The organism is Thermococcus chitonophagus (genome assembly GCF_002214605.1).
Lineage (GTDB): Archaea > Methanobacteriota_B > Thermococci > Thermococcales > Thermococcaceae > Pyrococcus > Pyrococcus chitonophagus.
In genome coordinates, this window is sequence record NZ_CP015193.1 from 275,669 (window position 1) to 504,761 (window position 229,093).

Consider the following 229,093-nt stretch of genomic DNA (forward strand, 5'->3'; position numbering starts at 1 on the left):
AGGGACAGTTACAATAGGGTACTCTCTAATCCCAAAATACTGGCACAGTTCATGAACTAACTTGGATTGAAGTTGGCCGAGGAATAAACTTGAAATGAAAATGGTTGCTAGGGGCACATTACTGAGATGGAGGTTAATTGGACAAGGAAAATATGCCTTGGGTGAATGTGAGGTGATGCCCATGAAAAATCATACTTTCCGATTTATTCCTAATTTCGCTTTTGCCAAGCTTAGGATTAGCTCTCGCTGGTATTACAACTGAAAATCCCGAATTGTTGGCTGTTGCCTTGATCAATGTGCTTATCTGGACTCTCGTGCTGTACTGGGGGAGGATTGAAAATGGTGTCTAAAAAGGATTACATCAATTGCAGTAACCTGGGGGAATTATCTGGCTAATTGCAGGGATAAAGGCTTTAGAAAATCTCTAGCAGGATGTAACTCCCTGGGTCGTGGGGCGGATTTATTATCGTACTATCTGGGGCACTATTCGCACAACTCGCGAGTAAGTCCTCAACTGTCACGTAAAGCACGTGGGGGATATTATGGATCCGAAATCCCCAAAGGCAGGATTATTTGATTTATTCACTTTTTTATCAACTAATAATGGCAGTGCTGATATTCCCATATCTAACAAAACTCAAGGGATGCACTCCAGAGGATATCACAGAAGTTGCCCTTATGGTCCTCCTGCCAGTTTTGACATTTCACTTCCTTGATGGAGTGGTTCTAAGGATAAATAAGTAGAAAAAACTACTTCTTCCCCAGGAAGTCGAAGAGCGTGGCCTGCTTCCCTTTCCTCTTCTCCTTGGGCTTCTCTTCTTCTTTCTTCTCTTCTTCCTCCTTTATTTCTTCTTCGGCCTCTTCTTCAACTTCTTCCTCAACTTCTTCCTCTATTTCCTCTTCCACCTTTTCTTCCACTTTCTCCTCTTCCCTCTTGGTGAGCTTGAGCTTCCTCCTCAATGCTAAGGCCTTCCCCCATATTGTCCCCGCGTTCTCCTTCCCCGCTAGGAACTCAACCTCCTTCTCGCTCAATCCCAAGAATACCGTGAAGTGTGCCGCTAAATCTAGATTGTTCTCGAAGATCGTCCTGATGATCTTCATGGTCTCTATGGCTTCAAGTTTGCTCATGTGCATCTCTCTCATTATCTTCTTTATAATTGAATCTCTAAGCGATCTTTCCTCCTTGCTTTCAGCCAGCATCTTTAGGGTGTTTGGTGGGTAGAACTTGGCGAAGCCTCTCTTTTTCGTTCCTGCCACTGCAACTCCAGCGGTCATCATGTCTATAGCGTACTTCCACAGTGAATAGTTCCCCGTTCTTTGGGCCCTGCCTAGATAAATGTCGGCCCTGCTTATGGCCTCGTAAGCTTTGGCCATCTCCTCCGGCTTTAGGTACATGTGGGGGATGTTCTCATCTACCCACAGCAGGAACTCATCTGGCGTCATGTCCAAATTCCACGTGGCCATCTTCGCCCTCTTCGCGTTGTCGCTCCCAAACACCAAACCCAACGCCTGGAACACCGTCTTCTCTACATCTCTGTACGCTAAAACCTGCTTTGCATCCTCGTAGCCTCCAACCACGACTGTTTGCAGGTCGTTTATCGCAGCTCTTAAATCACCACTTGATCTCTTGGCTATCTCGTACAGGATGTCCTTTGGTACGGTAATCCCTTCCCTCTTTAGGATCCTTATAAGGGCGTTCATTACGTCCCTAACGCTGAGCCTCCTGTACTCCACTAGCTCCGCCTTGTCCCTTATCTCCTTTGGAACCTCCCAGTACTTGTTCGCCGCCATTATTATCGGGTTCCTTGCCCTGTCTATCAGCTTTGCAATTTCCTTTGCTCCGCTGGGCTCTATGTTGTCCGCCTCGTCAAGAAATATCAGCTTCCTCCTCTTCCCCAGGATGTCCATCGTGTATGCTGCCTGCACGTACCTCGCTATCTTCTCGTAAGTCCTCTCATCGCTCGCGTTCAGCTCGATTACCTCGAAGTTGTATTCATTCGCCAGCGCATATACCGTAGTAGTTTTGCCGCTTCCTGGGGGTCCTGCCAGCAGTAGGGCCTTTTTCTTCGGCGGATTACCGTGGAGCCACTTCTCTATCCACGACTTTACTTTCTCAATCGCATCCTCCTGATTAACTATCTCGCTCAGCCTTCTCGGCCTGTACTTCTCAACCCAGGGAAGCTCTGGCATCTTCCATCACTTCTTGCCTATTAGGGTGAACTGGGCAAGCAGGGCCTCGAGCTGAATCATTTCATTTGCTCCCTCAACCAAGCGGAAGTTGTACTCGCCTATCTTGTCAGCTAATTGGACCTTCTTCGGCTCACTTATCGGCAGGTTGAAGACTTCCTTGTGCATCTGAACTAGAACGTCTTCTCCGCTCAGCCCCTGCTTCAGGAGGATCTCCCTCAGCTTCTCCCTAGCCTTGAGGAAGTTGCCTTCTAGTGCTAGGAGCATCATCTCCCTGATGTCTTCCGGTCTGGCCCTGCTGGCCACCATGAATACGTTCTCATCTGTTATCTTCTTGTCCAAGGCTGCTGCCGCCTGCAGGATATTTATCGCCCTTCTCATGTCGCCTTCAGCGATGTAGAGGATCGCCTGCAGGCCTTCCTCGGTCAGCTCTAATCCTTCGTTTTCGGCTATAAACCTTAATCTTTTTGCTATATCCTCATCGCGCAATGGTCTGAACCTGAATATAGCACATCTTGACTGGATGGGCTCGATTATCTTGCTGCTATAATTACAGGATAAGATAAAGCGAACGTTGCTCGAAAACATCTCCATTGTTCTCCTTAAGGCCTGCTGGGCGTCTTGGGTCAGGGCATCTGCCTCATCAAGGAATATTATCTTGAAACTCGCTCCTCCTATGGGCTTTGTCCTTGCAAACTCCTTCACCTTCTCCCTAATGACGTTTATGCCTCTCTCGTCTGAGTTGTGAAGGAGAACCGGTATTTCGCCTGCAAAGAACATCTCGTTTCCTGGGACGCTAACATCGTAAACGAAGTCGTTGTACTCAACTAGTTCAATCTTCTTCACCATTAGGGCGTGTAGATCTGTGTAGGCAAGCTTCTTCAGGGTTTCGAGAATTCCCCTCTCGCCCTCGTTCAGTTTGTCCTCGTTTATCATGTCTATGATTTTTCTTAGTGTTTCCTTCCTGACTCTCTTCTTCCGCTCATAGAGCTGATGCCTAAGCTCGTAGCGCCAGTTGCCCTCTATCGCATGTTCTATTTTCTTGAGCATCTTAACTATCGGCTCCGCTGGGAGCAACTCTGCCTTTGCCCACTTCATGCCTCCCTTCCATATCAGCCTGGCCTCACGCTCGAATATGCTTGCTTCTATTCCAGAAATCCTCGCGAGCCACACGACGTCTATTAGCATGTCCCTTGAAACTGAAGATATTCTGATTACACTCTCCCACTCTCCACTTCCATCGCCATCTGCGAGCCCTCTCAGGAATGCTATTCTCTCATGAACTGGGAACTCGAATATGAACCCAGGAACTCTCTTATTTTCTGCCCTCCTTCCTTCTCCGTCGTAGAAGCTCTGTTCAAAGAACTTCGCCAGTTGCGTGTTTAGGAGCCTAACTTGGTAGGCAGTTTTCCTTGATCTATCAAACCCTGAGGAGATGTAGTTCTCGTAGACGCTGATTCCTAGCCTTTCTGCGAAGTTCCTCACTCTGTCTATTAGTTCTTTTTCGTGGGCTCCGAGGGTGTAAATAACTTGGCCCGAGGTTTCTCCTTTGAATCCGATGGCACCTTCAGCCGCGTAGAGACCCAGCATGTAGGAGATTTCTTCATCAACCGATAGCTCACTGAATACCCTTGTCCTTGGCGTTTCCCTCACGCTGTACCCGGTAAGGTCGAGGATATCCAAGAAGCCCTCGAGGTTTGTCGTGAAGCTTAGCAGTATTGAGCCCTCTTTAAGCTCGCTCGCCTTTATTGTTTCGAGGCCATTCTCAGTGAGAACGATAACTGAGTGATTTCCAGTTAGTTCAAGCTTTCCTCCTCCCTCCAAGTGCACTCTGAGAATTGCTGGAACGCGGTGGCGGATTACCTTGCTGACCTTGGCCCATCTGACGCGATAGTTTTCATCGACGGTCAACACTTCAAGGTTATCAACGTCCTTGTACGACACTTCTCCATCGTCATCGTCAAAGTACATCTTATCAAGTTCCGCAAATGTTGTCCTCAAAATCCTGCCGTTTATCCTAACCAGTATGGGGGTGTCTTTTGAAACTGAGGCATTTAATTCAAGGAAATTGTGTCTCCAGTTTTCTCCGAAGAGTTCTCGGGCTAAAGCTAGCGCACTGGTCGTTTTTCCCGTGCCAGGAGGCCCAGCGAAGAGTAGATGCGGCATTGAGCCCGTTTTAACATAGTGTTTTAGCCTTTTAACGATATGCTCCTGCCCAACGATGTCATCAAGCTTTTGAGGCCTGTACTTTTCAACCCAAGGCTTTTCAAGAACTTTTACTTCCCTGACCTCTTCGGCCATCTTTCACGCACCTAAGGTAAAGAACAATTTTGCAGCTTAAAACCGTTTCCTCTCGCACTGATTTCTGTTATCAGCCGTATATAGGCTAGCTCTCTTCCTAAGGCTTAATGCTTATAAGCCAACCGGGAAATTTGAGAACATGGATCCGATTGAGCATGCCTCGATTCCAGCTATAGCCTATCTTTCTTTCTCAAATCCAGATCCGATTAACTTGATGATGTTCATACTTGGCTCGGTATTTCCCGATTTTGATGTTTTCGCTAAGGAGCACCGCTCTTACCTTCATTCTCTCTTCTTTCTAGTTCCCCTGGCACTTTTGTCAACTCTTCTCCCATGGCTAAAGATGTTTGCTGTTGGCGTTGCTTTCCATCTGGCCTTGGATGCCTTTTCAGGTGTTGTTCCCTTCCTGTATCCGTGGAAAAGGAAGGGGTATGGCCTTGAGCTCATCGTAAAGATGAAGGACTCCCAAATTTCAATAAGTGCAAGAATAGTTAGTGGTTACCCGACTCCAAAAATTGAAAGGACTTTAAAGCTAAACAGAAGCATTCCCTTAGGTCTGTTGACCTTAGCATTAATAATAAAAAGTTTCAGCTGAGGGCGGCAAGGAGCTTCTCGAGGAACATCTTCTCCGGATAAGCTCCTTCGAACTGAACTTTGTCTTCTCCGTTTACCTGGATGACTATCTTTGGAACTGCCATCACGTTGTACTGGTCGGCCCACTCTGGGTACTCAATTGCCTCCACCATATCTCCAAGTATCTTGCCCTTTCCTGCCTTTGTGTTTTCTATTGCGAACTTGTGGGCCATCCTAACTGCCAGTGGGCAGTATGGGCATGTTGGGGTTACGAAGACGAGTATCCTAACGTCCTTGTCGATCTTTGCAAGCTCTTCCTTGCTCTCTGGCATTAGGTCTGTTTGTGCATTGCTCACATCCACTATGTCCTCTAGGAATGCCGCAAACTCATGGCCTGCTGGAAGGCCGAAGTACCTGACCCCGAAGTCTTTTCCATCTTGGGTTATGGTCGTTGCTGGTGCCCTGTCGATCCTGTACTTCTTGGCCAGCTCCTGACCCTCTGGCGTGTCGAAGTCCACTATCTCGTAGCTTAACTTATCTGTTAACTCTGAAAGTTCCTGAACGAGCTGTTTTAGCTGATCACAGTACTGGCAGTGCTCCTTTCCTATGAAGACGATGAGCTTAACGGGATTAGTCATTTTTGAAAAGAACTCTTCCTTAATTACCTTCTTGTCAGCGTCACTAATCAGTCCCATTTCTCTCACCCCCATCTAAACGTTTATAACGCCAATTAGCAAACCTAAAGTTGGCTTCAATCAAGGTTGTCAACCGAAGGTTGAATGCACAATATATAAGCTTTGCGCCACACATATGGGTAGGTGGTGAATATGGAACCTGACGTATTTTACATCCTGGGGAACAAGGTTAGGAGGGATTTGCTGTCTCACTTAACGTGTACCGAATGTTACTTCAGCCTCCTCAGCAGTAGGGTTACCGTTTCCTCAACCGCGGTAGCTAAGCACCTCAAGATAATGGAGAGGGAGGGTATTCTGCAGTCGTACGAGAAGGAGGAGAGGTTTATAGGGCCGACCAAGAAGTACTACCGGATTTCAATAGCGAAGTCATACGTTCTAACACTAACTCCTGACATGTTCTGGTATAAGGGATTCGACCTGGATGGGGCTGAGCTTAAGGACGTTCATGTGAACTTGTCCTCCTTGAAGGAAGATCCCCAGGGATTAAATGAAATGCTCTCTGAGTTTTTAAAGGCTAACAGGGAACTTGGGAAAGTTTTAGAGGCTTTCAGGGCCGTTGAGGCCTACAGAAATAAGCTAATTAAGATGATAAAGGAGGAGTATTTGAAGACTATTGGCGACATGACCCAGCTTGCGATCTTGCATTATCTCCTCCTGAATGGTGAGGCTACAATAGAGGAGCTTAGCGATAGGTTGAACCTTAAAGAAAGAGAAGTTCGGGAGAAAATCGAGGAGATGTCTCGGTTCATCCCAGTAAAAATGATAAATGATGGCAGGGTTCTTCTCGATGAGGCAAAGATCATCGAGGGTGGTAGCGATGGGGAAGAAAATCCTGGTAAAGGTAAATGAAGATAAATGCTACCTTTGCGGTGGTTGTGCTGGCGTTTGCCCGACCCTTGCAATTGAAGTCGCCTCTTCTTGGCATTTTCTTGGGGATAAATGTATCTCGTGCATGATATGCATTAAAGCGTGTCCCGTGGGGGCCTTAAGCTACGAGGAGGTGTCACAATGAAGTACGATGTCGTCGTCGTTGGTTCGGGCGTTGCCGGTCCCATCGTTGCTAGGAACGTGGCTAAAGCTGGTTTCTCCGTTCTCTTGGTCGATAAAAAGCCTGCGATTGGAACCCCGAAGCAGTGTGCTGAGGGAATAAACGTTAACATCTTTAAAGAGTTCGACATCCCCTACGATAGGAGGTTCATCAATAGGGAGATTTATGGGGCAAGAATTTACTCTCCAAGCGGCTACACCGCGGAGCTTAGGTACAAAGAGGTCAGTGGGGTTATACTTGAGAGGAAGGTTTTTGACAAGATGCTCGCTTATTATGCGGCCAAGGCTGGTGCTGAGGTTCTCGCTAGAACCGAGGTAGTTGACGTTCTGAGGGATGGCGGTAGGATAGTTGGCGTGAAAGCCAAGCATGAGGGCGAGCCCTTGGAGATTAAAGCAGATGTAATAGTTGCAGCTGACGGCGTTGAGAGTACCGTGGCGAGAAAGGCTGGAATAAACACATACGCTCCTCCACACGAGTTCGATTCCGCCTACGAATACGAAATGCTGATAGAGGGCTACGACCCCGACCTCATACACCTCTGGTTCGGCAACGAGATAGCCCCGAGAGGTTACGTCTGGGTCTTCCCCAAGGACGAAGATAGGGCCAATGTAGGCATTGGCATAAACTCGGACAATGAGAAAACTGCAAAGTACTACCTTGACAAGTGGCTTAAGGAGAACAACATCCCCAGGAACAAGATCCTTGAGGTCAACGTTGGCCTAGTTCCAGTTGGGGGATTTGTTAGGGAGTTAGTTAAAGACAATGTTCTCGTGGTTGGGGATGCGGCGAGGCAGGTAAATCCCGTCCACGGTGGCGGGATGTATGAGGCAATGAAGGCCGCAACTATAGCGGCAAAGTGGATCGTTGAGGCTTTAAAGGAGGAGAACATGGAGTTGCTCAAGAACTACACGAAGGAGTGGTGGGAGACAGAGGGGCCGAAGATGGAGAAGTTGCTAAGGCTTAGGAGGGCAATGGAGAAGCTTACGGATGAGGACATAGACGTGTTCGTTCAGCTGCTGGGCGGAACTGATTTAGAAAAGCTAGCTAGCGGAAACTACTTCGAGGTTGTTAAGGCCTTAATGAAGCATCCAAAAGTGTTAATGAGCAAGAGAAGGCTGGAAATCCTCAAGGCTCTAATATGAGATCTTCGAAGCTTGGCCCCTGGGGTAGCCTTCTCTTGTGCTCGCTGCCCTTTACAAGTTTTTCCACATGCTCTACCCTTTCCACAGGGATGCTGAGCTCATTCGCAATTTCTTCTTTTGGCATTTTCAGATCAACTAATCTCCAGAGGATCTCATCTAGAAGTTTGTAGCTTATTCCGAGCTCTCCCTCATCCGTTTGTCCCTCCCAAAGTCCGGCCGTTGGCTTTTTCTTGACTATCCTTTCGGGGACACCGATTCTCTTGGCTATTTGCCAGACTTCAGTTTTGTATAGGTTTATGAGCGGAGCATAATCGCTGGCTCCATCTCCCCACTTCGTGAAGTAACCAGTTAGGAATTCGCTCCTATTGCTCGTTCCTAGGACTATCCTACCCAGGGAGTTTGCGTGTGCGTACAGTATTATCATTCTCGTCCTGGCCATTATGTTGCCCAGGGATTTCCTATCGAGATCGATGTTTAGGGAGTTCTGAAAGGCATCTACAATGCTCTTAATGTTAATGATCTTGTACTCTATCCCAAGGGACTCGGTAACCAGCTTTGCGTCCTCAACATCTTGGTTTTCATAGTATGGCATTATTAGGCCTAGAACCTTCTCTTTCCCTAAGGCCTTTACGGCAAGGTATGCTGTTGTAGCACTGTCAACTCCTCCGCTTATTCCTATAACTACCCCTGGGCTGGCCTTCTCTTTGATGAACTGGACTATCCTATCTATCGCGGCATTATAGTTTAGTGCCCTCATAGCTCAGCCTCCCCCAGGAATTCTAGAATGGAAACTAGCCTTTCATCTTTCACCTTGGTTATTATCTCGCTTACCTCTTCCCTTCCTACTTTTCCGTCCTTGTACAAGGCTATTCTCCTAACCCCTTCAAAGAAGTCTTCAAACTCTGGAATTGCGGCCTTGAACATGGGCATGGAATTGTATATCTCCTCAAAGTCATCCTCCAGCATGAGTTGCCAGATTAAATCTATGAGGCCGTCGAAAGCGACATCAAAGAAGTCCGTCCCTTTGGCCTCTAAAAGGGCATATAAGCACTCCTGCATTGCGGCTTCATAGTTTTCTTCGTCCTCAAATATCTCCTCAAAGGCTAGGTGAATCTGAGATTTTAATTCCCCCTTTGGGACTTCTGGTAATAACCTTGCGAGCCTCTCTTTGGCTTTAACCTTGTCTCCCGCTTCAAAAGTTAAGTAGCCTTCATAGATTTTAGCCCTGAGTAGCTTTTCCCTGTTGTTGGCTTTCTCAAGATTCTCAATGGCCTTTTTTATGACCTCTAGGGCCTTGTCATATTCTTGGAGCTCTTCATGAATCGTTGCAATCCCAAAGTATGCTTCTCCGAGCTTTTCTGGGTCAGTTTCTTCTTCAATGGCCTCTCTGTAAATATCTAGGGCCTTCTCTGGAAAGCCCAGCAGACTATAGAGATCTGCAAGTTCAAGTAATCCTTCAAAACCCTTCTTTCTTGCGAGATCCTCGAATTCTGCAATCTTATCAACTCCAAGGAACTCCGCATAATAATATACCACGATTTTGTATAACTCTAGGTCTTCGTATTCCCTTGCCTTCCTTTCTGCCACCTCTAACACTTCTTTTAGCTCCTCATCGCTAAGCACATCTATTTTTTTGGTTAGCAGGGCTTTTGCCTCCTCTAATCTTCCCTCTTTCAATGCTTCCACTATTTTCTCGGCTTCCATTATTCTCCCCAAACAATTTTTAAATTCCAAGCTTAAATACGTTGGGATCTGTATGGGGGAGAAAGTGGGCCTATTCAAAAAGCCCAAAGATTTCAGCTTGGAAGAGGCCATTAATTTAGTATCTTCACCGGAAAGTGGTGGGATAGTGATGTTCCTTGGCAAGGTTAGGAATGAGAACCATGGAAGAAAAGTCTTGAAGTTGATTTATGAAGCCTACGATGATATGGCCTTGAAGGAGATGGCCAGAATTAGAGAGGAAGCAATCTCAAGGTTCCCAATAACCGATGCCCTAATATGGCATAGAGTTGGAGAGCTTGAGGTTGGGGAGAACACAATACTGGTTGTGACGGCCGGTAAGCACAGAAAAGAGGCTTTTGACGCCTGTATGTGGATTGTTAATGAAGTCAAGAAGAGGGTTCCCATATGGAAGAGGGAAGTTACCGAGGAAGGTGAATTCTGGATTGAGGGTAATAAGCTTATCCCCGTGTCAAAGGAATAAGTGCTCTCGTCACTTTTTTACATACTATCGTTGGTAGTGTGCAAAATCGGTATAGAAAAGGTTAATATAAATGTTGTGTACTTTATATTTTTCGGTGAGTTGATATGGAGAAAACAAAGGCTCTTATGTATGAAATCCCTGTGGGTAGGGCGAGAATAACGGCAATAGCTAAGCCACCATGGACTGTAGTCCCCCATACTGGAGCCCTCGAAAGGTTAATTCTCATGATAGGTCGGGGAAAGGGTGTTTTTTCTGAGGTATCTTTCATACCGAGAAGCCTTGGTTGTATTGGAAATAACAGGCTTGTACTGTATAGGGATCCCCTCCCACTTAAGAAGTTTAGAAAGGTCATTGACGAATTCAAAAGTATCGCTAAAGAGGGTGAAGTGTACATAACAAACTACGACACCATTGAAGATGCTATAGAACTTGCTAATTATGCTGCCTCTAAAGGTCTTGAAACGTACGTGACAGCTTTAAGTGAGGATTGGGACAGGATTCCCGGAAACAGGGAGTTTAAGGTGATAGGGGAAGTACTTTACAATGAAATCAAAAGTATTGACAACTTGGATAAGGTTGATATCCTTTTAGTTATGGTGACTTATCCTCAGTACAGGGAGCTTTTAAGGGAAGGCATAGATTTTGGGGGAGAAGTATGGGTTGATATATTATATCCTGGTTCCTTAAGAGCTCTGAATTTTAACCCTCTAGATGTCAGAAAGGTTGTCAATCCAACCTCGATAACTTATAATAACTGTATGTCTGGTTTGGTTGCAGTGACACCTGAAGGGTTCGTCACTCCGTGTCCACTTCTCAGGAAGTTTATCGTAGGGGATGTGAGTAGGGAAAGCCTGAGAAGTATAGTGAAGAAGCAGAGATTAAAGAAATTCTGGAAATTAACTAAGGATAACATAGATCCATGCAAGACCTGTTCATTGAGATATGTTTGCCATGACTGCAGAGCGTTGGAGTACCAAGCTACTGGAGACATATTCGGTATGGAATTTTGTCCATTATAACTTGTTCAATCTCTTCCTAATTTTGCTAAGACATCTATGATTATTTCAGCCTGTTATGGCAAAACCTTTATATTTTTACGTCCAAGAACTATCGAATAAGTCAGGATTATCTTGGGGTGATGATAATGGGTTATCAACCTATCCGGAGAGTTAAAAGTGGTATCCCTGGCTTTGATGAGCTCATTGAGGGGGGGTTTCCAGAGGGTACTACCGTCCTTCTCACTGGTGGTACTGGAACGGGTAAAACAACGTTTGCAGCCCAGTTTATCTACAAAGGGGCCGAAGAATATGGAGAGCCTGGGGTATTCGTTACGCTAGAGGAGAGGGCTAAGGATCTCAGAAGAGAAATGGCTGCCTTTGGATGGGATTTCGAGAAGTATGAGAAAGAAGGGATGATCGCGATAGTTGATGGTGTTAGCGCTACTGCTGGCTTGCCGAGCGAAGAGAGATTTGTCCTTGAGGATAGGTTTAACATAGATAACTTCCTGAGGTATATTTATAGGGTAGTCAAGGCTATAAATGCTAAGAGACTTGTTATCGATTCAATACCATCAATTGCTCTCAGATTAGAAGAAGAAAGAAAAATTAGAGAGGTTTTGCTAAAATTGAACACTATTCTTCTCGAGATGGGTGTCACAACTATACTTACAACTGAAGCTCCGGATCCGCAGCATGGTAAAATAAGCAGGTATGGAATAGAGGAATTCATTGCTAGGGGAGTTATAGTGTTAGATCTTCAAGAGAGAAACATAGAGCTAAAGAGATATATCCTAATTAGGAAGATGCGTGAGACGAGGCATTCAATGAAGAAGTATCCGTTCGAAATTGGTCCTAATGGAGTCGTTGTCTACCCAAGCGGAGAAATCTATTGAGCGGGGGAGTTCAATGTTCGAGAATGGGGAAGAGAAAATTGAAAAGGTAGTTGAGAGAATCCCTACTGGAATAATAGATGATTTGATAAGTGGTGGTATACCGAGGGGGAGTGTTGTTCTTTTGATAGGAGATCCTAAGGCCGGTAAAAGTACTTTCTTAACGCAATTTGCTTTTAACCAACTTAAGGCAGGCATACCTGTAATTGGAGTTTTAATTGACGTGTCAAAATATGAATTCATAAGCAATGCTCTCGACTTTGGCTGGGAGTTCATGCCCTTCTTGGATGAAAAGATGATACTTCTTGATGCATATAGTCAAAGGTTGAGAAAGGCTCCTAAATTTTCATTTGATGAGACTGTGATAGCCGATCTAAGCGACACTACCAGACTGCTTGATGCAATCAAAGATACAACGCTCAAGATACTTTCAACTACACATGCGGATAAGATAGTGGGGTTTATATCTTCCATGACGCCTGTTTTCTTTGAAACTTCAAGAAAAGAAATATACAAATTCTTAGAAGAGTTGAGGGAGTTCGCTCACAGAAATAGACAAGTTTGGGTTCTCGAAATGAATTCTGGAATTGAGGAACCATATGTTGAGATGATGGTTAAGGCAATAGTTGATGGGATTATCGAGCTTAAACTAATGGAGGAGGGTAAGACTCTGAGGAGATATCTTAGGATTTATGGGATGAGGAGAACGGCTCATAGGCTTGATTGGATCGAGTATAATATAACCTCGGAAGGTATTAAATTATTACCATAAAATAAAGGTATTTAAATGTCGTTTCAAAGGGTAATATATGCGACCACTTAACATTGCACTAGTATTAGCGAGTTTAGCGTTCTTGGGCCTTGCCAATATAGTCTCAAACGTAGAACCTGTTGACATAATGGAAGCGGAGGAGGGTAAACTAGTTGAGTTTACTGGCGTCTGTGCATATTCCTCTGATGGATTTAGCATATTAACCGATGGAAAGTTCTCAGTCCCCGTTTTTTCTGATCTTGAAGTTGGAGAAGTATATAGGGTTATTGGAGTGTACAGGGGACGCGGGATAAAGCCCAGGAGAATAGAGAGTGGTGATATGGAGCTCGAGGAGATTGAAGGAGCATATTGGGTTGATTACTATCCTTCAATTCTAACTCCGAAGAAAATTAAGCTTAAATTTGAGCTTTCTGGAGTAGAACAGGGTGAAATTGTTAGGGTTAGAGGGGTTTTCTTTGGAAGCAAACTTGTCCCAGTTGAATACCGTGTAGTTGGGAATTTAACATACCCAAAGGATGGCTATCCCTTCAAGTTTAGGGGCGTCGTTCTATATGGAGGTAACCCTGGGGTGATATTGTGGAAAAATAGGAGTGTGAGGGTATATCTGAAGGACAATTTCACATTAATCCCCGGGAGAGTCGTTGAAGTTTTTGGGATAACTAGGGTTGCAGGCGGGATAATAGTGTATGCTTCCCATTTCAGGGACACTGGAAGTGCTAATGTTTCAGAAAAGCCCAACATAGGAGAAATTGCGGAGAGTGAATGTAGGATAATTCAGAAACTGGAAAATAGAGTCAAGCTAGAGTGTCTAGATTTACCGCTTTCTAACGTTACGGGGAGAATAGGGGATAAAGTAAAGTTCAAGGCCCTAAGGAGGTTCTCTGACTATTTGTGCTTGGATTGTACCCTATATCCTAGGGAAGACCTTGGCAACATGATATGTAGCCCTGAGGTTGGAAAAGCTGGAAAGGTTTCTGGAGTCGTTGAGAGTGTAAAAGAAGTTAGGGGAAGAATAATAGCTCAAGTTAGGCATGGGGATTGCAAAATACTCCTTAAATTAAAGCCAGATGTTAAGGTTAAGGTCGGGGATGAGGTTGAAGCGTTTGGCGTGTTTTCTACCTATTACAGGAAGCCAATACTGGTAGTTGAGGGGGAGGAAGATATATGCTTGAACTCTTCCTGCAGATGATAAAAGGGGTTGCATTTGGCACCCTCACTGGTTTGACGCCCGGGTTGCATGTTAACTCCCTGAGCAGATTATCCCTTCCAGTCCCTACATTATTCGTGATGGGCTTGGTTCACACATTTCTTGATTCAATTCCTTCAGCACTATTTGGTGTCCCGGATGGTGACGACACTGTTCCTTCTCTCCTACCTTCTCACAGGATTGTCCTTCAAGGGAGGTTTGGAGAGCTGGTTAGACTGTCCATTACCGCAAGTACAATAGCCCTAATACTTGCGGTTTTAACTTATCCTCTATATTCGCTCGTCGCTCCTCTCTATAGGTTTGAGGTTGGATTAGTCTTTATAGTGTTCCTTTCCATCTTTCTCATTTTCTCTCAGAGGAACAAGATTGGTGCTCTCATGATATTTCTCTTCTCGGGGTTTCTGGGTTATTGTGCATTCAACATGCCCATTAGGGATCCATTTTATCCACTCTTTACCGGGCTTTTCGCACTTCCCCTCCTAATCGAGTCCTACTTAAATCCTCCAAAGGAGATAAAGGTTGAGGACTCAGATCTAAGTATTGGAATCCTGAGGGTGCTAAAATTCAGTGCTCTCGGAACTTTCTTTGGGTCTCTTGCTTCCCTTCTCCCCACGCTGACTGCCGGCCAAGCCTCACTTCTTGGATCTAAGCTGACGGAGGATGACCTTGACTATCTCACGATAATATACTCCACGAATACCGCAGCTTATGCCTTCTCACTTGCGAACCTCGCCCTCACAGGCAAGACCAGGAATGGTGTTATGGTGGCGATTGGTGAAGTATCAACTTCGGAGCTCCCCTACTTGTACCTCCTCGGGATTTCAGCGGCTCTGCTGGTTATGGTATTTGCCCCCAGGGTAGCAATTCTCTTGGGAAAGGTTGCGTTTAGGTTTTATAGGAAGGTCATCATAGCTATAATTCTTTTCTTGTTCGCCTTGGGCTACCTCTACAATGGACTTCCCGGGGTATTCCTAATGCTTTCATCGATGTTCCTGGGATTCCTTGCCCCAAGGTGGCAGGTTTTTAGGGTAACCTATATGGGAGTTCTCATGCTCCCCGTGCTCGTGGAAAGTGTTATTTAGGCCTTTAGGGTAGCTCGATAAAGGGGAAGGAAATGGATGTCTACGAACCGATAATGGGGGCTTTTCCAATAGCCAAGAAGCTCTGGAGGAAAATAATTGAGAACAAAGGTCTTCCATCTCCTGACGCTGTAGGCAAGATGCTGGAGAGTATAGGGTTGGAGAAGCTGTTTCTGGGGAAAGGATTGGGAGTTTTTAGGAACAACTTCGTTATAGCCCTTTTAATTCCCAGGGAGAACATGATAGCTGTTGACTTCGTATCCGCCACGGGGGATTTAAGCGATGCCCTCGAGTTAATAGCATATTATGACCGGGAGATAGATTGTTATGTGGTTGAGATAATCCCTGCAAATGAGCTCGAGTACGAAGAAAACCTCGGAGTTGAACCCGTTATAATTGACGCGAAAACCTTCGAGCTTAAGAGCTACCCGGTGCTCGGTGAGTTCAAGCAGGGGAAGAAGACCATAATCCTAAAGGTTGACAGCGAAACTTACAAGCTCTGGAAGGAAAGCGGGAAGCTCAACGTCTGCCCTGTGTGCGGTGGGGAGCTTAGGTGGAGGGGGAAGAGAGCTGTCTGCACAGACTGCGGTATAGAGGTGGTTGTCGATGAGGAACGTTAAAGCTAAGCTCGTCTATTACTCAAGGCTTGCCCACAAGAAGGGGTTGACTGGCTCTTTTGGAGGAAATATAAGCGTTAAGGTCAAAGATTACATCTTCATCAAGGCAACTGGTTCCGTGATGGAGGAAATGAGCTATTCTCAAGTTGCTGTAATGAAAATTGATGGTTCCATTGTTTCGGCTATACGACCTTCATCCGAGTACAGGCTCCACCTTAGTGTCTATAGGAACAGGGAAGATGTAAGGGCCGTCGTTCACCTTCATCCTCCTTACTCTATTACCCTCTCCATGTTCGAGAGGGAAGTTCCCATGCTGACTCCGGAGGCCCAGCTTTACCTTTCAAAGGTTCCAGTTCTGCCTTTCAAACCTGCGGGCAGTGAAGACCTCGCTAGGCAGGTAAGTGAGGCCATGAAGAATTATGATGCTGTAGTCCTCGAAAGGCACGGGATAGTTACCGTGGGTAGAACTTTGAGGGAGGCCTTTTACAAGGCGGAGCTCGTCGAGGAAGTTTCAAGGCTGTGGTACCAAAAGTTTATAGCCTCTCGAGAGTAAAGGGGAGCAGGCGAGGGGGCTGGGGGCTGTCGGGCTCGTACCCGAGGAAGTTCCGCCCACCGCACCGGGGCCGCGGTGCCGCAAGGCACCTCCCGAGAGGGAGGGCAACGGCACAGAAACGACACGTCCCTCGGGAGATGTGGATGAAAGCGGCGAAGGCTCCCGGCGACGGGAGCCGAGTTAACCCGCAGACAATCCCGAGGGGAGCGGTGAAACGGCCGTCCCGCGGGGTGCAAGGCCGAGAAAGGGCCGATGAGTTCCCGGTGTGAGGCCCGTGGTAGGCCGCTTAGTCGAATGCCCCCGGAGGTACAGAAGGCGGGCTATAGCCCCCTCGCCTCATCTAACTCTTCCCACCACTTCTTGTAAGCTTCTCTTACTTCTTTCTTCCTGAATTTTGGAACGGCATGTCTAAAAGGATTGAATTTCATAACCTCTCTTTCAGTTGTCCCTACGTACTTCGCAATTAATCCTACTTTGGAGTGCAGAGTTGAGGGTAGTCTTAGTATCCTCTTTATATCAACCGTAACCCTCCCATCGAAGTATGCTTTTGAGAACCTCGTTGAGAGCGCAAAGAGCTTTGCCAGAGTTTCAACTCCAACTCCCTCAGGGAATGAAGCTAGAATAGCGTTTCGGACGAATCCTCTATAAATCTCCTCTTTTGAGTTGATTATTTTCTCAGCAATGTCCCTTCTAATTCCTATGTTCCTAAGGTGTGGGAACTTCACTCTTAATATGAAGTATCCGAACCTGAGCCTGAAAACCCTGGGATAGGAATGGTTTAGGACGAACCATCCCCTCTTTTCAATCAAAAGTTTTCTGAATTCTGATGCATCCTCAATTTCGCTGGCAGAAACGAAGGCTAATATCCTCTCCCTTGCCTTTGAGTCAAGCTTCATCGCCCACTCATCGAGAACCCTTATGTGATATCCCCTCCCGGAGTACACAACGTGGACATTTTCGAACCCTAATTCTTCTTTTAATATAATAAGGGTATCCTTAGCGAGCTCTTTTGCATCGTTGAGGCATATAGGACAGACAGTCCCAGGTTCATGATCGCACCTTTTTAGTGGTAGGTCTTTTGCGTCTATATCGAACACAACTTCCGCTCCAAGCCATCCCTCCATTTTTTCAGGTTTTTCGTATAGGGCCACGCTGGAGTAGATAGCGTAGGGTGAGGTTGCCTTGATATAGTCTTCTAAGTCTCTTAAGTCAAAATACCTGTTCTTTCTATCGCTGGGACCTTCTCCGGTATGGTCAAATCCAAATTCTCTATATTCCAGAGTATTCATTATGAAATCTGGTATATCTTTGGCATTCCACTCCTCTTTATAGAATCTACTCCTCTCTTCCTTTGTTACCTCCCTTAGGAGCATTCTTCTTACCCTCCATGTAGAGTCTTCTGAGATAATAAGTTAGGGGATTCCTGATGTACTTGCAGTGCTTGTCCGGAGTGCAGAGTTGCGGTGCATTTGCCCTTATCTTTTCGCAGTTTGGTGGGAAGTACCACGTTGAATTTCCGCTGTCCTCGAGGGTTGGGTTAGCTGTGTACCCGAAGCCCAGGTGGTACCATATGTTCTTAATTTCATTTGGTTGATCTTCGAAGAATGGAGGGGAACAACGGTTCGCCGCCTCTATTATCATGGGGAGTATTTCTTCTTTTATTACTTTTAGATCGTCTATGCAGTCTCTAATCCTTATATTTCTCTTAGGAGGGTTAGGACATATCCTTGCATAGCTTAAAAAGCTTGTAAGTAAGACTGTTATGGCATAGTTCCTGAGTCCCTGGGGTACACCCCTGAGAGCGTTCTTCACGCAGGGTGGGAATAGCTCGGGCTTTAGAATCCCTGACTTAACGTCTCTAAATCTGGTCTTGAACTCTTCTTCTGCAAAGTTCCTTATTTCACCCAGTAGTTCGGTATAAAATTCTGGAAGATCGTCTCTAATCTCATAGAGTAAGTTGACCGCTTTCTCAATATTTCTCTCAAATGCCATCTCCCAGATCTTCATTAGGTCTTCCTTTTTTAGGTACACAAGCCCCTTGTAAATGTAGTAGTTGGAAAGCTTTTCCCCAGGTAAGAGCTCCAGGAACTCTGAAATCTTAATAGTGTACTGTGGTAGTCCCCTAAAAACTCTCTCGAGAACCTTAATATCATTGACTGGGAACTCTACTGCCAGCTGAATTGGAAGGCTGATCTCTTCAGGCCTGATTTTCTCGGCCCTCCTAATTCTCTCCGAGTAAATTATCAAGTTGGCCTTCTTTACGAGCTCCAACTCTAAACCATAGGGAGAGAACGCTAATGCCCCGAGTAAGGCATAGAACTGGGCAAGATCCCTTATATCTTGAACATCCATAAATTTGTTGGTGTTTTCCTTATACTTGATAACCTTTAGTCTTCCAACAACTTCTTCGATTGTAACGATATTAGGTATAGCGTTCATAAATTCATTTATGGATCCGAATTCTTTTAGTAGGTCTTTCGCTCTCTCACTGAATGGGTCAAGCATGCTGATAGATAATACCCCTGCGATAAAATATTAACGGGTGGTATGGATGGATGTCAATAAGGCGTCTTTTACGAGGGAAGTTCCAGAGGACAGGCAGATTGCTTTAAAAAAGATACTATCACTGCGAAAACCTGCCAAAATAATGATAATCGGGGACGTTGATACGGGAAAGACGACATTGGCTGTTTATTTGGCAAATGAACTGATATCTAACGGTTTAAAGGTAGCAATAATCGATTCTGACGTTGGGCAGAAAGGCATACTGCCTCCCGGAACCATAAGTCTAGCTCTAGTTGATTCTTATTTCTCATCCATGGAAGACCTCAAGCCTTATGCTCACTACTTTGTTGGTAGCATAACTCCGACTCAGTTTTTTGGGGAGATGGTTGTGGGGGTGAGCAAGTTAAGTGAAGTCGCTACGAGGCTTGCGGACGTGGTTCTTATAGACACAACGGGGATGATTTATGGTTCTGGGGTTGACTTGAAAAGGATGAAGATTGAGGCCGTTAAGCCAGACTTAATTTTGGCACTAGGACGGGAAAATGAACTTGAACCAATTCTAAGGGGGTATGAGGAAATAACGATGGAGCTTCAAGTTAGCGAGCAGGCAAGGGACTTCTCAAGAGCGGAGAGGCGAGCCATAAGGAGGGAAAAATGGAGGAAATATTTTGAGAACGCAAAGTTGAGGGTGTTTGAGCTTTCAAACGTTGTCGTTACGGGAACATCTCTATTCCAAGGTAAACCAATAAGCGATGGGGAGAAATCTCTGCTAGAGAAGCTTTTTAAATGGGTAGTTATCCACGGTAGGAAAATTGGTGATAAATATTTTGTAGTTAAGGCTGACGTAGTTGAAGGTCCCAGGAATATTGACAAAAATGTCTTGAGGTTCCTTGACTTTACAAAGCTAAGCAATATCCTTGTTGGACTAATCGATAGGGAAGGCTTTTGCTTGGGAGTGGGAATCTTAAAGGGTATAAACTTTGCTGAGGGGAAAATCGAACTCTTAACTCCTGTTGAGGAGCCCGTTGCTGAGCTCAGGTTTGGCAGGATCAGGGTTAGAGAAGATGGTGAAGAGCTCGGAATACTTGACAGAGATGCCCTTTAGCCAAAAAATTTATGAAACCTGTAAAGGAGTTAAGTTTGTAAAGTTCAAGGATGGTGTAGCTCTATGACAAGGGAAAAAATCGAGCTCACCAATAGACAGGTTGAACTTTTAAGGAAGCTTTACAGAGAAGGGAAAACGATAGAAGTTCATACAGTTGAAAAGACCCAGGATGAACTTGCCGAAGAGCTTGGAATTACGAGGCAAGCACTGAGTAATCACTTAAAAGTTCTGAAGGAGCTGGGATACATTAGGAAGGGTAGGGGTTTTATAGATCTAACTGAAAAAGCTCTTGAGCTTTTAGGAGAGAAAAGAGGAGATGTCTTTATCTTTGTTAAAATAGAACCAACAAAGAGGAAGCATGTTTATGATGCAATAAAGAAGCTTAGGGTGAAGAAGATTTACCGTGTAACTGGAGATATAGACTTAATAATAGAAGCAGATAAGAGTAGGCTTGATGAAATACTAGAGGAAATTGCTGCTTTGGATGGTGTTAAGGAAACAATTACTCATGTTGTTCTTGGCATCCTTTAGATCTTAGCTTTTCATTAATTTTCCTCTTTAACAGATCGATGTTGTCCCCAAACTTTGCGGAAATTGGGACGAAAATATCATTAATTCTATCCCATGGTACTCCGAATTTGTCTGCAAGGAAGTACAGAGTTTTTTGAACGTTTTTTATCTTGTCCAACTTGTTCACCGCTACTAATGTGGGTATATTGAGCTCAGTAAGGAACTGATAAAATTCGACGTCAATCGGTATTTCTCCTCTTTTCTCCCATCGCTCAATTATTTCAGGGGCAGCTTTGCCATCAACAACAAGAATAGCCAGATCTATTTTATCTGCGTTATCCTCTATGAAGTGCACGATCTCATCCTTTATCCTTTCTTGAACCTCCTTGGGTAGCCCAGCCATGAATCCAAATCCTGGCATGTCTATGATCTTGTGTCCCTTCCACTCTATCTCAATTATCTTCCTTGTAACTCCGGGCCTCTTCCCTCGCCTAACCTTTTTACCTGTAAGCTGATATATTAGGGTGCTTTTACCAACGTTTGACCTTCCCACGAATATTATCGTCGCCATCACAACATCCACATCCGCTATTCTTATAAATTCAACTGTATTCTGCGGGATGATGTCATACAGGTTTCATAAAGATGCGTATCTCCTGGTTATCTATTATTTCATAGCTTGGTTAGGTGGCACTATGGCATGGTTCGTTCAGCCCTTCTATTTCCAGTCCCTTGGGTATAGTTATGAGGATCTTGGAGTTATATTTTCGGTAATATTCGTGACCCAAGCCTTTGCCTTAATCTTTACCGGTCCTTTTACCGCGAAGTTTGGGTACAGGAGGAGTATATTCCTAGCAGTGCTGTTCTTTATGATAACGAGGGCAATTCACGTTCTCTTCCCTATATATCCTCTCCTTATCTTTGCCTCGGTAAGCTTCGGTATTGGAATGGCCCTTGAGTATCCAGCTTTAATGAGTCTCCTCTCCGAGAGCGTTGAGGAGGAGAGAAGGAACTACATATTCTCACTTAACTGGGGACTGGCAACAGTTGGTGGTGGCCTTGGGACGCTTTTTGGTGGGTATTTGTCCTCTCTTTTGGGGTATAGGATTACCCTCGCTATAGCTTCACTCTTCGTCCCGCTTCAGGGTATGATAATGGTTCTAGTTACTCCGGTTAGGGAGAGAGTTGAAGAGGATATTCACTTAGAGTGTTTGATTTTAGTAAAGATAGCAAAGCTTTCCATCCCCATAGCCGTCATTGGGGTTGCAGGTGGGATAACGATGAACTATATGGGACCGTGGTTTAGGGATTACTTCGGCATAAACGTTGAGAAAATTGGGTGGATATTCACATTTTTCATGATATTTACGGGCCTTGGAACGTTGCTCTCCCCATACCTAGCTGAAAAATTCTCCAACTACTGGATAATCCTTACATTCACGCTCTTAAGTGGCTTTTCAACATTCCTGCTTCCCCTCGATGGTCTGTTTTTGGCCATAGCTCTGCATACTCTTAGAATGCTCCTAATAAATATGGAAACCCCTATATGGGATTCCCTATATGTTAGCTACTTTGCAGAAAATAATAGATCAACAGCACTTGCCTTGAAGAGCTTTGCGTGGACAGTCTCCTATGGAGTGAGCCAGTACATTGGAGGCTGGCTCTTTAACAAGTCCTTGACATGGCCTTTTTATGTGAGTGGAGTTATCTACATGCTATCGGCTTTACTCTTCGTGGAAATATACAAGAAGAGGAATCAACCATAGATGACCTCATGCGACAATATCTGCTGGATTAGCTTCCTCTCGTTTCCTAGGACTTTGTCTATTGCCTTTAGGAAGTCCTCCTGGGTTACGTACGTCCTTCTATCTCTAATTGCAAACATTCCTGCCTCAGTTGCGATTGCCTTTAGATCAGCTCCACTCGCCCCTTCAGTCATCTCTGCTATTATCCTTAGGTCTACTCCTCTCATTTTCATTTTTCTCGTGTGGACCTTTAAAATCTCAAGTCTGCCCTCGAAGTCTGGTAGAGGCACCTCAATTAGCCTATCAAATCTTCCTGGTCTGAGCAGTGCTGGGTCAAGTATGTCTGGTCTGTTTGTTGCTGCTATAACCTTCACGTTGCCCCTCGGATCGAATCCATCCATCTCAGCTAATAACTGCATCAGAGTTCTGTTGACTTCTCTCTCGCCACCGGTTGTTTCATCCATCCTCTTTGCTCCAATGGCATCAATCTCGTCAATGAATATAATTGTTGGAGCTTTCTCCTTTGCCAGCTCGAAGAGCTCATGGACGAGCCTCGCTCCTTCACCGATGTACTTCCTCACGAGCTCACTTCCAACGACCCTGATGAAGGTCGCATTAACCTCATGCGCTAGGGCTTTGGCCATTAAAGTTTTACCGCATCCTGGAGGCCCGTACAGGAGGACACCTTTTGGTGGATCTATGCCAACTTCTTCGAATAACTCTGGATGCTTGAGTGGCAGCTCAATGGCTTCTCTCAGTTCTTGTAGTTGCTTCTTTAGGCCTCCAATATCATTATACGTTACATTCGGTCTCTCTATAACTTCAAACCCTAAAACTGCTGGATCTTTTGATGTTGGTAGCACCTCAACTACTGCCATTGTTCTCTGATCTAAAGCAACTCTTGCTCCTGGCCTTAGTTTGCTCCTATCAATCCATGGTGCAATTCTCACGACGAACCTGGGCCCATTATAGTTCTGTACTATTGCCCTGTCGTCATCTAACACTTCAATTACAGTACCCGCAAATGCTGGCGGTTGTCTTAGCCTCGACATCTCACTCCTTAACCTAGAAAGCTCTCTCTCAAGTCTCTCCTTATCAGCTTCAAGCATTCTCACTTGAAGTTCAAGCTGTCTTATCCTTCTTTTGAGGTACGTTATGTAATCATCGTAATTTCCTTGAAATTGAACCTCATCTCCACTCATAATTTCCACCTCTCGCTTAGGTATCACTCTAAATGAAGCTACTTCTTACTCCTTTATAAAGGTTTGTTCAAAAATGAAAGAAATTTTGGCCTTATTCGGCCAAAAACTCTAAGGCCTTTTCGGTTTTCTTATCAAAAAGAACGAGAAGGTCTTCCTTGACTTTAATGGTTACCTTTTCTCCGAAGTTGAAGTGCTCTCCTTCTGGCGCGAATACCTTGACTATTGAGTTGTTAATTGATATCGTTACTATTTGCTCCCTTCCGAGGGGCTCAAATGAGTAAACTTCTCCGACTATTCCCTGTGATATCCCCTTTTCAACTTCGGCGTCATGAGGTCTGAATCCTATATAAACCTCCTTTACGCCGGTTTTCTCTATTATTCCTCTGTACTGTCTTGGAATTGGAATAGAACTCTCCTCTGTTATGACTAACTTTCCGTCTTCGACCTTTGCCTCTAGGAAGTTCATAGGTGGATTGCCCAGGAATCCTCCCACGAACTTGTACTTGGGCTTGTAATAGACCTCATCTGGCGTTCCAACTTGGAGTATCCTCCCCTCTTTAATTACGGCAATTCTATCGGCCATAGCTAGTGCTTCAGCCTGATCGTGGGTAACGTAAACGGCTGTAATTCCCAGCTCCTTCTGCAATCTTTTCAATTCTGCCCTAACTTCGAGCCTTAGAAGGGCGTCCAAGTTGCTTAGGGGTTCATCCAAGAGGAGGACATCTGGTTCTTTTACTAGAGCCCTTGCTATCGCAACCCTCTGTTGCTGTCCCCCGCTGAGTTGCCACGGATACCTGTCAAGGAGCTTGTCAATGTGGAGCATCCTGGCTACTTCCCTAACTTTCTTGTCAATTTCTTCCCTGGGGACCTTTCTAAGCTCTAGGGGGAATGCTATGTTTTTGTACACTGTCATGTGTGGGTAGAGGGCCCAGTTCTGGAAGACAAGGCCCACATTTCTGTCTTTGGGTGGTAGCTCGGTAACATCCCTATCATCAAAGTACACCTTCCCAGAAGTTGGCTTGTATATCCCCGCTATGGTGTATAAGAGTGTTGATTTTCCACTTCCCGACGGCCCCAGGAGCGCCATAAACTCTCTGTCTTTTATCTCAAGATTAACGTTATCTAGAGCCGTAAAATTCCCAAACTTCTTAACTATATTCTCTAATCTCACGCTAACCATGCTATCACCCCTTAATTCCTCCCGAGTACCCTCTCAGGAGGATTTGCTGAGCTGTAAGGAAAAATATTATCGTTGGAAGCAGGTAGAGGGTTCCAGCTGCCGCAATTAATGGCATGTGAGTATACTCTGCTTCTATGTTCGCTTCAATGAAAGTTGCAAGTGTTTGATCAATAAGGAAAGTTCTCACATAGATAATGTCCTGCCACCCGGCTAGGAATGAAAATAGTGCAACCGCAAGTATTCCGGGTTTTATTAGGGGCAGCATGATCTTTCTCCAAACCGTTATCCTCGATGCTCCATCGATGATACCGCTCCATTCAAACTCCCAAGGAATTGTATCGAAGAACCCCTTCATCAGCCAGACAGACATAGGAACCTCTAATGCAGCTCTTGCAAATATTACGTAGATGAAGGAATAGAGTCTAACCCAGTCTTGTCCCTGAGGGAACGAGATTCTGTACAGTAGGTAAACTCCAACGATTAACGCCACCCCAGGAAATGCGTGAAGTAGCATAAGCGAGACTATCATCCACTTCCTTCCCTTAAAGTCCATCCTCGAGAGAGCGTAGCCTGACATTACGCTAACAAGGGTTACCAATCCCGAGACTCCCAGGGCTACGATTAAAGTATTTAGAACAATTCTAATCATGTTAACCCTAACGCCGCCTGTTATTGCCAGCTTTCCCCTGAACACGTTGATCCAGTTCTCGAGAGTTGGATGGAAGCTCTTAAAGTTAAAGTTAGTAACCATATCCTTACTGAAGCTTGAGATTATCAGCAGGGAAAACCCTATGAGGAGAGGAAGTGTTGCTAGGAATATTGCCAGTATCAAAATCCCTTCGTACTTCCTGGGCCTTGTTTCGACGTCTTTCATTAGAGATCACCCCTTGGCCTTTTGATCATCTTTTCAAATTGAAGAACCTTCAGCGTAATCAGCCCCCCAATGATCCCCAATATCGAGAGAACAACGGCGGCTGCAGCCGCTAGCCCCTGGTCCTGCTCTCCTCTGCCAAAGGCCGTATTGAACACATACAGTGCTAGCGTCGTTCCATAGTCCCTATCCACGAGGTCCCATTCGACCAGTAAGAACAGGTGGGGGTACGTTGTTAGTAGGCTTAGGAACTGCCAAGTCAGAACATAGAGGAAGTGCCACTTCATTAGGGGTAGGAGTATTCTCCTTGAGATCTCCCAAGCTGAAGCTCCATCAACCCTTGCGGCTATCACCAGTTCCTTGGGAATTTGGTTTAGTGCTGAGGTAAACACTATCATACCAAAACTTACCCCAACTAATCCATTCACGAATATTATAACGCTCCATGCACCCCAGGGGATTATTTGACCCCAGGGAATAGGTTGATTAATTATCCCCAATTTCATGAGTATCGAATTTAGTGTTCCAATCGAGCTCCCGTGGAAGAAATAATACCAAACTAAACTGTAAACAGCTATTGGGGACATCCTGGGCAAGAGCCAGAGAAGCCTAAAAGCTGAAGCTGGCTTTTCACGCATAAAGAACGTGGCGAGTGCTAAGCCTAAACCTCCCAGGACGTTAATTATGAGCGTTATCCCAACGAACACAACGGTTGTCAAAAGTACAGCCTTAAAAGTGGGATCATACCTAAACATGTGGAAGAGCCTCTCATAATTGTAGAAACCAACAACCTGGTGGAGGTACCTATCAACGTTCCAGTTCCTCATACCAGTGAAGCTTATGTAGACCGTAAGCACGAGGGGGATTATGTAGAATAATACGACCATAAACACCATAGGAAAAAGAAAAAAGGAGAGATCCCTAAGCTTTTCGTTTCTCATTCAATCACCCCTGGGGGAACTTCCAGTCCTTTGGAATCTCTCCTACTATCTCAACATTATCCGCTAGTTCTTTGTCGGCTTTAATCTTCTCCTCTATGAACTTAACTGCCTCCTCTGGAGTCATCTCTCCCCTAAGCACCTTGTCAACGGCCTCCTTGAATATATCAGCTAAGGCTGGATACTTCGGGTGTGCTGGGGCTAGGTGAGTGTACTCAAGCATGTAACTTACGTCAGCTAAGAACTGAGCATTGATTGGATTAACTGTCTTTTCAACTATGTCCTTTATATTGTCCTTGACTTCTGGAGCTAGGTCTAAGTCGAGGTTCTTGAGCTTGTTAAGCCAGTTCTCATCCTTAATTAACTTGGCTGCCTCTTTTCTAACTGGTAAGTGGGCTGAGATAACGCTGTGAATGGCGTTGATTTCGGGATCGCTAGCTTTTATTATCATTAAAAACGCTAGGGCATGATACACATCTTTGAGTTCCTCATACTTAGGATTCAGTTGACCTGCCTTTGAGTTAATCATCCATATAAATGGCTGGCTAAGAGTCACTGGTTTGTCTCCCTTCTCCCCTGCTGGGAATAATGTGTATGCAAACCACTTCTTAACTTCCTCTGGCGTGAGTGGTCTACCATGGTAATACTGCTTGGTCTGCCACTCTGTCCAGTACCAAGTACCTCCAATATCGAAGAGGGTCTTCCCTTCTACTATCGTTGGGTGTATCTGCTTGGCCCAGTCCCAGCTCATAATGTCCTTTGGCAACAATCCGTCCTGGGCAAACTTCCACTCGACATATAGCCACTTGTATACCGCTGGAACATCAAGTACTAGCTTCCCTGTCTTTGGATCGTAGAGTTTACCATTGAATGCGAAGATGAACTGAATGAGGTCTGGATGAGCTGAACCTTTCCTGTGAATTAGACCCCACTCAGCACATCCCTTCTCTTTGGCCTTCTTAGCCCAATAATAAACGTCGCTCCAGGTAAACTCCCCGGCTTTGACTTTCTCTGGAAGCGTTGTTACGTCAAGGCCTGCGCACTCTGCAACATCTTTCCTGACGTATAGAGGCCTTGCTTCGGTGTCTTGGGGTAAACCGTACAATTTACCCTTATACTTTGCAGCTTCCAGCAGATTTGGATAAAAATCGTTTATCACGTTCTGATAGGCTTTTGCGTAGTTAGTTATGTCAAGTATGTAACCCTCTTCGGCCAATGTTGGAAGGAATGCATAACTATTTACAAAGAAATCACCTGCTTGGCCAAGGGGTTGCTTGCTTAGGAATTCCTGATATTGGTCCTTGAAGCTCTGATCGTACTTTGTGGTAACAGTTATTTTGACATTGATCCCATTCTGCTTCCATATTCTGTTTATCTTGTATGCGGTATCTACTATCCCATAAACCCTCATTACACTGTTAGGATCTCCAGAACCCCAAGCTGAGAATTTGACTTCAGTTATCCCGTTTTTCTCTAGGATTTTTCCTATCTCTATGACGTCCTTGTTGAAGTCTCCTGTTAGTGTTACTTTTGTAGTTTCAGTTTTAGTCTCTTGAGTGCCTCCTATACATCCACTAGCAACGACGGCGAAGACCAGAATAGCCATCAATAGAGTGGCCTTCCATTTCATTGTATATCACCTCTTGACGCTTTCAAATTAAAGGAGTACAAAACAAAGGAAATATTCTGGAACAAAATTCACCAATATTCCTAAAAAGAGTTTCGGTTACATAAAATATTTTAAGAGAACAATAACGGCTTTTATAGCTCCTCTTTAATTGTCTCAGCTAACCTCTTTACTCCCTCCCTTATCTTGTCTTCGTCAACATATGTAAAGTTCAGTCTCATTGTGTTCTTTACATCTCTGTACGCGTAAAATGCTTCTCCTGGGACGTATGCAACTCCTCTCTTTACTGCCTTCTCAAGCATGAGCTTTGTATCTACTCTATCGGGTAACGTGACCCAGACAAACATCCCCCCATCTGGCTTTGTCCACTTAACTCCTTCTGGCATGTACTCTTCCAAGGCTTCAAGCATTGCATCTCTCCTAGGCTTGTAGAACTCAATTATCTTTGGAATGTGCTCTTCTAGGTAGCCTCCTTCGAGGTATTTCCATGCAACTACCTGGCCAAAGGCATTCGTACAGAGGTCGACGCTCTGCTTGGCTATCTCTAGCTTTCTTATGAAATGGGGCTCTCCAGCAATCCATCCAAGCCTAAATCCTGGGGCAAGTATCTTCGAGAACGTTCCCAAGTAAAGGACTCTGCCTTCCGTGTCTAGGGCTTTTATCTTCGGAACGGGTTTTCCGGAGTACCTGAGCTCTCCGTAAGGATCATCCTCCACTATTATGAAATCGTACTCGCTTGCAAGCTCAAGCAAATGTTTTCTTCTCTCTTCGGTCATTGTAACTCCTGCAGGGTTTTGGAATGTTGGAACGGTATAAACGAGCTTAACTTTCTTCCCTTCTGCCTTAAGTTCTCTTAACTTCTCCTCCAGCAGGTCAGTCCTCATACCCTCGTCGTCAAGGGGTATCTGGATATAGTTGGGCTCATAGAAGCTGAACGCCTGAAGTGCTGCAAGGTATGTTGGGGCTTCAACAACCACGATATCCCCAGGATTTATGAAGACCCTACCTATTAGATCGAGGGCCTGTTGGGAACCACTCGTTACCATTATATCTACCTTTGATGTTGGAATGCTGTACCTCTTTCTCAGCCATTCAGCGATGGCCAACCTTAAAGGTGTGAACCCTTTTGTTGTTCCATATTGTAAAGCTTTATCAGCATGCTCCCTAATAACTTCATCTAGGATCTTATCAATGATATCAACTGGGAATGTCTTAGGATTTGGTAATCCTCCAGCAAGGCTTATAACATCACTGGTCTCAACAAGCTTGAGTAGCTCTCTTATTTCTGAAGCTTTCATCTTCAAAGCTTTCTCGGAAAAGTAAGCCTCAAAGTTAAGTGGGCCTTTCTCAAATTTCTTCTTAAGAGCTTCTTCCATACCCTCACACCTCCGAATGAACAAATATGATCATCTGAACATCTTTATGCATTAGATGTTTTTGGCTTATTAAATATAAAGCTTTCGGCATTGGACGAAATTGTCCTTTACGTTCGTAAAGTTAATGTATCTACTTTTGCCCTAGGTTATCAAGTTAATGTGCAATGAACTTAAATGTCTTTCGGAAATCATGATGGGACAATAGTGTGCAAAAAAGCGGGGGTATAACCCGCCCAAGTTCATCGACTCCGCCTTCGGCGGTACTCCCCGGGCTATATAAGACTTAAAGCTCTGCATATATTAATCTTCCCAGGGCTCCCTGTACTTAAAGGCCCATCCAAACTCCTCTCTCAAGATATCTATCGCTGCATATGGTGGGATAACTCCCCTTTCCGTTATTATAACGTCAATGTACTCCGGTGGAGTCACATCAAAGGCGGGATTCCATACCTCTATATTTTTCGGCCAAGTTTTTAGTTCCTCCTCTGGAATGACTTCAGTGGGATCCCTCATTTCTATCTCGACTAATTGGCCGAGCATTGTTTCCGGATGGAACTTGTAAGTCTCGGCTGCAATCATCACCCACACTCTGTGCTCCTTTGCAGTTAGAGCAATTAGCGCAGTTCCAATCTTGTTTATTACCGCCCCATTGGCCGTTATCGAGTCCGCCCCCATCACGACCTTATCTGTCATCTTCATGTAGTGCCTTGCTGCAGCATCGACCACATATATCACTGGAATCCCGTAGCTGGCAAGTTCCTTGGCCGTTATCTTTCCTTGCCATCTTGGCCTTGTTTCCGTAACTATGACCTTAATCTCTTTTCCCTGCTCCCAAGCTGTTTTCATGACACTTATTGCAGCTTTACTGTGGCAGTGTGTCATTATTACGTCTCCATCTTCAATTCTCTTTGCTCCGATCTCTCCAATTCTCTCAATAGCCTTTTCGGAGTTGTGGATAAACTCCTTAGCCGAATTTATCACTGTGAATCTGAGAGTTTCAAGATCTGCCCCTGAGGAATAAGCGAGCTTAGCCCTATGCATAACGTACCTCAATGCATTTGGCAGAGAAACGGCGGTTGGTCTTGTATGGTACAAAATTTTCGCTGCCTCTTTTAATTCCTCCCAAAGCTCCTTTTCATCTCTCGCTTTGCTTTTCTCTGCCTGTATCATTAAGGCTTGAGCTGCTGCCCGTGCAATCCTTCCAGCTCCTCTTATCTCCATGCTTTTTATTTTCTCCGCGATATCCAAAACTTCCTTGACTATCATGGTTCCCACTTGTATATTGGTATGCCCTTGTAGTTAATTAACTTCATCTCCCTGGGAGGGGAATCGCCTGTAAGTGGGATTATATAAAGGGGAATTCCAAGCCTTTTGGCGAGCTTTAATAGCGCTGGCATCATTTCTGGAGTTGGTCGGATTGAATAAATGCAACATGCTCCTTTGTACAACTCTAAGGAAGGGTTGAAGATATCATCAACGTAGCCATTTAATCCTAGTTCTCTTGCCTTTCTTATTGCGTCCTTGTTAGCGTCAATAACAATAATATTAATGTTTAATTCCCCCAATCGCTCCGCAACCTTGGTATAGAACCCAATCCCTACCTCAATGACTTTTCCTCCCCTGCATTTCTTAGCTATAAATTCCGCAACACTATCCATAATTATCACGCACGTGTTTATTGTTATGGTTTATCACTTTAGTAGTTCACACCTCTAAAACCTTTTATAGATATATAACTCCATATACCACCAAGGATGAAACCTGGGAGGTAGCGAGATGATAGAGGATGAGATAATTCAGAAGCTCCAAAAGTTTGGTCTAACTAAATATGAGAGTTTGGCATATATAACCCTCCTCAAATTAGGACCAAGTAAAGCTACTGATGTAACGAGGGAAAGTGGAATTCCTCACACACGGATTTATGATGTATTAAGCTCGCTATCGAAGAAAGGGTTTGTCGATGTAATGCATGGCACTCCTAGGCTTTATGCTCCGGTAAATCCAGAGATTGTCTTAGAAAGGCTCAAGAAGGAGCTTATAGAGGACATTGAAAACTTGAAGAAGGCTTTTGAGGATCTCTATAAAGAAACTCATGGTGAAGAATTGCCAGAAATATGGACTATCCACGGCTTTGAGAACACAATTGAAAGGGCAGAATATATAATAAGAAGTGCTAAACATGAGATCCTAATTAATACTCCATTTGAGTTTCTTAGACAATTAAGGGATGCTATAGAGAAAAGAGATGACGCACTAATGATCATAGTGAGTAACTTTTCTGAAATTCCTAGATGGCTGAAGGAAAAGGATAATGCTATCTTGGCAAAAAGTGGGGAAGCTCCGTGGCTTATGGGAACTTGGGTCATTGGAGACATTGACTATGCTCTGTTCTTTGGAACGTTACCAGAAAATAAAGGGAAGGAAAGGTTTTACTCCTTCTGGGCCAAGTCTGCTAAGCTAATTCAAAACTATGTCCATTGGTTCTACACTATGTATTTTGATAATAGCACAAAGATTAAAGAGCTTAATTATGAAAAACTAAGCAAACCAATTGTTCTAACCCATATAAGGACTGTGATAACTGTGCTAAAGAATATTGGTGTTAATAGGAAAATTGAAGTCATTGGAAGGCTTCTCAAAGATAAACAGCAAGTAAAGATATCTGGAAAGGTTCTGGAATATGAGTACACACCATTAACTGCAAATATCACGATTGAAACAGATAATGGAGAAAAGTTGAAAGTTGGAGGTCTCGGTAGCTATCTTGAAGATATCGAGGGTGAAGTTTTCCTACTCTATTAATCCTACTTTTTATTTGTAGCCTCTACAAGTATTATATCTCCGACTGCAGTAACCCTTTCGTAGGGAACCCCTACTCTCTCCCCTGGAAGTGCCAGTATAAGCACCTTTCCGTACCTTTCTCCAATGTCAATTATTACTTCATCTACTTCGCCAACATATTTACCCTTCGTGTTGTAGATTTTCTTCTTGTAGAGCTTTGATAACTTCATGACCATTTTCGTCACCTCTTGAGAGTTTTTGGGCATTGTGCTTTAAAAATGTTGGCTATGCTCAATGCAAATTTTTATAAAAGCCCATTTTCAAACATCCCCTTCGTAGTGGTGGGATATGGTAGTGTTTAGGATTCCGAAAGGTAGTGCGAAAGTTAAAGTTGAGAGAGCGGATCCTAAAGTTTACTTTCAGATTTACAACCTATTATCCTTCGGGAAGGATTTTGGGAAGTGGGACAGGGCTGAGAGCTTATATGACCCCTATACAAACACTTTTCCTGTAGGTCTTCTCCCAAGAGTGAAGAAATTCCTCAACTCAAAGGGATATAGAGTAAGAATTAAGGATGAGAGGGTCGTGGAAGGAGATCCCCTGAATTCGATATGGAACGAGAAGTACAAGCTCAGACGGTATCAGAAGAAGGCTGTTAAACTTGCCATAAGAGAAAAAATGGGTGTTTTAGCACTGCCCGTTGGTAGCGGGAAGACAATTGTGGGCCTTAGGATAATCCATGAGATAGATAAATCCGCCTTAATAATAGTTCACACGAAAGAGCTACTCTACCAGTGGGCCGAAAAAGTTGAGGAAGTTTTAGGTGTAAAGGCTGGAATAGTCGGTGATAATAAGTGGCAGGAAGGTCCAGTTACAGTGGCAATGATTCAAACACTATTATCGAGAGGTGTTGATAAGTTAGAAAATAAGTATGCAGTTGTTCTATTCGATGAATGTCATAGAACTTCTGCAGCTGAAAAGTTTTATCAGGTAGGCATGAGCCTACCTCAAGTATACAGATTTGGATTATCGGCTACTCCGTGGAGGAGGCTGAGAGGAGAGGAAATGAAAATTGAAGGAGTAGTCGGCCCAATAATCTACGAGGTAAAGGCTGAGGATCTCATAAAGGAAGGCTTTCTTGCAAAGCCAAAGTTTGAGGTCATAGAGTATGAATCAAACATGCCTGCTTTGGCTGACAAGTATAAGGAGTTATATGAAGAGGCAATTATGGAGAATGAGGAGAGAAATAGGGCTATAGTTGAAAAAGCCGTTGAGCTAGCAAGGCAGGGACACAGGGTTCTGATAGATGTCAAGAGGATAGATCATGGTGAAATCCTCGTAAAGATGTTGCGGGAGAGGGGGATAAATGCTGAATTCTTAAGTTCACAAAGTCCTAACAGATGGGAGATACTTGAAAAGTTCAAGACTGGTGAGATACCAGTTCTAGTTTCCACACTCCTTAAGGAGGGCGTTGATATTCCAGAAATCTCAGCAATAATACTTGCAGGTGGTGGAAAGAGCGACGTAATGACCATACAAACAATAGGTAGGGCATTGAGACCAAAGGCAGGGGGAGAGGCAGTAATAGTGGATGTAAAAGACACAGATCCCCTGCTTTTTACGCACTTCCTGGAAAGGCAAAAGGCATTAAAACAATACTATGGGAAATATTATAATCTCTGAAGTTCTTCCCTAATATATTTGGGCATTTGGAATAAGCTTTTATGGTTCTCTGGATCGTAATACTCTAACTTTAGACGCTTTGCCCTATCAATGTCCACCTCTTCAAAATCTACATCCCCTTTAACTCCAACTAAGAATGCCCAAGGTGAAGCATATCCTATGACTGGGAAGCTATAATAATATACATTGTCGAAGACTCGTTTCATTCTTTTATAGGCTCCAGTCAGCTCATCCGTGAATAGATAGACACTTCCCGCCTGGGTGACATATATCCCAGGACTGTTTAATGCCTCATATGCCATCCTGTAAAATTCTTCACTAAAGAGCATCTCTGCTGGTCCAACGGGATCCGTTGAGTCCACAATTATAACGTCAAATCCCTTGTTTTGTTTAAGAAATTCAACTCCATCCCCAATTATCAACTTTGCTCTTTCGCACTCTCCTTTCATTAGCTTCTTAAGTAATCCCTCATCTATCCCAATATACTCTGCTGACACTTCAATTACTTTCTTGTCTATCTCGACCATTATGGCCTCTTCAACTTCTTCGTGCCTCAGGACCTCCCTTAGCGTTCCTCCATCACCTCCTCCTATTACAAGGATCCTCCTGGGATTAGGATGGGCAAGCATTACAGGATGAACGAGAGGTTCATGATAGCTTTTCTCTCCCTCTGTAACAAGCTGAACGGTTCCATCTAAAGCTAATAGCTTTCCAAATCCCTCAGTCTCGTACACTTCAATTTTCTGATACTGGGATTGTTCTTCCAGTATCTTCCTTTTTACTCTAAACGCGACACCATACCCCCTGGGGTACCATTCGATGAACTCCATGATTGCCACCTGCCTCTCAGTTGGTATATAAAGTTTTATAAGAATGCCGCAATATCCAATTGGAGGGACGGCAATGGAAGGTGCACTTCGCGTTTACGCTTCTCCTTCCTACGAAGTATATGGTCTTTCGAGAAATCCATTCATAGAGTTGGCGAGCGAGGGAATAGAGGATATAGAATCCATTCACGTTTACCAAGAGATTGACATGAAAATTTCCTCTTTACTATCTGATGTCATCGGGAACAAAAGCTCAATAACGTTTTCAATTGTTGGCCCACTAGGAATGGGGAAGACCCAGAGGCTGAAAAGCGTGGCTAGGGTCATAGAAGAAAAAGGGGGCAAGGTGATATACGTTAAAGTTGATACAACAGATATTCTGAAGATAACTAGGGATATTTTTAGTGCACTGAAGCCACCGAAAAACAGAACAAACATATTCCTGGAGAACTTATCTAGGAAACTTGGCTTTATAAATAGGCTTGAGAAAATGCTATCTTCCATAAACGAGTATAAGAGCAGGGATATAGCTGAAATGCTAACACAAGAGCTTTCTAAATACCCCTACTCCGCTCTGCTATTGGACGAACTTGAGAATATGCAAGGTGCAAATGAAAAAGAAAAAATCCTGTTTTTTGAAATGCTGAGGCACTTTATCAGTAACATGCCCCCAGGGAGTGTTTTTGCCTTTGCTTGCATACCTGAAGCCTATGAGGAATACTCAAACTTATTCCCTGCATTCTTCATGAGACTCCACTATGAGTTCAAACTGCGCCCAATGAGCTATGAGGAGGTAGTAGAGCTAGTTAAGAAGAGACTTGCAAAAGTCAGAATAAGGGACACTGCCGATCCAATATATCCTTTTACTGAAGACGCAATAAGATTAATTCATGAGCTAGGCAAAGGAAATCCAAGACAAATCCTTAGATTGCTTAACTATGTGCTTAGTGAGGCAGTTAAGCACAAGTTTGATCCGATAAATGAGTATGTTGTAACGACAATATTAGAAGAACCAAAGTCACTAGAAGAATACCTAACGAGGATACCAACTGAATTTAAGCCCCTCGTTGAAGTCATAGTAAACAAATTCAAAGGTGGGCCTGTAAGCTACATAGAGGTTGCAAAGGAACTTAAAATACCTGGAACTGAGGCTTACGAAAAGCTTGAGCACCTAGTAAGCTTGGGCTTTTTAGTAGGGGATCCAAGAGGCAACTACAAGGTTCCAGACTATGTGAGGAAATTCATGGAGGAGGAGAAATGAATTATGAGGAGCATGTCCTGGCAGGGTTAATAACTTATCCTCTCTTTGTTGCCCTTCTTTATTACCTGAAGGATACATTCCACATTAGTCTCACGTTCCTTTCCCTTGCTTTGGGATATGCATTTTACGTCTTGGGAAGCGACCTCCCAGATATTGATCATCCGGACTCATTGATCCATAGGGGAGTCAAGCCCATATTCTCCGTAATTTTTGGTAGTATTGTTGCCTATAGAATCCATAACTTTCTCCCTGGAGAGTACTCCTTGATCTACGCTTGGGGAATTGGTGCCATAGCTGCCGTCGTTGGTTGGTATCTATTCACTCTAATAATGCCAAGGCACAGGGGAATAGTTCACTCAATATTCTTTGCCCTCCTATATGCCCTTATATCGTTCCTTGGTGTAAGGTATGGTCTGTCTCTTTCAACAGGTGAAAGTTATGTAATTGGTTTAGCGGCATTTTTTGGTTATCTTCTTCATCTTATCCTTGACCGGAGCATTAAGATCCTCTGAGAATCCCAACCAAAATTCCTCCAGCCCCAGCAATCATCATCTGTGCTCCTATTGCCATTATGAACAAGCCTATTATTCTAATTGTAACGCTTAGTACCGTTTTGTTCACATTCTTCATAGCGTAAAGGGCTATCATCATAAGAATTGCCGTTACTGCTATTGCGATTGTTATCGCAATTACTGAGATATGAATGCCATATTCAGCAGTTAAAGTTATTGCTGCCGTTATCGCTGCGGGTCCCGCTATTAGAGGTGTGGCCACTGGAACTGCCGCTAGGGCAAGGATATTTTTTTCCTTCTTTATCGTTACCATCCCTCCACTTTCAAGGGCCTCCAGTCCTATCTTAAAAAGCACGAAACCTCCCGCAACCCTCAGGGCATCTAATTCTATATGGAAGATGTCCTGAAGAATTATCTTCCCCGCAACTGCGAAAAGCAGAAGGAGAATCCATCCAATTAAGTTTGCCCTTATTATCAAACTTTTTACATCTTCTATATGGAAGTCCTCCCTTAGTAGGCTAACCAGAAGTATTTTGTCACTGGGATCTATCATTATGAGCATCAGCAAGGCAGAGCTTAGCATTTCCTCGAGCATAGTTTTGATGACTCGGCTAACCTATAAATACCTTAGTACCCTGAGTAGGATTTGGTGGTGGACAACATGGGAAAAGTTGGGACTGCAATAGCTGTTATATTCCTCGTTTGGATAATTTACACTGGGTATTTTGCACTGAACTTTCATCCAAAAGTTTCAGCTCAGTGGGGTGCCATAGAGGGGGATGAGGTAGAGGTCGACTTTAAAGTTGACCTTGGTAATCCCTCGCCTCTCCCACTTACCCTTGAGAACATGACCCTAAAGCTAGCTAACGTCTCTGTGGCTAGAGTTGAAGACGTGAAGATAGGCTTCCTGTCTCAGAGAGTTACAATACGATCAACAATAAACCTCGACAGGTTAATTGATGCAATAATCGCCCACATAAAGAATAAGGAGGTTAGTAAAGTTGAGATCTCGGGAACGGCTAAGATACTCAATGTTATCCCCTACAACTTTGCCCACTCTACGGAATTTAGGACGGATATCCTTTCCTATCTCCAGAACATTAAGGAGGAGCCAAAAACCTACACAATTGGTGGAGTGCTCCCTATAAAGACACCAGGAATAGAAGGAATAGACGCTAGATGGGGCAGTGTTTCTGAGGAAGGAATAGAAGTTATTGGGAAAATAAAGCTTTACAATCCAAATAACTTTCCCCTTCCAATAACCAACTTACGTGCAGATATATTCATGAACAATATTAGAATAGGAAAGGGAGAAATAGTAGAAGGTGGGATAATACCAGCTAAGGGCTATGGGACTGTCGTAGCTAAGGTTATTATCTTGCCAACACCATTTAAGGAGGCTATAAAGGAACACGTTCTAAATGGTGAAGTTAGTTCCGTTAGGGTTGACCTGTATTTCTCAATAAAAATCGGTGGAGAAGAAGTGGTAATACCTGTCAAGGACATTGAGACTGAAGTGAGGACGAACATTTTGAACTCCTTAAATCTTAACTAAATTTTGTTAATTTCTCTATCAATTCTCTTTTATATTTGGCATTTTTCATGTCTATATCTAAACCTGTGCAAAAATTTTTCATTATAGGGGTTCGGGGCTATTGGGTGGAGCCCCCGAATAAGGGGGCGAAAACCCAGGGGTCAAGACGGCGGCGTCGGGGGGATTGGGGGCAAAGCCCCCGGCATGAACCCCGCCCTCCTCCCCTGGGTATAGCAAGATGCGCTCCCGAGGAAAACCCCCGAAATGGGGGGACCCCTCGGGGGCAAGGCAGGCCCGACACCCCGGTCAAACCCCCGGACGGGGAATTGGTACTCCCCCGCGTGGGGAGTTCCACCGGCCGTACTCCCTTAATTCCGGTTGATCCTGCCGGAGGCCACTGCTATGGGGGTCCGACTAAGCCATGCGAGTCAAGGGGGCGTCCCTTCTGGGACGCCACCGGCGGACGGCTCAGTAACACGTCGGTAACCTACCCTCGGGAGGGGGATAACCCCGGGAAACTGGGGCTAATCCCCCATAGGCCTGGGGTACTGGAAGGTCCCCAGGCCGAAAGGGGACCGTAAGGTCCCGCCCGAGGATGGGCCGGCGGCCGATTAGGTAGTTGGTGGGGTAACGGCCCACCAAGCCGAAGATCGGTACGGGCCGTGAGAGCGGGAGCCCGGAGATGGACACTGAGACACGGGTCCAGGCCCTACGGGGCGCAGCAGGCGCGAAACCTCCGCAATGCGGGAAACCGCGACGGGGGGACCCCCAGTGCCGTGCCTCTGGCACGGCTTTTCCGGAGTGTAAAAAGCTCCGGGAATAAGGGCTGGGCAAGGCCGGTGGCAGCCGCCGCGGTAATACCGGCGGCCCGAGTGGTGGCCACTATTATTGGGCCTAAAGCGGCCGTAGCCGGGCCCGTAAGTCCCTGGCGAAATCCCACGGCTCAACCGTGGGGCTCGCTGGGGATACTGCGGGCCTTGGGACCGGGAGAGGCCGGGGGTACCCCCGGGGTAGGGGTGAAATCCTATAATCCCGGGGGGACCGCCAGTGGCGAAGGCGCCCGGCTGGAACGGGTCCGACGGTGAGGGCCGAAGGCCAGGGGAGCGAACCGGATTAGATACCCGGGTAGTCCTGGCTGTAAAGGATGCGGGCTAGGTGTCGGGCGAGCTTCGAGCTCGCCCGGTGCCGTAGGGAAGCCGTTAAGCCCGCCGCCTGGGGAGTACGGCCGCAAGGCTGAAACTTAAAGGAATTGGCGGGGGAGCACTACAAGGGGTGGAGCGTGCGGTTTAATTGGATTCAACGCCGGGAACCTCACCGGGGGCGACGGCAGGATGAAGGCCAGGCTGAAGGTCTTGCCGGACGCGCCGAGAGGAGGTGCATGGCCGCCGTCAGCTCGTACCGTGAGGCGTCCACTTAAGTGTGGTAACGAGCGAGACCCGCGCCCCCAGTTGCCAGTCCCTCCCGCTGGGAGGGAGGCACTCTGGGGGGACTGCCGGCGATAAGCCGGAGGAAGGGGCGGGCGACGGTAGGTCAGTATGCCCCGAAACCCCCGGGCTACACGCGCGCTACAATGGGCGGGACAATGGGACCCGACCCCGAAAGGGGAAGGGAATCCCCTAAACCCGCCCTCAGTTCGGATCGCGGGCTGCAACTCGCCCGCGTGAAGCTGGAATCCCTAGTACCCGCGCGTCATCATCGCGCGGCGAATACGTCCCTGCTCCTTGCACACACCGCCCGTCACTCCACCCGAGCGGGGCCCGGGTGAGGCCCGATCTCCTTCGGGAGGTCGGGTCGAGCCTGGGCTCCGTGAGGGGGGAGAAGTCGTAACAAGGTAGCCGTAGGGGAACCTACGGCTCGATCACCTCCTATCGCCGGGAACCCCGTCCGGGGGACTAAAGGGGTGTCGGGCCTGCCTTTTTCTGGTGGGCCGGTAGCTCAGCCTGGTATGAGCGCCGCCCTTGCAAGGCGGAGGCCCCGGGTTCAAATCCCGGCCGGTCCACCACGAAGAGATGCACGTCCCGAGCAAACGCTCGGGGCGGAAGGGCCCAAGGCCCCCTAATAGGGGGCGACGATGAGGGCCGCGCATAGGCGGGTGGCCCAAGAAGTGCCTGGCCCCTCCGGTAGGGGGGCTAGGACTCTAAGCCGCCCGGTGGATGGCTCGGCTCGGGGCGCCGACGAAGGGCGTGGCAAGCTGCGATAAGCCCCGGCGAGGCGCAGGCAGCCGTCGAACCGGGGATTCCCGAATGGGACCTCCCGCGGCTTATGCCGCACTCCGGGCTTATGCCCGGAGGGGGAACGCGGGGAATTGAAACATCTTAGTACCCGCAGGAAAAGAAAGCAAAAGCGATGCCGTGAGTAGGGGCGACCGAAAACGGCAGAGGGCAAACTGAACCCCGGGCCGACGAGGTTCGGGGGATGTGGGGTTGCAGGGCCCCCGTATGAGACCCTCGCGGGTGAAGCCGAAGTCCGCTGGAACGCGGCGCCGGAGAGGGTGATAGCCCCGTAGGCGTAAGCCCGCAGGGTCTCGGGGGTTCCTGAGTACCGTCGGTTGGATATCCGGCGGGAAGCTGGGAGGCATCGGCTCCCAACCCTAAATACGTCCCGAGACCGATAGCGAACTAGTACCGTGAGGGAAAGCTGAAAAGCACCCCGGGAGGGGGGTGAAAAGAGCCTGAAACCGGGCGGCGATAGGAGGGTGCGGCCCGAAAGGAATGAGCCTCCCCGAAGGAAACCGCGGCGACGCGGGAGTACGAGGGGAGGGGACCGGGGTTGCACCGTCCGTCTTGAAACACGGGGCAGGGAGTTCGCGGCCGTGGCGAGGTTAAGGGGGTTAAGCCCCGTAGCCGCAGGGAAACCGACAGGCCCGCAGCCCTCTTCTGGGGGCGAGGGGCGGGGTGCGAAAGCGCCCGGAGTCACGGCCGCGAGACCCGAAACCGGTCGATCTAGCCCGGGGCAGGGTGAAGTCCCTCAACCGAGGGATGGAGGCCCGCTAGGGGTGCTGATGTGCAGTTCGCTCCCGTGACCCCGGGCTAGGGGTGAAAGGCCAATCGAGGCCGGAGATAGCTGGTTCCCGCCGAATCATCCCGCAGGATGGCCTCCCCGGAGGTAGGCGGTGGGGTAGAGCACTGATTGGAGGTGCAGGGGGCGAAAGCCCCCGGCCTCCTGTCAAACTCCGAACCCACCGCCGCCGTAGATGGGGGGAGTAGGGTGGCGGTGTAAGCCGTCCACCGAGAGGGGAACAACCCAGACCGGGGTTAAGGCCCCAAAGTGCCGGCTAAGTGTTACTCCAAAGGGTGTCCCGGGCCTTAGACAGCGGGGAGGTAGGCTTAGAAGCAGCCATCCTTTAAAGAGTGCGTAACAGCTCACCCGTCGAGGTCCGGGGCCCCGAAAATGGACGGGGCTCAAGCCGGCCGCCGAGACCCCGGCGCACGGACCGATTGGTCCGTGATCGGGTAGGCGGGCGTGCCGGTGGCGTAGAAGCCGGGCCGTAAGGTCCGGTGGAGCCGCCGGTATCGCGGATCCTGCCGGGAGTAGCAGCGTAGTCGGGTGAGAATCCCGACCGCCGGAGGGGCCAGGGTTCCACGGCAATGGTCGTCAGCCGTGGGTTAGTCGGTCCTAACCCGACCCGTAACTCGGCGTCGGGGAAAGGGAAACGGGTTTATATTCCCGTACCGCGGGGGTAGGTGCGGCAACGCAAGCCCGGAGGGTGACGCCTCGGGGTAGGCGGACCGGCCGATGAGGCCGGCTAAGCGTATAAGCCCGGGGAGTGCCGTAATGGCGAGAACCGGGTGAAAGCGCGAATGGCCCCCCGTTAGGGGGGTTCCGCCGATCCCTGGGGCCCGTGAAAAGCCCTCCGGGAATTCCGATCCCCCGCGACCGTACCGAGAACCGACACAGGTGCCCCTGGGTGAGAAGCCTAAGGCGTGTCGGGGGAAACCCGGCCGAGGGAACTCGGCAAACTGGCCCCGTAACTTCGGGAGAAGGGGTGCCTGCGGGTGCGTAACCCGCAGGTCGCAGTGACTAGGGGGGCCCGACTGTTTAATAAAAACACAGGTCCCAGCTAGCCCGAAAGGGTTTGTACTGGGGCCGACGCCTGCCCAGTGCCGGTATGTGAAGCCCGGGTACAACCGGGTGAAGCACCGGTAAACGGCGGGGGTAACTATAACCCTCTTAAGGTAGCGAAATTCCTTGTCGGTTAAATGCCGACCTGCATGAATGGCGTAACGAGGTCCCCGCTGTCCCCGGCCGGGGCCCGGCGAAACCTCTGCCTGGCGCGCATGCCAGGGACCCCCGGTGGGAAGCGAAGACCCCATGGAGCTTTACTGCAGCCTGCCGTTGCCACACGGCGGGGGGTGCGCAGCGTAGGCGGGAGGCGTCGAAGCCCGGTCTCCGGGCCGGGTGGAGCCGTCCATGAGACACCGCCCACCTCCCGCCGTGTGGCTAACCCCCGGAAGGGGGGACAGCGGTAGGTGGGCAGTTTGGCTGGGGCGGCACGCCTCCGAAAAGGTATCGGAGGCGCCCTAAGGTCGGCTCAGGCGGGTCAGGAATCCGCCGTAGAGTGCAAGGGCAAAAGCCGGCCTGACTGGACCCGTAACAGAGGCGGGTCCAGCCCCGAAAGGGTGGCCTAGCGAACCCCTGTGCCTCCCCGGTGGGGGCCAGGGATGACAGAAAAGCTACCCTGGGGATAACAGAGTCGTCTCGGGCGAGAGCCCATATCGACCCCGAGGCTTGCTACCTCGCTGTCGGCTCTTCCCATCCTGGCCCTGCAGCAGGGGCCAAGGGTGGGGGTGTTCACCCATTAAAGGGGAACGTGAGCTGGGTTTAGACCGTCGTGAGACAGGTCGGATGCTATCTACCGGGGGTGTTGGCCGCCTGAGGGGAAGGTGCCCCTAGTACGAGAGGAACAGGGTGCCGCGGCCTCTGGTCTACCGGTTGTCCTCCCGGGCATCGCCGGGCAGCTACGCCGCAGCCGATAAGGCCTGAAAGCATCTAAGGCCGAAGCGGCCCCCGAAAATAGGCGGCCGTTCCCTGGCGCTTGGGCCTGGGTGACCGGCCCGTTGCCAGGGACGAGGGCTCGGGCAGAAGACCCGGTTGATGGGGCGGGGATGTAAGCGGGAAGGGTCAACCGACCCGCTTAGTCTGCCGCCCCCAATCGCCCGAGGTCCTACCCCCCGAAGGAGGGGCCAGGCACTTGACAGGCCACCCGCCTATGCGCGGCCCTCAAGTTCTTAAGTACCTATTCTGATACACTTTTGGTGATAAGATGATTCTTGAGAAACTTGAAAGATACCCTCCAAGATATGGTCCAGAATGGGGAAGCGGAGGAATTTTTGGCTTAAGATATCACAACGAGACCCTGTATTTTACACTAGCCTTTGAGGGAGAAGCTCACTTCGTAACTCAGGATTCCCACAAGGTTTACGAGTTCGAACTTGTCGGTCCAAGGCCTACTTCTGGAGGAGATACATATAACGCTGTGGAGATCGTTGATGAATTTATATACTTCGGTGGCTGGGTTCATGCTCCCGCAAAGTTCAGAGGAAAAGCCCAGGGAAATGCAATTATAGACTTCTCCCACAAGCACTCCCATGTCCACGAGTACGACACTTCCAACGGAAAGATAAGGCTGGTATGGAAGGAAAGCCTTCACCATCCAGAAAGGTGGGTCGGCGAGATCAGTGAAATCCTTTACAACCCCTATACTGACGAGCTTTTATTATGCAGAGAAGATGGCCACGAAAACCTTGGTGTTTATTCTTTAAATAGGCGTACTGGAAAAATAAGAAGGCTAAATGATAGACCAAGCCCAAAGGCAACCCAGGTTCACGATGTTGCTTTCTTTGGCATAGGCAAAAACTACACGAAGGGCTTGGAGGAGATCCATGCCCTTGACATGGTTACCGAGAAGTGGGAGAGATTTTCCCTAGGGAGCAGTGTGGATGGTGAAAAATACTTGGAACCACATCTTGGTGCTATGGCCTCGATAAACAACAGGGCCTTTGCATTCGTTAGGGGTGGTATTTTTGTTGGCAATCCCTTCAACGAGGAAGAGTTCAGATTCATGAGGCTGTTTGACTTCTATACCTTCTACGCTCCCTTCAGGGTCAATGCGCTTCCTTTTGGCGGTGGAGTGTTAATAGGCTTCAACGCTCACCACGATGCATATTACAAACCTAGGAGCGAGGAGGAGTTGAGGTACTACACGTTCACGAACACTATAGTCGGGCCAAGCGTTTTGGTTTATATAACTCCTCCAATGGTCAAGATTGTGGGGGTCTTCGGGGCGAGAATTACATCGCTTGAGAAGGTTGGAGATAAGATAATCGTCGCTACAAGCAACACGCCAAACACTGGGGCATTAGATGCTACGCCCTTTGACACGGGTCATAGGGATTTCGTAGTCCTTGATCACGGTGTTATAAAGGAATCTCCTCCAGTTAGGTTCACCGTTCCATTAAGGTTCCCCTCTGAGGCAATGAAGCTTGATGCTGGAACTTTTGGCGGAATTCCTCTAGATGGCTACAGGAGTCCGAGGCTCATCATAAATGCTAGTAGGGATAACAAGCTTAGAATATATGAGTACGATCTTGTCTTGCCGTTAAACGATGCTACCTATGACGAGTTTGATATTAATAAGGGTAGGAACGTTATAGACTTGAGCTCCTTCTCTGGAATAGTTTCCTTCAAGCTTGATAGGGAGGACTTCAAGGGCCTGGCTAAGGTAGAGCTGAGGTGATCGCATGGAGCTCCTCGTAATTAAGGACAAAAGAATTGACTACGATGGCTCGGCAATAAGGAGCCACTGGGCCTACAGGAACTTCGGCATTCTAGGAGATTCTTTGGTGGTATTTAGAGGAAGGTGTGACGTTAAGGTCGAGGAAATGGTCGATATAGAGGATTTGAGGCAGAGGAAGGAGATAAAGAGCGATGATATGATCCACTACATAATCGAGGTCTTCTGGCATCCCGACGTTTTGCTTGCCTCGGTGTTGCAGAAGCTGTTCATAGCTAGGCTCTGCGAGTTGTTCTCAGAGAGAGGAGTTAAGGTGGAGAGAAGGGGAGATGATATATACGTTGGCGATAAGAAGCTGAGCATCTCGATTGCCACTGTGTCTCCGGTGAGCATCAAGATTCACATTGGGATAAACGTGACATCTAGGGGAGTTCCCCAGGATGTTAAGGCTATTGGCCTTCAAGAGCTGGGCATAGATCCTGAGGAGTTCATGGAGGAGAGTGGGAGGATTTTAGTCGAGGAGTTCCTTAAGGTGAGGAAGGATTCCATGAAGGTCCGGTGGGTTCTCTAGTTTTTGTTCTTTTTACAGGATTAGACTTAAAACTCCCCCCGCTAGTGGCACCGCTAGGTTGTCATCTAGCCATGGCTGATACTCCGCTAGTGTAAGTACTAGGGCCCAAGCTATTTTGGCTATTGACGTTACCTCAAGGAACGCTACTGCTATTATCAGCGAAGCCAAGAAGAAGCCTAAGCTGCCTGTCCAGTGCTTTCTCAGCTTGACGTTAAAGCCCTTTTTCCTAAAGTAGAAGAACCTTATCACCCCAGTTACGCCATCGCTTATGGCCATAACTAATAAGAGTGCCGTAGCGTATTTTTGGTCGAGGAGCAGAGCTATTGCACCAGCCGAAAATGCGAAGAAAACTTCTCCATAGTTCCCCGGGATTTGAAACCATTCGAATTCCTTCCTTAGCACGTGGAAAGAGAGCTGTCCAACTGCGAATGTGAAAGCAAACGTCGAGAAAATCTTGGCCTCTATAAGCCCGAGGTACATCATGAGGATTGCAGGAACTATTGAGAAGTGGATTATTTTCCTGTTCACCCAAGCGTACTCCTCTCCGAGATTTTTCGTTATGGTTATTGCAATGAGTATCGATGCTAGGGCTATTCCAACGTGAACCCAGGACATGATCTTAACTCCCCGCAAATCCTTAAAAGCTAACCTCCCATTCACGGAGGGTGGTGTAAATGGTTCACTGGGCCGATCACATGGCCGAGAAGATAATCAGGGAGAGAGGAGAGAAGGAGCTTTACGTCGTTGAGAGTGGAATAACGCCGAGCGGTTACGTTCACATAGGGAACTTCAGGGAGCTCTTTACTGCTTACATAGTTGGTCACGCCCTGAGGGATAGGGGCTACAAGGTCAGACACATCCACATGTGGGATGATTACGATAGATTCAGGAAAGTTCCAAAGAACGTCCCCCAGGAATGGAAGGAGTACTTGGGAATGCCCGTTAGGGAAGTTCCAGATCCCTGGGGCTGTCATGACAGCTATGCGGAGCACTTCATGGATTTGTTTGAGAGCGAGGTGGAAAAGCTGGGGATGGAAGTTGACTTCCTTTATGCGAGTGAGCTCTACAAGAAAGGTGAGTATTCAGAGGAAATTAGGAAAGCCTTTGAGAACAGGGGGAAAATTATGGCTATCCTTAACAAGTACAGGGAGATAGCTAAGCAACCTCCTCTGCCCGAGAACTGGTGGCCGGCAATGGTTTACTGTCCGGAGCACAGGAAAGAGTCCGAAATAATTGAATGGGATGGGGAGTGGAAGGTCAAGTTCAGGTGCCCAGAGGGTCACGAGGGCTGGACTGATATAAGGGATGGGAACGTTAAGCTGAGGTGGAGGGTAGACTGGCCAATGCGCTGGGCCCACTTTGGGGTTGACTTTGAACCAGCTGGAAAGGATCATTTGGCTGCTGGCTCAAGCTATGATACTGGTAAGGACATAATAAAGAAAGTGTATGGAAAGGAGGCTCCTCTAACTCTAATGTACGAGTTCGTTGGTATCAAGGGGCAAAAGGGCAAGATGAGCGGAAGTAAGGGCAACGTCATTCTCTTGAGTGACCTATATGAGGTTCTCGAGCCGGGTCTCGTCAGGTTCATCTACGCAAGGCACAGGCCAAATAAGGAGATCAAGATTGACCTTGGTCTTGGCTTACTCAACTTATATGATGAATTTGATAAGGTCGAGAGAATATACTTTGGAGTTGAGAAGGGAAAGGGTGATGTCGAAGAGCTTAAGAGGACTTATGAGCTTTCAATGCCAAAGAAGCCCGAGAGGTTAATAGCTCAGGCTCCCTTCAGATTCTTGGCCGTTCTTGTTCAGCTACCCCATATGACGGAGGAAAAGATAATATCAACTTTAATCTCCCAGGGGCACGTTCCTAAGGCTCTGGACTACCAGGACTTGGAGAGGATTAAGCTCAGGATAAAGCTGGCCAAGAATTGGGTGGAAAAGTACGCGCCCGATGATGTGAAGTTTGTAATACTTGACAAGCCTCCCGAAATTGAAATTCCAGAGGAGATAAGGGAGGCTATGCTTGAGGTTGCCCAGTGGTTGGAGGGTCGTGAAGCGTTTACTATCGATGAGCTAAACAACGTCCTATACGATGTTGCGAAGAAGAGGGGGATACCGAGCAAGAGTTGGTTCTCGACCCTCTACAAGGTGTTCATTGGAAGGGAGAGGGGTCCAAGGCTCGCCAGCTTCTTAGCATCACTTGACAGAAAGTTCGTGATTAGGAGGCTTAGGTTGGAGGCTTAACTTTTTATTTTCTCCTTGTCAATTTAACAACAATGATAGGAGTTGGAGGAATAAACGTTAAGTTTGAAGGGGAGCTTGATGATGGTTTTGAGGAAGGTTTCCTAACTTCTTTTGCTAGAAGGTACCTTCCTGATGTTTTTCCGAGGAATGGAGATCCTCATGTGGTAGTCAAGAGGGTTAAGGGCGAGGGATTTAGGGTCTTGAACTACCTCTACGACTATAATGGGGTAGATGAGTATCTCGTGGAGTCTCAGGTTCCAGAGGCATATGAGAATGAGGCTCCCGTTTTCTTCCTTCTTCAAGCTGTTGCAAGAGCTGGGGCTAAGACCGGGAGGATATTCATTACAGACTCGGTGGCAGTTTCGGACGGGAGGAAGGGGATCCTCTTTGTTGGCTACCCGCACACTGGAAAGAGCACGATCTCTACCCTTTCCCTCTCCTATGGACTTACGGTATTAAGCACGGAGAATACTGTTGTCGATGCAAAGAGCCTGAGAATAGTTGGCGGAACTACCGTCCTGATTTATGATCCCAGGATAGAGGATCTGTACAATGTGAGGTTATCCTATGATTCTCTCACGAGAAGTGGGTACAGGGTCAAAGAGATAGATTCGGAGGATAGACGTAAAATCCTTGGAAGGGTTAGAATTAACGTAATCATAATCCTTCACTCTGCCTTCAACTGTAAAGGGGCGAGCTTTTCACCCGTCAAAGGAAGAAAGGTCAAGAAGAGCCTGTGGTACTTTTCTACCGCTTTAATAAAGGGAGTGGACTACTACGAGCCTCAGCCGTTAAACATGCCTGTAAATGAGGCTATGATGAAGAACCTTGGAGAGTTCCTTGATAGAGCTTCGAGGGTTAAGATGTACGAGGCCTTTGGAAATCATCTTGATGTATTCAAGAAGTCACTTGAGCTGATAGACTATGAGGTATGAGTAGTCGTTTATTTTCTCCTGGGCTTCCTTCCTGAAGTACAGCTTGCCGAGTAGTTCCACCGCAGTTTTGCCCCAAATGTTAAACCTTACCCTGAAGGAGTTATTCTCGCTCTGGAACTCTAGTACAACGGTTTTTTCTTCTTGATCTGGAATTATCTTGCTTATCCAATACTCCTGTCCGACTACGAGACTTTCCTTTAGTCTTGGAAGGAGCTCCCTTAAGTCAGTGAACTGGATTATGAACTTTCCATCGGGCTTAAGGACTCTCCTTACCTCTTTAAAGACTTGATTGAGCTCTAAGGGTGTGAAGTGGACTAGGCTGTCTATAAATATGACGTAGTCAAAATCTCTATCATTGAAGGGCAAGTTTTTAGCGTCTCCGAGGATGAACTCAACTTTGGACTCCCGCTCTTGGGCGTACCTTTTGGCTCTCGCTATCATGTCCTCGCTTATGTCAATACCTACTACCTCAAATCCATGATCTTCGAGGAGAAACGAGAACCCTCCGACACCACAGGCTAAGTCTAGAACCTTTCCCTTCCTTTTCATGTATTTAATTAAAAGTGGTTCGAGGTCGTCTAACCTCTTTCTATATTCTTGGGATTTTAAATCAGTATAGGTGGGAAATGCTCGATAGTATTCTTCAAACCCCATGTGAGAAAGTTTGATTTTCAATTGTATTAATCTTTCGCTATACCTTTAAATTACCATGTGTAACATGGATGGGGATGTTTAATGGTGATAAAAGTTAGGGCCCCTGCTCATCTTCACACGGGAAATCCCGATTTAAGCGGCGATATGGGGAGGCTATTTGGGACACTTGGCTTTGCGATAGAGTACCCTTACCTGGAAATAGAGGTCAGGGAGGCAGGGAAGGATAAAACGAACGATGAAGATGCTTTAAAGTTCCTTGAGAGGTTGAGAGAGAAGTACGAGTTCCCTCCAGTTGAAATAGAGGTTAAGCATTACATTCCAAAGTGGGTCGGGGTAGGCTTTCACACAACCTTGGCCTTAAGCTTGGGAAAGGCCGTCAGCGAGCTCTTCGGTCTAAACTTATCATGGGAGGATATCGCGCTAACGGTGAGGAGAGGTTTGATAACTGCCCTCGGCCTCTACGCTGTAAAGGTTGGTGGGTTTATAGTTGAAGGGGGTTTTCCAGTTGATAAGAGAGAGAAGGTAGTTCCCCCCCTAATATTTAGGGGAGAAGTTCCCGAGAACTGGCTCTTTGTAGTTGCCATTCCTGAAACCCCTCGAAAAGTTCTGGCGGAGGTGAGAAAGAGGGAGGATGAGATACTTGAAAACCTGAAGAAGATGCCTCCGGAACTAGCTGATAGGCTTTCAAGAATAGTTCTGATGAAGATCCTCCCGGCGTTCGTTGATAAGGACATCAGAACTTTTGGAGAGGGTCTCTACCAGTTCAACCACCTCTTAGGTGAGTTCTGGAGTGACTATCAGGAGAACGTTTACTGTTGCGATCTCGTTAACGAGGGGATAAAGATAATGCTTGAAGACCTTTATTGTGCATGTCAAACCAGCTGGGGTCCAACCTTTTACGGGCTAACGGATAGTAGAAAGAAAGCTGAGGAATGCGTGGGTAAATTGAAGGCATTTTTGGAAGAGAATGGGGACGGCGGTGAAGTTTTCATAACTAAAGCGGATAATGGTGGTGCAAGATGGTTAAGGCTGTAGGTATAGATTCTGGAACCAAGAGCATGGACATATTCGGGTTCGATGATGAAACGAACGAGGTCATAATTGATGTTGCCGTGGACAGGAACGAGGTAACGAGGAACCCCAGGATAATAATTGACATCCTTAGGCAGGTTCAAGAGGAGCATGGAAAGATAGATGCCATCGTTGGTCCCTGCGGTTATGGAATCCCTCTAAAGCCTGCAAGGGAGGCAACAGATGAAGAGATAGCCTTGGCGACGTTCATAACGAGAGCTGACGTTGAGAGGAGGCTCAAGATAGTTGGCTTAAGGGAGCTAATGGTTCTCATGAGGGAGGCTCAAGATCTAAACATATACTTCACTCCTGGGGTCATTCATCTCCCTACGGTTCCGGAGTGGAGGAAGGCCAACAGAATTGACCTTGGAACCGCTGATAAGGTTTTCACAGTGGCGCTTTCAATAGTTAGGCACTCAGAGAAGGAAGGGGTTCCCTACAATAGGGTTAACCTGATAGCGGTTGAGATAGGCTTTGCTTACACATCGGCGATGGCCGTTAAGAACGGGCAAATAGTTGATGCAATGGCTGGAACCGCGGGCTTTCCGGGCTACTTGGGCATGGGCTTCATGGACTCTGAGCTTGCCTATGCATTAGCTAATGCTTTAGATGACTTCGGCAAGCTAATATTGTTTGAAGGAGGCTCGGCTTACATAGCTGGCATCGATCCCTTCACAATAACTCCAGAAGAGTTTGTTAAGCTTGCTAAAACCGATGAGAGGGTGGCTAAAGGCTACAACGCAATGGTAGAGGCCATAGTTAAGGATGTCTTCACTTTGCTCCCTTCAGTAAAACCGGAGGCAATATACCTGAGCGGTAGATTCTCGAGAATTCCGGAATTCTTCAAGGACGTTAAGGATGTACTGGAGGATGCATTCTCCAAGTACGGCTTTAGTGTTGAGGTGAGGAAGCTAGAGAGCAGGGCTAAGGCCAAAGAAGCCGCAGAGGGTAGTGCAATAATAGCAAACGGCATTGCTGGAGGGGTGTACAAAGAGCTAGTTGATGTCCTGAGGCTTAGGGAGAGCTCTGGAAGCATCTTCGACTGGGTTTATCTAAAGGAGAAGGATAAGCTTAAGATCTTTGAGAGGCTTGAGCTTTAACTTTATATTTTACATTTGCCAAGTATTTTTGGTGAGTGAAATGGAGTTCAACTTGATTATAGCTGGGGTTGGCGGTCAAGGAGGTTTGACGCTCTCGAGGATAATAGGGAACGCGGCGATGGTCGAGGGCTACAGGGTTAGAATTGGTGAAACTTTGGGAATGAGTCAGCGTTATGGTAGCGTCCTCAGCTATTTAAGATTTGGCGAGAATGTTTACTCTCCCCTGATAGAGGAGGGAAAGGCCAACTTGATGCTTGCCCTTGAGCCTGTGGAGGCTCTAAGAAACGCAAGGTTCCTGGGTAGAGATAGTTATGCTATAATAAATGCCTACCCAATCCACACGGCAACTACCTTAGTCGGGAAAGAGAAGTATCCTGAGCTCGACGAAATTAAGAGTGCAATCGCGAAGATATGCAAGGTTGACATGATGAACTTTCAGGCCGAGGCAGATAAGATAAACCCCAGGACCCTCGGGGTAGTCATGCTTGGCTATGCCTATGGTAAGGGCTTATTGCCTTTAAAGAAGGAGAGCTTGATTGAGGGCATAAAACTTACGCTGAGGGAGAAGCTCTGGGAGATAAACTTCAAGGCTTTGGAAAGGGGAATTGAGCTCAGTCGTTATGCCGAATGAAGAACGCGTAGAACATGGCCGTTGCAAGGATGTACAGAATTGCTGTTGCATAGAAGGGGTAGGCTAAGGACACAGCAAACAGGACACCACCGGTATAGTTGCCTAAGGCCCTCATAAACGTTGAAAATGCTCTCCTTATTCCTGCTGCTGTTGCTTTTTCTTCCGTTGAGAAGAATCCCATCATGAATGAGTCGTTTACCGGCCACACTATATTCATCAATATTGAGCGAATCACGTAAACGATCGCTGCCAGAAGGAAAGTTGGTAGGGAGGGGAAGATAAGGAAGAGGAATGCCGCGCTCCACTGGAAGTATGTAATGACCTTAACGGGGCCTATTCTATTGACGAGCTTTGGAAGGAGGAATGAGCCAAGTCCCATGACGAGTTGCTGGCCAAAGAACACCCAGCTTATGTCTCTAATGTTCCTTCCAAAGCGCATGTTGAAGTAGATGCTCATGAAAGGTATCGTTATCCCTGCCCCAAGACCTATTATGGCGCTTGGCAGGGAGAATTTGAGGATCTTAACTATCAAATCTCTTCTCCACTTAATCTTCTGCTCTCTTACGGGAACGTCCTTTATTATGGCCAACGCGGGAAGGACAATTGCAAACTGAATAAGGGCTAGAGATAATATGACCCTGTATGCAATTTCTTTGGGCATGCCGTTGCTCATGAGGTATCCCGGCAAATATCCCGCAACAAGAACCCCAAGGGCATTTGCAAGGGTTCCGAGGCCGAAGGAGTACGAGAATAACTTGTGTCTCTCTTCTTCACTTGAAACTTTCTCACTTAAAAGGGCTGAATAATTTGGATCCCTCAGCCCCATATTTATGCCTACTAAAAAGAATCCCGCGATGAGCGTTAGGAAGTTGAATGCTAGAATTTGAAGTACTCTCCCAAGTGCCCCCAGGATAGCTGCCACTATCAATGTTTTCTTGTATCCGATCCTTAATGATATCTGACCTGCAAGGAGAAAGAAAAGTCCCCCCGTTAGGGTTTGAATTGAGAAGAGGATACCCATTTTATCCATTCCGTAGCCTAATGCTTTGAGGTAGAAGGGCATTATGAACCAGGAAAACTGGAGGAAGAGCTGGCCTACGGCGGTTGCAATGACCAGCACTGGGACGTCCTTCTCCATGTTTGTAACGAATGTCATAGCGTTTATAAGATTATCGAAGTGAACTATTTATTGATTATGGTATCTAAATATACTATGGTGAAATCTATGGAGTTTAGAAAAATACAGTTCACTGGCAGGAGTTCGTATATAGTCTCCCTCCCGAAGTCGTGGGTTAAAGAGCATGGACTAAAGCAGGGAGACATTGTTTCTCTTACAGTGAATCCCGATGGCAGTATAACGATTTTTCCGGGGAAACCAAAAGATCATGGACTTAAGAAGACCCTTAAAATATGCAAGAAGTTCTCCCCTGATATGGCTGTTAGGCTTGTCATATCAGCATATATTCAGGGGTATGATACTATAGAGATTATCCTCAGAGATGAAATGCCTCTATATAAAGTCGCAGTTAGGAAGACATTGCAGAGCCTTCCTGGGGTTGAGATAATACTTGATGAGCCTCAGAAGATAGTTGCTAAAAGCTTACTGGATGAAGATGAGATAAACCTTGCCGAATTACTTGGTAGAATGGAGTCAATAGTTAAGTCGATGTTTGGTGATCTTGAGCTAATAATCCAAGATCCAAAGAATAAGGAGTTGCTAAGGGACATAAATGATCTGGAGAACGAGCTTGACAGGTTCTACTTCCTTATAATTAGGGCCGTAAACAGGTTATTATCTAAGAGGGGGGTCAGCGAGGAAAGTGGTATAATAAGGAGGACGTTTGATTTGATAGGTGTTCTCTTGATAGCGAGGAACATTGAGAGGATAGGTGATCACATAATAAGGATAGCCGAAAATCCAAGCGATATTAACGTTCCTTATCTCATAGAGAAATTTACCGAAATGTTGTCTCAAGTGGAAACAAGAGATTTGGAGAAAGTTGACAAATTAATGCTCGAGCTTAGTGAAGAGGCTAAGAAAATAGATTACAGGGCTTCTATAGCAATGGATAGCTACAGAAGGATTCTTGAGTACCTGGAGAACATAGGTGAAACGATAATCAATATGGCAATAAGTTAGCGTTTCCATAATTCTTTTAACCTTTCGATATTGTTAAATGTAGGGATAAAGATGGTCGCGATAATCGTTCATGGGGGAGCTGGTACTATAAGAAAGGAAGGCAGAATACCTAAAGTCATTGAAGGAGTCAAGAAGGCCGTTTTAGCCGGATGGAGGGAATTAAAGAAGGGTTCTGCCTTAGATGCGGTTGAGGAGGCCGTGAAGGTTCTCGAAGATAACCCCCTCTTTAACGCAGGAACGGGCAGTGTTCTTACCATAGATGGAAAAGTGGAAATGGATGCTGCCATAATGCGAGGTAAGACGCTTGAGGCTGGTGCAGTTGCTGGCATATGGGGGGTTAAGAATCCAATAAGCGTGGCGAGGAAGGTTATGGAGAAAACCGATCACGTTCTCTTAATTGGTGAGGGTGCCGTTAAGTTCGCGAGGCTAATGGGTTTTCCAGAGTATGATCCGATAACCGAGGAGAGAAAGAAGCAGTGGGCTGAGCTTAAAGAAAAGCTCTTAAAAGGTGAGGTTAGGCACTGGAAGAAACTTGGAGAGCTTATACGGGAATATCCTGAGGTGTTAAGGAGCACAGTTGGGGCTGTAGCTTTCGACGGCGAGGAGGTTGTGGCGGGAACTTCTACTGGAGGAGTATTCCTGAAGATGTTTGGAAGGGTTGGAGACACGCCAATAATTGGCGCTGGAACTTATGCAAATGAAGTTGCCGGGGCCTCGTGCACTGGACTTGGAGAGGTTGCGATAAGACTAGTCCTAGCCAAGACTGCTACTGATTTTGTTCGTTTAGGAATGGACGCTCAGACTGCAAGTGATGCCGCGATAAGCCTTGCGACCAAGTACTTCGGCAAGGATACGATGGGGATAATAATGGTGGACTCCCAGGGAAATGTAGGTTTTGCCAAGAACACTAAGCATATGAGCTACGCCTACATGAAGGAGGGCATGGAAGAGCCGGAGGCTGGTGTTTAGTGGGAAGTTTTAAGTATCTATGGTTCCTTAACTTCTCAACGTTCTTCTTTTTCCTGGGAATAAGCCTCCTTAATCCCCTGATTTCCCCTTATGCGATAACCTTGGGAGCTCAGCCCTTCCTCGTTGGGTTAGTTGCGGGAGTTGCAAGCGGTGTCTCCCTTGTGTCTAAGCTGTTTGGTGGCTACGTGGGGGATAAGGGATACAGGTTTCATGCGATGTTCCTTGGCAATGTCCTGGGTATAGTAGCTGGTTTTTTGTACATATTCTCGGGTCTTTCTGGAAGTATAACGGTCTTTGCAGTGGGGAGAGCAATTCATGGTTTTGCTATGGGTATTTTCTTCCCTTCATCTCTCTCCTCTGCTGTAGATCTGGCACCTAGGGGCAGGGTTGGTGAAGCTCTTGGTTGGAGGGGTATGATGTTTTCCCTGGGGAACATTGTGGGACCTGCAATTGGAGGCTTCGTATCGGATAAGTTTGGCTTTACATTTGCTTTCGCTTTAACGATCTCGTTTTCTATACTTGGCGCGCTTTTCGTGCTCTTTGTGTGGAGAGAGATCGGGGAGATCCATATAGATAAGCATGAAGAGAATGTGGGCTATAGAAAGCTCTTAAGGCCCTTCTTTGTTTCAGCTTCCCTTGCACTCTTTTTCATATCGATGGCTTACTCAGGCGTAGTTACCTTTTTACCAGCTCTGTACAAAGTTTCGGGGTTGGGTCAGAGTGTTTTTGGCTTCTATATGATGTTGATGGGCTTTTCATCGTTTCTTACAAGAATAGTTGGCGGCAAGAGTGCTGATAAGATTGGACCAATTCCCGTTGCGAGGTTTGGAATCTTCATAATCTTCTTGGGGTATCTTTCTCTGCTCAAGTTTAAGTTCCCCCCTTACTCTTATGTTCCTGCGGTTGTGTCTGGGCTTGGTTTTGGGCTTTCTCTTCCAGCCCTCCAGTTCATGGCTTTGGCGAGGCTACCCCAAAAGATAAGGACGATGGGGTCAAGCATATATACGATGTTCTTTGATTTGGGAATGCTCTCGGGCCAGGTTGTACTGGGCTATGTCGCCCAACTTAGGGGATATGAGGGAGTGTTCCCTGTTATAGCTTTCCTTCCGCTAATTTCAATAATTTTGGTAAATGTTCCTCTCTTGTGGAGGGATAAGAATGAAGGTTAGGGTATCTTACGGAACTGCAATTGCTATGGGTCTGATAAAAGCTAAACTCCTTGCGAGGCCGACTACGGCCTATTTAATGACATACTATGAGGGTAAATGCTTGAACGATTGTAAGTTCTGCCCCCAGGCGAGATCAAGCAGAGCAAGTGCCGATAAGCTCTCAAGGGTCACGTGGCCAGCGTTTGATTTGTCCCAAGTCGTTGAGAATATAGCTGAGGTGTACGAGAGAGGAGGTATTGTGTCCCTATTTGCGTTTACACCAATCAAGGGGACTCCACTTGAGAATCACGCATCTCCCCCCGTAAAGAGGTACCGCCGGATTCAGTGGGCTCACTATCTCATAAAGACAGGAAAAGCAACTTTAGAGGATTTTGAGTTCGATGAAGATGGTAACTTAGTGGGATTTCCCAGGGATATAGTTAATCCAATGGCCTTCGTAACCCAGGGATGTCCCTGGTGCAACAGGCCTTACTATAACGAGAGACCTGGCAAAGAGCCTTACAACTTTCCGAGTTCTGAGATGGTTGAGCTTGAAAATATTAAGAGAGAGCTATTCTAGCTCTTCTTCCTCCTCTGACTTCTCATTTGAAAGCTCTCTAAGCTTATCTATCCCCGCTCCAACCGCTATTAAGACGTCTCCCTCTTTTATTGTTTCATCGCTAGAGGGATTGTATATGTATCTGTTCCCTCTCTTGATTGCTATCAGCCTCACTCCAATCTTTGAGGGCAGTTTTAACTGTTTAAGGGTTTGTCCGATTAATATTGAGCCTGCATGAACCTTAACTCTTCCAATCTCTTCCTCAACATCATGCATTATCTTTCTTATTATTGGGTGAGGCTCGACATCTCTCAGTACTATATCTGCAATTTCGTAAGCGGAATCACTTATCTGCTCGTTTATCGTGGCCATTTCTATAACACTTAGCATGCTTTCGGGATCATCCAGGTTTTTTGCTGCCCTTAATGCTAACTTTTTCACTTTTAGCGTTAGCTCATCAATTTTCTCCTCAAGAAGATAAACTTCCTCCGCTATCTCCTCGCTATTGTACATAACGGAGGAAAGCGCTAAGTCCACCATTAGAGAGGAAAGATTCTTCATTTCGATTAAACAGTCCTTAATCTCTTCTAACTCTTTCATTTCCTATCACCCTGATTACCCCTCTTGCAATTTCCTTCAGTTGATCTATTGATGTCCTAGTTCCTCTACCTATGAGTATATCTCCTGCTCTTATCTTAAACTCCTTATCAGGTCCAAATATCCATCTCTTTCCTCTCCTGACAGCTATAATCCAAACTCCTGTGTTGCTGGCAAGTTCAAGTTCTCCTAGTGTTCTTCCAACTAGTATAGAGTCTGGGGAGACAACTATTCTCCCAATTACTTCTTCTCCCTCCAAAATAGTTTCCTTTATTATTGGGTGTAGCTCAACTCCCTCAAGAACCATCTTTGCTAAGTCACCTGCAGCATTTGATATGTCCTCTATTGCATTTGCCATCTGGAGTATGGTAGTTGCTTGTTCTGCCTCTTTAACATTCCTCGCTGCAAGAACTGTATGGGTCATTAGCTGATAGTTCAGTAAATCCATTCTTTCTTCGAGTTCTAGAACTTCTTCTGCTATCTCTTTGTCTCCAAAGAGTATTGAGGCATATGCAAGGTCAATCATGAGCTCGACAGTGTTCTTCATTTCTATGAATATCTCTTTTACACTCTTAGGTTCGTACCTAAACTCTTCGATATCTTCCATCTTTCCTTAACCCCTCCAGGCTATGTAAAGTTAAAAATAATTAAAAGTTAACTCAGAATACCGAGTTTAACCTCCCACCGTCGACAGGTATCATTGCACCGTTTATATAGGATCCAAGATCACTCGCTAGGAACGCTACGAGATAACCTATCTCCTCCGGCTTTCCTAGCCTTCCAAGTGGAATTGGGCTTGCATAGTCTTTTAGGGCTTCCTCGAGAGTTTTACCCTCTCTCTCAGCTTTGTCCTTTGCGAGCTGTATCACTCTGTCTGTTTCTATTATCCCAGGCATTATCCCATTAACGGTTATTCCTTTAGGCCCAAGCTCCTTTGCCAGCGTCCTCACGAGACCTGCTAGTGAAATCCTAACCACATTACTCAGTGCGATGTTTGGAATTGGCTCCTTAATTGCAACGCTCGTTAGGTAGATTATTCTGCCGAACTTCTTTCTTTCCATTCCTGGGACGAGCTCTTTTGTCATGTAAACCGCTGGATATAGGAGAAGATCAACGGCATTCTCCCAGTCTTCCATAGTCATCTCCATGAAGTACCCCGGCTTTGGCCCTCCAGTAGAATAGAAGAAGATATCTGGATCGCCAATGTCCTTGACCTCTCTAACTGCTCTTGCGAGATCCTCCCTCTTGGTTAAATCGGCTACTATGTATGAAACGTTAACGTTTGCGACCTCCTTAATTTTTTCTTTGGCCTTCTCTAAGTTATCCTTATTTCTCGAGAGAAGTATCACGTCAGCCCCCGCAATTGCCAGAACTTTTGCCACTCCAAACCCTATCCCCTTGCTTGATGCCGTTGTAAATGCAAGCCTTCCACTGAGATCTATCTTTATCATCCTAGACCACCATTCCAAGTTGCGCGGTAATGTTTAATATCACCTTCGCTAATGTAGGTTGATGGTAATCAAGGAACTTGAGATTGAGGCCAAAAAGTTCGAAGAGAGGGCAAAAGTTTTGGAGGATGTGCTGGAGAGGCAGGCATCTTCCCTTTCCTCGAAGTATGGATCTAGACTTAGCAGGAACAGGGAGGGTTACATTTACATCCTTTTCATAGTCATGCTTCTCCTGGAGATTCTTGTGTTGGCATTCTTCAGAGCTCGCTTCAAGGTACTCGGTATAAACATTGAGAGTATCATGTACCTTCTCTTGGCGTTCTTGGCCCTCCTGATACTCATGCTCTTCTTTGGGAGGAGAAAGGGAGAGGAGGGAACTGGAGATATTAGAGAGAAAATCGATGAATATAGGAAAGTCAGTAAGTTCTACTCCAGACTCAAAGAAGCCATAGAGAAAGGAAGTAGGGAGGATATAACTAAGCTTGCGGATGAAGTTCTTAAGGATCCCCTGTTATCTAAGGCATTGGAAAACTCTGGCGTTGGCGATCCTAAGGTTATAGCGTACTCCCTCTATCTCTATGCTAACAGGGATAAGGTTGATAACTCTGAAGTGGAGGAAGTTAAGAGAATGCTTGGATATCCCTTGAGAAAGTTGTTTGAAGGTGAAGCTGATGAGAGTCGAAGTTCCATCGAGAGAGTACATGAACGAGCTTTCGAGGGTTTTGAGCAAGGCAGGGATAATGAATAAGACGAAGGAGGAGTTAGGTTGGGAGATATCTCATGTGGTTAGTATAAAAAAGAAATTCTCCGAATTTGGTGGAATAAGCGTTGAGGAGGTTAGAACTAGACTTGAAGAAATTGAAAGTGTATTTAATTCGCTCATGGAGAAACTTAAGGAGCGTGAACTTTCATTTGAAGAGCTGATAGATGATCCAACTGTTGTGGAGGTTCTTGAGGCGCTTGAGAAAGCTGGGGCAATAGAAATTACTGGGGATGAAAAGATAAAGCTGGTGAAGGAAGTCCCTTTGGAAGAACTTGAAATTGAAGTTGATTTGCCGATAGAGGAAGTCTGGGACAAAATAGAGGAGCTCGAAGAGGCTGGAGGTAAATTAGTTACAGAAGTAAAGCTCGTAAAGCGGTACTATGTAGAGATAATGGAAGTCGAGCTTGAGGCAATTCAAAAAGCTTTGGAGATAGCAGAGGAGTACACCGATGAGGAGTCTCTCCTTGAGTCCACCATTTCGGGGGTCGCCAAGAGTGCACTGGCTCAGGTAATACTTGCCCTTGTGAAGGAAATAAGGAGAAAGGATGAACTTTTGGATGTTCTCCTGTCTATGGAGCCAATCAACTTTGAGGGGGACAAGGCAACAATGAGGATATACTTCGACGAAGATGCCATTGAAGACTTACTCAAGGAGTTGCAGACATTGGGTTATCTAAAAGTAAAGGGGAACAGGATATGGTTCTACTAAGATTTCGGAAGATATGGCAGTATCCAGCTTAAGAATCCATCTAAGCTCCTAGTCTGTATGTAAACATCCCCAGTACCTCTGAACTCAAACACTAGACCTTCACCGCTAAAGAGGGTGCTTTTAAGCCCTCCAACTCTTTTTATCGTGAAGTCTATTCCTTCTGTAAATGCCACCATGTGTCCTGTGTCTACGATAAGGCTTTCTCCATTGAGCGAGATCTTTTGAATTGCTCCATAGCTTGATAGGAACACCATCCCTCTACCCCTCATCTCCAAGAGAAATACTCCTTCCCTTCCGATGAAGGTTGTGGCTCCACCAAACTTAACATCTATATCTATGTTTTCTGAAGCAGCTATGAATGCTCCGCTCTGTGCGTACAGCTTTCCATCTATCTCGAGCCCTATTATATCCCCAGGATACCCCGGGGCAAATCCAACTTTTCCTGGGCCCCTGAAAACGTTAACGAAGAAGCTCTCTCCACCAAGGATTGACCTTTTAAGTGCTCCGAATATTCCTCCCCTTGCTTTGGTCTCTAAAGAAACCGTTGGATCCATATAAACCATTGCTCCAGCTTCAGCTTGGACAGCCTCTCCAGGGCCGAGTTGAATCTCTAAAAGGGAGAAACTTGGCCTGTGTTCTATCTTGTACTCCATGGTATCACCGAAATTAATTGGGAAAGGAGGTAATAAACTTTCTCAGAAAGTTGGTGCTTCCTCGCCTGTGAGCCTCTTATAGAGTTCCCTGTACGCCTCGATTAGGTCTCCCTTATCGAACCTGAATACGTCTTTGTCTAAGCTCTTCTTAGTTTCGGCATCCCAGAACCTGCACGTGTCTGGGCTTATCTCGTCGGCCAGTACTATTTCACCTTTCTTGTTCTTTCCGAACTCGAGCTTGAAGTCCACGAGTATTATTCCTCTCTCAGCGAAGTACCTTTTCAATATTTCATTAACCTTAAGGGCTATTCTTTCCATCTCTTTAATCTCTTCCTCGCTGACGCCTAGAATCTTTGCGTGGTAGTAATTTATCATTGGATCATGGAGCTCATCGCTCTTATAATACAGCTCGACGATAGGTTCTGGCAACTCGTAACCTTCTGGCAGGGGGAGCCTTTTCTTTAAGCTTCCTGCGACAACGTTTCTCACTACAACTTCGATTGGGTACATCTTGAGCCTCTCAACTATCAGCCTGTTATCTCCAGCAACACCTATGAAATGGGTCTTTATACCGTGCTCCTCAAGGAGTTTAAATAATCTCGCGGAAATTTGGGCATTCAGCCATCCCTTTCCCTTGAATTTGGCTTTTTTAACTCCATCAAATGCCGTTGCATCATCCTTAAACTCCATGATGAATTTGTCCTCGTCAATTGGTATCATTTTCTTTGCCTTTCCCTCGTATATGTCCATAATTTTCACCATGTTTATGTAAAAATCATAATCCTTTTAAGAGTTTTTAAACATATAGTTGGCAAAACAGGGAGAGGTGAAATAATGAGAGAAAAGTGCGGGATATTTGGGGCGTTAACCCAGGAAGCCCCTAAAAAGGCATATTTCGCTCTCATCGCACTTCAGCATAGGGGTCAGGAGGGGGCGGGGATCAGCTTTTGGAATGGTGGGATTAAGACCGTTAAGGGCCACGGGTTAGTTTCTGAAGTCTTCAAAGAGAACTCCCTAAATGGTGCTAAGTCCAGGCTTGCAATAGGTCATGTGAGGTACTCAACATCCGGATCGCTGAGCGAGGTTCAGCCCCTTGAGGTTGAGTGTTGCGGTTATAGACTTGCAATAGTTCATAACGGCACCCTGACTAATTTCCTCCCCGTGAGGAGAAGGTATGAGGAGGAGGGCTTTAGGTTTAGATCTTCCGTTGATACCGAGCTCATTGGTGTCTCTTTTCTGAGGCACTACAGCGAGCTTAAGGATGAGTTCGAAGCAATGAGAAAGGTTTTCAACGAAGTTAGAGGGGCTTACTCAATCGTCATGCTCTTTAATGGGAAGCTAATAGTTGCGAGAGATCCAGTTGGTTTTAGGCCTTTAAGCTATGGCATTGGTGATGGCCATTATTTTGCCTCTGAGGACTCTGCCCTTAAGATGTTCGGGCTTGAAACAAGAGACGTTGAGCCTGGGGAAGTTTTTGTTGTTGAAGAGGGTGACGCTTATAGCAAAGTTATTGCAAAGGCTGAGAGAAGGCACTGTGTCTTTGAGTACATATACTTTGCAAGGCCCGACAGCATTATTGACGGGATAAGCGTTTACTGTGCCCGCTACAGGATGGGCGTTGAGCTCGCCAGGGAGAGCCCTGCTGACGGTGACGTCGTTATTGCTGTCCCCGACTCGGGAAGAACCGCCGCATTAGGGTTCGCCCATGAGAGCGGAATTCCATACATGGAAGGATTGATAAAGAACCGTTACATTGGGAGGACTTTTATAATGCCTGCGGGTAGGGGCTTGAAGGTAAAACTGAAGCTTTCGCCAGTTAAGGAAGTTGTAGATGGGAGGAGGGTAGTGCTTGTTGACGATTCCATAGTTAGGGGCACAACCATGACGAGAATAGTGAAAATGCTAAGGGATGCTGGGGCTAAGGAGGTGCACGTTAGGATAGCCTCTCCGCCAATAAGGTATCCCTGCTACATGGGGATTGACATTCCAACGAGGTATGAGCTTATTGCAGCGTGGAGGAGCATTGATGATATAAAGAGAGAGATAGGGGCTGATTCTTTAGCTTACTTGAGCGTTGAAGGATTAAAGAGGGCTGTTGGTACCGACAAGCTCTGCATGGCATGTTTAACTGGGGAGTATCCAAAATGGGCGTTTGATTTCTAAACGTTTATATCCATGGAATTTAATGTTACATTTTTCTCTCGAAAGTCTCGTCCTTCAGGCCGGGGAGGAAGTCATGACGGGGAATATGAGCTCGAATCCATAAAGGAGTTCATCAAAAAAAGATTAGATTTATTGCGATTTTCGGCATCAGAAGGCCTGGAAAGAGCTCATTGATCAACGTCGCATTAAATGAAACTAAATATTCAAGTGTTAAGATTGATGCTGCCAAGATATATTCTGAGTTTGGTGAAATTCCAAAAGAAGAAGTAGTCAGGGAGATCCTCAGCGAATTGGTTAAATATTCACCTTCCGAAAAAGTTCGAGAGATCTTGAGGAGCATAAAAGGTGTAAAAGTTCTTGGAGTGGAGTTTGAGGTAACCCATGAGGTAAGTCTCTCCGAAATCCTTGAGAGGTTGAACTCTATGGGCAGATTTGGCATAAGCTATTGAAGTGATGAAGCTCAGTACCTTAGGTTCTCAAGAACAGGGTATGATATGCTAATTTCTTGGGCTATAGATGGGCTTGAAAACGTAACCTTCATCCTAACGGGATCTGAGGTGGGATTGCTTGAGGACTTTCTCAGGCTACATTGATCCAGAATCACCCCTTTTGGAAGGCCCTATGCCGAAATCAGGCGGAGAGTTATGATTCCTTAAGGAAGGGATTTGAGGAGTTAAACCTCGAAGTTCCAGAAGAAGAGATAAGAGAGGCCGTTGAGGAGCTTGATGGTATTGTTGGATGGTTAACGCTCTACGGGTACAATTAGGTATCTCGGCTATTTATCAAAGAGGTATGAACTCATAATGAAGATAGTTGCCCAGGGAACTCATAGGTAGAGTGAAATAGAGGAAAAGCTTGAACTAATAAGCGGGAAAATCGATGACAAAAGATTTTCCGACTTGCTCAAGAATTTAGTTCGTTACGGCTATCTCGAAAAGAGAGACGGTGGGTACTTCATTCCCGATCCTCTAGTTGAAGTTGTCTTCAGACGTTGACAATATTTTTAAGGGTAGTTCGTGAATTCTAATTCATGAAAATTGGAAAGACTTTGCAGGTAATTGGGGTCATTGTGGGGGTTTTGTTCTTTGCGCTGGCTTATCTAAAAGTTGGTGGGTGGGTTTATTTTCTAGCTCTGGCTTCAATTGGGCTGATATACTTTGGGACTGTTTTAGACGCCTTTGAGAACTACAGCGGAAACGCTAGAAAGTTCAGGATACTTGAGGTAACGATGATCTTGCTCTGTGCGCTCTCCTTTGCGTTTGTGAGTGACTACACTCACTCAACGGCCCTTGGAATCGCTGTGAGTGCTCCTTTTTTAGTTCTAGCAGGTTACTTCGGAAATAAAGTTAAGGAAAAGAAAACCATTGAGGTCACAATTCTCATGGGTAAATTCTAGCCGGAGTCCTTGGGAAGAGGGTGGCCCACCTTATGTGGTCAAGCTTCAGAACCCACGCAACCAGCCTCTCAACGCCTAAACCAAAGCCGCTGTGCGGCACTGAGCCGTACTTCCTCAGGTCAAGGTACCACTCGTAGTCTTTGGGATCCATTCCTTCCTCTATTATCCTCTGAACGAGCTTATCGTAGTTGTCTTCCCTCTCCGATCCTCCGATTATCTCTCCGTAGCCTTCCGGAGCTAGCATGTCTGCAGCTAACACTTTCCTGGGATCCTGGGGATCTTCCTTCATGTAGAAGGCCTTAATGTGCTTTGGATAGCCGTAAACGAAAAACGGCCTGTCAAACTCCTCCGTAAGAACTCTCTCTTCATCTGCTCCCATGTCATCTCCCCACTCAATATTCACGCCTTTGCTCTGAAGGATCTCTATGGCCTCATCGTAGCTTATCCTCGGGAACGGTGGCTCTGTGTTTTTCAGCGTTGTTAAATCGTCCCTAAACATCTCTATCTCCTTTTTTCTAAGCTCGAGCGTTCTCTGAACCATGTAGCTCACTAGTTCCTCCTCAACTTTCATTATGTCCCAGAGATCCATCCAGGCCCCTTCAAGCTCCAGGTGCCAGAACTCGGTTAGGTGCCTTCTGGTCCTGCTCTTCTCTGCCCTAAAGCTTGGAGTTAGTGACCAGACCTTCTCGAGGCCGAAGATTGCAGCCTCCAAATATAGTTGAGCGGATTGGCTTAGATAGGCGTACTTGTCGAAGTACTTGAGTTTGAACAGGGTTGCTCCTCCTTCTACAGCCCCAGTTACTAGTATTGGTGGGAATACTTCATGCCATCCGTTCTTCAGGAGCCAATCTCTCGCCGCCATAATCAGGGTTTCCTTGACCTTCATTATAGCTGAGACCTTGGGTGTTCTTATGTGGAGGTGCCTATAGTCGAGCAACAACTCGGGACTTGCCTGCTCTGGGTTCTCAGGGATTGGAAACTCACTCACAGCCTGTATTACCTCAAGCTTTTCAACGTGGACTTCTGCCCCTCCTGGGGCCCTCTCGTCGGCTTTAACTATTCCCTCCACTATAACGCTTGACTCTCTCCCGAGCTTCTTGGCCTTTTCGAAAACCTCATCTCCAACTACGTTTTTGGCAATTACAGTCTGAACTATTCCAGTTGAGTCCCTAATCCACAGGAATATCTTCTTGCCTACCCTCATGTTGCTGTATACCCATCCCGCGAGCCTGACCTTTTGGCCGTCGAGTTCTGGTTTTACCTCTTCACAGTATGTCTTCTCGATCATGAGCATCACCTTAACTGGGCCTTCTTCTTGACCCTTCTATATAAGCCCTTCGGTTATTTGTTCAAAATTTTCCAAGAATATTTGTCAAAAAAGCAGGTCAGCGAAGGGCGTGGTCATCATCTTCTCAGCAAAGCAAAAGCTCTTCATCCCCTGTAGGCCCGGCCGGAACCCCCGGTTCACGATTCCCCGGAGAGGGCGGGAGCCGGGCCCATGCTTAGCTTTTACCTTTGGAAATATAAAACTTTGCGAAATCTGTATAAACTTCAAATGCTTAGAAATTTTTAAGGCTCCTCTTCTGGGGCCTTGGAGGTGTTAAGTTTGAAAAAATTTGTTGTATTGTTGGCCCTTGCAGTCGCTGTTCTAACGATCAGCGGCTGTATTGGGGGTAACGTTCCTACCAAAATACCTACGGAATCAGAAGTTCAGGAGACAACGACCCAGGAAGAGAGTACCCAGTCAGAAACCCAGGAAGATTATGGGTCTTGGGCTTCTCCTTGGGATGTTTCCAAGCCCGTAGAACTTGACGGTAAAAAGTACTACATAACTTCCCTGAAGTACGAGTACAGGATTAGGTATCCGGGATCTGGGGAAGTTAAGGAGTACACGGTAATAAAGGAGAGGAAAAAGACGAAAATAGAAGTTTATGGTTCCAACTTCAACTCCGAGAGTGGTGAGATTGAGAAAGTTAGGGTTGGGGAGTATGAGGTCTACGAATACTACACGAAACTCATCCCCAAGAGCGGGGATGTACTTGAGGTTTACGTTTGGACGAACGGTGAGTCCGACGTTATGGACATGTACTTCACTTTCCCCGTTCCGGCCACAATGATATTTGCAGGTCAGAACTTCGTTGCTATAAGACTCGTCAGCGGAGACAAAATTTATGAGATGTACAATCCTGCCGGCGTTGGAAATTACAATTACATGCCTTATGAAAATGGGGATCTTGGCTGGTTTGCCAATTCGGAGGAAGTTGAAAACTTATATGGGAGCTTTTTCGCAGTGTATCAGTTTCCGTTTTGGTCGGCTTTGGAAGAGGAGAACCTTTACACACCTGCTGAAGAGTCGTTCTCTTACATGGGCATATCTTACAACTACAGGATAACTCCCCAGGGTACAGTTGTAGTTGCCGGCCATAAATTCAGGACTTCAAAAGTTGAGTGGACGTACTCCTTTACTGGTCAGGGTAGTGCGAAAGGTTATGCTGTGCTCACTTCATCTCTTCCGATTCCATTGCAGCTTGAGGGAGTATTTGTTCTTCAAGATAAAGCTTGGTATGCCTATATGAAGCTCCTTGATATTGGCCTTAAAGAGGCCTGAATATTTTTAAATTTTTAAAAGTAAAGGAGAAGGGGATGATGAATTTTTCCCTCACTCTGAGCTGTGATGAGGAGCCGATGCTCTGACCTCTCCTAGTATGTACTGCTTCTCTGCTATAAATACTGGTTCAACTCTGATTCCCCTTATTATCAATTTGTCTCCGTACTTCTTCTTGAGTTCATCTTTGTAATTGGAGATTATGCCCTCGGGCATTTTCGCATTTGCAATGATGATGTTGTCATCTCCCTTGTGTAGCTCTACTCCAGACTTAACCTTTGTAGCGAAGAATACATCCATGTGTGGTTCGAATGCAGCGTTGTAATCGTCGTTGCTCTTGCCACCCTCCCTCACGAGGTATATGAAGGTGACTCTTAAGTACAAGTCAGCTTTGTAGTCTTTGTGTACTCCGACTTTCAATTCGAGCTTCCCTGACTGTCCCTCGTTTAGTATCCTTATTGGATTGGCTATTTCTCCATTCACTTTTGGGGGTCCGGTAAGAACTCCGACTGGGCCTTTCTGAACGAGTATGAACCTGTACTTCTCTGCTTGCGGTAGCGTGACGTTAACTACTATGGGGGTCTCGTGTAAGTGGTTCATGTATTCGATTCTTCCTATTTCAATCCTTTTGACGTTAGTACCGTTTACAGCCTCCACATAGAGCGTTGCATTCCTAATGTCCCTTCCGAAGGCTGAGATGTAGAGTTTTAGCGTATGAGTACCTGGGGTTAGACTAGTTATTGTCTTCCACGTGCCATTAACGAGCTCCTGAATCTTATATATTGCAAATGGGGTAAACTTATACACAATGACGTTTCCATACTGGTAGACTGGTCTGAAGTTTGAAAATAGCTTCTCGGTAAATTCGGGCTCTTTTGACGCGGGGATACCGTAAGCGAGTTTTAGGAAGTTGCTTGTGGCAACTTTGTAGTAAGTCATGATCGCCATGTTTGGCAAGATGTAGACGATGTACGGGAAGCTACCTCCGTTATCACAGGCCCCTGTCCCTTTAAGCTTTTGATTTCCTGGGATGAAAACCGTTAGCATGGGACTACACTCTGCGGATCCTATCCTAACCCTGACCGAAGTATTCAAAATCTGGATAGAAATTCTCATGTATGGATTTATGTACGCCTCACCGAACTTTGGAACTGGTATAATTGTTGAAACCTGGCCTCTCCCTTCTTCATCCCCCTGGTATTCTTTCCTTGTTATTGCGCCGCCGAGGTAGCTTATTGCATTGAACTTCACCCAATCGTTGAGGTATATTAGGAAATAGTTGAGCTCCCAGCTTTCAAAGTCCACCTCGCTAATGTTGCCATCTCTCGCTAAGAATAATGCGAGGATATGATCTCTATCTCTTGCGTGTCCTCCATCTGCACTGGCCCTTCTGTTTCCTAGTAGGCTCGACTCTATCCAATATCCATAATCCCACCATGACGTTGCTGTGGAGTACTTTGGTGTATTGTCCCTCAGCCACTTTAGCACTTGTTCCCATCCTGTCGTTTCGACCTCTGTCTTGCTGATGGCCTTAGCTGATCTTGCAAGAACAGGGCCATTTGTTAAGGGGATTAGGAGAACCATTATTGAGACAACTATTGCAAATGCAGCTTTTATCCCTATATTCTCTTTCATCTTCTCAACGATTTCGAGGGCATATCCTATTGAAGCTCCCGCAAATATCGCGATCGCATAGCTTGCAAGGAATAGGAATCTAACCGCTAGGGACATTAGGTATAGGGACATTATGTAGAATATTATTCCGAGGAGCTCTTTATGCTGGCTTTCCCCTCTTTTCCAGAGTCCGACTATATACGCTATGGCCATTGCCAGGAATCCTGGGATGCTGAGGAAGAATATCAGTCCATTCCCCTTCTCTACTCCATAATACGCTTTTACATCGCTCATCCTAGTCTTAGCGAGTTCCTGAACTGTCTGGTAAACTTGAGTTGATTGATATGCACCACCCATCAATCTGAAGAGCTTTGGACCAACGTAGGCGTATGCCCCTGCAAATCCTATAAGGACTATGATAGCAACAACTGCAAATCTGTGCTTTTTATCTGAGTAGTTGAGGTACTTCCCGCCGTAGAGCATCACTACTGCGAGGAATATCAGTCCTAGGTAAACTTCAAATGCAAACCTAACAAACCCCTGTATCCTTGATATTCCTGGGATTGTGAGGAGATACGCAACGATTAAGATGGCCAAATATGCTGGATAAAATTCTTTGACAAACTTTTTTACCTCCTCAATCTTTCCAAAGATAAAGAGTGCGATTGTCTGTAGGGAGGCAAACCCAATGAGGACCATAAGTCCAAAGGGAGATCCGTTCCATGCGGCAGTTGAAAGTGATGCTAGGCCAACAAAGAGTACTCCCCACACAATTTTCTTCCTTGTGCTGGTCTCATATAGGTAGTACAGCAGTGCCACTAGGGAGAAGGTGAATATCATCATGAAAGGCCCATCACCTCTTGCGTTTCCTGAGAACGTTCTTGAGAAGTTCGCGGTTGAAACTGCCAAGATTGCCGCTGCCCACAGTCCGGTCCAGTCGTTGACTAATTTTCTTCCAAGCAGATAAACTCCCAGGATACTTAGGAAGCCTACAAAGGGTGGCCATAGGAGAAATGCCTGGAATTCATTATATCCAAATACCGAGATGATCTTGTAAAATGTCGCGGGAAGAAGGTAAAGACCAAGGGGTTCTGCAATTAGACTCCCAAACGGTGCATCAGAGAGCGGATAATATTTAGGCAGACCTTCTTTCAATACTAACTTGTAAATTTCAAAGTGATAGAAGGTGTCAGGATCTGGGAAGTACTTTCCGGCTGTTAGATGCCTTATATGGAATCCATACCACGCAAATATAAGTGTCAGGATAAGAGTAATTCCAGCTTTTAGTGTTGGATATTTAGCTATAAGCTTTGATGTCTTTTGTTTCTCTTCTTCTTTTTCTTTAACCTTAACCACATTACCACCTCCTTATTCGACAGTCACTGACTTTGCCAAGTTCCGAGGCCTATCGGGATTATGTCCCTTTAGGACAGATAGGTGATATGCTAATAACTGTAACGGAACTACATACACTATTGGTGATACTTCTTCGGGAACCCTCGGCATCCGTATGAAAACGTCACTTACCTCTTGTAACCTTATATCGTCTCCTAGTGAAATTATCAGTCCGCCCCTAGCTTTTGCCTCTTCAATGTTTGAGAGCATTTTCTCAAACGTTTTCCCCGTAGGAGCAATGGCTACTACTGGAACCCCAACTTCAATTAAGGCAAGGGGTCCATGCTTTAGCTCTCCGGCTGACAGGCCCTCAGCGTGTACGTAGGCTATCTCTTTTATCTTCAGGGCCCCTTCGAGTGCAGTTGGGTAGCTAATTCCCCTACCTATGTAGAAATAATCCCTTTTTTCTTGAAGCCTTTTTGCAAGTTCTTGTAACTTTTCATTGTACTTCAGAACAGAGTCAACTATTTCGGGAAGTCTTGGTAGAGTATTTTCTATGTATGTTGTATCTACACCATGGAGCTTTCCCAGGGATATGCCCAGTAACGTGAGAACTGTGAGTTGGGTTGTGTAGGTTTTCGTTGCAGCCACCCCTATTTCTGGGCCTGCGTGCGTGTACAACGTTACATCGGCTATTCTGGTGGCCAAACTACCTACGACGTTTACTATTCCAACTACTTTTGCTCCAGACTTCTTTGCGAGCTTCATTGCAGCTACGGTGTCGGCAGTTTCTCCACTCTGCGTTATTGCGAGGACGAGGGATTTTTCATCCAGAAGGCCTTCATATTCATATCTAAACTCGCTAGCTTCTTCAACGATTACGGGAATTCTTCCAAATCTCTGGATAAGATATTTGCCCACAAGAGCCGCATGGTAAGAGGTTCCCATTCCAGTCACGATTATCTTATCGGCTTTAAGGACCTCTTCGGCAACTCTACTAATTCCCTCGATATTTCCATAAATGGCATCTTTAATGGCCCTCGGCTGTTCAAAAATCTCTTTTAGCATAAAGTGCTCGTAACCACCCTTTTCGGCCATTTCTAGTGTCCATGTTATTTCTTTAATCTGCTTAACTTTGATATTTCCTATTACTATATCTTTGACCGAGAATCCATCCCTTGATATTATTCCATATTCTCCATCATCTAAAAACACGGCTTTTCTAGTATGTGCTAAGAATGCTGGGATGTCGCTTGCAACGAACATCTCACCATTTCCTATACCAATTATGAGTGGACTATCTTTTCTTGCCACATACAATCTCTCAGGATCATCCGCAAATAACACAACTAGGGCGTAGGATCCTCTTAATCTAAGAAGGGTTATCCTGAATGCATCTTCAAAATTCTTTACGACTCTCAGATTTTCCTCTATGAGATGGGCTATAACCTCAGTATCAGTGTCACTCCTAAAGACGTGCCCTCTGCGTAGTAGCTCTTCCTTAAGCTCTTGGAAGTTTTCGATAATTCCATTGTGCACAACTGCTATTTTACCAGTGCAATCTGTGTGGGGGTGTGCATTTATATCGTTAGGAACTCCATGTGTGGCCCATCTTGTGTGCCCTATTCCGATGTTCCCAGGTAGCTCATTAAACTTTAGTTTCTTTACTAGTTCATCTACTTTCCCAGCCCCTTTCTTTATGAAGATCTTTCCTTCATGACAAGTCGCTATTCCCGCTGAGTCATAGCCCCTATACTCAAGCCTTTTAAGCCCCTCAACTATAATTGGTGATGCCTTCTTTGGGCCTATGTACCCTATTATACCGCACACGATTTCCACCTTGGGGGATAATATTTTATGAGCTTAAAAGTGTGATGATGAGCTGGATCCGAGCTGAATTATGATGAGGGAGGTTTAAACTGAGCAACCATCTCGACTGTTGAGTTCATTCTTTCTATTTTATATTTGGCAATTTTCTGACCCTGGGCTAGACTTTTTAGTGCTTTTTCAAACAAGGATGCAAGTTCTTTGTTCTCAAACTTTATTTTCCAGATGACTTTATTGTTCCTCGTTAGGACAATCCTATCGCCTGCCCATCCTCGGGCTATCTCCATAGCCGTACCCCAGTCGTATATCTCCCAGGATATCAGGAAGACATAATATGCCCCCAGGGTATCTTCAAGAATCCCCTTTTCGTTTACTGTAACATTTTCGGGCTTCCATCCTTTTAGATACAACTCTGGAAACATGACAACTTTTGTTGATGTTGGTGGATTTTTGTATGCTTGGTTTACTAGCTTCCACCCTCCTTTCTCGTATAAGAACCTAACGAATCGGTCTCCAAAAACGTAAGGGAATACGTTTAGGCTCCAATATGTGTATTTTCGGCTTATGTTGGTTATTTTCACGATTTTTATCCCATTTTTCTTGCAAAACATATCTGCAACTAGATCCGCATCCCCTTCAACTAGTGCCCTTATCGCAAGTGTCTCATCTAAAGTTCTTCCGCTGTAAGTTGCATTCAGATCTCTCTGGAGAATATGCGTGAGCTCATGAGCCGTTGCCCTCAACGCCACATCTCCTGATTCCAAAAAGTTTTCCCTTATAATGTAGATTTTATCTCCTACTGTTGCTGCTATCCAGTTTGCCGTGTCTTCCTTTTCCTCTTTAAACAAACTTGCTTCTGGGGGTAGGATGAAGGTAACCTTGTAAATTATCTCCCAAAGTTTCATTTCTTTCGTTGGCCTAGGAGGCGAGAATAGAAGTTTGGCATCTTCCCTTGTTATTATAATAATTTTTGGCTTTTCCTCAAATTTTAACCCTCGTATTTGTTCGACTTCCTTTTCTATGAACTCTATTTTCTTTAGGATGGCATCTGGAGGGGATATCGAGGAAAGGGTCTGAAATATTAGCAGAAAAATTAAGAGTGTTGCTACGGTTGTTTTCATGATTTCAGGCCCCTTATGTAGTTACGAATTCTTCTTTCATCCCCTCCTTTGTTATTGTAACCACTTGAACTTTTTTGCTCCCTGTATAAACGTCCCTTCTTCCGGCAGCTCTTACGGCCTTAATTGCCAGCTCCTTTGCTCTTTCTATGCTGAGGTTCTTTCTGTACCCATCCTCTAGAACCGCTATTGCGAAGGGTGTTCCGGAGCCTGTTGCCGTATAATCGTCAAATATTAATCCTCCAAATGGGTCAAGGTTTGCTATGGTCGGTTCATCCACATAGCCACCTATGATTATCTGAACTAAGTAAGGGAACCATTTGTGCTCATTCAGTAAGTTACTTAGTAAGTTGGCCATTGCCTTTGTCGTCATAGGTCTACCCCATGTAAAGTAGTAGTACCTTGCTTCTGCTTCCAAAATTCTTGCGAGCATTTGGACGTCTCCAACGCTTCCAGCTGTTGTGATTGCTATCTTATCGGTTATTGGGATTATCTTCCTAATGTTTAGGGTTTCAACCATGTGGTCGAGGGAAGCTTGAGTATCAGCGGCGAGTACGACTCCATCCTTAACTTTAATCCCCACGGTAGTTGTTCCTGTTTTCTTCTCCACTATACACACCTCCTACTTTCATGTGTCTCCCTTAGATTTTTAACATATTTGGTGAGTGGTGTGGTGGGGTAGGAGATGGAAATTGAAAAAATGCTGAGGCTTATCCAGGAATACTCGGAGAAATATGGAGCAAAGTTCATAGATGTGAGAATTGAGGAAACACAGTTCGTAAGCATTGCAGTTGAAAACGGTAAAGTTGAAGAATTCGAAGCTAATCAGGATTTTAGCATAGGGGTGAGGGCTTTAATAAATGGGTGGGGATTTTCCTCGACTACAGATGCTAGAAACTTTGAGGAAACGTTGAAAGTTGCAATAAAGCTTGCCAAGGTATCGAGAGCTGATACTTCTGTTTATACTGCTGATCCTGTTCACGATAGCGTTAGAATTAAAGAAAAAATTCCAATAAGTGATGTAAGTCTCGAGGAGAAGCTGGAATTCTCCCTTTCAGTTAACAAGATGCTTGAGGAAGAGAATATAAAAACGAGAAAGACCTTTTATTCTGACTCAATCGTTAGGAAGGTGTATCTGAGCTCTGAGGGTAGCCTCATAGAAACAGTAACTCCTAGAGTCATGGTGGGTATTTCCGTTATTGCCAAATCCAATGGCATTATGCAGAATTACTGGAAGTACTTTGGAGGGACCCAGGGCTGGGAACTTATTAATTCTGTAGATTTTGGATACTGGACTGACAGGGTAGTCAAGAAAGCGAGGGAGTTACTATCTGCGAAGTCGCCACCCTCTGGTAAGTTGCCCGTAATAATGGATCCAGAACTGACAGGTGTTTTTATACACGAAGCACTTGGGCATGCTGTGGAAGCTGATTCTGTGAAAAGCGGGGAAAGCATACTTGCCGGAATGCTGGGGAAAAAGATTGCCGTAGATACTCTAACAGTTATAGATGATCCAACGATACCCGGAAAGTTTGGGAGCTATGTGTATGACGATGAAGGTATCAGAGGAAGGAAAGTTGAGATAATAAAAGATGGAGTGCTCATGAACTACCTCAATGATAGGGAAACATCCGCAGTTTTGGGTCTCGAGCCCAATGGTCACGGGCGGGCCCAGAATGCAAGCCATGTTCCTCTGGTAAGGATGTCAAACACATACGTCGCTCCTTCTGACTGGACGTTTGAGGAAATGTTAGAAGAGGTTAAATTTGGAGTTTATATGATAGGAGACAAGGGGGGACAGGTGGATATAACGAATGGAAGTTTTATGTTTGGTGCCAAGGAAGGATATATTATCAGGAACGGTGAAATTGTGGAGATGGTGAGGGATGTTGCCCTGTCAGGAAGTATACTCGAGACTCTAAAGGCGATTAAGGCTATTGGAAATGACCTTAGGGTTGAGTTTCCAGGCTTCTGTGGAAAGGGGCAATGGGTTCCAGTAGATGACGGAGGGCCTCATGTTTTAACGGAGGCAGTTGTGGGGGGTCTAGAATGATTGACAAACTGGTTGAGATTCTTGAAAGGATGAACTTTGAATGGGAGATCTATTGGTCGAAATCCAAGGTGTCGTCAATAAAGCTCAGAAAAACTAGGGATATTGAAGTTGAACGGGCCACTTACAGAACAATTGGAGGAGTTGGGGTTAGGATTAGAGTCGATGGTTATGTGGGCTTCTCCTACATGAGTGGGTTTAGCGATAAACTGGAAAAACTCGAGAGTTTAGTGAAGAGGGCCTATAAGATAGCAAAGCTGGGGAGGAGTGAGCATCCGGGTTTTCCCACACCCAAGCGATATCCAAATGTGAGTGGGCTCTATGATAGTAGAATAGAGGAGTTAACGGTTGATACTCTAATCTCCTGGGGGACTGCTCTTTTAGACGCTCCTCAGAATGGAGAGGCGTCTATAGGCTTTGAAGTTCGAGAAAGAGAGGTTTTGAATTCAAACGGCGTTGAGGCTCGGGATAAGTCGACGGAATTTGCTATATCCCTCTACGTTTATGAAAAGGGAAGGGGAACTGGGAGTCATTTTGGAGTATATAGGAGCCTTCCTGATGTTGATAGAGAGATAGAGGGGATTAAGGAAAAGGCCTTATGGGAGTTCGAACTTAGTTCGAAAGCAAAGAAAATTGATAACTTTACGGGGGAGGTTGTTATAGAACCAAAAGCTTTAGTGTCTATCCTATCCGTTTTCCTGCCAAATGTTTCGGCTAAAAACGTGTACCTTGGCAAGAGCAGATTTTCGAAGACTGGAGAAGAAGTTGCATCTGAAATTTTCACGTTGGTGGATGATCCAACGGTTGATGGAGGGCCTGGAAGTTACGCTTTTGATGGGGAGGGAAACCCTGGGAAGAGAAAGGCTGTAATAGACAAGGGTGTTTTAAAATCCTTCCTGGCGGATGAAAAATATGGGAGATTATTGGGTATTGAGGGAGGCAACGCCTCTAGATCGTATAGTTCTCCTCCAGAAATAGCCTCCTCTAATATAATAGTGCCCCCAGGAGACTCGAAAATTGAGGAGGGTGTTTTTATTAGGAGTGTATATGGTGAGCACACGGCTAACTCGATTACGGGAGACTTCTCTTTAAACATTGAGCTCGGTTATATCCTTAAAGGTAGGGATGTTGTTCCGTTCAAGGGTAATATGTTGTCGGGAAATGTATTCGAAATGTTAAGGAACATATGTGAAGTTGGTAAAGATGTTGAGACTATAGGTGGATTCATGGCACCAAAAGTTGTCACATATTCAAAGATAGTGTAAGGCTCTAGAGGATGAGAGCATGAATACGCGCTAAAGCTTAAAAGTATTAGGCGCTAATGTATTCTGGAGGTACGCAGTCATGGACTTCGAAGAATTTTTATCAACTTTCAAGCTCGGTGAAACAGTCTTAGTTGAATATTCGGCATACTCAAGGCCCGAGATACTTTTCTATGACATTGTCACATATTCAAAATTACCAATAGTCGTAGATGACATAATGGACACTTTGCGTGAGTATTACATAAGACTTGAGTTAAGTGGAATTGACGTTGGCAGGTTGGAGAGTCTTAAAGTTATAAAAACAGGTGGGTCTAGGAGCATTGGTAACGTCCTAGGGAAGCTAGAACTGGGAAAATATATAATGAACATTGGTGAATATACAAAAATAATGGAAAAGGCAGGAGAACCTCCATTTACTAATCCTGTTCTTGGAATTCACAAGTTGATATTCCTTGGAAATATGTTAGAAAATATGAAGCTATTAAAGATGTTATCTGATTATGTGGGCAATGAAAGTAGAGTGGCATTTTACTTCCTCAACAGAGATGCGACAGAAAAATTCTCTCCTGCGATTCTTGCAATGATGGAAGAAATATCTACGTCGGTGGTTCTCCTGGAAGGTGAAACTATAATAGTGAAAAAAGCAATAGATGAAGATTTGCTTGGGGAGAAAATTCCTCTACTGAAGCCTTGAAGCCTTTCTAGCTATGGGTAGTGCAACGAAGATATCTACGGCAGTTTGAATAGTGTTTGGTAGGGCTATTGCGAGCCAGAAGGGTGTTTTTGTCATCTCCTCTACTATTTTGATGACTTCAGTTCTTGAGGTTATATTATATCCCATCATCTTCAGGTAGAGTGGCAGAGCGAAGTAATAATTGAGGACTATCATCAGTATATCTCTTATTATAGCCGAAATTAGGAAGGCCATAGTTATGTAGAGGAGTCCCTTATCCTTAACAAGGTATTCGGTAACTTTTAGTCCGAGGATTACCGAGAGCGTTGCAAAGAACTTCATAATCGGTCCTATCCCCATTGTGTGAGGGCCCGAGATTATAAACAAGCCTATTGTCATCACGATAAGGCCAAAGACTGATGCTTGAAATCCTAAGATAAAGTACAGTGTGATTATTGGAACTGCAACTAGATCTATGCTCATGCCCCAAGGAGTCCTTACCTTCAAGGGGAGCACCTGTAGGATTAAACTCAGCGCTGCCATTAGTGCTGAGAAGGCAATGACTTTAGCGTTCCTCATTTTATCACCCAAAGTCCAGATTCTGAAACAAGTATTTAAATTATACGTTCCATAAATGTAACATAAAATGGGCAAAATCGTCCAGAAACCCCTATAAGATCCTTGAAAAAGTGTTCATAGGTGGTACCATGAAGATTCCGGATGACGTTAGAAAGGATATTCCCCTCACCCAAGAGGTGATATATTTTGACAATACCGCGACTTCCTTAACTCCTAAGCCCGTAATAGAAGCAATGGATGAGTACTACCTTAAGTACAGGGCTAACGTTCACAGGGGAGTTCACAGGCTTTCCCAGCTTGCTACACACAAATACGAAGAGAGCAGGAAGGTTGTTGCGGACTTTATAAATGCAAAGTTTGAGGAGATAGTTTTTACTAAAAATACGAGCGAAAGCTTAAACTTGGTGGCTCTTGGACTGGAGCACATCTTCAAAAGAGGAGATAAGATAGTAACGACCCCCTATGAGCACCACTCAAACTTACTCCCATGGCAGAGGTTGGCTAGAAAGCTTGGCCTCAAGCTTGAGTTCATAGAAGGTGATGATGAGGGAAATCTCGACTTAAGCGATGCGGAGAAGAAAATTAAGGATGCAAAGCTTGTGGCAATTCAGCACGTCTCTAACGCCCTGGGGGTTATCCATGAGGTTGAGGAGTTAGGTAAGATGGCCAAAGAACAGGGGGCAATCTTTGTCGTGGATGCTGCTCAAAGCGTTGGGCACATGGAGGTTGATGTGAAAAAGCTAAAGGCTGATTTCTTGGCGTTCTCCGGCCATAAGGGGCCAATGGGGCCCACGGGAATTGGTGTTCTCTACATAAATGAGGAGTTCTTTGACGTGTTTGAGCCTCCCCTCATAGGTGGCGGGACTATAGAAGATGTCTCCCTTGACGAGTACAAGCTAACTGAGCCTCCTGAGCGTTTTGAGGCAGGGACACCTAACATAGGTGGGGCAATAGGTTTAGCAGCAGGAATAAGGTATATCGAAAGGATAGGCCTTGACAAGATAGAGAAGCAGGAACACAAGCTAGTTAGGAGGACTACTGAAGGCTTGGATGAGCTTGAGGTTCCGTGGTATGGCCCAAGAAATTTAAAGAAGCATGCTGGAGTTGTAAGTTTTAACGTTCCACCACTGCATCCGCACGATGTCGCTTCAGTGCTGGATGAGCACAAAATAATGGTGAGGAGTGGCCACCACTGTGCTCTTCCTGTAATGAAAAGGCTAAAGATTAACGGAACAGTTAGGGCGTCATTCCACGTTTACAACAGCCTTGAGGAAGTTGAAACGTTCCTTGGGGTGATAGAGGATCTTGTGAGAAAGTTAAGGGCTCAGTGAATTTAGAACCTCGAGCAGGCCTTTAACGCTTGGAACCTCAAATCCCCTCTCCTCTAGCTTTTTGATTTCTCTTCCTTCGTGATTTATCCATACTGCCCACATTCCGGCGTTTCTTGCTCCTTGATAATCTTCGGCGTAGGTGTCTCCTATATGCAGGGCTTCCTCAGGTCTTACGCCAAAGGCTTCAAGGGCTTTCTGAAACATCTCCTTCCTGGGTTTATACGTTAAAACTTCATCCGCAAAGAAGCTTGCATCTATGAACTCCATGAGCCCAAACTTCTCCAGGAGAAGTCTCGTGTATGATCCTGGCCAGAACATGACATTTCCAAGGACTGCGGTGTTAATTCCTCTCGCCTTAACCTCCCTGAGTGTTTCCTCCGCTCCATCAAGTACCAGCCTTTCATCAATGGAAAGAACAGCCCTAGCTCCTGCTCTTCTTACGAGTTCAATGGGTATTCCAAGCTTCTCAGCCAGCATTCTCTGGCTACCTGTTAGAACTTCCCTGGGATCTTCACTTTCCTTTGCTCTCATCTTCTTCAGGTCATCCCTAACATCTATAACCGCCTGAACGACGTCGGCAACGCACAACCCTGCCAGCTTTGCCAGCTGGAAGGAGAATTCGTCAAGCATTAAATTAAGGTCGAGAAGTGTATTCCAGACGTCAAACGTTATCAGCTTCATTCCTTCTCCCCCCTATTTCCACTGCAAGTTTTGCTGCCTCCCTGGGGTCATCTGTGAAAATAATTTTAACTATTTTCTTGTGATCAAAGTAGCCATCTTTTGCCAATTCTTCCAATCTATCGCTTGCATAGCCTGTTCCTGTAACTACTATCATGGGAACTCCTAGGTTGTAGGCCATTAGGGCCTCTATCATGGTTCCAACTCCGCCTCCGAGCACAACCAAGACGTCAGCGGACTCTATGAGGATGCCACTCCTCTCTACAGGGTTTAGACCCGTCTTTATCCTTATGGTGTTGAACTCATTTCCCTGATCGCTGTAGGGCAAAATCCCTACAACAATCCCTCCCCTTTTCGTGAACTCCTCGGCGACGATCTTCATTATTCCGCCCCTGCCTCCCGTGAGAATGATTACATCTGTGGGGAGGGCCCTTGCAAATTCTCTCGCCTTTCTCTCTGCCTCTCCTAGTGGCGTTTGATCGCTTGAGCCAGCTATTGCAACTTGAATCATCCTATCAGCCCCCTAATCGAGGGGATGATGTTTATTATGAGCAGTATCAGGGAGAGTATAGCAACTGAATAACCTATGGGTCTTCCGATCCTTGGGAACTTCTCCGTTAGTGTGTCCATAAGCATTCTACCACCATCTAGGGGGTATAGTGGTAGGAGGTTCATTAGGCCTATTCCCACATTGAGAACGTATATCCAGTAGAAAGTGAAGAATAGATCCATCAAAGCCCTCGTGAATCCTATCTTTGATTTCAAATATTGGGTTGGATATATCCCTATGAACCCTTTTCCCGGTCTCTCTGGATGCTCTCCAAGGGTTATCTTGACGGTCTTAATCTCCCCGTCTCTTACGATTGTCATCGTTATCGTCTGGTTTGGCCTCGTAGTGTTCATGATCTTGATGAACTCTTCTATGGTCGTGAAGTTCTGACCGTTTATCCCAATTATAACGTCCCCAGGTTGGAGAACTCCATCGGCGGGACTTCCCTTAATTACTCCATTAACCTCTACTCCGGCCGGCTCAAAGGCCAATCCAATTCCGTTGATGATTAAAAGAGCTATTAGGGCTACTATTATATTCGCAAGGCTTCCTGCCCCAAAAACCCTAAGTCTACTCCTTAAGGGGGCCTTGTTTAATGCCTCTTCGTCGGGCTCAACGAAAGCCCCAGGAATTACGAAAAATAGCACAATTCCAACGGACTTCAGGGGAATCTTCTCAGCCCTAGCCACGAATCCGTGGCTCAACTCGTGCACGACTAAGAGGACAGCCAACGCTATTAGTCCATACACTAGGGGTATCGTAACGCCTGGGATCACGAGCTGGGCCCCAGGGGCTACGGGTCCCTGTGGATGCAGTATTCTATAAGCCTGCCGGGCCAGATAGTACAGAACAATTCCCATCCCTATGAAGCCAACTACTATTCCAGCATCTCCATATATCCTCCAAAACCTCTCATGCCTTCTCCCTATCCTATCTATAAAGTTCAGGAATTTCTTGGTTCTCCATATGATTTGGAAGAGAGATATCTCAACACTCTCGCTCTCTTTAAACACTGTTACGCCTAGAAGGGTTACAAATGCCCAGAACCCGAGGATTCCTAGTAGAATTTCCACTAGACTCAATCTCTCCCACCGGGCTTATAGTGAGTTTGGCAATTAAAAAGTTTTAAGGGGATGAATTCGAAACCCAAGTGATGATCAGGGAAGTGCACGAATTACTGAACAAGATGTGGGAAGGGATTTTTGAGCTTAGGGAGGAGCTTAGACAGGAACTCGAGGATTTTGAAGTCGAAGAGGTTGGTGAGGTTTTCAACGCTTACCTCTACATAGATAGTAGATGGGAGGAGATGAAGTACCCTCACCCTGCTTTTACCATAAGGCCCGCAGGGGAAGTTGGTGCGACTCCCCAGGGCTTTTACTTTGTCTTCGCATTTCCGAAGGAGGAAATAACGGAGGATTTTGTAAGGGAATTTATAGAGGGTTTTGGGAGAGCTTTTATATACGGAATGGAGAACTTCCTAGACGACTTCTACAATTACGAGAGGCCAATTTCTCCGGCCGATGTCTGGAGGAAGATTAGGGAGAGCGATGAGGAAATGATAAATTTCGAGGTCGATTTCTCGTTCGATAAGGAAGAGGTTAAAAGAGATCTTCTAAAGTTTATTGAGCTTGCGAGGAGGTTTAATTTACTATGACGTACTTGGAGGCATTCCCTCCAGAGTTGCAGGAATATTATAGGCGATTGTTCGGGGAAGAGGCGGAGGAGCTCATGAGAAAGCTCAGAGAGCCGGTAGAGCACTACTACATAAGGGTCAACACGCTGAAGATAAGCAGGGATAAGCTGATTGATGAACTCAGGAAGGAGGGACTGAAACCCCGAAGGAGTCCGTATTTGCCCGAGGGGCTTTACTTCATAAGGGAAGGACCCAATTTTCCCGATGACTACAATCCGAACCTGCCGACGGTTGTCGTCAATAAGTTTGCGGCCGAAAGCGTTTATCAAGGGGCAATGCTCTATGCACCTGGTGTTTTAAAAGCTGATAAGGGGATAAGGGAGGGGGATGAAGTCCAAATTAGGGATCCTAGAGGTCTCCTTGTTGGTATAGGGATAGCTAGGATGGATTACAGGGAGATGGTGGAGGCAACGAGAGGGTTAGCTGTTGAGGTTACGATGCCGAAGTTTAAGTTGCCCAGCTTGAGTGAGCTTAAGGCCTTTGAGAAGGGCTATTTCTATCCTCAAAGCCTACCTTCTATGGTCACCGCTAGAGTTCTGGAACCCCAAGAGGAGGATATAATAATTGACATGGCCGCTGCTCCCGGTGGTAAAACAACCCATATTGCCCAGCTTCTCCAGAATAGGGGTGAAATAATTGCGATTGATAAATCCAAGAATAGACTGAAAAAGATGGAGGAGAACTTGAAAAGATTGGGCGTTAAGAACGTCAAGCTAGTGCAGATGGACGCGAGAAACCTTCCGGAGCTGGGAATTAAGGCTGACAAGATACTTCTTGACGCCCCATGCACTGCTTTAGGAGTTAGACCTAAGCTCTGGGAGGAGAGGACGCCCAAGCATATAGAGGCCACTGCTAGGTATCAGAGGGCATTCATATGGGCGGCGATCAAGAGTTTAAGGAAGGGAGGAATTTTGGTTTACTCCACCTGCACGCTCAGCTATGAGGAGAACGAGGGGAATGTCAAGTTCATGCTGAAGAAGGGCATGAGGCTTGAAGAGCAGTCCATCTTCATAGGTTCTCCTGGGATAGGGATTGATAGAGTGCAGAGGTTTTATCCCCACAAGCACCTGACCCAGGGCTTCTTTATAGCCAAGCTCAGGAAGGTGAGCGAGTGATGAACGTCAAGAAGTACGTAACCTTGGTCATTGGGGTCTTGATAATCCTTCTCTTGCTCTGGTGGGCGGGCCTTAGGGAAACTATAATGTTAATGCTTCGGGCTGATCTAAGGTATTTACTTCTGGCAGTTATGATGTACTGCATAACGGTTCTATCTTGGGCTATAAGATGGAGGATATTCCTAAATGGTGTAGGTGTTAAGGCTTCCTTCGTGAGGATACTTGAGGGTGTTTTTGTCGGGATATTCTTAAACAATTTAACTCCTGGGGCTAGAACTGGGGGAGAAGCCATTAAAGCTCTCTATATAGCCAAATCCTCAAATGGTACATATCCCAGGGTATTTGCTACTGTAATGGCAGACAGGATATTAGATGTAGTCCCGGTAATTATTTTCATGACAATAGCATTTGTATATGCTGTTGGACATGGAATTACAATCCTTATCTGGGTTCTCGCACTGTCTACTATTCTCTTGGTGCTTGTTGTTCTACTTACGCTCTTGTTCTCCATTCGAGAGAAATATGCTTTAGGCTTGGTTATGAGGTTGTTTGGACTATTCAAACGCTTATTCCCTGGGAGGCTTTCTAAATATGAGGGAAAAATTGAAGGTAAACTTAGAGGTGCCTTGGGCGAATTTAAGTCTACTCTCGTTTTGATAGCCAAGAGAAAACGGGACGTTATGGTCAGCATGTTCTGGTCATTTGTGCTTTGGATGGCTGATGTAGTTAGAATGTACTTTGTATTCCTAAGCCTTGGGAAGAAAGTTTCGGTAATTCAGGTTCTCTTAGTTAAAATGGCATCAATGGCCGTTGCTATGGTAAGTGTCATCCCAGGGGGTGTTGGGATTAGTGAGACTGTTCAATCGGCTCTATTTCTAGCTGTTGGGGTGGAAAAGGCTCTTGCCGTTTCTGCGACAGTGTTAGATAGATTGATATCCTTCTGGGCTCCAACGCTCATTGGGGGTATCTTGGTGTTAAAGAGAAGGGACGTTCTGAGGTTGGACAAACTCCCTTCTAAGTAGGTTCCACTCCTTCTCATCTAGAGCTTGGGGATTTAGAACTACTATTAATTTTGAGTTACGGGTTATTAAATGATCTTTTAGGCTAGTAAGGAACTTATATGTTGCTTTGAAGCCATTGTAGAGTATCAAAAACTCAACGCAATCAATAACTACAACTCCTCCCCTATTTTCTTGGGCGAATCTAATGGCCAAATCTAGGATTACATGGAGGGCAGTAGGAGAAACACCACTCGTTCCCTCTGCCGTTGTTACCCACACTACCTTTGCATCATATTTATCATATGTGCTTGGATTTCTTGTTATTGCTAGGATCTTCTCCCCTTCCAGTAGGCCCTCAACTTCCAGAAGTGACGTTGCAAGATACGCATGAACCCCTGTAATTTTCGGTTCTTCTGGATAGAAGAAACCTGTTAGCCTTCTGGTAAACGAGATGTATATCCAAGCAAAGCTTAGCAGAATGACTATGTGGCCCAGGGTGTGGATTTCATTATAATATGGGACTTTAAGATACAGGTAAAGGATGTCAATAAGTCTGAGACCTGATGCTGTCGTGAAAAATACTATGCTGTTCCTAAATAGAGACTTAAATTCTGAAGGACTTCTAACGTATTGGAGCGTGCTATATATCGCAAGAGCAAGAAATATTAAAAATACTAAAACCCTATAGCTAAGGGCTATCCAGCTTACCATGTTACTTCAACCTCATCTGTTCTAAATTTCTGCTTCACTATAGTTTCTTCAAGCTTGAACTCGATACCGGCCTTATACATTCTCAGCCCAGTGTAAGCAATCATTGCTCCGTTGTCTCTGCAGAGGTCATAAGGTGGAACGAAGAACTTTACTCCCCTGTCTTCTGTCATTATCTTGAGCATTTCCCTTAACCTGTTGTTCGCAGCGACTCCTCCGACCAAAACTACCTCCTCTTTTTCGGTATGTGCTACTGCTCTCTCAGTTACCTCCACTAGGGCTGCAAACGCTGTTTCCTGAAATGAATATGCGAGATCTTCAGCTTTATACTTCCCGCTCCTATATTTCCTAATGGCCTCGGTTAATAGGCCTGAAAAGCTTAGATCCATGCCTTTAACAGCATAAGGGAGTTCTATGTACCTCCTACCTTCTTGTGCAAGCTTCTCAAGCTTTGGTCCTCCCGGGAACCCCAACCCGAGCTCCCTAGCAAATACGTCAATCGCATTTCCAACCCCTATATCTAATGTCTCGCCGAAAACTCTGTACCTTCCGCCTTCAAGGGCCAGAACTTGGGTGTTTCCCCCGCTGACGTAAAGTCCGACGGGATCCTTTATTCCAAACATCTTCGTAATCTCGACGTGGGCGATGCAGTGGTTTACCCCAACAATGGGTTTCCTATACTTTATAGCGAGTGCCCTCGCTGCAGTTGCTACAACCCTAAGTGCAGGCCCCAGTCCTGGGCCCTGGGAGAAAGCTATCACCTCAATATCTTCAAGTGTAATACGAGCTTCCTTCAATGCCCTCTTCAATAACGGCTTTAGAAGTCTTGCATGATGCTCTGCGGCTTCTTTTGGGTGTATTCCACCTTTTTCAGTAGTTAGCGTGTCGAAAACATTAGCTAATACCTTTTTTTCGGTTACTATTCCAATACCGAGCGTGTGGGCAGTTCCTTCTATACCCAGCGCTATCATATTACCCACATCTTGGTTTATTTTCAACTTTTAAGCCTTACCTCAATTGGCACCAAAAGTGATTTATTGTTGGGGTTTAATTTGGTGTCCAGAGGTGATAGCGTGATCAAAGAAAAGTTGAAAGTACTGGTTGAAATGGAGCCAAGAAAGATGATCATGTATCCCCTCATAGTTTTTGCCCTTGCCTTGATAATAATACTTGCGAACTACGTAATGACTGGTAGCATAGTTAAAGAAGGAATAGAGCTCCGTGGTGGTTCTGTTATAACGCTCCAAGGGATAAACGCAGATCCGGATATTGTTGCCGAAAAAATAAGGAAGGAAACTGGGATCAACGTAAATGTTGAGAAGTTCACAAGCATTACTGGAGGTGGAGGGATAAGGGTCTACGTTCCTGCTGGTAATGACGTGAATAGAGTTCGAGAAGTACTAAAGCAAATGTTTCCAAATGTAGAGCCTCAAACAACGGTCATAGGGCCTACCTTTGGTCGGATGGTAAAAGAGCAGGGAATAAAGGCCATAACGTACGCATTTATAGGTATGGCGATTGTTGTGTTCCTCTTCTTTAGGGTCCCCGTGCCTTCGCTGACTGTTGTTTTCTCGGCGTTTTCTGACATGGTAATTGCGGTTGCCTTGATGGACTTATTTGGAATAGAACTAAGCCAAGCTACCATTGCCGCCCTCCTAATGCTAATAGGATACTCTGTTGACAGCAACATCCTCCTAACGACGAGGCTACTAAAGAGGAAGGAATTTACAGTTGAGGAAGCGTATTATTCTTCCTTAAAGACTGGTTTCACCATGAGTACCACGACTTTAGGGGCTTTAGCATCTTTGTGGTTGTTCTCTACAGCCCAGGTGATAGATGATATAGCCTCGGTTCTCATCTTTGGTCTGTTAGCAGACTTCATGAACACATGGATATTGAACGCAGGAGTTTTGAGAACGTACATAGCCAAGAGGGAGGGTAAAAAATGAAAAAGTGGAAAAAGCTCCTTTTCAACGGTAGGGTCATCCTTCTCACATTCTTCCTTATAATATCGGTTGTCTCATTAGCAACCAGAGGGTTAACCTTTGGGCTGGATATAAGCGGGGGTATCTCAATCACGGTTAAGCTTGAAAAGCCTGTTGACCAGCAGACCATGGAACAGGTAAGAATTGCCTTGGATCAGAGGCTTAATGCCTTGGGAGTTAAGGACATAACGATTGAACCCTGGGGTAATCAGTTCGTCATTGTAAAAGTTGCAAATGTGAGTGAAGAAGAAGCTGATCAGCTTGTTAAAACGATTGAGCGGCAGGGAGTTTTCTATGCCGAATTTGAGGGCGTTATATTCGCTACTGGAAAAGACATTCTCAGCGTAGGTAGCGTTAATTACGACCCCAGGCAAGGCGCATGGGTAGTTCCCTTCAGGATATCGAAGGAAGCCGCCGAAAGGTTCGCAGAGCTAGCAAAAGGGAAGGCTGGCTATCCCGTTGACATGTTTCTAGATCCTCCAGTAAACTCAACGCTTGTTGTATCAAAGGAGTTCTACCAGGCCTTAACCTCTCCTGAGTTCATGATGGGGGGTGACATGACCCTCGCTCAGAGAATTGAAAAAGCATTCAACATAAAGATAATTGTCTATACGAACCAAACTGCCAAGGAGATAGCGAAGATTGCAAAAGGCTCTGAAAAAGTTATTCTTGTTGACGTAGATGGCAAGCTAGCAGAAGAACTCAAAGCTATGGGATTAAATGTTGAGGTTAGAACTAGGGAAAAGAATGAGCCCATGGATGACTTTGTACGTAGGGTGCTGAGGCTTTACGGTCCGTACAGGGTGGGAGAAGGATTAGCAACTGGTCAGCCTCAGACTGAAGTTATGATATCAATTGGAGGCTCACAGAACGATATTAAGGCTAGAAATGATGCACAAATTGTTGCAGTGGTTTTGAGAAGTGGCTCTTTGCCTGTGAAGCTTTCAATAGAGAGAATTGACTACATCTCTCCAAAACTTGGGGAGAACTTCAAAAGGCAGGTTTTAATTGCAGGTATCGCGGCATTACTCGTCGTAGGGGCAATAGTGTATCTCCACTACAGGAGACTCAAAATAGCAATTCCCGTGATGTTCACTAGCTTCAGTGAAGTGCTGATAATCCTCGGAATTGCTTCAATAATAAGATGGAATCTTGATCTACCAAGTATAGCTGGAATAATAGCGGCCATAGGTACGGGAGTTGATCAGCAGATAGTGATAACAGATGAACTGCTGGGAGAGGCAATGAGTGGCAAGAGGCGGATAGTAAAGAGGAGTGGTGTGCTGAAGAGAATGGGAAGGGCGTTCTTCATAATCCTAGCCTCGGCTACGACAACAATTGTGGCAATGAGCTTCCTGTTCAAGTTCTTTGTAGGTGGTTTGAGAGGATTTGCATTCACGACGATCCTAGGAGTTCTCATTGGAATACTAGTGACAAGGCCAGCATACGGGGAGATAGCCAAGGTTCTGATAGGAGAAGGGAGGTGATTCCATGTACATAATCATCATGGGGGCTGGGAGAATAGGGACACTAGTGGCTAGGATGCTTGAAAATGCAGGGCACGATGTTGCAATAATCGAAATGAACAAGGAAAGAGCTAAGGAAATCTCGGAGCACATAACTGGGCTTGTAATAGAAGGTGATGCGACAGATCAGAAAGTTCTTGAGGAAGCCAATATCAAAAAGGCGGATGCATTTGCTGCACTAACTGGAAGGGATGACGCTAACATTTTAGCCTGCATATTAGCTAAGCACATTAATCCGAATCTAATGACGATATTGAGAATAACAGACCCAAATAAAAAACAGGTCTTTGAGGAAGTCAAAGAGCTAAAGACGTACTTTGACATTGTCGTATCGCCAGAGGATATTGCCGCAAATTACATTTTTAGAACCCTTGTGACTCCTGGATTTGATAGGGTGTTACTTCCCAGGGAGGGAGCGGAAATAATTCAATTCCAAATTACAGAGGATAGCGCAATAGCTGGTAAACCCGTTAGAGAGCTTGGTCTTCCTAAAGATTCCCTAATCATAGCTATTTATGACGAAAAGGGGAATTTAGTGATACCTTCAGGTGATACAGTCCTTCCAACTAAAGGACAAGTTGTCATCTTTGCAAAAAGTTCTGCACTTCAAGACGTGAAGAAAATTATGGAGGCAAAGAAAAAGGAAGAATAAATTGAATAAACTTCATCTAATGTATACTTCTGTTGCAATTTTTCAATCATTTTTCGAAAATATTTATAAATTCGTCCCCATATTTGCTCGTGTGTTTTCACATTCATAAAAGGGGATGATGCTCATGGAGGACATCCTCAGGGAGATCGTTAAGGCTGAAAGACTTGCTGAGGAGAGAATTGAAAAAGCTAAGGTTCAAGCAAAGGAAATAGTAAAAAACGCAAAAAGTGAAGCTCGTAAAATTGAGGAAGAGATTATCAAGGAGGCACAAGCTAAAGCGGATGAAATAATTAAAGAAAAGAAAAGGCAGGGGGAGGAAGAGGCAAAGAAAATTCTTTCTGAAGGGGAAAAAGAAATTGAAGAATTAAAGACTAGGGCGAGAGATAAATTCGAAGAAGCTGTTTCTGAGTGTCTAAAAATAATAAGAGGGATGTAGGCATGTTCAAGCCTGAAGAAATGGTAAAACTGGAAGTTATTACATTAAAGAGATTTAGGGATGTAATCTTAACTTTTCTCCATGAAAAAGGTGTTGTTCATATTGAAGAAATTCCTATTGAATACGTCCAAAGGGAGACACCAAATGAGTTCTATAGAAAGGCTACCTCCTATAGCATTACAATATCAAGGCTTGTTGATACTCTTAAATCTTACCTACCTCCCAAATCTGGCGGATTAAAGGAGTTTATATTCCCCAAGGAAAAGAAAAAGAGGAGCTACAAATACCGTGGAATTGAGGCTTTGATAAAGGATGTTGAGAATTTCTTATCTGAAGTCGAGCCGAAGATAAGGGAAGTTGAGAGTGAGGTAACTAAGATCAATAACGAGATATCTTCAATAAACTCATCTATAGAGGCCCTAGAGATACTGTCTGCTCTAAACGTTGAAGTTGAATACTTGAGGGCAGGAAGTTTCCTGAATATAGAGGTCGGCACCGTAGAGAGGGACAAAGTTGAGAGGGCCATAAAAGAGGTAGAAGAGGTAACATCAGGCAAAGTTTACATCCTTAGAAGAGATCTCGGTGCTGTATCACTTCTCATTGTCGTTACCCTAAAGGAGGACGCTGGAAAAGTAACGTCTGTATTGGCAAAGTACGGCTTCGAGAAAATTGAGGTTCCAGAAGGAGAAGGACTACCCAGGGATCTCATACCCAAGTATATGGAAAAGTTAAAGGCCAAAGAAGAAGAGCTCGAAAAAGTTAGGGAAAGAGGAAAGGAAATAGCTGAAAGGTACTATGAAGATGTAGTGTTTTACAAGGAACTTATGGACAACGAGAGGGATAAGGCGAACTACCTTCAGTACCTCGTTAGAACTGAGATGACGTTTGGAATTTCGGGATGGGTTCCTAAGTCTAAGATAAATGAGGTTGTGGAGGGTATAAAGAGGATAACCGGTGGAAAAGTCTATCTCAATGTAAGGCCTCCAACCGATGAGGAAATTGAGAATGTCCCTGTCAAGTTGAAGAATCCAGAGTTCATCAGCCAATTTGAGATGCTGACTGAAATGTATGGAGTTCCTAAGTATAACGAGATAGACCCAACACCAATTATGGCGTTCACGTATTCGTTCTTCTTCGGTTTCATGCTCACGGATTTCATGTACGGTCTCCTCCTTGGAATAATATCCGCTCTACTCGTGAAAGGTCACTCGAAGCTTAGGGATGGAACTTGGAGGTTTGCTAAGATAATGCTGTGGGCATCCGCTTTCACGATGGCCCTCGGAATAGCTTTCGGTAGCTACTTCGGCAATGCACTTGACATGATAGGAATTCACGTTCCTAGGCTCATGGATTCCATGAAGCAGGCGATGGATGTTCTCATGATAGCCCTCGCTATAGGTCTTGCACACCTCTTCACGGGCTATCTCTTAGGATTCATAGTCAGATGGAAGAATGGCGACAAGAAAGGTGCCGTATTTGAACAGTTGCCTTGGCTCCTGATAATAGTGGGCATTACGTTATACGCCCTTTCCTCAAAGCTTGGAGTTCCTGAAATTGCGTTTAAGGGAGTGTTTGGCCTTGGCTTAGTGCTCTTTGCCATAGGTGAGATAATGAGCAATGGTGCCATGGCACTGTTGCTGATAATCTCAGACTTTTTCGGATTCGTAGGGAACTGGCTTAGCTATGCTAGACTCATGGCACTTGCACTGGCAACTTCTGGAATTGCGCTCGTTGTAAATATCATGGTTCAGATGATATGGGGTGTTAAAATTGGCCCTGTGCCTCTCGGTATACTCATAGGGATTATAGTTTTTGTAGGCGGTCACATCTTCTCAACGGCGATAAACGCTCTAGGTGCTTTCGTTCACGCTCTCCGTCTTCACTATGTGGAGTTTTTTGGAACGTTCTTTTCAGGTGAAGGTAGGAGGTTTGAGCCTTTCGCTGCTAAGAGGGAAGTGTCTAGGCTAGAGATAGAAGTTGGAGGTGAATGATATGGAGCCAATAGTTTACGTTGCTTTGGGTATGGCACTTGGAGCAGGAATAGCAGGAGCTGCATCTTCATTTGGAGTTGGAATAGCTGGTGCAGCTGCCGCGGGAGCAGTAGCAGAAGATGAGAAGAACTTCAGGAACGCATTGATTCTCGAAGGTCTTCCAATGACTCAGAGTATCTACGGTCTAATTACCCTGTTCCTTATCGGAATGACGGCAGGAATAATCGGTGGAGGGGGCTTTAAGTTCGCTGAGCCAACTACTCAGAACCTTATCAAGAGCGCAATCCTGTTTGGTGCCGGCCTTTTAGTTGGTCTCACCGGACTTTCAGCAATCCCCCAGGGTATCATCGCAAGTGCCGGTGTTGGTGCAGTCAGCAAGAACCCCAAGACATTTACTCAGAACTTGATATTTGCCGCTATGGCTGAGACAATGGCAATATTCGGTCTCGTTGGAGCAATAATCCTGATTATGAGCCTCTGATCCTTTACCCTTTTAGGAGGACACAAAAATGTCTGGAGCTGAACTAATAATCCAGGAGATCAACAGGGAGGCAGAGCAGAAGATAAAGTACATTTTAGAAGAGGCACAGAAGGAAGCTGAGAAGATAAAGGAAGAGGCTAGGAGAAAAGCTGAAGCTAGGGCCGAATGGATGCTAAGAAAGGCAAAAACTCAGGCCGAGCTAGAAAAACAGAGAATAATAGCAAATGCAAGACTTGAAGTAAGAAGGAAAAAGCTTGCCGTACAGGAAGAGCTAATTCAAGAGGTCATTGAGGAAGTGAAAAAGAGGCTTAAGGAACTATCCCAGGAAGAGTACTTTGAGACAATAAAAGTCCTGTTGAAGTCAGCTATCCAGGAACTTGGAGAAAAGAAGGTTAGGGTTTATTCGAATGAGGCAACGCTCTCCTTGATAGCTTCGCGGATTGATGAGTTGAGGGCTGAACTTGGGGATGTCTCAATAGAGATAGGTGAGGCAATAGACACCATTGGAGGAGTTGTAGTCGAAAATGAGGCTGGAGACATAAAGATAGACAACACCTTCGAGGCAAGGATGGAGAGAATGGAGAGTGAGATTAGGTCTAGGATAGCAAAAGTTCTCTTCGGGTGAACCAAATGGAAGTCTCAACGATAACCGCAATACTCGACACAACATTGGCAGTAGTCTTTACATGGGTAGCATATAAGACCGGTCAGATAATCTGGAAGTATACACCCTACTCGTATCCCAATGCTAGGATTAAGGCAATGGAGGCTAGATTGCTCTCAGACCAGAGGATACTTGAGCTTTCGGAAAGTAGAACACTGCAGAACTTCGTTGTTAACCTTGAAGATTCCGATTACGGTTCAAGGCTTACGAGCATTGAAAACGTGAACTTAAGGAACGTTGAGATGGCATTAGAGCTTTCGCTTGTTGATTTGCTTGAACTGATGGTAAAAATAATGCCTAAGAGGGTAAAGGGGTTCTTTGAGCTACTTGAAGAGGGCATTGATGTTAGGAACATCTCTAACGTCATAAAAGCAAAGCTTAATGGTTTACCTGCTCAGGATTACATAATACCTGCTGGCAAGATGCTGCCAAAGGTTAAAGCAATAATTGAGGCAAAAACTATGGAGGAAATACTGGTAATACTAGAAGGGACCGAGTACGAAGAACCTCTCAGGAAGCTCTTACTTAAAGAGATAACCGTTCAGGAGTTTGAACTCGAACTGTACAGGAACTACTATACAAAGCTATTTAGGTACGCAAGCTCAAGGAAGGGCGAAGAGAAAGTGATCCTTCTTGAATTCGTTAGAATGCTCATAGATGAGAGGAACATCTCAACAATACTCAGGGCAAAGATGGCCGGAATGCCCCCAGAAGATCTAAAGAAGCTGATAATTGAGGGGGGAAGCCTTTCCAAAGCAACTCTTGATGCCATGGTGAACGCTGAGGATCATGTAATGGCAATAGGGGAGCTTGAGGGAACTAAGTATGGTCAAGTTATAAGGGATGTAAGGGAGGAACTTGAGAGCGGCAATATTGAGGCAATTGAGAGAGCCATAAGGAAGTACAGGCTAACTAGAATGAAGGAATTAGCTCAGTTTTACCCATTGAGCGTTGGCGTTGCTCTAACGTATATCCTGGAGAGGGAAATGGAAGTTAGGAAGCTTAGGGCAATTGCAAAGCTTATTGTTGACGGTGTAAAGCCCGAAAAGATCAAGGAGCTCGTTGGTGAGGTAGCATGAAAATAGTTGTTATGGGGGACGAAGACACGATAGTTGGATTCAAGCTTGCTGGGGTTCATGAGGCTTATGAGTTTGATTTATCTGATCTATCAGTTGAGAGGGCTAGAAATAAGCTGAAGGAACTAGTTGAGAGGGATGATATTGGGGTTATCCTTATCACCGAAAGGCTTGCCCAGAAAATAGGGGAACTGCCTGAGGTTAACCTTCCAATCATCCTCCAAATCCCCGACAAGTTTGGCTCCCTTTATGGTGAAGAGTTGCTAAAGGAGATAGTTAGAAGGGCGATAGGTGTTGAGATAAAGAGGTGAAGAAAATGCCAGCCAAGGGAAGGATAATTAGGGTTACGGGTCCTCTCGTAGTTGCCGATGGGATGAAAGGGGCAAAGATGTATGAGGTCGTTAGAGTTGGTGAGCTCGGTCTCATAGGGGAAATTATCAGGCTTGAAGGTGACAAGGCGGTAATCCAGGTTTACGAGGAAACGGCTGGACTTAGGCCTGGTGAGCCCGTTGTTGGAACTGGGTCATCGTTAAGTGTGGAGCTCGGTCCTGGGCTTCTGACATCGATATATGATGGTATTCAGAGACCTCTTGAAGTCCTTAGGGAGAAAAGTGGTGACTTTATAGCTAGAGGAATTACCGCTCCTGCCCTCCCCAGGGACAAGAAGTGGCACTTCACTCCAAAGGTCAAGGTTGGAGACAAGGTCGTTGGGGGAGATATTATCGGGGAAGTGCCTGAAACCAGTATTATTGTCCACAAGATAATGGTACCCCCAGGAATAGAGGGAGAGATCGTTGAGATTGCCGATGAGGGAGAGTACACTATTGAAGAAGTCGTCGCGAAAGTTAAGACGCCAAGTGGGGAGATTAAGGAATTAAAGATGTATCAGAGGTGGCCTGTCAGAGTAAAGAGACCGTACAAGGAAAAGCTTCCTCCAGAAATTCCGCTCATTACAGGGCAGAGAGTTATTGATACGTTCTTCCCACAGGCCAAAGGAGGGACTGCGGCGATTCCAGGACCCTTCGGATCGGGAAAGACAGTCACTCAGCACCAATTGGCAAAATGGAGCGATGCACAGGTCGTAATTTACATTGGATGTGGTGAGAGAGGAAACGAGATGACCGATGTTCTCGAGGAGTTTCCAAAGCTTACCGATCCCAACACGGGTAAGCCACTTATGGAGAGAACAGTTTTGATTGCAAACACCTCTAACATGCCTGTTGCAGCGAGAGAGGCCTCAATTTACACTGGAATTACAATTGCAGAGTACTTCAGGGACATGGGGTATGACGTTGCTTTGATGGCAGATTCAACGTCAAGATGGGCCGAGGCATTGAGAGAGATTTCGGGAAGACTTGAGGAGATGCCCGGTGAGGAAGGTTATCCTGCCTACCTTGCATCAAAGCTTGCTGAATTCTATGAGAGGGCAGGAAGAGTTGTAACCCTGGGTAGCGACTACAGGGTGGGTAGCGTCAGTGTAATTGGAGCAGTTTCGCCTCCGGGCGGTGACTTCTCTGAGCCTGTGGTTCAGAACACCCTAAGAGTTGTGAAGGTCTTCTGGGCCCTCGATGCTGACCTAGCAAGAAGAAGGCACTTCCCAGCAATTAACTGGCTGACGAGCTACTCCCTTTATGTAGATGCAATTCAGGGCTGGTGGCACAAGAACGTTGACCCAGAGTGGAGAAAAATGAGAGACAAGGCAATGGAGCTACTGCAGAAGGAAGCTGAGCTGCAGGAGATTGTTAGAATTGTAGGTCCCGATGCCCTTCCAGAGAGGGAGAGGGCTATCCTGCTGGTTGCGAGGATGCTCAGAGAGGACTACCTACAGCAGGACGCCTTCGATGAAGTCGATACCTACTGTCCACCTCAGAAGCAGGTAACAATGATGAGGGTCCTCCTCAACTTCTACGAGAAGACGATGGAGGCAATAAGCAGGGGAGTTCCACTTGAGGAGATAGCAAAGTTACCAGTTAGGGAAGAGATCGGTAGAATGAAGTTTGAACCGGATGTTGAGAAGATCAAGGTTCTAATTGATAAGACCAATGAGCAGTTTGAGGAGCTCTTCAAGAAATATGGGGAGTGATGATCATGAGCAAGGAGTACTCAACGATAAGCAAGATCTACGGTCCCTTGATGATAGTTGAAGGTGTAAAGGGAGTAGCTTACGGTGAGGTCGTTGAGATAGAGACTGAGACAGGTGAGAAGAGGAAAGGTCAGGTTTTAGATGCTAGGGAGAACCTGGCTATAGTTCAGGTCTTCGAGGGGACGAGAGATCTTGACATCAAAACCACTAGCGTTCGCTTTACCGGAGAGACATTGAAAGTTCCAGTTTCAATGGACATGCTTGGAAGGATATTCAACGGTATCGGTAAGCCCATTGACGGCGGGCCCGAGATAATTCCAGAGGACAGAAGAGACGTTCACGGTGCTCCCCTTAATCCTGTTGCTAGAGCTTATCCGAGGGACTTTATCCAGACTGGAATCTCGGCAATAGATGGAATGAACACCCTTGTTAGAGGCCAAAAGTTGCCAATCTTTAGTGGTTCAGGTCTGCCTCACAACAAACTCGCAGCCCAAATAGCTAGACAGGCTAAGGTTCTCGGAGAAGAGGAAAGCTTCGCTGTAGTCTTTGCGGCAATGGGTATAACCTACGAGGAGGCAAACTTCTTCAAGAAGAGTTTTGAAGAGACTGGAGCAATTGAGAGGGCTGTGTTATTCTTAAACTTGGCTGATGATCCAGCAATTGAGAGAATTATAACCCCAAGAATGGCATTAACAGTAGCGGAGTACTTGGCCTTTGACTACGATATGCAGGTTCTCGTAATTCTCACGGACATGACCAACTACTGTGAGGCCTTGAGAGAAATTTCAGCTGCAAGAGAAGAGGTTCCAGGAAGAAGAGGTTACCCAGGTTACATGTACACTGACTTGGCTACCATCTATGAACGTGCCGGCCGTGTAAGGGGAAGGAAGGGATCGATAACCCAGATGCCCATCCTTACGATGCCAGACGATGACATAACCCATCCAATTCCGGACTTGACAGGTTACATCACCGAGGGCCAGATAGTCCTAAGCAGAGAGCTTCACAGGAAGGGTATCTATCCGCCAATTGATGTCCTACCTTCGCTCTCAAGACTGATGAAGGATGGTATAGGCAAGGGCAGAACAAGGGAAGATCACCCACAGCTTGCCCAGCAGTTATACGCTGCATACGCAGAGGGCAGGAGCTTAAGAGATTTAGTTGCTGTAGTTGGAGAAGAGGCACTAAGTGAGACCGATAAGAAGTACTTGGAGTTCGCTGACAGGTTCGAGAGAGAGTTCGTTGCACAGGGCTATGATGAGGACAGAAGCATCGAAGAAACTCTTGATCTTGGTTGGGAGCTTCTCTCGATACTGCCAGAGAGTGAGCTGAAGAGGGTAAAGAAGGAAATGATCATGAAATACCATCCAAAGTACAGGAAGCGCTCCTCTTAACCACTTTTTAAGGTGACAGAGAATGCCAGAGATCCTCAAGGTCAAACCCACAAGAATGGAGCTACTTAAGCTCAAGAGAAGAGTTAAGCTAGCTGAGAGAGGGCATAAGCTACTCAAGGAGAAGCAGGATGCACTTATAATGGAGTTCTTTACGATATACGATGAGGCTTTGAATCTCAGGAAGGAGCTTATTCAGAAGATGGGGGAGGCTTTTGAAGCTTTAAGGAAAGCCCAGATTGATGTTGGTTCACTAAGGCTTAAGGAGATTGCCATAGGTGTTAGTCCAAACAGGGAAATTAAAGTGAGGACAAGGAACGTAATGGGAGTTAGAGTTCCTCTAATTGAGATACCTGAAATGAGAAGGAAGAGTGGTGATAGAGGTTATTCGTTCATAGCAACAACATCTACCGTGGATGCTGCAGCGGAAAAGTTTGAAGAGGTTCTCGAGCTCGCCGTAAGGTTAGCTGAGGTTGAGGAAGCCCTTAAGAGACTAGGAAGAGAAATAGAGAAGACTAAGAGAAGAGTTAACGCTCTCGAATACATAATAATTCCAAGGATGAGGAACACGATAAAGTTCATTGAGCAACACCTAGATGAGATGGAGAGGGAGAACTTCTTCAGGCTTAAGAGAGTTAAAGCATTAATTGAAGCTAGGTCTCAGAGATAGTGTTTGTGTAGGTTGTTATGTAGGCAAATCGCTTAAATATCTTCTTTTCTATCTTTCTTTTGGTGGGAAACGGTGGGAGAGTACTTTATTACTCCGGACTTGGATCCCAGAAAAGATCAAGTCCTTTACAAGGACGATGAGCACATGGTTGTCTATTTGGGAACTCAAGAGGGAGGGCAAGACGTTGACGTTAACAGCTATCTTATTGTAAGCAGGGGTAGAGGGATACTCATAGATCCCGGAGGGTACAAGATATTCTCAAAAGTTCTCGCGAACATATCAAAGTATATTGACCCCAGGAATATTGAGTATATCTACATGTGCCATCAGGACCCAGATGTTGCGGGGAGTATCCCATTGTGGAGAGAAATTAGTGATGCAAAAATCTTAGTCCACTGGTTATGGGTAAGGTTCTTGCCTCATTTTGGATTTGAGAGCATAGGTAGCTATGCTCATGAGCTACAGGATGAGGGAGAGGTTCTGGAGTTTGGAGCTACAACATTAGAATTCATTCCGGCTCATTTCCTCCATAGTCCTGGGCACTTCACTATTTATGACCACAGAAGCAAGTTCTTATTCACAGGTGACATTGGAATAGCATTCCCTGATGAGGGTTATTTAGTTGTCGAAGATTTTGAAAAGCACGTCCAGTATATGAAACCTCTCCATGAAAGGCTGATGGCTAGCAATAAAGCTTTGAAAGTCTGGGTAAGCAAGGTTAGATACCTCGACATAGAAGCTATCCTTCCCCAGCACGGTGCGATAATTCCAAAGAGATACGTCAAGAAGTTCCTTGACTGGCTTGAGAACCTAAAGGTTGGTGTTGACCTCATGAGGTGATCTTTATGACCATAAAAAATATAGAGAAGGCATCAAACGCTCTAGCGCAATCATTGAGGATAAAAACTTCAAGCAAGGAAGCTAGCAAGATAGTAGAAGAACTTGCCAAAGAAATAAGTGGAAAGTTCATGGAGAACAACACGATGATACTTGAAAATATCGAAAGATTATCTCAAGTGATGGTTGAGCTTGAAAAGTTCAGAAAAGAGTTCCTGCCCTTTTTCCAAAGGTTTGAGGTGTTCGCTAGAGAGTTCAACACTTTAGTTCAGAACCTTGAGTACGTCTCGAAGATAAGTGATTCAATTGCGAGTGTTGCTAAGCAGACTAATCTTGTTGCCCTAAATGCATCCATAGAAGCAGCAAGAGCGGGAGAAGCTGGGAGGGGGTTTGCTGTTGTCGCTGATGAAATTAGGAGAATGGCAGTTCAGACAATGAATCTAGCTAAGGAAATAAAGGACTTTAACTCTAGGGTAATGTCCCAGCTTGATGCTTTGAGAGACGCTTTAGAGGTCATGGACAGAATAAAAGAAGGTACTGAGATCCTGGGGAGAGATATAGAGGTTATCGTAGAAATAAGCAACGTGCTCAGTGAAATTTCCAAGGAGCAGGAGCAATTTATAAATGACATAAAAAGGCTTAATGGGATAGCTTTAGCATTAAGAAAGTTTGCAGATATGCAAGATAAATACAATAAAGAGCTGGCTACTCTTCTTAGGCTAATGGTTAGCGAATATTCAAAGGAGCAACTTGGTGAGGAGGGTATATTATGACTGAGAGGTTGTACTATAAAGACCCCTACTTACGGGAAGCTGAGGCCATAGTTGAAGACATAAGATTTGAAGGCGAAAAGGTTGCAATAAAACTCGACAAAACTATATTCTACCCGGAGGGTGGTGGTCAGCCTGGAGATCGAGGAAGGATAAAGGGGAAGGAGTTCGAGATTTTAGTTGAGAATACTGTCGAAAAGCCTGATGGGATATGGCATATCGGGACTTTGAAGGGATCAACACCTCAAAAAGGCGAGAAAGTCAAGCTTGATCTTGACTGGCATTGGAGATACGAAAACATGAAAATTCATACTGGACAGCACATACTCTCTGCAATCTTAAAGAAACTCTACGATCTTGACACTTCTGGCTTCCACATTTTTGAGGATTATGCAAAGATAGAAGTCAATGGTGAGGTTACCTGGGAAATGATTGAGAGGGCTGAGCTTGAAACTAATGCTATAATTCAGAAGGATCTACCAGTCATAATAGAGGAATACAAGTACCTTCCCGATGATATTGCAAGTATTCTGAGGAAGCACGTAACTAAAGTCAAAGACAAAGTAAGAATTGTAAAAATAGGAGATGTGGACATGACGCCATGTGGGGGGACCCACGTTAAGTCTACGAAAGAAGTTGGTTTCCTTAAAGTTATTCGATTCTACAAGAAGTCGAAGGGTATTTGGAGAATTGAATTTGTCGCAGGAGAAAGGGCGATAAGAAAGCTTAATGAAATACTCAAGGACTACTGGGGAGCTCTTGACATAATGCCTAACAAGAATCCTCCGCTCTCTGAGAGAGTCAGAGAAATCTTAGAGTCAATAGATAAACTTGAAGATGAGTTTGATGCTCAGAGAAGGGAACTCTGGAAGTGGAAGGAGCAGGCATTACTGAGTAGAAGCTGGGAAGTTGGCAATTATAATGTTGTAACTTTTGTAGAAAGCTGGGATATGAAAGATGCTCAGGCATTTGCAGTAGATTTCGTTAAAAACAATCCTGGGACAATAGTTATCTTGGCAAGTGATGACTACGTGATCTTTGCGAGGAATGAGGAAGTTCCAGTCTCGATGAAAGATTTACTCAAGAAAGTCCTAGAGGAGCTTGGCGGAAAGGGCGGCGGGACGGACAACCTAGCTAGGGGTAAGATAGAGGCAGAGCCTGAAGATGTGATAGATGTCGCTCTCGAAAAGCTAAAGGAGATGCTCAAGGCCTAGCCTTCTGTACACGTATTCTTTTTGTTCCTTTGGAACTTTTGGCCTCTGTACCTTCCTTAGGGCCTTCGCCTTATCTAAAAGACCATATCTTACTAACGCGGCTATCCTTCTGTGCTCAAAGGAGTACCCATGTTTCTCCCAAAACCTTTCCAATGCCGGCCCCAGGATCAAACAGTTACTTGTGTATCCGGGAAGCTCTGGAAGCTTAAATGGTAGGCTTTCGAGGATTTTGAGTCTTTCTTCCTCTGTCATCAGGGAGAGTAGTCTTACCTGGATAACTCCTCCACTCATAAGCCTGTAGGGATGGTGGCCGAATGGTATCTCATGGCCAGTTATTATATACTTATATCCATTCTTAAGGGCATACTTTCGAAGGATTTCCATTGTTCTTTTGGAGCATTTCCTACAGGGTGATTTAGCTTTAAGAAGGGCATCCCTGAATATGTCTGAATAATCCCTTTTTATAACCTCAAAAGGTACCCCCAGGTACTCTGCAACTCTTCTGGCATTTTCTATTGCCTCTTTGGCCATGAAACCGTGATCAACCATTACAACCTTGAGCTCTGGGATTTTGTAGTGCTCCTTTGCTAGGTACAATGCCACAGTTGAATCTTTACCTCCCGAATATGCCACGATTGCTCTGTCAATGCTCTTCATAATCTCCTCTAGCTCTCTTTCTATCTTTTCTTTGTCTGGGGGGTGCTCAAGATAGGCCTTGCATTCTTTGCACACTGGCCTTCCATTTATTATGAATATCTTCGTTACCCTCTCATCGTTTATGCAGAGTGAGCACCTGAGCATCTTACCACCTTATAACTCAAGTTTGCTCCTCTTTACTAGGGGGGCAACTTCTCTGGCGACCCTTCTAACGCTGAACAACGTTAGTGGATCCATCTGCTTCAGCTGAACCAGTAGGCAACCGCTTATCCTGACATCTATGTACTTCTTGGCTTCCATTGCTACCTTTAGGAATTCCCTAACACTTTCGGCCCTTTCAAAGTCTAGTCCCGCCTTTCTTAGCCTCTCAACATTTAGCTCATGGATGGTTAGCGGTTGCAGGAACATCTCATCAATCCCTAGAGATGCTGCAAGCTCCGCGATCTTTGGAATATCCTCGTCGTTTATTCCGGGCATGAATATCGTCCGCACGGCCGAGACTACGCTCTTATCTTCTCCAACTATCCTTAATGCGTTAACAACGGCATCAAATGTATCTGCATTGGTTATCATCTTGTGTTTTTCTCTTGTCGCTGCATCGAGGCTTATCATGACTATATCAAAATCAAGCTTCTCCCATAGTTCTCTCGTGAGGAGGGAGCCGTTGGTCTGGAGATCTAGTCTGGCCTCTGGGAACCTCTCCCTGAGCATCTTGTTGACCTCAACTATCCTCGGGCTTAGGAGGGGCTCCCCGTACTGGGACACTGTTATAGCCTTTGGATTGTCCCACCCATAATAGCCTGGTTTTGGAGCCTTACCCAGCTTTACCGCCACATTTGAATAACAAAATATACAGTCATGGTTGCATGCCGGAGTTAATTCGTAGCTTGGATGGTGAACTGGGTTGGGGTTGCTTAAATCTAAACCTTGACAGTAGTTGCAGTGTGTTGGCCATGTTATTTCATCTACGAACTTCTTCAAGAGTCTCGCTTCCTTGTTCTCCAGTACCTGAGGCTCAACTCCCATGAGCCTCGCGAACTCCTCCCACGAGTACTTCTTCATATTTTCACCTTCCTCCCGTCAGGTAGTCTTGAGTACTGGCCAAATTCCGTATTCTTAAGTTGTTCTCCCCTGAATACTGGTCCATCCCTGCAGACTAGGTAGGGGCCAAGGGCGCAACTTCCGCACACCCCGATTCCGCACTTCATGTACCTCTCTGCTGAGATCTGAACCCTTTCGTAGTTCATTATCTCCAGAACTTTCTTCAGCATTATCTCGGGCCCGCAGGCGTACACCTGCGTAAATTCTCCCTTTCTCTTCTCTAAAATATCGGTGGGAAACCCTTTAATTCCCTGGGAACCGTCGTCGGTAGTTATTATTACCTCATCAACGTAGTTCTCGATGTCTAGAAGGGCCAGCTCGTCTTTACTTCTTGCACCATAAATCAGGACTTTCTCCTCGAGGTTGCCGTACTTGGCGAGGGCGTATATTGGAGGAATTCCTATCCCTCCGGCAATCAATGCAACCTTCCCCTCAACTGGGAAAAATCCGTTCCCGTAGGGGCCCCTAATCCATACATAGTCTCCCTCTTTAAGATTGAATAGCTCTGAGGTGAACTTTCCAACTTTTTTCACGACTATAAGGTCTCTGTCAGCTAAGCTGAATGGTTTTTCTCCCTTTCCTGGGAGCCACGTCATTATAAACTGCCCTGGGGTGAAGTCCAACTTCTTGTCAAATCTAAATGCCCTAACGTTCTTCGCGACCTCCCACACTTCCTTCAGCCGAACCCTCTCTAACAATCCTCTCCCCCCTTGGTTTTCCTATTATCTCATCCTCTTCCATCACTACCTCTCCCCTAAGGATCGTCATTATAACCTTTCCCTTCAGCTTCCATCCTTCGTAGGGGGTCCATCCTGCTTTTGTGTAGAAGTTTTCAGCTTTGACAGTCCATTCTCTCTTCATATCGATGATTATAATATCGGCATCTCTTCCTTCTTCCCAGCCCTTGTTTTTTATTCCGAAGATTCTCGCTGGGTTTATGCTCATCTTTTCCACTATGTCCCATAGTGTTATCAGGCCTTTATTCACTGCATCCAGAAGTAAGTGAACTTCAGTTTCTAGCCCAGGAAGTCCCGCTGAGCCGGCCTCTTTATCTTCTGGTGTGTGCGGGGCATGATCACTTGCTATTATGAGAATTTCCTTTATCCTTGACCAGAGGTACCTTCTATCTTCTTCACTCCTCAGCGGTGGGTAAACCTTTAGGAACCTGTTCTTCTCATAGTCCTTCCTGGTTAGGAATAGATGATGTGGCGTTACCTCAAAGCTAACCCAGGGTAATTTCTTGTTTAGTATCTCTTGAAGCCCTCCTTTCGTTGAAACGTGGCAGATGTGCAAGGGCTTTTTGTACTTTTCTGCTGCTTTTAACGCCTTTTTTATTGCAACTTCCTCAACTATCGGTGGTCTCTCTGGGTACTCCTGAATTAGCTCGTAGTCTTCGGCGTGGACGCTCACTATTCCTGGGGCTTTTCTAAAATCTTCTTCAAAGTTCTTTGAGTATATTCCCCCAGTTGAGGCTCCCATAAATATCTTGTAGAAATCTGCTTTTGCTGGTTTGTTTCCTGCTAATAGGAACCCTAAAGCGTAGTCGGCATAACTTTTCTTTCTAAAGAGGAACTCCCTCATCTTGAGGGTTTTCTCGTCCATTATTGGAGGCTTCGTGTTTGGCATATCAAATACTGTCGTTATCCCCCCATGAATCGCTGCTTTCGTTCCACTTTCGATAGTTTCCTTTTTGTATTCCTCAAAGTCCCTTAAGTGAACGTGTACATCTACTAATCCTGGGAGTATTATTTGGCCTTTTTCAGCTTTAATCTTGCTGTCACCTTTTAATTTTCTTAGGGAGAATTTTGATATTTTGCCATCTTTTATGCCTATATAACCGTCAAATATCCTTTCATTGAGGAGAAATTTGCCAGAGATAACAAGTTCCATCTCAATTCCCTCCTTACACCCAATTTTTCAGGGTTCTTAAGTTTTTTCTGCGTTTCTATTCCCCTCTGCATTCCGGTTATTTTAATTGGTTCTGTGTTCTATCCTTAAATTTCCAGAACTGCTAATAATAAACTTTTACTCTCGTGTTAAGGTTTGAAATTTAGGGATCGCGGCAATTGCCTATTTATCTAACGGATTTCAGAATTCGTCGTAATCCTTAAATACTGCATTCAATGTATAAAATCATGCCATACTTCCCCAATAGTGGCATTGTTGTGCCTTTCGAGATACACGGTGGGTGATATACAATGAAAAGGTTGCTTGGATTATTGACAATATTGGTTGCACTTGGTATGGTAGCGACACCCCTTCTAGTCCCAGTTGCAGCAGCAGAGCAGGGCAAGCCCGTGGATACAATCTATCTAACAATTAGAACTAACGCAGAATCAGCGATTTCTGACGTTGCTAAAGGTGGTGCTAACGGTGGACTTGACGTCTTCCTGTATCCGGTCTCAGGGCGTGAATTCAAGAACCTTCCAAAGGACATTATTGATAAACTAAGGTTAATAAAGTCGGTTGGTGGCGAGGTTGCTATCCAGATAAACCCAGTGCATGACGACGACAACCCCTATCTAATTACAGTAGGAGACAAGCAGTACTTCAACCCATTTGCAATTAAGGAAGTAAGGTTTGCACTAAACTACCTTATTAACAGACAGTACATAGTTACAAACATCTATGGAGGTAGCGCTCAGCCAATGTATGGCTGTGTTAGGCCAAGCGTAGGTGCAGCCACTCACTTTGATCCTGTGTACAAGGCATTTGGATTCTCACCAGTTGGTGACGTTGCAAAGGCTCAGCAGATCTTTAACGAGGCTATGAAGAAGGCTGCTGAAGACCTCGCAAAGCAGGGCCACAAGCTTGAGCTGAAGAAGGGCCCAGACGGGAAGGAGTGGTGGTACTTCGATGGTGAGCCAGTTACAGTCAAGTTCATTATCAGAGTTGAAGACGAAAGAAAAGACATCGGTATGTATGTGTCCGACCTTCTTGAGAAGTACTTCCACCTGAAAGTTCAGAAGCTCCTGTGGAACGCTCAGAAGGCAATACCAGCAGTCTACTACAAGGATCCAAAGAACTTTGAGTGGCAACTCTACACTGCTGGTTGGATAATCACTAGTAACGTTAAATGGCCAGACTGGCAGACTGCAGCGTTCTACTCAACAATCTGGGGTAAGCAACCAGCTGCAGTTGGATGGAGCTATAAGCCCGAGACCACTGTTAAGGATCTTGTCGATTACTTCGGAGGTCCTGAGAAGTTCATACAGCTTCTCGATCTCAAGTACTATAACACTCCCGAGAAGCTCAAGCAACTCTACGACATGAACATTGATCCAATAGTTGAAATGATTAATTATGGTGAGACAAAGTTCAACAACAAGACGTACGTTCTTGAGGAGGGTAATGTTGACCAGTACTGGGATCTCCAGAAGATCAGCATGGCCCAGGGTATAATGGACGGCCTTGTTGTATTCATTGCAGAGCAGTGGGAATACTTCCCAGTCAACAAGGAGAGAGTTACGAGAATAGCTGCTGATGTCTCATCAGGACTATACAGCTGGTGGATGTGGAGAGGTCTCGAGACAGTCGATGGCGTTGCTTATGTTGCTGAATTCAGCCAGGGAGGTTCAATTTACACCAACGCTATGAACCCAATTGGTGGTGGTGGAGACATTTACGGTAACATGATTATGAGAGCAATTAGTGACCCTGCAGTGTATGTCGATCCAGCTACTGGTACGATAATCCCAGGAAGATGTACATTTAAGGTAGAGAGAGGTCCGTTTAAGGTTCCAAAGGATGCTGTGATTTACAACTCAACTCTCAAGAAGTGGGTTCCACAGCATGCTGGCGAGTTAGCCAAAGTTAGAGTTACATACACCTGTAAGTTCGGAAAGTGGCAAGATGGAACGCCAATGACAATGGCTGACATAAAGGCAGCAATAGCCTTTGACTATGAGTGGTCATACAAGGACGGGCCAAATGATCCTTACTATGACGAAGCAATGGGTGCAAGTACCAGAACCCTTGAACAGACTCTAGGATTTGTATTCGTCAACGATACGACTTACATAGTTTACTCAAACATAACCCATCCAGTTGCTGATGACCAAATCGCGGGAGCAAACGTCTGGTGGACTACCATCCCATGGTACCTGAGGCATGCAATGGAGGAGCTAGTTGCCAACCCACAGAAGTACGGAGTTACGCACAACTACACCTTCAGCCAGGCTGAGGGAGCCAGGTGGCTTGATCTCCTCGTTAAGGATCATGTAGACGATCTCAAGAAGGTCATAGAGAAGCTCATCCAGGAAGACGAGGCTCCATGGTACATAAAGGATGACATCAAGGGAGACCCGGCCCAGTACTACAAGGCACTACTCAACTTCATCAACAAGTATGGACACGCTTACGACAGCAACGGTCCGTTCTACATCGAGAAGTACGATCCAGATAAGATGCTCATTGTACTCAAGAGGTTCAACGGTAATCCAATACCACCAGACTACTGGAAGAAGCACCTGCTAATTGCTAGGATGGTTCCAAAGACAGTATTCGTCCCACCAAGAGTAAATGCCGGTAATCCATTGGAGATCAGGGTCACTGTAAACCTCCAGGAGGAGTTCCCGGACTGGGGAGAGAAACCAGCAGACAAGGGTTATGTTAATGTCATGATCCTTGACGAGAGCGGAAATACTGTGTACCAGGGCAAGGCAGAACTTAAGAGTCCTGGAAACTTCGTCCTGTCAATACCAGCAGATGAAACCAAGAACTGGAAGCCTGGAAAGTACACAGCTTTAATCCAGGGAGGTCTATATGCAGGTTCAATATCATTTACCACTAAGAAGCCATTCATTGTCCTTAAGCCACAGACGACTTCGTCACCGGCTCAGACCACGACAAGCTCACCTGCACAAACGACAAGCTCACCAGCCCAGACTACTACGAGCTCCCCAGCTCAAACGACACCATCACCAACTCAGACTACGACGACTAAGGGAGGAATCTGTGGACCAGCAGCTCTCGTTGGACTTGCAGTGTTACCACTCTTACTCCGCAGGAGAAGAAAGTGAACTTTGCTCTTCTTCCCATCTTTTACTATATTTTCTGTCAAACTGTCCTAATTCTTCTAATGTATTTCTCGGTTTACTAACATTTAATTATGGAAAAATATTTAAGTTTTACAAGCTTGAAAATGTTGATGTTCAAAATCGAACTTAGATGAATATGAGTGGGGGGTGGTATAAGTGGGGTATGGGAAATACCTTGCATACAGGCTGTCAAATGCTCTACTTGTCTTACTTATCGTAACCTTCGTTGTGTCAATACTCTTTACAAAAGTTGCAGATGAACAATTGAGATCATCTATTCAAGAACAGATAAATTTGAGGGTTCGTACAGATCCAAATCTCCAAAAGTTGGCGAAATCTGACCCTCAGGCTCTAGAAGAATGGAAAGAAAGAGAATACAAAAGATTATTACATGCTTATGGGTTGGATAAACCATACTGGCAAAGGGTTATTGAAAGAACAAAAGATACAATGCTTCTTAGATTTGGAGATGTAAGATCAGCAATATTTGGAGAAACAAATGTCAGAAAAATAATTGCAATTGCAATACCAAGAACAGTTTTACTGTTTACAACATCTTCCCTGATAGTAATGTTCTTGGGACTTGCACTGGGTATTAAGGCAGCACAGAAAGCAGGTGGTTTATTTGACAGGGCGCTTTCAGTATTTGCAATGGTGACAACTAGTATACCAATGTGGTGGTTTGGAATGATACTCATCTTGATATTCTCATTTAAACTAAATCTGCTACCAAGTGGTGGAATGACTTCAATCCCACCAAAAACAGGATTTGCATATTATATTGACGTTCTCAAACATATGATACTTCCTCTGACTACAATAGTCTTCGTTTCGTTCGGTGGTTGGGCATGGGTTACTAGGAACTTAATGATTGGTACCCTCCAAGAGGACTTTATAATGGCAGCTAGAGCTAAGGGAGTCCCAGAAAATAGGGTAATTTATGGTCATGCTCTAAGAGCAACGGCTCCTCCAATAATCACGATGACAATCTTCACCCTATTGGGGTCACTTAACGGTGCAATACTTACAGAGAGCGTTTTCAACTGGCCAGGGATGGGTAGGCTTTACTGGGTTGCAATTCAGCAGATGGAGCTTAACCTGATAATGGGTCTAACATATATCTCTGTAGCTCTATATCTAATTGGAGTTCTATTAGCAGATCTAGCATATGGATACCTCGATCCGAGAGTCAAGGTTGGAGTTTCACAGCAGGTGTAATGGAGGTGAGATAAATGAGATGGGTTGACGTTAAAGACAGTCTCGCTAATTTCTGGTTTGAATTTAGGAGACAAAAGGGTGGTCTACTAGGAATAGCTTTACTAGCATTACTAGTATTTGTCGCTATTGCTGCTCCCTTTATAACCTCCCCTGACATTCCTCAAAAATGGAAATTGCCATGGGAAGATACGCCAAAAGCTGTGCCTCCGGTATGGTATAATTGGTTTGCAGGAAAACAATTGGCTCCTCATAAAGAGTACACATTCAATGATATAAAGCTCCTAGTAAATGGAGAAGACTTAGGAGGAGGCATGAGATACTACAAACTTGAGTTCACATATGACTTCAAGTACGATGTTCCTCCTACAAATATAATAATTAAAGGAATCAATGTTAAGCTCCAAGATATTAACACTAAGGCTAATATAATAATAACAGTACATAGGCCAGATGGGAAGAGTATTGAAGTCTATTCGGGAGATCTAATAGAAGGGATGGTCATACAACTTGCATACGATGACATCTCCAGGAATAATATAATCTCATGGGCTTCCCAATTTGAATCTCAGAAAGATCTGGCATCGATCGTACCAAGTACTATTGACGTAATGAAAGTCCTCTTTGCAAAAGCTCAGCCTGGTATCTTGGTAAATCCTCAGCCTCTTAAGGGAACCTACAAGTTTGATATTGAGATTTACACTTTCAACCCAGGAGATAAAGTTGACTTCAACCACATGAAAGTTATCTTCACGGGAAGAACATATGGATACATGGGTACTGACACAATGGGAAGGGATATATGGGCAGGTCTCGTTTGGGGTACTAGGATATCATTGATAATCGGTATCTCAGTTGCAGTTCTGAGTGTCTTTATTGGAGTGCTCTACGGAGTTGCAAGCGCTTACTTCGGTGGATGGACAGACGAGATGATGATGAGATTCCAGGAGTTCATGGCGTCAATACCTACATTGCCAATTTTGATTTTGCTGGCCTCATCCTTCCACGGCCACGTAACCCTGGGAATAATAGTACTACTTTTGGTCATCTTTGGATGGGTAGGAATAGCGAGAGTTTCGAGAAGTATGGCACTCCAGATCAAGGAGCAGACATACGTTGAAGCTGCAATAGCCCTTGGTGCTGGATCTGGCAGAATAGTCTTCAAGCACATAATGCCCCAGTTATTACCCTATGCATTCGCCCAGATAGCCCTCAGCGTTCCAGGTGCAATTCTCACCGAGGCAGGACTTAGCTATTTAGGTTTGGGAGATCCTACAGCTGTAACCTGGGGTCAGATGCTTCACGATGCCCAAGCTGCAAGTGCTACTATTAATGGTTACTGGTGGTGGGTGATTCCCCCAGGACTTGCGATTGCATTAGTATCACTCACGTTCGTGCTCCTCGGTACCGCGCTTGATAGGGTGCTGAACCCAAGACTAAGGAGGTTGTGAAGATGGCGAAGAAGGTTCTTGAAGTGAAGAACCTTAAAATGTACTACTTCACATCCAGAGGTCCTGTTAAAGCCGTTGATGACGTCACCTTTGACCTTGAAAAGGGTGAGGTGCTTGGCCTCGCTGGAGAGAGCGGATGTGGTAAGTCATCCATTGGTTTCACATTAATGGGAATGCCTCAGCCCCCAGGAAGGATAGTGAGCGGTAGCATAAAGATCGATGGCAGGGAGATAGTTGGCCTCCCGGAGGACGTCCTCAGAAGGGAAATTAGATGGCAGAAGATCTCAATGATATTCCAGGGTGCAATGAACGCCCTTAACCCTGTTTATACCATTGGATACCAAATGATTGAGCCCCTAATTTACCATAGAGGAATGAGTAGGGAAGAAGCCTTGGACAAGGCCATGAAGTACCTCGAGCTCGTCGGTCTAGATCCAGAAATAGTCTACAGGTATCCTCACGAGCTCTCGGGTGGAATGAAGCAGAGAGTTGTCATAGCAACAGCACTAATACTTGAACCTGACATAGTCATAGCAGATGAGCCTACAACGGCCCTAGACGTCGTTGTTCAGGCTCAGATAATAAACCTAATGAAGAGGCTCAAGAAGAAGCTTGGTCTTTCAATGATATTCATCACTCACGACCTTAGTATCCTTGCCGAGATAAGCGACAGAGTAGCAATAATGTACGCAGGAAAGATTGTCGAGATAGGGCCAAGTGAAAAGATATACAACGAGCCAGCTCATCCCTACACCCAGAAGCTCTTGGCTGCAATTCCAAGGTTACATGAAGATGTTGAAAAGCTCGAGTTCATCCCAGGAAGCCCACCAAACTTGCTTAATCCCCCAACTGGTTGCAGGTTCCACCCAAGATGTCCATATGCAATGGATAGGTGTAGACAGGAAGAACCAAAACTTGTTGAAGTTGATAAGGATCACTACGCGGCATGCTGGCTCCTGTGAGGTGGTAATATGGCCGAGCCAATCCTAAAGGTTGTTAATCTGAAGAAGTATTTCCCAGTCAGAAGAGGATTACTCGCATCACTCAGGGGAGAGCCTCCCAAGTTCGTGAAGGCAGTTGATGGAGTAAGCTTTGAGGTTCAGAAGCAGGAAGTATTCGCACTAGTAGGAGAGAGCGGATGTGGGAAAACTACAACTGGAAAACTGGTTATGAAGCTGTTGGATCCCACGGACGGTAAGATATACTTGGACGGACAGGATGTCACGGAACTAAAGACAAAGGAGGAAATAAAGGCTTACAGAAGGAAAGTTCAGATGATATTCCAGGATCCCTTCAGCTCAATGAACCCGAGATTTAGAATCTATGATGTCCTTGAAGAGCCCCTCCTTATCCACGGAATAGGTGAGACTAGGGCTGAAAGGGAGGAGCTGATATACAAGGCCCTTGAGATGGTTAAGATTGTTCCACCAGAAGAGTACGTTGGAAGATTCCCACACATGCTTTCAGGAGGTCAGAGGCAGAGAGTTGCCATAGCCAGAGCACTAATCCTCAATCCGAAGTTCATAGTTGCAGATGAGCCAGTTTCAATGCTTGACGTTTCAATTAGGGCAGAGATCCTTGAGCTGATGAAGGAGCTAAAGGAGAAGATGGGTGTTACGTACCTCTACATTACTCACGACCTCTCTACAGCAAGGTACTTTGCCGACTGGATTGCGGTGATGTACCTTGGAAGGATAGTGGAGATGGGCCCGGCAAAGGAAGTAATTGATAATCCAATTCACCCCTACACAAGGGCACTACTCGCCGCAGTTCCAGAGCCAGACCCATCAAGAAAGGATGTCATAAAGGAGCTCCCAATCAAGGGTGAAGTTCCAAGTGCTGTGAACATACCACCAGGCTGTAGGTTCCACCCGAGATGTGTTTACTTCCAGAAAGGCCTGTGCGATAAGAAGGAGCCTCAGCTAGTTGAGTACTCTCACAACCACTGGGTTGAATGCCACTTGGCTGGAAAAATCTAGCGGTGCTAAGTCATGGCACTAAAAGATGCCTTAAGGTATCCTACAATCTTTGTTGGCATTTCTCTCCTTTTTGCTGCTCTCATCCTTTCTTTAGTAGCCTTAGACGTTAAAGTCGTTGAAAAGGAAATAACTGGTAATGTTACTGGATATTATAGGATCCAGGACGAGGACATTGTTACAATACTCAGTGCCAATCTAACGTTATACTCGGAGAATGCAACCGTTATGATCTCGTGGAATAAGAACAGTAAAATCGTTAACATATCGGGAAATCCAGTAACGATTACAAATATTACAGATTTCCCTAGGATAAGCTCCAGCAATCCTGTTAGGTACTCTTTTGCCGTCGTTGGATATGCCTATCCTTATTCGTATCTATCTCCCTTGAGCTTTCTTATAATGATCATGGGGATGGCTCTTTCAATTATGGGTTACATAAGCTACATGCAGGGAGAGATGGAAAAAGTGAAAAAGAGGAGAAGGGAAGACACTAATGGTGGTGAAGATGTACAAGGAGCCACTTGGCGTAAAGGTGGACTTTGAAACTGGGATAATTCCTGGGGCCAAGAAGTCCGTAAGGAGATTAAGTGACATGAAGGGATACTTCTTGGATGAGAAGGCGTGGGAGGAAATGGTCAAGAACGGAGATCCCGTGGTCTACGAAGTTTATGCAGTGGAGCAGGAAGAAAAAGAGGGTGACCTGAACTTTGCAACCACAGTACTGTACCCAGGGAAAGTCGGTAAAGAGTTCTTCTTTACCAAAGGGCACTTCCATGCCAAAAAAGATAGGGCCGAGATCTACATTGCATTAAAAGGTAAGGGGGGCATGCTCCTTCAAACTCCAGAGGGGGAGGCGAGATGGATTCCCATGGAGCCTGGGACCGTAGTTTACGTCCCTCCATATTGGGCCCACAGAACCGTTAATACTGGAAATGAACCGTTCATATTTCTCGCAATTTACCCCGCCGATGCGGGTCACGACTACGGAACGATAGCTGAGAAAGGATTCAGCAAGGTAGTTATAGAAGAGGACGGCGAAGTTAAGGTTGTTGACAATCCCAGGTGGAAGAGCTAATCTCACTCTTCTTTTACCCTTTGAGCATTAACATTTTCATGTGTAAATAACCCTTAAAAACCTCGAATTTTTACACATTTATGGCAAGGTGATATGGGTGAAGTGGAGGGTTAGGGTTCTCGTTAGGCTGAAGGAGGGTCTAAACGATCCAGAGGGGAGAGTCATAGGCAACGCACTCAGAAACCTTGGCTACAAAGTTGAAGAGCTGAGGGTTCCAAAGTGCTTTGAGTTCGTCTTGGAAAGTGAGAAGCCTGAAGAAGAAGTGGAAGAGATGTGTAAGAGGCTACTTGCAAATCCCCTGATTCACACTTGGGAGTATACAATTGAGCCGGTGAAGTGAGATGCCCAAGTTCGCGGTTATAGTGTTCCCAGGAACGAACTGTGACTTTGAAACTGTCGAGGCCATAAGAAAGGCGGGAGGAAAGGCTGAGAGAGTTTGGTATCAGGAGTCAATAAAGGATTACGACGGCGTCGTTCTCCCTGGGGGCTTTAGCTATGCCGATTATCTAAGGGCAGGAGCTATCGCGGCGAGGCAAAGGATAATGGAGGAGGTTAGGGAGTTCGCAGAAGAAGGAAGGCCAGTTCTTGGGATATGCAACGGCTTTCAGGTTCTAACGGAATCTGGAATTCTGCCAGGTGCATTGAGGCCGAACAAGATCCCGAGGTTCATTTGCAGATGGGTTCACCTTAAAGTAGTTGACACCAACACGGCTTTCACGCAATTCTACGAGCCGGGAGAGGTTATTAGAATGCCTATAGCACACGCTGAAGGAAACTATTACATTGATGATCCCTCAAGGGTTAGGGTGGTCTTCCAGTATAGCGACGAGAAGGGGGAAATAACCGAGGAAGCGAATCCCAATGGGTCGGTTTTGAACATAGCTGGGGTGAGCAACGATAGGGGCAACGTCCTGGGAATGATGCCCCACCCTGAGAGGGCAAGTGACAGGTTCCTGGGGAGCGAAGATGGACTTAAAGTCTTTAAGAGCATGGTGGAGTGGGTTAAACGCTGACAATCCCTGCTCTAAAGGGCAAGGCTCTCAAAAGAGTACTTTAATGGGAGATAAAAGATATATAGCACTCCAGAGGACGGTAATTGGTAGGTATTATGAAGAAAGAAATTTTCGTTGTGCTGGTTACTGGGATTGTGTTATTTAGCTTTGTAACGCCTGTTCAGGCAAAGGTTACTGTAGAAGTAAATCCTAACTTGGAACTGTTTTCTGTAGTATATATCTTGGCCTTCGGCTGGAAGGATCCCTTCGTTATAGCCCCTTGGAACTACACCCGAGACGTTTTGGAGTACTTCTTCCCTTATAGAAATCATGAGGCTGTAAAGTACATCAGGGAACTCTTTGCTAACGACTCTTCTTACATAGATAGAGATTATGCTATAGCTATGTTTGTGGATAATAAAACGCTAGTTGAGGATCTTCCAGAAATTTTGGAGAAATTTGCGAGGGACTCAAATTTTACTGAATTTTACCTGAGGCATAGGAAAGAATACGAGAACCTAACTTCTATCTACCGACCCTATCTTAATATAACAGAGAAATTGCATAGGGAGTTATTTGGCAGGTCATTTAAAGACTATAAGGTTGAGCTTTCGTATTCCCTCTATATCCATCCTCATTCTGGCTTCACGAATACGACAGCTTATTATGTGGGAGGAATCCTACATGCTGCGGGGGTATCCAGGTACCAAGGCATCTGCACGATCTTTCACGAGTTTACACATCCCCTCGTAGACCAACTGGTAACTAATGTAACGTTTAAGAACGTTTCCTACTATCTCAGTGGTATAAAGACTAGGTACCCAAAAATTACAAGCCTCGATCCTATGCATTTCTCCAATTATACGATATATTTCAAAGAGGGGATTACGGAGAGTGTTGCTGAGTTCATGTGTTTAAATGCGGGGGTGCCAAGAGATTTCGTTAGGTACAGAAATCTTCTTTACTCGCTGTTCCTAACGGAGGATTTTCTTGAAGAAATAGAAAGATTCAATAAAACGAAGCATGAGAATGAGACACTCTTTGATTACCTCCCAGTTCTCATAAGGCACATGGAAAGCTGGGCTACCGAGGATAATGTTTCGAGGTATTTTGACACGAAGTTGCCGATTCTTGGTGAAGATTTCGCCGAGAGTGTATTAGATAGCAGAAGAATAGTAATTATTTATGGTACTCGGAATCCTGACAAGAGTGGGATCCTCATTGATCAAAGGGCTGCAGAGAGATTGAAGTATGAAGTGAAGGAAATGTTCAAATCTACCTATGGTACTCAAGTTAATGTGACTGTTAAGTTTGATAAAGCAGTTATTCCAGAAGATCTCAGGCAAAATGTGATTCTTGTAGGTGGTCCAGTCTCAAATAATATCACCAGGGAGCTAAATGATGTACTCCCAATAAAATTCGTTAAGTACAATGGAACTTGGTGTCTTGTTAGAAATCCATCAAATGTGACCTGGCTTGGTTCCTTCCGATATTCTGAGAGGTATTTTAAAGAGGTTACAGGCGATTTTGTATCCTGTGCAAAGGGTATAGGTGTCATAGAGCGTATTAGGAATCCCTGGAATAGGAATAGAATATTGGTTGTAGTTGCAGGAGTGGATAGAATAGGAACAGCAAGGGTTGTTCTTAGATTTCCTTATGGGACTGAGGGGAGCTATATGATCCTGGGGAAAGGATGGGCTGAGTCTGGATTCTATGTACAACCTCATTAAGCATTTCTTTTATCCTTCTATTTTGTCATTTTTCTGTCAAAATAAACCTTAAAAACTTTCTGTTTTTACATGTTTCTGTCAATTGATGGAGGGTCAGTTATGTTCCCACACGAGGAAAAATACATTCGCGAGAGGCTTGGTAGGGAGCCAAATGAGCTTGAGTGGGCAATGCTTGAAGTAATGTGGAGCGAGCATGCCTCATATAAATCAAGTAGGCCTTGGCTCAAACTTCTTCCTACGAATAACGAGCACGTAGTTCTGGGCCCAGGGGAGGATGCCGGGATAATAAAGTTTGAGGATGACACTTGGATAGTGGCTGGAATAGAGAGCCATAACCATCCCTCAGCTGTAGAACCCTACGGTGGGGCTGCAACTGGAGTTGGTGGAATTGTTAGGGACATCCTATGTATGGGGGCTAGGCCCATAGCGTTGTTAGATCCGATAAGATTTGGGCCTCTCGAGAACGACAGGAACAGGTACCTTTTCGAGTACGTAGTTAAAGGTATAGCTGATTACGGTAACAGAATCGGTGTTCCAACCGTTGGGGGAGAGACGGAATTCGATGAGAGCTTGGACAACTACACGCTCGTAAATGTCGCCTGCATAGGGATAATGAAGCCTGAACACTTAGTTCACAGCTACGTTACCGAAGCGGGATTAAAGCTCGTGTTAGTGGGTAACAGAACTGGAAGGGACGGAATTCATGGGGTCACATTCGCGAGCGAAGAGCTCAGTGAGAACGCCGAGGAAGAGGATCGTTCAGCAGTTCAAATTCCCGACCCCTTCACGGAGAAGCTCCTCATAGAGGCAACGCTTGAAGCTGTATACACGGGTAAAGTTAGGGCATTGAAGGATCTGGGTGGGGGAGGTCTAACTTGTGCAGCCTCAGAAATGGCCGGGAAGAAGGGCTTTGGGGCAGTAATATACGCTGACAGGGTTCCCTTGAGGGAGCCTGGGATGAATGTCGTTGAAGTGATGATCTCCGAGAGCCAGGAGAGAATGCTCTTCGCGGTAAAGCCAGAGGACGTTGAAGCTCTGGGAAGAATATTTGAGAAGTACGGACTTGAGTGGACCGTGGTAGGTGAGACGATAGAGGAGCCTCGCTTCATCGTCTACTGGAATGGAGAGAAGGTTGCTGATTTGCCTATAGATCTCCTCACTGACGTCCCCACGATTAAGTGGCCCTTAAAGGAGTATAGGGTCGAGGAGGAAGTTGAAACCCCCCCAATTTCCTTGGAGGAAGCCTTTGAGAAAGTCTGGAGGAGCCCAAATATTATAGCTAAGAGGTGGGTATGGGAGCAGTATGACCACGAAGTCCAAGGAAGGACTGTGGTAAAGCCAGGATTTGATGCTGCAGTTCTGAAGATAAATAATGAATATGGCCTGGCTTTTGTTGCCGATGGTAATCCTGGGCACAGCTATCTAAACCCCTATCACGGAGCTATGGGAGCGGTTGCCGAGGTCGTGAGGAATCTCGTTAGCGTTGGTGCCAGGCCTCTGGCATTAATTGACAACTTGAACTTCGCCTCTCCTGAGAGGCCTGAAGTTTACTGGGCCTTTGCTGAGACCGTGAGAGGCTTAGCTGATGCAGCTAAAGCATTCAACCTAGCCTATATAAGCGGGAACGTCAGCTTCTACAATGAGGTCGTTGATAGGCCAATAAAGCCAACTCCCGTCGTTGCAGGCCTAGGAAAGGTTAAGCTCGAAGTAATACCTAAGGGCCCCAGGGAAGAAGATCTTATTGCTCTTGTAGGAGAAACCAAGAAGGAGCTTGGAGGTTCTGAGCTGTACAGGATCCTGGGGATTAACAAGGGGATAGCCCCGAGAGTTGACCTTGAGAACGAAAGGAGAAACGCTTATGGAGTTCTTGAACTCGTTGAGAGGTCATTAGTGTCATTTGTTCACGATGTGTCAAAGGGTGGAATTGCTGTAGCCTTGGCGGAAATTAGCGCGTGGTTCAACGTTGGAGTTACTGCTAAGTTTGAGACCCCACTAAGCCCCGTGGACTTTGCCTTTAGCGAGAGCCACGGAAGGTATATCATCACGTTCCCGGAGGAGAACCTAGAAAAGGTCAGGAAGGTACTCCCAGTTAATGTACTCGGAAAAATTTCTGGTGAGGAGTTTATATTAGAGGTAAATAACAAAAAAGTTGTAAGGGATGTCCAGTGGCTTCAGGATATCTATTGGAACGAGCTGTACAGGATCATGGATTGAGGAATTTGAAGGGACTTATGTATTCTCCATACCTTTCTCTTGCCTCTAATAGCCTCTTCCTTTCTTTTTCAAGCTCCTCAAAGAGCTCCTCTGGGATATTGTCCAGGGGCTCATATATCTTCCATATTCTGTCTATCTTTGCAAGCAACTCTGGAACTCTAATCTTGAACTGCTTCTCATAGTCTTCTCTAGTGTACTCTTTGTTCAGTACTTGCTTGAACAGGGCCTTAAGATCCTCGTATTTTGGAATGTACCCTATCGGGGTTTCAATAGCCTCTACGTCGCCGTGGACTCTAAGCTCCATCCACTTAAGCCACACTGCCTTATCAAGCTTTTCATTTAACCACTGGCCGTTTTCCCGGAGGAAGTAGTTGACCGCGAATATCTTGGGTGTCTTCTTCAACTTTCTTCCGAATTCAAGGTAGTTCCTAATGTAATCGCCTATGTGGACGCTCAGGAAGTCGAGAATTGACATCGGGTTGAAGGCCCTAACTCCTTCCTTGCCGAGGGTTGCCGCTGTAGTCTCGCTCTCAAGCGAAGCTCCCATTGTTATTACTCCATGTTGCCAGCTAAACGCTTCCCTAACGGGTGGCCATGTATCTGGGTCTCTGCCACCGAATATCATTCCGCCGACCTCAACTCCGCACGGGTTCTCTAGGGCTTCCCTGTCGAGGTTGGGGAACGCTTCAAGCCTAACGGTAAACCTTGCGTTTTTGTGGCTTGGAGGAATTTCTCTGCCCTCTGCATCCTTCTTCCCGCGCCACCATTTTCCACTGTGGTTCTCACCCTCATCGGGTATTGGAATGCCCATCCCGTTCCAGTAGGGCTTACCATCCTTAACCAAAACGTTAGAGAATATAATTTCGACTGGAGAGTGAAGAACCTTCCATATAATTGGATCATCTTTCTCGTTTACTCCCTCTATTATTCCGAAGACACCAATTTCAACGTTTACTGCCCTAGCCCTGCCGTCGAGGTTCTTTATGAAGACGAGGTCGTCACCCACTATGTTCTCCCAGGGTATCATCGCCGTTGAAGTTTTCCCACACATGCTTGGATAAGCTCCTGTGAAGTACGTTTTCCTCCCGTTCGGGCCGTTAACCCTCATAAGGAACATGTGCTCGCTTAGCCAACCCTCTCTAACGGCTCTCTGGATCGTGAGCCTAAACGCGAGCTTCTTTAACCCTATAGTGTTCCCACCGTATTGCGTATTTGCTGAATACACAGTCTCGTCCACTAAGTCAATGTATATCCTCCTCTTGTCAAGGTTTTTACTTGTCTTTCTCTCATCAAGCTCCCCAGCGGAGTGAACGAACCTTAAGAAGTTCCTAGTTGGCCCCATCCTCACAAATTCCTCGTAACCTTTCCTATACAGCAGGAATTCTGAGTGGGCTACATAGGCCGAGTCCGTCAGCTGAACTGCGGGAATCGTGAAGACCGAATTCTTTGGGCCGAGAACGAAGAAGCATATGAACAGTTCTTTTCCTTTCATGATTCCCTTCATTATCTCTCTTATTTCCCTAAGCCCTTCTTCCCTCTCTATTGTGTTGAGGAATGGGAGGGTAACTCCCTTTGGAACTAGGAGTTTTGTGTTTGTTTTGTCCCTTGCCTGATCGTAGTAGTTGTCATAGTGAACTGTATGCCTGGGCATTTCAAGCATCTTTTCCTCTCCGTAATAGAGGGCCTTCCAGCGGACGTACTCTTCATCCTCCGGCGAATCGGTACAAACAAAAATCTTGCTTGGCTGAAGCCATTCAATCCATTCTGCTAAGAATTCATGCAGGTAGGGATTGTTTATCTTCCTGATTTTCTCAAACTGCTCCTTCTCAAGAATATTTTCAAGCTTCTCAAGAGCGTTCTCCATTTTTCTCACCCTTGTTTAAACGTGTGCATTTTGACATTATTAAATTTTATTGACTTAAAACACATATTTCTGGGACTAATTTTGTCAGTTTATCAAACGATTAAGTGGAATAAAATTGATGGAACAGTTTTGACCCAAAAGGTTTAAATCTGTTTATTGGAACTACCACTGGGTGTGGAGATTTGGTAACGAAGGAAGAAGTTGAGAGGGCTATTGAGGAAATTACCGGGAAGAACGAGATAATTGAGAGCCTAGAAGTTGAGGATGGCACCGTTAAAATAACCTTCAAAGAGAAGATAGATGATGCAACGCTCTTGAAAGTTTACAACAGGATAAAGGAGCTTGAGGGCGTTAAGCAGGTTGAAATTGGGTTTGTGAGGGAGCAGAAAGGCGGAGAGAACGTTAAGCTGACGGAGGAAATGATTCTGGAGAAGCTTAAGGAGGTCATAGATCCCGAGATAGGACTTGATGTTGTTAACTTGGGTTTAATATACGAGTTGAAGATAAACCCCGACAATACTGTGTATATCAAGATGACTATGACCACCCCAGGATGTCCTCTTACACTATGGATCTTGAGAGCAGTTGAGGAGAAGGTTCTGGAGATTCCTGGGGTAAAGGATGTTGAAGTTGAGCTGACATTTGATCCACCATGGACGCCAGACAGGATGAGTGATGAAGCTAAGAGAAGGCTTGGGATGATTTAGGCCAAACATTTTTCAACTATTTTTTACAATATTTATAACAGGTGGTTCTGTGAGCTCTGCGTTGGAGCTCTTCATGAGGAGGGCAGGTATCAAGGACGAAGTAAGGGAAATACTGAAAGAACTCGCCAAGTACTCCCTAAAAGACATTCTTAGCTATGCCCTTAAGGGAGAAATAGATTCTACGGAGCTCTATCGCTTTCTCTCCGAGAAGCTCCCTGAAGGTTATCCCACGGAGAGATTTCGGGAATTCATGAAGATGGAGGAGGATCATGACAGGAAAGTCATGGAGATATTTGAGGCCTTGTTCCCTGGGGAAGAGCCTTCTGAAATTCGCTTTAAGACTTGGTCTCAAGTATTCAGGGAGGGGGACTATCGGTTGGAAACCGTGCGAGATTACCTTGATGTTCTGTCTATAGGAATGGACGCGGAGCAGCTGTCAGAGGGTGTTTACCTAATGCTACATGATCTCCTTGAAAACCCAAAGCATAAGAAGACTTTCCTTAAGCTTGCTGAAGATGAGAAGTATCATTACGAGTTTCTAAAGCGAGAATATGAGTTCTACTCAAAGATAGAGGCCGAGAAAGCTCTAAGGGAATTAATCAAAGAACTCAAAGGCTCGGCCAGATAATGTTATATTTGCAACATTATTTACTTTTTTGTAACGTTAATTACAAAAATTATAAAAAAGTTGTTCTTTCTGGAATACCTAGGTGATATAATGAAGGCGGTATTAGCTTACTCTGGTGGTCTCGATACCTCAGTTATCCTCAAGCTCATGCAGGAGAAGCTGGGAGTTGAAGTGATAACAGTAACCGTAGATGTCGGCCAGAAAGATGAGTTCGAGAAGATCGAGGAGAAGGCTTACAAGTTTGGGGCAGTTAAGCACTACTACATCGATGCAAAAGAGGAGTTCGCGAACGAATACGTGTCAAAGGCAATAAAGGCCAACGCTCTGTACGAGAAGGCTTATCCCTTGGCTACGGCATTAGCTAGGCCTCTCATAGTTGAAAAGCTAGTTGAGGTTGCAAAGAAGGAAGGTGCCAATATCATAGCTCACGGATGCACTGGCAAAGGCAACGATCAGGTTAGGTTCAACCTCGGAATTAAGGCGTTGATGCCAGAAGCTGAGATACTCCAGCCAGTTGCGGAGTGGAACCTCACAAGGGACTGGGAGATGGAGTATGCCAAGAAGCACGGAATTCCAGTGAGCGACAAAATATACAGCATAGACGAGAACATATGGGGCAGGAGCATTGAGGGCGGAGTCCTGGAGGATCCTTTTGCTGAACCTCCAGAAGAAGTGTGGGAGTGGACGGTTTCTCCAGCCAAAGCACCGGATGAACCTGAATACCTAACAATAGAGTTTGAGAATGGTGTTCCTGTAGCACTCAATGGAGAGAAGATGCCCCTTCTAGAGCTTGTACTTAAGGTCAACGAAATAGCGGGAAAGCATGGTGTTGGGAGGATAGATCACATAGAGGACAGGACCGTGGGTATAAAGAGCAGGGAGGTTTATGAGGCCCCCGCAGCTGTAACTCTGATAAAGGCTCACTATGACCTCGAGAAGCTCACGATGACCAAATGGTTGCTCGAATTTAAGGAGTTCGTTGACTCTAAATGGTCCTGGCTCGTCTATAACGGTCTCTGGTACGAGCCACTGAGGCACGCCCTCGAGGGCTTCATAGACGAAGCAGAGAAGGTTGTGAACGGTGAGGTAAAGGTTAAGCTATGGAAGGGCAATGCAGTGGTCGTTGGAAGGCACTCCGATAACGCCCTCTACGACATCAAGGTTGCAACATATGAGAAGTTCAGCACGTTCGACCAGAAGCTAGCCAAGGGCTTCATCGAGCTCTTTGGGATGCAGAGCGTTCTTGCGTACAATGTCATGCACGGAGCAAAGACCGTAACGAGTATTAGCGAGCTTAAAGAGACGATAAAGGAAATTGAGAAGCTCGCGAGTTAATTCTTCCTTATTTTTTGGTGATTTAGATGTACAGGAAGGCCCTTCTTGGTGATACGACCTCCTTTGTACTTGACTACATCTCCTCAATGGAAGAGGATAGGGAGATAGTGGTTGAGGTTATAGAGTGCCTCGAAGCTCACGTTGAATCTATTTCGCATTTAATTCCCCAGGAAGCCAAGAAGAAAATTCTAAAGGCGTTGAAAGAACTCAAAGAAAACCCAGGAGTATTATTTAACATTGAAGCCGAAGACGTTCACGAGGCTATAGAGATATACCTCAGGGACAAGATTGGAGAGGCTGAGGGGTATTTAGCCCTAGGAAAGAGTAGGAACGATCACGTTGCCTGTGCTTTGAGGTTGAAGGTCAAAAAACTGCTGAAGGAGCAGATAAAGGAGCTTCAAGAACTCAAGAGGGTCTTAGTGGAAAAAGCTAAGGAGAATCTTAACACAATAATGCCCTCGTTCACGCATCTCCAGCCTGCCCAGCCCTCAACGTTCGCCCACTACCTAAGTCACATAATAGAGCTTGTTAACCTATACATTGATTTCTTGGAGTTCGCCTTAGGAAGGCTCGATGAATCTCCGCTAGGCGCGGGGGCGGTAGGGGGAACATCCGTGCCCCTTAACAGGGAGAATACATTGTTCTCGAGGATAGCCGAGAACTCCATCTACGCCACGAGTAGCAGGGACTTCTTATTGTTAGCATGCTCTATAGATGTCTCTCTATCTATAGCCCTCTCCAGGATAGCCGAAGATCTTGTCGTATTCTCTACCCCCAACTTCAACTACGTTGAGCTACCCAAAGAGCACTTAGCAACGAGCAGCATGATGCCCCAGAAGAAGAACCCCGTTACCATGGAAGTTGCGAGGGCATGGGCTGGAGAAGCACTGGGCCACTTCGTTGCGATGGCCACGATCCTGAAAGGGTTGCCGACCGGGTACAACTTGGACATGCAGGAAGCAAACAAGCACGCATTTGCAATACTGAAGGGAACGCTCACAACTATTAAGGTATTCAGGGATGCGTTTAAAGGAATGAAGATAAATCCTGGGGCAATGCTCAGGGATGCCAAGCTCTTCCCGATCCTTGCAACCGATATAGCAGAAAAAATTTCCCTAAAGACCGGAAGGCCTTACAGGGAGGTATATATGGAGGTTGCCTCCCTTATAAGGGATTCAAAGAGCGTTGAAGAGCTCTATTCGAAAATTTCCGAGCTCTATGGTATAGAGGTATCGCTGGAGGAGGGCATTAAGAAGCCCGTTGAGGGCTCTCCAAATCCCAAGCTAGTCAAGGAATTCTTGGAAAGGGTGGGACCATGACGAGGATAGGGATAACTTTCACAATACTCAGGAAAGAAGAGCTAATGCTGAAAAAGGAGGCCGAGAAAAAGGGAGAGGTTGTCATGATAAATGATAGGGAGCTCATATTCCCCGAGAACTTCGATGTTGACGTGGTGATTATAAGGGACGTCAGCCACTTCAAGGCCCTCTATATCTCAAAGCTGTTTGAGGAACTTGGGATTCCAACCGTAAACCCGCACTGGCTGATCTATGAGGCGGGAGATAAGTTGCTTGCCACGCTAAGACTGCAGAAGAAGGTTCCGGTTCCAAGGTGGGCAGTGGCTTTCGATAAGAACAGCGCAATCAAAGCCGCAGAAAAGCTGGGCTATCCAGTTGTTGCAAAACCCGTTTTTGGCAGTTGGGGGAGGCTAATCGCCAAGGTTGACAACGAGGTTTCGGCCGAGGGCATATTTGAGCACAGGGAGTGGATGGGAAATCCGCTCTACAAGGTGTACTATCTTCAAGAATTCATTGAAAAGCCCGGAAGGGACATAAGGGCTATCGTGATTGGAGGAGAGTTTGTGACGGCGATCTACCGCTATTCGAACCACTGGATAACTAACGCCGCTAGAGGAGCCAAAGCTGAGCCCTGCGAGGAGGAAGAAGTTAAGGAGCTGGCTGTGAAAGCGTGGGAGGCGTTCGGTGAAGGTGCCTTGGCTATAGACATATTTGAAGGGCCAAATGGGCTTTTAGTTAACGAGGTTAATCCGACCATGGAGTTCAAATCGGCCTATGAAGCTACAAAGATTAACATCGCGGGGAAGCTCGTTGATTACGCAATTTCAATTGCGAAGTCTTAATATGCCTCAGCTAGGTTTGGCCTGTAGCTCCACCTGTGCTCCTCAACCTCTATCCTTATATCCAAGGGCTCGAGCTTCTTGACTTCAAATCCCCTCTTTTTGCCCCACTTCTCTATCTGCCTGAGGACTATCCTGACCCCGAGCCTCGCTAGTGGGAAGAACGGAAGTAGGAAAGGGTTGCCCCTCATGACCTTGGGCAGGCCCTTCAGGATCTCCCTTGCCATGTGCTTCCATGCGTAGTAGAGGTGAAGGAACTGGCCATAGGTTATCATCTCATCTATTTTGTAGAATTCTTCTCCCTTCAGAACCCCCATAGGAACGAAGGCTAGGGGTGTAATCGTGAAGTGTGCTCTATTCCCAAGTTTTTCCTCCAGCTCTTTCTCCATCGTAATTATCAGCCGAGCGGTCATTATCTCGGCATCATCATTGTCCCCAGGAAGCCCTAGAATGGTGGTGTAGGCCGGGAACCAATAGTTCTTGTTGAAAACGTACGTTCCGTTGAGCAGAACCCAAGGCCACTCCTCAGGTGAGAAGGGCTTCATTTTGTTGTTCATGAGCCTTCCAATAACCTCCGGGTCTGCAGTTTCCATTCCGACCTGTATGCCGATCCAGTGGCTGTCGTTGGCTTCAACTATTCTCGATATCTCCTCTATCATTCCTGGGACAGCTAAGGCTCCAGCTACAGTTCCGTGCGTTGGATTGACATGCCTAGTGTACTTCCTTGCCATCTCAAATAGTTCAATAACTGCCTCGGCATTTGGGTAGAAGTTCTTCCTGTCCTCGACCTTGTACAGGAAGATGTCCTCACTGTGTAGCCAAGCATGGTCTATTCCCGCGTTTATGTTAAGCCTTATTTCTTCCTCTATTCTTTCCAATGGGATGAAGCGAGCAACCCTGAGGTTGGGCTCGCAGAACCTGCATCCCCTCCCACAGCCTCTCATTACCTCGACTAATCCCTTATAGGAGGGATTAACTATCGTTGGTATCTCCTCAACCCTAGGCCATCCCTTGACGAATATCGTTTCATCGGCGGAACCGTTGATTACCTCATTAAAGATGTCACAAATGACATGCTCAGCTTCTCCAATAACCACGTGATCTATCTTGAGCTTTTCTCTTTCCTCCCTCCTCATCTCGAGCTGCCACGCTCCTGGTCCTCCGACTACCAGCTTGAAGTTGAGCTTCTTCCCCTCCCTAACGGAGTTTATCCTGTTAACCAGCTCCTTGAACTTCACGGAGGTGTAGCTCCTCCACTGGCCTCCGTTCGTGAACATCATCGTTACTGGGCCCAGGCCAAGGGGATCCATCTCGTAGAGTGCCACTATCTCAGTGCTTTCATCGATGAACTGCTCTATCTTCCTGGGGTGAGCCACTACAACTTCATATCTTGAGAAGCACTTCAGCAAAGCGGCCTCAATTTTCCTGAGCCCGTAGGGAGCTTGAGTTAGAACTCCATTGTCATCTGGCAACTGGCTGTCCAGTAACCTGAACACCCACTTTGGTAGCTTATCGTAGGGTGCACAGCCAAGGAAGTCCAAGAGTGGGACGTCGTGGTAGGTGCTCGTCAAAGTCTCATCTGTGCTGAGGACTATCCTCACCATTCGACCACCCCACCTATGAAAAAGAAGTTTCACACTTAAGAAAATTACGCAGTCAAGATAGTAATAATGGCAAAATTTCGTTGAGTTCAGTGAAATAATTCAGGAAAAGGCTTAAACGATTAAAAATTATTGCGTGGTGATGAGGAAAAAGGAACTTGCAATTATGCTATCAAAGCTGAAGGGCTTCAGAAACCCTAAGCCCTGGCTAGAGCAGTACAGAACCCCAGGGAATGCGGCATCAGAACTCCTATGGCTCGCATATTCTCTGGGGGACATTGAAGGTAAGGTTGTTGCCGACTTAGGGGCAGGAACTGGAGTTTTGACTGTTGGCGCTTTATTGCTTGGAGCTAAGAAGGTTTATGCGGTTGAAGTTGATCCTGAGGCGGTTGAGGTGCTTAAGGAGAACGTCAAAGATTTTGATAACGTTGAGGTGATTATAGGGGACGTTAGTGAGTTCAGCGAGAAAGTCCACACAGTGGTTATGAATCCTCCCTTTGGAAGCCAGCGGAAGCATGCTGATAGGCCCTTCTTATTGAAGGCATTTGAAGTTTCTGATGTGGTGTACTCAATCCATCTGGCAAAACCCGAGGTTAGGAAGTTTATAGAGAGGTTTTCCCAGGAAAATAATTTTGTAGTTACTCATAGGCTGACTACTGAGATCGAGATCCCCGCACAGTTCTTCTTCCACAGGAAAAGACTTGAAAGGATCAAGGTTGATATTTACAGGTTCATACGAGCTTCGCGGGGACGTAGTTCTTAGCTGCTTTGTACTGCTTCTCATCGGCCGTAACTAACTTCGCATCCAAGGACTCGGCTAGGGCTATGTAAAAGGCATCGTATACTGCTATTCCTTCGTCAAGCGCTATCTCCAACCCTCTTTCGAAGAAATCTTCTGTTCTGTAAGTTGTTATTGAGCTTTTCATCATCCTAAGCACGGTTATTTTCATCCTTCCCTGCTCTCTTGTAAGTTCTCTCCATCGCACGGCCTTCCATATGGCGTTCATTCCTTCTACGTATGCGTAGTCCAAAGTAGCTACTTCTGATCCAATTGGCACTTTCTCCCATCCTGGCTCTTGAAGCACTACCATAACCAGGGCGGATGCATCAATGACTATCACGATCCTCCCTCACTGCTCTTGCTGAGAAACCCTTACTCACACTTCCACTTTTTTTAGCTAGCTCTAAGGCTTTCTCGAGGGTTCTCTTTCTTTCCTCGTACTCTATCCTTTCTTTTATGAACCTCCTGATCTCCTCGCTCCAGTTTATGTCGAACTCCTTCATCTTCTCTTTTAGCTCATCCGGAATCCTTATGCTTAGTACCGCCATCCTCTCACCAATTTAATACTCGCATTATGAGTATATAAACACTACTTCTTCTTGACGTTAAGCCACGCCGTAAGACCCGTCTGCTTAGTCTTCTGCCACCTGAGATCCTCCTTTCTGTACCCAAAGGCCTCCAATATCCTAAGAACTGCGGGCAAAACCTGATTTTCTATGTAATACTCAGCGTCATACTTATGCTTCCTGGGGTCAAACTCTTCAGCAAGAATCGCCCTCTTGCTTATTGGCCCGTCTCCCCTCAGTACTATGTACCCTATGACCATGCCGGGCCTCACCTTTACGCCCCTAGCAGCTAACCTTTTCGCCACGGCAACGTGCGGCCCTATAGCCTTGTATTCATGGAGGGGCCTGGTGATCTGCTCGTAAATAACGAGTTTTTCTGGAGGTATCTCGTACTTGCTCAGCTTTTCAGTTACCTCCTTAACTATCTTTACGGCCTCCTCAACATTACCGTGCTTTAGGATCGCCTCAAGGACTTTTGCTTGGGTTTCTTTGGCTATTTCGCTCCAGTCCCTCCTGACTATTTCAAGTCCCCTGGTGATTATCTTCCCTTCCTCATCTATCAACGCGTACTTCTTCTTCGTGACAAAGAACCCTCTGACGTAGAAGCCCTCGTACTCAAGCTCCAATAATCCGGGAAGCTTGGCGTTTATGTACTCTACGAACTCCAGGGCTTTCCTCTTTATTTCCTCAGGTTTTGCCCCAGGAATAGTGGCGTAGAGTCCATCTGTATCTATGTACAGGACTTTGAACCCGAACTTTTCTTCCAGCTCCTTCCTTACGAACTCTATATACTCCCTTCCCCAGGCCGTAACACTCTCTGCGCACTCCTTACAGTACCAACGAGCTTTTGCATAGCCATAGTAGCCATAATAGCTGTTTGCCAGGATTTTGATTGCCCGTTGCCTGTAATCAAGCATCTTCTTCTCGATTGGGTCCTTAGAAGCTTTCATCTTCCTTTTTATTTCTTGCCTCTCATCCAACAACCTCTTGAGCAGGCTGGGGATGAACCCCGGGAAGTCCTTGCAGAACTTGTGCTTGACCTCTGGGGCGACATCATATTCCCTGCACCCTTCTCTGTTCAGCGTGTCCGGTGAGACGTTATGGGTTATTATTATCGAGGGATACAGGCTCCTGAAGTCCAGGGATACTAATCCTTCCCAAAGTCCCTTTTCGGGCTCCTTAACATACCCTCCGGCGTAGCTTTCCCTTAGCCTTCTCTCGTACTCCCTCTCATCCGGCTTATTTGGGGCCAATTCATTCCTCTCGTAGGCCTTCCTGAGGAGGTACCACTCCACCAAGTTGCCTGTTGAAGACCTAGAAACGTCCCACAGGGGCTGGCCAACTAACCTCGAAAGCTGGGCCTCCATTGGGAAGAACTCCTTGCCGAGCTCGTACGTTACCTTCGCATCCTCCATCGAGTACCTTGCAACCCTCTCCAGTCCCTTCCCAGTCTCCCAGGCCTCAGCTATCTCGTGGGCATAAACCTTTTCCTTTGGCTTTCCGAAGATTGCCTCGTAAACTGCCTCGAGGGTGTACGTTGGTAGGTTTATCGTTCTCCTGATCACGTGGTAGAGGTCGAAGTGTATCCTCCCCTTTATCTCCACCGCTGTCATATCCCCAAGCCTCTGCATCTTTGGCTCACTGCCGTCCCTTCCCAGGGGTAGCTTTATCCCGAGCCTTTCGGCCCTCTTAACTAGGTAAGGAAGGTCGAAGGAATCGCCGTTGTAGGTAATTATAACATCGGGATCCTTCTCCCTTATCACCTTAAGGAACCGCTTTATCATCTCCCTCTCGCTGGAAACTACCTCGACGTACGGGAGGTCAACCTTCTTCCACGTTATGACCTTGGTTCCTTCCTCGTCTGCATAGCTTATCATTATTATCGGGCCCTTTGCGAACTCCTCTCCCTCGTGATATAGGGTTTCGATATCAAATGCTAGCAATTTAAGCTCTTCATCTCCTTCCATTGGGATTAGTCCCTTGTCTATTAAGTATCTCTTCGCGAAAGGAATGTCGTATTCGAAGATGTCAACAACTGCGGGATGCTCCCTTATCTTATCTCTTATCGCGGGAACATCCTGGGGATGTTCAAAGTACAGCTTCCAAACCTCAATCGGCCTCCCCAGGAACTTCTTCTTAACCTTCTCAACATCGACGATCCTAACTATCTTCCCGTGTCTCTCGGCTGTTATCTTCTTAACTTCATCAATCTGCGAGTCATCTTTGAGAAGGGCGTAGATGTAGGGCCTAAAGTTTCTGTCGTACTCAACCTTAAACTCGCCGTTCTCTTTCTTGAAAATCCTTATAATCGGTTTTCCATCTTCGGTGATGTAGTCAGCGTCAAGTATCATGCTTAATCCCTCAATAACTTACGCTAAATTCACGTATTTAAGCCTTTAAGAACGCTTAAAAATTGAGCAGGTGATGTTATGGGGGAGGTGTGAGATGATAGAGATAACTTTTCTCGGTGGCGGTGGTGGGAGGTTCGTCACGATAACTCAGGCAAGGGCTACCGGGGGCTTTTTCATAAAGGCGAGCAAGAATATCTATGTTGATCCTGGGCCTGGAGCGTTAGTTAGGATGTGGAGGTACAAGATAGACCCCAGGAAGATCGACGTTCTCTTCATTTCTCACAGACACACCGACCACTGCAACGATGCGGAGGTTTTGGTTGAGGGAATGACGTATGGGGTTACCAAGAAGAGGGGGATACTCATTGGCTCAAAAAGCGTAGTCCATGGAGATGAAAACCACACCCCTGCACTGAGCAAGTATCACCTCGACGCCCTCGAGGAAGTGCACGCCCCTAACCCTGGGGACAGGTTCAAGATAGGACAGGAGGAAATGATAATAACTCCTTCCATCCACAGCGATCCAACGACGATAGGATTCCGGTTAAAGACCTCTTATGGGGACATCTCTTACATTCCGGACACTCAGTACTTCGATGAGCTCATCGAGTGGCACGAGGGGGCTAGGGTTTTGATAGCTTCAGTCACGAGGCCCAGGGATATGAGGATTCCCTACCACCTATGCACGGAGGATGTAGTGTACATGGTGAAGGCCATGAAAGAAAAGCCCGAGGTTTTGATAATGACCCACGCTGGAATGAAGATGCACTTTGCTGGTCCGTACAAGGAGGCCGAGTTCATCCAGAACGTCACGGGGATTAAAACGTACGTGGCCAAAGAGGGCTTCAGGGTAACTGTAGGGAAGGAAATAAGCGTGAAAACTTTAAGGCCTGCAAGGTTCGTTTAAGTTCTAAGAACGTCCATTATGAGTTCTTTTGCCATTTCCTCAGTCAAAGCACCTGCCCTCAGCTCCCTCAATATCCTCTGAATTGCAAATCTCTTCATTATCGGTGCCTTCTTTACGGCCTCTCTCCAGAGGGGACAGCCAAACTTGAGCTCGTACTCCTTCCAACCAAGGATCTCCAAAAGCTGAGCCTTGTTTAGTGCTAAAAAAGCCGGCAGATTAAGCACGATCATGCTATCTTTTTTATAGATGGAACCGCTACCAACGCTTAGCATATCCCCACTTGCAACAACTTTTATGCTCAGCTCTCTAGCTTTCCGTTCAACGGCGTTCATCACCATCGAGTGGCATCTGCCGCAGATTGGGGCTCTCTTCTCCATGAGCCTTTCCATTTCTTCCATGTACCTGGGAACCTCTACTAGGACTGCTCCCTGGGATCTCACCCTTTCAAGGGTCTTCTCTGCCATCTGGGGTAGCTTTGCCGTAATTGGAACTACATTCAATCCTGCCCAGCTGAGTATCTTAACGGTCGCCGAGCTGTCGCTACCCCCAGAATAAGCGACGGCTATCTTGAATTCTAAAGGTTCCCTAGAAAACTCCCTTCCATAAAGCCTAAACTCTACGAGGCTCTTCAGCCGGAGATAAGCTTCCTGGGGCAGCTCATCCTTTACCCTCTCAAGGGCCCTTAAGCTCGATTCAAGCCTGAACTTCTCGATAAATGTTTTCGCCCTTGGAAGCATGAGAGTTAAAAGAAAAGAAGGTTTAAAAACATTCAGAAGAAGACCTTTCTGAACTTCTTCCCGGCGTACACTGCGACTCCTTCAAGCTCCTCCTCGATTCTTATTAGCTGGTTGTACTTCGCGTTCCTGTCGCTCCTTGCAGGGGCTCCAGTCTTGATCTGTCCTGCGTTTAAGGCAACTGCGAGATCTGCTATCGTTGAATCCTCAGTCTCTCCCGACCTGTGGGAGACTATAACTCCGTAGCCTGCTCTAAATGCAGTGTAAGCTGCGTCAATGGCTTCACTTAGGGTTCCTATCTGGTTGACTTTCAACAGCAGTGCATTAGCTGCACCCATCTGGATTCCCTTGACAAGCCTCTTTGGATTTGTAACGAAGAGGTCGTCACCTACTATCTGCACCTTCTTTCCGAGCTCCTTGGTGATCATAACGAAGCCTTCCCAGTCCTCCTCGTGGAATGGGTCTTCAATTGAGACTATCGGATAAGCTGAAGTTAGCTCTTTGTAAAGTTCAAGGAGCTCCTCCCTCGTGTACTCCTTCCCCCCAACGACGTACTTGCCGATCTCAGCGTTGAAGAACTCGCTTGATGCTGCATCTAAGGCTAGGGCTATTTCATCCCCAGGCTTGTACCCTGCCTCCTCAATGGCCTTTATGAGTACATCCAAAGGCTCGGTCACTTCCTTCATTGGTGGGGCAAACCCTCCCTCGTCACCAACGTTAACCGCGTTCTTGCCGTACTTCTCCATGATCACCTTCTTGAGGACGTGGTAGGTCTCGGACACCCACCTTATTGCCTCCCTGAATGAATCGGCACCAACCGGCATTATCATGAACTCCTGGAAGTCGAGCTCGTTTCCAGCGTGAACTCCACCATTTATGACGTTGCTGAGTGGGACGGGCAGAACGTAGGCGTTTGCACCGCCTATGTACCTGTACAGCGGAAGGTCTAGGGAGTCGGCAGCTGCCTTTGCCACTGCCAAAGAAACAGCGAGAATTGCGTTCGCTCCGAGGTTGCTCTTGTTCTCGGTTCCATCGAGCTCCAGGAGAAGAGTGTCAATCTCCCTCTGCCACCTAACGTCCATTCCAACGAGCTCGGGGGCGATGATCTTGTTCACGTTCTCTACGGCCCTTCTGACCCCCTTTCCATGGTACCTCTTTCCACCGTCTCTTAGCTCGACAGCCTCGTGGGTTCCAGTTGATGCTCCACTTGGCACCGCGGCCCTTCCCATACCGACGTTAGTGTAAACGTCAACTTCAACGGTTGGGTTTCCCCTGCTGTCAAGGATTTCCCTTGCTACAACCGCGGTAATCTCGTAAGGATTCTCCATGGCAATCACCAGAGGTGATATTCCGTTGAGCCTTAAAAATCATGTCTTTGGTTTGAGGCCAAGCTTCATCAGTTCGACAACTACTTTAATTGGCAGACCGACAACATTGTAGTAGTCCCCTTTGATCCACTTAACGAATACCGAGGCATAGCCCTGAATTCCATAGGCCCCAGCCTTGTCCCTCCATTCGCCCGTTTTGAGGTACCAGTCAATTAGCTCTTCATCTAGTTCCCTGAACTTCACTTCAGTAACTTCGTATCCCTCTGTTATTTTCCCCCTGTGGATTATGCAGTAGCCAGTTATGACTCTGTGCACTCTCCCGCTAAGCATTCTGAGCATTTCTCGTGCCTCACTCTCGTCCCTGGGCTTTCCCATGATGCTGTTTTCAAAAACAACTATTGTATCTGCGGCAACTATCGTCTCATTGGGGTAGCTTGAAGCTATAGACAGGGCCTTCTTTCTGGCTATCTCCATGGCTTTTTCTTCTGGCCTCTCCGCGTTGCTCTCTTCATTTGCATTACTAGGAATGACCTTTATCTCAAAGAACCTTCCCAGGATTTCTCTCCTCCTTGGGCTTGCAGAGGCTAAGATTATCATCACTAGAAAATTGGTAAAGGTTTTTAAACTCCCACCTTCCACCCATGATTGCATGATCACTGGGCATGGCTCGGGGGTGTCCGAGAAAGGAGCCCACCGGGCCCCGTGAGGAGGTGGAGGATATGAAGTATCCAAAGCAGATAAGGACTTACTGTCCGTTTTGTAAGAGGCACACCATTCACAAGGTCGAGAAGGTAAAGAAGAGGCCAAGGAGCGAGCTTAGTGCCGGTCAGAGGAGATTCAGGAGAATCCTTAAAGGTTACGGAGGATTCCCAAGGCCAAAGCCAGAGGGAAGAGAAAAGCCAGTGAAGAAGCTTGACTTAAGATTCAGGTGTACCGTATGTGGTAAGGCCCACACGAGAGGTAAGGGGTTCAGAGTGAAGAGGTTCGAGCTCGTGGAGGTGTGATGCCATGGCGTTGCCCAAGAACATAATTCCAATGCCAAGGTCAAGATTCCTTAGAGTTAAGTGCATTGACTGTGGTAACGAGCAGATAGTCTTCAGCCACCCTGCAACTAGGGTCAGGTGCTTGGTTTGTGGGGCAACCCTTGTTGAGCCAACGGGCGGAAAGGGAATAGTAAAGGCTAAGATCCTTGAAGTTCTAGAGTGATCTCGGCGTAGCTCCTTGGATCTTCCCACACTTTTACCTTAATTTTCCTGACGTTTTTACCTGCTTTCTCCAAAATCCTCTCAGCAAACCACTCCGCCAGATACTCCGCAGTGACGTTTGGCTTGTCAATAATAACGACTTCGTTTTTTGGCAACTCAAGCCTTTTGCCGTTCTTTTCAACTGTAACGTTCTCTTCGCTCTCCTTGATCCACTTTTCGCTGACTATCAGCCTGTGATCCAGCAACTTGGCTAACTCTGAGAGGTGGTTGAAGTCAAATATCATGCCGTTTTCGTTGAGCTCACCCTCGATCTCTACCTCGACCCTGTATGTGTGCCCATGAATACGAAGGCATTTACTTTCGTAAGGCAGTTCAAGGAAATGGCTACTGTCGAAGTCCTTAGTCCAGTAAATTTTCCTAATTACCTTCATTTCCATCGAACTATAATTAGTATAAAGTTTAAAAGAGGGTTTCCCTACTCATCACCGGGTGTGAGAGATGATCCTCCAAGTTGCTCTCGATTTAACCGACATAGAGCAGGCCATTTCTATCGCAGAAAAAGCTGCTCGTGGCGGTGCTCACTGGCTCGAGGTTGGAACTCCCCTCATAAAGAAGGAGGGAATGAGGGCCGTTGAGCTCTTGAAGAGAAGGTTTCCAGACAGGAAGATTGTTGCAGACTTAAAGACAATGGATACTGGAGCCCTAGAAGTTGAGATGGCTGCGAGGCATGGGGCTGATGTCGTTTCAATACTTGGAGTTGCCGATGATAAAACGATAAAGGACGCCCTTGCGGTCGCGAGGAAGTATGGAATAAAGGTCATGGTTGATCTTATAGGGGTAAAGGACAAGGTCAAGAGGGCTAAGGAACTTGAAAAGATGGGAGTCCACTACATCCTAGTTCACACCGGAATAGATGAGCAGGCCCAGGGTAAATCACCGCTTGAGGACCTGGAGAAAGTAGTAAAGGCCGTTAAAGTCCCAGTTGCTGTTGCGGGTGGGTTAAATTTAGAAACAATACCAAAGGTCATAGAGCTTGGAGCGACGATAATTATCGTGGGAAGTGCGATAACCAAGGCCAAGGATCCCGAGGAAGTCACACGAAAGATAATTGACCTCTTCTGGGACGAGTACATGAAGACGATAAGGAAGGCCATGAAGGACATAACCGAGCACATTGAGGAAGTTGCAGATAAGCTGAAGCTCGAAGAGGTAAGAGGATTAGTAGATGCTATGATAGGAGCAAACAAGATATTCATCTACGGAGCTGGAAGAAGTGGTCTCGTGGGTAAGGCATTTGCCATGAGGCTAATGCACCTCGACTTCAACGTTTACGTCGTTGGTGAAACCATTACTCCAGCCTTTGAGCCGGGAGACCTCTTGATAGCAATCAGCGGTTCAGGTGAGACCAAGACCATAGTGGACGCTGCTGAGATAGCAAAGCAACAGGGAGGCAAGGTAGTTGCAATAACCTCATACAAAGATTCAACGCTGGGTAAGCTTGCTGATGTCGTTGTTGAAATTCCAGGAAGGACTAAGACTGACCTGCCTACTGACTATATAGCGAGGCAGATGCTTACCCAGTACAAGTGGACCGCGCCGATGGGAACTCTCTTTGAGGATTCAACAATGGTGTTCCTTGATGGGATTATTGCCCTCTTAATGGCCACGTTCCAGAAGACTGAGAAGGACATGAGGAAGAAACACGCAACCCTTGAGTGATTCTTTTCCTTTTATCTTGGAGGAGGGAGGATGAGACCCGTATTCATTGGGATCGGGAACAATGGAATGAAGGTAGTCTGGGGCATAAAGTACGGAAATGCAAGGAAATTATTCCTAGATCCTACTTCATACTTATTTCATAAGCAGATATTCCTGAAAAAGCTTGAGGAGATAATGTGGAGAATAGAAAAAGGAACCCACGTATGGATTATATTTGATAACAAGCCCGTGAACATGGAGATATTAGCTTATATTCTTGATAATTCTCCTTCTGATTTGTTCAAGCTTGCTTACGTTTTGTCCCCTGGGAAAGAGCTAGTTTTTGAGAATAAACCGTGGTGGGCAGGAAATTTCGAGACCGTGTTCTACGACTCTTTCTGGGAATTTCTGAGGGGAAGGGAAGAAAAGCCAATTTGGCAGGCTTACCTTGAAGCATCTGCCTCGATAGGTCAGATGTTCACCAAGCTGTACGAGTACCTTAACAATCAAATGCTAGTTAATGTTGACCTAGCAGACTTTATGCAGATAGTTAAGGGGTGCAACATTGGGATACTGAGATTGCTAACTTCTGTGGACTTTGATTGGCACTGGGGCATTTGGGAGAGAGGGTTAATTAACATCCTCGCAAGCGAAGAGACATCCCTCGAGGACGTAACAAGGGTTCTTCAGAGGTTCCAGGATATACTCAGAGAGAAGGATATAATATGGGGAGTTAAAATGGATAGAGCCATAAAGGGAATGGAAGTACTGGCTCTCTTGGTGAGAAAATGGTGAAGGCAGTGTTCTTTGACATCGATGGAACCCTGCTAACGGAGTGGCCTCTCGTGATGACGATCCTCCCCAAGATATACTGGGAGATTAGCAGGAAACTTGGAATTCCCGTTTACAAGGCAAGGGAGATATTTCTAAGGGAGATAGAGGTTAGGAAGGGAACTTACGAGTGGCATGATTGGAACTTCTTTTTCCGGAAATTTGGCCTCCCTTATAAGTTTGAGGAGTTCATTGAGGAATATCCCTACAAGGTGGAGTTGTATCCTGGGGTTAGAGAGTTGCTTGAGATCCTAGCGGAAAAGTATAAGCTCGGAGTTATAACCAGCGGGCCGAAGTATCAGAGGAAAAAGCTGGAGGTCACCGGGATAATTGAGTATTTTGATGTTGTCGTTACGAGGGACGATGCAAATGCCATAAAGCCAGACCCCAGGATATTCATAATGGCCCTCGAAAAGGCTGGAGTGAGGCCAGAAGATGCAGTTATGGTTGGTGACAACTTGGAGCAGGACATTCTAGGTGCTAGAGCCGTGGGCATGAAAGGAGTGTGGGTAAATAAAAAGGGTGAGAATGGTTTTAATGTTCCTCACGTTGAAATAAGATCGATAAGCGAGCTGAAGAAAGCTCTGGAGGTGCTTGAAAATGAAGAAGATATTTGAAAGGGAAGGGGTATTCGTCGGATATAAGGAAAGAAGGGTAGAGACGGCTAGGAACGACGTCCTAGTGCACAGGGAGGAAAACCCCACGAGGCTGTGGTGGGAGTTAAAGGAGGCGATTAAGGGGAAGAGAGTTAAAATAATCGTTTACGAGGTTGAGAAAAGTGATTGATCATCTAATAGCCACGGACATAGGAGGCAGGGGAGTTCAAGAGTTATACCTCAAATACAAAGCTATTAAGCCGAACTATATAGACAATGCAACGGACATTCTGCTCTCCTCGAAAGACGTCCTGATAGTTGCTGACTTTCCAATCCCCCCTTTAATGATCCCTGAGACCGATGGCCCCCCTGGGGCACTTGCCTTAGCTTTAGCATTAGATGAAGTAGGTAAGAAGGCAACGATACTCACGGAGGATATAATTGCAGATGCACTGAAAGAGTTCTACTCAAATATAATAACGGAAATTCCAAAAAAAGAATTTTCTTGCTTAGTCAGTGTTGAAACCCCAGGAAGGGCAAGTGACGGCAAGTACTACTCGTTCTCTGGTATGGAGATCAGGGTTAGCCCCTATGATGAACTCTTCATTAAAGCTACAGTTCCTACGATAGGGATCGGAGATGGGGGCAACGAGATCGGCATGGGTAACTTGAACCTTAAAGGAAAGTACTACTCAATAGTCAAAACCACTGAACTAATAGTTGCCGGCGTCTCTAACTGGGGGGCCTATGGCTTGGTGGCCAATATGTCAATAAGGGAAGGTGTCAACTTACTCAGGGACTACAATGAAATCGAGGTCGTTAGGGCCCTCGTTAGTGCGGGGGTCATCGATGGGATAAGCAAGAAGAGGGAAGTCACCGTGGATGGCCTTCCTATGAGCATACATTCAAGGATTCTTGATCTCCTTAGAGAGATCGTTGAATTCAAAATTCGCTGAGCTCTTTCTCTAACTGCCTGAGGAACATCTCGACAAATTCGTGCCTTTCCTGAGCTATTCTTTTTCCGGTGTTTGTATATATTAAGTCCTTGAGCTTTAGTATCTTCTCCCTGAAGTGCCTTATTGAGTCCTCTATGCTTCTCCCGTGCTCTCCAGAGTACATGAAGACCCTAGCAATCCCGATGGCACCTAAAGCGTCGATCTTATCAGCGTCGCTGAGAATCTTCGCCTCTAGCGTTTTAGGCTTAGGCCCAGTAGAGAAACGGTGTGCCTCTATCGCGTGGACTACCTCCTTAACCTTTGGATGGTCTTTAAGAACTTCACCAGCGATCTTTGCGCTCTCCTCTGCATGATCCTTGATTAGCCCCTTGTCTTCTAAAGGCCTGGCGACATCGTGCAATAAGCTGGCTAAGGCTAAAATCTCTAGATCCGCTTCCTCGTGATTTCCAATGTATAGGGATAGCTTTAGAACCCTCAAAGTGTGTGAGAGCCCATGGCTTCCCTCTCCGAGCATCTCTCTAGCCACTTCCCATGCCCTGACTACTGAAGGCGGAATTTCATCAAAGTATCTTCCCAGGATATCTTCAAGCATTTCACTCACCATACCTTTTTAAAATCCCTAGATTATCCCCTTTCGATGAGCGAAATCAAGATAGAGAGACTGAAGTCACTCGATGAGAAGACCCTCAATGAACTAATAAGGGTTTATATGGAAGGGTACAAGGGGCTTGAAGAATACGGTGGTGAAGGTGAGGATTACGCCAGGAATTACATTTTATGGTGTTGGAAAAAGGCTCCCGATGGCTTCTTCGTGGCTAAAATAGGAGATAAGATAGTTGGATTCATTGTTTGCGACAAGGACTGGTTCAGCAAGTATGAAGGAAGAATAGTTGGAGCAATTCATGAATTTGTCGTAGATAAATCGTATCAGGGGAAGGGAATTGGGAAAAAGCTGTTGATAACTTGTCTAGACTTCTTAAAGAATTTCAATGACACAATAGAGCTTTGGGTTGGTGAGAAAAATTATGGGGCAATGAAGCTCTACGAGAAATTTGGGTTCAAGAAGGTTGGGAAGAGTGGTATTTGGATTAGAATGGTCAAGCAAAATTTATAAATCGATCTCATAACTTAACCCCGGGTGTGGGCCCGTAGCCTAGCAGGATAGGGCGCCGGCCTTCTAAGCCGGAGGTCGCGGGTTCGAATCCCGCCGGGCCCGCCACATTGACTTCTAACAAATTCTGGTGGTTCTTCACCAAAAAAGACCCACCTCAACGTTTGATTAATAAATTTGGACTTGTTTAGAGCAAAACGCTCCATCACTCCGACCACTTCCTTATCAAGGTAGAGATGAACCCTGATCTTCTTTCCTCTTTTAGCCGAAACTCCTCTGAGAGAGCAACTATTTTTAGGCCCACTTTGGCCCACAAGGATCCACCAATGCCTTAGTACAATGAGTATGCTCTCGGCTTTTAAACCTGAAAATGAGAATTTAATCCAATAGATGAAAGTTTATTAGTCTAAATGTCATATTTGCCTCATGTGTATCCGAATAATTTCCTAAAATCATCCGGGATAAAGGGAAAAAGTTTTAATGTATCATGTAAACATAAATCAGAACGTTAAAATTGTATGGGGGAATTGAAGATGAGCAAGAGAGTGAAGGTAATTACGGATCCCGAGGTTATTAAGGTCATGCTTGAGGATACAAGGAGGAAAATCCTTCAGCTGCTGAGGAACAAAGAAATGACCATTTCTCAGCTCAGCGAGATCCTGGGGAAGACACCACAGACCATATATCACCACATTGAAAAGCTGAAGGATGCTGGTCTAGTCGAGGTCAAAAGGACAGAGATGAAGGGCAACCTTGTCGAGAAGTATTATGGGAGAACGGCCGACGTGTTTTACATAAACCTATACTTAGGTGATGAGGAACTAAGGTATTTTGCAAGGTCAAGACTAAAGACTAAGCTTGACATTTTCAGAAAACTGGGTTATGAGTTTAACGAGGAGGAACTCCTTGACATAATGGACAAGATGTTAATGAAGGAGCATGAAGTTAAAGTGAAAATTTCAAAGGAAATGGAAGAGAGGGAAGAGGAATTAAGGGACTTCTCGAATGAGGATATAATACATGCTGTGGAATGGCTTGCAATGGCTGAGCTCGGTAGGGATGATGAGTACATAGAATTACTTAAAAAGCTAAGTCGTACATTAAAAAGGTGAGAGAGGGGAATGGCGAAAGGAATAAGACTCTTAGTTTTGGACGTTCTTAAGCCCCACCAACCATTAGTTACCGAATTAGCCCTAGGACTTAGTGAACTTGAAGGAGTTGAGGGGGTCAACATAACTTTGGTTGAGATAGACAAGGAGACTGAGAACGTTAAGATAACGATCGTTGGAGATAATCTTAATTATGATGAAATTGTCAGGACTATCGAGGAATTTGGAGGTGTTGTTCACAGCATCGACATGGTTGCTGCGGGTAAAAAGATTGTTGAAGAAGGGGAAACACCCCAGGATAAGTTGGAGGAGTACTGATGTGTAGGAAGGATGTAATGATAATTTCAGATCCAAAGCAACTAAAAGTGCTTTCAGACCCTACAAGAATCAAAATACTTAGTCTTTTAAGGAATCATCCAATGACAATTTCAGAGATAGCCCAAACCCTAGGAAAAGATAGATCGACAATATACAGACATATAAAAGCCCTTGAGGATGCCGGTTTAGTGGAAGAAGTTGAAAAACTGGGCAATGAAACGGTTTATGGTAGGGTAGCACTCCTTTTCTTAGTTAGGGTGGGTCCAAGCAAGGACGTGGAGGAGTTTAGAAGGACTTACCTCATAAGAGAAATGGCCAAGTTGATAAGTATACTGGAGGAGGCGGGTGTTGGGATAAAGGATAAAGAAAAATTTACTCGAATACTTGAGGAGGTATTCAACGCTATAGAGCTGGATTCACAACCTTTGATTGAGAAAGTAGCTAAGGTAGATCTCAATGAAATAACCCTCATTCACTTCCTAAATTTCCTGACGTTCCTGTACTCTCATAAGTATGTCGAAAAATCAAAAGAGCTCTTTAAGCTTTTGGATATTTAATCCAAGTTGGAAAGTTTTATATATGTAAAACTTCTCTCCTCGGTTAGGTGGTTTCACATGGCCGGAGAGTTAGACTTCTTGTTCTACCCTAGGAGCGTTGCAGTAATAGGAGCATCACATGTTCCAGGGAAGGTTGGCAATGCAATAATGCGTTCAATAACGGCAAACTTCAATGGGAAGGTATACGCTGTAAACGTTAAGGGGGGAGAAATAGAGGTCAATGGAAAGAAGTTTAAAGTCTATAAGAGTGTAAAAGAAATTCCCGATGAGATTGATGTTGCTGTAATAGCAGTTCCTGCGAGATTCGTTCCCGACGTAATAGATGAATGTGGAGAGAAAGGCGTTAAAGGCGCAGTTGTCATTTCCGCAGGGTTCAAAGAGGCTGGTAGGGCGGATCTGGAGGAGGAGCTCGTAAAAAGGGCAAGAAAGTGGGGGATAAGGGTAGTTGGTCCCAACTGCCTTGGAGTTACCAACCTAGAGAACGGCTTTGACTGTAACTTTAACCCCCCGGAGAGACAGGCGAGGCCGAAGTTCGGTTCAATTGCCTTCATGAGCCAGAGCGGAGCCTTTGGAGCGGCAATACTAGACTGGGCCGCTAGGCATGAAGTTGGAATGAGCAAGTTCATCAGCTTAGGTAACATGGCTGACCTAGATGAAAGCGACTTCATGCTCTATCTAAAGGATGATCCAAAAACGAAGGTAATAACGGCCTACATAGAGGGCGTTAAGGATGGAAGAAAGTTCTTCAATGTAGCGAAGGAGACTACGAAGGTAAAGCCAGTGATAATCCTAAAGGCCGGGAGAACGGAAGCGGGAGCGAAGGCTGCCGCGTCTCATACTGGCTCTCTGGCTGGAAGTTATAAGATATACGAGGCGGCGTTTGAGCAGAGCGGTGTTCTCTCCGCCAAGAGCATGAGACAGCTCTTCAACTACGCAAAGGCCTTAGCGATGCAAAAGCCTGCACAGGGAGATAGAGTGGCAATAGTGACCAATGGTGGTGGTGCTGGAGTTATGATGAGTGATGGATTACTTGAGGCCGGTCTAAAGCTGGCTGAGCTTAGTGAGGAAACAAGGGAGAAATTCAGAAAGGCTATCGAAGAGGGGAAGTTGCCCGAGCACATGAGCTACAAGAACCCGATTGACGTCATAGGAGATGCCCCCTCAAGCAGGTACGAACTTGCGATAAGGTATGCCTTGGAAGATCCAAACGTTGATGTTTTGGCAGTTATAGCCCTGTTCCAGAGTCCAGCCTTGGATGAAGGCATCGTTGATGTAATGGAAAAAGTACAAGAGTACGGCAAGCCAATAGTGTTCGTGGCCCCGGGAGGAGAATTCCCGGAGAAGATGGCCAGGAGAATAGAGGAGAAGGGAGTTCCGGTGTTTGAGACCGTCGAGGATGGTGTTGACGCTGTTTACGCCCTTGTAAAATACGGCCTCTACCTTAAGGAGCTTCAGAGTTTCTGAAACTCCCTCTCTATTATTTTCAATTGATTTTCTTGTAGAACTTTTGGATTCAGAACTAGTATCACGCTTCCGTTGTTTCCTATTGCTATGTCTTTCACCGTATACAGGAACTTTGCCGTTGCCTTGAAACCGTTCTCTAGTATCAGGAACTCTACGGCATCTATGTATAGTAGATTATAACCCAACCTGAACGCCCTCGCGATTAAGTCTGTAAGTATGTCTATCTTAGTTGGTGAGATTGCGTAAACGTTTTCTTTTATCTCTCCTTCCTTGACCTTTGTTATCCAATAAACAAGAGCATTCCCATTGTTTTTCACAGGATACCTCCTCGTTATCATGACAGTGTTCATCTTGCGCGCTATTTCAAGTGCCCTAGCTTCATCTTCCGTCCAATAGGCTCCTGGCTTTAGCGCTTGAATTGATCTTTTTTCTGGAACCTTAGGTGAGAAAATTATCATCTTTAGGGCTCCTATGGCAGCCATTAACCTAAAAATGGCAGCTCCGAAGAAAGCTAGAGGGTAAAACCAGTTAATCTCTCTAGTAAATGGATACGTGAGGTTTAATAATCCTACACCTGCTAAACCGAGTGGAAAAAGTATTTGGAGACTTCTCTTCTCTACTACATACTCCCAGAGGACTATGGCGAGATAGAGGGTTGAACCGCCAAGGATAAAAGAAGGAACTATTGATCTTAAGGTGAAATTTCCCTTAAAAATCCCAATGGCCATAGCGAATATCCATACATATGAGACCATGAGAGTTGTACCAACAATTAAAATGTGCTTAGGTTTTATATTGCCGTATTTTAGCATAAACGCTGCGCCTAGCGTTAAAATCCCAATATAGAAGTTTGGTATCTTGCTAACTATTGGATATACTGTGGGATTTATTGAAATTCCTAGGGGCTTCAGAATGTAATTCTCGATATCCATAACTGAAACTAGAAATGCTATAGAGAGAATTGTCCAACCTTTTTCTCTAGTTCTCACTGCTTTATAGACGGCCACTATAAATAAGATTAGCCTAGAGAAAAAGTTAAGGTAAGGGATAATGCTCATCTCTCTACCACCATTTTTTCCTGCTTAACTACAATAAGAACGTTCGGGGGTATGTTCTTGTCAACTATAACCCCAGGGCCAACAAATGCATTGCTTCCTATCTTTCTCCCAGGATAAATGGTGACGTTAATTCCTACCTTAACATTATGCCCTATAATTGCCCCAAGCTTTCTCCTGCCAGAATCCTCAAGCTTTCCTTTAATTTCGACTTTTATCGTCCTATTATCGTGCCTTAAGTTCGCAGTTATTGTTCCGGCCCCAAGGTTAGTGTTCTCGCCTATTATAGAATCTCCAACGTAATTGAGGTGGGGTGCGTTGGAGTGATCCATTATTATCGAATTCTTTATCTCAACGGCATTTCCTATATGGCAGTTGTCGCCGATGCTTGTGTAAGGCCTTATGAAGCAGTTGGGGCCAATAATAGAATTCCTTCCGATTTTTACAGGCCCTATGATATAGCTCCCAGATCTTACAACTGTACCCTCCCCAATTTCAACTGGCGGTATTATTACGGCGCCCTCTTCGACTTTTCCTCTTATGCCATGCTTCAGCTTCGTCTTCAGTATGTACTCGTTGACCTCGAGAAGGTTCCAAGGTCTTCCTATGTCGTTCCAGTAGCCTTTGTACTCATAATAGGCAATTCTCTTTCCAGATGCAAGCATCAGGTTTAGGGTATCGGTTATTTCGTATTCCCCTCTCTCGCTGATCTCCGTTTTCTCTATGAATCTGAAAACATCGCTCTTGAAGATGTAAATGCCTAAGTTTGCAAATCCACTAATCTTCCCAGGCTTCTCCCTTATCCCCCTAACTAATCCGCCATCAACTTCTACCAATCCAAACTGGCTTAAATCGTCGAATTTCTTAACTACTAGCCCTGCATCGGCGTTGTTTTTCTTAAAGACATGTAACAATCCTCGTACGGCATCTTCTTCAAAATATATGTCTCCATTAACCACAAAGAATTCTTCACCTTCTTCAATGTAGTCCTTTACGGAGTATATGGCCTTGGCTGTCCCTTCTCCTTCCACTTGCTCCACGTAAGTTATCGGCTTTCCGTGGAATTCATCTCCTAGGAGGTTGATTAGCTTTTCCTTCATGTATCTAACCACTATTATGAATTCGTCGACAAAGGGGTCAAGATTTTCTATAACGTACTCTATAATGGGCTTATTGGCAACTTTAAGAATAACCTTTGGTCTGTCATCGGTCAAGGGTCTAAGCCTTTCCCCTTTACCTGCAGCCAAGATAATAGCCTTCATTAACTTTCACCACTATAAAATATTGTTGTACAGGAAATACAAAAATCATACGTTGAGTATCTCAGGCACGATGCTTATCTTTGAGACTGGAGTTGGAATAGTATTGGTTACTGCGAGCTCATCAACTGCATTGCTTACTCTTTCAATGGCTCCCTCTGCAAACACCCCGTGGGTTGCAGCAACGAATATCTTCCCCGCTCCGAGCTCTCTCAAGAGGTTTGCGGCCTTTATCATCGTTCCTCCCGTGCTTATTATGTCGTCAACTATGAGCACGTTCTTTCCTTTAACATCAACGTCAACTGGAGTCATTTGAACTTCAGTTGGGGAGATTCTTTTCTTTTCAAAGTGGCTGTATTCTAACCCTAAAATCTCTGCAACCGCCCTAGCTCTCTCTAGGGCACCCTTATCTGGAGCCATGACTATTCCTTCTCCAAGCTTCTCCTTGAAGTATTCGGCTATAACCCTTGCAGGAGAAACATTGTGGGCCTTCCCTGGGAAGAACTCGAGGGTCTTCGGGTTGTGAATATCAAAAACGTAAAGTTCATCATAGTAGAGACCGAGCATTTTCATAACTGCCCTGATGCTTATCGGCTCTCCGTCCTTTGTGACTCTATCCTGCCTTGAGTATGCCAGGTAAGGAACCACGAGTTTTAGTCTTTTAAATCCCTTCTCCTTTAGGGCATCCCCCAGGAGAAGTGCTTCAATTAGGTGCTCGTCCTGGGGATGATATGTTGACTGAACTACTATTGCCTCCTCTCCTTCTCCAAGAATCCTTACATACTTTTCACCGTCTGGGAACTTCTTTATCTCGACTTCAATTATCTCTGCCTTTTTCGAGAGTTCTTCCTTTAAATGTAAGGCCCCGCTTCCAACTACGAACATCCAATCACCTCCAATTCTTTAGATTCACCCAAATTTGAGCTCCGTTGGGAATTTCAACATCACGAGGAGGGTCGAACTTTACTGGATTTGCTAGAACCCACGCATAAAGTTTTTTCCCATTTGAGTACCTCTTTAAAAAGTCGTAGCTTGCGAGGTGTTTACTTTCGTGGTTAGCGAGTTCTTCTGGGGTGAAAGGGCCGAGAACATCCACGAGTTCAACAGTGCCGAGGGCCTTTTTCTCGGAAATTATTACTATCCTCCCCCTGATTCTTGTGGGGGTTTTCCTAATTTCCCACACTTTTTTACCTTCAACTATCCACTTGGCATAGGGTTGTCTCACTATTAGCCCCTTCATATTCCTCCCAGAAGAGAAAGAGGGTATCATCTATATAAATTCAACTATATAAGGAGAAAGGAGAGAGGGATCACTTTATCTGCTCTAAAGCTCCAAGAACTTCCCAGATTATCGTCCTTGTGTGGAGAGGCATGTTGGGATCTTCACTAATTTCTTCAAGTATTGCTATTGCATCGGCCGCCCTAACTGCGGGCTCCTTATCCTTATTCATGAGAGCTTCAATAGCCTGCTCGGCGGCCCTTCTAATGTTCCTGGGAACAACTGTATCTTGGACAACCTGCTCCCTGAGAACTTGGATGATCTGATTGATTCTCTCCTCAACGTCCGTCATTGATATCACCCCCAGTCATTTACTCAAGGTAACTAAACCCCCAATGTTGACTATTTGGAATATGCTAAAAAGTTTTTCTACTTTCTAAGTGGTTCTGGAATCGCCTTGTTCCATTGCTCCTGGGCCAACTTACCGGTGTATTTAAACTTCTCAACTAGCTCTTCTGCCTTTTTCCTCTTCTTCTGGTGCTCTTTCAGAAACTCCTGAACTTTCTGTATGAGGTATCTCTTGCACTCTCCACATGTCAGCTCTCCATTTTTACATGCATAATAGCGCTCCATGAGCTTTTTATCATCCTCCTCGAAGAATATCTCGAGCCACTTGAACACCACGCACCTTTCAGGATTGCCTCCCTTTTCCCTCTGCTCCTTAAGCGTTGGTTGGCCTCCCGTTAACGCAAACTTCCAGATCTTCTTTCCAGCTTCCTCGGGATCATCCGTAAGGTATATCGCGGTTTCGGGTTTGGATGCACTCATCTTTCCTTCGAGCCCAGTTAGCGGTGGAACGAACTTTGAGTGTAAGGCTGCGGTCTTGTAATAGCCGAGACTCTCAGCGAAATCTCTCTGAAGCCTCCAATATGGGTCTTGATCAATTGCAGCTGGGATAAGACATCTCCTTTTCTCGAAGAAAGTGGGTGCTGCCTGTATTGCCGGGAAGAATATCATTCCTATCTTGCTCTGCTCGGTAAAGCCGAAAACAGCCCTTGCCATTGAGAAGTTTATCTTCTTGGCTATTGGGATTGCCATTTCATATATCTTCGTAAATTCACTGTTCTGGAAGATGAAGGTTTTATCAGGATCAAAGCCTACCGCGATTATGTCTAGTATGTTTTCGTAAGCCCATCTCTTTGTGTCTTCAAAGGTGAGTTTCTCCTTGAATAGAAACTTTTCATCGTCCGTTATCTGGATGTACAGGTTAACGCCGAACTTTTCCTGCAACCATTTGGTGGCGAAGAAGGGTATTATATGACCTATATGCATGGGACCGCTTGGGCCCCTACCCGTGTACAGGAAGAATCCCTTTCCACTTTCGTAGTCGTCTAAAACCTTGTCGTAGTCCCTGTGGGAGAAGAAGAACCTTCTCCTGAAGAATATTGGTAGGTCACTCTTTGTGAGTCTTGCAGTCCTCTCGAGGAGGTCGTCAGTCAGTGGGCTCGTTCCGAACTGCTCAATCAGCTTGTCATAGTCTACAATTCCCTCTACGTCCCAGGGTGTAACTTTAAATTCCTCTGGCATTAGAACCACCTCCTAAAGTCCTAGCTAGGCAAGAAGAGAAGAAGCGTTCGAATTTAGTTGAGCCAAAAGCCACCACCGAGCATGGGGGTTAAAAGGGGAATACTTAATTTAAAGTTTTTGGATTGCGATAGGTATTTAACCATCCTAAACTAAATAATATTGGGGGTGGTTCTGCATGAATTCTGAGGTTGTTAAGGAGTTCTTAGAGGACATAGGCGCAGACTACATTGAGCTCGAGGGAGAAATACACCTCGAGCCCAGGGTGTTCTATGAAGTTTGGAAGTATGTAGGGGAGCCCGAGTTAAAGACGTACGTGATAGAAGATGAAATAGTCGAACCCGGTGAATATGATCCACCGGAGATGAAGTACACTGAAGCTAGGAAGATAAAGATAAAGAAGATATATTTTGAGACGCTTGATGGTGTGAAAGTCGTGACCGACTACTCCGAGTTTCAGAAGATACTTAAGGAAATGAAGAGCTAAAATTCTAAAATTGATCTGTATCCCTTGCCATCTTTTCTTACCATTCTCGAGAATCTCGTTTTCAGGTGTTCGTTGTTGAGCTCTTGGAACATATCTAGGTATCCAATGGCAAGCTTCTCCACGTAGGGGCTGAACTCTAGAATCTTGCTTCCCATATCATCCTTTGAGGAGAAAAACCACTCCAAATAATACCCTTTAGGCTTCAATACTCCAACCTTTATCTCAATATCTTGGAACTTTCTAAGGAACTCATCTATATCGATATCTTGAGCAATGCCTATGAAAGACCGATCATAAACCGGCTCAACGTGTTCGGCGTAGGCGTAGAATCCTATTATTATCCCATCTTCAATTAGTTTATTTATCATGAACTTTATTGTTGGCCTCTTTCTCCCTATTAGTGCTTCAAGTTCTTTCATTGGAGTTCTTGCATCTACTTTTAATGCATCTAGGAGGAGAGCGTATTCATAAGAATATTGCCATTTTCCAAACTTTACATTCCCTTCCCTCTTCCTGGCCCATACCTCATAGAACTCAAAGTCATTGGAATATTTGGACAACATTTCTGGGATGTACTTCTCTTGATCAACTGGAACGTGTAATATCGCTTGTATCCCATTCTTGAATCCAAATATTGGTGTTATATGGGCGATGAATGGATTCTTTAGAATCTCCTTTGCTTTAGTCATTAGCTCTACTTTTGGAACTGAAAGAAACGCAACATAGCTTTTTAGTCCAAGCTTTACGATGTCATATATTGCACTTACAAAAACGTATTTCCCGTAGTACTTATCATATACTCTCTTCAGCCTATGGTACTCTACCCCTTCCTTTTCGGAGATACTCCTTAGGCTTTCTCTTGGATGCTCGTTTAGTATTGTGAGAAGCCATTCAAGCTCATCTTGATCAATTGAAGCCATAAGGCATCGGTAAAAATTTGTTACTCTCTCCTAAAAACGATTGTGGTTTCTACATTGTGGATGCAGGTATAGAATAATTTTTTAGTTCAATACCTAAAACCACTTGGTGGTGCTAGATGGTAAGGATTGAAGTAATCGATATAGAGAAGCCGGAAGGTGTTGAGGTAATAATAGGCCAAGGTAACTTCTCTATATTTACCGTGGACGATCTGGCCAGGGCTCTTTTAACGACTGTTCCTGGAATAAAGTTTGGGATTGCAATGAATGAGGCAAAGCCTCAACTTACGAGGTATACAGGCAATGACCCTGAGCTTGAGAAGTTAGCTGCAAAGAACGCCCTTAAGATAGGTGCTGGCCACGTTTTCGTGATACTGATGAAGAATGCTTATCCAATAAATGTCCTCAACACGATAAAGAACCACCCTGCGGTAGCAATGGTATATGGAGCTAGTGAAAATCCATTCCAAGTGATAGTGGCCGAGACGGAACTTGGGAGAGCTGTTTTGGGTGTGGTTGACGGTAAAGCAGCGAACAAGATAGAGACGGAGGAGCAGAAGAAGGAGAGGAGAGAACTAGTAGAGAAGATAGGTTATAAAATAGACTGAGGTTCTTTCCATGAAAATATTTTTTATAACTTCAAACCCAGGTAAAGTCAAGGAAGCAAGCTCCCTACTCAAACCCCTTGGCATTGAGGTGGAGCAACTTAAATTTCCTTATCCTGAAATTCAGGCTGATTCTCTAGAAGAGGTTGTTGAATTCGGGATTAGGTGGCTAAAAGATAAAGTCTCCAAGCCGTTTTTTATAGAAGATTCAGGCCTTTTTATAGAAGCCCTAGAAGGATTTCCAGGAGTATATTCAGCTTATGTGTACAGGACTATAGGCCTAGATGGAATATTAAAGCTCATGGAAGGGATAGAAAATAGAAGAGCGTATTTCAAGAGCGTAATTGGGTACTATGATGGGAAAGTTCATATATTCGTAGGGAAGGTTTATGGAAAAATATCTCATGAAAAGAAGGGTACTCAAGGGTTTGGGTACGATCCAATATTCGTTCCCGATGGTTACGATAAGACCTTTGCCGAAATGACAACAGAAGAAAAAAATGCTATCTCTCATAGGGGAAAAGCTTTAAAGGAATTTCATAGATGGTTAAAAGAAAATCTTAAATAATGAACATGCGTCAATAACTTGAAAGGTGGTGATAATGGCTGAAATCTTAGACAAGGTTGATAGGAGGTTGCTTGAGGAGCTTAAAAATAACGCAAGGGAAAATATTGCAACGTTAAGCAAAAAATTAGGAATCCCCAGGACAACAGTTCATTACAGGATAAAGAGGTTGGTTGAAGAGGGTATAATCGAGAAGTTTACCATAAAGCCAAACTATAAAAAGCTAAACCTCGGTACTACAGCATTCATTCTGATTAGATATGATCCCGATTCTGGATTAACTCAGAGAGAAGTTGCCGAGCAGATAGCTAAAATCCCAGGGGTTTATGAGGTTCACATCATAGCGGGTGAGTGGGATCTTCTCCTAAAGGTAAGAGCATCTAATGCTGAAGAGGTTGGTAAGATAGTTATAGACAGGCTCAGAGAGATAAAGGGAGTCGGACAGACGGTAACGATGGTCTCATTCGTCACCGTTAAAGAAGAAATTTAAGGCGATGATCGTCGTTCTCCTTGCTGATTGATGATGACGCGAGGTTAGGTGAGCCTTTTAAATCCTCTTTTCTATTCCACATTGGGGGTTGAGATGGCAAGGGTTGTAGTTGATGCTCAAGCAGCGAGAGCGATAGGTAAAGGTGCAATGATAGTATTCAAGAAGGGAGTGGTGAGAGTAGAGGGCGAGATAAAGCCTGGTGATATAGTTGAGGTTTACACGAGAGGTGGGAAGTTTCTGGGGAAAGGCTTTGCTAACCCTCACTCCAATATAATGGTGAGGATAGTCACGAAGGAAAAGGATGTTGAGATAAACAAGGATCTCTTCAGGGAGAGGATAAGGAAGGCAAACGAGTACAGGAAGAAGGTTCTCAGGTACACCAACGTCTACAGAATGGTTTATGGAGAGGCTGACTATCTGCCCGGTCTCATAGTTGACAGGTTCAATGACATAGCCTCCTTACAAATATCGAGTGCTGGAATGGAGAGGTTCAAGCTCGACGTTGCCGAGGCTATAATGGAAGTCGAGCCCGAAATAGAAACCGTGTTCGAGAAGAACACGGGGAGGAGCAGGAGAAGGGAGGGCCTGCCCGAGATCGAAAGGGTTCTCCTGGGAAAGGAGAAGTACAGGACTATAATAGAGGAAGGTAGGGCAAAGTTCATAGTTGATATGCGCGGTCAGAAAACCGGCTTCTTCCTTGACCAGAGAGAAAACAGGTTAGCGTTAGAAAAGTGGGTGAGACCCGGAGACAGAGTTCTCGACGTTTTCACGTACACAGGAGGATTCGCAATTCACGCCGCTATAGCTGGGGCGGAGGAAGTTATAGCTATAGACAAGTCTCCGAGGGCCATAGAAACCGCTAAAGAAAACGCAAAGCTGAATGGAGTTGAAGATAGGATGAAGTTTATCGTGGGGAGCGCCTTTGAGGAGATGGAGAAGCTCCAAAAGAAAGGGGAGAAGTTTGACGTAGTAATACTTGACCCTCCGGCCTTTGTCCAGCATGAGAAGGATCTGAAGGCTGGCTTAAGGGCCTACTTTAACGTTAACTTCGCGGGACTGAACCTTGTTAAGGATGGGGGAATTCTTGTAACGTGCTCATGCTCCCAGCACGTTGATCTACAGATGTTCAAAGATATGATAATTGCCGCAGGGGCAAAGGCCGGAAAGTTCCTTAAGATGCTTGAGCCTTACAGGACTCAAGCTCCAGACCATCCCATCCTGATGGCATCCAAAGATACCGAGTACCTCAAATGTCTGTTCCTGTATGTTGAAAACATGCGCTAGCGAACTATCATGACGGGAATCCTTATCTGACCAACGACATCTTCGAGCAATGACCCTATCCTCGTCTTTCCACTCTTTCCATAAGCCCCCATCACGACCATGTCGTAGTTTCCAGAGTTAGCCTCCTCAAGGATTTTGTCTTTTGCATGGCCTTCCACTATCTTAAAAGAGCAGTTTATTCCCTCCCTCTGGCCTATCTCAAGGAGCGTTGTTATTACCTCCTTGACGCTCTTCTTCATGTCCTTCCATATTGTTTCCTCGAACTCTTTTATTTTCTCTAGGCTCTCGCTTCTCATGCTCAGGTGAAATGCTAGGGCTTTTGCCTCTCTTCTATCAAGGACCGAAAACAGAGTTACCTTCCCATTCTTCCTTTTCGCGACTGAGAACGCATACAGCGCAGCCTTCTGACTCCACTTACTTCCATCTACGAGTACGAGGATCTTCATGCTCATATTATCACCCGTACCTCGCTATAAGGATTAAAGAGCCAGCTCCAACTGTTATCAGCATTATTATCATACCGACCTTAAGGAAGTCCTTAAATGTTATCCTTATTCCCTCCCTGTAAGCTATACCCAAGACGACTATGTTGGCACTCGCCCCTATCGCCGTCCCATTTCCACCGAGGCACGCTCCTAGGCTTAATGCCCACCAGAGTGGATAGGTGTCTAGGGTAGATCCCATGCTTTTTATCAAGGGAATCATAGTCGCCGTGAAGGGTATGTTGTCAATTACAGCGCTTAAGAAGGCGGAAAGCCAAGAAATCAAGAGGATGGCTTGGGTTTCCGAGTGGATCTGATGGACTATCCACTCTCCGACTTGGGCTATAAATCCAGTTTCCTCAAGGGAGCCAACTATTATAAAGAGGCCTCCAAAGAAGAAGAGGGTTGCCCATTCAACTTTCTCTAGGGCTTTTTCTGGAGCTTCTCCACTCCACAGTAAAAGAAGAGATGCCCCTGATAACGCGATTACCGCCGGTTCAACTCCTATTGTATCGTGAAGGAAAAACGATAGCATTACGAGGCAGATAACTACTATCGATTTTCTGAACAGCTTTCTGTCCCTTATAGCATCCTCCTCCCGAAGGTTAAGTATCGCCAAAGAGACCTCTGCCTTCTTCAGCTCTCCCCGGTACATAAGGTAGATAATTCCAATCATAAGGATAAGATCTACGGTAGCTATCGGCGTCATGTTTTTTATGAACTCGTTAAAGCTGAGCTTTGCGGCCGATCCTATCATTATGTTTGGTGGATCTCCAATCAGGGTTGCCGTGCCACCTATATTTGAGGCGAATATCTCCGCGAGGAGGTATGGGACTGGGTTAACTCTCATTTGTCTGGTTATATAGAGGAGCATTGGAGTGAGGAGGAGAACCGTTGTAACGTTATCAAGAAAAGCACTTACAAGGGCCGTGACAATAGAAAAGAAGAGAAGAACTTTCATTGGATCACCTTTTGATAGTTTTGCTGTTTTTATTGCAATATACTCAAACAGGCCACTTTCCCTACTGACGTTAACTACGACCATCATTCCAGCAAGTAGGAGTATCGTGTTTAAGTCAAGGTAGTGGGGAACCCTCTCCCATGGAACTATCCCTACAAGGAGAACTATTGAAGCGCCAAACATTGCCGCTACAGTCCTGTGGATTTTCTCGCTTATTATCGCGATATATACAGCAATAAATACCCCAAGCGCAATTAATTCTTGTGGAGTCATTGGTTTAACCTCCTAATAAAGCAATACAGGGATCTTAACGTTCTGGAGAATTCTAAGAACGACAGGACTTACGGGGTGCGTTTTTGTTGTTTCAGCTCCATAGTGCCTTGAGATTATAACGACATCAAAATCATTAGCTATCTCCTCGATTATTTCTGCCTTGTTGCCGGTTTTTAACTGGGATTTCACTGTGAAACTATCTGAAGGTAGTGTTGCCTCAACTTTTTCAAGTGTCTTGTGTCCCTTCTCGAGTTCCCTCTTTCTAAACAGTTCTGCTTCATTTTCTCCAATGGTCTCTCTAATAAGCCTGCAAACTTCCCCGTCTATTATATAAAGTAACAAAATCGTTGATCCTGGGTATGAGGTTAAGTATTCAATGACGGTGTTTGTGGGAGATTCGGAATACCTGTCAAGTGGAATTAGGATCTTTTCGATTTTAGGTATTGTAAACTCCTCTTCAGTTAGAAGAAACTCTCTATAAGCCCTAACTATTTCTTCGTATCTGGGGGCTATATTCTTGAACTTTCTAAGAATTATATTGGAGAAAAGGCCCAATGGGGCCACCTTCACTTCTTCCACTCAGTGTAACCGCACTTTCCGCAGGCCCACCTATCGCCGTGATCTGCCATGAACACTCCGGGCCCACACCTAGGACAGAACTTGTTCTTCCTTATGACTTTCCCGTCCTTAACTATGTAGAGCTTCCACTTCTGTCCCATTTCACTCACCCTCCTTCTTCTCTATTATCCCATCCCTCACGAGGATGTACTCGGGCTCTATATAGAGCATCCTGTCCTTGTCGTAATAGTACTTTGCATAGCCTTTTGACTTGTAGCTTCCGAAGTAGCTCCTTATGTACTGGATCACAGTCGTTTCAGGGTTCAAATCAAGCATGGCAACAAGCTTGCCCTTCACGTCTTTTCTGCTTGGTGTGGGTTCTCCTGGGTGGTAAATTTCGAAATATATCTCCTTCCTTCCGATAAGCTTATTCTCCCTGACTTCAGTTATTCTAATCTCCATTCCTCACCACCTCCATCCTTCTCATTATCTCCGCGCACCTGCGTTTGCATTCACGTGTTACCTTTATAAGCACTATGCCTTCTCGGGGCTGACCGTATATTATCGTTGCACCATAGGGAGCGTAGAGGACTGCGGGGATTGTGGCGAGATCTTCCTCGCCGTTAACTATTATATGAACATTCTTTCCTCTGTTGACGAGTTCATACCCTTTCTTAACGCTTCGGAGGAGAGGGATAGTAATGACCCCAGGAGGATTTTTAACGGTCAAAATTATGGCATTAGTATCTATTTTTGGTTTATACTCTCTTCTCTCAGTTTTGTGATCATATATGGCAAGATTGGGTAAAACTCCGACCTTTAGAATATTTTCAGTAACGACATCTCCCACCGTAACAAGGGGGTGTGAGATTGAGTCTTTTATTTTTAAATATGGTTTGGGTATCTCGCCTTCTATCAACTTACCCATGGGCTTTTTTAATTCGTACCTTAGTTTCTCAGGAAGTCTAAAAACTATCATCAGCGCACCCTTATTGCGTATTTTCCTGGGACCTTTGCGCCTATTCTCTTGGCTATTTCACTGTTCTCGACGTCTACTATTATCACTAGGTCGAACCATTCCTCGCTTAAATCCCTACTACCGCAGACAGGACATCTGTCCTCAGTAGTTATGTAGTGGCAGTTTCGGCAGGCTTTTTCGCTCACTTCTTACCCTCCTTCTCTTTTCTCTTTTCCTTTTCTATCCACTCGAACTTTCCTAGCCCAGGTTGTCTCATCGTTAAGCCTATTCTGTTCTCTCTAATTATTCTGCTCTTTGGACTGACGGCGATTATTCTTGCTCTAACTTCATCTCCGAGCTTGAGAAGGTACTTCTTCTCTTTTCCTACGAATTGTTTGTTTCTTTCATCGTAAACCACGTAATCATCCATGAGCTGGCTTATGTGGACTAGGCCATCCATTGGTCCTATCCTTATGAACGCTCCGAAGGGAACTACATCAACGACGGTTCCCTCAACGACCTCATGAAGTCTTGGTTCCCAAACGAGAACGTCAAAAACTACCTCGTGATACGTTGCCCCGTCTCCGGGAACTATTATCCCATCACCAACTTCCTTTACTTCTACTATTGAAAGTATGACTCCTTCATCCCTGTCATACTTACCCTCGTAGGTGTCCCTAAGAACAATCATAGCTGCCTCCTTTGGATCCATTGTAAACATCCTGGGAGGAATTCTAACAACGTCCTTAACCGTAACTATCTTGTACATTTTTCATCCTCCAAACAAAAATTTTAAGGGAAGAAAATCACTCCTTCTTTCCGAATTTTTCTTTGTACATCTCAATTGCCCTTAGGATTTCCCTTTTTGCAGCCTCTGCTCCTTCCCATCCCTCGACGATGATTTCCTTGCCTTGGAGCTCCTTGTATCTCTTGAAGAAGTGTGCAATCTCATCTAGGAACGCCTTTGGAACGTCGTCGATGTCTTTCCAGTCCTTGAAGTATGGGTCCTCAACTGGAACAGCTAGAACTTTGTAGTCCTTGTCTCCACTATCAATCATCTTGAACAATCCAATAGGCCTTGCCTCTATGATCGTTAGTGGGTATGTTGGTTCTCTCATTATGACCATTATGTCAAATGGATCGTCGTCATCGTACCATGTTTGGGGTATTATTCCGTAGTCTACTGGGTAGAAGAATGGGCTGTAGAGGACTCTGTCAAGCTTTAGGAGTCCTGTCTTCTTATCAAGCTCGTACTTGTTCCTGCTTCCCTTTGGTATCTCTATTAAAGCATAGACAACCTCTGGAACGTCTGGTCCGGGCTCAAGGTCGTGGAACGGGTTCATTCACACTCCCCCCTATTCGGATTTTCTTCGGGAGAAATCTCGTGGGGTTAGTGGCTGACAAATACTTTTAAACTTTTAGCTCCTCCCACTTCTTCTTCATTAAAATTGCGTCACCCTCGATGTTCGGACTTTCACTAATTACCACTCCTTTAACGTTGAACTCCTTCAGAATCCTCAGGAGATCCTCCCACTTAAGATCACTCTCCTGCAAGTTAATGTGCCTCTTCTCGCCCTTCTCCCCATATTCAATTCCGCTTATGTGAATATGCATGTTCTTCAAAGCCTCCCTTCCGAGCTCGTTCTCTATTAAAGTTAGCATCTCCCTCCATTCTTCCTCAGAATTGCATCTTCCTCTATTTCTAGCATGGGCGTGGGCAAAATCTATTGCTGGTAGAACCATGTCGACTTCTTGGCTCAACTTTATCAGTTCTCTAAGATCTCCAAATTGCGTGGGCTTACCTGTCAGTTCTGGCCTTATCCAGACCTTTATTCCTCTAGATTTCAACTCCTCAACTATATCCTCTAATGCAGATCTTATATTCTTGTAAACCTGTTCCGAAGGTTGCTTTAGATAATAACCAGCGTGAAAAACTAAACTCCAACCCCCGGCTTCATAAAGTCTTTCGGCACTTTGAATTATCCTTCTTTTGCTCGCCTCAACTTTTCCTTTTTCCTTAGCGTTAAGATTTATGTAGTAAGGAGCGTGAGCAGTTAAAACTACATCAAGTTTCTTGGCGACATGCTTAATCTTTTTAGCTAACTCCGGCTTTATGTTTATACCCCTCACGAATTCAAGCTCCATGGCATCAAGTCCTAACTGTCTTACCTGCTCAATTCCAGTTATCGTTGAGGGTTTTGGGGTCGAAAGGGGTATTCCAGCGGTTCCGAACCTCAATCTGTCGATTTTGAACATTTCACATCCCCTAAAAATTAGGTTCGTCTAAAATTTAAAGATTTGGAGCACAATTTTTAAATCAATAGGGTGGTAAATAACTTGGGGAAGTCAAATGACGGTAATAATAGAGTTCTCATTGATTCCCCTTGGTGAGGTCAGCGTAAGTAAGTATATAGCCCAGGCTATTAAACTGCTTGAAGAGAAAGGAGTGAAGTATCAGCTAACGCCGATGGGAACAATAATCGAGGTTGACGACCTCAAGGACGGCCTGGAAGTCGTAAGAGAGGCACATGAGCTCATGTTTAAGCTGGGCATTAAGAGGGTAGTTACGTACATAAAGATAGATGACAGAAGAGACAAGGAGAGACACATGGAGGATAAAGTTAAAGCGGTTATGGAGAAGCTGACCTCCTCCCCTTAGTGGTGCTCAAGAGCATCCTTCATACAGTCTTCACTGGGTAGGTGGCGTGGTCGAATTAAAGAGCATTTAAAAACCTATAAAAACTTCCTTTCCCTAAAGGTTGGGATTTCCAGCCCGTAAAGAGGTGAGGAAATGAGGGTTTTAGTTTTGGCTATAGATAGGGACGATGATTTTGGGGTAAAGGCTGGTGTTAAGGGGCCAGTTATTGGAAGGGATAAATGCTTAGATGCTGCAGTAAAGCTTAGTTTGGCTGATCCTGAGGATAGTGATGCTAATACTCTATTTGCTGCTGTAAAGCTGTATGACGAGCTCAAGCAAAGCGGGGATTTCGAGGATGTTGAAGTTGCCTTGATTACGGGCCATCACAACGTGGGAGTTAAGAGCGACATGGAGCTCAGCAGGCAGCTAGATGAGGTTTTGAAGGTGTTTCCAGCTGATGGCGTTATTCCCGTAACAGACGGTGCCGAGGACGAGCAGATCTTTCCAATTATAACTTCAAAAGTCCCGATAGTGAGTACGAGGAGGGTAGTCGTGAAGCAGAGCCCAGGGATAGAAACAACATGGTACATAATTGTGAGATACCTAAAGGAGATCATGAACGATCCTGAGGTTTCGAAAGTTGTTTTAGGGATTCCTGGGCTTATAGTTCTCCTTTATGGTATAGCTAAACTAATATCATTGAAATATCCGCCAAGTGCTCAGATAGTCTCTTCTGCTGTTAGTGGAGTTGTGATGCTGATAGTTGGAGGCTACTTCTTTATAAAGGGCGTTAAACTAAGACCCCTTGAGCTAATAAGCAGGGGATTTATAACGTTCATAGGCTTGGTCACGGGCCTAATAGTTATTTTAGGTGGTGCAATAAGGGTTTACCTGATGCTTGAGAGCATATCTGAGGAGATGATAGGAGGAATTCCAAGTAGTGACCTTATAGCATTCTTAATCTATCTAAATGCCATAAACTCATATGTAATACTTGGAATTGCTATAATATTGCTCAGTAAGACAATCCAAGAGTATCTCAGGCGTGATCCACATATATGGTATTACGCTACTGGAATAATAATGCTCCCGGCGTTTTGGAAGGTTATAGATTTGATAACAAAGTACTCAAATCCTCTCATAATCCGAAAGACACCTGAAGAAGACATCCTGTTAGGCCTCGTTTTTATAGCAATTGACCTCGTTGTAAGCGTTTTGGCCGGAATAAAATTGCGAGAAAAAGTCAGAAGCTGGAGTTCCTCCTCTTGAGATAGATCGCTATCGTAACAATTATTGCCAATGCTCCTGCCAGAATTGCTAAATTCTTGAGTCTTTCCTTTTCTTCTATGTTTTCCTTCACTGGAATTTTTATTGTGTGTTCGAAAATGTAAACGTTGTCATCCCCTCTATCTCTGTCACCCACAGCTCTAATCCTTATTAGCACATTGTACACTTTTGGTACGGCATCCTTATCGACTGTTAGGGTAATTACGCCCTCTCCAGTTTGATTCGGCTCAAGGGTGCCTATATAATCAGTCCTCTTGACGAGGGTGAAAGGCTGAGATGACCTGACGACTCCTTCGATTACCACGCTCTCAGCTTTTTCCCCTCCAATGTTCTTAACTGTGATGTAAATTTCAACATCCTTACCTTGTACTGGTTCGGGCTTGAATTCAACTTTCTCTATGACAATGTTTGGCTTCTCCTCAATTATTATTGGAATCATGAGTGTTATGTTCTTGAACCTACCGACAGGATCTTTGTACGTGACTAATAGCGGAATCTCATACCTTCCAGGCTTTGCGTTTTTGTCCACGTCTATCTTGAAAGATGCTTGGGCTGAGTCTCCCTGCCTTAAGGTTCCAATGTTTATTATCTGGTCACTCGTCTCACTCAGCTCGAAGGGATATTTGGGTAGTGGTTTTATGAGTATGTACCTTGCTTCACCACTTCCTACGTTTTCAACTGAAAATGACACTTCCACATCTGATGTCCCTGGGAGTATTCTAGCTGGTGATGTGGATATCTTGCTTATCACTATCATTTCAGTGCCGGTAACATCTATTCCAACTATCCTCTCGTCGGAGAATTCTTTGTCATCTGGGGACGATAAGTACGTGAGAGATATCTTTAACGGGTATACATTGTTCTCCAGCCTGTCATTAGCTTTGAGTGTAAATGTTATCTTCACGGTCTGGTTTGGAAGAATTATCCCATCGTACCTGACGTTATCCTCCCCTATTGGCAAAAACGCGGGCATCCTTTCCATTGCCATTTCTCCTATCAACTGGTTTATCGCAGATTGCAGGTTTTCAGATAGTTGTTTGCTTTGTGGTATTGGAAGTGAGGAAAGCTGGGATAAATCTACTTTCTGAATCTCCCTCTTCACTAGAACCTCAACTGGGATTATCTTTACCCTCAGCCCCTTTGCGTATCCTTCACCAACGTTCTTCAGCGTTAGTGTCATTTTAAACGTCATTCCGGGCTCTATCTTTTCGGGATTAAGTGTTACGTTTTCGATTTCTATAAAGGCTGCCCTTTCTCTTATGACTGTCGTTGAGAACACGAATTCTTGGGTCATTTGCTTATTGCTGTTTCCGGAATAGTATGTCAGTTTGAGCTTAAATGTGTATGTTCCCGTCTTTGCATCTTCATTCACGTGAACCTTGAACTCTTGGGTAGTGTACCATCCAGGATCGACGAACCTCACGTAGAAAAGATTTGAAGAGCGTGGTAAAAAGACATCTTTACCGAGTTCTCCGATTATAAACTCTCCTTTTACATCTTTTGCCGTATCTGCGCCTTCATTTTTTAGTGTCACCTCTATAGTGAAATCTTCACCTGGATGAACTACCTTCGGAATTTCCTGCTTTACGATTGAAAATGCTGCCTCATAATCCTTGGAGATTGTCACGGCAGCTGAGTCATACAGGACCCTCTGCTCCATAGTGTCGCCTTGGGTATAGGCAAAGTAAACAACCGTCAAATACAGGGGATAATCACCAGGCCTTGCATTCTCGTTGGCCTTGTACAGGAACGTAACTACTTTGTCTTCCCCAGGCTCTATATAGTCGACGTATTTCATAGTTGTTTCTACCGGGTAAAGGCTTCCCTGGGCAACCCCAGTTTGCGAAAGTGTCTGTGGAATTATCGAGGCAACACTGCTTTGCTGCTCCTCGCTACTTGTTCTTTCCGGCAAAACTGGAGTTGGAGATAGGATTACCGTAATGAATCTCACTTTTCTTGATCCAATGTTCTTCAAATGAACATGAACTTCGAATATTTGGCCCGGGACTATTGGCCCTTTGACTTCAATTCTTGAAAGGAGTAGTCCTTGTATCATTGAAGCTCTCCACTGAACTGGTCCACTTATACTAACCTTTGCACCGTTAGGGTATACAGAAAGTGCTGTAATGTAAATGTAGTTGTGTTTATATTCAATCTTTATCGTTTCATTTGCTCCAATTGGTTGTGCATTGGGGACATAGTAGGGTTTTGCGATATCTTCTAGTTTTATTCCAAGTTCTGGATGCTCTTTAATAGTTTCAACAATTGCATTCCAAACTTCTTCCTCTGGAGCTTGTGAGAGCCAATTTAGGAATTCTGCATATTGGACAGGGTTATTTGGATCATACCCAAGGGTCTCTGCCATGGCCCTTAAAAATGTCGGATCTGAGAGGAGTTGTCTGACTTTTTCTTCATCTGGAACGTATATCTTGGTTAGATTAGGACCAATAGGGTTCATGTATTCATCTAGAACTATGAATATTGCTTTCCATTCTCCGTGAGCCATGTCATAAACAACATCCTTTAATATTATCGTTAGGGGTCCAACTAGTAAATAGTCTCCCTTGTTCATATAACCTTCATACAGTAACTCTGGACCTTGTGCAAGAGATGGTGTAACGAATGAAGACAGTAAGGCTAAAATGAGTATAATAGCTCCAACTCTTCTCATTCTCTCACCTCCTTAAGCTTTCTTCCGAACTCCAGTTGCAATATTGCTGGAGTTACGAGGTAAGCCGAAAACATTGATGCAAATATACCAACCGCAAGAACCCTACCAAAATCGTGTATAGCTGTGAGTTGAGCGGTAAGTAATGCTAAGAAACCTCCTGCAGTCGTCAACGCGCCAACTAAAATGCCAGGACCAACGCTCTCCATCGCGGTTATTATGGGAGTTTTATTTCCTTCTCTAAGCTCTTCTAGGAACCTGTGGGTGATGTGCATGCCGTAATCAACTCCGAGACCAACTATCATTGATACAACACCGGCTAAAGTCTGAGAAAATGGAATTCCAGCGAGTCCCATGTACCCTATCGTCCATAAAGCTCCCAGGAACATCGGCATTATCATAGCCGTTGCGATGGTGGGTTTTCTGAATATGAGAAACACGACAAGAACGACTATGAGCGTTCCGATAGTCGATATCTTCCCAAGCTCCTCGTTAACTAGATTGTTGAGGACGTAATTCAAGTACGCATCTCCGGCAAGCTCAACTTTAGTTCCGGGCGGGAAGTCTGCCTGTTTTATTTGTTGCTCGAAGTACTCCATTATTCTGTTAAATTCGCTCTGCGTAACTCCCATAAAGTTGCCTTTGAACTTTATTATCGTCATGGAGTAGTCCGAGGAAACAAGAGACGAATCCTTAAGTGCTTCACTTATCTCCTCCTTGTCCTGGGGTATGTAGCCGTACTTTTGTAGCACTTCATCAGCTATGCTTTCGGCGGAAAAAACGTTGTTCATGTAAGAGTCCGCCTTGACCTCTCTTTCGAACCTGAGAATGGCCCTAACGAGCGTTGGATCCCTAACATCGTCAGCTTTTATAAGAACGTAAACCTCGTCCTGACCTCCAAACTCTGACCTTATGTCAAGTAGAGCCTTTATCTCTGGAAGATCCATTGGAATCATCTTCTCGAGCCTGACCTCCGTCGTTACTTTTGTCAATCCGTAAAATGAAACTCCTGAAATTACCAGGGCTATCAGTAAAGCGGCCCAGGGGAACCTCTTAATCCACGCCCCCCATTTGCCAAAGATAAAGGCTATCTTCCCTTCACCGCCACCTATTGATATTATCTCTTCTTTCTTCAAAACCACCCTCCTGAAGTCCTCTTCCAATATCGCTAGGGCAGGGGTTACTATTACAGCGTTCAGGGCCGTAAGGCCAAGCCCCATGACTAGGGTTATGCTGAGCCTCCTGAGGGAGGGAAGAGTTGAGATTGACAACGCAAGGAATCCGGCGATAGTAGTAAGTGCAGCACCTAAAAGCGCCTTTCCCGTTTCGGCTATAGCTTCCTCTGCAGCGACTTCTGGAGGTTCACCTTTGGCTCTCTCCTCGTAGTACCTGTTCGTAACGTGGACACCGTAATCAATACCCATACCTATAATCATAGCCCCAATCGTGCTCGTTGCTATATCCAATGGAATTCCGAGGAGACCCATAAAGCCCAAGGTCATGACCACACCGAACACTAATGGAATTAAAGGAACGAGCATTCTAATCGGGGATTTATAGAAGTACAGTAGAATGAGAATGACTATTACCCCAGCAACGGCCATCGTCCTGTTCATGTCGTTTTGTAGCATTTCGAGAACCTTGTACGTTATCCCGAGGTCTCCTGTAAGGACTACATCCACTCCCTGGGGGAAGTTCGACCTCTTTATGTCGCTCTCTATATCGTTGTAGACCCTGACTAGGGCCTTCTGGTTTCTTTCCCTGTTCATGTTGACTATTATTATCGTTGAAGAATAGTCTTCGCTGATTAGTCCCTTTCTCGCTTTTTCGGGAAGAACGCTGAGAACGAAGTTCACTTCTTCCTTATTCTTTGGAAGCCTCCCCAGGATCTGAACGCACAGGTCGGCAATGCTGAAAGTATCCGTAACGTACTCCCTCTGCTTCAGCCTCTGCTCCAGGTTATACATCGCCTGTATTACCCTGGGATCCCTTATGTCGGAAACTTCCTCGGTGGACTTTATCTTCACGTATATGAGAGCGGAGCCTCCCGTGCCGAACTCATTCTGAAGGGTGAAATAGCTTTTAACGGCCTCTAAATCTTCAGGGAGTTGCTTAGAAAGATCACTCTCAAACCTAAGCTGAGTTAACCCATAAGCTGACAGGATTAGGAGGAACAACGTTATTATCGCGAGCGAGTGCCTGTATACCACTATTACCCTCGCTATCTTCCTCAGCATATTAACCACCGAACTTTCGGAAATTTCCGAAAGTTTTATAATTTCAAAAATTTAAAAACATTGTGGTGGTCACTTATGGGCATTGAAGAGGCTAAGAAGATAATCATGGAGACATTTGCAAACACCGCGAGGAGGTTGGGCCAGAGCGAGCTCATAGGCTACATTTACGGTGCCCTTTTCTTGTCCGATAGGCCCCTCAGCTTGGGTGAAATAGCCGAGATAACGGGTTACTCACTCTCACACGTTAGCTCTGCCATGAAGGTTCTTGAGGGAGTTGGCTTAGTTCAGAGGATAAAAAAGCCCGGAGATAGGAAGGCGTACTTCGTTGCAATGAAGAACTTTGGGGAGTGGAGGAGCTCTGCATTCTATGAGAACATCCTTAGGGACATCGAGGAGACAAGGGATAACCTCCTGAGGGCTTTAAATGAAATTACCGAAGATACAGAGGAGGCCCAAAAGATAAAGGAAAAGATACAGATGGCCTTAAAGCGGAACGAAGTTGCTAAAAGGTTACTCCTCACCATAATGAAGTTCAGATCTGAGGAGGAAATACTTGAAACCCTAGAGAGATGCCTAAAGAAGGGATGAGGCCTTCCTTATTGCATTCAACTCTAGCCTTCCTTGGGGCCTTAATAAACCAGTTAGTGGGTCATAGAAGAGGATATTTGTCCTTATTAAGGTCTTTGTTGGCTCGTCAATCTCAAGAACTTCAATTTTCTCGTTCTCCCTGAATTCTTTAAGGACATCTAAGGTTCTTTTGTCCTTCTTGATAAGCCTTAAAACTTCCGTGGTCCTTAGCCTTAAAATTCCTTCACACCATTTTTGAAGCTTATTCCTATGGCTTTTGGCCTGAATTAAGTAACCGGGCTTCCCTCCGAAGTAGCTGTACAGGAGCTCCCCTTCTTCTTCGGTAAATCCGAGTTCCCTCATGAATCTCATGGCGGTATCCCTGTCGAAATCATCAATGAAAATGTAGTTGGCCCTGCCCTGTAGCGTCGTTTCTCCATAAACGCGCTCTACGAACAGGCTGTCTGACGTGACTACAAAAACATGGGAGAGGTGAGTTTCTTTGGTTAAGGCTATGAAAAGGTTAAACAGCTCGTATAAAGCTGGCCCATTGATCTTTTAAATCTCCAATCTTTTGCAGTTCATCCACTATTAAGACTGGAGTGCGTTCCTGGGATTTCAGATCATTAAACAGCCTGAGCAAGTACTTAAACAGGTCGTCAGCACCCTTTAGTTCCTTGATAACGTCCTCTGGAACTGGAATACCTGTGAGAATCGGAGTTAGCTTTGTTATTTCCTGGATTATGTCCATTTTTGACCTTCTTATGTCCATAAATACCTCGACCAAATCCGAATAACTCCTTATGGAGTGCCATCTTAAGTTTATGTAGAAAACTGGAAAATTTGCTGGGAGCTTATTCGCAACTTCCAACATGAGGGCAGTTTCCTGCTGTTTATAGGGCCATAAACGAAGTTGACCATGTTTGGCTCGTTTTCGATGATCTTTGTTATCTTTTCAATCTCACTCTCCCTATTAAAGAACATTCAAAACACCCTCAAGCGAAAGAAAAGAAAGGTCAGCCAGGAATCCGGTCATCACCGCTCAGCATCGATGGCGCTCATCACACTAATAACTCGGTCAGTTCCTTAAAAACCTTTTAACCTCACCGACAACTTCTTCGACTTTTACCTCTCTCTGCTCTCCGCTCTCCATATCTCTAATCGTTACAACTCCCCTCTCCAAGTCCTTCCTACCCACGATTATCGTTGCCTTGGCCTTAATCCTATTTGCATAGTCCAAGGCCTTTCTCAGCTTCCTTCCCATGAGCTCTACCTCAGCCTTAATCCCTTCCCTTCTGAGCCTTGAGGCTATTGATATTGCCTCCCTCTTTGTGTCTCCCACTGGAACAACGTATACGTCCGGTGAGAGATCTATCTCTGGAATCAGTCCCTTCCACTCTAGAATCGGGATTAGTCTTTCAATCCCTATCGCGAAGCCAGTTGCTGGAGTGGGCCTCCCACCAAAGACCTCAATTAAGTTGTCGTACCTCCCTCCCCCGCCAATGGAGCCTATCCCAAGATCGTTAGGGGCTATCGCCTCAAAGACAACGCTCGTGTAGTAGTCAAATCCCCTCGCGATTCCCAAGTCAATCATGACCCAGGATGAAACTTCATAGGCATCTAGGAGATCAACTAGTTCATACAATCTTTTTATTTCTTCCTTAGCCTTTTCGCTCTTAAACAGCTCTTCGGCCTTGGGTAGAACTTCGCTAGGCTTGCCCTTTATCTCCACCAGCGACAGCACCTTTTCAACCCCTGCATCGTCAAGTCCGAACTTCTTGAGTTCTCCTATAAATTCCTCCTGGGTTAGCTTGTCCTTCTTGTCTATTATCCTCATTAGGCCTATATCATCCTTAACTCCAAGCATCTTTGCAAACTCGTCAAGAAGAACCCTGTCCCCAATGTTCACCGTAAAGTCCTTCAAGCCAACGGAGAGGTAGCTCTCAACGAAGAGGGAAATAACCTCAGCATCTGCCTCAACTTTGTCGCTCCCTATGAGCTCAACTCCAGCCTGCCAGAACTCTCTATATCTACCGCTTTGGGGCTCTTCGTAGCGGAACATGTTTGCTATGTAGTACCACTTTATTGGCTTGGGGGCATTCTGAAACTGATTGACGTAAAGTCTAGCAACGCTCGATGTCATGTCCGGCCTTAGAGAGACATCTCTTCCTCCCTTATCCTTGAACGCGTACAGTTGCTTCACTACTTCCTCTCCACTCCTAAGCTCGAACAATTTAGTGTACTCCATTACCGGCGTTAGAATTTCCTTAAAGTTGTACCTCTCGAAAACCTCCCTTATCCTCTCGAACACCCACCTTCTCTTCGCCATCTCTTCCGGGAGGAAATCCCTCGTTCCCTTTACCCTCTCTATCATCTTTATCTCCCCTTGCCTCTATCCAAACCTAAATAAAAACCTTCTGAAAACTGTAATTTGTCCGAAAACTTTTATATGCATGAAATATAAAATATTGGCCGGTGGTTCTTATGGGTAAGCTTGACTGGATTAAGGAAGAACTTGAAGAACTAAAGAAGAAGGGGCTTTACGTAACTATTAGAGTTGTTCAAAGCGCCCAGGGCCCATGGATCGTTGTGAACGGGAAGAGAGTTTTGAACATGTGTTCAAACAACTATCTTGGCTTAGCTGCACATCCAAAGATTAAGGAAGCAGCGATAAGGGCCATCCTTGATTATGGAGTTGGTGCTGGTGCAGTCAGAACAATAGCAGGAACCATGGAGCTCCACGTTGAGCTTGAAGAAAAGTTGGCAAAGTTCAAGAAGAGAGAAGCTGCAATTCTCTTCCAGAGCGGTTACAACGCAAACCTTGGAGCAATTAGCGCCCTCCTTAGGAAGGGAGAGGATGGAGTGTTCTTAAGTGAAGAACTAAACCACGCGAGCATTATCGACGGAATGAGGCTCAGCGGTGCTCCTAAGGTTATCTACAAGCACCTTGACATGGAAGATTTGAAGAAGAAGCTTGAGGAAAACAAGGACAAAAAGAAGAAGATAATTGTCACGGATGGAGTGTTCTCAATGGACGGTGACCTCGCTCCACTCCCAGAAATCGTTGAATTAGCTGAGCAGTACGATGCAATAGTTTACGTTGACGACGCTCACGGTGAGGGTGTCCTGGGAGATCACGGAAGGGGTATAGTTGATCACTTCAAGCTCCACGATAAGGTAGACTTCGAGATGGGTACGCTGAGCAAGGCCTTTGGAGTCATCGGAGGTTACGTTGCGGGGCCTGAGGAGGCCATCGAATACCTCAAGCAGAGGGCAAGACCCTTCCTGTTCTCAAGTGCAATGAATCCACCGGACGTTGCAGCTGCAATTGCTGCAGTTGAGATACTTCAGAAGAGCGATGAGCTCGTTAAGAAGCTCTGGGACAACACGCACTACCTCCAGAAGGGACTTAGGGATCTCGGCTACGACTTGGGTAACACCAAGCACCCGATAACTCCGGTAATGCTCTACGATGAGAAGTTGGCCCAGGAATTCTCAAGGAGGCTGTTCGAAGAGTACAACATCTTTGCTCAAGCCATAGTTTATCCAACCGTTCCTCTTGGAACTGCAAGGATAAGGCTTGAACCTTCAGCGGCTCACTCAAAGGAGGATCTGAAGCTTGTAATTGATGCCTTTGAGGACTTAGGAAAGAAGACTGGCTTTTTGAAGTGATTTATCTCTTTTCTTTTCTACATATAGCTCTCACAAAAGTCATTTCGGGGACTGAGAGTGGATATTCTCTTCCATTGACTTCCAAGATGACCTTTGGTTTGAACACTAAGCCATCAATTTCCCTATCTATCTGGATATAAATGACCAATGTTCCCTTAGCGTGAGGTAAAAGTACTCTTGACAAATTTACGGGCTCTTGGGGGACGTCAAATATACTCTCATTTGAGAATCCGAAGCTGAGAATCTTAACTCCTTGAACTGGGAATATGACTCCTTTGAGCTTGATCGTTTCATTTGTAGGATTTACGACTTCAACTCCATAATATGTTGTGTAAGTCCCATTAATATATAGAGTTATCGAAGTCGTTGCGTTTTTTGTAATTTTAAGCGGATAGCTACTCCCGAACTCTACTTTTACGTTGACTCTAGCTAAATATACCTTGCTAGAGCCTTCAGGGAGAGCAAATAACAAACCCTTAATGTCCCCACTCGGTTTAATGACAACTTCTCCTTCAATCTCTCCCATTTCTATATCAGCATCTTTTGGAACGAGAACCTTTTTCACGCCCCCAAATTTTAAAAGTACTTGTTCAGAACCATTGAGACACCACAAAACCCTGAGCTTAACTTTTTCATCTGGAGTTACGTATGCGTAACCCAAAATTATAGATGGATGCAACTGAGAATTCTCATGAGGATATTTCAAGCTTGGAAGGAAGTAAGTTAATGCCAATAAGGCTAAAATCAGAGTTACAACTATTACCTTCCTCATACGTAGTCACCATACTCAAAACTTCGTCCACTCAACTTTGTAATAAACGACATCATTGTCCTCATCAACTATTGCCATGACCATGCTCTTCCTTACTCCGTGAGCCACTCTAGCCCTTGCGGTGATATCGTTAGGAGAAAGCTTCTGATTCTCTCTCACAACCCATATAAGCCAATCAGAATGCTCCGCATTCTTCCTATAAACCCTGAAGTGGGAGCCAAACTTTAATGCGGATTTAACTATGTATCCCCTGTCCCTAAGGTCCTTGTAGACGAGATACTTAATGTCAAAATCTTCATCTTTTCTCCTTCCAAGCTCAACTAGATCTTGGAAGCTCAACTCTCTACTTCCATCGAGAACCTTTATCCAGCCCCTCTCCGTTAGGTAGGCTGCCTCAATTAAGGAAAGAAAAAGCTTATTTCCCTTGAGCTCTCCATATCCCCTGTTATGGTAAAGCTGATTGATGGCCTTTTCTCTCTCACTGTAAGCTCTGTCCCCGCTCAGGAAGAACTCTATGACTTTCTTCATGCCATCCTCACCCTTTCCCAATCTTCCGGCTTTAGGATCATGTAGTATGCATCTTCCCCGTCCGAATAGTAGCTTATGATTCTCTTGACAATCTTGAACCCGAGCTTTTTGTAGAGGTTTATCGCCCTCTCATTGCTAACCCTGACCTCGAGCCCTATCCACCTTGCTCCTCTTTTAAAGAGTCTTTCTATAACGGCTATCATTAGGGCCTTCCCGATTCCATTTCCCCGGTAGTCTGGGTGAACGGCTATGCTCATTATGTGCCCTTCCATATCTGGCTTGAGGTATCCCATAACGTACCCCACAACTTGGCCATTGTATTCGGCAACGAGAAATGTTTCCGAGTTGGCCTCCATAAACGTCATGAAGAGCCCGCGGGGATACTTTTCCCTAAATGACAGGTGTTCTATCTTCATTATATAGGGAAGGTCAAACAGCCTAGCCTTTCTAATTGTCACGAGAGATATGGGTATCTTCCTTCGCACGTTTCCTTCTGGTTGGGCTATATCTTCCATGTTTGAAACTACTACTCAAGGGTTTTTAAGCCTCCCCACAGGGGACTAAAACTATTTATACAGAGAAGGCGATCTATAGATGAAGTGATGAGTCTGGAGCCCCCTGATTGGATGATGAGCAGTTCGCGGAGCTGATATCATGATAAAAAGAAGACTGTGCAAGGAGTATCTGGAGGAAATTGAGAGGTTGGAGAGGTCAATTAGGGAGCTCGAAGATAGGATAATAGAGCTGAACACCCAGCTCAGAATGAAGAGCGAGGAGGTAACCTCCCTCGCCATTGAAAACGGAAACCTGAGGTACAAGCTCGAAAAGCTGGAGAAGAGGTACAACCAGCTAATTGAGCTCCTGAAGAAGATGAAAATCCCCTTCATCATAATCGATGAAGACGAGTTCGAAAAAGATCAAGAAAATATTTAACCCCTCCCTGCCTTGAAGTTTCAGGGGTGTGAAATGGAGCTAGTTATGAAAACGAGAATGTTTGAGGAAGAGGGATGGATAAGGAAGAAGTGTAAGGTCTGTGGGAAGCCCTTCTGGACTCTTGACCCTGACAGAGAGACCTGTGGTGATCCTCCCTGTGACGAGTATCAGTTCATAGGGAAGCCAGGAATTCCAAAGAAGTACACGCTGGACGAGATGAGGGAAAAGTTTCTGAGCTTCTTTGAGAAAAAGGGCCACGGGAGGGTGAAGCGCTACCCAGTGCTGCCGAGGTGGAGAGATGACGTTTTATTAGTCGGAGCTTCAATCATGGACTTCCAGCCCTGGGTTATCAGCGGTGAGGCAGATCCCCCGGCTAATCCACTAACAATCTCTCAGCCCTCCATAAGATTCACTGATATAGACAACGTAGGAATTACCGGCAGGCACTTCACGATCTTTGAGATGATGGCTCATCATGCATTCAACTACCCAGGGAAGCCTATTTACTGGATGGACGAGACTGTTGAGTTGGCTTTCGAGTTCTTCACAAAGGAGCTTAAGATGAAGCCTGAGGACATAACATTTAAGGAGAACCCCTGGGCCGGTGGAGGAAACGCTGGGCCTGCCTTTGAGGTGCTCTACCGTGGCCTTGAGGTTGCCACGTTGGTTTTCATGCAGTACAAGAAGGCCCCTGAGAACGCTCCACCTGACCAAGTAGTGGAGATAAAGGGAGAGAAGTACGTCCCAATGGAAACCAAGGTCGTCGATACTGGTTATGGGCTTGAGCGTTTGGTGTGGATGAGCCAGGGGACTCCTACGGCTTACGATGCTGTCCTGGGGTATGTAATTGAGCCCCTCAAGAAGATGGCTGGCATAGAGAGAATTGATGAGAGAATTCTCATGGAGAACTCTCGTCTGGCTGGGATGTTTGACATAGAGGACATGGGTGATCTGAGGTACTTGAGGGAGCAGGTTGCCAAGCGCGTAGGGATAAGCGTGGAAGAGCTCGAGAGAATGATAAGGCCCTACGAGCTTATTTACGCGATAGCTGACCACACCAAGGCCTTAACCTTCATGCTTGCAGATGGTGTAATTCCGTCGAATGTAAAGGCCGGCTACCTTGCTCGTCTTTTAATAAGAAAGAGCATAAGGCATCTGAGAGAACTTGGCCTTGAAGTTCCTCTTGCCGAGATCGTGGCCATGCACATAAAGGAGCTCCACAAGACGTTCCCAGAGTTCAAGGAAATGGAGGACATAATTCTCGAGATGATAGAGCTCGAGGAGAAGAAGTATGCTGAAACGCTGAGAAGGGGCTCAGACCTAGTGAAGAGGGAGATAAGCAAACTGAAGAAAAAAGGCATAAAGGAGATACCCCTTGAAAAGCTCATAACGTTTTACGAGAGCCATGGCCTAACCCCAGAGATAGTCAAGGAAATTGCGGAGAAGGAAGGAGTAGAGGTCAAGATCCCCGACAACTTCTACAGCCTCGTCGCCAAGGAGGCCGAGAAAACTAAAGAGGAAAAAGAAGAGGAAGTCGTCGACTTCGAGCTCGTTAAGGACATCCCAGATACGAGAACCCTGTATTATGAAGATCCCTTCATAAAGGAGTTTGAAGCTACCGTTCTAAGGGTGATAGATGACTGGGTGATACTTGATCAGACGGCGTTTTATCCGGAGGGAGGAGGACAGCCCTACGACACCGGCGTTCTCATAGTTGATGGGGAGGAAGTTAAGGTAACGAACGTTCAGAAGGTTGGCAAAGTTATCCTCCACAAGGTAGAGAACCCAGGAAAGTTCAAGGAAGGAGTAAAGGTCAAAGGCAGGATAGACTGGGACAGGAGAATACAGCACATGAGGCACCACACGGGAACTCACGTCCTCATGGGTGCCTTGGTTAGGGTCTTAGGAAAGCACGTCTGGCAGGCTGGGAGTCAATTAACGACGGACTGGGCCAGGCTTGACATAAGCCACTACAAGAGGATAAGCGAGGAGGAGTTGAAGAAAATCGAGGAGCTGGCCAACAGGGTAGTCATGGAGAACAGGAAGGTCACTTGGGAGTGGTTGCCCAGGACCGAGGCCGAGCAGAGGTATGGCTTCCGCCTTTATCAGGGTGGAGTTGTCCCAGGGAGAGAGATCAGGGTCGTTAAGATAGAGGACTGGGATGTTCAAGCCTGTGGTGGAACCCACCTGCCTTATACGGGCTTAGTTGGTCCAATAAAGATACTGAGGACTGAGAGGATACAGGATGGAGTCGAGAGAATAATCTTCGCCTGCGGTGAGGCAGCTGTAAAAGAGTGGCAGAAGGAAAGGGATCTACTCAAGAAGGCCAGCCAGATCTTAAGGGTTCCACCAGAAAAGGTTCCCGAGACTGCTGAGAGGTTCTTCAACGAGTGGAAGGAAGCGAGGAAGGAGGTCGAGAAGCTCAGGAAGGAACTCGCAAAGTTGCTGGTGTACGAGCTTGAGAATAAGGTTGAAAAAGTCAATGATATCGAGTTCATAGGGGCCATAGTGGAGGGAACAATGAACGACCTTAGGGAAGCTGCCAACAGGCTTAGGAAGGACAACAGGGTTGTGGTGTTGATAAGCACGGAAGGACACTTTGTAGTCGCGGTTGGTAATGCACTTGACCTTAAGGCTGGAGATCTTGCAAAGGTCATTACCTCTACAGCGGGCGGTGGAGGCGGCGGAAGGAAGGAGTTGGCCCAGGGTAAGATAAAAGACCTAGGAAAAGCCAAGGAAGCAATTGAGGAGGTCAAGAAATGGCTAATTTAACTATAGCTTTTTAATTTTAAATCTCTTGCTGATCCCTTTTTAGAAATGTTAAGGTTTCGGATAAATATTTTGGACCATCTTAATAATTTTCTTAATAGTCTCCTCTATAAAGTCGGCATATGTAGGAATTACTACAAATGTATATATAACCAAAGAAAGTTCTATAAATGGGATATAGTTAGGGCCAGGAAGCTGGTTATTTTTCTTATAGCTCACATAATACAACATGAAGGCAATAAAGCTTATCCCAAGCACCTCAGCTATATTAATATGAAGTTTTTGAAAGTGCTTTGCGTTGTAATGTGTATACATGATATACAGATATACATAGACAAGGTATAAAACAATGAGGATATCCAAAATGAACCTTAGGGACAGAATATCCTGATTAAACCCACCTATTTTGTGTAATTTATGCATGTAAAATAAGTATGCTATAATTAAGAATTGCCCCTATGCTCATTATAAGAACAAATGAGCTTACTCTATATAGTATTATCCTATTAGACTCATCCATTTTTTGCGCCTCTTTCTTTATCTTTATTCCAAATGCAGGAAGAGATATTAGCATGATTAACATGAAGACATGACTAAGTCCACTATATACAAAGGCCACCAACAAGATTATGCTAACAGAAATTAGACTTATCCCCAAAATTGATTGTGAATCGCTAATAATGCCAAATAACTTTTGAATATTTCTTATTAATTTTCGTAATTTAAATTCGGAGTATATTAGCAATAGCAATACTACAAAAATAGTCACATAAAATAGGAGTGATGAACTATTGGACATTTCTTTAATTGTCACTATCTTTGTACTAGCCCAAAACACAGTTATGCCTGCCAATATTCCCAAAGATATCACAGATTGCATTATAGAAATTTCTCTATATTCACTCTTCATGTCTGGCAGTTTAATACTTGCAACATAGTATCCTATGGAACTAAATAGCATGACAAGAGATAACTCTACAGCTATAACTGGGGTGGGGTTAGATGGATTAATTATATCGCTTATTATATTGCTATTAAATACGACTCCAGACAAGATAGATATAACAGTAATTAGTATTCCAATATCAATGTTATCCTCGTTAATCATCACTTCATTGTTTTAGAAATATTGTTTTTATTTTTTTCTCCTAATTAATATATAGTATCCCCATCAAGGCCTAAATCTTAACCTGTTAGATAGTTGCTCTCTTATAGTGCATAAATGTTCTTGGAGGTTATCTTTATGTTCCTTTTCTTTAGGTTGTTAAACCCCAGCTGGGGGTAAGCTGTGGAAAGGAAACCCCGTTCGGGTGACTGGTTGGTTCTCTATGCCCATCTACTATTGGTTTTAATAACTGCCTCCGCGCTTATCATTAAGGCTTATCACCCAAGATACTCGGAGAATATGGGCACATTCTAAAACTCTCATCTGGAGATAGAACCTTAGCCTTGCTCGCTTTCTTTTCTCAGTACGTTTACTACTTCATAATAGAAGCATTATCTGTCAATATGCTATACTTAAGTAGGATCAGGTTTGTAGGTAAAAGGGATGCGATAGTGATTCCCTAGTATTCTGGGGTTTGGTGCATATTTTGCAAGCTCTAAACAAGTCGCCTTGTGTAGCGATTGCAGTTGCAATTCTTGATCTCAATAGAAGCCTTTTCAGGGTATGATAGTCATATTCAGATTCAGAACATGATGATGGTTGAGAGAAGTGATAAGTATGACTGAGCTCAGAAACGAACTCGGGCTAGTAAAAATGCTAGTAAAAATGGTAGAATGATAGGGCTAGTCTTTCTCTTTCCTTGGAATTAGCTTTATCTTATATTCTACGTGCCATATTGGAAGCTTGCTTGCCTTTATTATTAAGTAGTACTGACCTTCCCCTCTATAGAGCTTCTTGGTATCTTCGTCTGGAAGCCTGAAGTTTATGTAAATTTCACTATCCTTGTCTATTGTCGTTTTGAAAGTCGTGTTCCCCCTGTACTCCTTTCCGTTGACCTTGATTAAGTATTCAGTGCCTTCAGGAAACTCAATTTCGAACGTAAATCCTGAGACCCTGGGCTTTACTTCTAGAGTAAATAGCCCCCATCCATCCTTTTCAACTATGGTTACGGTTTCGTTGTTTATGTAGAATACTTCTGCTGATGCTTGAATGCTTGCAGGTGGTATTTGAGCGGTTCTGAGGGCGTACCACAGGAGGACTAGGAATATCACTAGTACCGCCACAAGCTTCTTGCTCACGTTGACACCTCCAAATTTTTAATTCTCCTAGGATTATAAAAGGGTAATTATGATTGTTTAGCAAATTCCTTATAAACCTTCACCACTCGTAGTGATTATACGGTGGTTTGAATGATAAACTTCATCTTTGGAATACACAATCATCAACCCCTCGGCAACTTTGGTTGGGTCTTTGAGGAGGCGTATGAAAAGGCATACAGACCTTTCCTTGAAACCCTTGAGGAGTATCCTGGGATGAAGGTTGCCATTCACATAAGCGGACCCCTAATCGAATGGCTTCAGGAAAACAGGCCTGAGTACATAGACCTTCTAAGATCCCTCGTGAGGAGGGGTCAAGTAGAGATCGTCGTTGCAGGATTTTATGAGCCGGTACTAGCTGCAATTCCAAAGGAAGACAGGCTGGAGCAGATAAAGCTCATGAAAGAATGGGCCAAAAGCCTGGGATTCGAAGCTAAGGGAGTCTGGCTTACCGAGAGGGTTTGGCAGCCCGAGTTAGTGAAAACTTTGAGGGAGAGCGGAATAGAGTACGTCGTCGTCGATGACTACCACTTCATGAGTGCTGGGCTTCTCAAGGAGCAGCTGTTCTGGCCGTACTATACAGAAGACGGAGGGGAGACAATCGTTGTATTTCCAATAGATGAAAAACTACGCTACCTAATCCCATTCAGGCCGGTTGATCAAGTTCTGGATTACCTTCACTCACTTGAAGAAGAGGACGAGAGCAAGGTTGCGGTTTTCCATGACGATGGAGAGAAGTTTGGAGTATGGCCCGGGACGTATGAGTGGGTCTATGAAAAGGGTTGGTTAAAGAAGTTCTTCGAAAGTATCACCTCGGACGAGAGGATAAACCTGATGCTCTACACTGAGTACTTGGAGAGGTTCAGGCCGAAGGGCTTGGTCTACCTCCCAATAGCTTCGTATTTCGAGATGAGTGAGTGGTCTCTTCCAGCGAAGCAGGCAAAGCTTTTCGTAGAGTTTGTAAACGAGCTCAAGCTCAAGGGGATGTTTGAGAAGTATAGGGTTTTCGTGAGGGGAGGCATTTGGAAGAACTTCTTCTACAAGTACCCGGAGAGCAACTACATGCACAAGAGAATGCTGATGGTAAGTAGGCTTGTAAGGGAAATTCCAGAAGCGAGAAGGTATCTCTTCAAGGCGCAGTGTAACGATGCCTATTGGCACGGTCTCTTTGGTGGAATATACCTTCCCCACCTAAGGAGGGCCATTTGGAGTAACATAATAAAGGCTAACACCTACGTAAAGACGGGTAGCTTCATAAAGGATATAGATTTTGACGGCAGAGAGGAAGTATTCCTCGAGGGAGATAACTTCTACGCCGTTTTCAAGCCCTCCTACGGGGGCTCTCTTGTTGAGCTCTCAAGCAAGAGGAGGCTAGTGAACTATACGGATGTTCTAGCGAGGAGATGGGAGCACTACCATGGTGTTGATGTTGCATACAACGGAGGGGGAGTTTCGAGTATACATGAGCTTGAAAAAAGGCTCCCTGAAAACCTTAGAGGTGAAGTTGCCTACGACAGGTTCCAGAGGTTCATGCTCCAGGATCACCTAATACCTGAAGGGACTACACTTGACGACTTCAGGCTCTCTAGAAACGATGAGCTCTTGAGACTGCCCACCAGGCCGTATAGCTTTGAGGTCTTTGAGAATGGAGTCAATCTCTGGTTCGAGGAGGAAGACTTCAAGGTAGAAAAATCGTTTAGACTAATGCAGGATGGCTTCGTCGTTGACTACGTTGCCTCGGGGAAAGGGATCCTGGCGATAGAGCTTAACTTGGCAGTTCAGAGCGTGATGGAGAAGCCTGAGGTGCTCAATGTAAGGGAGATTGAAGTCGACGACAAGTATGCTGTTGGCAAATTTAAGCTTGAGTTCGATAGGGAAGTTATGCTTTGGAAGTTCCCGGTGAAAACCTTAAGCCAGAGCGAAAGCGGATGGGATTTTATTCAGCAGGGCGTTAGCTACACAGTGATGTTGCCTTTGGATGGGGAGGAGAGGCTGAGGATAAGGTTCAGGGAAGTTTAAAGCCTCGGTTAGGGAGGCCCTCATCACCGATCAGGGCCCGAAAGAGGCCTCATCGGCTTAATCTTTCCAGTTTTCTTTCTTCTCGTCAGGACATATGCCCCAGCTAGCACCCATCCTAGCAATGAGTAATACCGCAGGTTAATAAATGGATCCCTATACACCCCTTCTATTTTGTGAACGCCTTTGGGGATGCTCACAACCATAAGGCCGGTTCTGTAGTCCCTCCAAACTTTCACTTCTCTGCCGTCTATGTAGACCTTCCAGTATGGATAGTATGCTATTGAGATTATGGCAGCTACCCCTGATGTGGAGTTGAGAGTTGCCCTAAACATCGTATCCCCAATTATGAAGTTTCCATACTCCAGAGAGGCGTTTTCATGCTTGGCTAGGGAGAATATGAAGTTTAGCTCCTTGCTTGAGTTCCAGTAAAGTGAGTGGAAGAGTAAGTTTCCACCAATGAAATAGATACGGCCTTTTCCTACGTCCTTAAACCCGATGAGGGTATAGTTGCTCACTTTAACAATGGGGGTCAGGTTCCCCTTAAAGACGGGTCCATACCATGTTTTTCCCTCATACACGAATGGTGCAAACCCCGTTACGTTGGGCATTGCTATTAAAACGCTTTTAATGCCCAGGAACTCTCCGGCCCTTTCAGGGATTACAATCAGGGTGCCTCCTTCCTTTACAAAGCCTAACAGGATTCTTTCTTCGCTCTTTTTGGGTTCTCCTAAGTACATTACAGTTCTTACCCCTTGGGGTATGTCAGTAAGTGAGGGCATGTATATATACCTGTAGGGAAGGTCATAGAACCTCCCAACGATTAGCAGATCTACAGGTGTAAAGAAGCTCGTATTAGCTTCATATATTCTGAACCTTCCAATTTTTCCGACGTATTTGTAGGGTTTCGGAACTGGTGACTGAATACTCGTTATGAAGAATCTCGCGGCATAGGGTAGGAGGTAGTGCTCCGCGAGATTGTTGTCTTGGCCATGGTGTATCACTCTGTCAACAACATACACCATCCTAGAGTATTCTTTATCCGCAGGGTTGCCCTCATGGTACCAGCCGTTTAGACTTAGCTTACCTGTTAAAGCTGGGAGGTAAGAATAGGGGGCGACAGCTGGAACAACGTAAAACCTCCAGTCCCTCTCTTTCTCGTCTTTCAAGAACTCAGCGAGTTCCAAATAGTCTTTGGGCATTCCTCCGATGGAGTAGGGTAGTACTAGAGTTACCGCGATAATTAGGGCAACTGCTGTTATCTTCACAATTGACTTCCTCTCGACTTCAGAACTTCCCAGGACTAAAACTAGAGGCAGAACATCAAGCCATCTGTAGGGAAGCATCTTGGAGAGCAGTGGCAAGCTATAGAAGCTTCTAACCGGTGAATAGTATCCCGTTGCAAGTATTATGAGCGTGACAGCTAATGTAATGTGTCTAATGGTTTTTCTAACACTCAAGAGCAGTGTAAGCAACAGCGGGACCATTAGGAGGAGGTACTTTGATAGTAGGATCTCTTTAAGTTTTATTGACGTATATTCGAATAAGTATGGGTGTTTGGTTATTGTGAAGAAGTTGGAGTACCTGTAATCGAGGATAAATGGCACGTAAAAGAAAGCCGTCAGCACAAGAATTATTCCAATAGCTCTCACTATATTATATCCGCTGGGGATTCTCCTTAAGTAAAGGACGGCCATTAGAACTACAAGGGGGAGGAGAGCCGAGTGGTGAGTTAGTAGGACTATCGAGACCAACATTGAGCCGAGGGTTATCTCTTTAGCACTCCCCTCTAATATCAGCTTTGCTCCCAAGATGAAGGCTGGGGCTACGAGAAGTGCACACAGCCTTGGATATGCACCTTCAATTGTCACTATTGGAGAGTGCGCAAGCAGTGTTGGATAAAGTAATGACAGTGGCACGTTTTTAGTCAGCTTATAGAGGGAGGCCATTCCAATTAATGAAAATAGAGTTAATGTTATGGCTAGTCCCCGAATAGGTGTTCCTAGAATTTTCCCAAAGAAGGCAGCGACTAAGTATGAGAGGGGCGGGTAATACTTGAGAAATGGATATCCCGTGTACCAGTCATTTATCCATGGCTTCCATCCATCCTGAATGAGCTTATAAACTTTAAACAAGTGCCCATTTCCATCAACAGGAAGGGCGGGGATTTCGGGAGCTCTATAGAATGGTAGAAAGATAATAATTGACCAAACGATGAATATTCCGGCGATTGCTATATTTCTTCTAAAATCTCCCTTAGTCCCCTTATCGTAGCTGAAAAGTAGCAGCCATCTTCTCCTCTGGCTACCCACGCCTCCTCACCTACCCTAATGAATTTCACCGTCCCTCTATTCTTTCTGATTAGTGTATACCCATCTCCTTCAGCTTCAAGTTCATGGGAAAAGCCAACTATTATTGAGTTCCGAAGGAATTTCTCGTGTTTTATGAGCCTTGATAATATTAGTTTCATATCTTCGTCGGGGGTCCAGATGATTATATTTCCAGTAGAGAATTCGTAGATTAGCTTAAATCGTGCTTTTCCCACATTACCTTGAGCGACTATCCTTTCCTGGCTCGAGGATTCCATGAACTCTCCTCCCTCCAAGAACTCTCGTATAAACGCCACTTGGTATGAAGGATTGACTATTTTTATCACGGCCACGCAAATCCTCTTAAAATATCCAATATAATAAACTATCGATAACTCATGAGACCTTCCTTGAGAATTCAGTCAACATTCTATCTGTACCTACTATTAGTCCTTGGGTTACTTGAGATATTCCCTCTCTGGCTCGTTTTGCAGGGCATACTGATCTTTCTGTTTTTCATGGTCTTTTCTGGTGCGATCTTCTACTCCCTCCTAATGCTGGCCACTAGAAGGGACTATCCCTTTGAAGTGCCTAATGATCCACCAACTCCTTTGGATCCGCTCGTTTATGTACTCATACCTGCCCACAATGAAGAATCAGTAATTAGAGCTACGGTAACGTCTGTATTAAACCAAGATTACAAAAATATGCGAGTATTCCTGATAAACGATAACTCAACCGATGGAACCCTCGAGATATTCAGGGAATTTGAGAGAAAGGATAATAGAGTCGTTGGAATAAACGTACCCCCGGAGAGGGGGAGAAAAAAGCCCAAGGCCTTGAACTACGCGCTTGAGATAATAAGCATAGCCTTTCCAAAGCCTGAATTCGTGTTCATACTCGATGCTGACTACATAATACCCCGGGATGCAATAAGGAAACTAGTTAGGATAATGGAGAGAGCTCCAAACTACGTTATAGGAATCCAGGGAAACGTTAGGCCTAGAAACTGGAAGAGGAACTTCATAACTAAGTTCGTAACCCTTGAGAGGCTCGTTGGTTTTAACGTTGCCATAGAGGGGGATATGAAGCTTAATGAAAATGGTAAAAATGGTGGTACTGTAGTTCTCCTTAGGTATGATCACTTGTCAAGCCTTGGGTTCTTTAATGAGGATGTAGTCACCGAGGACACGGAGCTTTGGGCGAGAGCATTTATCTCAGGATACAGGTTCTGGTATTATCATGGAGTTGTTGGGTGGGAGGAGGCTGTTGAGGATGTAAAGCATTACATAAAGCAGAGGTCTAGATGGGCTCAAGGCCACTTCCAGGTTATGGTTGACTATTATTGGCCTGTTATTAGAGGGGCCTCGAGCATCTCTGAGGCCTTCATAGAGCATTTTTACCTTTTAAGCTATTTAGTCCCGGTTTTTTGGTTCTCATCAATTGTGCTTAACTCTTACTTAATGCTCATAGAGCAGCCGCCATCCTCAATAATACCTCCAAAGGTTTCCCTGATTCTGGCCCTTCTCTCTTTCCTCCTGTTTTGGTTCTCAATAGCTTATTCTAACTGGGTTGAAAAGAAAAGAATGAGGTATCACGTCAACTGGACCTTTGTTCTAGCATATCCTCTGTACTTCTTGATATTCGTGGGGTTTTCTGTTGTTTACACTACGAGGGGGCTCGCTAGGCTGATAATAGGAAAGCTCCAGTGGGAGAAAACTAAAAGATTTACTTAGAAAAAGGATCTATTATAACGAGCAGGTCTATGTTGTTCATAGTCAGTTCAAAGTGGAGGTATGAGAGAACCATTAGGGACCGTATTTCACCGTATAGTATTATCTCAAAGAGACCTTTTACAGCAATTAGAGCCGCTAAGACTCCATAGCCTCCCTTTAGGACGTCTGCAACGGCAAGCACGAGGGAGATCATTATATGGAGGAACCCATATGATCCGAAGGGAGGTGAATACCTTCTGAAAAACATCCAGTATAGATTAAAACGAGTTCTCCTCAGCCTATCTAGGAAGTCTAGGTGCATTAAATACGTCGTCACGAAAAGGAAAGTTCCGACTAGGTACAGTATTGACCTATGGGGCTTTTCGCTAAATAAGTAAACCCCTACGATTATCGAGCAGAGTATTGCAGAGAGGATAGAGTATAGGGCATAGAGCTTAACGAGTTTGAGTAGCCTAACCCTTTCCCTAGGTGCCTCGGAGATTATCTTCATCACGATCCACCTTAAAAGTGAGGGGCTCTTTAAGCCCCCAGAATCTACAGAATGCGCAAATTTCTCCACTCGACGGCATTCCGCAGATCTTGCACTCTCTTAGCTCCTTCTTTTCCACTTCGACTTCAAATAAACCTCTTTTTTTCAGGTACCCTCTTACGAACGTGAACTTCGTTCCGGGCCTCTTCTCCTCAAGCTCATTTAATATTGCCTTCATGTCGAGGGTTGTTGCTCCTCTCGCGTGTGGACACTCTTCGACGATGTAATCTAGGCCAACCGCGAGGGCATACGCTACAACTTCTCTCTCCGTGAGCTCGTAGAGGGGCTTTACTTTTTTAACGAACTTATTCTCTCCGGGGAGCAGAGGGCCTCCTTTCGCTAGATATTCTGTGTTCCAGTGCAGAAGATTGTTGAGAAGGAACGAGGCTTCATCATCCAAGTTATGACCGGTTGCTATGGCATCAAAGTTGTTGTCGTAGGCGAACTTGTTCATTATGTATCTCTTCGTTAGTCCGCAGTAGGAGCATGGGGGTCTTCTCGTTTTTACCTCTCCTATACCGTATCCCAGGACTTCTTTTATCCGAACTATGTGGAGTGGGGCCCCGATTAAATCGCACTGCCTTTTTGCGAACTCCTCACTCTTCTTCGAATACTCTCCTATGCCTAGGTTTATGTGGAGGCACTCAATATTGTAACCTAGCTTGTTAAGAACATAAGCTGTAACCGCGGAGTCCTTACCACCGCTTATCGCTACGAGAACCTTTTCATCCTTTCGGAGAAGTTTGTACCTTTCTATTGTTCTCTGAACTTTTCTCTCAAAGTATTCGATGAAGTGATCAATGCAAAGATACGTTTTAGGATAATGGAGTTTTATGTAAGCTTCTTTTGAGCAAAATTTACATTTCACAATTCTCACCTTCCTGAGGTAAGAGAAAATCCTTAAAATTTTATACTACTCAAATATGTCCGGTACAGGCTACAATAAGGAGGAGTTTGTATGGACGTATTCCTAGAATTGGCCCTGATCCTAATAATTGCGAAGGTCTTTGGATACATCTCACTTAGGCTCGGTTTTCCGGCTGCACTTGGCCAGCTCATTGGGGGGATAATAATAGGGCCCTCCCTTCTCGACCTCGTTTCTTACGGCCCCGAGGTGAGGCTGCTTGCAGAGCTTGGCGTTATAATCCTCCTATTCTTGGCTGGACTTGAAACCGATGTTGAGGAGTTCAAGCACGTTGGTCTCTCGGCCTTTATCATAGCTGTAATGGGTGTTTTCTTCCCCCTCCTTTTGGGCTACGTTCTCGGGCTGGCTTTCGGCTTTACTGATATTCAGTCCCTCTTCTTGGGAGGAATACTAACGGCTACGAGTGTTGGCTTGACAACGAGCATTCTAATGGAGATGAAGAAGCTGAGGACGAAAGTTGGGACTACGATACTTGCGGCGGCAGTAGTTGATGACATCCTGGGAATAATGATCCTAACGATATTGGTTGCAATGAACGTGAGGGGAAGCGTGAGGGTGCTTGACGTTATAATAATTCTCGTTGAAGTTGCCCTGTTCTTCCTCGCTGGCATATTCCTGGGGCACCCTGCAATTAGAGAGGCATTAAAGGTCTCCGAGAGGATAACCCTTCCAGAAACCGTAACAGCTTTCGCCCTAGCTATAATGCTCTTCTTCGCTTATCTGGCTGAAAAGTTCCAGATAGCTGGGATCACCGGGGCTTACCTCGCGGGGATATTAGTTGCAACTACCGAGGAGGCAAAGAAGATAACGGACAGGATGATAACCATAGGCTACTCCCTATTCATCCCGATATTCTTGGTCAGCATAGGGATAGAGAGTGACATAACCGTTTTGCTCCATGCAGGACTCTTTGCTGGCCTGTACTCGCTGGTTGCGATAATAAGTAAAGTAATTGGATGTGGAATTGGGGCGCTAATGATGAAGTTCAAGCCCGTTGAAGCCCTTCAAGTAGGGGTTGGAATGGTCCCCAGGATGGAAGTAGCTTTAATCATGGCAAACATAGCCCTTAGGGAGGGAGTGTTCGATAGGGGATTGTTCGCTATTCCCGTGACTATGGTAGTTGTAACAACATTAATTACTCCATTCCTTCTCAAGTGGGCGTTTTCAAAGTGATTCTGGCTCTAGGCTTTCTATCTTCTGCTTCCAGTTCCCGGGCTTCTTAAAGTCCTTGAGATTGAAGAGGCCCTCCTTCACAAGTATTCCTCTCGCAGCCATGATTCCAGTTGCCGCAGCGTTGACGATGTCCCTGCTCAACCCGGCCCCATCTCCCGCGGCGAATACGTTTTCTATGCTCGTTTCAAGCAGCTCGTTCACTTCGACCTTCATTGCATAGTACTTTATCTCTGGGGCGTAGAGGAGGGTATGATCGCTTGCAACCCCGGGAATTACCTTGTCGAGCTTCTCAAGACCCTCAATTATGTTAGTGACAACCCTGTGAGGCAGGGCCATGGCTATATCTCCTGGGGTTACGTGCTTAAGTGTTGGCTCTACGTCGCTCTTCCTTATTCTTGACCATGTGCTCCTTCTTCCTCTTCTTAAATCACCTAAACGCTGGATTATGGGCTTCCCTCCACCTATTGTTGTTGCTAGTTGAGCTATACTCCTTCCGTAAGCCGTTGTATCTTCCACGGGCTCGGTAAGCTCTATCCTAGTTAGAAAGGCGAAGTTCGTGTTGTTGCTCTTCTTCTCCCTCATTGAGTGTCCGTTAACGCCAACGTAGCTGTCGTACTTCTCCTCTACTACGAAGCCGTATGGATTAGTACAGAAAGTCCTCACGAAGTCATCATAAGTATCTGTATAGATGTGGAACTTGGGATCGTGGTTTATGCTCGTTATCGGCTCCATGATAATTGCCGGGACCTCAACTCTAACTCCAACGTCTATTGGTCCATGCCTCGCTTTTAGCCCTATCTTCTTTGCAACATCATGGAACCACTCTGCTCCTCCCCTTCCCGGGGCCACGATTATGTACTTGGCCTCTATCGTGAAGATATCTTTACCCCTCTGAACCTTAACCCAGCCCCTGTTGAACTCCAAGGCCTTAGTCCAGAGCATGAACTTTACTCCCTTGCTCTCTAAGTACTGCTTGATGCTTTTAATTACCTTAGGGGTGTGATCGCTACCGATGTGCCTCTGAATTATTGGGATGAACTTAACTCCTGCCTGAGCTGCCCTTCTTTCCCAATACCTAATTTGATCGGGATCTCCTTTGTACAGATTCCTGGGGGCCCCATGCTTAAGTAAGATCTGATCTACCTCCCAAACGAGTTGCCAAGAATAGTTCTCATCGTTAGTTAACTCCGTAAGATCCCCACCGATGTCGGGTCTTAGGTTAACAGTTCCATCACTTAGTCCTCCAGCTCCTCCAACACCGCTCATTATGTGGCAGGGCTTGCATCCGACACAGTAGCCGAGCTCGTACATTGGGCAGACTCTCTGGTCTACGTCTCCGCCCTCTTCAATAATTAGAATTCTCAGATTGCTTTTCTCGGCAAGTTCATAAGCCGCAAAAAGGCCTGCAGGACCGGCACCTATTATAACGACATCGTACTTCATTAGTTCCCTTACCGAGGTGCACATCTAATACCCTTATAAATCTTTTGGCAAGTTCTAGTTTAATCTTCTCAATATTGGGTGGTAATTTTAACATTAATCAAGCAATTTTTGGAGAGTCTTCCTTAACTTCGCAATTACTTTTGGCGGAGCCGGCCCATCCAGACTTACTATCTTGACCTCCTCTCCATTCCTTATTCTCTCTATAACTTCGATGGCCCAGTCACAGGCTTCGGTGTAATTGTTTGCCTCCGTTATCTCGTCAACCCTATACCACTCGTTCTCCTTCTTGTCGTATATGGCTAGAGCTGGTGGAATCGGCTCGCAGGGGCAGTTAACATAAATTAACTCGATTATGAAGTCTCCAACATCTAGAAAACCTTCCTTCCTCAGCTCTTCTCTCCACCCCAAGTCCACCACCATATTTATGAAGAAAATTTCACCTTTTAAGCTTAAGGCTTATAATTGGCCATGCTGAGATTTTTAGGGTGATAAAATGAGAATCCTCGCTATAACTGATATACACGGGAGCTACCAAGGAGTTAAGGCATTAGCAAGGCAAGCTGATGATTTTGATTTAATCCTAGTGGCTGGAGACATAACCCACTTCAGCAATGGGAAAGAGGCTGAAAAAATACTGTCCCCCCTTCTCGAAGCCGGAAAGCCGATCTTGGCGGTCATGGGAAACTGCGATGGAAGGGATGTCCTTGAAACGTTGGAGAGGCTTGGGATAAGTGTCCACAATAAGAGAGTTGAAATTGGGGGCGTGGGAATAGTTGGATTCGGCGGCTCAAACGTCACACCGTTTTCGACGATATGGGAGTTTTCGGATGAAGAAATCTACGGGTCCCTAAGGAGGAACTACAGGGAAGGAGACGTTATTCTGACTCACGCTCCTCCGTACGGTACGAAGCTAGACAAGACTTTCTCTGGAGTTCATGCAGGCAGTAGGGGGCTGAGGAAGTTTATCGAAGAGAGTCAGCCTCCTTTATGCATCTGCGGCCATATCCACGAGGGCAGAGGCGTGGAGAGGATAGGAAAAACGATAGCCGTCAATCCTGGCCCTCTCTCTCGTGGGTACTATGTGGTAATAGACTTGGAGGAGCTGAGGGTGGAGCTCAGGAAAATATCTTAAGCATCTCGAGGGATGTATAGGTGGGAGGAGCTATGGCAATAGTTAGGGCTCACCTAAGAATATACGGCAGGGTTCAGGGGGTCGGCTTCAGGTGGAGCATGCAGAGAGAAGCAAGGAAGCTTGGCGTAAATGGCTGGGTGAGGAACTTACCTGATGGGAGCGTTGAGGCCGTGCTTGAGGGTGAAGAGGAGAGAGTTGAGGCGTTAATAGGATGGGCCCATCAAGGGCCCCCACTGGCCAGGGTTACCAGGGTGGAGATACAGTGGGAAGAACCCAAGGGAGAAAGGGGATTCAGGATCCTGGGGTGAAGATTACCTTCCTGGGGCAGTACTTGACCTCACACTTTGGGCATATCATCCTCTCTTTATTCCTCTCTGGCGTGTGGATGACTATCTTTTCAAGTGCTCCTTCGGTTCTCATGGAGGCTATAACTTCAAAGGGGAGAACCCCTTCTATCACGAGGTAAGCTTTACTCTTGTCCTCATAAGGATTGCTACCAAATATCTCCACCACCCTAATCCTCTTCTCGGCCAAAATCTGAAGTACCTTTGCGAGAACCCTCTCGTAGGATCCCTTCTGTATTGTAAGCTCAAGCACCTCCCACCCCATAAGGGGGGCTATTGAAATTAAGCTCGACTTCGGGGAGAGGTTCTCGAAGAGTATCTTCAAGGCGGGCTTGGATTCTATGTATTCTATAGTGTGGTAGACTATCTTCCTGTTCACTCCAGTGGCCTGAGCTATTCCAGTTATGGGGACCTCAACATCTTTGATGTATACTTTACCATCCCTCACTGACAGTCCAGCGTTCCAAAGGAACTCCACGACCTTCCTCCTTGCTGGGTAGTTCTTGAAGTACTCCTCGAGTATGTGTATCATTTTTGTCACCTCTTACTCAATACTGGGTAAAAATGTATATTTAAAGATTGCCCTAAAGATTTTTATATTCATAAATTACTTCCTCAAAAAGGGTGAGGAGGAGAGAAAAGATGGGAAAATTCATTGAGAAGCTCGAGAATGCAATTAGGGGATATACGTTTGATGATGTTCTCCTGATTCCCCAGGCCACAGAGGTTGAACCAAAAGATGTGGACGTTTCTACGCAGATTACCCCCAACATAAAGCTGAACATCCCAATTCTGAGCGCGGCGATGGATACAGTGACTGAATGGGAAATGGCAGTGGCAATGGCGAGAGAGGGTGGCTTAGGAGTTATACACAGGAACATGAGCATAGAGGAGCAGGTCGAGCAGGTAAAGAGGGTGAAGAAAGCTGAAAGGTTCATAGTTGAGGACGTAATCACAATAAGTCCAGATGAAACCGTGGAGTTCGCACTGTTCCTCATGGAAAAGCACGACATCGACGGCTTGCCAGTGGTTGAAGATGGAAAGGTAGTCGGAATAATAAGCAAGACGGATATCGCCGCAAGGGAGGGCAGAACCGTCAGAGAGCTGATGACGAAGGACGTGATAACAGTCCCTGAGAACGTTGACGTTGAGGAAGCATTGAAGATAATGATGGAGAACAGGATAGAAAGGCTACCAGTCGTCAACGAGGAAGGGAAGCTCATCGGCCTCATAACCATGAGCGACTTAGTTGCGAGGAAGAAATACAAGAATGCAGTGAGGGATGAAAACGGTGAGCTGCTAGTTGCTGCAGCCGTAAGCCCCTTCGATATAAAGAGGGCAGTGGCGCTTGACAAGGCTGGAGTTGATGTTATAGTTGTTGATACAGCACACGCCCACAACCTCAAGGCGATAAAGGCAATGAAGGAGATGAGGGCCAAGGTCGATGCAGACTTCATAGTTGGGAACATAGCAAATCCGAAGGCCGTAGATGACCTAACTTTTGCCGATGCCGTTAAGGTCGGAATTGGACCGGGAAGCATATGTACAACTAGAGTTGTCGCAGGAGTCGGAGTACCTCAGATAACGGCCATTGCAATGGTTGCTGACAGAGCTCAAGAGTATGGGTTGTACGTTATAGCGGATGGGGGGATAAAGTACTCTGGGGATATAGTCAAAGCTATTGCGGCAGGAGCAGACGCGGTAATGCTAGGTAACCTTTTAGCGGGAACAAAGGAGGCCCCAGGAAAGGAAGTTATAATAAATGGAAGGAAGTACAAGCAGTACAGGGGAATGGGATCTCTAGGGGCAATGATGAAGGGAGGCGCGGAGAGGTACTACCAAGGGGGCTACATGAAGACGAGGAAGTTCGTTCCCGAGGGCGTTGAAGGGGTTGTCCCCTACAGGGGAACTGTCAGCGAGGTTTTATACCAACTAGTTGGTGGTCTAAGGGCAGGAATGGGCTACGTTGGGGCAAGGAACATTAGGGAGTTAAAGGAGAAGGGTGAGTTCGTGATAATAACCTCTGCGGGATTACGGGAGAGCCACCCGCACGATATAATAATCACGAACGAAGCCCCGAACTATCCGCTGGAGAGGTAGCTTTTTTAACCCTCCTCCTCTTCTTTTAGCGATGGCCAAAAGCCTCAAGTGGAAGCTCATAGAAAACGCTGGCTGGCTTTTTGTTGCCGAACTACTCTCGAGGGTTCTAGCTTATGGTATAATAGTGGTCATGGGAAGGACTTTAGGCCCGGAAGGTCTGGGTCTTTACTCCTTCATTTTCTACTATGTTGGAATCCTGGGGATATTCTCAGACTTTGGTATTAACTTCTACATAACAAAAGAGGTATCTAAGGACAAGAACAGGCTTCACGACTTGGTTCCTGTGGCTTTGGGTTTAAAGATATTCTTAGCATTTCTTAATTTCATAATCCTAGCTGTTGTAACGTTCTTCCTGCCAAAACCACTTTGGGTGAAGCTTTTAATCTTGGCAGTTGGTGCTGAGGCCGTTCTTTATTGGGTGTCTCTCTTCTTCAGCGGAATTATGTATGCCCATGAAGTTACGAAGTACGAGTCTATAGTGAGAATCGCTGAAAGAGTGTGGGCCTTTGCGACGGGTGTTCCAATTTTGTACCATCTTAGATCCCTCAAGGCCTTCGTGGGAGCTTTAATAGTTGGGTATGCAATCAGGGACAGCATGAGGATATACTTCACAGTTAAACTTGCGGGATTCGTAAGGCCAGAGTTCAGGCCCAGGGAATGGCTTGGGATTATCAGGAAGTCGTATCCCTTCTGGTTGATCAACCTGTTTACCATGATATACTATCAGACTGATGTTGTGATGCTAAACCTGCTGAGGGGAAACTACGAGACTGGCATCTATAGGGGTGCCTATATGTTCGTTCAGGTTGCTCTTTTGATACCTGGGATTGTTATTCCAACAATTCTCCCTCCAATGGCGAGGCTGTGGGAGGAGAACAAGGGAACCGTCAGGGTGCTGTTCAATAAGGCCTACCTTGCCCTCTTAGGTTTGGGAATCCTGGGTGCTGGAGGGTTAGTGGTATTTCCAAATCTCCTGATTAGCATTTTCTTGGGGAGCAAATTCCTCCCCAGCATCCCAGTTCTCAAGATCCTGGGGATTGCCGTTCCCTTCATGTTCCTTAACTCCCTCATAGGGAGTTTGATGAATGCAACCGGAAAGGAGCTAGAGTTCACAAAGATAGTCGGGTTTACGGCCCTCCTGAATGTCGTCCTTAACTACATCCTGATAATGAAGTATGGGGTATCTGGAGCCGCTACGGCCACCGTTATATCGCAGGCCTTTGTAACTATTGTTGGAAGTTATAAAGCTTACCAACATCTAAAAGCTTAAGTACTAGCTAAAGTAGTTCTAATTGTGAGGGTCCTTAGGGATTTGACTCCCCAGGAGGTTGAAGAGATCCGCAAAGAAGTGGAAAGGTTGAGGGAGGATGGTTTGAGCTATTCTGGGATAACTAAAGTCGTTGAGGAGGAATACGGGGTTAGGATCTCAAAGGCCACCGTGATTAGGTGGTGCAAGGGAGAGAGCGATCCCTTAAGGAAGGTTAGGAGGATTAACCTTGAGTCGCCTTTATTAGCGTATGTAGTTGGTGTGTACTTTGGAGATGGGAGCGTAAGCCTTGACGAGAGGTATAGGTACAGAATAAGGCTTAAAGTCATTGACAGGGAGTTTGCAGAGGCTTTCGCCAAGGCTCTCGAGGGCATTGGGTTGAGGCCGAGCATCTACTGGGAGAACGATTCTTCAAGAGTGGGAAGGTGGGTCGTTGAAGCTACAAGTAAGGAGCTCTACATGTTTCTAACTGGGTCGAGAGAGAAGCTGTTTGAAGTTGCGAGGAGGTGGCCCGTGGAATTCCTGCGGGGATTCTTTGATAGCGAGGGGAGCGTTTCCATAAGCAAAAAGAACCCACAAAAAGCCAGTATAACGGCGGATAACTACGACAAGGATGTCCTTGAATTCTGTAGGGAGTTGCTTGAGGGTATGGCAATTCACTCTACTGTTTACCTAGCTAGAAAGAAGGGAACAAAAGTTGTAATTAGAGGGCAGGAGTACAGGTACACCAGCGACCTTTACAGAATCAGCATTCACAGGAGGAGAAGTGTTGCGATGTTTGCTGAACTAGTTGGGTTCACCATACCACGAAAACAAGAGAGGCTGGAACTTTTTCTTCAAGCATATTACTCAACATCTTCCGAAAATAATTACCACAGAAAATAAATGTATAGCGGGGGGAGGATTTGAACCTCCGACCTCCGGGTTATGAGCCCGGCGGGCACTCCTAGCTGCCCCACCCCGCTACGAGACCCAATACTAACTCTCAGTGCTGACTTTATAAACTTTACGTATAAAAATGGACATTCAAACAAGGGCAAGGGTTTGTGCCCTCACCATTGATGGGGGGTTTGTGGGTCCTTCAAGGTGAGGTTCAGCCTGTGGGCCCGGTATAGGCAGTTATCCTACCGCTGAATGGCTAGGAATTATCTTGGAGGAGCTTTAAACTGCTCAAGGGCGGTTCTTGAAAAATGTCTACCTCCAATGCTGGAGGGTAACGTGAAACCCTTTACGGTGACCTCTTCGGAGTCCTACTAGTTACGGGATTTAACTACTGACTGCTGTTTGTTGTTTTTACTGCATCCCCTAAAGGACGAGGCTTTCAGAGAAAATGTAAGGGTCATAGAAAAAAGGAAATCACTCCCCAGAATACAAAGCTCCGTAGGGTCTCTTGCTCTTCGGGATTATGGCGGTAAAGTTATCCCCCAGCAACTCATCTTTGTCGCAGTTGAAGTACTCGCAGAACTTCCCCACTTTCTCCTCCAGGAACTTCCAGTCTTCTTTATCAAGCTCCCCGAACGTAACTTCCTTTGCAAGCTGGTACTCCTCCACCTTCCCCCTTATGAATATCTTACCTCCATGCATTCCCGTTCCTATGTACCTGGCTTTATGCCTATCAACTCCAATTCCCAGTACTATAACCCTTCCTCCGGCCATGTACTCTCCGAGGAAGTCTTGGGCTGTCTTTCCAATTACGAGGACTGGGTTCCTCTCCATATAGCCCTTCATGTGTATCGCCGCCCTGTAGCCAACGGTGTCCCTGATGTATATTTCCCCTCCGCGCATGCTCATTGCAACTACGTCTCCCGCCCTTCCGTGGACTATTATTTCACCTGAATCCATGGTGTTTCCGACTCCATCTTGGGCGTTTCCATAGACTACTATTCTGTGGCCCGCAAGGAAGGCACCGAGGTCGTTTCCTGGGATCCCGTGTATCTCTATCTCAACCTTTATCCCGTTGAGGGCAAGCCTCGTTCCTATAAATCTCTGACCAAAAACGTTCCTCAGGATTATCTTCCTCGCTCCCCTTATGACGCACTCCCTTATTAGGTCATTTACCTCCTTGTGCGTTAGATCTCTCGCGTTTATCTCGGCAACTTCCCCTTCAACCTTCACGTATTCCGCGAGATCCTTTATGGGCCTCACCCTCTCTAAATATGGGTTAACTATTCCAGCCAAACTCATTCTCCCGCCCCCTTAATTCCTAAAACTTCAAGCTCCCAATCCTCTAGGCCAATACCCCTCAGGTGGTCCCTATTCCCCCTCAAGCTCTCAATTGCATTTATTCCCATTGCACCGAGCATTTCTTTTATTTCGAGACTCCAGGCCTTCAGAAGGTTGATAAGCCTCTTAGCAGCTGCCTTTGGACTTAGCCTCCTCATTAAAACTGGATCTTGTGTCGTTATTCCCCAGGGACACTTCCCCGTGTAGCACTTCTGGCACATGGTACAGCCTATCGCAATTAACGCTGCAGTTCCAATGTAAACTGCATCGGCTCCAAGGGCTATTGCCTTCACTACATCTGCAGAATTTCTTATCCCTCCGGAAACTATCAGCGAGACCTCATGCCTTATCCCCTCTTCCCTTAACCTTCTGTCTACCGAGGCTAAGGCAAGCTCTATCGGGATTCCAACGTGATCCCTGATTATCTTTGGGGTTGCTCCTGTTCCTCCCCTGAAGCCGTCTATAACTATTGCATCGGCCCCAGCTCTTGCTATTCCGCTCGCTATTGCCGCTATGTTGTGAACGGCAGCAACCTTAACAAACACTGGCTTTTCGTAGTTTGTTGCCTCCTTTATAGCGTGAATTAGAGTTGCGAGGTCCTCTATCGAGTAGATGTCATGGTGGGGTGCTGGAGACAAAGCATCGGTTCCCGGAGGGATCATCCTGGTTCTCGCTATTCCCTCCGTCACCTTCTCTCCGGGCAAATGCCCTCCAATTCCGGGCTTTGCTCCCTGTCCTATCTTGATCTCTATGGCCGCAGCTGAGTTTAGGTAGTCTGGATCAACGCCGAACCTTCCACTAGCGACCTGCACTATCGCGTGGTCCCCATACTTCTTCCTCAGCTCTGGTGGCAGGCCTCCTTCGCCCGTGCTGAACATCGTTCCGAACTCTTTAGCAGCCATAGCAATCGCGAGGAATGCGTTGTAGCTTAATGCACCGTAGCTCATTCCCGCGAACATTATCGGAGTTTCTATCTCCAGATTGGGGGGAATTTCGGTCTTTATCTCTATATTTTCTGGATCTATTTCGAGTTGCCTGGGCTTCCTTCCTATGAAAGTCTTGAGCTCTATCGGCTCTCTGAGTGGGTCAATTGGCGGGTTCGTCACTTGGGAGGCATTGAGAAGGATGTGGTCAAAATAGACCTTGTACGGCTTATCGTTTCCAGTTCCAGTTAATAGAACTCCTCCTCCCTCTGACTGCCTCTTTATGTCGCTTATTACCTCTTTTGTCCAGTAGGCGTTCGGCTTGTAGCTTCCCGGGTAGGGCCTTACTATGAGGGCATCCGTAGGGCAGAAGACTACGCACCTCTGGCAGCCGACGCACTTGGTGTAGTCTATGAGGATGTCACTCTTGTCCTCATTCCACTGGTGAACTCCAAAGGGGCACTGATAGACGCAGGCCCCACACTTTATACATCTCTTATCATCCCTCTCAACGAGGAACTCGGGAAGAACGTGAGATATCACCTTATTTCACCTCTCGAGCCTCGCTACTATGGGCTCCCCTCCGTATGGGGTGTAAACCTTATCCACCTTTGGAAAGAGATACCTTATTGGAGCCTCTTCGGATGATATCATGAACAGGCTTCCTTTTTCTGCGGCGGTTAATGGCCTCAGCCTGATTCTATCCGTTAATCCAAACATCTCTCCGTGCCTCGCAACTATAACTGCCCATGGTCCGTTAACAAGCAGGGGTGAGTAGACCATCCTGAGGGCCTTGTAGAAGTTCCTCTCCTTTTCGGGCATCCTCTCTATTTCCTCCCACATAGGGGGAGCGAGTATCTTGGCTACGACCTCTATTGGAAGCCCCTGCCTCCTCATGAGAAGGTCGAATATGTATGCCATAACCTCTGTGTCCGTCTTCAGCGTGCTGTAGTAGCCAAACATCTCGAGATACCTCTTGTTAGTTCCATAGGAGCTTATCTCTCCGTTGTGGACGACGGTCCAGTCGAGGATGCTGAAGGGGTGAGCCCCTCCCCACCATCCTGGAGTATTAGTTGGGAACCTCGTGTGGGCGGTCCAGATGTAGCCCCTGTACTCCTCTATCATGAAGAAGTCTGCTATGTCCTCAGGGAAGCCAACTCCCTTGAAGACGCCCATGTTCTTTCCGGATGAGATTATGTAGGCACCGTCGATGTGCCTGTTCACGTACATGACCTTCTTTATCACATAGTCATCATCGCTCAAGCTCTTCTCCGTCCCCCTCTTCCTGGGAGCGACAAAGTACCTGACAAACTTCGGAGGGTCAACTACGTTGGCCTTATCATTCACGGGTATCTCATCCTCGTAAACTATGTCGAAGTTCTGGCTGATGTAATTGTACACCTTCTCCTTCACGTCCTTATTGTCTAGCATCACGTGGAGCGCGTAATAGTCCTTGAACTTCTTGTAGAGGCCATAGACTGCAAAGCCCGCCCCTAGACCATTTCCTCTGACCTTCATTAGGGACATTGCTTCAACTATCAGCTTCCCGCTGAACCTCCTTCCTGCCCTGTCCATTATGCCGAAGATACCGCAGGCCGAGAAGTCCTTATCATCGTTGAACCTCATGGCTCTCTACCCTTCCCCATTTTGTCCCTCTTAGTGATACAGGAAGATCTTTTATATTTTTCTATTCTGGCCTAAAATATTTTGACAAAGTTAGCTAAATCGCCTAATAATGTTCGAGAATGGCACCGTGAATATGTATGTACACTGACTGTGGAGAATATTCTAAACTATCCTTTTTGCTTTAAAAATTTTTCACATCTTAGAGAGGGTTTGTTTAACTCCCATAAAATGCGCTGATTTTAAACATCTATCCAAAATTATACTTTACAAAAGTCAAGAATAGTTGCACAATTTACCAAAAATTATCCAATAATGATATAAGCATTGTTGAAGCCCGAAAACCTTCGGAGGTGAGGGACACGGTGGTCAACTCAGGGAAAGGTCTAGAGAATGTTTACATAGATCAATCCAGCATATGTTACATAGACGGGTTTGGGGGGAAGCTGTACTACAGGGGGTACAGCATAGAGGAGCTAGCCGAGATGAGCAGCTTTGAGGAGGTAACCTTCCTCCTGTGGTACGGCGAGTTGCCGACGAAGAAGGAGCTTGAGGAGTTCTCCAAGGAGCTTGCAAGGAGTAGGAAGTTACCCGAAGAGCTCCTCGATCTCCTGTACAGGATCCCTAAGACGGCCCATCCAATGGGGGCTCTGAGGACTGCGGTGTCTTTTCTGGGGAACCTAAATGGAGAGCCGAGTGCAACCCCGGAGGACGTCTTCAGAAAGGGAATAAGCGTTACCGCAAAGATTCCTGTTATCGTTGCAACCCTGTACAGGATAAAGAACGGGCTTGACCCAATTGAACCGTCAACGAAGTTGAGTCATGCAGCGAACTTCCTCTACATGCTCCACGGTGAAAAACCACCGAAAGAATGGGAGAAGGCCATGGACGTTGCCTTAATCCTGTACGCCGAGCACGAGATAAATGCCTCAACTCTAACGGTTATGACGGTTGGCTCAACTCTGAGCGACTACTACTCAGCTATAGTGGCTGGAATTGGGGCTTTAAAGGGACCACTGCACGGAGGAGCTGTGGAAGGAGCGATAAGGCAGTTCATGGAGATCGGCAGCCCGGAGAAAGTTGAGGAGTGGTTCTTCAACGCACTAAAGGAGAAGAGGAGGATAATGGGCGCGGGGCATAGGGTATACAAAACCTATGACCCCAGGGCAAAGGTGTTCAAGAAGTACGCTAGACTGTTGGGGGATAAAACCCTTTATGAGATAGCTGAGAGGCTGGAGAGGCTTGTTTTGGAGCATTTGGGTAAGAAGGGTGTTAGCATTAACGTTGACTACTGGTCGGGAATAGTGTTCCACGCAATGGGTATTCCAATAGAGCTGTACACGACGATATTTGCAATGGGTAGAATAGCTGGCTGGACCGCTCATCTGGCTGAATACATCTCGCATAACAGGCTGATAAGGCCTAGGTTGCAGTACGTGGGTGAAATCGGAAAGAAGTACGTTCCTGTTGAAATGAGGTGATCGAGATGAAATTGCCTGAGGAAGGTAAAATCGCCGAGGTTAGAGGTGGGAAGCTCGAAGTTCCCGATGAACCAATTGTCGCCGTTATAGAGGGCGACGGAATTGGTAGGGAGGTCATTCCAGTAGCCATAAGGGTCGCGGATAGAGCTGTTGAGCTTGCATACGGCGGGAAGAGGGGGATAATCTGGTGGGAGCTTTTGGCCGGAAAGAAAGCCCTCAAGGAGAAGGGTGAGCTCCTGCCAAAGGAGACCATAGAAGGAATAGCAACTGTAAAGCTAGCCCTGAAGGGCCCCCTTGAGACGCCAGTTGGTAGCGGACACAGGAGCCTCAACGTAACCCTGAGGAAGGTTCTCGACCTCTACGCCAACGTCAGGCCAGTCCAGTACTATGGAGCACCAACTCCATTTGCCTACGCGGACAAGGTTGACTTCATAATATTCAGGGAGAACACCGAGGATGTCTATGCCGGAATAGAGTGGAAGGCCTTCACGGAAGAGGCAAGGAAAGTTCTCGAGTTCTTGGAGAGGGAGTTCGGGATAAAGGTGAGGGAAGATTCTGGACTAAGCTTAAAGCCAATCTCAAAGTTTGCCACCCAGAGGATAATGAGGAAGGCCCTCCAGTGGGCGGTGGATAAGGGGAGGAGGGTTGTAACGATAATGCACAAGGGCAACATAATGAAGTTCACTGAAGGGGCGTTTAGGGAGTGGTGCTACGAGGTCGCTGAGAAGGAGTTCTCTGAGTACGTGAGCATTGGGGAGGAGAAGCCCGGGAAGATACTGGTAAACGACAGGATAGCCGACAACATGTTCCAGCAGATAATAATCAAGCCCTGGGCCTACGACGTCATAGTTACGCCTAACCTCAACGGTGACTACATCAGCGATGCCGCCGCTGCCTTGGTTGGTGGCGTTGGAATGGCCTCCGGCCTTAACCTCGGTGACTACATAGCCTTGGCTGAGCCCGTTCACGGGACCGCTCCGGATATAGCGGGGAAGGGGATAGCTAATCCTTCAGCAGCAATCCTAAGCGTTGCACTGCTTCTGGAGTACATGGGGTGGATCGAGGCAACGGAGCTGATAAGGAAAGCCCTGAGGAAGACAATAGAGAGCGGGAAAGTTACTGCAGATTTGGCTAAGCCCGGAGAGAAGGCCTTGAAGACCGAAGAGTTTGCCGAGGAAGTTATAAAGGCCATGGAGGGATTGTAATGTACCTGGAGGAGAAGGATGGAATAAAGTTTTACAGCTTGAATAAGCTGGACTATGACGTTCATTCCCTTCCATACTCCCTCAGGATTTTGGTTGAGAATGTCCTAAGGCACCTCAACAACGGAATAGTTACCGAGGAGCACCTAGCGAACATATTTGAGAGGAAGGGTGAGATCCCGTTCTACCCTGCGAGGATAATAATGCAGGACTATACTGGAGTTCCTGCAGTTGTTGATCTTGCTGCAATGAGGGACTACGTCGCCGAGAAGGGTGGGGATCCCTCAAAGGTTAATCCAGAGATACCGGTAGAGCTGGTTATAGACCACTCCCTGATCGTTCTTTATCATGGAACCAAGTATTCTCTGGAGGAGAACATGAAGGCCGAGCTGAACGCGAATAAGGAGAGATACTCCCTTTTGAAGTGGGCCTCAAAGGCCTTTAAGAACTTCCGAGTGGTTCCCCCAGGGAAGGGCATCATACACCAGATAAATGTGGAGCACCTCGCCAGAATAGTATTCTACGAGAACGGCTTGGCGTATCCTGACACGGTGCTAGGGACAGACAGCCACACTCCGATGGTTAACGGCATTGGAGTTCTCGGGTGGGGAGTTGGAGGGATAGAGGCCGAGGCAGCTTTACTGGGCCAGCCCTACTACATGAGGGTTCCCGAGGTCGTTGGAGTTGTTCTAGAGGGCGAACCGAGTCCAGAGGTAACGCCAACTGATATAGTCCTCACAATAACGGAGAAGCTGAGGAAGAAGGGAGTAGTTGGGAAGTTCCTTGAGTATACGGGAAACCTTGAGGCCCTCTCGGCATTCGACAGGGCAGTTATAGCGAACATGACGCCTGAGAATGGGGCGACAGTAGGTTACTTCCCGATAGATGGGGAAACGATAAGGTTCATAGAGCTCACGAGGGGGAAGAAGAAGGCTAAGCTAGTGGAGAAGTACGCTAAGCTCAACCTGATGTTCAGGGAGGAGGAACCTAAGTACGATGACGTGGTTAAGATTGATCTCTCGAAGGTCGAACCTTCCGTGGCAGGCCCAACCCATCCCGAGGACAGAATTCCTTTGAAGAAACTGAAGGAGAGCTTCAAGCCCAAGAAAAAAGTTAAGATAGTTTTGGAGGGAGAGCACGAGGTTGAAGACGGAATTGTAGCTTTAGCTGCGATAGCCAGCTGTACGAACACATCCAATCCCTTCAACATTCTTGCTGCAGCTCTGCTGGCCAAGAAGGCCGTTGAAAGGGGCTTAAAGGTTAAGCCCTGGGTTAAGACCAGTTTCACCCCAGGAAGCAGGGTCGTGGTTAAGTACCTAGAAAACCTCGGCTTGATGAGCTACCTTGAAGCCTTAGGCTTTCACGTCAACGGCTTCGCGTGTGCAAGCTGTATAGGCAACAGCGGGCCGCTTAAGAGGGAGGTTGAAGAGGCCATCGGTGAAGGGTTAGTTGCTACAGCTGTAATTAGCGGAAACAGAAACTTCCGGAGGAGAGTAAATCCGCTCATAGAACATACATACCTCGCGAGTCCTCCTCTCGTGGTGGCTTTCGCGATAGCTGGAAGGATAAACATTGACTTTGAGAGGGAGCCATTGGCTTACGATCCAAACGGGAAGCCAGTGTACCTTAGAGACATCATGCCCACCAGAGAAGAGATCAAGGGGCTGGAGAAGATCGTCGGGGAGGAGATGTTCAAGGAAATCTACTCCAACCTCTTCGAGAGCCCCTACTGGGACATGATAAAGGCGAACGAAGGAGAGCTGTTCGAGTGGGATGATAAATCGAGTTACATAAGGAAGCCGCCCTTCTTCGAGCTTGAGCCCCTGAAGGGAGATATAAAGGGAGCTAGGGTTCTCGTATTCCTGGGCGATAGGATTAGCACGGATGACATAAGTCCCGCTGGCAAGATAGATCCTGAAAGTCCAGCAGGGAAATATCTCAGAGAACTCGGTGTTGATAATTTGCATACCTACGGAGCAAGGCGTGGAAATCATGAAGTGATGATGCGCGGAACATTTGCAAGGTTCAAAACAATTTACTGGCCGACCGGGGAGGAGATGAGCGTTTATGATGCCGCGATGAGGTACAAGCAGGAGGGCATTCCGGTCATAATTATAGCGGGGAAGCAGTACGGAGTTGGGAGCAGCAGGGACTGGGCCGCTAAGGGGCCCGCATTGTTGGGAGTTAAGGCCGTAATTGCTGAGAGCTTCGAGAGGATACACAGGAGCAACCTCGTGGGTATGGGAATTCTTCCGTTACAGTTCAAGGATCCCTCGGTGAGGAAGGAGCTTGACGGTAGCGAGGTTTACGACATAATAGGCCTTGATGATCTGTACCCAGGAAAGACCGTGAAAGTTATTGCGAGAAAACCAGGGAAAACCGTTGAATTCGAGGCAATAGTCAGGCTTGAGACTCCAATTGAGGTAGAGTACATCAGGCATGGTGGTATACTCAAGTATGCCGTATCTAGGCTTTTATCTCTTTGATATTTGCTTTCCTTACTTTTCTTTGACATAACTAGACTAGATAGCAAAAACCCTAAAGTTCTCCCCGGGTATCTTATTCTGGGGGATGAGTATGAGGATCGAAGATGTTTACATATGGGACATAAATGCTAAGTGGCTTGGAATAACTCCCTTCCAGCTAATGGAAAATGCGGGAGCTGGAGTTGCCCGAGTCATAGAGGATAGGTTTGGAAAGGGCCTTAAAGTTGCCGTCTTCTGTGGAACCGGAAACAACGGCGGGGATGGCTTCGTTGCTGCAAGACACTTAAGCTTTGAGAATGACGTTACGGTATTTCTCGTGGGGGATGAGGCAAAGATAAGGAGCGAAGAAGCTAAGCTCAACTGGAATATACTAAAGAACTTGGAGTTTGTAAAAGTAGAGATACTAAAAGACTCAAGCCAGATAAGAAGCCTTGATCTCTCTAATTTTGACGTGATAGTTGACGCCCTTCTTGGGGCCGGAACGAAGGGCGAGCCTAGAGAACCGATAAGGTCGGCAATAGAGAAGATAAACGAGTACTCTGGCAAAGCTAAGATAGTGAGCATTGACCTGCCAAGCGGTTATCCTTCTGAGGTAAGGGTGAAGTGCGACTTCGCGGTTACATTCCAGTGGGACAAGGAAGAATTTAGGGACTTTGAGAGGGTTATAGTGAAGATAGGCTACCCCAGGGAGCTGTACCATTTAGTTGGCCCAGCCCACGTCAAGTTCGCGTTCAGAAGGAAAGGTGAGCACAAGGGCCAGAACGGGAAGTTGCTCGTGATTGGTGGTAGTGAAAACTATTATGGAGCACCTTACCTGGCAGCTAAGGCCGCAAGCTACCTGGTTGATTTGGTGTTCCTGCTAACCCCCGAGACCGTTGCGAGGAAAATTACAGATCCGAATCTGATAGTTAGGGAAGCTAAAGGTAGGAATCTAAGTCCTGAGCATCTCAATATGGCACTGGAGCTTGCCGAGAGGGTAGATGCCATAGTTCTAGGTCCTGGAATCGGGACGAGTGAAGAAACCAAAGAGTTCGTTAAGGAGTTCCTCAGGAGGTGCGATAAGCCTATAGTTATAGATGCTGACGCTTTAAAGGTTGTAGCTGAAGATTTATCATTGGTAAAGGGGAAGAAAGCGGTGCTGACTCCACATGCCGGAGAGTTCTACAGGCTGTTTGGAGTTAGGCCAGAGGGTTCACTTGAAGAGAAAGCTAAGCTCGTTATGGAGAAAGCTAGAGAATCGGATGTTGTGGTGTTACTTAAGGGGCCTTACGATATTATAAGCGATGGAAGGGGATGGTACTACAATAGAACTGGAAACAGGGGCATGACCACGGGAGGAACAGGCGACGTTCTTGCAGGAGTTGTTGGGGCATTTTTGGCTTTGGGCAATGAACCCCTAAGGGCGGCCCAAGCAGGGGCATTCCTCGTTGGCTACGCAGGGGATCTGGTCAAGGAGGAGAAGGGGGAAGCCTTTACCGCCTTAGATGTCGTTAATAAGATCGTTGAGGCCTTGAGGAGGTGTGAATAATCAGGATAGCCTTCGTGTACGATGTAATATACCCTTGGGTGAAGGGGGGTGTTGAGAAGAGAATCCACGAGCTTGCGGTTAGATTAGCTAGGAGGCATGAGGTTCACGTTTACGGCTACAAGCTCTGGGATGGGCCTGAGGTCATCGAGAGAGAGGGGATATTTTACCATGGAACTGTAAAGCTTAAAAGCCTGTACGCGGGCGGCAGGAGGAGCATCCTCCCTCCGCTCCTTCATTCTTTGAAACTACTTAGGGCTATGAAAAGGGAAAGGTTTGATGTGATAGACTGCCAGGCCGCTCCATACTTTCCCGCTTATTCCCTTAAAATTCTTAATAAGGAGAACGTATTCATAACTTGGCATGAATTCTGGGGAGATTACTGGGAGGAATATCTTGGCTTCCTTGGCAATTTTGGGAAGATCATTGAGAAAGGTCTCATAGCTCTCGCTGACAAACACGTTGCCGTTTCCGTTAAGACTAAGCTTGACCTGTATAAGGCGGGCCTTAGGAGTGATGTTCCAGTTGTTCCAAACGGTATAGACTACGAGAGGATAAAGAGCATAAAGCCGGCCGAAGAGAAGTCCGATGTCATCTTTGTGGGGAGGCTCATTAAGGAGAAGAACGTTGACCTTCTCCTTCACTCCATGAAGATCTTGAAAACTGAGATTCCCGATTTGAAGATCATAATAATCGGAGATGGTCCCGAGAGGGCTAGGCTGGAGATGCTAAGTAAATCTCTAGGCTTATCTGGGAACGTGAGATTCCTCGGCTTCCTTGAAAGGTACGAGGACGTTATAGCACACATGAAAGCTTCCAAAGTTTTTGCATTTCCTTCAACGAGGGAGGGATTTGGGATTGTAGTGTTGGAGGCAAATGCCTCTGGCCTTCCCGTGATTACCGTTGATCATAGAATGAATGCCTCGAAGTACCTTATAGTGCCGGGCAAGAATGGCCTCGTTGTAAATCTTGATCCTTGGGATTTTGCCAAAGGTATCTTAAGGGCGCTCTGGGGCAACGTTGGTTCTGCATCAAAAAAGATTGCAGCGAAGTACTCCTGGGATAGGATTGTTAGGCTTTGGGAGGCAGTCTTCCTTTCTTAAGGATAATCATTGCCAATCTCCTGGCTCTAATGCTCAGTTTTCTTAGTAGTTTTCTGTTTTTCTCGAGCTCCTCCAAAACCCGTGGGAGGTTACTTGGTCTTATTACTATGCATCTCCCCCTTACCTCCCTTGGGATCTCTGAATCCTCGAAGACTATCACCGGCTTTCCTCTGGCCATTGCTTCTATTATCGGCAATCCCCATCCTTCGTACTTTGATGGATGCACGTAAACGTCTAGGTTGTCATAGAATTCAACGATTTTGTCATCTGGCACGAATCCGAGAACCCTAACTCTCATATCCTTCGCCGCCTTTTCCTTTATCCTGTCGAAGAGCTCCCCAGATCCTCCGAGGTACAGCCTGGCATTCGGGTTCCTGTAGTCAAGAAATAGATCGAAGAGGAGCTCGTGCCTCTTGTACCCTTCCATCCTGGATATGTACCCAACATTGAAAGTTTCTCCGCTTTTGCCCTTGACGGGGCTTAGGAATTTCTCATCTATCCCCTGATAGATTACCTTGATTTTGTCTTCAGGGATTCCTCTCCTAACTAGATCTATTTTGGTGAGGTGGGAGACGGCATAGATCCTATCGTACATTCTCACGGAGAGGAGGGCCAGCCTTACAACTGCCCTCTCTATAATTCCAGGGATTCCTGATCTCTTCCTTTTTAAGGGAATTAGGTCGTGGACGGTTATGTACTTCTTTGCTCTTGGCTTTAATATAGGTAAAACGACTCCCTCTATAAGCCCGGCCGGGTGGTAAACTTCGCAGTTACTTTTAATGAGCCAGAGAGGAATTACGATGAACTGCCAGAAGAAATACGAAACCTTTTCCTGGGGTGAGAACTTTACCTTTCCCAGCCTCCTGGCTAGGTTCATTGCATACACGGAAATTCCACCAGCCTTTGCGGTTTTTTTCCTGAGGATTATGCAGTAATCTCCCATGACTACCAATCCTTGAATGTTCGTCATGATTTTTAAAGTGATGCGTGGGGAAATATAATGGGTGGTTTGATGAGGATCTCCATCATAGGTTCTGGGTACGTTGGCCTCGTTACGGGAATTGGGTTTGCAAAGCTGGGGAATGATGTTGTTTTTGTTGACATTGACGAGGAGAAAGTTAGAAAGATCAACGAAGGAGTACCTCCTATATATGAGGAGGGTCTTGAAGAGCTCATGAGAGAGCTTAGGGGTAAATACAGGGCAACGACGAGTTATGAAGATGCTATCTTGAATTCCGATGTAACGTTTATCTGTGTAGGGACTCCCTCTAGGGAAGATGGTTCTATTGACCTTAAGTATATAAGATCCGCTGCTGAGGGGATAGGTAGGGCCTTGAATAAGAAGGACTCTTATCATCTTGTGGTTGTTAAAAGTACCGTTGTTCCTGGGACTACTGAGGAGGTAGTTCTGCCTATACTGGAGGAATACTCGGGAAAGAAAGCTCCTGAAGATTTTGGCATAGCGATGAATCCTGAGTTCTTGAGGGAGGGCTCTGCATTAAGGGACTTCTTCAATCCGGACAGGATAGTTATAGGCGCAAATGATGATAAAGCTAAAAAAATCCTTGAAGAGCTTTATTCGCCTCTTGATGCTCCTAAGCTGTTTGTGGACATAAAAACGGCGGAGATGATCAAATACGCCTCAAATGCATTCCTTGCCACTAAGATAAGCTTCGCCAACGAGATTGGAAATATCTGCAAGAGGCTTGGCATAGACTCTTGGAAGGTTTTTGAAGGTGTGGGCCTAGATCACAGGATAAGCCCTCACTTTTTCAGGAGTGGGATTGGATTTGGAGGGTCATGCTTCCCTAAGGATGTTAAGGCTATCGTTAGGAAGGCGGAAGAGCTTGGTGAAGATCCAATTCTGTTGAAGGCGGTTCTTGAGGTTAATAAGAGGCAGCCGTTGAAGCTCATAGAGCTCCTTAAGAAGCATGTTCCCGAGCTTAAAGGAAAAACTGTGGGTGTTCTTGGCCTTGCATTCAAGCCAAATACGGATGACGTTAGGGAGACTAGGGCTTACGTTGTTGTGAAGAGGCTTCTTGAGGAAGGGGCTAATGTTGTAGCTTACGATCCAAAGGCCATGGAGAACTTCAGGAGGATGTATCCAGACGTGGGGGAGAGAATAGCTTATGCCGAGACCGCTCAGGAGGTTCTTAATTCTACCGATGTCATTCTAATCCTGACGGAGTGGCCTGAATTCGAGGAATTGGATTACTCAGGTAAAATAGTTATCGACGGCAGGCGCGTGAAGAATGCGGAGAAAACCGCCGAGGTTTACGAGGGGGTGTGCTGGTGAAGATCAGGAAGGCGGTAATCCCTGCAGCAGGCCTAGGAACGAGGATGTTACCAATAACTAAATCAATGCCTAAGGAAATGCTCCCAATATTGAATAAGCCTGTTATTCACTATGTAGTGGAGGAAGCCATAAAAGCTGGAATTGATGATATCTTAATTATTACTGGAAAGGGTAAGAGGGCGATAGAGGATTACTTTGACAGAAGCTTTGAGCTGGAATTTTATTTGAAAGAGAGGAGAAAGGATGAGGAACTGAAAATAGTTGAGGAGATTGGAGAAATGGTCGACATATATTATGTAAGACAGAAGAAGCCCTTGGGCCTTGGAGATGCTATAAGATATGCGGAGAAGCATGTAAACGGAGAACCTTTTGCAGTTCTCCTTGGGGATGATATAATAATAAGCGAAGAACCAGCAATAAAACAGCTAATGGATACTTACTTGAGATTCAGGTGTACTATATTAGGTGTTGAGAAAGTTGCTTGGGAAGAAGTTGAAAAGTACGGTATAATCTCTGGGAATAAAATAGAACACGGCTTTTATGAGGTAAATGAACTTATAGAAAAGCCTAACCGTGCTGAAGCTCCAAGTAACATCGCAATAGTGGGAAGGTACATACTAGAGCCGGAGATATTTGATTTTATAAGAAGAACGCCACCTGGAAAAGGTGGAGAAATACAGCTGACTGACGCACTTAGGATAATGCTACATTCTGGAGCTAAGATAATTGCTAGGGAAATCATAGGTAAAAGATATGATATTGGAACATTAGAAGGGTGGCTAAAGGCCAACATTGAATTAGCTCGTGGGATAATTAAATTTACGAAACATCATCATACTTAGAACTTCTTATGAACTGAGTGAACGGGAAGTGGAGCTTTTTCTTTGGGATGTTATTATTAAATCGTAGAGGAGCAAAGGTTAAGATGCCTTTTATGTTGATGGGTCTTTTGGCAGAAAATAAGAATTATTCTAAGGACTTTCCAAGATTCTTTCATAGGCTTTTATTGTCATTTTAGCTATTTTTTCCCAGTTAAATTGTGAAAGGGGGGCATTTGATTGTCTGTTGGTATTAATTGCCCAATCAATAGCCTGTTCTAGAATGTGTGGGGTAAGTTCCGGTTCATAAATCATTACCCATTTTTTCCCAACTTCCATTTGAAGTTCCCACATTGCACCTCGATTTGGTACTAATACAGGCCTGTTAAAGGATAAAGCTAATAATGCTGTTCCTGAATGATAGATCTCGGAGTATGGGAGAACAATTAAATCTGCAGAGTTAAGGAATATTTGAACTTCCTCTTTTGGGATGAAACGTAGATATGTCCTAATTCTATCAGAACACTTCATAGTACTAATCCTTATCTGCCTTTTAATTTTTTGATTACTGGGTTTGCCTGCAATAACTAAGTATATATTTTTGTCTGGAATCTCACAGAACACTCTTATTAAGTGAGGGACATTCTTATATTTCCTAATCTGACCAATAAACGTTATGACAATGGAATCTAGTGGCAAGTCTAATAATTCTCTAGCCTTTTCTTTTGAAACGTAGTTTGGGTATATTCCCCTATAATGTCCATGAGGTATTACAAATCCCGGAACATCTCTTAGGTGGGGATAGCGTTTTAATAATTCTAATTTACCTGTCTTACTTAGGGTTATGTATCCATTAATTTGTCTAGTGAAAACTTTCCAGAACTTTTCTTCAATTTTCGGATGGTATCTTTCGTGGGTAGTAATATTATGGGCTGTCCACACTACTTTGACCCCTTTCATTCTTAAAAATTGAATCATGCCCATAAGGCTGGTAGTAAGAACACTTGATTTGATTAAAGACTTCCTATTTAAATACCCTTCCGGCCAATGAATGTGCCAGATATCCCATTTCTCCTTAAGTACTTTCGATATCGAAAAATCCTCTACTTCCACTCCCAATTCTGAAATATGCATATATAGGAGATAATTATAAGGGTTCACTGATTTATTTCTATACGCCGGTGAAGCAATTATTCTCATTTTAATCCCACCAGGACTATTGTTCCCTGGAGGGTCTATTTTATAATTTTTTAAAAGAGTCTCGGAGTAGGAGGCTAGTCTGGGAAGTAAGTTCCTTAGACGTTACACTTTTTAGATAATAGTTGTGGAGCTCTCCTAAGATGGACTTATCTTACCCAAAAAGTAGTGAAAGGGGTGTCTTTAATGAAGCTAACAGTGATACATAATGAGATTGCTCCCTATAGGATTCCTGTATTTGAAGAATTGGGGAAGAAATATCAAGTAACCGTAATCTTCGGAAAAAAGAAGAGTTCAAAAAGACTTTGGGAGATTAGCTCTGGGAAAAACTTTGAATATCTAATTCTGCGGGGAATAAGAGTTGGTGATTATGTGATAAACATACCTACGTACAAACTGTTCAAGCGAATCAAGGATAGTGATGTTATAATAATAGCGGATAACGTCGATATATATCCTCTTGTTATTCTTTCTACAGTATTTGCATGGATAGCAAAAAAGCCTATCTTAATGTGGGTTGGTCACTTAGATACCGGCTACATATCTAAAACTAGGAAACTAAAGATAATTGACGAGATAATAAAAAGGGTACTATATTCCCTTGTAGATAGCTTCGTAGTCTATAGTTCAAAAAGTAGAAAGTTTCTTCTGAGAAGGGGGGTTCCTTCTAGTAAAATTTCAACAGGGACAACTCAGGTTTATCCGAAAATGTTGTTGATGGAGCCTATACCCTCTCGAAAGAGGGATGAGTTCACAGTAACTTCAATAAGTTACTTTGAAGAAAGAAAAGGTCTTAAATATTTAATTCAGGCGCTGTGTGGTATTCCTTGGATCAGAGTGATAATAGCTGGTTCAGGAGAGTATGAGAGGATATTAAAAAGAGAAGCGGGAGGTTGTAATAATATAGAGTTTCCTGGATACGTTACCGGCAAAGAAAAGGCAGAGTTATATAGTATCTCTGATATCTTTGTTTTCCCAACTCTGCATGATCCCTGGGGGTTTGTGGTAAATGAAGCTTTTTATTACGGTGTCCCCGTGATTACAACGACAGAAGCTGGGGCTAGCGATATCGTGTTTAATGGAAAAAATGGGTTTATAGTATCTCCGGGAGACACTAAAAAAATTAGGGAACTTATCTTTCTACTGTTTGAAAATAGGAAACTCTTGAAAAAATTAAGTTTCAGAGCCAAAAAAATAGGAATTAAAATGACAGACGTGTCTTTAGGTATTTTGACAATAGAAAGAGGTATAAGAAAGGCAAAGCTCATGAAAGTTAATTCATGATCTTCTTATAAACTCTTAAAATTTCACTTGCATGATATGGTATATCCCTTGGGGGCATCTGGGCCTCACCCATTTTTCTTATTAATTCTGGATCTTTTATAATCAATTTCATCTTATCCGCTAGATCCTTAGGGTCTCCTGGTTTGAACAGAAATCCATTCACACCATTGATAACGAATTCTGGGATTGCACCTAGATCTGATGCTATAACTGGTACCCTTGATAAAGCTGCCTCTGCTAATACGAGAGGACAATTCTCGTAGGACAATGATGGAAATAATAGTACATCTATCTCCGAATAGGGCTCCTTTGGGTCGGTAAACTTTCCCATAATTTTTACCCTAGGATCATTTCCAAGTTTTTTAATATAACTTTTATTAATTATCTTTCCATAAATCCTTAGCTCGATGTTAGCGTTCTTGAGGTATTTCAGAGCTGAAGTCGCAATATGGACACCTTTCTGTGGTGTAGGTACGCCAACAAATCCAAAAACTATTCTTCCGTCGTCATAATAACTTCTCTTCTTTTTAAATCCTACAAAGCGTGAGTAAGGATAGCCATTTGGAATGTAGTAAATCTTGATTGAAGGTACACCTATTGAAACCGCCATCTTTGCGAGGAACTTAGAGGGGGCAATTATTCCATCAATGATCCTTAGAGTCTCTTTAAGTACCTCAAAGCGGCGTGAAAATTCAGTAGGTGTATTCACGTAATCTAAGATACTCTTAAGGGCCGAGAATTTCATAGGTGCAAGGTTTAATACAGTACAGTTCCAACATTCGGCACATTTATGAGGATTTGGACCGGAACAGGGGATTTGTCTTTTAAACATGAGTAGGCTTGTCGGGCACATGAACCAATAGTCATGGAGTGTCATTATTGTGGGATATCCTTCCTCCTTTGAAATAATTGGCAGTCTCGCGGTTCTAAACCTCCATATATTATGGAAGTGCACTATGTCGGGATCAACTTCCTTTAGAGTTTCCCTAAAATTTTCTTCAATTTTAGGATTCTTGTAGGTGGTAGATATAAGGAGTCCTCGGATTGAAGAAGGTTCTTTTATCCCTAGAATTTTTATACCATCTGAACTTTTGCTGGGGGGATTTGTTGTGTAAATAAACACTTTGTGCTTCTCAGCTAGAGCTTCTGCTAGGCTCTCTACGTATATCTCAGCTCCCCCGATATTATTGGGAGGATAACCAGAGTTGACTAGGAGAATCTTTAAGCTCACTTCGAACACCACCTATCAAATATATGTTCCGAGTTTTAGTTCTTATAATCTCACATGTCAGAACCTTTACACTTCAATTGCCAATGCTTCTGGGAAGGAACGTATGCAAGACAACTCTCGTAAAAGTTCTTCTCAATGAAATAGACAATTCCGGCGTTTACATAGATGCAAGAAAGCTCTGGAATGCCCACGCGAATATGTCACTAAACGTTATAAAAATAGAATCCCTTGATGCAAGAAAAAGGTATGCGCTCGTTATGAGACTTTTTCGTTCGCTGAGGAGTGTGACAATTGCAGGTTCGGGCGTAGGGTTCAAAGACAAGAACATTGACCTTATAGACGTTCTTGATGACATCGAAAACAGTGGAGAAAGGAGAGTGATATTTTTGATGAGGCGCAATATCTCCGCGGATAAAGTATTGCGGTACCTCAAAGAAGGGTTTGCGGAAGTTGGAATGAGCGTGCCAGACGAGGAAATAGAAGATGCTGTCGAAGTACTTGATGGTATTGTTGGATGGCTCAGGGAGTATGGTTGGCTACGCTATCGCGGAAAAACACATAGTAGTGCAATAGATGAGATATTCCAAAAAGCAAGGGAGGACATAATAGATGAGCTCTCAAGATACTCATCAAGATATCTCAGGATAACAATGGCAATTTCAGAAGGTTACAATACATGGTCGGCAATAAAGGCTTATCTTGAAAGGATTGAAGGGAAAAGGATAGACAAGAAAACATTATATACTGCATATACTGCAATGTAAAAACTTAATCGAATATTGAGAAATGATGCGATGAGTACAATCTCATCGACCCAGTAATCGAGAGGGTGCTAAGGTATACAGGAAGAAAATAAAAACCCGAACTTAAGTGGAAGATTGTTCATTAATTAATAGCTTTTGGCTTTCTTATGGTATAACTTTAAGAAACTTAACTCGTTTAAAATCCTCGTCGAAGGTTGCTATATTCTTTATTCCATAGTGCCCGCAAGTTATTGCAATTAATGCATCATTGGGTAAGAGTTTGTACTTTTTCATTACTTCTCTCCATTCACCGACCTCTTGATAGTCGGGCAAGATTGTAATACCCCTATCTTCAAGTAACCCAAATATAACTTTAGATAAACTTTCTTAAATCAAAAGAGCTCTTTATCCTATATCTCTTTTCAGCGAGCTTCCTAATAACAACATAAACGAGCTCATCCAGAACAGTAAATGATGTAACAAGTTCATAAGGCATCTCAATGATCTTTTTTGCTCTTGGACTGAGTTCGGTTTCAAAGAGAAAATTGTAAAATATGTTCGTATCGACGAATATCACATCTGAACCTCCTCTTCTAATTCTTTTAATTCTTTTGCAGAAGCTTTTCCGAATACCCCATAATACTTGGATACATCTAATTCAATTTTTATTTTGACTTTTTGGCCATCTTTTAGATTCACTTTCTTTAAGGGCTTAAAGACGCCACCTTCATAGACAGCCTCAACAACGATTGGCATCCCTCCCACCACATATATCCTTATAAGCTCTCAATTTAAATTTCTCGATTACCATCTCAGCTTTCATTGTATATAAATACTGGGTTGCTTTTTTTCTTTTAGGAGTAATCATCTCGTGCCTTATTGTGGTCAATTAAAACCCTAGTATTGTTCAAGTTGTTAGTTAATCAAGCTTTAATTGAAACCTCACAAAGCACCTACACAAATCATTTTTAAACATAATCATTAAAAGGAGTAATTGGGAGGAGCGCGCATGCGCAGAGGGGCAGCGGCGTTCATCAACACACTCTTGCACCACGACGTCTACAAGGATGTTGCAATAATGACGGGAGCAGTCATGGTATCCAATGTTCTCAACTATTTCTACCAACTGTTTGCGGGAAGATTTTTAACTCCCTCCCAGTATGGGGAGCTGTTTAGCTTGCTTTCCTTGTTGTATATATTCTCGGTGTTTTCCCAGACAATCAACACTTCTGTAACAAAGTTCACGACTAGGTACTCAACCACGGGAGATTATGGAAAAGTTAAAGGTCTTATAATTGGATTTACTAAGCACGTCTTGATTTTAGGTATTGTTATTTATATATCCATACTGTTAGCTTCTCCATGGATACTCAATTTCCTGAAGATAGATAATAGTCTGTACCTTGTAGTGCTGTTTGCATCTCTCCCCCTGAGTTTTCTCCTTCCCGTTTATCAAGGAGTTTTGAGGGGCCTACAGAGGTTTATCTCTTTAGGCCTTAGCGTGGTTTCTTGGTCCTTCATTAAGTTTGTAGGGGGTATAGGGCTTATAATCTTTGGATACGGGGTTTTGGGCGGTATTTTTGGCATTTTACTGGCCAACGTTGGTGCCCTGATAATAACCTTAGCATTCCTTAAGGATATCCTGGGATGGAAAAGTGAGAAGGTTGATGTTCCAGAGATCTTAAGTTACGGCACATTCACTTTCTTGGTTCTTCTAGCCTATACAGTAATGTGGAACCTTGACGTGATAATGGCCAAGCACTACTTCTCCCCCACAGTTGCTGGAGAATATTCAGCCCTTTCAGTCCTCGGCAAAATTATCCTCTTTGCCCCAGGAGCTGTCGGCATGGTTATATTCCCTAAAGCGGCGGAGAGGTTCGAGAACGGGGGCGATCACTTCAAGATTTTGGTAAGGGGACTTGGAATAGTCCTGCTTATCTCCGGAGGGGCCGTTGTTGCTTATGCTCTATTTCCGTCTTTCATAATAAGGCTGATTTATGGAGCGAAGTACCTCTCGATCTCGGGCTACCTGTGGCTGTATGGTCTGGGGATGATGTTTCTGTCTATGGTCAACGTTTTGTTCAACTACCTGCTCTCCATAAGGAAATCGTGGCTTACTTTACTGGCTTTAATCCTCGGGGTTGCCGTGGAGATCGCTGGTATATCCTACACTAGAACATTCATTGGAATAATCCGAGCTGTAATCCTTGCAAGTGCAGTAGCCTTTGCGGTTTTAATCTTAGATGCATGGGGGCTGAGGCATGAAGGTGTCAGTGCTGATGCCAGCGTATAACGAGGAGAAGTTTCTTGAGATGGCAGTTAGGGAGACGATGAAGGAGATTAGTGGGTTAGACTATGAGATAGTCGTTATTAACGATGGCTCCACGGATAGAACCGGGGAAATTGCTAGGGAGCTCGCGAGGAGGTATAGGAGAGTTAAGGTCGTTGACTATTACAACAACCATGGGAAGGGCTTTGCGCTCAAGAAGGGCTTTGAAGAGAGTAGTGGAGATATAGTGGTGTTCTATGACGCTGATTTGGACATTCCTCCTTCCCAGATACCTAGGTTTATTAACGTTCTGCTAAGTGGATACGATGTGGTTATTGGATCTAAGTATGTTCCTGGGGCTAGGGTTAAGTATTCTGAGAGAAGGAGGTTCCTTAGCGTAGTATACAGGAACATGGTCAAGTTCTTGGTTGGTCTTAACGTTAGCGATAGTCAGGTTGGCTTGAAGGTGTTCAGGAGGGAGGTTCTAGAGGACGTGTTTCCCAGGGTTCTCGTTAAGAAGTACGCCTTTGACGTTGAGCTCTTGACCGTTGTAAGTATGTTGGGATACAGAATAAAGGAGATGCCCGTAAGGATAGAGCACAAAGAATTTGATTCGAATATCAACCTTGAATCTGTGTTTAATATGTTTGTTGATACTATTGCTATCTTTTACAGGAAGAACATCCTGCACTATTACAATGGGGGGAGAAGATGAGGATTCTATGGTTAAACTGGAAGGATATAAAGCATCCCGAGGCAGGAGGGGCTGAAGTCTACACTCACGAAATTGCAAAGCGGTTAGTGAAGAGGGGGTTTGAAATTACCCTTTTTACTTCACATTTTGAAGGAGCTAAGGAAAGGGAAGAAATGGACGGTATTGAGATCGTTAGGAAAGGAAAAATCGTTGGGGTGTTTGATACAGTCTATGCTCATGCTAAGAAGTTTTATAGGGATCATAGGAATGAGTTTGATCTCGTTATAGATGAGATAAATACAAGACCTTTCATGACACCCAAATATGTTGATAAGCCAGTAGTGGCACTGATCCACCAGTTGGCCGTTGAATTCTGGGATTACAAGACTAGGTTTCCTGTAAATGTTATTGGGAAGTACATATTGGAGCCATATTGGCTGAAGCATTATCGAAGTATAAAGACGATAACTGTTTCAGAATCCACAAAGAGAGATTTGATGAGATTGGAGTTTAGGGATGTTCATGTGGTTTATAATGGGCTTGGGAAAGAAGTCCTGGATAAAGTTCCCAAAAAGGAGAAGGAATTTACCGCAATATTTGTAGGTAGGTTAACCCCAACTAAAAAGCCCGAAGATGCCATAAAAGCTTTTTTAGAATTTGGAGAAGGGCGGCTATGGATAGTGGGGAGGGGAGAGTTAATGGAAAAACTTAAAAGGCAATATAACAGGGAAAATATTGAATTTAAGGGTTTTGTTACTGAAAGAGAGAAATTGGAGCTAATGAAGAGAGCTTATGTAATTTTAGTCCCAGGGATACGGGAAGGGTGGGGAAGGGTCGTGATAGAAGCTAATGCCATGGGAACCCCAGCGATAGGGTATAACGTTCCTGGGCTGAGGGACTCAATAAGACACGGTTACAATGGGTTGCTGTGTGAGCCTAATCCTAAGGCAATGGGTGAGGTTCTTGAAAGATTGTATAGTGATGGAAAGCTTGGGAGAAGGTTAAGTGGGAATGCCTTGGAATGGGCTAAGAGGTTCAATTGGGATGATAGCTCACGACAATTTGAAAAGATATTAGGGGGTACGTAGATGATAGAAACACTCGAAGCTATTGAAGTTATTGAAGGGATTATTCACGTTCTCCAGCAAGCAGAAATGCCCTCTGGCATACGTATTGAGAACTCTAAACATATTACAGTGAGAGATAATGTGTTGATAAACTGTGGTATTGATGTTAAGAATTCAGAAGAAATCGATGTCTTTGCCAACATGATAGATGATGAAACACGAAGGGAGATTATAAGATTGCTTTATGAGCTCATGGCTTTAGTGAAATATAATCCGCAAGATAAAACTGAAATACGAGGGACATTAGACAAACTTAAGCAAATTGCTGAGCCTATTTATTATCTACTTGTATCCATTAATGAGCTAAAGAGTATTGTGGGGCTGTAATATGAACACGCAACCTTTGGTTTCAGTAATTGTTCCCACTTATAAACGAAAAGATAAACTGAGAAGATTACTTGAATCTCTGCTTGAAAGTGACTATCCCAAGGATAAACTGGAAATAATTGTTGTAGTTGATGCTGATGGGGAGGATTATGGAGATCTAATAAAAGAGTTTCCTAGAGTTAGGTTCATCTTTAATAAGGAGGAAAAATTCGTTGCCGAAAGTAGGAATGTCGGTATTAGAAATTCACATGGCGATTATATCTTTGTAATTGATGATGACAATATTGTTGACAGAAGATGTATATCAGAGCTTGTAAAATTTATGGAGAATAATCCAAGAGTTGGTATAGCTGGCCCAATTATGTATTATTATAAAGACCCTCATCGGATATGGTGTGCTGGTATAAAACGAAATTACTACACATCATTAACTAGATTTATCGGAAGAGGTGAAATTGATATGGGACAGTTCTCTGAACCCTTACTCTCAGAGGACTTTCCAAATGCATTTATGATAAGGAGAGAAGTCATTGATAAAATTGGATATTTTGACAGCAAAAATTTCCCAATACATTATGAAGAGGCAGATTTTTGCAGGAGGGCATCGATTGCGGGATATGAAATTTACACTGTACCGACTGCAAAAGTTTGGCATGATGTACCTTTGCCTGAAGAGATAAAGGAGAAGGCTAGATTTTTCCACGTACATAATGAAATTAGAGCGTATTATGCAGGTCGTAATAGGGTTATTTTCCATAAAAAATATTCAAAAAGACATCAACTCTTAGTATTTATTTTAATTTTTAATTGGATAATTACCGCATATTACTTGATGGTTATTTTGTTTGGATATAATAAACGATTTAAGACTAAGTTGAGATTGGCGTATTATTATTTACGTGGTATAGTGGAGGGATTAAAATGGTAAAGAATAAACTCTGTATAGTTTCGAAATATTCCCCCGAGAGAGAAGGAGGTGTAGAAGAAGTAGTTAGGCAGCATGTTGGAATGCTGTCTAAATTAGAGTGGGAGAGTATAACGGTCTTTTATATGACCTATAACAAAAATGAAAAACCCAATGAAACGGACAAAAATGGAACTAAAATTATCTATAGGCCAATCTGGGTACCCCCTCTAAAACTGCTTGACATAATAGTATACAATTTTCTAGTTGGATTTTCTGCTTATTTTGGAAAGTATGATGTAGTACACTCTCATGCTGAATGTGGTTTTGGTTACTCTTTATTTGTATTGCTCTTGGGAAAGAAGGCCAAGTGGATTCATACATATCATGGTGTTTGGTTTAGGGTCATTAGTATTCATTTGGCCTTTAAGAGTTCGTTAGTTTATAGATTAATATTAAAGTTAGCTAATTTTATACTATCTCTATATGAGAGTGTTCCTGGCCACTTAAGTGATCTCGTGACTGTTGTTTCACCTAATGTTAAAAAAGACATTATAGAATATTACAACATAAGAAACAATATAGTAGTTTTGCCAAATAGTTTTGACAAAAAATTTCTTGAAATTGGGAGAGTTAAAAGCAAGGAGAAATCCCGTAAAATGCTTAAATTAGAAAATTCATCTTATTACATCTTATATATAGGAAGGGACATATATACAAAAGGGTTAGACATAGCATTGGAAATTTTGAGTACTCTCTCGGAGATAACGCTTCCTAAGAAAGTAAAGCTGTTAGCTCTAGCAAATGGGAGTAACATTCAAATACCCCCCAGATTGATAGAAAATATTGTTATAATGGAATATGTTCCTAAAAATCTAATGGTACATATATATTCATCATGTGATGTCTTTATATTCCCTTCAAGGTATGATAGCTTTGGAATAGTAGCTCTCGAGGCCATTGCTACTGGACTCCCAGTTATAGTCTCCAATAGAGTTGGATTTATAGACTTTATTGGGACTACGAAAATACCAGTAGTTACAGTTGAAGATATTACCACTTGGATAAAGTATGTTAATGCATTTCTGACAAATAAGAAAATAGTAAAAAAATTTGTAGTTCATGGTGAGAAAGATGTTTTAAAAAAGTTTTCGAACAATGTTATTGGAGAAAAGTTGAGAAAAATATACATACTGCTACATTCTCAGAACTAATCTGAGGGGATTAGAATGATAATTGTTATCGATGGTCCAGATGGTAGTGGGAAGACAACAATTTCAAGACAACTTCAGAAGGAGTTGAAATATGCAGGAATCAATGTAGGATATATGAAATTTGAGCTTAATATTGAAAATCTTTTAATTAGTGGTTTTATGTACAAGCTATTTAAGAAGTTTTTCAAAACTTACAAGGAGGTGCACAAGAAGGAATATGGAAATGTGCTCCTTGGGAAGAAAGAGGCCTCGGTAGGATATTATGTTTTAAGTAACTTTATAATAGTTGACAAGGCCCTTACATCTATTTTTATAAAATTAAAAAATAAGAGGAAAACACTTATAGTCGATGCATATTTATATGATAATTTAGTTCCATTCTATTGTAGGGGGTTAGTATCGAAGAGAATTTATGAAACTATAATATCTCTCGGAAATATAATCAGGGGGGATATAGAGATAATTTTGGATGGGCCTTCAAAAAAATTATTTGAAAGAAGAAAAGGTATTGACTATGATTCTATTGAATTCGTTGAATGTAATAGGAGACACTTTAAAGATATTGCCCAAAGACTTAATTCTCCAATAATATATGTCGATTCGCCGATTAATATGACTATAAAGAAAGTTCATAACGTGATATTAAAACAGTTGCCCGAATATAATCAGGAAGAGCATTTACTTCATATCCTCAGTGATCCATTTTTAGATATAGACGGAAGAAAAGATGAATTATTGAGTTTATTTGACTTTCAAAAGATCGATTGGGATAAAGTCATAAGTATTGCTGAAAAGCAAAAAATTCTATTACCTCTACTTCGGAATGTGATGTCGCTTCCTGTAGATGAAAAAATTAAATATAAGCTAGAGAGTGATTTAAATAAGGTTTTAAAATTAAGACATAAACGACTTGAATTAATAAAAGAAGTTGTAGATGTCTTTAATGAGAATAATATTAATTATGCTATTTTCAAATCGTTGCCTCCCTTCTTCTCGGAACTAGATTCAGATCTTGACATTCTAATAGATCCAGATGATATACCGAGGGCAATAGATGCTCTTAAGAGGGAATCGTGGGTACCTACAGTGGTTGCTATTAAAAATAATAAGAGGATAATAGACCCAATTATACTTTTATATCCTAGTGTGGGATTGTATAAACATGGGTTTGAAATTGATTTTCATGACTTCGTACCATGGGGTAATTTTAGAATACTACGCAACGAAATTAAGGATATTTTAGAATATAAGAAAAAAGAGATAATGTCTGGTATCGAGATGTATGTCCTTCCAAAGGAATATGAGCTTGTTTTTGTTATAGCCCATGCAATCTGTAAACATAGAAGAATAAATTTGTGGGATATTCATACACTGAGGGGCCTTTTTAAGAAGAAATTAAACATTAAAAAAGTCAATTACATTCTTGAAAAATATAACATTAAGAATTTAATTAATCTTTTCCTGTATGTATACAGGATAAAAAACATTTTCTATTGGAATGATGTTATTCCGAAAGCTTTCGATGAGTTAGAATCCTTATATACAAACTATAGCAGACAAGACTGGAGAAAAGTTGTTGTTAAATCAGAACTTAGTTTATCTACCTTTAAGCGCTTGTTGTCCTTGGTAGGGCTTGAGGATATTTATAATTTCTACAGGGAATTTACTCCAATGGTAAGAAAACCAAAACTACTTTATGCTACATATAAAAATAAGTGGAGGTAAAAAAGATGATGAAGAATAAAAAACTATTTATAGCAACTTACACTTTGTATGTGGTTGTGGCAATATTTGCCCTTAGGAAATTTACAATAGCTGGTAATATTACTTCAATTCATTCATGGGTGGGAGATCCTGAGTTGTTTTTAAGATTGTACGGCCAGCCGTATAGTTGGAATTATCATTTGACTCGTTCTGAAAACGTTATACAGTTTCTTTCACGCTTGTTCTATATGCCATTTGCCATAATTAGTAAACATCTAAATATTTCGATGTTCAGAGTACTTCCATGGATATATGTGTTATTATTTTCTATAGCTGGGTTCTCCATGTTCTATGCTGTTTACTCAATAATTGAGAGAGACTATAGAAACAGCATAACCACCTACATATCATCTGTCTTAGCAGGGCTATATTATATGTCCTATCCGTTTTTTGCTATAGGAGAGCTTACAGAAATCTTTGTCATGTTTGGATTTTCCCTTTTCCCCTTGGTTGTCATATATTTTATTAAAGGACTTGAAGAACGTTCTTCGAAGTATATAATACTTTCTGTCATACTTGGGACGTACTCTGGGTTTTTCGATATTAGGTATTTGTTTGCCTCATTTATTGTTTATATAACTTATACAATATACCACCTTATTACCTGTAGAATCAAAAAGTGTTGTTTATTAGAAACATTAAAAATTTGGATAATGTTAATAACTGTATTTATACTATTTGGAGGGTTGAACTTATTTATCTTTGCATCCAGTCAGTCTGAATATGCAAATATTCCATTAAACAAGGAAGCTTATCTAATAACATGGAAAGAGGGAGATCCAATAAAACTACTTAATGGCTTCAGCTGGTTCTTACTTCCGGAACAAATGGATTGGGGTAGCTTACCAATTTCAAGATCTATTCAAATGGCACTAGCACTTGTTATACCAATATTATCTATCTTGGCCCTTATACTCACACATAACAAAAAAAGAATAGTAATACCAAGAAGGATCTACTATTTTGCCATATTGCTCTCATTAACTGTAGCTCTGTTTTCCTCCAAGGAATTTGTTAATTGGCTAGTAACTGAGTCTCCAGAGAATTTCTTTATAGGTAGAATGTTTAGGACCCCAAGAATTCCAGCACAGCTGATAAGTATTTCAGTCGGTATTCTGTTTGGAGTGTCAGTAAGAGAGATATTGGAGAGAATTAAACACATTAAAAGAAGTAATGCCCTATTATCTATTACAATTATAATATTAACCTCAATAATCATTATTGGATCATTTCCATTCTTTATGTATGGGACGATAAACAAATGGTTTGTTCCTTTTACAATTCCTCAAGGATACATAGAAGTTAACGATTTTCTTCGGAGCACAGCGGAAGATAGGGCAATATGGTTTCCTCTGTCTTCACCTAGGTGGTACATGCCGAAATCTGGTGGAACATACTTCTATATATATAACTCGGAGGTTCCAACAATATGGCCCTCATTTAATCGATGGGTTTACTTTATGGATTTCACGCTTTCGTCTAAACATTCTCTACTTAACAAGGGCAATACCGACTTATTAGCAGATATCCTCGGAAATATAGGAATTAAGTATTTGATAATTAGTAATGACACTACCAGACTAATTAACAGAAAAATCATCGGGTATCTAAACAAAAGTGAAGATTTTATGTTAATATTTAACAATAGCCATTACTATGTATATAAAGTTTTAGATAATACTTCAAAAATTTCGACAAAATCCATTATAGTAATTGGTGGTGGCCTTAAAACTTTAGAAGATTTATGGCCGCTTAAGTTTTCTAATGGGTGTGTTGTCCTTTTAGATGACAATATTAACAAAAACGTTATTAGATACTCGGATACATTAGTCCTTCCATTTTATTCACACTATTTAGACATTATGGTTCATTTTATTAACAGGAATGATATATATCCTCTAACCCGATATAACAAGGAAGGTGCGAGATATCCAACGGATCCCCACCATGGAATGTGGACTCCATATGTCTCAAACCTACCTCACAGATGGGAGTATCCATACAAAATGGATTACGGATTCTTTACATTTGACAAAGTTAAGGAAGTTAAGATCCCGATAAATATTCCTACAACTTCCAGCTATATTACATTTGCAAGGGTGTTTAAAAATAATGAGGGGGGGAAATTAAAGTTTCGTATCGATAATTTTTCTTCTACAATAATCAATACAAGAGTAATCGACGATGCTAGATTTGTGTGGGTTAAGGTGGGAGAAGTAAATCTGAACAGAGGGTTACATACACTAAACATTGAAAGTATTAATGGAAAGAATGCTATAAATATTATTGCTATTATTCCAAAAGAAGAGTATTTAAAAACTAAAAAATATATCGAGAGGTTATTTTCAAATAAAAGTATCATATATGAACTAAAACTTATAAACAGTTCGTTAACTAGAGAACAAAAAACTGCAATTAGCATAATGAAAAATGGGACCTACAGATTTGCACTAAAAGGGAGTGGCGTGGTTAGAGTATCCCTAGGAAATTACAGCTATGTTGCAATATTAAATAACTCTAGGCTCTGGTATTCACCGCTATTTTACCTCACGATCGGCACATACAATCTAACAATCGAAGCTCTTTCTTCTAATATCCTTCAGAACCCGTCTTTTGAAAATGGTACTAGTGGATGGTCAATAGGAAATACAAAATTCAACGTCAGCTTAGACAACACTACTTCTATAGATGGTATCTACAGCTTGAAAGTCAAAACTAACATAACTAAACCATTGAGTTGGAGCTGGATTGAGAGCGTGGCCATGAATGTAACCCCTGGAAGGGAGTATATCATTGTCACTCACATGAAAACATACAATGTTAATGGTAGCAATATTCCAATCGAGGGTTATTTTGAAAACTTCGGAAAGTGGCAACAACTTCGCCAATGCCCCACAGGAAGAACCGGAACTGGCACTTTCAATTGGACTGAATATCGTTGTATAGTTAAAATCCCAGAGAATGTCACGAAAATTCGCATAATACTTAACGCAGGCTGGGTTCTTGACCCAAGGAAAGGACCGGCAATTACATGGTTCGACGGCATCGGTGTTTATCCAGTTGATAAACTTCCAGTTCTTGATGTTGTCTGGCTTTATTCTGTCAACACTCCTAAGGAAACCCTTGAAGATTTATTCATAGTCAACGGAATACCTGCAACTGTGAAGAACTACACTCGCATTAATCCTACCCTATGGAGAGTTAAGGTATATGCAACAAAACCATTTTTCCTTACCTTCGCCGAGGCGTATGATCCACTTTGGGAAGCAAGGGTTTACAAAGATGGGAAACTTGTAGAGAAAGTTAAGCCAGTCCCTGTTTATGGAGTCATCAATGGGTTCTGGATAAACCAGACGGGTAACCTAACCATTATCCTCCGCTACATTCCCCAGGATTGGTTTGAAAGAGGCCTTGTAATATCAGCAACTACCTTCATCTTTAGCATACTTTACATCTTTTATGATTGGAGAAGAGAAAGGGGGGATAGATGGGCAAAGAAAGTTGAAAAGATAACTCAAAAGTCTAAACAAAAACTTGTATCCATAATATCCTCAATGTTCAGAAAGCTAACTGGGAGGTTCAAGCGATGAAAAGGACATTACTCTTTACATTTTTGTTACTTATCACTCCTTATGTGACAGCTCAAAATGCTTGGTGGCCTATAAATACGTCTATCGAGAACATAAATGGGACTCTAATAGTTAAATCTTTAAAAAGTGAGCCCTTTACCCTTCTTGTTTCTCCCAGATATCCTTTAAATACCAGCTGGAAATTTAACGCTCTTGTTAAAGGGATTAATTTCAACGAGACTTATGTGGAAATAGGGTACTTCTCAAGTAATGGAACGTTCTTATATGCAACTAAATTTACAAAGATTGGTGAGGAAACCTTTGGATGGATAAATCTCACCGTCATTGCTACTCCTCAAAAGGATGCAAACTTTACGGCTTTGATGTTTGTTTTTAACGGTTCTGGTACTCTTTTTATCCGAAACTTTACAGCAACTCCTGTAAATGCGAGTTCCCTTAGCGTGAATTCAACTTTCATTGCTCGCTACCTCTCTTTAACTGATATCCTCCTAGAGCTCAAGCCAAAGAAATACCTGATAGTTAATGAAAGTGACCTTGTAGCCTTAATAATCCTAAATGGGGAAGAGTACCATCCTGGCGATGAAATAAGGGCTGATTTCTACATAATGAATAAAGTCGGCATTGTGGACGAGGTTGATATTAAACTCGAGGTTTACTACCATGGAATAAAGGTGTATTCGTACTCACATCCCTCTTGGAGGGAATATTCAGCTGGCAAAATAGTTCACATCTTCCAATCCTCTAGATTGCCTAGAATAACCCCTCCGGGTAAGTACACGCTGAAGTTCTACATAACCCCTAAGGGAAGAGAGCCTAAGGTTGCCACCACCACAATAGTAGTTAAGCCTACTCTTTCGTGGTTTGCGATGGTCTTTGTCGCTATATCCTTTATGTTATTGCTAGGAATTGTTCTTGTAAAGGCTCCAAAGTTCATAGAGCCTGCAGTCTTAGGACTTAAAAAGGCCTACAAGGAGTTTTCAGTTGGACAAAAGTTCGTATTCTATGCAATTGTTGGCCTGATCTTATCAGCTATTGTGCTTGCATTAGGAGCTGAAAATTATGCAAACGACATCGCAATTGGGGTTTACTACCTATTATTAATTGGAGTCATAAACTTGTGGATTGAGTACTTCGAGCCCAAATGGGATAATCCCAATATTAGAACGATCGCAAGTTTTTACTTACTGGCTCTTCTCTTGTATCTCTCCCGTGTCCAGCTGACTATTTATCCCTCAATGATATCTCTGGGAATTGGAATATCCTTAAGTGTTCTATACTTACGCTCAAGGCCTAAGAGAAAGCTCAGGGTCATTTACGTATCGAGGAAAGATGGGGAGTTATTCATGATTGCTGAGGATGAGGAGTGGAAGTATATGGCGATATCTTCAGGTGATTCGTTTATGCTCGTCGGGAAGAGGAGGGAAGGCAAATGAAAAGAATATTTGTTTTGTGGTTTGCTCTAATATTCCTCCCACTTTTTACCCTCAGACTTTTTCAGGATGAGATGCTGTATATCAATCTTTCAAAATTAGCATTTTCCCTGACTTTTAGGCCCAGATCCTCCCTAGTCTTCCTATTAACGTCACCTCTAGCTGTTGTATCCAACGTTCACGCGAGAGTTTTTCTGCTTAGGCTTTCCACATCTCTGGCAACGTTGCTCGATGTTCTCCTGATTTATAAGATAGCTGAAAAGTTGTTTGGGAAAAGAGAAGCGTTCCTCAGCTCAATTCTTTTCCTTTTCGCATTTACCGTTCTAAGGTATGGGGCAAGATACACCCTTGAACCCTGGGGGACTCTCTTTATGCTACTAGCCGTTTATTGGCTTGAAGATAAACCCCTTTTGTCCTCAATATTCGCAGGCTTGGCATTCTGGGCAAGAGAATCTTGGCTCGTTGTTTGGCCCTTCTATCTGTACTATGCAAGGATCACCAAAAGGCGAGAATTCTTGAAGATCTTTGTGGTATCATTAGTTGTAGTAACCCTAAACTTCCTTTTTATGTACTTGGTTAGTATAGGATACGGAGGGTTTGAAAAAACAACTGTTATAACTTATCCATCTCGAACGATAATGTCTTTCTCATCCTTAATCCCGCTCTTGATCAGGGATTGGATCGAATTTATAGTTGCATATCCCCTCATAACGATCGGCTTCCTATATGCACTGAAAGAAAAATCAAGCCTCAAGGTTGTCTCAATTGGAGCTCTTTTTACCCTTAATGGAATAATTGGCTTCATTATCAATGGGCCCTTTGAAAGATACGCCTTTGGCTCTCTTGCATTTGCAAGTATCTTCGCTGGCAGAGGCCTAGTGCTCCTGTATGAGAAGTTTAAAGTTGGATTTTCGCTGGAAAAAGTTCTGGCTATATTTTTAATAGCTAAATTTGTAGTGTTCAACATTGCAGTCATAGAGTTCAGCGACATAGGGGCAGAGGGTATTCAAGACTATGGGTACTGGTATGACGCGGAGGTATTCAAGATACTAAGCGAGCATGCTAATCCTCAGGAGTTCTTAGCTGGGACTCCCCATCCTCTACTTTTGGGTTTCAGAAATTATTGCTGGCCAGATAGGAACATATCCAAGGCAATATCCTGGGATCCTGACTGGTTGATAACCTTCAAAGCATGGGTTACCATAAACAATACAAAAGACTTGGAGGTATGGTATGTAGGTCCCTATGTGGTAATTCATGCTAAAAGGAAAGGTGCTATAAAAGAAAACGTTCACCTAGGAAATCTTGAGTTCTGGAAGCTAAGAAAGTAGACCTTCTCCTTCCAATGACTCCCATCTTTCTCCTGATTTTCTCATTCTCGAGCAAGAGCCTCAACGCCCTATTGATATCTTTCTCACTAATTCCTATGACAATTCCACACTTCCCATCTTCAACGATAACAGGTAGCTCCCCAACCCCAGTAACTACGACTGGAGTTCCAAGTAGCATGGCCTCTATAACAACCATCCCAAATCCCTCGCTCTTTGAAGACGGCAGAACAAGTACTTTGGCGTTCTTATAGATTTTTACTAGGTCTTCTTTACTAACGAATCCTTTAAACTCTGCATCCACTCCAAGTCTCCTTGCTTCTCTAATGTAGTACTCCCTCAGGTCTCCATCTCCAACGACAACTAACTTGCCATTTATCCCCTTCATGGCCCTTAGTAGCAACTCCAAGTTTTTCCACCTGTGGTACTTCCCCAGCTGGCCAACAAATAAAACATAGCTTCCTCTATAGTTTGGTTCTGCCCTTAAAAAGGCCTCATCAACTGGAGGGTACCTAACTTTAGCCCGAAACCTCTTCCTTTTTAGTACCCTCTGCACGTACCTTGAGACGGCTATTATCCTGGTATTCCTTAACGTAATTCTCTCCACGGTCTTTTCATAAACTCTCGCTAAAATATCTACCAAGGATCCCTTTACGAGCTCGCCTGTATGGTAAAAAACCACAACATCTATCCCAAGGATCTTCCCAACGAGAGAAGCAACATCAGCATAGAAGGGAACTGGAGTGTGGGCTATTATCAAATCCGTCTTCTTGGCAATCTTTATCACTTCAAAGGGAAGCTGCACCCTTATTGGGGTGTTTGAGAGTATGAAGTTCGGCTTTTTTCTTATAACCTTGATATTTCCGATTTCCTCCTCCCTTTCCTTTCCCCTTGTTGCACACACAACGGTAACCTCGTGCTCTTTAGCCAGATCTTTAGCGAGTTTAAATGCATACCTCTCAAGACCTCCTCCCTCTGGATAGAAGTAGGGGGAGAGCATGAGGATTTTCACTCGAACCCCTCCTTAAGCATGAAGATGCTTATAAAGAACGAGAAGAAGACAACCTGCAGTCCGACGGCTATTAAGGTTAGGACTAAGATTGCAGCCTTAACCTCATAAAGTTCCCCATAACCTCTCCTGTACCACTGGTAGAATATCCACAGTCCCAGGAGGAATCCCGAGATTATCATGAACCCTCCAAGTGCTAGACCTTCCTCCAGTATAGAGTATCTCATGAAAAACTCCGTTAGCTCATCGGGCTTTGAGAATCCCTCCTTCACTGCATAAACTTTGGCAGATATCCCGAAGTTGAGGACTTGCAAGCCCACTATAGCGAGAAGGCTTCCCAGGATCATCGTGTGAACCCTAAAGGGGTTCGTGTTATAGGCGTAGATCATAAGGGCTATCCCTAAAATAATTATCAATATTCCGGGAATTAGGAAGAGGTACGTTGGTGAATATAGGAGCATCAGCCTTAGGTGCCTCCAGCCGTCCTTCAGCGAGTGGAGCTTTGATTTTCCTATTCTGGGATAATAGGTGATAGGAACCTCCTTGATCCTTAAACCGGCCCTCACGGCCTCTATTATCATCTCACTAGCAAATTCCATCCCCCTGCACTTGAGGTTCAACCTTTCCAGAACTTCCCTTTTGAAAGCTCTCATCCCACAGTGTGCATCTGAAACGTTTGTCTTGAAGAACACATCTAAGATCTTGGTGAGCAAGGGATTGCCGATGTACCGGTGAAGCCATGGCATGGCTCCGGGTAGAATTTTGCCCTTAAGCCTAGTACAAATGACCAGGTCGGCTTCGTCCTTCATAAGGGGTTCTAAAAGTCTAGGAATGTCCTCGGGCGGATAGCTCCCATCAGGATCCATCATCACTATGTATTTCCCTTTCGCGACCTTAAAACCCTCGAGGTACGCTCCCCCGTACCCTTTGCTCCTCTGCCTTATCACCTTGGCCCCCAATCGTTGGGCTATCTCAGGAGTTCTGTCCTGGCTCTTATCGACCACTATTATCTCGTACTCTACCCCCATATCCTCCAGAACTTCCTTTATCCTTGGGAGTACAGCCTTTATTGCTTCCTCCTCGTTCATCGTTGGCAGAATCACTGAAACGTCCATGTTAATTCCCGTCCCTTAATATCTCCTTGGAGCTTAAAAAGTTATAAGGGAAGGCATTTAAATTCAGGAAAGGGGAATATGAAGAGGGAAAAGTACCTGCTCATCGGCATCTTAACCCTAGCCATAGTACTAAGGTTGCTGCCATTGAGGTTTAATTACATGCTCGGCTATGATCCTTATTTTCACCTTAAGTACATAGAGTACTCCTTGGAAAAAGGCCAATGGATAAACTTCTTTCCCTACGCCTTCGGTCCTTGGGGCATGCAGGTTCACAATTACCATCCCCTTGGCCTCTGGATGACCCCCGGTTACCTATCTAAAGTCCTTCATATTTCCCCGGAAGTTGCGTTTAAGTTAACTCCCCTGATATTTGGAATTCTCACCTTGGTCTTTCTGTGGTATGGTCTTCGAAAGATGTATAATGATAAGGTTGCCCTACTTGGAACTTTCCTTCTTTCGGTAAGCTTCGCTCACATAATGAGATCATGTGCTAACTACTACAGGGGAGACAATTACATGCTGTTCTGGTACTCACTCGTGTTCTTGGGGTTTTCCATCATGTTTGAAAGGCCAAAAGTAGCTTATCCACTAATTCTGCTATCTCTATCCTTCTCATCGATATTCTGGCAGGCTTATTACCCAATCTTCGTTCTGGCCCTTGTTAACGCCCTCATGCTCTCGATCTGGGGCTTTCTCTATGGTGATAAAACTACCATTAAGAAGGTAGCAGTCCTTGTAGCGGGAACACTTGGTTCTGCGGTCTTAGCTGGAATCCTTGGGAGGTACTTTGGTTACGGCATGTTTGGCTACGACAGATCACTTCCAAGACAGTTCACGATCTTTAAGGTTAAGTTCTTAGGAGATGCATTCTTGACTTACTATATCTTCCTAGCCTTAGCCACAGTTGCCGTTTTAGCCGTAATGCTACTCCTTAAAGAGAGAATGAGCTTTAGAATGAAAGTGGCCTTTATTGGGGTGCTGGCTCTTGTATCTCTCTTCGTTCTTGGTAAATTTTACTCGGGCCTGAGCACACTATTCAAAGCACTTCCAATCTCTGAAACACAGAGGCCTAGCATAGGGGACTTTTGGGAGGCATATGGGCTTCAGATATTTTTAATTCCTCTAGCCGTGCTTAAGTTCAGGAAGCCAGACAAATGGGACTTTCTTATTCTGGGCACGGCAATAGCTCTGCTTCCAATGGCCTTTATATGGACGAGGTTCTTCTTCATTGCCTCCATTGCCCTCTCAATGCTTCTAGCCCTGGGGTTCTCTTCCTTAAAGCTTAAGAAAACTGTGGCAACGGCTGTAGTTACTTTGGTTCTCCTAGCGTCATTCCTCCACGGCTTCTACTACACCTATCATTTAAAACCGGAGATGAGCGACAACTGGGAGAGGGCTCTTGACTACCTCGCGAACCACTCAAACGTAAACGATGTAGTTATGGTCTGGTGGGACTACGGAAACTGGGTGACGTACTATTCTACGAGGGCTCCCGTTGCCCAGATAGGCCCGAGTGCATTCGTCGCGAAGTACTATCTAGGCCTTGTAGGTAATAGATCCCTCATGGGCATGGGTGTTGACTACGTTATTGTAGCATTGAATTACATCTACAAGTCAAAG

228 protein-coding genes, 3 tRNA genes, 2 rRNA genes and 1 other RNA gene (1 of these 234 only partly in view) are annotated in these 229,093 nt (G+C 44.9%); 135 read left to right on the forward strand and 99 right to left on the reverse strand.

Translation table 11 applies throughout. The features are described from left to right. Positions 1-603 precede the first annotated feature (603 nt). Positions 604-744 carry a hypothetical protein gene (locus A3L04_RS10935; protein WP_157092393.1) on the forward strand — a complete coding sequence of 47 codons (141 nt, stop codon included), beginning with the start codon at positions 604-606 and terminating at the stop codon, positions 742-744. Between the two features lie 6 nt (positions 745-750). Here the strand turns inward: A3L04_RS10935 and A3L04_RS01575 are convergent, their stop codons facing one another. Both A3L04_RS01575 and A3L04_RS01580 read right to left on the reverse strand, forming a co-directional pair. Continuing rightward, the gene (locus A3L04_RS01575) at positions 751-2,190 is read right to left on the reverse strand and encodes a replication factor C large subunit (protein WP_068576097.1); all 1,440 of its coding nucleotides are present in this window, start codon (positions 2,188-2,190) and stop codon (positions 751-753) included. Positions 2,191-2,196: 6 nt separating this feature from the next. Continuing rightward, positions 2,197-4,488, reverse strand: a complete 2,292-nt coding sequence (locus A3L04_RS01580) for a replication factor C small subunit (RefSeq protein WP_068576099.1) — start codon at positions 4,486-4,488, stop codon at positions 2,197-2,199. 139 nt (positions 4,489-4,627) lie between these two features. On the opposite strand from A3L04_RS01580, the gene A3L04_RS01585 reads away from it, so the two are divergent. Then, complete coding sequence (locus A3L04_RS01585) at positions 4,628-5,083, forward strand: metal-dependent hydrolase (RefSeq protein WP_068576101.1); 456 nt, start codon at positions 4,628-4,630, stop codon at positions 5,081-5,083. Here the strand turns inward: A3L04_RS01585 and pdo are convergent. Further along, a complete protein-coding gene (pdo, locus tag A3L04_RS01590) occupies positions 5,076-5,756 on the reverse strand; it encodes a protein disulfide oxidoreductase (RefSeq protein ID WP_068576103.1) in 681 nt (226 codons plus the stop codon). The two genes, A3L04_RS01585 and pdo, sit on opposite strands and share 8 nt — an antisense overlap. Before the next feature lie 132 nt (positions 5,757-5,888). Between pdo and surR the strand changes: the two genes are divergently transcribed. From surR to A3L04_RS01605, 3 genes are read left to right on the forward strand one after another with little or no spacing between them, the layout of a single operon-like run. Beyond that, entirely contained in the window at positions 5,889-6,605 is a 717-nt protein-coding gene (gene surR, locus A3L04_RS01595; protein ID WP_068576104.1) for a sulfur metabolism transcriptional regulator SurR, read from the forward strand. After that, the gene (locus A3L04_RS01600) at positions 6,574-6,768 is read left to right on the forward strand and encodes a DUF362 domain-containing protein (RefSeq protein ID WP_084448840.1); all 195 of its coding nucleotides are present in this window, start codon (positions 6,574-6,576) and stop codon (positions 6,766-6,768) included. The genes surR and A3L04_RS01600 overlap by 32 nt, the downstream gene beginning before the upstream one ends. Next, positions 6,765-7,946, forward strand: coding sequence for an NAD(P)/FAD-dependent oxidoreductase (locus A3L04_RS01605; protein WP_068576107.1), 1,182 nt, complete (start codon positions 6,765-6,767; stop codon positions 7,944-7,946). Before A3L04_RS01600 ends, A3L04_RS01605 begins: the two co-directional genes overlap by 4 nt. On the opposite strand, the gene A3L04_RS01610 is transcribed toward A3L04_RS01605, so the two are convergent. Then, complete coding sequence (locus tag A3L04_RS01610; protein WP_068576109.1) at positions 7,930-8,703, reverse strand: NAD+ synthase; 774 nt, start codon at positions 8,701-8,703, stop codon at positions 7,930-7,932. The two genes, A3L04_RS01605 and A3L04_RS01610, sit on opposite strands and share 17 nt — an antisense overlap. Further along, positions 8,700-9,650, reverse strand: a complete 951-nt coding sequence (locus tag A3L04_RS01615) for a tetratricopeptide repeat protein (RefSeq protein WP_068576111.1) — start codon at positions 9,648-9,650, stop codon at positions 8,700-8,702. The genes A3L04_RS01610 and A3L04_RS01615 overlap by 4 nt, the downstream gene beginning before the upstream one ends. A 52-nt stretch (positions 9,651-9,702) precedes the next feature. Between A3L04_RS01615 and A3L04_RS01620 the strand changes: the two genes are divergently transcribed. From A3L04_RS01620 to rnpB, 9 genes are all read left to right on the forward strand, one after another. Next, positions 9,703-10,149, forward strand: coding sequence for a molybdenum cofactor biosynthesis protein MoaE (locus tag A3L04_RS01620; RefSeq protein ID WP_068576113.1), 447 nt, complete (start codon positions 9,703-9,705; stop codon positions 10,147-10,149). 104 nt (positions 10,150-10,253) lie between these two features. Further along, entirely contained in the window at positions 10,254-11,168 is a 915-nt protein-coding gene (locus tag A3L04_RS01625) for an SPASM domain-containing protein (RefSeq protein WP_068576114.1), read from the forward strand. Positions 11,169-11,293: 125 nt separating this feature from the next. After that, complete coding sequence (locus tag A3L04_RS01630) at positions 11,294-12,040, forward strand: ATPase domain-containing protein (protein WP_068319967.1); 747 nt, start codon at positions 11,294-11,296, stop codon at positions 12,038-12,040. Positions 12,041-12,053: 13 nt separating this feature from the next. Then, positions 12,054-12,809 (forward strand): RAD55 family ATPase, encoded by a 756-nt coding sequence (locus tag A3L04_RS01635; RefSeq protein ID WP_068576116.1) that lies wholly within the window; start codon positions 12,054-12,056, stop codon positions 12,807-12,809. A gap of 37 nt (positions 12,810-12,846) precedes the next feature. After that, positions 12,847-13,998, forward strand: a complete 1,152-nt coding sequence (locus tag A3L04_RS01640; protein ID WP_068576118.1) for a DNA-binding protein — start codon at positions 12,847-12,849, stop codon at positions 13,996-13,998. Further along, positions 13,974-15,098, forward strand: a complete 1,125-nt coding sequence (locus A3L04_RS01645) for a tripartite tricarboxylate transporter permease (RefSeq protein WP_068576120.1) — start codon at positions 13,974-13,976, stop codon at positions 15,096-15,098. Before A3L04_RS01640 ends, A3L04_RS01645 begins: the two co-directional genes overlap by 25 nt. Before the next feature lie 32 nt (positions 15,099-15,130). Next, positions 15,131-15,715 carry a zinc ribbon domain-containing protein gene (locus tag A3L04_RS01650; protein WP_068576122.1) on the forward strand — a complete coding sequence of 195 codons (585 nt, stop codon included), beginning with the start codon at positions 15,131-15,133 and terminating at the stop codon, positions 15,713-15,715. Continuing rightward, the gene (locus A3L04_RS01655) at positions 15,702-16,265 is read left to right on the forward strand and encodes an aldolase (RefSeq protein WP_068576124.1); all 564 of its coding nucleotides are present in this window, start codon (positions 15,702-15,704) and stop codon (positions 16,263-16,265) included. Before A3L04_RS01650 ends, A3L04_RS01655 begins: the two co-directional genes overlap by 14 nt. A 10-nt stretch (positions 16,266-16,275) precedes the next feature. Beyond that, an RNA gene (rnpB, locus tag A3L04_RS01660) (RNase P RNA component) lies at positions 16,276-16,600 on the forward strand. Here rnpB and priS read toward each other — a convergent pair. Together priS and priL are read right to left on the reverse strand one after the other, a co-directional pair. Next, positions 16,586-17,638, reverse strand: a complete 1,053-nt coding sequence (gene priS, locus A3L04_RS01665) for a DNA primase catalytic subunit PriS (protein ID WP_068576126.1) — start codon at positions 17,636-17,638, stop codon at positions 16,586-16,588. The genes rnpB and priS overlap by 15 nt on opposite strands. Then, a complete protein-coding gene (priL, locus tag A3L04_RS01670) occupies positions 17,601-18,770 on the reverse strand; it encodes a DNA primase large subunit PriL (RefSeq protein ID WP_068576128.1) in 1,170 nt (389 codons plus the stop codon). The genes priS and priL overlap by 38 nt, the downstream gene beginning before the upstream one ends. A 46-nt stretch (positions 18,771-18,816) precedes the next feature. On the opposite strand from priL, the gene A3L04_RS01675 reads away from it, so the two are divergent. Further along, complete coding sequence (locus A3L04_RS01675; RefSeq protein ID WP_068576130.1) at positions 18,817-19,875, forward strand: Clp1/GlmU family protein; 1,059 nt, start codon at positions 18,817-18,819, stop codon at positions 19,873-19,875. Between the two features lie 63 nt (positions 19,876-19,938). Next, a complete protein-coding gene (locus tag A3L04_RS01680) occupies positions 19,939-20,406 on the forward strand; it encodes an Lrp/AsnC family transcriptional regulator (protein WP_088859096.1) in 468 nt (155 codons plus the stop codon). Here the strand turns inward: A3L04_RS01680 and engB are convergent. Next, complete coding sequence (engB, locus tag A3L04_RS01685) at positions 20,378-20,956, reverse strand: GTP-binding protein EngB (RefSeq protein WP_068576134.1); 579 nt, start codon at positions 20,954-20,956, stop codon at positions 20,378-20,380. The two genes, A3L04_RS01680 and engB, sit on opposite strands and share 29 nt — an antisense overlap. Before the next feature lie 52 nt (positions 20,957-21,008). Here engB and A3L04_RS01690 point away from each other — a divergent pair, with 52 nt between their 5' ends. Next, the gene (locus tag A3L04_RS01690) at positions 21,009-22,151 is read left to right on the forward strand and encodes an MFS transporter (RefSeq protein WP_084448841.1); all 1,143 of its coding nucleotides are present in this window, start codon (positions 21,009-21,011) and stop codon (positions 22,149-22,151) included. Here the strand turns inward: A3L04_RS01690 and A3L04_RS01695 are convergent. The 8 genes from A3L04_RS01695 to A3L04_RS01730 form a co-directional block, all read right to left on the reverse strand. Beyond that, positions 22,142-23,332: a proteasome-activating nucleotidase gene (locus A3L04_RS01695; protein ID WP_068576137.1), complete on the reverse strand. Its 1,191-nt coding sequence runs from the start codon at positions 23,330-23,332 to the stop codon at positions 22,142-22,144. The genes A3L04_RS01690 and A3L04_RS01695 overlap by 10 nt on opposite strands. Positions 23,333-23,423: 91 nt before the next feature. Continuing rightward, positions 23,424-24,512 carry an ABC transporter ATP-binding protein gene (locus tag A3L04_RS01700; protein ID WP_068576139.1) on the reverse strand — a complete coding sequence of 363 codons (1,089 nt, stop codon included), beginning with the start codon at positions 24,510-24,512 and terminating at the stop codon, positions 23,424-23,426. A 4-nt stretch (positions 24,513-24,516) separates the two neighbouring features. Further along, positions 24,517-25,386, reverse strand: a complete 870-nt coding sequence (locus A3L04_RS01705) for a carbohydrate ABC transporter permease (protein WP_068576141.1) — start codon at positions 25,384-25,386, stop codon at positions 24,517-24,519. Continuing rightward, positions 25,386-26,324, reverse strand: coding sequence for a carbohydrate ABC transporter permease (locus tag A3L04_RS01710; RefSeq protein WP_068576143.1), 939 nt, complete (start codon positions 26,322-26,324; stop codon positions 25,386-25,388). The genes A3L04_RS01705 and A3L04_RS01710 overlap by 1 nt, the downstream gene beginning before the upstream one ends. Positions 26,325-26,328: 4 nt before the next feature. Further along, positions 26,329-27,951: an extracellular solute-binding protein gene (locus A3L04_RS01715; protein WP_068576145.1), complete on the reverse strand. Its 1,623-nt coding sequence runs from the start codon at positions 27,949-27,951 to the stop codon at positions 26,329-26,331. 131 nt (positions 27,952-28,082) lie between these two features. Next, positions 28,083-29,324, reverse strand: coding sequence for an aminotransferase-like domain-containing protein (locus A3L04_RS01720; RefSeq protein WP_068576147.1), 1,242 nt, complete (start codon positions 29,322-29,324; stop codon positions 28,083-28,085). A 300-nt stretch (positions 29,325-29,624) separates the two neighbouring features. Continuing rightward, positions 29,625-30,590 carry a ribose 1,5-bisphosphate isomerase gene (locus tag A3L04_RS01725; protein ID WP_068576149.1) on the reverse strand — a complete coding sequence of 322 codons (966 nt, stop codon included), beginning with the start codon at positions 30,588-30,590 and terminating at the stop codon, positions 29,625-29,627. Next, positions 30,587-30,982 carry a UPF0146 family protein gene (locus A3L04_RS01730; RefSeq protein WP_068576151.1) on the reverse strand — a complete coding sequence of 132 codons (396 nt, stop codon included), beginning with the start codon at positions 30,980-30,982 and terminating at the stop codon, positions 30,587-30,589. The genes A3L04_RS01725 and A3L04_RS01730 overlap by 4 nt, the downstream gene beginning before the upstream one ends. 118 nt (positions 30,983-31,100) lie before the next feature. Here A3L04_RS01730 and trmBL1 point away from each other — a divergent pair, with 118 nt between their 5' ends. Continuing rightward, entirely contained in the window at positions 31,101-32,126 is a 1,026-nt protein-coding gene (gene trmBL1, locus A3L04_RS01735; RefSeq protein ID WP_068576154.1) for an HTH-type sugar sensing transcriptional regulator TrmBL1, read from the forward strand. Between the two features lie 2 nt (positions 32,127-32,128). Here the strand turns inward: trmBL1 and A3L04_RS01740 are convergent, their stop codons facing one another. Further along, positions 32,129-32,341, reverse strand: a complete 213-nt coding sequence (locus A3L04_RS01740; RefSeq protein ID WP_068576156.1) for a PRC-barrel domain-containing protein — start codon at positions 32,339-32,341, stop codon at positions 32,129-32,131. A gap of 112 nt (positions 32,342-32,453) precedes the next feature. Between A3L04_RS01740 and A3L04_RS01745 the strand changes: the two genes are divergently transcribed. After that, the gene (locus A3L04_RS01745; RefSeq protein WP_088859097.1) at positions 32,454-33,788 is read left to right on the forward strand and encodes a DEAD/DEAH box helicase; all 1,335 of its coding nucleotides are present in this window, start codon (positions 32,454-32,456) and stop codon (positions 33,786-33,788) included. On the opposite strand, the gene speE is transcribed toward A3L04_RS01745, so the two are convergent. After that, positions 33,776-34,618 carry a polyamine aminopropyltransferase gene (speE, locus tag A3L04_RS01750; protein ID WP_068576160.1) on the reverse strand — a complete coding sequence of 281 codons (843 nt, stop codon included), beginning with the start codon at positions 34,616-34,618 and terminating at the stop codon, positions 33,776-33,778. The two genes, A3L04_RS01745 and speE, sit on opposite strands and share 13 nt — an antisense overlap. Positions 34,619-34,691: 73 nt before the next feature. Between speE and A3L04_RS01755 the strand changes: the two genes are divergently transcribed. Next, positions 34,692-35,876: an ATPase gene (locus tag A3L04_RS01755; protein ID WP_068576162.1), complete on the forward strand. Its 1,185-nt coding sequence runs from the start codon at positions 34,692-34,694 to the stop codon at positions 35,874-35,876. Continuing rightward, on the forward strand, positions 35,873-36,388 hold the full coding sequence (locus A3L04_RS01760) for a metal-dependent hydrolase (protein ID WP_068576164.1): 516 nt from the start codon (positions 35,873-35,875) through the stop codon (positions 36,386-36,388). The genes A3L04_RS01755 and A3L04_RS01760 overlap by 4 nt, the downstream gene beginning before the upstream one ends. Here the strand turns inward: A3L04_RS01760 and A3L04_RS01765 are convergent. Further along, the gene (locus A3L04_RS01765; RefSeq protein ID WP_068576166.1) at positions 36,375-36,983 is read right to left on the reverse strand and encodes a MarC family protein; all 609 of its coding nucleotides are present in this window, start codon (positions 36,981-36,983) and stop codon (positions 36,375-36,377) included. The genes A3L04_RS01760 and A3L04_RS01765 overlap by 14 nt on opposite strands. 66 nt (positions 36,984-37,049) lie before the next feature. Here A3L04_RS01765 and A3L04_RS01770 point away from each other — a divergent pair, with 66 nt between their 5' ends. The 6 genes from A3L04_RS01770 to A3L04_RS01795 all read left to right on the forward strand — a co-directional run bounded on the left by A3L04_RS01770 (position 37,050) and on the right by A3L04_RS01795 (position 45,226). Beyond that, positions 37,050-37,943, forward strand: coding sequence for an LEA type 2 family protein (locus A3L04_RS01770; protein ID WP_068576168.1), 894 nt, complete (start codon positions 37,050-37,052; stop codon positions 37,941-37,943). Positions 37,944-38,293: 350 nt separating this feature from the next. Next, a 16S ribosomal RNA gene (locus A3L04_RS01775) occupies positions 38,294-39,789 on the forward strand. A gap of 57 nt (positions 39,790-39,846) precedes the next feature. Next, a tRNA-Ala gene (locus tag A3L04_RS01780) sits at positions 39,847-39,924 on the forward strand. 123 nt (positions 39,925-40,047) lie between these two features. Next, a 23S ribosomal RNA gene (locus tag A3L04_RS01785) occupies positions 40,048-43,094 on the forward strand. Together the 16S and 23S rRNA genes with 1 tRNA gene alongside form the textbook arrangement of a ribosomal RNA operon. A 91-nt stretch (positions 43,095-43,185) precedes the next feature. Next, positions 43,186-44,658 carry a DUF2139 domain-containing protein gene (locus A3L04_RS01790; protein ID WP_068576170.1) on the forward strand — a complete coding sequence of 491 codons (1,473 nt, stop codon included), beginning with the start codon at positions 43,186-43,188 and terminating at the stop codon, positions 44,656-44,658. 4 nt (positions 44,659-44,662) lie between these two features. Beyond that, positions 44,663-45,226, forward strand: coding sequence for a DUF366 family protein (locus A3L04_RS01795; protein ID WP_068576173.1), 564 nt, complete (start codon positions 44,663-44,665; stop codon positions 45,224-45,226). 12 nt (positions 45,227-45,238) lie between these two features. Here the strand turns inward: A3L04_RS01795 and A3L04_RS01800 are convergent, their stop codons facing one another. Beyond that, on the reverse strand, positions 45,239-45,841 hold the full coding sequence (locus A3L04_RS01800; protein WP_068576175.1) for a diacylglycerol/polyprenol kinase family protein: 603 nt from the start codon (positions 45,839-45,841) through the stop codon (positions 45,239-45,241). A 59-nt stretch (positions 45,842-45,900) separates the two neighbouring features. Here A3L04_RS01800 and lysS point away from each other — a divergent pair, with 59 nt between their 5' ends. Together lysS and A3L04_RS01810 are read left to right on the forward strand one after the other, a co-directional pair. Continuing rightward, positions 45,901-47,472, forward strand: a complete 1,572-nt coding sequence (lysS, locus tag A3L04_RS01805) for a lysine--tRNA ligase (protein WP_068576177.1) — start codon at positions 45,901-45,903, stop codon at positions 47,470-47,472. Between the two features lie 32 nt (positions 47,473-47,504). Further along, positions 47,505-48,407, forward strand: coding sequence for a P-loop NTPase family protein (locus A3L04_RS01810; RefSeq protein WP_068576179.1), 903 nt, complete (start codon positions 47,505-47,507; stop codon positions 48,405-48,407). Here the strand turns inward: A3L04_RS01810 and A3L04_RS01815 are convergent. After that, positions 48,378-49,061 (reverse strand): class I SAM-dependent methyltransferase, encoded by a 684-nt coding sequence (locus A3L04_RS01815; RefSeq protein ID WP_068579433.1) that lies wholly within the window; start codon positions 49,059-49,061, stop codon positions 48,378-48,380. The genes A3L04_RS01810 and A3L04_RS01815 overlap by 30 nt on opposite strands. An 81-nt stretch (positions 49,062-49,142) precedes the next feature. Between A3L04_RS01815 and A3L04_RS01820 the strand changes: the two genes are divergently transcribed. Genes A3L04_RS01820 through A3L04_RS01830 form a run of 3 tightly spaced genes read left to right on the forward strand, consistent with a single transcriptional unit; the run spans position 49,143 to position 51,863 of the window. Beyond that, positions 49,143-50,096, forward strand: a complete 954-nt coding sequence (locus A3L04_RS01820) for a beta-ribofuranosylaminobenzene 5'-phosphate synthase family protein (RefSeq protein ID WP_068576181.1) — start codon at positions 49,143-49,145, stop codon at positions 50,094-50,096. Beyond that, entirely contained in the window at positions 50,081-51,232 is a 1,152-nt protein-coding gene (locus A3L04_RS01825) for a DUF1464 family protein (RefSeq protein WP_068576183.1), read from the forward strand. Before A3L04_RS01820 ends, A3L04_RS01825 begins: the two co-directional genes overlap by 16 nt. 40 nt (positions 51,233-51,272) lie before the next feature. Further along, complete coding sequence (locus tag A3L04_RS01830; RefSeq protein WP_068576185.1) at positions 51,273-51,863, forward strand: indolepyruvate oxidoreductase subunit beta; 591 nt, start codon at positions 51,273-51,275, stop codon at positions 51,861-51,863. Here the strand turns inward: A3L04_RS01830 and A3L04_RS01835 are convergent. Next, the gene (locus tag A3L04_RS01835; protein ID WP_068579436.1) at positions 51,844-53,001 is read right to left on the reverse strand and encodes an MFS transporter; all 1,158 of its coding nucleotides are present in this window, start codon (positions 52,999-53,001) and stop codon (positions 51,844-51,846) included. The two genes, A3L04_RS01830 and A3L04_RS01835, sit on opposite strands and share 20 nt — an antisense overlap. 87 nt (positions 53,002-53,088) lie before the next feature. On the opposite strand from A3L04_RS01835, the gene A3L04_RS01840 reads away from it, so the two are divergent. The 4 genes from A3L04_RS01840 to A3L04_RS01855 are packed head-to-tail and all read left to right on the forward strand — an operon-like array spanning position 53,089 to position 56,700. After that, on the forward strand, positions 53,089-54,003 hold the full coding sequence (locus A3L04_RS01840) for a phosphate signaling complex PhoU family protein (protein ID WP_068576187.1): 915 nt from the start codon (positions 53,089-53,091) through the stop codon (positions 54,001-54,003). A 51-nt stretch (positions 54,004-54,054) separates the two neighbouring features. Continuing rightward, a complete protein-coding gene (locus tag A3L04_RS01845) occupies positions 54,055-54,972 on the forward strand; it encodes an isoaspartyl peptidase/L-asparaginase family protein (protein WP_068576189.1) in 918 nt (305 codons plus the stop codon). Next, positions 54,972-56,141, forward strand: coding sequence for an MFS transporter (locus A3L04_RS01850; RefSeq protein WP_068576191.1), 1,170 nt, complete (start codon positions 54,972-54,974; stop codon positions 56,139-56,141). Before A3L04_RS01845 ends, A3L04_RS01850 begins: the two co-directional genes overlap by 1 nt. Next, entirely contained in the window at positions 56,131-56,700 is a 570-nt protein-coding gene (locus A3L04_RS01855) for a hypothetical protein (protein ID WP_068576193.1), read from the forward strand. Before A3L04_RS01850 ends, A3L04_RS01855 begins: the two co-directional genes overlap by 11 nt. On the opposite strand, the gene A3L04_RS01860 is transcribed toward A3L04_RS01855, so the two are convergent. Genes A3L04_RS01860 through A3L04_RS01870 form a run of 3 tightly spaced genes read right to left on the reverse strand, consistent with a single transcriptional unit; the run spans position 56,692 to position 58,727 of the window. After that, positions 56,692-57,279 (reverse strand): potassium channel family protein, encoded by a 588-nt coding sequence (locus A3L04_RS01860; RefSeq protein WP_068576195.1) that lies wholly within the window; start codon positions 57,277-57,279, stop codon positions 56,692-56,694. The two genes, A3L04_RS01855 and A3L04_RS01860, sit on opposite strands and share 9 nt — an antisense overlap. Beyond that, the gene (locus A3L04_RS01865; protein WP_068576197.1) at positions 57,257-57,883 is read right to left on the reverse strand and encodes a potassium channel family protein; all 627 of its coding nucleotides are present in this window, start codon (positions 57,881-57,883) and stop codon (positions 57,257-57,259) included. Before A3L04_RS01865 ends, A3L04_RS01860 begins: the two co-directional genes overlap by 23 nt. Positions 57,884-57,935: 52 nt before the next feature. Then, positions 57,936-58,727: an SDR family oxidoreductase gene (locus A3L04_RS01870; RefSeq protein ID WP_068576199.1), complete on the reverse strand. Its 792-nt coding sequence runs from the start codon at positions 58,725-58,727 to the stop codon at positions 57,936-57,938. 61 nt (positions 58,728-58,788) lie between these two features. Here A3L04_RS01870 and A3L04_RS01875 point away from each other — a divergent pair, with 61 nt between their 5' ends. Together A3L04_RS01875 and A3L04_RS01880 are read left to right on the forward strand one after the other, a co-directional pair. Continuing rightward, positions 58,789-59,472, forward strand: coding sequence for a hypothetical protein (locus A3L04_RS01875; RefSeq protein ID WP_068576201.1), 684 nt, complete (start codon positions 58,789-58,791; stop codon positions 59,470-59,472). Further along, positions 59,396-60,196 (forward strand): hypothetical protein, encoded by an 801-nt coding sequence (locus A3L04_RS01880; RefSeq protein WP_068576203.1) that lies wholly within the window; start codon positions 59,396-59,398, stop codon positions 60,194-60,196. The genes A3L04_RS01875 and A3L04_RS01880 overlap by 77 nt, the downstream gene beginning before the upstream one ends. On the opposite strand, the gene A3L04_RS01885 is transcribed toward A3L04_RS01880, so the two are convergent. Both A3L04_RS01885 and purC read right to left on the reverse strand, forming a co-directional pair. Then, entirely contained in the window at positions 60,193-60,849 is a 657-nt protein-coding gene (locus A3L04_RS01885; protein WP_068576207.1) for a TIGR00266 family protein, read from the reverse strand. The genes A3L04_RS01880 and A3L04_RS01885 overlap by 4 nt on opposite strands. 42 nt (positions 60,850-60,891) lie before the next feature. After that, positions 60,892-61,599 (reverse strand): phosphoribosylaminoimidazolesuccinocarboxamide synthase, encoded by a 708-nt coding sequence (purC, locus tag A3L04_RS01890; protein WP_068576209.1) that lies wholly within the window; start codon positions 61,597-61,599, stop codon positions 60,892-60,894. A gap of 84 nt (positions 61,600-61,683) precedes the next feature. Between purC and purF the strand changes: the two genes are divergently transcribed. The 4 genes from purF to A3L04_RS01905 all read left to right on the forward strand — a co-directional run bounded on the left by purF (position 61,684) and on the right by A3L04_RS01905 (position 64,408). Next, positions 61,684-63,012 carry an amidophosphoribosyltransferase gene (gene purF / locus A3L04_RS01895; RefSeq protein ID WP_068576211.1) on the forward strand — a complete coding sequence of 443 codons (1,329 nt, stop codon included), beginning with the start codon at positions 61,684-61,686 and terminating at the stop codon, positions 63,010-63,012. A 170-nt stretch (positions 63,013-63,182) separates the two neighbouring features. Then, on the forward strand, positions 63,183-63,461 hold the full coding sequence (locus tag A3L04_RS11195; RefSeq protein WP_231963836.1) for a hypothetical protein: 279 nt from the start codon (positions 63,183-63,185) through the stop codon (positions 63,459-63,461). 140 nt (positions 63,462-63,601) lie between these two features. Beyond that, a complete protein-coding gene (locus A3L04_RS11200) occupies positions 63,602-63,778 on the forward strand; it encodes a hypothetical protein (RefSeq protein WP_231963838.1) in 177 nt (58 codons plus the stop codon). A gap of 264 nt (positions 63,779-64,042) precedes the next feature. Next, positions 64,043-64,408, forward strand: a complete 366-nt coding sequence (locus A3L04_RS01905; protein WP_068576213.1) for a hypothetical protein — start codon at positions 64,043-64,045, stop codon at positions 64,406-64,408. On the opposite strand, the gene asnS is transcribed toward A3L04_RS01905, so the two are convergent. Continuing rightward, the gene (gene asnS / locus A3L04_RS01910) at positions 64,392-65,696 is read right to left on the reverse strand and encodes an asparagine--tRNA ligase (RefSeq protein ID WP_068576215.1); all 1,305 of its coding nucleotides are present in this window, start codon (positions 65,694-65,696) and stop codon (positions 64,392-64,394) included. The genes A3L04_RS01905 and asnS overlap by 17 nt on opposite strands. Positions 65,697-66,014: 318 nt before the next feature. On the opposite strand from asnS, the gene A3L04_RS01915 reads away from it, so the two are divergent. Then, positions 66,015-67,016, forward strand: a complete 1,002-nt coding sequence (locus A3L04_RS01915; protein ID WP_068576217.1) for a hypothetical protein — start codon at positions 66,015-66,017, stop codon at positions 67,014-67,016. A 51-nt stretch (positions 67,017-67,067) separates the two neighbouring features. Here the strand turns inward: A3L04_RS01915 and A3L04_RS01920 are convergent, their stop codons facing one another. The 4 genes from A3L04_RS01920 to psmB all read right to left on the reverse strand — a co-directional run bounded on the left by A3L04_RS01920 (position 67,068) and on the right by psmB (position 73,517). Then, positions 67,068-69,983 carry a peptide transporter gene (locus tag A3L04_RS01920; RefSeq protein WP_068576219.1) on the reverse strand — a complete coding sequence of 972 codons (2,916 nt, stop codon included), beginning with the start codon at positions 69,981-69,983 and terminating at the stop codon, positions 67,068-67,070. Between the two features lie 12 nt (positions 69,984-69,995). Then, positions 69,996-71,792 carry a glutamine--fructose-6-phosphate transaminase (isomerizing) gene (glmS, locus tag A3L04_RS01925; protein ID WP_068576221.1) on the reverse strand — a complete coding sequence of 599 codons (1,797 nt, stop codon included), beginning with the start codon at positions 71,790-71,792 and terminating at the stop codon, positions 69,996-69,998. A gap of 68 nt (positions 71,793-71,860) precedes the next feature. Continuing rightward, positions 71,861-72,910, reverse strand: coding sequence for a hypothetical protein (locus A3L04_RS01930; protein WP_068576223.1), 1,050 nt, complete (start codon positions 72,908-72,910; stop codon positions 71,861-71,863). Between the two features lie 13 nt (positions 72,911-72,923). Then, positions 72,924-73,517: an archaeal proteasome endopeptidase complex subunit beta gene (gene psmB, locus A3L04_RS01935; protein ID WP_068576225.1), complete on the reverse strand. Its 594-nt coding sequence runs from the start codon at positions 73,515-73,517 to the stop codon at positions 72,924-72,926. A gap of 75 nt (positions 73,518-73,592) precedes the next feature. Between psmB and A3L04_RS01940 the strand changes: the two genes are divergently transcribed. The 3 genes from A3L04_RS01940 to A3L04_RS01950 all read left to right on the forward strand — a co-directional run bounded on the left by A3L04_RS01940 (position 73,593) and on the right by A3L04_RS01950 (position 76,916). After that, a complete protein-coding gene (locus A3L04_RS01940) occupies positions 73,593-74,960 on the forward strand; it encodes a TldD/PmbA family protein (protein ID WP_068576227.1) in 1,368 nt (455 codons plus the stop codon). Continuing rightward, positions 74,957-76,222 (forward strand): TldD/PmbA family protein, encoded by a 1,266-nt coding sequence (locus A3L04_RS01945; protein WP_068576229.1) that lies wholly within the window; start codon positions 74,957-74,959, stop codon positions 76,220-76,222. Before A3L04_RS01940 ends, A3L04_RS01945 begins: the two co-directional genes overlap by 4 nt. A gap of 79 nt (positions 76,223-76,301) precedes the next feature. Further along, positions 76,302-76,916: a DUF257 family protein gene (locus A3L04_RS01950; RefSeq protein ID WP_068576231.1), complete on the forward strand. Its 615-nt coding sequence runs from the start codon at positions 76,302-76,304 to the stop codon at positions 76,914-76,916. Here the strand turns inward: A3L04_RS01950 and A3L04_RS01955 are convergent. Further along, positions 76,902-77,474 carry an ECF transporter S component gene (locus tag A3L04_RS01955; protein WP_068576233.1) on the reverse strand — a complete coding sequence of 191 codons (573 nt, stop codon included), beginning with the start codon at positions 77,472-77,474 and terminating at the stop codon, positions 76,902-76,904. The two genes, A3L04_RS01950 and A3L04_RS01955, sit on opposite strands and share 15 nt — an antisense overlap. Before the next feature lie 128 nt (positions 77,475-77,602). Between A3L04_RS01955 and A3L04_RS01960 the strand changes: the two genes are divergently transcribed. Further along, a complete protein-coding gene (locus tag A3L04_RS01960; protein ID WP_068576235.1) occupies positions 77,603-78,805 on the forward strand; it encodes a cysteine desulfurase in 1,203 nt (400 codons plus the stop codon). On the opposite strand, the gene A3L04_RS01965 is transcribed toward A3L04_RS01960, so the two are convergent. The 3 genes from A3L04_RS01965 to A3L04_RS01975 are packed head-to-tail and all read right to left on the reverse strand — an operon-like array spanning position 78,791 to position 81,115. Further along, on the reverse strand, positions 78,791-79,486 hold the full coding sequence (locus A3L04_RS01965; protein WP_068576237.1) for an HAD family hydrolase: 696 nt from the start codon (positions 79,484-79,486) through the stop codon (positions 78,791-78,793). The genes A3L04_RS01960 and A3L04_RS01965 overlap by 15 nt on opposite strands. Continuing rightward, complete coding sequence (locus tag A3L04_RS01970) at positions 79,467-79,994, reverse strand: TIGR00725 family protein (protein ID WP_068576238.1); 528 nt, start codon at positions 79,992-79,994, stop codon at positions 79,467-79,469. Before A3L04_RS01970 ends, A3L04_RS01965 begins: the two co-directional genes overlap by 20 nt. Then, on the reverse strand, positions 79,991-81,115 hold the full coding sequence (locus tag A3L04_RS01975) for a site-2 protease family protein (RefSeq protein WP_068576240.1): 1,125 nt from the start codon (positions 81,113-81,115) through the stop codon (positions 79,991-79,993). Before A3L04_RS01975 ends, A3L04_RS01970 begins: the two co-directional genes overlap by 4 nt. 68 nt (positions 81,116-81,183) lie before the next feature. On the opposite strand from A3L04_RS01975, the gene A3L04_RS01980 reads away from it, so the two are divergent. Genes A3L04_RS01980 through A3L04_RS01990 form a run of 3 tightly spaced genes read left to right on the forward strand, consistent with a single transcriptional unit; the run spans position 81,184 to position 83,863 of the window. Beyond that, positions 81,184-81,687: a DUF3201 domain-containing protein gene (locus A3L04_RS01980; protein ID WP_068576242.1), complete on the forward strand. Its 504-nt coding sequence runs from the start codon at positions 81,184-81,186 to the stop codon at positions 81,685-81,687. After that, the gene (locus tag A3L04_RS01985) at positions 81,684-82,841 is read left to right on the forward strand and encodes an RsmB/NOP family class I SAM-dependent RNA methyltransferase (RefSeq protein WP_068576244.1); all 1,158 of its coding nucleotides are present in this window, start codon (positions 81,684-81,686) and stop codon (positions 82,839-82,841) included. Before A3L04_RS01980 ends, A3L04_RS01985 begins: the two co-directional genes overlap by 4 nt. After that, entirely contained in the window at positions 82,841-83,863 is a 1,023-nt protein-coding gene (locus A3L04_RS01990) for a flippase-like domain-containing protein (RefSeq protein WP_068576246.1), read from the forward strand. Before A3L04_RS01985 ends, A3L04_RS01990 begins: the two co-directional genes overlap by 1 nt. Here A3L04_RS01990 and A3L04_RS01995 read toward each other — a convergent pair. Both A3L04_RS01995 and A3L04_RS02000 read right to left on the reverse strand, forming a co-directional pair. After that, positions 83,816-84,553, reverse strand: coding sequence for a DUF835 domain-containing protein (locus A3L04_RS01995; protein WP_084448842.1), 738 nt, complete (start codon positions 84,551-84,553; stop codon positions 83,816-83,818). The two genes, A3L04_RS01990 and A3L04_RS01995, sit on opposite strands and share 48 nt — an antisense overlap. After that, complete coding sequence (locus A3L04_RS02000; RefSeq protein ID WP_068576247.1) at positions 84,547-85,521, reverse strand: bifunctional N(6)-L-threonylcarbamoyladenine synthase/serine/threonine protein kinase; 975 nt, start codon at positions 85,519-85,521, stop codon at positions 84,547-84,549. The genes A3L04_RS01995 and A3L04_RS02000 overlap by 7 nt, the downstream gene beginning before the upstream one ends. Positions 85,522-85,623: 102 nt before the next feature. On the opposite strand from A3L04_RS02000, the gene A3L04_RS02005 reads away from it, so the two are divergent. The 15 genes from A3L04_RS02005 (at position 85,624) to A3L04_RS02075 (ending at position 100,326) form a co-directional block, all read left to right on the forward strand. Then, positions 85,624-86,499 carry a protein translocase subunit SecF gene (locus A3L04_RS02005; RefSeq protein ID WP_068576249.1) on the forward strand — a complete coding sequence of 292 codons (876 nt, stop codon included), beginning with the start codon at positions 85,624-85,626 and terminating at the stop codon, positions 86,497-86,499. Further along, the gene (locus tag A3L04_RS02010; protein ID WP_068576251.1) at positions 86,496-88,022 is read left to right on the forward strand and encodes a preprotein translocase subunit SecD; all 1,527 of its coding nucleotides are present in this window, start codon (positions 86,496-86,498) and stop codon (positions 88,020-88,022) included. Before A3L04_RS02005 ends, A3L04_RS02010 begins: the two co-directional genes overlap by 4 nt. Before the next feature lie 4 nt (positions 88,023-88,026). Beyond that, the gene (locus A3L04_RS02015) at positions 88,027-88,713 is read left to right on the forward strand and encodes a potassium channel family protein (RefSeq protein ID WP_068576253.1); all 687 of its coding nucleotides are present in this window, start codon (positions 88,027-88,029) and stop codon (positions 88,711-88,713) included. Between the two features lie 124 nt (positions 88,714-88,837). Further along, entirely contained in the window at positions 88,838-89,149 is a 312-nt protein-coding gene (locus tag A3L04_RS02020) for a V-type ATP synthase subunit H (protein WP_068576254.1), read from the forward strand. Between the two features lie 2 nt (positions 89,150-89,151). Continuing rightward, a complete protein-coding gene (locus A3L04_RS02025) occupies positions 89,152-91,140 on the forward strand; it encodes a V-type ATP synthase subunit I (protein ID WP_068576256.1) in 1,989 nt (662 codons plus the stop codon). Position 91,141: 1 nt separating this feature from the next. Then, complete coding sequence (locus A3L04_RS02030; RefSeq protein WP_068576258.1) at positions 91,142-91,621, forward strand: V-type ATP synthase subunit K; 480 nt, start codon at positions 91,142-91,144, stop codon at positions 91,619-91,621. Positions 91,622-91,649: 28 nt separating this feature from the next. Next, positions 91,650-92,246 carry a V-type ATP synthase subunit E gene (locus A3L04_RS02035; protein ID WP_068576260.1) on the forward strand — a complete coding sequence of 199 codons (597 nt, stop codon included), beginning with the start codon at positions 91,650-91,652 and terminating at the stop codon, positions 92,244-92,246. Positions 92,247-92,251: 5 nt separating this feature from the next. Then, entirely contained in the window at positions 92,252-93,364 is a 1,113-nt protein-coding gene (locus tag A3L04_RS02040) for a V-type ATP synthase subunit C (protein WP_068576262.1), read from the forward strand. After that, positions 93,361-93,672 carry a V-type ATP synthase subunit F gene (locus A3L04_RS02045; RefSeq protein WP_068576264.1) on the forward strand — a complete coding sequence of 104 codons (312 nt, stop codon included), beginning with the start codon at positions 93,361-93,363 and terminating at the stop codon, positions 93,670-93,672. The genes A3L04_RS02040 and A3L04_RS02045 overlap by 4 nt, the downstream gene beginning before the upstream one ends. A gap of 5 nt (positions 93,673-93,677) precedes the next feature. Then, a complete protein-coding gene (locus A3L04_RS02050) occupies positions 93,678-95,444 on the forward strand; it encodes an ATP synthase subunit A (RefSeq protein ID WP_068576267.1) in 1,767 nt (588 codons plus the stop codon). A 5-nt stretch (positions 95,445-95,449) separates the two neighbouring features. After that, on the forward strand, positions 95,450-96,838 hold the full coding sequence (locus A3L04_RS02055) for an ATP synthase subunit B (RefSeq protein WP_068324647.1): 1,389 nt from the start codon (positions 95,450-95,452) through the stop codon (positions 96,836-96,838). Positions 96,839-96,860: 22 nt separating this feature from the next. Next, entirely contained in the window at positions 96,861-97,505 is a 645-nt protein-coding gene (locus tag A3L04_RS02060; protein ID WP_068576268.1) for a V-type ATP synthase subunit D, read from the forward strand. Between the two features lie 72 nt (positions 97,506-97,577). Beyond that, positions 97,578-98,345 carry an oxygen-binding di-iron domain-containing protein gene (locus tag A3L04_RS02065; protein WP_068576270.1) on the forward strand — a complete coding sequence of 256 codons (768 nt, stop codon included), beginning with the start codon at positions 97,578-97,580 and terminating at the stop codon, positions 98,343-98,345. Between the two features lie 5 nt (positions 98,346-98,350). After that, positions 98,351-99,115: a methyl-accepting chemotaxis protein gene (locus A3L04_RS02070; protein WP_068576272.1), complete on the forward strand. Its 765-nt coding sequence runs from the start codon at positions 98,351-98,353 to the stop codon at positions 99,113-99,115. Beyond that, positions 99,112-100,326 (forward strand): alanyl-tRNA editing protein, encoded by a 1,215-nt coding sequence (locus tag A3L04_RS02075; RefSeq protein WP_068576274.1) that lies wholly within the window; start codon positions 99,112-99,114, stop codon positions 100,324-100,326. Before A3L04_RS02070 ends, A3L04_RS02075 begins: the two co-directional genes overlap by 4 nt. Here A3L04_RS02075 and A3L04_RS02080 read toward each other — a convergent pair. From A3L04_RS02080 to A3L04_RS02095, 4 genes are read right to left on the reverse strand one after another with little or no spacing between them, the layout of a single operon-like run. Next, positions 100,303-101,127, reverse strand: a complete 825-nt coding sequence (locus tag A3L04_RS02080; RefSeq protein ID WP_068576276.1) for a 7-cyano-7-deazaguanine synthase — start codon at positions 101,125-101,127, stop codon at positions 100,303-100,305. The genes A3L04_RS02075 and A3L04_RS02080 overlap by 24 nt on opposite strands. A 9-nt stretch (positions 101,128-101,136) precedes the next feature. Continuing rightward, a complete protein-coding gene (locus A3L04_RS02085; protein WP_068576278.1) occupies positions 101,137-102,045 on the reverse strand; it encodes a radical SAM protein in 909 nt (302 codons plus the stop codon). Beyond that, positions 102,042-102,782, reverse strand: coding sequence for a dihydroorotate dehydrogenase electron transfer subunit (locus tag A3L04_RS02090; protein WP_068576280.1), 741 nt, complete (start codon positions 102,780-102,782; stop codon positions 102,042-102,044). Before A3L04_RS02090 ends, A3L04_RS02085 begins: the two co-directional genes overlap by 4 nt. Continuing rightward, complete coding sequence (locus A3L04_RS02095; protein WP_068576282.1) at positions 102,730-103,974, reverse strand: dihydroorotase; 1,245 nt, start codon at positions 103,972-103,974, stop codon at positions 102,730-102,732. The genes A3L04_RS02090 and A3L04_RS02095 overlap by 53 nt, the downstream gene beginning before the upstream one ends. A gap of 308 nt (positions 103,975-104,282) precedes the next feature. Here A3L04_RS02095 and A3L04_RS02100 point away from each other — a divergent pair, with 308 nt between their 5' ends. From A3L04_RS02100 to purL, 11 genes are all read left to right on the forward strand, one after another. Next, complete coding sequence (locus A3L04_RS02100; protein ID WP_068576284.1) at positions 104,283-107,105, forward strand: ABC transporter substrate-binding protein; 2,823 nt, start codon at positions 104,283-104,285, stop codon at positions 107,103-107,105. Positions 107,106-107,279: 174 nt separating this feature from the next. Beyond that, positions 107,280-108,341 (forward strand): ABC transporter permease, encoded by a 1,062-nt coding sequence (locus A3L04_RS02105; protein ID WP_068576286.1) that lies wholly within the window; start codon positions 107,280-107,282, stop codon positions 108,339-108,341. A 14-nt stretch (positions 108,342-108,355) separates the two neighbouring features. Beyond that, a complete protein-coding gene (locus tag A3L04_RS02110) occupies positions 108,356-109,789 on the forward strand; it encodes an ABC transporter permease (protein ID WP_068576288.1) in 1,434 nt (477 codons plus the stop codon). Positions 109,790-109,791: 2 nt separating this feature from the next. After that, positions 109,792-110,751 (forward strand): ABC transporter ATP-binding protein, encoded by a 960-nt coding sequence (locus A3L04_RS02115; RefSeq protein WP_068576289.1) that lies wholly within the window; start codon positions 109,792-109,794, stop codon positions 110,749-110,751. A 9-nt stretch (positions 110,752-110,760) separates the two neighbouring features. Beyond that, the gene (locus tag A3L04_RS02120) at positions 110,761-111,768 is read left to right on the forward strand and encodes an ABC transporter ATP-binding protein (protein ID WP_068576291.1); all 1,008 of its coding nucleotides are present in this window, start codon (positions 110,761-110,763) and stop codon (positions 111,766-111,768) included. A 12-nt stretch (positions 111,769-111,780) separates the two neighbouring features. Next, positions 111,781-112,311: a hypothetical protein gene (locus A3L04_RS02125; RefSeq protein ID WP_068576293.1), complete on the forward strand. Its 531-nt coding sequence runs from the start codon at positions 111,781-111,783 to the stop codon at positions 112,309-112,311. Beyond that, complete coding sequence (pgiA, locus tag A3L04_RS02130) at positions 112,274-112,843, forward strand: glucose-6-phosphate isomerase (RefSeq protein WP_068576295.1); 570 nt, start codon at positions 112,274-112,276, stop codon at positions 112,841-112,843. Before A3L04_RS02125 ends, pgiA begins: the two co-directional genes overlap by 38 nt. 97 nt (positions 112,844-112,940) lie before the next feature. Further along, a complete protein-coding gene (purS, locus tag A3L04_RS02135) occupies positions 112,941-113,183 on the forward strand; it encodes a phosphoribosylformylglycinamidine synthase subunit PurS (protein WP_068576297.1) in 243 nt (80 codons plus the stop codon). 1 nt (position 113,184) lies between these two features. Continuing rightward, the gene (gene purQ / locus A3L04_RS02140) at positions 113,185-113,856 is read left to right on the forward strand and encodes a phosphoribosylformylglycinamidine synthase I (protein ID WP_068576300.1); all 672 of its coding nucleotides are present in this window, start codon (positions 113,185-113,187) and stop codon (positions 113,854-113,856) included. A gap of 95 nt (positions 113,857-113,951) precedes the next feature. Then, the gene (locus A3L04_RS02145) at positions 113,952-115,565 is read left to right on the forward strand and encodes a DUF4932 domain-containing protein (RefSeq protein WP_068576301.1); all 1,614 of its coding nucleotides are present in this window, start codon (positions 113,952-113,954) and stop codon (positions 115,563-115,565) included. Between the two features lie 99 nt (positions 115,566-115,664). Beyond that, positions 115,665-117,779, forward strand: coding sequence for a phosphoribosylformylglycinamidine synthase subunit PurL (gene purL, locus A3L04_RS02150; RefSeq protein ID WP_068576303.1), 2,115 nt, complete (start codon positions 115,665-115,667; stop codon positions 117,777-117,779). On the opposite strand, the gene A3L04_RS02155 is transcribed toward purL, so the two are convergent. Further along, complete coding sequence (locus tag A3L04_RS02155; protein WP_068576305.1) at positions 117,769-119,643, reverse strand: phosphoenolpyruvate carboxykinase (GTP); 1,875 nt, start codon at positions 119,641-119,643, stop codon at positions 117,769-117,771. The two genes, purL and A3L04_RS02155, sit on opposite strands and share 11 nt — an antisense overlap. A gap of 182 nt (positions 119,644-119,825) precedes the next feature. On the opposite strand from A3L04_RS02155, the gene A3L04_RS02160 reads away from it, so the two are divergent. The 5 genes from A3L04_RS02160 (at position 119,826) to lysX (ending at position 124,453) form a co-directional block, all read left to right on the forward strand. Next, positions 119,826-120,350, forward strand: a complete 525-nt coding sequence (locus tag A3L04_RS02160) for a metal-sulfur cluster assembly factor (RefSeq protein ID WP_068576307.1) — start codon at positions 119,826-119,828, stop codon at positions 120,348-120,350. A gap of 49 nt (positions 120,351-120,399) precedes the next feature. Further along, complete coding sequence (locus A3L04_RS02165) at positions 120,400-120,978, forward strand: ferritin-like domain-containing protein (RefSeq protein ID WP_068576309.1); 579 nt, start codon at positions 120,400-120,402, stop codon at positions 120,976-120,978. 90 nt (positions 120,979-121,068) lie between these two features. Continuing rightward, positions 121,069-122,313, forward strand: a complete 1,245-nt coding sequence (locus tag A3L04_RS02170; protein WP_068576311.1) for an argininosuccinate synthase — start codon at positions 121,069-121,071, stop codon at positions 122,311-122,313. Positions 122,314-122,339: 26 nt separating this feature from the next. After that, entirely contained in the window at positions 122,340-123,632 is a 1,293-nt protein-coding gene (argH, locus tag A3L04_RS02175) for an argininosuccinate lyase (protein ID WP_068576313.1), read from the forward strand. Continuing rightward, a complete protein-coding gene (gene lysX, locus A3L04_RS02180) occupies positions 123,629-124,453 on the forward strand; it encodes a lysine biosynthesis protein LysX (protein ID WP_068576315.1) in 825 nt (274 codons plus the stop codon). Before argH ends, lysX begins: the two co-directional genes overlap by 4 nt. Here lysX and A3L04_RS02185 read toward each other — a convergent pair. Beyond that, the gene (locus A3L04_RS02185) at positions 124,450-126,054 is read right to left on the reverse strand and encodes a B12-binding domain-containing radical SAM protein (protein ID WP_068576317.1); all 1,605 of its coding nucleotides are present in this window, start codon (positions 126,052-126,054) and stop codon (positions 124,450-124,452) included. The two genes, lysX and A3L04_RS02185, sit on opposite strands and share 4 nt — an antisense overlap. Positions 126,055-126,193: 139 nt before the next feature. Between A3L04_RS02185 and A3L04_RS02190 the strand changes: the two genes are divergently transcribed. After that, positions 126,194-126,814, forward strand: a complete 621-nt coding sequence (locus A3L04_RS02190; RefSeq protein ID WP_068576318.1) for an METTL5 family protein — start codon at positions 126,194-126,196, stop codon at positions 126,812-126,814. Here A3L04_RS02190 and A3L04_RS02195 read toward each other — a convergent pair. The 3 genes from A3L04_RS02195 to A3L04_RS02205 are packed head-to-tail and all read right to left on the reverse strand — an operon-like array spanning position 126,783 to position 129,749. Further along, entirely contained in the window at positions 126,783-127,172 is a 390-nt protein-coding gene (locus A3L04_RS02195; RefSeq protein ID WP_084448844.1) for a type II toxin-antitoxin system VapC family toxin, read from the reverse strand. The two genes, A3L04_RS02190 and A3L04_RS02195, sit on opposite strands and share 32 nt — an antisense overlap. Continuing rightward, on the reverse strand, positions 127,159-127,380 hold the full coding sequence (gene vapB, locus A3L04_RS02200) for a type II toxin-antitoxin system VapB family antitoxin (protein WP_068576321.1): 222 nt from the start codon (positions 127,378-127,380) through the stop codon (positions 127,159-127,161). Before vapB ends, A3L04_RS02195 begins: the two co-directional genes overlap by 14 nt. Positions 127,381-127,421: 41 nt before the next feature. Beyond that, on the reverse strand, positions 127,422-129,749 hold the full coding sequence (locus A3L04_RS02205) for a DNA polymerase (RefSeq protein WP_068576323.1): 2,328 nt from the start codon (positions 129,747-129,749) through the stop codon (positions 127,422-127,424). A 94-nt stretch (positions 129,750-129,843) separates the two neighbouring features. Between A3L04_RS02205 and A3L04_RS02210 the strand changes: the two genes are divergently transcribed. Further along, a complete protein-coding gene (locus tag A3L04_RS02210) occupies positions 129,844-130,656 on the forward strand; it encodes an MBL fold metallo-hydrolase (protein ID WP_068576325.1) in 813 nt (270 codons plus the stop codon). Here A3L04_RS02210 and A3L04_RS02215 read toward each other — a convergent pair. Genes A3L04_RS02215 through A3L04_RS02225 form a run of 3 tightly spaced genes read right to left on the reverse strand, consistent with a single transcriptional unit; the run spans position 130,653 to position 133,315 of the window. After that, the gene (locus A3L04_RS02215; protein ID WP_068576327.1) at positions 130,653-131,393 is read right to left on the reverse strand and encodes an ATPase; all 741 of its coding nucleotides are present in this window, start codon (positions 131,391-131,393) and stop codon (positions 130,653-130,655) included. The genes A3L04_RS02210 and A3L04_RS02215 overlap by 4 nt on opposite strands. Positions 131,394-131,425: 32 nt before the next feature. Next, a complete protein-coding gene (eno, locus tag A3L04_RS02220) occupies positions 131,426-132,718 on the reverse strand; it encodes a phosphopyruvate hydratase (RefSeq protein WP_068576329.1) in 1,293 nt (430 codons plus the stop codon). A gap of 39 nt (positions 132,719-132,757) precedes the next feature. Beyond that, on the reverse strand, positions 132,758-133,315 hold the full coding sequence (locus tag A3L04_RS02225) for a Maf family nucleotide pyrophosphatase (RefSeq protein WP_068576331.1): 558 nt from the start codon (positions 133,313-133,315) through the stop codon (positions 132,758-132,760). 122 nt (positions 133,316-133,437) lie between these two features. Between A3L04_RS02225 and A3L04_RS02230 the strand changes: the two genes are divergently transcribed. Next, the gene (locus A3L04_RS02230) at positions 133,438-133,722 is read left to right on the forward strand and encodes a 50S ribosomal protein L44e (protein ID WP_068320254.1); all 285 of its coding nucleotides are present in this window, start codon (positions 133,438-133,440) and stop codon (positions 133,720-133,722) included. Positions 133,723-133,732: 10 nt separating this feature from the next. Further along, complete coding sequence (locus A3L04_RS02235; RefSeq protein ID WP_172799795.1) at positions 133,733-133,924, forward strand: 30S ribosomal protein S27e; 192 nt, start codon at positions 133,733-133,735, stop codon at positions 133,922-133,924. On the opposite strand, the gene A3L04_RS02240 is transcribed toward A3L04_RS02235, so the two are convergent. Then, positions 133,899-134,354 (reverse strand): 6-pyruvoyl trahydropterin synthase family protein, encoded by a 456-nt coding sequence (locus A3L04_RS02240; protein ID WP_088859098.1) that lies wholly within the window; start codon positions 134,352-134,354, stop codon positions 133,899-133,901. The two genes, A3L04_RS02235 and A3L04_RS02240, sit on opposite strands and share 26 nt — an antisense overlap. A 67-nt stretch (positions 134,355-134,421) precedes the next feature. Between A3L04_RS02240 and hxlAB the strand changes: the two genes are divergently transcribed. Genes hxlAB through A3L04_RS02265 form a run of 5 tightly spaced genes read left to right on the forward strand, consistent with a single transcriptional unit; the run spans position 134,422 to position 138,004 of the window. Next, positions 134,422-135,642 (forward strand): bifunctional 3-hexulose-6-phosphate synthase/6-phospho-3-hexuloisomerase, encoded by a 1,221-nt coding sequence (hxlAB, locus tag A3L04_RS02245; RefSeq protein ID WP_068576334.1) that lies wholly within the window; start codon positions 134,422-134,424, stop codon positions 135,640-135,642. A gap of 30 nt (positions 135,643-135,672) precedes the next feature. Beyond that, the gene (locus A3L04_RS02250) at positions 135,673-136,416 is read left to right on the forward strand and encodes an FtsZ/tubulin family protein (protein WP_172799779.1); all 744 of its coding nucleotides are present in this window, start codon (positions 135,673-135,675) and stop codon (positions 136,414-136,416) included. After that, complete coding sequence (locus A3L04_RS02255; protein WP_068576336.1) at positions 136,410-137,069, forward strand: TIGR02253 family HAD-type hydrolase; 660 nt, start codon at positions 136,410-136,412, stop codon at positions 137,067-137,069. The genes A3L04_RS02250 and A3L04_RS02255 overlap by 7 nt, the downstream gene beginning before the upstream one ends. Then, a complete protein-coding gene (locus tag A3L04_RS02260; protein WP_068576338.1) occupies positions 137,053-137,238 on the forward strand; it encodes a hypothetical protein in 186 nt (61 codons plus the stop codon). The genes A3L04_RS02255 and A3L04_RS02260 overlap by 17 nt, the downstream gene beginning before the upstream one ends. After that, entirely contained in the window at positions 137,231-138,004 is a 774-nt protein-coding gene (locus A3L04_RS02265; protein WP_068576340.1) for a glutamate cyclase domain-containing protein, read from the forward strand. The genes A3L04_RS02260 and A3L04_RS02265 overlap by 8 nt, the downstream gene beginning before the upstream one ends. Here A3L04_RS02265 and A3L04_RS02270 read toward each other — a convergent pair. Next, positions 137,991-138,608, reverse strand: a complete 618-nt coding sequence (locus tag A3L04_RS02270; protein ID WP_231963840.1) for an HD domain-containing protein — start codon at positions 138,606-138,608, stop codon at positions 137,991-137,993. The genes A3L04_RS02265 and A3L04_RS02270 overlap by 14 nt on opposite strands. Before the next feature lie 33 nt (positions 138,609-138,641). Here A3L04_RS02270 and A3L04_RS02275 point away from each other — a divergent pair, with 33 nt between their 5' ends. The 6 genes from A3L04_RS02275 (at position 138,642) to A3L04_RS02300 (ending at position 142,563) form a co-directional block, all read left to right on the forward strand. Beyond that, positions 138,642-139,118 (forward strand): GNAT family N-acetyltransferase, encoded by a 477-nt coding sequence (locus A3L04_RS02275; RefSeq protein ID WP_068576342.1) that lies wholly within the window; start codon positions 138,642-138,644, stop codon positions 139,116-139,118. 28 nt (positions 139,119-139,146) lie between these two features. Continuing rightward, positions 139,147-139,223: transfer RNA gene (locus tag A3L04_RS02280), tRNA-Arg, on the forward strand. Between the two features lie 425 nt (positions 139,224-139,648). Further along, positions 139,649-140,227, forward strand: coding sequence for a winged helix-turn-helix domain-containing protein (locus tag A3L04_RS02285; protein ID WP_068576344.1), 579 nt, complete (start codon positions 139,649-139,651; stop codon positions 140,225-140,227). Positions 140,228-140,236: 9 nt separating this feature from the next. Further along, complete coding sequence (locus tag A3L04_RS02290) at positions 140,237-140,542, forward strand: DUF211 domain-containing protein (protein ID WP_068320238.1); 306 nt, start codon at positions 140,237-140,239, stop codon at positions 140,540-140,542. Further along, positions 140,542-141,099: an ArsR/SmtB family transcription factor gene (locus A3L04_RS02295; protein WP_068576345.1), complete on the forward strand. Its 558-nt coding sequence runs from the start codon at positions 140,542-140,544 to the stop codon at positions 141,097-141,099. The genes A3L04_RS02290 and A3L04_RS02295 overlap by 1 nt, the downstream gene beginning before the upstream one ends. A 57-nt stretch (positions 141,100-141,156) precedes the next feature. Then, entirely contained in the window at positions 141,157-142,563 is a 1,407-nt protein-coding gene (locus A3L04_RS02300; protein WP_068576346.1) for an acetate--CoA ligase family protein, read from the forward strand. On the opposite strand, the gene A3L04_RS02305 is transcribed toward A3L04_RS02300, so the two are convergent. The 6 genes from A3L04_RS02305 to A3L04_RS02330 form a co-directional block, all read right to left on the reverse strand. Continuing rightward, complete coding sequence (locus A3L04_RS02305) at positions 142,551-143,621, reverse strand: DUF835 domain-containing protein (RefSeq protein ID WP_068576348.1); 1,071 nt, start codon at positions 143,619-143,621, stop codon at positions 142,551-142,553. The genes A3L04_RS02300 and A3L04_RS02305 overlap by 13 nt on opposite strands. Next, positions 143,618-144,880 carry a bifunctional sugar-1-phosphate nucleotidylyltransferase/acetyltransferase gene (gene glmU, locus A3L04_RS02310; protein WP_068576350.1) on the reverse strand — a complete coding sequence of 421 codons (1,263 nt, stop codon included), beginning with the start codon at positions 144,878-144,880 and terminating at the stop codon, positions 143,618-143,620. The genes A3L04_RS02305 and glmU overlap by 4 nt, the downstream gene beginning before the upstream one ends. A gap of 45 nt (positions 144,881-144,925) precedes the next feature. After that, positions 144,926-145,762, reverse strand: a complete 837-nt coding sequence (locus A3L04_RS02315; RefSeq protein WP_068576351.1) for a ribose-phosphate diphosphokinase — start codon at positions 145,760-145,762, stop codon at positions 144,926-144,928. A 4-nt stretch (positions 145,763-145,766) separates the two neighbouring features. After that, positions 145,767-146,117: an ASCH domain-containing protein gene (locus tag A3L04_RS02320; RefSeq protein ID WP_068576352.1), complete on the reverse strand. Its 351-nt coding sequence runs from the start codon at positions 146,115-146,117 to the stop codon at positions 145,767-145,769. Between the two features lie 70 nt (positions 146,118-146,187). Beyond that, on the reverse strand, positions 146,188-146,448 hold the full coding sequence (locus A3L04_RS02325; protein WP_068576354.1) for a UPF0147 family protein: 261 nt from the start codon (positions 146,446-146,448) through the stop codon (positions 146,188-146,190). 77 nt (positions 146,449-146,525) lie between these two features. Next, entirely contained in the window at positions 146,526-147,683 is a 1,158-nt protein-coding gene (locus A3L04_RS02330) for a tryptophan--tRNA ligase (protein ID WP_068576355.1), read from the reverse strand. Positions 147,684-147,858: 175 nt separating this feature from the next. Between A3L04_RS02330 and A3L04_RS02335 the strand changes: the two genes are divergently transcribed. After that, on the forward strand, positions 147,859-148,167 hold the full coding sequence (locus A3L04_RS02335; protein WP_068576357.1) for a DUF5748 family protein: 309 nt from the start codon (positions 147,859-147,861) through the stop codon (positions 148,165-148,167). Here A3L04_RS02335 and A3L04_RS02340 read toward each other — a convergent pair. Continuing rightward, positions 148,164-149,087, reverse strand: coding sequence for a winged helix-turn-helix domain-containing protein (locus tag A3L04_RS02340; protein WP_068576359.1), 924 nt, complete (start codon positions 149,085-149,087; stop codon positions 148,164-148,166). The genes A3L04_RS02335 and A3L04_RS02340 overlap by 4 nt on opposite strands. Positions 149,088-149,203: 116 nt before the next feature. On the opposite strand from A3L04_RS02340, the gene A3L04_RS02345 reads away from it, so the two are divergent. From A3L04_RS02345 to A3L04_RS02360, 4 genes are all read left to right on the forward strand, one after another. Continuing rightward, positions 149,204-149,692 (forward strand): adenosine-specific kinase, encoded by a 489-nt coding sequence (locus A3L04_RS02345; protein ID WP_068576363.1) that lies wholly within the window; start codon positions 149,204-149,206, stop codon positions 149,690-149,692. Positions 149,693-149,702: 10 nt separating this feature from the next. Beyond that, complete coding sequence (locus tag A3L04_RS02350; RefSeq protein WP_068576364.1) at positions 149,703-150,257, forward strand: XTP/dITP diphosphatase; 555 nt, start codon at positions 149,703-149,705, stop codon at positions 150,255-150,257. A gap of 34 nt (positions 150,258-150,291) precedes the next feature. Then, positions 150,292-150,744, forward strand: a complete 453-nt coding sequence (locus A3L04_RS02355; RefSeq protein ID WP_068576366.1) for an Lrp/AsnC family transcriptional regulator — start codon at positions 150,292-150,294, stop codon at positions 150,742-150,744. 93 nt (positions 150,745-150,837) lie between these two features. Beyond that, positions 150,838-152,028 (forward strand): class I SAM-dependent rRNA methyltransferase, encoded by a 1,191-nt coding sequence (locus A3L04_RS02360; protein WP_068576368.1) that lies wholly within the window; start codon positions 150,838-150,840, stop codon positions 152,026-152,028. Here the strand turns inward: A3L04_RS02360 and A3L04_RS02365 are convergent. The 10 genes from A3L04_RS02365 to A3L04_RS02410 all read right to left on the reverse strand — a co-directional run bounded on the left by A3L04_RS02365 (position 152,025) and on the right by A3L04_RS02410 (position 157,516). Further along, positions 152,025-152,474 carry a universal stress protein gene (locus tag A3L04_RS02365; protein WP_068579450.1) on the reverse strand — a complete coding sequence of 150 codons (450 nt, stop codon included), beginning with the start codon at positions 152,472-152,474 and terminating at the stop codon, positions 152,025-152,027. The genes A3L04_RS02360 and A3L04_RS02365 overlap by 4 nt on opposite strands. 10 nt (positions 152,475-152,484) lie before the next feature. Further along, positions 152,485-153,744, reverse strand: coding sequence for an ArsB/NhaD family transporter (locus A3L04_RS02370; RefSeq protein ID WP_068576370.1), 1,260 nt, complete (start codon positions 153,742-153,744; stop codon positions 152,485-152,487). 12 nt (positions 153,745-153,756) lie between these two features. Continuing rightward, positions 153,757-154,323 (reverse strand): universal stress protein, encoded by a 567-nt coding sequence (locus A3L04_RS02375; protein ID WP_231963841.1) that lies wholly within the window; start codon positions 154,321-154,323, stop codon positions 153,757-153,759. Then, positions 154,311-154,463: a 30S ribosomal protein S27ae gene (locus tag A3L04_RS02380; protein ID WP_014733531.1), complete on the reverse strand. Its 153-nt coding sequence runs from the start codon at positions 154,461-154,463 to the stop codon at positions 154,311-154,313. Before A3L04_RS02380 ends, A3L04_RS02375 begins: the two co-directional genes overlap by 13 nt. A gap of 1 nt (position 154,464) precedes the next feature. Beyond that, on the reverse strand, positions 154,465-154,764 hold the full coding sequence (locus A3L04_RS02385) for a 30S ribosomal protein S24e (RefSeq protein WP_068576372.1): 300 nt from the start codon (positions 154,762-154,764) through the stop codon (positions 154,465-154,467). Then, a complete protein-coding gene (locus A3L04_RS02390; protein WP_394326726.1) occupies positions 154,754-155,281 on the reverse strand; it encodes a GTP-dependent dephospho-CoA kinase in 528 nt (175 codons plus the stop codon). Before A3L04_RS02390 ends, A3L04_RS02385 begins: the two co-directional genes overlap by 11 nt. After that, positions 155,281-155,466 carry a transcription elongation factor subunit Spt4 gene (gene spt4 / locus A3L04_RS02395; protein WP_068576376.1) on the reverse strand — a complete coding sequence of 62 codons (186 nt, stop codon included), beginning with the start codon at positions 155,464-155,466 and terminating at the stop codon, positions 155,281-155,283. The genes A3L04_RS02390 and spt4 overlap by 1 nt, the downstream gene beginning before the upstream one ends. Beyond that, positions 155,463-156,029: a DNA-directed RNA polymerase gene (locus tag A3L04_RS02400; protein ID WP_068576379.1), complete on the reverse strand. Its 567-nt coding sequence runs from the start codon at positions 156,027-156,029 to the stop codon at positions 155,463-155,465. The genes spt4 and A3L04_RS02400 overlap by 4 nt, the downstream gene beginning before the upstream one ends. A 37-nt stretch (positions 156,030-156,066) precedes the next feature. After that, positions 156,067-156,603 (reverse strand): inorganic diphosphatase, encoded by a 537-nt coding sequence (locus tag A3L04_RS02405; protein ID WP_068576380.1) that lies wholly within the window; start codon positions 156,601-156,603, stop codon positions 156,067-156,069. A gap of 67 nt (positions 156,604-156,670) precedes the next feature. Further along, positions 156,671-157,516: a deoxyribonuclease IV gene (locus A3L04_RS02410; protein WP_068576382.1), complete on the reverse strand. Its 846-nt coding sequence runs from the start codon at positions 157,514-157,516 to the stop codon at positions 156,671-156,673. 94 nt (positions 157,517-157,610) lie between these two features. Here A3L04_RS02410 and A3L04_RS02415 point away from each other — a divergent pair, with 94 nt between their 5' ends. Then, entirely contained in the window at positions 157,611-157,919 is a 309-nt protein-coding gene (locus A3L04_RS02415; RefSeq protein ID WP_068576384.1) for an MTH1187 family thiamine-binding protein, read from the forward strand. 132 nt (positions 157,920-158,051) lie between these two features. Next, positions 158,052-159,167, forward strand: a complete 1,116-nt coding sequence (locus A3L04_RS02420; RefSeq protein ID WP_068576387.1) for a DUF373 family protein — start codon at positions 158,052-158,054, stop codon at positions 159,165-159,167. On the opposite strand, the gene A3L04_RS02425 is transcribed toward A3L04_RS02420, so the two are convergent. Next, a complete protein-coding gene (locus A3L04_RS02425; protein WP_068576389.1) occupies positions 159,142-161,856 on the reverse strand; it encodes a COG1361 S-layer family protein in 2,715 nt (904 codons plus the stop codon). The two genes, A3L04_RS02420 and A3L04_RS02425, sit on opposite strands and share 26 nt — an antisense overlap. Further along, entirely contained in the window at positions 161,853-164,090 is a 2,238-nt protein-coding gene (locus A3L04_RS02430; protein WP_068576391.1) for a hydrophobe/amphiphile efflux-3 (HAE3) family transporter, read from the reverse strand. Before A3L04_RS02430 ends, A3L04_RS02425 begins: the two co-directional genes overlap by 4 nt. A 75-nt stretch (positions 164,091-164,165) precedes the next feature. Here A3L04_RS02430 and A3L04_RS02435 point away from each other — a divergent pair, with 75 nt between their 5' ends. Then, positions 164,166-164,678, forward strand: a complete 513-nt coding sequence (locus A3L04_RS02435; RefSeq protein ID WP_068576393.1) for a GbsR/MarR family transcriptional regulator — start codon at positions 164,166-164,168, stop codon at positions 164,676-164,678. On the opposite strand, the gene A3L04_RS11375 is transcribed toward A3L04_RS02435, so the two are convergent. The 4 genes from A3L04_RS11375 to hisS all read right to left on the reverse strand — a co-directional run bounded on the left by A3L04_RS11375 (position 164,664) and on the right by hisS (position 167,031). Continuing rightward, positions 164,664-165,212: an ATP-binding protein gene (locus tag A3L04_RS11375; protein WP_084448846.1), complete on the reverse strand. Its 549-nt coding sequence runs from the start codon at positions 165,210-165,212 to the stop codon at positions 164,664-164,666. The genes A3L04_RS02435 and A3L04_RS11375 overlap by 15 nt on opposite strands. After that, positions 165,181-165,528 carry a P-loop NTPase family protein gene (locus A3L04_RS11380; RefSeq protein ID WP_157895681.1) on the reverse strand — a complete coding sequence of 116 codons (348 nt, stop codon included), beginning with the start codon at positions 165,526-165,528 and terminating at the stop codon, positions 165,181-165,183. Before A3L04_RS11380 ends, A3L04_RS11375 begins: the two co-directional genes overlap by 32 nt. Next, complete coding sequence (locus A3L04_RS11440) at positions 165,480-165,641, reverse strand: ATP-binding protein (protein WP_084448848.1); 162 nt, start codon at positions 165,639-165,641, stop codon at positions 165,480-165,482. Before A3L04_RS11440 ends, A3L04_RS11380 begins: the two co-directional genes overlap by 49 nt. A gap of 94 nt (positions 165,642-165,735) precedes the next feature. Next, entirely contained in the window at positions 165,736-167,031 is a 1,296-nt protein-coding gene (gene hisS / locus A3L04_RS02455) for a histidine--tRNA ligase (protein ID WP_068576394.1), read from the reverse strand. Positions 167,032-167,141: 110 nt separating this feature from the next. Here hisS and A3L04_RS02460 point away from each other — a divergent pair, with 110 nt between their 5' ends. Continuing rightward, positions 167,142-168,329: a glycine C-acetyltransferase gene (locus A3L04_RS02460; protein WP_068576395.1), complete on the forward strand. Its 1,188-nt coding sequence runs from the start codon at positions 167,142-167,144 to the stop codon at positions 168,327-168,329. Position 168,330: 1 nt separating this feature from the next. Here A3L04_RS02460 and A3L04_RS02465 read toward each other — a convergent pair whose 3' ends face one another. From A3L04_RS02465 to rimI, 3 genes are read right to left on the reverse strand one after another with little or no spacing between them, the layout of a single operon-like run. Continuing rightward, the gene (locus A3L04_RS02465; RefSeq protein WP_068576398.1) at positions 168,331-169,101 is read right to left on the reverse strand and encodes a hypothetical protein; all 771 of its coding nucleotides are present in this window, start codon (positions 169,099-169,101) and stop codon (positions 168,331-168,333) included. A 15-nt stretch (positions 169,102-169,116) separates the two neighbouring features. Further along, positions 169,117-169,629: a tRNA-intron lyase gene (gene endA, locus A3L04_RS02470; protein WP_068576404.1), complete on the reverse strand. Its 513-nt coding sequence runs from the start codon at positions 169,627-169,629 to the stop codon at positions 169,117-169,119. Next, the gene (rimI, locus tag A3L04_RS02475; RefSeq protein WP_068576406.1) at positions 169,626-170,144 is read right to left on the reverse strand and encodes a ribosomal protein S18-alanine N-acetyltransferase; all 519 of its coding nucleotides are present in this window, start codon (positions 170,142-170,144) and stop codon (positions 169,626-169,628) included. Before rimI ends, endA begins: the two co-directional genes overlap by 4 nt. Positions 170,145-170,283: 139 nt before the next feature. Between rimI and A3L04_RS02480 the strand changes: the two genes are divergently transcribed. Further along, complete coding sequence (locus A3L04_RS02480) at positions 170,284-170,562, forward strand: hypothetical protein (RefSeq protein ID WP_068576408.1); 279 nt, start codon at positions 170,284-170,286, stop codon at positions 170,560-170,562. Positions 170,563-170,595: 33 nt separating this feature from the next. Then, positions 170,596-173,334 (forward strand): alanine--tRNA ligase, encoded by a 2,739-nt coding sequence (gene alaS / locus A3L04_RS02485; RefSeq protein WP_068576410.1) that lies wholly within the window; start codon positions 170,596-170,598, stop codon positions 173,332-173,334. 412 nt (positions 173,335-173,746) lie between these two features. On the opposite strand, the gene A3L04_RS02495 is transcribed toward alaS, so the two are convergent. Both A3L04_RS02495 and A3L04_RS02500 read right to left on the reverse strand, forming a co-directional pair. Next, on the reverse strand, positions 173,747-174,439 hold the full coding sequence (locus A3L04_RS02495; RefSeq protein ID WP_157895682.1) for a hypothetical protein: 693 nt from the start codon (positions 174,437-174,439) through the stop codon (positions 173,747-173,749). Between the two features lie 680 nt (positions 174,440-175,119). Next, positions 175,120-175,575 (reverse strand): hypothetical protein, encoded by a 456-nt coding sequence (locus tag A3L04_RS02500; protein ID WP_068576414.1) that lies wholly within the window; start codon positions 175,573-175,575, stop codon positions 175,120-175,122. 111 nt (positions 175,576-175,686) lie between these two features. On the opposite strand from A3L04_RS02500, the gene A3L04_RS02505 reads away from it, so the two are divergent. Next, positions 175,687-177,612: an alpha-amylase/4-alpha-glucanotransferase domain-containing protein gene (locus A3L04_RS02505; protein ID WP_068576416.1), complete on the forward strand. Its 1,926-nt coding sequence runs from the start codon at positions 175,687-175,689 to the stop codon at positions 177,610-177,612. A 23-nt stretch (positions 177,613-177,635) separates the two neighbouring features. Here the strand turns inward: A3L04_RS02505 and A3L04_RS02510 are convergent, their stop codons facing one another. Next, positions 177,636-179,921, reverse strand: coding sequence for a 6-pyruvoyl-tetrahydropterin synthase-related protein (locus tag A3L04_RS02510; protein WP_068576417.1), 2,286 nt, complete (start codon positions 179,919-179,921; stop codon positions 177,636-177,638). Further along, positions 179,843-180,271 carry a hypothetical protein gene (locus tag A3L04_RS02515; RefSeq protein ID WP_068576419.1) on the reverse strand — a complete coding sequence of 143 codons (429 nt, stop codon included), beginning with the start codon at positions 180,269-180,271 and terminating at the stop codon, positions 179,843-179,845. Before A3L04_RS02515 ends, A3L04_RS02510 begins: the two co-directional genes overlap by 79 nt. Positions 180,272-180,316: 45 nt before the next feature. Here A3L04_RS02515 and A3L04_RS02520 point away from each other — a divergent pair, with 45 nt between their 5' ends. After that, on the forward strand, positions 180,317-181,654 hold the full coding sequence (locus A3L04_RS02520; RefSeq protein ID WP_068576421.1) for a glycosyltransferase family 2 protein: 1,338 nt from the start codon (positions 180,317-180,319) through the stop codon (positions 181,652-181,654). On the opposite strand, the gene A3L04_RS02525 is transcribed toward A3L04_RS02520, so the two are convergent. Beyond that, positions 181,647-182,144 carry a hypothetical protein gene (locus A3L04_RS02525; protein ID WP_068576422.1) on the reverse strand — a complete coding sequence of 166 codons (498 nt, stop codon included), beginning with the start codon at positions 182,142-182,144 and terminating at the stop codon, positions 181,647-181,649. The two genes, A3L04_RS02520 and A3L04_RS02525, sit on opposite strands and share 8 nt — an antisense overlap. Beyond that, complete coding sequence (gene ttuA, locus A3L04_RS02530; protein WP_068576424.1) at positions 182,119-183,051, reverse strand: tRNA-5-methyluridine(54) 2-sulfurtransferase; 933 nt, start codon at positions 183,049-183,051, stop codon at positions 182,119-182,121. The genes A3L04_RS02525 and ttuA overlap by 26 nt, the downstream gene beginning before the upstream one ends. A gap of 90 nt (positions 183,052-183,141) precedes the next feature. On the opposite strand from ttuA, the gene A3L04_RS02535 reads away from it, so the two are divergent. After that, entirely contained in the window at positions 183,142-184,281 is a 1,140-nt protein-coding gene (locus A3L04_RS02535) for a cation:proton antiporter (protein WP_068576426.1), read from the forward strand. On the opposite strand, the gene A3L04_RS02540 is transcribed toward A3L04_RS02535, so the two are convergent. Beyond that, entirely contained in the window at positions 184,273-185,724 is a 1,452-nt protein-coding gene (locus A3L04_RS02540) for an NAD(P)/FAD-dependent oxidoreductase (RefSeq protein WP_172799796.1), read from the reverse strand. The two genes, A3L04_RS02535 and A3L04_RS02540, sit on opposite strands and share 9 nt — an antisense overlap. 93 nt (positions 185,725-185,817) lie before the next feature. Then, complete coding sequence (locus A3L04_RS02545; protein WP_231963842.1) at positions 185,818-186,144, reverse strand: hypothetical protein; 327 nt, start codon at positions 186,142-186,144, stop codon at positions 185,818-185,820. A 73-nt stretch (positions 186,145-186,217) separates the two neighbouring features. Between A3L04_RS02545 and A3L04_RS02550 the strand changes: the two genes are divergently transcribed. Together A3L04_RS02550 and A3L04_RS02555 are read left to right on the forward strand one after the other, a co-directional pair. Further along, positions 186,218-186,856 carry a metallophosphoesterase gene (locus tag A3L04_RS02550; protein ID WP_068576431.1) on the forward strand — a complete coding sequence of 213 codons (639 nt, stop codon included), beginning with the start codon at positions 186,218-186,220 and terminating at the stop codon, positions 186,854-186,856. Between the two features lie 32 nt (positions 186,857-186,888). Then, positions 186,889-187,164, forward strand: coding sequence for an acylphosphatase (locus A3L04_RS02555; RefSeq protein ID WP_068576432.1), 276 nt, complete (start codon positions 186,889-186,891; stop codon positions 187,162-187,164). Here the strand turns inward: A3L04_RS02555 and A3L04_RS02560 are convergent. Next, positions 187,148-187,732, reverse strand: coding sequence for a regulator of amino acid metabolism, contains ACT domain protein (locus tag A3L04_RS02560; RefSeq protein ID WP_068576433.1), 585 nt, complete (start codon positions 187,730-187,732; stop codon positions 187,148-187,150). The two genes, A3L04_RS02555 and A3L04_RS02560, sit on opposite strands and share 17 nt — an antisense overlap. Before the next feature lie 110 nt (positions 187,733-187,842). Between A3L04_RS02560 and guaB the strand changes: the two genes are divergently transcribed. The 3 genes from guaB to A3L04_RS02575 are packed head-to-tail and all read left to right on the forward strand — an operon-like array spanning position 187,843 to position 191,452. Beyond that, complete coding sequence (guaB, locus tag A3L04_RS02565; RefSeq protein WP_068576437.1) at positions 187,843-189,300, forward strand: IMP dehydrogenase; 1,458 nt, start codon at positions 187,843-187,845, stop codon at positions 189,298-189,300. A 31-nt stretch (positions 189,301-189,331) separates the two neighbouring features. Next, positions 189,332-190,570, forward strand: a complete 1,239-nt coding sequence (locus tag A3L04_RS02570; RefSeq protein ID WP_068576439.1) for a flippase — start codon at positions 189,332-189,334, stop codon at positions 190,568-190,570. A gap of 24 nt (positions 190,571-190,594) precedes the next feature. Further along, entirely contained in the window at positions 190,595-191,452 is an 858-nt protein-coding gene (locus A3L04_RS02575) for an LAGLIDADG family homing endonuclease (protein WP_068576442.1), read from the forward strand. 5 nt (positions 191,453-191,457) lie between these two features. Here A3L04_RS02575 and A3L04_RS02580 read toward each other — a convergent pair. The 4 genes from A3L04_RS02580 to A3L04_RS02595 all read right to left on the reverse strand — a co-directional run bounded on the left by A3L04_RS02580 (position 191,458) and on the right by A3L04_RS02595 (position 195,339). Continuing rightward, positions 191,458-191,532 (reverse strand) — tRNA-Met (locus A3L04_RS02580). Positions 191,533-191,923: 391 nt separating this feature from the next. Continuing rightward, the gene (locus A3L04_RS02585) at positions 191,924-192,751 is read right to left on the reverse strand and encodes a GltB/FmdC/FwdC-like GXGXG domain-containing protein (RefSeq protein ID WP_068576443.1); all 828 of its coding nucleotides are present in this window, start codon (positions 192,749-192,751) and stop codon (positions 191,924-191,926) included. Next, positions 192,748-194,256, reverse strand: a complete 1,509-nt coding sequence (locus A3L04_RS02590; protein WP_068576445.1) for a glutamate synthase-related protein — start codon at positions 194,254-194,256, stop codon at positions 192,748-192,750. Before A3L04_RS02590 ends, A3L04_RS02585 begins: the two co-directional genes overlap by 4 nt. A gap of 6 nt (positions 194,257-194,262) precedes the next feature. Then, on the reverse strand, positions 194,263-195,339 hold the full coding sequence (locus A3L04_RS02595) for a class II glutamine amidotransferase (RefSeq protein ID WP_068576447.1): 1,077 nt from the start codon (positions 195,337-195,339) through the stop codon (positions 194,263-194,265). Positions 195,340-195,689: 350 nt separating this feature from the next. On the opposite strand from A3L04_RS02595, the gene A3L04_RS02600 reads away from it, so the two are divergent. From A3L04_RS02600 to A3L04_RS02620, 5 genes are all read left to right on the forward strand, one after another. Continuing rightward, complete coding sequence (locus A3L04_RS02600) at positions 195,690-196,817, forward strand: citrate/2-methylcitrate synthase (protein ID WP_269451360.1); 1,128 nt, start codon at positions 195,690-195,692, stop codon at positions 196,815-196,817. Between the two features lie 5 nt (positions 196,818-196,822). Continuing rightward, complete coding sequence (locus A3L04_RS02605) at positions 196,823-198,022, forward strand: NADP-dependent isocitrate dehydrogenase (protein WP_172799780.1); 1,200 nt, start codon at positions 196,823-196,825, stop codon at positions 198,020-198,022. Next, complete coding sequence (acnA, locus tag A3L04_RS02610; RefSeq protein ID WP_068576450.1) at positions 198,022-200,505, forward strand: aconitate hydratase AcnA; 2,484 nt, start codon at positions 198,022-198,024, stop codon at positions 200,503-200,505. The genes A3L04_RS02605 and acnA overlap by 1 nt, the downstream gene beginning before the upstream one ends. A 91-nt stretch (positions 200,506-200,596) precedes the next feature. Next, the gene (locus tag A3L04_RS02615; protein WP_068576451.1) at positions 200,597-202,033 is read left to right on the forward strand and encodes a bifunctional ADP-dependent NAD(P)H-hydrate dehydratase/NAD(P)H-hydrate epimerase; all 1,437 of its coding nucleotides are present in this window, start codon (positions 200,597-200,599) and stop codon (positions 202,031-202,033) included. Between the two features lie 14 nt (positions 202,034-202,047). Then, positions 202,048-203,133: a glycosyltransferase family 4 protein gene (locus tag A3L04_RS02620; protein ID WP_231963843.1), complete on the forward strand. Its 1,086-nt coding sequence runs from the start codon at positions 202,048-202,050 to the stop codon at positions 203,131-203,133. Here A3L04_RS02620 and A3L04_RS02625 read toward each other — a convergent pair. Next, on the reverse strand, positions 203,102-204,103 hold the full coding sequence (locus A3L04_RS02625) for a glycosyltransferase family 4 protein (RefSeq protein ID WP_231963844.1): 1,002 nt from the start codon (positions 204,101-204,103) through the stop codon (positions 203,102-203,104). The genes A3L04_RS02620 and A3L04_RS02625 overlap by 32 nt on opposite strands. Before the next feature lie 42 nt (positions 204,104-204,145). Between A3L04_RS02625 and A3L04_RS02630 the strand changes: the two genes are divergently transcribed. Both A3L04_RS02630 and galU read left to right on the forward strand, forming a co-directional pair. After that, entirely contained in the window at positions 204,146-205,429 is a 1,284-nt protein-coding gene (locus A3L04_RS02630; protein WP_068576458.1) for a UDP-glucose dehydrogenase family protein, read from the forward strand. Next, complete coding sequence (gene galU, locus A3L04_RS02635; RefSeq protein ID WP_068576460.1) at positions 205,426-206,271, forward strand: UTP--glucose-1-phosphate uridylyltransferase GalU; 846 nt, start codon at positions 205,426-205,428, stop codon at positions 206,269-206,271. The genes A3L04_RS02630 and galU overlap by 4 nt, the downstream gene beginning before the upstream one ends. Before the next feature lie 129 nt (positions 206,272-206,400). On the opposite strand, the gene A3L04_RS02640 is transcribed toward galU, so the two are convergent. Further along, the gene (locus tag A3L04_RS02640) at positions 206,401-207,447 is read right to left on the reverse strand and encodes a glycosyltransferase (RefSeq protein ID WP_068576463.1); all 1,047 of its coding nucleotides are present in this window, start codon (positions 207,445-207,447) and stop codon (positions 206,401-206,403) included. Positions 207,448-207,630: 183 nt separating this feature from the next. Between A3L04_RS02640 and A3L04_RS02645 the strand changes: the two genes are divergently transcribed. Further along, positions 207,631-208,728: a glycosyltransferase family 4 protein gene (locus A3L04_RS02645; protein ID WP_068576465.1), complete on the forward strand. Its 1,098-nt coding sequence runs from the start codon at positions 207,631-207,633 to the stop codon at positions 208,726-208,728. Here the strand turns inward: A3L04_RS02645 and A3L04_RS02650 are convergent. Beyond that, a complete protein-coding gene (locus A3L04_RS02650; RefSeq protein WP_068576467.1) occupies positions 208,718-209,959 on the reverse strand; it encodes a glycosyltransferase family 4 protein in 1,242 nt (413 codons plus the stop codon). The genes A3L04_RS02645 and A3L04_RS02650 overlap by 11 nt on opposite strands. 77 nt (positions 209,960-210,036) lie before the next feature. On the opposite strand from A3L04_RS02650, the gene A3L04_RS02655 reads away from it, so the two are divergent. Further along, the gene (locus A3L04_RS02655; protein ID WP_157092395.1) at positions 210,037-210,723 is read left to right on the forward strand and encodes an ATP-binding protein; all 687 of its coding nucleotides are present in this window, start codon (positions 210,037-210,039) and stop codon (positions 210,721-210,723) included. A gap of 144 nt (positions 210,724-210,867) precedes the next feature. On the opposite strand, the gene A3L04_RS11385 is transcribed toward A3L04_RS02655, so the two are convergent. The 3 genes from A3L04_RS11385 to A3L04_RS02670 are packed head-to-tail and all read right to left on the reverse strand — an operon-like array spanning position 210,868 to position 211,458. Then, positions 210,868-211,071 carry a PIN domain-containing protein gene (locus A3L04_RS11385; RefSeq protein ID WP_068576471.1) on the reverse strand — a complete coding sequence of 68 codons (204 nt, stop codon included), beginning with the start codon at positions 211,069-211,071 and terminating at the stop codon, positions 210,868-210,870. Positions 211,072-211,075: 4 nt separating this feature from the next. Beyond that, positions 211,076-211,279, reverse strand: a complete 204-nt coding sequence (locus A3L04_RS11390; RefSeq protein ID WP_068576473.1) for a PIN domain-containing protein — start codon at positions 211,277-211,279, stop codon at positions 211,076-211,078. Then, on the reverse strand, positions 211,276-211,458 hold the full coding sequence (locus A3L04_RS02670) for an antitoxin family protein (RefSeq protein ID WP_068576475.1): 183 nt from the start codon (positions 211,456-211,458) through the stop codon (positions 211,276-211,278). Before A3L04_RS02670 ends, A3L04_RS11390 begins: the two co-directional genes overlap by 4 nt. Before the next feature lie 253 nt (positions 211,459-211,711). Here A3L04_RS02670 and A3L04_RS02675 point away from each other — a divergent pair, with 253 nt between their 5' ends. The 10 genes from A3L04_RS02675 (at position 211,712) to A3L04_RS02720 (ending at position 225,352) form a co-directional block, all read left to right on the forward strand. Beyond that, positions 211,712-212,995 carry an oligosaccharide flippase family protein gene (locus tag A3L04_RS02675; RefSeq protein ID WP_068576478.1) on the forward strand — a complete coding sequence of 428 codons (1,284 nt, stop codon included), beginning with the start codon at positions 211,712-211,714 and terminating at the stop codon, positions 212,993-212,995. Then, positions 212,964-213,686: a glycosyltransferase gene (locus A3L04_RS02680; protein ID WP_068576480.1), complete on the forward strand. Its 723-nt coding sequence runs from the start codon at positions 212,964-212,966 to the stop codon at positions 213,684-213,686. The genes A3L04_RS02675 and A3L04_RS02680 overlap by 32 nt, the downstream gene beginning before the upstream one ends. Further along, positions 213,683-214,753, forward strand: coding sequence for a glycosyltransferase family 4 protein (locus A3L04_RS02685; RefSeq protein ID WP_068576482.1), 1,071 nt, complete (start codon positions 213,683-213,685; stop codon positions 214,751-214,753). Before A3L04_RS02680 ends, A3L04_RS02685 begins: the two co-directional genes overlap by 4 nt. After that, a complete protein-coding gene (locus A3L04_RS02690; protein ID WP_068576484.1) occupies positions 214,754-215,119 on the forward strand; it encodes a hypothetical protein in 366 nt (121 codons plus the stop codon). 1 nt (position 215,120) lies between these two features. Further along, positions 215,121-216,047, forward strand: a complete 927-nt coding sequence (locus tag A3L04_RS02695; RefSeq protein ID WP_068576486.1) for a glycosyltransferase family 2 protein — start codon at positions 215,121-215,123, stop codon at positions 216,045-216,047. Beyond that, positions 216,041-217,237 (forward strand): glycosyltransferase family 4 protein, encoded by a 1,197-nt coding sequence (locus A3L04_RS02700; RefSeq protein ID WP_068576488.1) that lies wholly within the window; start codon positions 216,041-216,043, stop codon positions 217,235-217,237. Before A3L04_RS02695 ends, A3L04_RS02700 begins: the two co-directional genes overlap by 7 nt. Before the next feature lie 15 nt (positions 217,238-217,252). After that, positions 217,253-218,962 carry a nucleotidyltransferase family protein gene (locus tag A3L04_RS11120; protein ID WP_068576490.1) on the forward strand — a complete coding sequence of 570 codons (1,710 nt, stop codon included), beginning with the start codon at positions 217,253-217,255 and terminating at the stop codon, positions 218,960-218,962. Between the two features lie 5 nt (positions 218,963-218,967). Next, on the forward strand, positions 218,968-222,591 hold the full coding sequence (locus tag A3L04_RS02710; protein ID WP_068576491.1) for a glycosyltransferase family protein: 3,624 nt from the start codon (positions 218,968-218,970) through the stop codon (positions 222,589-222,591). A 224-nt stretch (positions 222,592-222,815) separates the two neighbouring features. Further along, the gene (locus A3L04_RS02715) at positions 222,816-224,024 is read left to right on the forward strand and encodes a hypothetical protein (RefSeq protein ID WP_157092396.1); all 1,209 of its coding nucleotides are present in this window, start codon (positions 222,816-222,818) and stop codon (positions 224,022-224,024) included. After that, positions 224,021-225,352, forward strand: coding sequence for a glycosyltransferase family 39 protein (locus A3L04_RS02720; RefSeq protein WP_068576495.1), 1,332 nt, complete (start codon positions 224,021-224,023; stop codon positions 225,350-225,352). The genes A3L04_RS02715 and A3L04_RS02720 overlap by 4 nt, the downstream gene beginning before the upstream one ends. Here A3L04_RS02720 and A3L04_RS02725 read toward each other — a convergent pair. Together A3L04_RS02725 and A3L04_RS02730 are read right to left on the reverse strand one after the other, a co-directional pair. After that, on the reverse strand, positions 225,297-226,361 hold the full coding sequence (locus A3L04_RS02725; RefSeq protein WP_068576497.1) for a glycosyltransferase family 4 protein: 1,065 nt from the start codon (positions 226,359-226,361) through the stop codon (positions 225,297-225,299). The two genes, A3L04_RS02720 and A3L04_RS02725, sit on opposite strands and share 56 nt — an antisense overlap. Beyond that, positions 226,358-227,473 carry a glycosyltransferase family 2 protein gene (locus A3L04_RS02730; RefSeq protein WP_068576499.1) on the reverse strand — a complete coding sequence of 372 codons (1,116 nt, stop codon included), beginning with the start codon at positions 227,471-227,473 and terminating at the stop codon, positions 226,358-226,360. The genes A3L04_RS02725 and A3L04_RS02730 overlap by 4 nt, the downstream gene beginning before the upstream one ends. A 78-nt stretch (positions 227,474-227,551) precedes the next feature. Here A3L04_RS02730 and A3L04_RS02735 point away from each other — a divergent pair, with 78 nt between their 5' ends. Continuing rightward, positions 227,552-229,093 carry the 5' portion of an STT3 domain-containing protein gene (locus A3L04_RS02735; RefSeq protein ID WP_068576502.1) on the forward strand. Its footprint extends 642 nt past the window's final position, so only the first 1,542 of its 2,184 coding nucleotides appear in the window; the start codon lies at positions 227,552-227,554; its stop codon lies off the right edge, out of view.

Coding starts and splice junctions, on each gene's coding strand:
- A3L04_RS10935 (WP_157092393.1), top strand. CDS start 604: ATGGCAGTGCTGATATTCCCATATCTAACAAAACTCAAGGGATGCACT.
- A3L04_RS01575 (WP_068576097.1), bottom strand. CDS start 2,190: ATGCCAGAGCTTCCCTGGGTTGAGAAGTACAGGCCGAGAAGGCTGAGC.
- A3L04_RS01580 (WP_068576099.1), bottom strand. CDS start 4,488: ATGGCCGAAGAGGTCAGGGAAGTAAAAGTTCTTGAAAAGCCTTGGGTT.
- A3L04_RS01585 (WP_068576101.1), top strand. CDS start 4,628: ATGGATCCGATTGAGCATGCCTCGATTCCAGCTATAGCCTATCTTTCT.
- pdo (WP_068576103.1), bottom strand. CDS start 5,756: ATGGGACTGATTAGTGACGCTGACAAGAAGGTAATTAAGGAAGAGTTC.
- surR (WP_068576104.1), top strand. CDS start 5,889: ATGGAACCTGACGTATTTTACATCCTGGGGAACAAGGTTAGGAGGGAT.
- A3L04_RS01600 (WP_084448840.1), top strand. CDS start 6,574: ATGGGGAAGAAAATCCTGGTAAAGGTAAATGAAGATAAATGCTACCTT.
- A3L04_RS01605 (WP_068576107.1), top strand. CDS start 6,765: ATGAAGTACGATGTCGTCGTCGTTGGTTCGGGCGTTGCCGGTCCCATC.
- A3L04_RS01610 (WP_068576109.1), bottom strand. CDS start 8,703: ATGAGGGCACTAAACTATAATGCCGCGATAGATAGGATAGTCCAGTTC.
- A3L04_RS01615 (WP_068576111.1), bottom strand. CDS start 9,650: ATGGAAGCCGAGAAAATAGTGGAAGCATTGAAAGAGGGAAGATTAGAG.
- A3L04_RS01620 (WP_068576113.1), top strand. CDS start 9,703: ATGGGGGAGAAAGTGGGCCTATTCAAAAAGCCCAAAGATTTCAGCTTG.
- A3L04_RS01625 (WP_068576114.1), top strand. CDS start 10,254: ATGGAGAAAACAAAGGCTCTTATGTATGAAATCCCTGTGGGTAGGGCG.
- A3L04_RS01630 (WP_068319967.1), top strand. CDS start 11,294: ATGGGTTATCAACCTATCCGGAGAGTTAAAAGTGGTATCCCTGGCTTT.
- A3L04_RS01635 (WP_068576116.1), top strand. CDS start 12,054: ATGTTCGAGAATGGGGAAGAGAAAATTGAAAAGGTAGTTGAGAGAATC.
- A3L04_RS01640 (WP_068576118.1), top strand. CDS start 12,847: ATGCGACCACTTAACATTGCACTAGTATTAGCGAGTTTAGCGTTCTTG.
- A3L04_RS01645 (WP_068576120.1), top strand. CDS start 13,974: ATGCTTGAACTCTTCCTGCAGATGATAAAAGGGGTTGCATTTGGCACC.
- A3L04_RS01650 (WP_068576122.1), top strand. CDS start 15,131: ATGGATGTCTACGAACCGATAATGGGGGCTTTTCCAATAGCCAAGAAG.
- A3L04_RS01655 (WP_068576124.1), top strand. CDS start 15,702: ATGAGGAACGTTAAAGCTAAGCTCGTCTATTACTCAAGGCTTGCCCAC.
- priS (WP_068576126.1), bottom strand. CDS start 17,638: ATGCTCCTAAGGGAGGTAACAAAGGAAGAGAGGAGTAGATTCTATAAA.
- priL (WP_068576128.1), bottom strand. CDS start 18,770: ATGCTTGACCCATTCAGTGAGAGAGCGAAAGACCTACTAAAAGAATTC.
- A3L04_RS01675 (WP_068576130.1), top strand. CDS start 18,817: ATGGATGTCAATAAGGCGTCTTTTACGAGGGAAGTTCCAGAGGACAGG.
- A3L04_RS01680 (WP_088859096.1), top strand. CDS start 19,939: ATGACAAGGGAAAAAATCGAGCTCACCAATAGACAGGTTGAACTTTTA.
- engB (WP_068576134.1), bottom strand. CDS start 20,956: ATGGCGACGATAATATTCGTGGGAAGGTCAAACGTTGGTAAAAGCACC.
- A3L04_RS01690 (WP_084448841.1), top strand. CDS start 21,009: ATGTCATACAGGTTTCATAAAGATGCGTATCTCCTGGTTATCTATTAT.
- A3L04_RS01695 (WP_068576137.1), bottom strand. CDS start 23,332: ATGAGTGGAGATGAGGTTCAATTTCAAGGAAATTACGATGATTACATA.
- A3L04_RS01700 (WP_068576139.1), bottom strand. CDS start 24,512: ATGGTTAGCGTGAGATTAGAGAATATAGTTAAGAAGTTTGGGAATTTT.
- A3L04_RS01705 (WP_068576141.1), bottom strand. CDS start 25,386: ATGAAAGACGTCGAAACAAGGCCCAGGAAGTACGAAGGGATTTTGATA.
- A3L04_RS01710 (WP_068576143.1), bottom strand. CDS start 26,324: ATGAGAAACGAAAAGCTTAGGGATCTCTCCTTTTTTCTTTTTCCTATG.
- A3L04_RS01715 (WP_068576145.1), bottom strand. CDS start 27,951: ATGAAATGGAAGGCCACTCTATTGATGGCTATTCTGGTCTTCGCCGTC.
- A3L04_RS01720 (WP_068576147.1), bottom strand. CDS start 29,324: ATGGAAGAAGCTCTTAAGAAGAAATTTGAGAAAGGCCCACTTAACTTT.
- A3L04_RS01725 (WP_068576149.1), bottom strand. CDS start 30,590: ATGATAGTCAAGGAAGTTTTGGATATCGCGGAGAAAATAAAAAGCATG.
- A3L04_RS01730 (WP_068576151.1), bottom strand. CDS start 30,982: ATGGATAGTGTTGCGGAATTTATAGCTAAGAAATGCAGGGGAGGAAAA.
- trmBL1 (WP_068576154.1), top strand. CDS start 31,101: ATGATAGAGGATGAGATAATTCAGAAGCTCCAAAAGTTTGGTCTAACT.
- A3L04_RS01740 (WP_068576156.1), bottom strand. CDS start 32,341: ATGGTCATGAAGTTATCAAAGCTCTACAAGAAGAAAATCTACAACACG.
- A3L04_RS01745 (WP_088859097.1), top strand. CDS start 32,454: ATGGTAGTGTTTAGGATTCCGAAAGGTAGTGCGAAAGTTAAAGTTGAG.
- speE (WP_068576160.1), bottom strand. CDS start 34,618: ATGGAGTTCATCGAATGGTACCCCAGGGGGTATGGTGTCGCGTTTAGA.
- A3L04_RS01755 (WP_068576162.1), top strand. CDS start 34,692: ATGGAAGGTGCACTTCGCGTTTACGCTTCTCCTTCCTACGAAGTATAT.
- A3L04_RS01760 (WP_068576164.1), top strand. CDS start 35,873: ATGAATTATGAGGAGCATGTCCTGGCAGGGTTAATAACTTATCCTCTC.
- A3L04_RS01765 (WP_068576166.1), bottom strand. CDS start 36,983: ATGCTCGAGGAAATGCTAAGCTCTGCCTTGCTGATGCTCATAATGATA.
- A3L04_RS01770 (WP_068576168.1), top strand. CDS start 37,050: ATGGGAAAAGTTGGGACTGCAATAGCTGTTATATTCCTCGTTTGGATA.
- A3L04_RS01790 (WP_068576170.1), top strand. CDS start 43,186: ATGATTCTTGAGAAACTTGAAAGATACCCTCCAAGATATGGTCCAGAA.
- A3L04_RS01795 (WP_068576173.1), top strand. CDS start 44,663: ATGGAGCTCCTCGTAATTAAGGACAAAAGAATTGACTACGATGGCTCG.
- A3L04_RS01800 (WP_068576175.1), bottom strand. CDS start 45,841: ATGTCCTGGGTTCACGTTGGAATAGCCCTAGCATCGATACTCATTGCA.
- lysS (WP_068576177.1), top strand. CDS start 45,901: ATGGTTCACTGGGCCGATCACATGGCCGAGAAGATAATCAGGGAGAGA.
- A3L04_RS01810 (WP_068576179.1), top strand. CDS start 47,505: ATGATAGGAGTTGGAGGAATAAACGTTAAGTTTGAAGGGGAGCTTGAT.
- A3L04_RS01815 (WP_068579433.1), bottom strand. CDS start 49,061: ATGGGGTTTGAAGAATACTATCGAGCATTTCCCACCTATACTGATTTA.
- A3L04_RS01820 (WP_068576181.1), top strand. CDS start 49,143: ATGGTGATAAAAGTTAGGGCCCCTGCTCATCTTCACACGGGAAATCCC.
- A3L04_RS01825 (WP_068576183.1), top strand. CDS start 50,081: ATGGTTAAGGCTGTAGGTATAGATTCTGGAACCAAGAGCATGGACATA.
- A3L04_RS01830 (WP_068576185.1), top strand. CDS start 51,273: ATGGAGTTCAACTTGATTATAGCTGGGGTTGGCGGTCAAGGAGGTTTG.
- A3L04_RS01835 (WP_068579436.1), bottom strand. CDS start 53,001: ATGGAGAAGGACGTCCCAGTGCTGGTCATTGCAACCGCCGTAGGCCAG.
- A3L04_RS01840 (WP_068576187.1), top strand. CDS start 53,089: ATGGAGTTTAGAAAAATACAGTTCACTGGCAGGAGTTCGTATATAGTC.
- A3L04_RS01845 (WP_068576189.1), top strand. CDS start 54,055: ATGGTCGCGATAATCGTTCATGGGGGAGCTGGTACTATAAGAAAGGAA.
- A3L04_RS01855 (WP_068576193.1), top strand. CDS start 56,131: ATGAAGGTTAGGGTATCTTACGGAACTGCAATTGCTATGGGTCTGATA.
- A3L04_RS01860 (WP_068576195.1), bottom strand. CDS start 57,279: ATGAAAGAGTTAGAAGAGATTAAGGACTGTTTAATCGAAATGAAGAAT.
- A3L04_RS01865 (WP_068576197.1), bottom strand. CDS start 57,883: ATGGAAGATATCGAAGAGTTTAGGTACGAACCTAAGAGTGTAAAAGAG.
- A3L04_RS01870 (WP_068576199.1), bottom strand. CDS start 58,727: ATGATAAAGATAGATCTCAGTGGAAGGCTTGCATTTACAACGGCATCA.
- A3L04_RS01875 (WP_068576201.1), top strand. CDS start 58,789: ATGGTAATCAAGGAACTTGAGATTGAGGCCAAAAAGTTCGAAGAGAGG.
- A3L04_RS01880 (WP_068576203.1), top strand. CDS start 59,396: ATGAGAGTCGAAGTTCCATCGAGAGAGTACATGAACGAGCTTTCGAGG.
- A3L04_RS01885 (WP_068576207.1), bottom strand. CDS start 60,849: ATGGAGTACAAGATAGAACACAGGCCAAGTTTCTCCCTTTTAGAGATT.
- purC (WP_068576209.1), bottom strand. CDS start 61,599: ATGGACATATACGAGGGAAAGGCAAAGAAAATGATACCAATTGACGAG.
- purF (WP_068576211.1), top strand. CDS start 61,684: ATGAGAGAAAAGTGCGGGATATTTGGGGCGTTAACCCAGGAAGCCCCT.
- A3L04_RS01905 (WP_068576213.1), top strand. CDS start 64,043: ATGAAAATTGGAAAGACTTTGCAGGTAATTGGGGTCATTGTGGGGGTT.
- asnS (WP_068576215.1), bottom strand. CDS start 65,696: ATGATCGAGAAGACATACTGTGAAGAGGTAAAACCAGAACTCGACGGC.
- A3L04_RS01930 (WP_068576223.1), bottom strand. CDS start 72,910: ATGAAAACAACCGTAGCAACACTCTTAATTTTTCTGCTAATATTTCAG.
- A3L04_RS01940 (WP_068576227.1), top strand. CDS start 73,593: ATGGAAATTGAAAAAATGCTGAGGCTTATCCAGGAATACTCGGAGAAA.
- A3L04_RS01945 (WP_068576229.1), top strand. CDS start 74,957: ATGATTGACAAACTGGTTGAGATTCTTGAAAGGATGAACTTTGAATGG.
- A3L04_RS01950 (WP_068576231.1), top strand. CDS start 76,302: ATGGACTTCGAAGAATTTTTATCAACTTTCAAGCTCGGTGAAACAGTC.
- A3L04_RS01955 (WP_068576233.1), bottom strand. CDS start 77,474: ATGAGGAACGCTAAAGTCATTGCCTTCTCAGCACTAATGGCAGCGCTG.
- A3L04_RS01960 (WP_068576235.1), top strand. CDS start 77,603: ATGAAGATTCCGGATGACGTTAGAAAGGATATTCCCCTCACCCAAGAG.
- A3L04_RS01965 (WP_068576237.1), bottom strand. CDS start 79,486: ATGAAGCTGATAACGTTTGACGTCTGGAATACACTTCTCGACCTTAAT.
- A3L04_RS01970 (WP_068576238.1), bottom strand. CDS start 79,994: ATGATTCAAGTTGCAATAGCTGGCTCAAGCGATCAAACGCCACTAGGA.
- A3L04_RS01985 (WP_068576244.1), top strand. CDS start 81,684: ATGACGTACTTGGAGGCATTCCCTCCAGAGTTGCAGGAATATTATAGG.
- A3L04_RS01990 (WP_068576246.1), top strand. CDS start 82,841: ATGAACGTCAAGAAGTACGTAACCTTGGTCATTGGGGTCTTGATAATC.
- A3L04_RS01995 (WP_084448842.1), bottom strand. CDS start 84,553: ATGGTAAGCTGGATAGCCCTTAGCTATAGGGTTTTAGTATTTTTAATA.
- A3L04_RS02000 (WP_068576247.1), bottom strand. CDS start 85,521: ATGATAGCGCTGGGTATAGAAGGAACTGCCCACACGCTCGGTATTGGA.
- A3L04_RS02010 (WP_068576251.1), top strand. CDS start 86,496: ATGAAAAAGTGGAAAAAGCTCCTTTTCAACGGTAGGGTCATCCTTCTC.
- A3L04_RS02015 (WP_068576253.1), top strand. CDS start 88,027: ATGTACATAATCATCATGGGGGCTGGGAGAATAGGGACACTAGTGGCT.
- A3L04_RS02020 (WP_068576254.1), top strand. CDS start 88,838: ATGGAGGACATCCTCAGGGAGATCGTTAAGGCTGAAAGACTTGCTGAG.
- A3L04_RS02025 (WP_068576256.1), top strand. CDS start 89,152: ATGTTCAAGCCTGAAGAAATGGTAAAACTGGAAGTTATTACATTAAAG.
- A3L04_RS02030 (WP_068576258.1), top strand. CDS start 91,142: ATGGAGCCAATAGTTTACGTTGCTTTGGGTATGGCACTTGGAGCAGGA.
- A3L04_RS02035 (WP_068576260.1), top strand. CDS start 91,650: ATGTCTGGAGCTGAACTAATAATCCAGGAGATCAACAGGGAGGCAGAG.
- A3L04_RS02040 (WP_068576262.1), top strand. CDS start 92,252: ATGGAAGTCTCAACGATAACCGCAATACTCGACACAACATTGGCAGTA.
- A3L04_RS02045 (WP_068576264.1), top strand. CDS start 93,361: ATGAAAATAGTTGTTATGGGGGACGAAGACACGATAGTTGGATTCAAG.
- A3L04_RS02050 (WP_068576267.1), top strand. CDS start 93,678: ATGCCAGCCAAGGGAAGGATAATTAGGGTTACGGGTCCTCTCGTAGTT.
- A3L04_RS02055 (WP_068324647.1), top strand. CDS start 95,450: ATGAGCAAGGAGTACTCAACGATAAGCAAGATCTACGGTCCCTTGATG.
- A3L04_RS02060 (WP_068576268.1), top strand. CDS start 96,861: ATGCCAGAGATCCTCAAGGTCAAACCCACAAGAATGGAGCTACTTAAG.
- A3L04_RS02070 (WP_068576272.1), top strand. CDS start 98,351: ATGACCATAAAAAATATAGAGAAGGCATCAAACGCTCTAGCGCAATCA.
- A3L04_RS02075 (WP_068576274.1), top strand. CDS start 99,112: ATGACTGAGAGGTTGTACTATAAAGACCCCTACTTACGGGAAGCTGAG.
- A3L04_RS02080 (WP_068576276.1), bottom strand. CDS start 101,127: ATGCTCAGGTGCTCACTCTGCATAAACGATGAGAGGGTAACGAAGATA.
- A3L04_RS02085 (WP_068576278.1), bottom strand. CDS start 102,045: ATGAAGAAGTACTCGTGGGAGGAGTTCGCGAGGCTCATGGGAGTTGAG.
- A3L04_RS02095 (WP_068576282.1), bottom strand. CDS start 103,974: ATGGAACTTGTTATCTCTGGCAAATTTCTCCTCAATGAAAGGATATTT.
- A3L04_RS02100 (WP_068576284.1), top strand. CDS start 104,283: ATGAAAAGGTTGCTTGGATTATTGACAATATTGGTTGCACTTGGTATG.
- A3L04_RS02110 (WP_068576288.1), top strand. CDS start 108,356: ATGAGATGGGTTGACGTTAAAGACAGTCTCGCTAATTTCTGGTTTGAA.
- A3L04_RS02115 (WP_068576289.1), top strand. CDS start 109,792: ATGGCGAAGAAGGTTCTTGAAGTGAAGAACCTTAAAATGTACTACTTC.
- A3L04_RS02120 (WP_068576291.1), top strand. CDS start 110,761: ATGGCCGAGCCAATCCTAAAGGTTGTTAATCTGAAGAAGTATTTCCCA.
- A3L04_RS02125 (WP_068576293.1), top strand. CDS start 111,781: ATGGCACTAAAAGATGCCTTAAGGTATCCTACAATCTTTGTTGGCATT.
- pgiA (WP_068576295.1), top strand. CDS start 112,274: ATGTACAAGGAGCCACTTGGCGTAAAGGTGGACTTTGAAACTGGGATA.
- purQ (WP_068576300.1), top strand. CDS start 113,185: ATGCCCAAGTTCGCGGTTATAGTGTTCCCAGGAACGAACTGTGACTTT.
- A3L04_RS02145 (WP_068576301.1), top strand. CDS start 113,952: ATGAAGAAAGAAATTTTCGTTGTGCTGGTTACTGGGATTGTGTTATTT.
- purL (WP_068576303.1), top strand. CDS start 115,665: ATGTTCCCACACGAGGAAAAATACATTCGCGAGAGGCTTGGTAGGGAG.
- A3L04_RS02155 (WP_068576305.1), bottom strand. CDS start 119,643: ATGGAGAACGCTCTTGAGAAGCTTGAAAATATTCTTGAGAAGGAGCAG.
- A3L04_RS02170 (WP_068576311.1), top strand. CDS start 121,069: ATGAAGGCGGTATTAGCTTACTCTGGTGGTCTCGATACCTCAGTTATC.
- argH (WP_068576313.1), top strand. CDS start 122,340: ATGTACAGGAAGGCCCTTCTTGGTGATACGACCTCCTTTGTACTTGAC.
- lysX (WP_068576315.1), top strand. CDS start 123,629: ATGACGAGGATAGGGATAACTTTCACAATACTCAGGAAAGAAGAGCTA.
- A3L04_RS02185 (WP_068576317.1), bottom strand. CDS start 126,054: ATGGTGAGGATAGTCCTCAGCACAGATGAGACTTTGACGAGCACCTAC.
- A3L04_RS02190 (WP_068576318.1), top strand. CDS start 126,194: ATGAGGAAAAAGGAACTTGCAATTATGCTATCAAAGCTGAAGGGCTTC.
- vapB (WP_068576321.1), bottom strand. CDS start 127,380: ATGGCGGTACTAAGCATAAGGATTCCGGATGAGCTAAAAGAGAAGATG.
- A3L04_RS02205 (WP_068576323.1), bottom strand. CDS start 129,749: ATGATACTTGACGCTGACTACATCACCGAAGATGGAAAACCGATTATA.
- A3L04_RS02210 (WP_068576325.1), top strand. CDS start 129,844: ATGATAGAGATAACTTTTCTCGGTGGCGGTGGTGGGAGGTTCGTCACG.
- A3L04_RS02215 (WP_068576327.1), bottom strand. CDS start 131,393: ATGCTTCCAAGGGCGAAAACATTTATCGAGAAGTTCAGGCTTGAATCG.
- eno (WP_068576329.1), bottom strand. CDS start 132,718: ATGGAGAATCCTTACGAGATTACCGCGGTTGTAGCAAGGGAAATCCTT.
- A3L04_RS02225 (WP_068576331.1), bottom strand. CDS start 133,315: ATGATAATCTTAGCCTCTGCAAGCCCAAGGAGGAGAGAAATCCTGGGA.
- A3L04_RS02230 (WP_068320254.1), top strand. CDS start 133,438: ATGAAGTATCCAAAGCAGATAAGGACTTACTGTCCGTTTTGTAAGAGG.
- A3L04_RS02240 (WP_088859098.1), bottom strand. CDS start 134,354: ATGAAGGTAATTAGGAAAATTTACTGGACTAAGGACTTCGACAGTAGC.
- hxlAB (WP_068576334.1), top strand. CDS start 134,422: ATGATCCTCCAAGTTGCTCTCGATTTAACCGACATAGAGCAGGCCATT.
- A3L04_RS02250 (WP_172799779.1), top strand. CDS start 135,673: ATGAGACCCGTATTCATTGGGATCGGGAACAATGGAATGAAGGTAGTC.
- A3L04_RS02255 (WP_068576336.1), top strand. CDS start 136,410: ATGGTGAAGGCAGTGTTCTTTGACATCGATGGAACCCTGCTAACGGAG.
- A3L04_RS02260 (WP_068576338.1), top strand. CDS start 137,053: ATGAAGAAGATATTTGAAAGGGAAGGGGTATTCGTCGGATATAAGGAA.
- A3L04_RS02270 (WP_231963840.1), bottom strand. CDS start 138,608: ATGGTGAGTGAAATGCTTGAAGATATCCTGGGAAGATACTTTGATGAA.
- A3L04_RS02275 (WP_068576342.1), top strand. CDS start 138,642: ATGAGCGAAATCAAGATAGAGAGACTGAAGTCACTCGATGAGAAGACC.
- A3L04_RS02285 (WP_068576344.1), top strand. CDS start 139,649: ATGAGCAAGAGAGTGAAGGTAATTACGGATCCCGAGGTTATTAAGGTC.
- A3L04_RS02290 (WP_068320238.1), top strand. CDS start 140,237: ATGGCGAAAGGAATAAGACTCTTAGTTTTGGACGTTCTTAAGCCCCAC.
- A3L04_RS02295 (WP_068576345.1), top strand. CDS start 140,542: ATGTGTAGGAAGGATGTAATGATAATTTCAGATCCAAAGCAACTAAAA.
- A3L04_RS02300 (WP_068576346.1), top strand. CDS start 141,157: ATGGCCGGAGAGTTAGACTTCTTGTTCTACCCTAGGAGCGTTGCAGTA.
- A3L04_RS02305 (WP_068576348.1), bottom strand. CDS start 143,621: ATGAGCATTATCCCTTACCTTAACTTTTTCTCTAGGCTAATCTTATTT.
- glmU (WP_068576350.1), bottom strand. CDS start 144,880: ATGAAGGCTATTATCTTGGCTGCAGGTAAAGGGGAAAGGCTTAGACCC.
- A3L04_RS02315 (WP_068576351.1), bottom strand. CDS start 145,762: ATGTTCGTAGTTGGAAGCGGGGCCTTACATTTAAAGGAAGAACTCTCG.
- A3L04_RS02320 (WP_068576352.1), bottom strand. CDS start 146,117: ATGAAGGGGCTAATAGTGAGACAACCCTATGCCAAGTGGATAGTTGAA.
- A3L04_RS02325 (WP_068576354.1), bottom strand. CDS start 146,448: ATGACGGACGTTGAGGAGAGAATCAATCAGATCATCCAAGTTCTCAGG.
- A3L04_RS02330 (WP_068576355.1), bottom strand. CDS start 147,683: ATGCCAGAGGAATTTAAAGTTACACCCTGGGACGTAGAGGGAATTGTA.
- A3L04_RS02335 (WP_068576357.1), top strand. CDS start 147,859: ATGAATTCTGAGGTTGTTAAGGAGTTCTTAGAGGACATAGGCGCAGAC.
- A3L04_RS02340 (WP_068576359.1), bottom strand. CDS start 149,087: ATGGCTTCAATTGATCAAGATGAGCTTGAATGGCTTCTCACAATACTA.
- A3L04_RS02345 (WP_068576363.1), top strand. CDS start 149,204: ATGGTAAGGATTGAAGTAATCGATATAGAGAAGCCGGAAGGTGTTGAG.
- A3L04_RS02350 (WP_068576364.1), top strand. CDS start 149,703: ATGAAAATATTTTTTATAACTTCAAACCCAGGTAAAGTCAAGGAAGCA.
- A3L04_RS02355 (WP_068576366.1), top strand. CDS start 150,292: ATGGCTGAAATCTTAGACAAGGTTGATAGGAGGTTGCTTGAGGAGCTT.
- A3L04_RS02360 (WP_068576368.1), top strand. CDS start 150,838: ATGGCAAGGGTTGTAGTTGATGCTCAAGCAGCGAGAGCGATAGGTAAA.
- A3L04_RS02365 (WP_068579450.1), bottom strand. CDS start 152,474: ATGAAGATCCTCGTACTCGTAGATGGAAGTAAGTGGAGTCAGAAGGCT.
- A3L04_RS02370 (WP_068576370.1), bottom strand. CDS start 153,744: ATGACTCCACAAGAATTAATTGCGCTTGGGGTATTTATTGCTGTATAT.
- A3L04_RS02380 (WP_014733531.1), bottom strand. CDS start 154,463: ATGGGACAGAAGTGGAAGCTCTACATAGTTAAGGACGGGAAAGTCATA.
- A3L04_RS02385 (WP_068576372.1), bottom strand. CDS start 154,764: ATGGAGATTAGAATAACTGAAGTCAGGGAGAATAAGCTTATCGGAAGG.
- A3L04_RS02390 (WP_394326726.1), bottom strand. CDS start 155,281: ATGATAGTTTTTAGACTTCCTGAGAAACTAAGGTACGAATTAAAAAAG.
- A3L04_RS02400 (WP_068576379.1), bottom strand. CDS start 156,029: ATGTACAAGATAGTTACGGTTAAGGACGTTGTTAGAATTCCTCCCAGG.
- A3L04_RS02405 (WP_068576380.1), bottom strand. CDS start 156,603: ATGAACCCGTTCCACGACCTTGAGCCCGGACCAGACGTTCCAGAGGTT.
- A3L04_RS02410 (WP_068576382.1), bottom strand. CDS start 157,516: ATGTTCAAAATCGACAGATTGAGGTTCGGAACCGCTGGAATACCCCTT.
- A3L04_RS02415 (WP_068576384.1), top strand. CDS start 157,611: ATGACGGTAATAATAGAGTTCTCATTGATTCCCCTTGGTGAGGTCAGC.
- A3L04_RS02420 (WP_068576387.1), top strand. CDS start 158,052: ATGAGGGTTTTAGTTTTGGCTATAGATAGGGACGATGATTTTGGGGTA.
- A3L04_RS02425 (WP_068576389.1), bottom strand. CDS start 161,856: ATGAGAAGAGTTGGAGCTATTATACTCATTTTAGCCTTACTGTCTTCA.
- A3L04_RS02430 (WP_068576391.1), bottom strand. CDS start 164,090: ATGCTGAGGAAGATAGCGAGGGTAATAGTGGTATACAGGCACTCGCTC.
- A3L04_RS02435 (WP_068576393.1), top strand. CDS start 164,166: ATGGGCATTGAAGAGGCTAAGAAGATAATCATGGAGACATTTGCAAAC.
- A3L04_RS11440 (WP_084448848.1), bottom strand. CDS start 165,641: ATGTTCTTTAATAGGGAGAGTGAGATTGAAAAGATAACAAAGATCATC.
- hisS (WP_068576394.1), bottom strand. CDS start 167,031: ATGATAGAGAGGGTAAAGGGAACGAGGGATTTCCTCCCGGAAGAGATG.
- A3L04_RS02460 (WP_068576395.1), top strand. CDS start 167,142: ATGGGTAAGCTTGACTGGATTAAGGAAGAACTTGAAGAACTAAAGAAG.
- A3L04_RS02465 (WP_068576398.1), bottom strand. CDS start 169,101: ATGAGGAAGGTAATAGTTGTAACTCTGATTTTAGCCTTATTGGCATTA.
- endA (WP_068576404.1), bottom strand. CDS start 169,629: ATGAAGAAAGTCATAGAGTTCTTCCTGAGCGGGGACAGAGCTTACAGT.
- rimI (WP_068576406.1), bottom strand. CDS start 170,144: ATGGAAGATATAGCCCAACCAGAAGGAAACGTGCGAAGGAAGATACCC.
- A3L04_RS02480 (WP_068576408.1), top strand. CDS start 170,284: ATGATAAAAAGAAGACTGTGCAAGGAGTATCTGGAGGAAATTGAGAGG.
- alaS (WP_068576410.1), top strand. CDS start 170,596: ATGGAGCTAGTTATGAAAACGAGAATGTTTGAGGAAGAGGGATGGATA.
- A3L04_RS02495 (WP_157895682.1), bottom strand. CDS start 174,439: ATGATTAACGAGGATAACATTGATATTGGAATACTAATTACTGTTATA.
- A3L04_RS02505 (WP_068576416.1), top strand. CDS start 175,687: ATGATAAACTTCATCTTTGGAATACACAATCATCAACCCCTCGGCAAC.
- A3L04_RS02520 (WP_068576421.1), top strand. CDS start 180,317: ATGAGACCTTCCTTGAGAATTCAGTCAACATTCTATCTGTACCTACTA.
- A3L04_RS02525 (WP_068576422.1), bottom strand. CDS start 182,144: ATGAAGATAATCTCCGAGGCACCTAGGGAAAGGGTTAGGCTACTCAAA.
- A3L04_RS02535 (WP_068576426.1), top strand. CDS start 183,142: ATGGACGTATTCCTAGAATTGGCCCTGATCCTAATAATTGCGAAGGTC.
- A3L04_RS02540 (WP_172799796.1), bottom strand. CDS start 185,724: ATGAAGTACGATGTCGTTATAATAGGTGCCGGTCCTGCAGGCCTTTTT.
- A3L04_RS02545 (WP_231963842.1), bottom strand. CDS start 186,144: ATGGTGGTGGACTTGGGGTGGAGAGAAGAGCTGAGGAAGGAAGGTTTT.
- A3L04_RS02550 (WP_068576431.1), top strand. CDS start 186,218: ATGAGAATCCTCGCTATAACTGATATACACGGGAGCTACCAAGGAGTT.
- A3L04_RS02555 (WP_068576432.1), top strand. CDS start 186,889: ATGGCAATAGTTAGGGCTCACCTAAGAATATACGGCAGGGTTCAGGGG.
- A3L04_RS02560 (WP_068576433.1), bottom strand. CDS start 187,732: ATGATACACATACTCGAGGAGTACTTCAAGAACTACCCAGCAAGGAGG.
- guaB (WP_068576437.1), top strand. CDS start 187,843: ATGGGAAAATTCATTGAGAAGCTCGAGAATGCAATTAGGGGATATACG.
- A3L04_RS02570 (WP_068576439.1), top strand. CDS start 189,332: ATGGCCAAAAGCCTCAAGTGGAAGCTCATAGAAAACGCTGGCTGGCTT.
- A3L04_RS02585 (WP_068576443.1), bottom strand. CDS start 192,751: ATGAGTTTGGCTGGAATAGTTAACCCATATTTAGAGAGGGTGAGGCCC.
- A3L04_RS02595 (WP_068576447.1), bottom strand. CDS start 195,339: ATGAGGTTCAACGATGATAAGGACTTCTCGGCCTGCGGTATCTTCGGC.
- A3L04_RS02605 (WP_172799780.1), top strand. CDS start 196,823: ATGAAATTGCCTGAGGAAGGTAAAATCGCCGAGGTTAGAGGTGGGAAG.
- acnA (WP_068576450.1), top strand. CDS start 198,022: ATGTACCTGGAGGAGAAGGATGGAATAAAGTTTTACAGCTTGAATAAG.
- A3L04_RS02615 (WP_068576451.1), top strand. CDS start 200,597: ATGAGGATCGAAGATGTTTACATATGGGACATAAATGCTAAGTGGCTT.
- A3L04_RS02625 (WP_231963844.1), bottom strand. CDS start 204,103: ATGACGAACATTCAAGGATTGGTAGTCATGGGAGATTACTGCATAATC.
- A3L04_RS02630 (WP_068576458.1), top strand. CDS start 204,146: ATGAGGATCTCCATCATAGGTTCTGGGTACGTTGGCCTCGTTACGGGA.
- A3L04_RS02640 (WP_068576463.1), bottom strand. CDS start 207,447: ATGAGAATAATTGCTTCACCGGCGTATAGAAATAAATCAGTGAACCCT.
- A3L04_RS02645 (WP_068576465.1), top strand. CDS start 207,631: ATGAAGCTAACAGTGATACATAATGAGATTGCTCCCTATAGGATTCCT.
- A3L04_RS02670 (WP_068576475.1), bottom strand. CDS start 211,458: ATGCCAATCGTTGTTGAGGCTGTCTATGAAGGTGGCGTCTTTAAGCCC.
- A3L04_RS02675 (WP_068576478.1), top strand. CDS start 211,712: ATGCGCAGAGGGGCAGCGGCGTTCATCAACACACTCTTGCACCACGAC.
- A3L04_RS02680 (WP_068576480.1), top strand. CDS start 212,964: ATGAAGGTGTCAGTGCTGATGCCAGCGTATAACGAGGAGAAGTTTCTT.
- A3L04_RS02685 (WP_068576482.1), top strand. CDS start 213,683: ATGAGGATTCTATGGTTAAACTGGAAGGATATAAAGCATCCCGAGGCA.
- A3L04_RS02690 (WP_068576484.1), top strand. CDS start 214,754: ATGATAGAAACACTCGAAGCTATTGAAGTTATTGAAGGGATTATTCAC.
- A3L04_RS02695 (WP_068576486.1), top strand. CDS start 215,121: ATGAACACGCAACCTTTGGTTTCAGTAATTGTTCCCACTTATAAACGA.
- A3L04_RS02700 (WP_068576488.1), top strand. CDS start 216,041: ATGGTAAAGAATAAACTCTGTATAGTTTCGAAATATTCCCCCGAGAGA.
- A3L04_RS11120 (WP_068576490.1), top strand. CDS start 217,253: ATGATAATTGTTATCGATGGTCCAGATGGTAGTGGGAAGACAACAATT.
- A3L04_RS02710 (WP_068576491.1), top strand. CDS start 218,968: ATGATGAAGAATAAAAAACTATTTATAGCAACTTACACTTTGTATGTG.
- A3L04_RS02720 (WP_068576495.1), top strand. CDS start 224,021: ATGAAAAGAATATTTGTTTTGTGGTTTGCTCTAATATTCCTCCCACTT.
- A3L04_RS02730 (WP_068576499.1), bottom strand. CDS start 227,473: ATGGACGTTTCAGTGATTCTGCCAACGATGAACGAGGAGGAAGCAATA.